The organism is Roseobacter fucihabitans (assembly GCF_014337925.2).
In the GTDB taxonomy this organism is placed as follows: Bacteria; Pseudomonadota; Alphaproteobacteria; order Rhodobacterales; family Rhodobacteraceae; genus Roseobacter; species Roseobacter fucihabitans.
On record NZ_CP143423.1, the window covers coordinates 2269379 to 2496228 of the forward strand.

221 protein-coding genes, 6 tRNA genes, 1 other RNA gene and 4 pseudogenes (2 of these 232 running past the window's edge) are annotated in these 226850 nt (G+C 57.7%); 108 read left to right on the top strand and 124 right to left on the bottom strand.

From position 1 onward, the window contains the following. Positions 1 to 305, top strand: partial view of a hypothetical protein gene (locus tag ROLI_RS11085; RefSeq protein ID WP_187431593.1) — the 3' portion only. It extends 88 nt beyond the left edge of the window; only the last 305 of its 393 coding nucleotides appear in the window; its start codon lies off the left edge, out of view; its stop codon occupies positions 303 to 305. 11 nt (positions 306 to 316) lie between these two features. Beyond that, on the top strand, positions 317 to 877 hold the full coding sequence (ilvN, locus tag ROLI_RS11090; RefSeq protein WP_187431594.1) for an acetolactate synthase small subunit: 561 nt from the start codon (positions 317 to 319) through the stop codon (positions 875 to 877). A 3-nt stretch (positions 878 to 880) separates the two neighbouring features. Here the strand turns inward: ilvN and ROLI_RS11095 are convergent, their stop codons facing one another. Beyond that, positions 881 to 1228, bottom strand: coding sequence for a hypothetical protein (locus ROLI_RS11095; RefSeq protein ID WP_187431595.1), 348 nt, complete (start codon positions 1226 to 1228; stop codon positions 881 to 883). 266 nt (positions 1229 to 1494) lie between these two features. Between ROLI_RS11095 and ROLI_RS11100 the strand changes: the two genes are divergently transcribed. The 3 genes from ROLI_RS11100 to ROLI_RS11110 all read left to right on the top strand — a co-directional run bounded on the left by ROLI_RS11100 (position 1495) and on the right by ROLI_RS11110 (position 3775). After that, entirely contained in the window at positions 1495 to 2292 is a 798-nt protein-coding gene (locus tag ROLI_RS11100) for a helix-turn-helix transcriptional regulator (RefSeq protein ID WP_187431596.1), read from the top strand. A gap of 107 nt (positions 2293 to 2399) precedes the next feature. Then, positions 2400 to 3560, top strand: coding sequence for an aromatic ring-hydroxylating dioxygenase subunit alpha (locus tag ROLI_RS11105; RefSeq protein ID WP_187431597.1), 1161 nt, complete (start codon positions 2400 to 2402; stop codon positions 3558 to 3560). Then, the gene (locus tag ROLI_RS11110; protein ID WP_187431598.1) at positions 3557 to 3775 is read left to right on the top strand and encodes a hypothetical protein; all 219 of its coding nucleotides are present in this window, start codon (positions 3557 to 3559) and stop codon (positions 3773 to 3775) included. Before ROLI_RS11105 ends, ROLI_RS11110 begins: the two co-directional genes overlap by 4 nt. On the opposite strand, the gene ROLI_RS11115 is transcribed toward ROLI_RS11110, so the two are convergent. The 6 genes from ROLI_RS11115 to ROLI_RS11140 form a co-directional block, all read right to left on the bottom strand. Further along, positions 3772 to 4557, bottom strand: coding sequence for a DUF2189 domain-containing protein (locus ROLI_RS11115; RefSeq protein WP_187431599.1), 786 nt, complete (start codon positions 4555 to 4557; stop codon positions 3772 to 3774). The two genes, ROLI_RS11110 and ROLI_RS11115, sit on opposite strands and share 4 nt — an antisense overlap. A gap of 14 nt (positions 4558 to 4571) precedes the next feature. Beyond that, positions 4572 to 5990 carry an amidase gene (locus ROLI_RS11120; protein WP_187431600.1) on the bottom strand — a complete coding sequence of 473 codons (1419 nt, stop codon included), beginning with the start codon at positions 5988 to 5990 and terminating at the stop codon, positions 4572 to 4574. A 2-nt stretch (positions 5991 to 5992) separates the two neighbouring features. Continuing rightward, positions 5993 to 7117: a peptide chain release factor 2 gene (gene prfB, locus ROLI_RS11125; protein ID WP_187431601.1), complete on the bottom strand. Its 1125-nt coding sequence runs from the start codon at positions 7115 to 7117 to the stop codon at positions 5993 to 5995. Positions 7118 to 7200: 83 nt separating this feature from the next. Further along, positions 7201 to 9753 carry a penicillin-binding protein 1A gene (locus tag ROLI_RS11130; RefSeq protein ID WP_187431602.1) on the bottom strand — a complete coding sequence of 851 codons (2553 nt, stop codon included), beginning with the start codon at positions 9751 to 9753 and terminating at the stop codon, positions 7201 to 7203. Between the two features lie 113 nt (positions 9754 to 9866). Continuing rightward, positions 9867 to 11093, bottom strand: coding sequence for an N-acetylmuramoyl-L-alanine amidase (locus ROLI_RS11135; RefSeq protein WP_187431603.1), 1227 nt, complete (start codon positions 11091 to 11093; stop codon positions 9867 to 9869). Between the two features lie 66 nt (positions 11094 to 11159). Continuing rightward, complete coding sequence (locus ROLI_RS11140; protein ID WP_187431604.1) at positions 11160 to 12302, bottom strand: pyridoxal phosphate-dependent aminotransferase; 1143 nt, start codon at positions 12300 to 12302, stop codon at positions 11160 to 11162. 23 nt (positions 12303 to 12325) lie between these two features. On the opposite strand from ROLI_RS11140, the gene ROLI_RS11145 reads away from it, so the two are divergent. Both ROLI_RS11145 and ROLI_RS11150 read left to right on the top strand, forming a co-directional pair. Next, entirely contained in the window at positions 12326 to 13657 is a 1332-nt protein-coding gene (locus tag ROLI_RS11145; RefSeq protein WP_187431605.1) for a M48 family metalloprotease, read from the top strand. Positions 13658 to 13659: 2 nt separating this feature from the next. Next, positions 13660 to 14412 (top strand): DsbA family protein, encoded by a 753-nt coding sequence (locus tag ROLI_RS11150; RefSeq protein ID WP_187431606.1) that lies wholly within the window; start codon positions 13660 to 13662, stop codon positions 14410 to 14412. A 27-nt stretch (positions 14413 to 14439) separates the two neighbouring features. On the opposite strand, the gene ispG is transcribed toward ROLI_RS11150, so the two are convergent. From ispG to hemA, 3 genes are all read right to left on the bottom strand, one after another. Continuing rightward, on the bottom strand, positions 14440 to 15570 hold the full coding sequence (ispG, locus tag ROLI_RS11155) for a flavodoxin-dependent (E)-4-hydroxy-3-methylbut-2-enyl-diphosphate synthase (protein ID WP_187431607.1): 1131 nt from the start codon (positions 15568 to 15570) through the stop codon (positions 14440 to 14442). An 87-nt stretch (positions 15571 to 15657) separates the two neighbouring features. Continuing rightward, the gene (locus ROLI_RS11160; protein ID WP_187431608.1) at positions 15658 to 16896 is read right to left on the bottom strand and encodes a helix-turn-helix domain-containing protein; all 1239 of its coding nucleotides are present in this window, start codon (positions 16894 to 16896) and stop codon (positions 15658 to 15660) included. A gap of 129 nt (positions 16897 to 17025) precedes the next feature. Next, a complete protein-coding gene (hemA, locus tag ROLI_RS11165; protein ID WP_187431609.1) occupies positions 17026 to 18249 on the bottom strand; it encodes a 5-aminolevulinate synthase in 1224 nt (407 codons plus the stop codon). A 252-nt stretch (positions 18250 to 18501) separates the two neighbouring features. Here hemA and ROLI_RS11170 point away from each other — a divergent pair, with 252 nt between their 5' ends. Then, the gene (locus ROLI_RS11170; RefSeq protein WP_187431610.1) at positions 18502 to 19875 is read left to right on the top strand and encodes a M20/M25/M40 family metallo-hydrolase; all 1374 of its coding nucleotides are present in this window, start codon (positions 18502 to 18504) and stop codon (positions 19873 to 19875) included. A 108-nt stretch (positions 19876 to 19983) separates the two neighbouring features. Then, positions 19984 to 20796, top strand: coding sequence for an alpha/beta hydrolase (locus tag ROLI_RS11175; RefSeq protein WP_338469265.1), 813 nt, complete (start codon positions 19984 to 19986; stop codon positions 20794 to 20796). Between the two features lie 274 nt (positions 20797 to 21070). Here the strand turns inward: ROLI_RS11175 and ROLI_RS11180 are convergent. Then, positions 21071 to 21147: transfer RNA gene (locus ROLI_RS11180), tRNA-Asp, on the bottom strand. 142 nt (positions 21148 to 21289) lie between these two features. Then, on the bottom strand, positions 21290 to 22009 hold the full coding sequence (locus tag ROLI_RS11185) for an SGNH/GDSL hydrolase family protein (protein ID WP_187431612.1): 720 nt from the start codon (positions 22007 to 22009) through the stop codon (positions 21290 to 21292). A 323-nt stretch (positions 22010 to 22332) separates the two neighbouring features. Between ROLI_RS11185 and ROLI_RS11190 the strand changes: the two genes are divergently transcribed. Next, entirely contained in the window at positions 22333 to 22893 is a 561-nt protein-coding gene (locus ROLI_RS11190; protein WP_187431613.1) for a VOC family protein, read from the top strand. Positions 22894 to 22990: 97 nt separating this feature from the next. Here ROLI_RS11190 and ROLI_RS11195 read toward each other — a convergent pair whose 3' ends face one another. The 3 genes from ROLI_RS11195 to ROLI_RS11205 form a co-directional block, all read right to left on the bottom strand. Continuing rightward, positions 22991 to 23266 carry a hypothetical protein gene (locus tag ROLI_RS11195; protein ID WP_187431614.1) on the bottom strand — a complete coding sequence of 92 codons (276 nt, stop codon included), beginning with the start codon at positions 23264 to 23266 and terminating at the stop codon, positions 22991 to 22993. 410 nt (positions 23267 to 23676) lie between these two features. After that, positions 23677 to 23752, bottom strand: a tRNA-Val gene (locus ROLI_RS11200). Positions 23753 to 23787: 35 nt separating this feature from the next. After that, positions 23788 to 24366, bottom strand: coding sequence for a histidine phosphatase family protein (locus ROLI_RS11205; protein WP_187431615.1), 579 nt, complete (start codon positions 24364 to 24366; stop codon positions 23788 to 23790). Positions 24367 to 24600: 234 nt separating this feature from the next. On the opposite strand from ROLI_RS11205, the gene ROLI_RS11210 reads away from it, so the two are divergent. Further along, positions 24601 to 25062: a (2Fe-2S)-binding protein gene (locus ROLI_RS11210; protein WP_187431618.1), complete on the top strand. Its 462-nt coding sequence runs from the start codon at positions 24601 to 24603 to the stop codon at positions 25060 to 25062. A 3-nt stretch (positions 25063 to 25065) separates the two neighbouring features. Then, positions 25066 to 27243: a xanthine dehydrogenase family protein molybdopterin-binding subunit gene (locus ROLI_RS11215; RefSeq protein ID WP_187431616.1), complete on the top strand. Its 2178-nt coding sequence runs from the start codon at positions 25066 to 25068 to the stop codon at positions 27241 to 27243. Between the two features lie 125 nt (positions 27244 to 27368). On the opposite strand, the gene ROLI_RS11220 is transcribed toward ROLI_RS11215, so the two are convergent. The 5 genes from ROLI_RS11220 to tgt all read right to left on the bottom strand — a co-directional run bounded on the left by ROLI_RS11220 (position 27369) and on the right by tgt (position 34700). Further along, positions 27369 to 27566: a hypothetical protein gene (locus ROLI_RS11220; RefSeq protein WP_338469155.1), complete on the bottom strand. Its 198-nt coding sequence runs from the start codon at positions 27564 to 27566 to the stop codon at positions 27369 to 27371. Between the two features lie 1500 nt (positions 27567 to 29066). Beyond that, positions 29067 to 29498, bottom strand: coding sequence for a MarR family winged helix-turn-helix transcriptional regulator (locus tag ROLI_RS11225; RefSeq protein ID WP_187432084.1), 432 nt, complete (start codon positions 29496 to 29498; stop codon positions 29067 to 29069). Positions 29499 to 30182: 684 nt separating this feature from the next. After that, positions 30183 to 32594 carry an endopeptidase La gene (gene lon / locus ROLI_RS11230; RefSeq protein ID WP_187432085.1) on the bottom strand — a complete coding sequence of 804 codons (2412 nt, stop codon included), beginning with the start codon at positions 32592 to 32594 and terminating at the stop codon, positions 30183 to 30185. A gap of 197 nt (positions 32595 to 32791) precedes the next feature. Continuing rightward, the gene (locus tag ROLI_RS11235; RefSeq protein ID WP_187432086.1) at positions 32792 to 33478 is read right to left on the bottom strand and encodes a methyl-accepting chemotaxis protein; all 687 of its coding nucleotides are present in this window, start codon (positions 33476 to 33478) and stop codon (positions 32792 to 32794) included. Between the two features lie 97 nt (positions 33479 to 33575). Beyond that, on the bottom strand, positions 33576 to 34700 hold the full coding sequence (tgt, locus tag ROLI_RS11240; RefSeq protein WP_187432087.1) for a tRNA guanosine(34) transglycosylase Tgt: 1125 nt from the start codon (positions 34698 to 34700) through the stop codon (positions 33576 to 33578). Positions 34701 to 35004: 304 nt separating this feature from the next. On the opposite strand from tgt, the gene ROLI_RS11245 reads away from it, so the two are divergent. From ROLI_RS11245 to ROLI_RS11295, 11 genes are all read left to right on the top strand, one after another. After that, complete coding sequence (locus ROLI_RS11245; RefSeq protein WP_187432088.1) at positions 35005 to 35901, top strand: SPFH domain-containing protein; 897 nt, start codon at positions 35005 to 35007, stop codon at positions 35899 to 35901. Then, positions 35898 to 36173 carry a hypothetical protein gene (locus tag ROLI_RS11250; protein WP_316247508.1) on the top strand — a complete coding sequence of 92 codons (276 nt, stop codon included), beginning with the start codon at positions 35898 to 35900 and terminating at the stop codon, positions 36171 to 36173. Before ROLI_RS11245 ends, ROLI_RS11250 begins: the two co-directional genes overlap by 4 nt. Before the next feature lie 230 nt (positions 36174 to 36403). Continuing rightward, entirely contained in the window at positions 36404 to 37783 is a 1380-nt protein-coding gene (gene rimK / locus ROLI_RS11255) for a 30S ribosomal protein S6--L-glutamate ligase (protein WP_187432089.1), read from the top strand. 369 nt (positions 37784 to 38152) lie between these two features. Next, positions 38153 to 39016 carry a DMT family transporter gene (locus ROLI_RS11260; protein ID WP_187432090.1) on the top strand — a complete coding sequence of 288 codons (864 nt, stop codon included), beginning with the start codon at positions 38153 to 38155 and terminating at the stop codon, positions 39014 to 39016. A 133-nt stretch (positions 39017 to 39149) separates the two neighbouring features. After that, positions 39150 to 40271 carry an OmpP1/FadL family transporter gene (locus ROLI_RS11265; protein ID WP_187432091.1) on the top strand — a complete coding sequence of 374 codons (1122 nt, stop codon included), beginning with the start codon at positions 39150 to 39152 and terminating at the stop codon, positions 40269 to 40271. Between the two features lie 109 nt (positions 40272 to 40380). Then, positions 40381 to 41307 carry a DMT family transporter gene (locus ROLI_RS11270; protein WP_187432092.1) on the top strand — a complete coding sequence of 309 codons (927 nt, stop codon included), beginning with the start codon at positions 40381 to 40383 and terminating at the stop codon, positions 41305 to 41307. A gap of 61 nt (positions 41308 to 41368) precedes the next feature. Further along, entirely contained in the window at positions 41369 to 42217 is an 849-nt protein-coding gene (locus tag ROLI_RS11275) for an ATPase (protein WP_187432093.1), read from the top strand. Between the two features lie 90 nt (positions 42218 to 42307). After that, positions 42308 to 43225: a homoserine O-succinyltransferase gene (metA, locus tag ROLI_RS11280; protein WP_187432094.1), complete on the top strand. Its 918-nt coding sequence runs from the start codon at positions 42308 to 42310 to the stop codon at positions 43223 to 43225. Position 43226: 1 nt separating this feature from the next. Then, entirely contained in the window at positions 43227 to 44192 is a 966-nt protein-coding gene (locus ROLI_RS11285; RefSeq protein ID WP_187432095.1) for an alpha/beta fold hydrolase, read from the top strand. 50 nt (positions 44193 to 44242) lie between these two features. Beyond that, positions 44243 to 45112 carry a polyphosphate kinase 2 gene (gene ppk2 / locus ROLI_RS11290; protein WP_187432096.1) on the top strand — a complete coding sequence of 290 codons (870 nt, stop codon included), beginning with the start codon at positions 44243 to 44245 and terminating at the stop codon, positions 45110 to 45112. Continuing rightward, the gene (locus tag ROLI_RS11295; protein WP_187432097.1) at positions 45105 to 45722 is read left to right on the top strand and encodes a TetR/AcrR family transcriptional regulator; all 618 of its coding nucleotides are present in this window, start codon (positions 45105 to 45107) and stop codon (positions 45720 to 45722) included. The genes ppk2 and ROLI_RS11295 overlap by 8 nt, the downstream gene beginning before the upstream one ends. A 527-nt stretch (positions 45723 to 46249) precedes the next feature. Here ROLI_RS11295 and ROLI_RS11300 read toward each other — a convergent pair. After that, positions 46250 to 46447 (bottom strand): annotated as a pseudogene (locus ROLI_RS11300) (transposase domain-containing protein); the annotation flags it as partial. A 63-nt stretch (positions 46448 to 46510) separates the two neighbouring features. Between ROLI_RS11300 and ROLI_RS11305 the strand changes: the two are divergent. After that, positions 46511 to 47640, top strand: a protein-coding gene (locus tag ROLI_RS11305) for an IS3 family transposase (RefSeq protein WP_338469156.1) whose coding sequence is annotated in 2 segments (ribosomal slippage) — positions 46511 to 46757 and positions 46757 to 47640 — 1131 coding nt in all. Because the reading frame shifts where the segments join, the coding sequence is not laid out codon by codon here. Positions 47641 to 47698: 58 nt separating this feature from the next. After that, complete coding sequence (locus tag ROLI_RS11310; protein ID WP_222869505.1) at positions 47699 to 48079, top strand: site-specific integrase; 381 nt, start codon at positions 47699 to 47701, stop codon at positions 48077 to 48079. Here ROLI_RS11310 and ROLI_RS11315 read toward each other — a convergent pair. The 4 genes from ROLI_RS11315 to ROLI_RS11330 form a co-directional block, all read right to left on the bottom strand. Further along, on the bottom strand, positions 48076 to 49575 hold the full coding sequence (locus ROLI_RS11315) for a site-specific integrase (RefSeq protein ID WP_187430034.1): 1500 nt from the start codon (positions 49573 to 49575) through the stop codon (positions 48076 to 48078). The two genes, ROLI_RS11310 and ROLI_RS11315, sit on opposite strands and share 4 nt — an antisense overlap. Positions 49576 to 49738: 163 nt before the next feature. After that, complete coding sequence (gene rpsI, locus ROLI_RS11320) at positions 49739 to 50227, bottom strand: 30S ribosomal protein S9 (RefSeq protein WP_187430035.1); 489 nt, start codon at positions 50225 to 50227, stop codon at positions 49739 to 49741. Between the two features lie 2 nt (positions 50228 to 50229). After that, the gene (rplM, locus tag ROLI_RS11325) at positions 50230 to 50691 is read right to left on the bottom strand and encodes a 50S ribosomal protein L13 (RefSeq protein ID WP_187430036.1); all 462 of its coding nucleotides are present in this window, start codon (positions 50689 to 50691) and stop codon (positions 50230 to 50232) included. A gap of 161 nt (positions 50692 to 50852) precedes the next feature. Then, a complete protein-coding gene (locus ROLI_RS11330; RefSeq protein ID WP_187430037.1) occupies positions 50853 to 52268 on the bottom strand; it encodes a PLP-dependent aminotransferase family protein in 1416 nt (471 codons plus the stop codon). A 93-nt stretch (positions 52269 to 52361) separates the two neighbouring features. On the opposite strand from ROLI_RS11330, the gene ROLI_RS11335 reads away from it, so the two are divergent. After that, a complete protein-coding gene (locus ROLI_RS11335; RefSeq protein ID WP_187430038.1) occupies positions 52362 to 52595 on the top strand; it encodes a DUF1127 domain-containing protein in 234 nt (77 codons plus the stop codon). A gap of 220 nt (positions 52596 to 52815) precedes the next feature. Here ROLI_RS11335 and ROLI_RS11340 read toward each other — a convergent pair whose 3' ends face one another. Further along, complete coding sequence (locus tag ROLI_RS11340) at positions 52816 to 53244, bottom strand: PaaI family thioesterase (protein WP_187430039.1); 429 nt, start codon at positions 53242 to 53244, stop codon at positions 52816 to 52818. A 248-nt stretch (positions 53245 to 53492) separates the two neighbouring features. On the opposite strand from ROLI_RS11340, the gene trmFO reads away from it, so the two are divergent. The 3 genes from trmFO to gluQRS are packed head-to-tail and all read left to right on the top strand — an operon-like array spanning position 53493 to position 56341. Next, on the top strand, positions 53493 to 54848 hold the full coding sequence (gene trmFO / locus ROLI_RS11345; protein WP_187430040.1) for a methylenetetrahydrofolate--tRNA-(uracil(54)-C(5))-methyltransferase (FADH(2)-oxidizing) TrmFO: 1356 nt from the start codon (positions 53493 to 53495) through the stop codon (positions 54846 to 54848). 21 nt (positions 54849 to 54869) lie between these two features. Continuing rightward, positions 54870 to 55484, top strand: a complete 615-nt coding sequence (locus ROLI_RS11350) for a class I SAM-dependent methyltransferase (protein WP_187430041.1) — start codon at positions 54870 to 54872, stop codon at positions 55482 to 55484. Continuing rightward, positions 55481 to 56341, top strand: a complete 861-nt coding sequence (gene gluQRS, locus ROLI_RS11355; RefSeq protein WP_187430042.1) for a tRNA glutamyl-Q(34) synthetase GluQRS — start codon at positions 55481 to 55483, stop codon at positions 56339 to 56341. The genes ROLI_RS11350 and gluQRS overlap by 4 nt, the downstream gene beginning before the upstream one ends. On the opposite strand, the gene hisI is transcribed toward gluQRS, so the two are convergent. Beyond that, complete coding sequence (gene hisI, locus ROLI_RS11360; protein WP_187430043.1) at positions 56338 to 56718, bottom strand: phosphoribosyl-AMP cyclohydrolase; 381 nt, start codon at positions 56716 to 56718, stop codon at positions 56338 to 56340. The two genes, gluQRS and hisI, sit on opposite strands and share 4 nt — an antisense overlap. A 78-nt stretch (positions 56719 to 56796) precedes the next feature. On the opposite strand from hisI, the gene ROLI_RS11365 reads away from it, so the two are divergent. Then, on the top strand, positions 56797 to 57249 hold the full coding sequence (locus ROLI_RS11365; RefSeq protein WP_187430044.1) for an iron-sulfur cluster assembly scaffold protein: 453 nt from the start codon (positions 56797 to 56799) through the stop codon (positions 57247 to 57249). Between the two features lie 198 nt (positions 57250 to 57447). Here the strand turns inward: ROLI_RS11365 and ROLI_RS11370 are convergent, their stop codons facing one another. The 5 genes from ROLI_RS11370 to ROLI_RS11390 form a co-directional block, all read right to left on the bottom strand. Beyond that, complete coding sequence (locus ROLI_RS11370; protein WP_262386503.1) at positions 57448 to 57576, bottom strand: hypothetical protein; 129 nt, start codon at positions 57574 to 57576, stop codon at positions 57448 to 57450. A 98-nt stretch (positions 57577 to 57674) separates the two neighbouring features. Further along, positions 57675 to 59765 carry an ATP-dependent DNA helicase RecG gene (gene recG, locus ROLI_RS11375; RefSeq protein WP_187430045.1) on the bottom strand — a complete coding sequence of 697 codons (2091 nt, stop codon included), beginning with the start codon at positions 59763 to 59765 and terminating at the stop codon, positions 57675 to 57677. Further along, complete coding sequence (gene ligA / locus ROLI_RS11380; RefSeq protein WP_187430117.1) at positions 59762 to 61855, bottom strand: NAD-dependent DNA ligase LigA; 2094 nt, start codon at positions 61853 to 61855, stop codon at positions 59762 to 59764. The genes recG and ligA overlap by 4 nt, the downstream gene beginning before the upstream one ends. Positions 61856 to 62004: 149 nt before the next feature. Continuing rightward, positions 62005 to 62724 carry a response regulator transcription factor CtrA gene (gene ctrA, locus ROLI_RS11385; RefSeq protein ID WP_187430046.1) on the bottom strand — a complete coding sequence of 240 codons (720 nt, stop codon included), beginning with the start codon at positions 62722 to 62724 and terminating at the stop codon, positions 62005 to 62007. 97 nt (positions 62725 to 62821) lie between these two features. Beyond that, on the bottom strand, positions 62822 to 63100 hold the full coding sequence (locus ROLI_RS11390; protein ID WP_187430047.1) for a DUF1153 domain-containing protein: 279 nt from the start codon (positions 63098 to 63100) through the stop codon (positions 62822 to 62824). 125 nt (positions 63101 to 63225) lie between these two features. On the opposite strand from ROLI_RS11390, the gene mnmA reads away from it, so the two are divergent. After that, a complete protein-coding gene (gene mnmA / locus ROLI_RS11395) occupies positions 63226 to 64368 on the top strand; it encodes a tRNA 2-thiouridine(34) synthase MnmA (protein WP_187430048.1) in 1143 nt (380 codons plus the stop codon). A 110-nt stretch (positions 64369 to 64478) separates the two neighbouring features. Here the strand turns inward: mnmA and lpxB are convergent, their stop codons facing one another. The 13 genes from lpxB to pyrH form a co-directional block, all read right to left on the bottom strand. After that, the gene (lpxB, locus tag ROLI_RS11400; RefSeq protein WP_187430049.1) at positions 64479 to 65630 is read right to left on the bottom strand and encodes a lipid-A-disaccharide synthase; all 1152 of its coding nucleotides are present in this window, start codon (positions 65628 to 65630) and stop codon (positions 64479 to 64481) included. Next, entirely contained in the window at positions 65630 to 66430 is an 801-nt protein-coding gene (locus ROLI_RS11405) for an LpxI family protein (protein ID WP_187430050.1), read from the bottom strand. The genes lpxB and ROLI_RS11405 overlap by 1 nt, the downstream gene beginning before the upstream one ends. After that, complete coding sequence (lpxA, locus tag ROLI_RS11410) at positions 66430 to 67212, bottom strand: acyl-ACP--UDP-N-acetylglucosamine O-acyltransferase (RefSeq protein ID WP_187430051.1); 783 nt, start codon at positions 67210 to 67212, stop codon at positions 66430 to 66432. The genes ROLI_RS11405 and lpxA overlap by 1 nt, the downstream gene beginning before the upstream one ends. A 3-nt stretch (positions 67213 to 67215) precedes the next feature. Beyond that, complete coding sequence (fabZ, locus tag ROLI_RS11415) at positions 67216 to 67674, bottom strand: 3-hydroxyacyl-ACP dehydratase FabZ (protein WP_187430052.1); 459 nt, start codon at positions 67672 to 67674, stop codon at positions 67216 to 67218. Positions 67675 to 67751: 77 nt separating this feature from the next. Beyond that, a complete protein-coding gene (locus ROLI_RS11420) occupies positions 67752 to 68315 on the bottom strand; it encodes an OmpH family outer membrane protein (RefSeq protein ID WP_187430053.1) in 564 nt (187 codons plus the stop codon). Between the two features lie 4 nt (positions 68316 to 68319). After that, positions 68320 to 70677: an outer membrane protein assembly factor BamA gene (gene bamA, locus ROLI_RS11425; protein ID WP_187430054.1), complete on the bottom strand. Its 2358-nt coding sequence runs from the start codon at positions 70675 to 70677 to the stop codon at positions 68320 to 68322. A gap of 165 nt (positions 70678 to 70842) precedes the next feature. Next, positions 70843 to 70974: a hypothetical protein gene (locus ROLI_RS11430; RefSeq protein WP_262386504.1), complete on the bottom strand. Its 132-nt coding sequence runs from the start codon at positions 70972 to 70974 to the stop codon at positions 70843 to 70845. 95 nt (positions 70975 to 71069) lie between these two features. Then, positions 71070 to 72422, bottom strand: coding sequence for an RIP metalloprotease RseP (gene rseP / locus ROLI_RS11435; protein WP_187430055.1), 1353 nt, complete (start codon positions 72420 to 72422; stop codon positions 71070 to 71072). 3 nt (positions 72423 to 72425) lie between these two features. After that, a complete protein-coding gene (dxr, locus tag ROLI_RS11440; RefSeq protein WP_187430056.1) occupies positions 72426 to 73598 on the bottom strand; it encodes a 1-deoxy-D-xylulose-5-phosphate reductoisomerase in 1173 nt (390 codons plus the stop codon). A 3-nt stretch (positions 73599 to 73601) separates the two neighbouring features. After that, complete coding sequence (locus ROLI_RS11445) at positions 73602 to 74393, bottom strand: phosphatidate cytidylyltransferase (RefSeq protein WP_187430057.1); 792 nt, start codon at positions 74391 to 74393, stop codon at positions 73602 to 73604. Continuing rightward, positions 74393 to 75133, bottom strand: coding sequence for a polyprenyl diphosphate synthase (gene uppS, locus ROLI_RS11450; RefSeq protein WP_405048950.1), 741 nt, complete (start codon positions 75131 to 75133; stop codon positions 74393 to 74395). The genes ROLI_RS11445 and uppS overlap by 1 nt, the downstream gene beginning before the upstream one ends. Positions 75134 to 75302: 169 nt before the next feature. Beyond that, complete coding sequence (gene frr, locus ROLI_RS11455) at positions 75303 to 75866, bottom strand: ribosome recycling factor (protein ID WP_187430058.1); 564 nt, start codon at positions 75864 to 75866, stop codon at positions 75303 to 75305. A 136-nt stretch (positions 75867 to 76002) separates the two neighbouring features. Continuing rightward, complete coding sequence (gene pyrH / locus ROLI_RS11460; RefSeq protein ID WP_187430059.1) at positions 76003 to 76731, bottom strand: UMP kinase; 729 nt, start codon at positions 76729 to 76731, stop codon at positions 76003 to 76005. Between the two features lie 95 nt (positions 76732 to 76826). On the opposite strand from pyrH, the gene miaA reads away from it, so the two are divergent. The 5 genes from miaA (at position 76827) to ROLI_RS11485 (ending at position 83271) form a co-directional block, all read left to right on the top strand. Continuing rightward, complete coding sequence (gene miaA / locus ROLI_RS11465) at positions 76827 to 77726, top strand: tRNA (adenosine(37)-N6)-dimethylallyltransferase MiaA (protein WP_187430060.1); 900 nt, start codon at positions 76827 to 76829, stop codon at positions 77724 to 77726. A gap of 89 nt (positions 77727 to 77815) precedes the next feature. Further along, entirely contained in the window at positions 77816 to 78622 is an 807-nt protein-coding gene (locus ROLI_RS11470) for an AraC family transcriptional regulator (RefSeq protein WP_187430061.1), read from the top strand. 192 nt (positions 78623 to 78814) lie between these two features. Further along, positions 78815 to 79858 (top strand): ABC transporter permease, encoded by a 1044-nt coding sequence (locus ROLI_RS11475; RefSeq protein WP_187430062.1) that lies wholly within the window; start codon positions 78815 to 78817, stop codon positions 79856 to 79858. Between the two features lie 15 nt (positions 79859 to 79873). Next, the gene (locus ROLI_RS11480) at positions 79874 to 81091 is read left to right on the top strand and encodes an ABC transporter permease (RefSeq protein ID WP_187430063.1); all 1218 of its coding nucleotides are present in this window, start codon (positions 79874 to 79876) and stop codon (positions 81089 to 81091) included. Positions 81092 to 81180: 89 nt separating this feature from the next. Continuing rightward, complete coding sequence (locus ROLI_RS11485) at positions 81181 to 83271, top strand: ABC transporter ATP-binding protein (protein WP_187430064.1); 2091 nt, start codon at positions 81181 to 81183, stop codon at positions 83269 to 83271. 127 nt (positions 83272 to 83398) lie between these two features. Here ROLI_RS11485 and ROLI_RS11490 read toward each other — a convergent pair whose 3' ends face one another. Continuing rightward, positions 83399 to 83959 carry a lytic transglycosylase domain-containing protein gene (locus ROLI_RS11490; RefSeq protein WP_262386505.1) on the bottom strand — a complete coding sequence of 187 codons (561 nt, stop codon included), beginning with the start codon at positions 83957 to 83959 and terminating at the stop codon, positions 83399 to 83401. Positions 83960 to 84179: 220 nt separating this feature from the next. On the opposite strand from ROLI_RS11490, the gene ROLI_RS11495 reads away from it, so the two are divergent. Both ROLI_RS11495 and ROLI_RS11500 read left to right on the top strand, forming a co-directional pair. Further along, a complete protein-coding gene (locus ROLI_RS11495; protein WP_187430066.1) occupies positions 84180 to 84680 on the top strand; it encodes a single-stranded DNA-binding protein in 501 nt (166 codons plus the stop codon). Further along, the gene (locus ROLI_RS11500; protein ID WP_187430067.1) at positions 84664 to 85110 is read left to right on the top strand and encodes a GNAT family N-acetyltransferase; all 447 of its coding nucleotides are present in this window, start codon (positions 84664 to 84666) and stop codon (positions 85108 to 85110) included. Before ROLI_RS11495 ends, ROLI_RS11500 begins: the two co-directional genes overlap by 17 nt. Here the strand turns inward: ROLI_RS11500 and aroB are convergent. Together aroB and ROLI_RS11510 are read right to left on the bottom strand one after the other, a co-directional pair. After that, positions 85107 to 86222: a 3-dehydroquinate synthase gene (aroB, locus tag ROLI_RS11505; protein ID WP_187430068.1), complete on the bottom strand. Its 1116-nt coding sequence runs from the start codon at positions 86220 to 86222 to the stop codon at positions 85107 to 85109. The two genes, ROLI_RS11500 and aroB, sit on opposite strands and share 4 nt — an antisense overlap. Next, positions 86215 to 86808 carry a shikimate kinase gene (locus tag ROLI_RS11510; RefSeq protein ID WP_187430069.1) on the bottom strand — a complete coding sequence of 198 codons (594 nt, stop codon included), beginning with the start codon at positions 86806 to 86808 and terminating at the stop codon, positions 86215 to 86217. Before ROLI_RS11510 ends, aroB begins: the two co-directional genes overlap by 8 nt. Before the next feature lie 82 nt (positions 86809 to 86890). Between ROLI_RS11510 and ROLI_RS11515 the strand changes: the two genes are divergently transcribed. The 3 genes from ROLI_RS11515 to ROLI_RS11525 are packed head-to-tail and all read left to right on the top strand — an operon-like array spanning position 86891 to position 89551. Next, positions 86891 to 87040 carry a hypothetical protein gene (locus ROLI_RS11515; protein ID WP_187430070.1) on the top strand — a complete coding sequence of 50 codons (150 nt, stop codon included), beginning with the start codon at positions 86891 to 86893 and terminating at the stop codon, positions 87038 to 87040. After that, the gene (locus tag ROLI_RS11520; protein ID WP_187430071.1) at positions 87030 to 88583 is read left to right on the top strand and encodes a hypothetical protein; all 1554 of its coding nucleotides are present in this window, start codon (positions 87030 to 87032) and stop codon (positions 88581 to 88583) included. The genes ROLI_RS11515 and ROLI_RS11520 overlap by 11 nt, the downstream gene beginning before the upstream one ends. Further along, entirely contained in the window at positions 88583 to 89551 is a 969-nt protein-coding gene (locus tag ROLI_RS11525; RefSeq protein ID WP_187430072.1) for a site-specific tyrosine recombinase XerD, read from the top strand. The genes ROLI_RS11520 and ROLI_RS11525 overlap by 1 nt, the downstream gene beginning before the upstream one ends. On the opposite strand, the gene ROLI_RS11530 is transcribed toward ROLI_RS11525, so the two are convergent. Continuing rightward, positions 89488 to 90303 carry a metallophosphoesterase gene (locus tag ROLI_RS11530; RefSeq protein ID WP_187430073.1) on the bottom strand — a complete coding sequence of 272 codons (816 nt, stop codon included), beginning with the start codon at positions 90301 to 90303 and terminating at the stop codon, positions 89488 to 89490. The genes ROLI_RS11525 and ROLI_RS11530 overlap by 64 nt on opposite strands. Positions 90304 to 90378: 75 nt before the next feature. Here ROLI_RS11530 and ROLI_RS11535 point away from each other — a divergent pair, with 75 nt between their 5' ends. After that, positions 90379 to 91686, top strand: a complete 1308-nt coding sequence (locus tag ROLI_RS11535) for an HlyC/CorC family transporter (protein WP_187430074.1) — start codon at positions 90379 to 90381, stop codon at positions 91684 to 91686. Positions 91687 to 91996: 310 nt separating this feature from the next. Continuing rightward, positions 91997 to 92683 carry a VPLPA-CTERM sorting domain-containing protein gene (locus ROLI_RS11540; protein WP_262386506.1) on the top strand — a complete coding sequence of 229 codons (687 nt, stop codon included), beginning with the start codon at positions 91997 to 91999 and terminating at the stop codon, positions 92681 to 92683. A 67-nt stretch (positions 92684 to 92750) separates the two neighbouring features. On the opposite strand, the gene ROLI_RS11545 is transcribed toward ROLI_RS11540, so the two are convergent. Continuing rightward, positions 92751 to 95171, bottom strand: coding sequence for an FAD-dependent oxidoreductase (locus ROLI_RS11545; protein WP_187430075.1), 2421 nt, complete (start codon positions 95169 to 95171; stop codon positions 92751 to 92753). Between the two features lie 538 nt (positions 95172 to 95709). Between ROLI_RS11545 and ROLI_RS11550 the strand changes: the two genes are divergently transcribed. Then, positions 95710 to 96579, top strand: a complete 870-nt coding sequence (locus ROLI_RS11550) for a LysR family transcriptional regulator (protein ID WP_262386508.1) — start codon at positions 95710 to 95712, stop codon at positions 96577 to 96579. 175 nt (positions 96580 to 96754) lie between these two features. Here the strand turns inward: ROLI_RS11550 and acuI are convergent, their stop codons facing one another. The 5 genes from acuI to ROLI_RS11575 form a co-directional block, all read right to left on the bottom strand. Next, the gene (gene acuI, locus ROLI_RS11555; protein ID WP_187430077.1) at positions 96755 to 97747 is read right to left on the bottom strand and encodes an acryloyl-CoA reductase; all 993 of its coding nucleotides are present in this window, start codon (positions 97745 to 97747) and stop codon (positions 96755 to 96757) included. Positions 97748 to 97813: 66 nt separating this feature from the next. After that, on the bottom strand, positions 97814 to 98917 hold the full coding sequence (locus tag ROLI_RS11560) for a dimethylsulfoniopropionate demethylase (protein WP_187430078.1): 1104 nt from the start codon (positions 98915 to 98917) through the stop codon (positions 97814 to 97816). A gap of 1 nt (position 98918) precedes the next feature. Next, positions 98919 to 99428: a DinB family protein gene (locus ROLI_RS11565; RefSeq protein ID WP_316247444.1), complete on the bottom strand. Its 510-nt coding sequence runs from the start codon at positions 99426 to 99428 to the stop codon at positions 98919 to 98921. After that, on the bottom strand, positions 99425 to 100132 hold the full coding sequence (locus ROLI_RS11570; protein ID WP_187430079.1) for a DUF1326 domain-containing protein: 708 nt from the start codon (positions 100130 to 100132) through the stop codon (positions 99425 to 99427). The genes ROLI_RS11565 and ROLI_RS11570 overlap by 4 nt, the downstream gene beginning before the upstream one ends. 3 nt (positions 100133 to 100135) lie before the next feature. Continuing rightward, the gene (locus ROLI_RS11575; RefSeq protein ID WP_262386507.1) at positions 100136 to 100924 is read right to left on the bottom strand and encodes a DUF2182 domain-containing protein; all 789 of its coding nucleotides are present in this window, start codon (positions 100922 to 100924) and stop codon (positions 100136 to 100138) included. Between the two features lie 73 nt (positions 100925 to 100997). On the opposite strand from ROLI_RS11575, the gene ROLI_RS11580 reads away from it, so the two are divergent. The 8 genes from ROLI_RS11580 (at position 100998) to ROLI_RS11615 (ending at position 106513) form a co-directional block, all read left to right on the top strand. Then, positions 100998 to 101732, top strand: a complete 735-nt coding sequence (locus ROLI_RS11580; protein ID WP_187430081.1) for a FadR/GntR family transcriptional regulator — start codon at positions 100998 to 101000, stop codon at positions 101730 to 101732. A gap of 7 nt (positions 101733 to 101739) precedes the next feature. Continuing rightward, positions 101740 to 102054: a hypothetical protein gene (locus ROLI_RS11585; RefSeq protein ID WP_187430082.1), complete on the top strand. Its 315-nt coding sequence runs from the start codon at positions 101740 to 101742 to the stop codon at positions 102052 to 102054. 203 nt (positions 102055 to 102257) lie between these two features. Beyond that, entirely contained in the window at positions 102258 to 102803 is a 546-nt protein-coding gene (locus ROLI_RS11590) for a HEPN domain-containing protein (protein ID WP_222869506.1), read from the top strand. A 48-nt stretch (positions 102804 to 102851) separates the two neighbouring features. After that, positions 102852 to 103202: a DUF4345 family protein gene (locus ROLI_RS11595; protein WP_187430084.1), complete on the top strand. Its 351-nt coding sequence runs from the start codon at positions 102852 to 102854 to the stop codon at positions 103200 to 103202. Positions 103203 to 103370: 168 nt separating this feature from the next. Continuing rightward, positions 103371 to 103719, top strand: a transfer-messenger RNA (tmRNA) gene (ssrA, locus tag ROLI_RS11600). Positions 103720 to 103864: 145 nt separating this feature from the next. Beyond that, on the top strand, positions 103865 to 104671 hold the full coding sequence (locus tag ROLI_RS11605; RefSeq protein WP_187430085.1) for a chromate resistance protein ChrB domain-containing protein: 807 nt from the start codon (positions 103865 to 103867) through the stop codon (positions 104669 to 104671). Beyond that, positions 104668 to 105915, top strand: coding sequence for a chromate efflux transporter (chrA, locus tag ROLI_RS11610; protein WP_187430086.1), 1248 nt, complete (start codon positions 104668 to 104670; stop codon positions 105913 to 105915). Before ROLI_RS11605 ends, chrA begins: the two co-directional genes overlap by 4 nt. A 91-nt stretch (positions 105916 to 106006) precedes the next feature. Further along, a complete protein-coding gene (locus ROLI_RS11615) occupies positions 106007 to 106513 on the top strand; it encodes an SspB family protein (protein WP_187430087.1) in 507 nt (168 codons plus the stop codon). Positions 106514 to 106543: 30 nt separating this feature from the next. Here ROLI_RS11615 and ROLI_RS11620 read toward each other — a convergent pair whose 3' ends face one another. Then, positions 106544 to 107098: a hypothetical protein gene (locus ROLI_RS11620; protein ID WP_187430088.1), complete on the bottom strand. Its 555-nt coding sequence runs from the start codon at positions 107096 to 107098 to the stop codon at positions 106544 to 106546. Between the two features lie 220 nt (positions 107099 to 107318). Between ROLI_RS11620 and fumC the strand changes: the two genes are divergently transcribed. From fumC to ROLI_RS11635, 3 genes are read left to right on the top strand one after another with little or no spacing between them, the layout of a single operon-like run. Continuing rightward, positions 107319 to 108710 carry a class II fumarate hydratase gene (gene fumC, locus ROLI_RS11625; protein WP_187430089.1) on the top strand — a complete coding sequence of 464 codons (1392 nt, stop codon included), beginning with the start codon at positions 107319 to 107321 and terminating at the stop codon, positions 108708 to 108710. Next, positions 108707 to 108883, top strand: a complete 177-nt coding sequence (locus ROLI_RS11630; RefSeq protein WP_187430090.1) for a DUF4169 family protein — start codon at positions 108707 to 108709, stop codon at positions 108881 to 108883. Before fumC ends, ROLI_RS11630 begins: the two co-directional genes overlap by 4 nt. Next, positions 108880 to 109113, top strand: a complete 234-nt coding sequence (locus ROLI_RS11635) for a ribbon-helix-helix domain-containing protein (protein WP_187430091.1) — start codon at positions 108880 to 108882, stop codon at positions 109111 to 109113. The genes ROLI_RS11630 and ROLI_RS11635 overlap by 4 nt, the downstream gene beginning before the upstream one ends. Here ROLI_RS11635 and ROLI_RS11640 read toward each other — a convergent pair. Beyond that, complete coding sequence (locus ROLI_RS11640; RefSeq protein WP_187430092.1) at positions 109105 to 109995, bottom strand: fructose bisphosphate aldolase; 891 nt, start codon at positions 109993 to 109995, stop codon at positions 109105 to 109107. The two genes, ROLI_RS11635 and ROLI_RS11640, sit on opposite strands and share 9 nt — an antisense overlap. 470 nt (positions 109996 to 110465) lie before the next feature. Then, positions 110466 to 111218: a cytochrome c biogenesis CcdA family protein gene (locus tag ROLI_RS11645; protein ID WP_187430093.1), complete on the bottom strand. Its 753-nt coding sequence runs from the start codon at positions 111216 to 111218 to the stop codon at positions 110466 to 110468. 92 nt (positions 111219 to 111310) lie between these two features. On the opposite strand from ROLI_RS11645, the gene ROLI_RS11650 reads away from it, so the two are divergent. Continuing rightward, on the top strand, positions 111311 to 111541 hold the full coding sequence (locus ROLI_RS11650) for a sulfurtransferase TusA family protein (RefSeq protein ID WP_187430094.1): 231 nt from the start codon (positions 111311 to 111313) through the stop codon (positions 111539 to 111541). 57 nt (positions 111542 to 111598) lie between these two features. Here ROLI_RS11650 and ROLI_RS11655 read toward each other — a convergent pair whose 3' ends face one another. The 6 genes from ROLI_RS11655 to purC all read right to left on the bottom strand — a co-directional run bounded on the left by ROLI_RS11655 (position 111599) and on the right by purC (position 119613). Continuing rightward, positions 111599 to 114298 carry a ribonuclease E/G gene (locus ROLI_RS11655; RefSeq protein WP_187430095.1) on the bottom strand — a complete coding sequence of 900 codons (2700 nt, stop codon included), beginning with the start codon at positions 114296 to 114298 and terminating at the stop codon, positions 111599 to 111601. 477 nt (positions 114299 to 114775) lie between these two features. Next, a complete protein-coding gene (locus ROLI_RS11660; RefSeq protein WP_187430096.1) occupies positions 114776 to 116110 on the bottom strand; it encodes a sigma-54 dependent transcriptional regulator in 1335 nt (444 codons plus the stop codon). Between the two features lie 3 nt (positions 116111 to 116113). Further along, positions 116114 to 117874, bottom strand: a complete 1761-nt coding sequence (locus ROLI_RS11665) for an ATP-binding protein (RefSeq protein ID WP_338469157.1) — start codon at positions 117872 to 117874, stop codon at positions 116114 to 116116. A 37-nt stretch (positions 117875 to 117911) separates the two neighbouring features. After that, on the bottom strand, positions 117912 to 118580 hold the full coding sequence (purQ, locus tag ROLI_RS11670; protein ID WP_187430098.1) for a phosphoribosylformylglycinamidine synthase subunit PurQ: 669 nt from the start codon (positions 118578 to 118580) through the stop codon (positions 117912 to 117914). Further along, the gene (gene purS / locus ROLI_RS11675) at positions 118580 to 118810 is read right to left on the bottom strand and encodes a phosphoribosylformylglycinamidine synthase subunit PurS (RefSeq protein WP_187430099.1); all 231 of its coding nucleotides are present in this window, start codon (positions 118808 to 118810) and stop codon (positions 118580 to 118582) included. Before purS ends, purQ begins: the two co-directional genes overlap by 1 nt. A gap of 41 nt (positions 118811 to 118851) precedes the next feature. Further along, positions 118852 to 119613, bottom strand: a complete 762-nt coding sequence (gene purC / locus ROLI_RS11680; RefSeq protein ID WP_187430100.1) for a phosphoribosylaminoimidazolesuccinocarboxamide synthase — start codon at positions 119611 to 119613, stop codon at positions 118852 to 118854. Between the two features lie 154 nt (positions 119614 to 119767). Between purC and ROLI_RS11685 the strand changes: the two genes are divergently transcribed. Beyond that, the gene (locus ROLI_RS11685; RefSeq protein ID WP_187430101.1) at positions 119768 to 120082 is read left to right on the top strand and encodes a DUF1476 domain-containing protein; all 315 of its coding nucleotides are present in this window, start codon (positions 119768 to 119770) and stop codon (positions 120080 to 120082) included. A gap of 156 nt (positions 120083 to 120238) precedes the next feature. Continuing rightward, positions 120239 to 121258 carry a betaine--homocysteine S-methyltransferase gene (bmt, locus tag ROLI_RS11690; RefSeq protein WP_187430102.1) on the top strand — a complete coding sequence of 340 codons (1020 nt, stop codon included), beginning with the start codon at positions 120239 to 120241 and terminating at the stop codon, positions 121256 to 121258. A 5-nt stretch (positions 121259 to 121263) separates the two neighbouring features. Here bmt and ROLI_RS11695 read toward each other — a convergent pair whose 3' ends face one another. Then, entirely contained in the window at positions 121264 to 121893 is a 630-nt protein-coding gene (locus ROLI_RS11695) for a TetR/AcrR family transcriptional regulator (RefSeq protein ID WP_187430103.1), read from the bottom strand. A gap of 81 nt (positions 121894 to 121974) precedes the next feature. On the opposite strand from ROLI_RS11695, the gene ROLI_RS11700 reads away from it, so the two are divergent. From ROLI_RS11700 to ROLI_RS11715, 4 genes are all read left to right on the top strand, one after another. Next, a complete protein-coding gene (locus ROLI_RS11700; RefSeq protein WP_222869507.1) occupies positions 121975 to 123129 on the top strand; it encodes an efflux RND transporter periplasmic adaptor subunit in 1155 nt (384 codons plus the stop codon). Beyond that, positions 123129 to 126278: an efflux RND transporter permease subunit gene (locus ROLI_RS11705; RefSeq protein WP_187430105.1), complete on the top strand. Its 3150-nt coding sequence runs from the start codon at positions 123129 to 123131 to the stop codon at positions 126276 to 126278. Before ROLI_RS11700 ends, ROLI_RS11705 begins: the two co-directional genes overlap by 1 nt. 214 nt (positions 126279 to 126492) lie before the next feature. Then, entirely contained in the window at positions 126493 to 127191 is a 699-nt protein-coding gene (locus tag ROLI_RS11710; RefSeq protein WP_187430106.1) for a B12-binding domain-containing protein, read from the top strand. A 64-nt stretch (positions 127192 to 127255) separates the two neighbouring features. Continuing rightward, entirely contained in the window at positions 127256 to 127900 is a 645-nt protein-coding gene (locus ROLI_RS11715; protein WP_187430107.1) for a DUF1638 domain-containing protein, read from the top strand. A gap of 89 nt (positions 127901 to 127989) precedes the next feature. Here ROLI_RS11715 and ROLI_RS11720 read toward each other — a convergent pair whose 3' ends face one another. Next, complete coding sequence (locus tag ROLI_RS11720) at positions 127990 to 128397, bottom strand: SufE family protein (protein ID WP_187430108.1); 408 nt, start codon at positions 128395 to 128397, stop codon at positions 127990 to 127992. Between the two features lie 122 nt (positions 128398 to 128519). Here ROLI_RS11720 and ROLI_RS11725 point away from each other — a divergent pair, with 122 nt between their 5' ends. Then, positions 128520 to 129023: a hypothetical protein gene (locus ROLI_RS11725; protein ID WP_187430109.1), complete on the top strand. Its 504-nt coding sequence runs from the start codon at positions 128520 to 128522 to the stop codon at positions 129021 to 129023. Between the two features lie 25 nt (positions 129024 to 129048). On the opposite strand, the gene rnd is transcribed toward ROLI_RS11725, so the two are convergent. The 3 genes from rnd to purM all read right to left on the bottom strand — a co-directional run bounded on the left by rnd (position 129049) and on the right by purM (position 131938). Continuing rightward, positions 129049 to 130209, bottom strand: coding sequence for a ribonuclease D (rnd, locus tag ROLI_RS11730; protein ID WP_187430110.1), 1161 nt, complete (start codon positions 130207 to 130209; stop codon positions 129049 to 129051). Positions 130210 to 130301: 92 nt separating this feature from the next. After that, a complete protein-coding gene (gene purN, locus ROLI_RS11735) occupies positions 130302 to 130895 on the bottom strand; it encodes a phosphoribosylglycinamide formyltransferase (RefSeq protein ID WP_187430111.1) in 594 nt (197 codons plus the stop codon). Next, complete coding sequence (purM, locus tag ROLI_RS11740; RefSeq protein WP_187430112.1) at positions 130892 to 131938, bottom strand: phosphoribosylformylglycinamidine cyclo-ligase; 1047 nt, start codon at positions 131936 to 131938, stop codon at positions 130892 to 130894. Before purM ends, purN begins: the two co-directional genes overlap by 4 nt. 129 nt (positions 131939 to 132067) lie before the next feature. Here purM and ROLI_RS11745 point away from each other — a divergent pair. Beyond that, a tRNA-Ile gene (locus ROLI_RS11745) sits at positions 132068 to 132144 on the top strand. Positions 132145 to 132166: 22 nt separating this feature from the next. Here the strand turns inward: ROLI_RS11745 and ROLI_RS11750 are convergent. Both ROLI_RS11750 and ROLI_RS11755 read right to left on the bottom strand, forming a co-directional pair. Continuing rightward, positions 132167 to 132739 carry a tyrosine-type recombinase/integrase gene (locus tag ROLI_RS11750; RefSeq protein WP_338469266.1) on the bottom strand — a complete coding sequence of 191 codons (573 nt, stop codon included), beginning with the start codon at positions 132737 to 132739 and terminating at the stop codon, positions 132167 to 132169. Positions 132740 to 132824: 85 nt separating this feature from the next. Then, positions 132825 to 133751, bottom strand: coding sequence for a hypothetical protein (locus tag ROLI_RS11755; protein WP_222869508.1), 927 nt, complete (start codon positions 133749 to 133751; stop codon positions 132825 to 132827). Positions 133752 to 133935: 184 nt separating this feature from the next. Between ROLI_RS11755 and ROLI_RS11760 the strand changes: the two genes are divergently transcribed. The 3 genes from ROLI_RS11760 to ROLI_RS11770 all read left to right on the top strand — a co-directional run bounded on the left by ROLI_RS11760 (position 133936) and on the right by ROLI_RS11770 (position 136315). After that, positions 133936 to 134145 (top strand): hypothetical protein, encoded by a 210-nt coding sequence (locus tag ROLI_RS11760; RefSeq protein ID WP_222869509.1) that lies wholly within the window; start codon positions 133936 to 133938, stop codon positions 134143 to 134145. A gap of 78 nt (positions 134146 to 134223) precedes the next feature. After that, entirely contained in the window at positions 134224 to 135111 is an 888-nt protein-coding gene (locus ROLI_RS11765; protein ID WP_187431423.1) for a site-specific integrase, read from the top strand. 10 nt (positions 135112 to 135121) lie between these two features. Beyond that, positions 135122 to 136315, top strand: coding sequence for an IS91 family transposase (locus ROLI_RS11770; RefSeq protein WP_187431424.1), 1194 nt, complete (start codon positions 135122 to 135124; stop codon positions 136313 to 136315). Positions 136316 to 136329: 14 nt separating this feature from the next. Here ROLI_RS11770 and ROLI_RS11775 read toward each other — a convergent pair whose 3' ends face one another. Beyond that, a complete protein-coding gene (locus tag ROLI_RS11775; protein ID WP_187431425.1) occupies positions 136330 to 136491 on the bottom strand; it encodes a hypothetical protein in 162 nt (53 codons plus the stop codon). 205 nt (positions 136492 to 136696) lie between these two features. Here ROLI_RS11775 and ROLI_RS11780 point away from each other — a divergent pair, with 205 nt between their 5' ends. From ROLI_RS11780 to ROLI_RS11800, 5 genes are all read left to right on the top strand, one after another. Further along, entirely contained in the window at positions 136697 to 137389 is a 693-nt protein-coding gene (locus ROLI_RS11780) for a hypothetical protein (protein WP_222869731.1), read from the top strand. A gap of 138 nt (positions 137390 to 137527) precedes the next feature. Next, positions 137528 to 137707 carry a hypothetical protein gene (locus tag ROLI_RS11785; RefSeq protein ID WP_187432368.1) on the top strand — a complete coding sequence of 60 codons (180 nt, stop codon included), beginning with the start codon at positions 137528 to 137530 and terminating at the stop codon, positions 137705 to 137707. Next, the gene (locus tag ROLI_RS11790) at positions 137708 to 138526 is read left to right on the top strand and encodes a hypothetical protein (RefSeq protein ID WP_187432369.1); all 819 of its coding nucleotides are present in this window, start codon (positions 137708 to 137710) and stop codon (positions 138524 to 138526) included. A gap of 81 nt (positions 138527 to 138607) precedes the next feature. Further along, a complete protein-coding gene (locus ROLI_RS11795) occupies positions 138608 to 138817 on the top strand; it encodes a helix-turn-helix domain-containing protein (protein ID WP_187432370.1) in 210 nt (69 codons plus the stop codon). 668 nt (positions 138818 to 139485) lie between these two features. Next, positions 139486 to 140517, top strand: coding sequence for a tyrosine-type recombinase/integrase (locus tag ROLI_RS11800; protein ID WP_338469158.1), 1032 nt, complete (start codon positions 139486 to 139488; stop codon positions 140515 to 140517). A 103-nt stretch (positions 140518 to 140620) separates the two neighbouring features. Here the strand turns inward: ROLI_RS11800 and ROLI_RS11805 are convergent. Then, positions 140621 to 140710, bottom strand: a tRNA-Ser gene (locus tag ROLI_RS11805). Between the two features lie 253 nt (positions 140711 to 140963). On the opposite strand from ROLI_RS11805, the gene ROLI_RS11810 reads away from it, so the two are divergent. The 4 genes and pseudogenes from ROLI_RS11810 (at position 140964) to ROLI_RS11825 (ending at position 142795) form a co-directional block, all read left to right on the top strand. Next, positions 140964 to 141257 (top strand): hypothetical protein, encoded by a 294-nt coding sequence (locus ROLI_RS11810; RefSeq protein WP_187429668.1) that lies wholly within the window; start codon positions 140964 to 140966, stop codon positions 141255 to 141257. 78 nt (positions 141258 to 141335) lie between these two features. Further along, positions 141336 to 141512, top strand: a complete 177-nt coding sequence (locus ROLI_RS11815) for a hypothetical protein (protein ID WP_222869469.1) — start codon at positions 141336 to 141338, stop codon at positions 141510 to 141512. A 188-nt stretch (positions 141513 to 141700) separates the two neighbouring features. Then, positions 141701 to 142218, top strand: a pseudogene (locus tag ROLI_RS11820) (antirestriction protein ArdA). 349 nt (positions 142219 to 142567) lie between these two features. Further along, positions 142568 to 142795, top strand: a complete 228-nt coding sequence (locus tag ROLI_RS11825; RefSeq protein ID WP_187429667.1) for a hypothetical protein — start codon at positions 142568 to 142570, stop codon at positions 142793 to 142795. Between the two features lie 57 nt (positions 142796 to 142852). On the opposite strand, the gene ROLI_RS11830 is transcribed toward ROLI_RS11825, so the two are convergent. Next, complete coding sequence (locus tag ROLI_RS11830) at positions 142853 to 143818, bottom strand: DUF808 domain-containing protein (protein WP_187429666.1); 966 nt, start codon at positions 143816 to 143818, stop codon at positions 142853 to 142855. A gap of 211 nt (positions 143819 to 144029) precedes the next feature. Here ROLI_RS11830 and gap (ROLI_RS11835) point away from each other — a divergent pair, with 211 nt between their 5' ends. Together gap (ROLI_RS11835) and gap (ROLI_RS11840) are read left to right on the top strand one after the other, a co-directional pair. Next, entirely contained in the window at positions 144030 to 145031 is a 1002-nt protein-coding gene (gene gap, locus ROLI_RS11835; protein ID WP_187429665.1) for a type I glyceraldehyde-3-phosphate dehydrogenase, read from the top strand. 293 nt (positions 145032 to 145324) lie between these two features. Beyond that, on the top strand, positions 145325 to 146326 hold the full coding sequence (gene gap / locus ROLI_RS11840) for a type I glyceraldehyde-3-phosphate dehydrogenase (RefSeq protein ID WP_187429664.1): 1002 nt from the start codon (positions 145325 to 145327) through the stop codon (positions 146324 to 146326). Here gap (ROLI_RS11840) and coaD read toward each other — a convergent pair. The 3 genes from coaD to ROLI_RS11855 all read right to left on the bottom strand — a co-directional run bounded on the left by coaD (position 146323) and on the right by ROLI_RS11855 (position 148312). Continuing rightward, complete coding sequence (gene coaD, locus ROLI_RS11845) at positions 146323 to 146820, bottom strand: pantetheine-phosphate adenylyltransferase (protein ID WP_187429663.1); 498 nt, start codon at positions 146818 to 146820, stop codon at positions 146323 to 146325. The genes gap (ROLI_RS11840) and coaD overlap by 4 nt on opposite strands. Before the next feature lie 100 nt (positions 146821 to 146920). Next, positions 146921 to 147355 carry a CBS domain-containing protein gene (locus tag ROLI_RS11850; protein ID WP_187429662.1) on the bottom strand — a complete coding sequence of 145 codons (435 nt, stop codon included), beginning with the start codon at positions 147353 to 147355 and terminating at the stop codon, positions 146921 to 146923. Between the two features lie 60 nt (positions 147356 to 147415). Beyond that, positions 147416 to 148312: a LysR family transcriptional regulator gene (locus tag ROLI_RS11855; protein ID WP_187429661.1), complete on the bottom strand. Its 897-nt coding sequence runs from the start codon at positions 148310 to 148312 to the stop codon at positions 147416 to 147418. Between the two features lie 203 nt (positions 148313 to 148515). Here ROLI_RS11855 and ROLI_RS11860 point away from each other — a divergent pair, with 203 nt between their 5' ends. From ROLI_RS11860 to ROLI_RS11870, 3 genes are all read left to right on the top strand, one after another. After that, positions 148516 to 150015: a CoA-acylating methylmalonate-semialdehyde dehydrogenase gene (locus ROLI_RS11860; protein WP_187429660.1), complete on the top strand. Its 1500-nt coding sequence runs from the start codon at positions 148516 to 148518 to the stop codon at positions 150013 to 150015. 614 nt (positions 150016 to 150629) lie between these two features. Beyond that, complete coding sequence (gene mmsB, locus ROLI_RS11865; protein WP_187429659.1) at positions 150630 to 152555, top strand: 3-hydroxyisobutyrate dehydrogenase; 1926 nt, start codon at positions 150630 to 150632, stop codon at positions 152553 to 152555. 65 nt (positions 152556 to 152620) lie between these two features. Next, complete coding sequence (locus ROLI_RS11870) at positions 152621 to 153973, top strand: MmgE/PrpD family protein (RefSeq protein ID WP_187429658.1); 1353 nt, start codon at positions 152621 to 152623, stop codon at positions 153971 to 153973. Positions 153974 to 153987: 14 nt separating this feature from the next. Here ROLI_RS11870 and uvrA read toward each other — a convergent pair whose 3' ends face one another. The 8 genes from uvrA to ROLI_RS11910 form a co-directional block, all read right to left on the bottom strand. Continuing rightward, a complete protein-coding gene (gene uvrA, locus ROLI_RS11875) occupies positions 153988 to 156849 on the bottom strand; it encodes an excinuclease ABC subunit UvrA (RefSeq protein ID WP_187429657.1) in 2862 nt (953 codons plus the stop codon). Between the two features lie 80 nt (positions 156850 to 156929). Next, a complete protein-coding gene (locus ROLI_RS11880; RefSeq protein ID WP_187429656.1) occupies positions 156930 to 158093 on the bottom strand; it encodes an MFS transporter in 1164 nt (387 codons plus the stop codon). Continuing rightward, a complete protein-coding gene (locus tag ROLI_RS11885; RefSeq protein ID WP_187429655.1) occupies positions 158083 to 158460 on the bottom strand; it encodes a hypothetical protein in 378 nt (125 codons plus the stop codon). The genes ROLI_RS11880 and ROLI_RS11885 overlap by 11 nt, the downstream gene beginning before the upstream one ends. Before the next feature lie 26 nt (positions 158461 to 158486). Next, a complete protein-coding gene (lpdA, locus tag ROLI_RS11890) occupies positions 158487 to 159881 on the bottom strand; it encodes a dihydrolipoyl dehydrogenase (protein ID WP_187429654.1) in 1395 nt (464 codons plus the stop codon). 133 nt (positions 159882 to 160014) lie between these two features. Further along, entirely contained in the window at positions 160015 to 160599 is a 585-nt protein-coding gene (locus ROLI_RS11895) for a DUF924 family protein (RefSeq protein ID WP_187429653.1), read from the bottom strand. An 89-nt stretch (positions 160600 to 160688) separates the two neighbouring features. Further along, positions 160689 to 161948, bottom strand: coding sequence for an MFS transporter (locus tag ROLI_RS11900; RefSeq protein WP_187429652.1), 1260 nt, complete (start codon positions 161946 to 161948; stop codon positions 160689 to 160691). A 110-nt stretch (positions 161949 to 162058) separates the two neighbouring features. Further along, complete coding sequence (queA, locus tag ROLI_RS11905; RefSeq protein ID WP_187429651.1) at positions 162059 to 163108, bottom strand: tRNA preQ1(34) S-adenosylmethionine ribosyltransferase-isomerase QueA; 1050 nt, start codon at positions 163106 to 163108, stop codon at positions 162059 to 162061. 9 nt (positions 163109 to 163117) lie between these two features. Further along, a complete protein-coding gene (locus tag ROLI_RS11910) occupies positions 163118 to 166465 on the bottom strand; it encodes an AsmA-like C-terminal region-containing protein (protein ID WP_187429650.1) in 3348 nt (1115 codons plus the stop codon). A 116-nt stretch (positions 166466 to 166581) separates the two neighbouring features. On the opposite strand from ROLI_RS11910, the gene ROLI_RS11915 reads away from it, so the two are divergent. Beyond that, entirely contained in the window at positions 166582 to 167043 is a 462-nt protein-coding gene (locus ROLI_RS11915; protein ID WP_187429649.1) for a peroxiredoxin, read from the top strand. A gap of 196 nt (positions 167044 to 167239) precedes the next feature. Here ROLI_RS11915 and ROLI_RS11920 read toward each other — a convergent pair whose 3' ends face one another. After that, on the bottom strand, positions 167240 to 168565 hold the full coding sequence (locus ROLI_RS11920; RefSeq protein ID WP_187429648.1) for an ATP-binding protein: 1326 nt from the start codon (positions 168563 to 168565) through the stop codon (positions 167240 to 167242). Between the two features lie 41 nt (positions 168566 to 168606). Here ROLI_RS11920 and ROLI_RS11925 point away from each other — a divergent pair, with 41 nt between their 5' ends. From ROLI_RS11925 to ROLI_RS11940, 4 genes are all read left to right on the top strand, one after another. After that, positions 168607 to 169518: an MBL fold metallo-hydrolase gene (locus ROLI_RS11925; RefSeq protein WP_187429647.1), complete on the top strand. Its 912-nt coding sequence runs from the start codon at positions 168607 to 168609 to the stop codon at positions 169516 to 169518. A 446-nt stretch (positions 169519 to 169964) separates the two neighbouring features. After that, positions 169965 to 171173: a tyrosine-type recombinase/integrase gene (locus tag ROLI_RS11930; RefSeq protein WP_187429646.1), complete on the top strand. Its 1209-nt coding sequence runs from the start codon at positions 169965 to 169967 to the stop codon at positions 171171 to 171173. A gap of 146 nt (positions 171174 to 171319) precedes the next feature. Then, a complete protein-coding gene (locus tag ROLI_RS11935; RefSeq protein ID WP_187429645.1) occupies positions 171320 to 171580 on the top strand; it encodes an AlpA family transcriptional regulator in 261 nt (86 codons plus the stop codon). A gap of 144 nt (positions 171581 to 171724) precedes the next feature. Beyond that, a complete protein-coding gene (locus tag ROLI_RS11940; protein ID WP_222869468.1) occupies positions 171725 to 174811 on the top strand; it encodes a hypothetical protein in 3087 nt (1028 codons plus the stop codon). Positions 174812 to 175289: 478 nt separating this feature from the next. On the opposite strand, the gene ROLI_RS11945 is transcribed toward ROLI_RS11940, so the two are convergent. Next, a complete protein-coding gene (locus tag ROLI_RS11945) occupies positions 175290 to 176003 on the bottom strand; it encodes a DUF4145 domain-containing protein (RefSeq protein ID WP_187429643.1) in 714 nt (237 codons plus the stop codon). A 228-nt stretch (positions 176004 to 176231) separates the two neighbouring features. Here ROLI_RS11945 and ROLI_RS11950 point away from each other — a divergent pair, with 228 nt between their 5' ends. The 3 genes from ROLI_RS11950 to ROLI_RS11960 all read left to right on the top strand — a co-directional run bounded on the left by ROLI_RS11950 (position 176232) and on the right by ROLI_RS11960 (position 177613). Next, positions 176232 to 176504, top strand: coding sequence for a hypothetical protein (locus ROLI_RS11950; protein ID WP_187429642.1), 273 nt, complete (start codon positions 176232 to 176234; stop codon positions 176502 to 176504). Continuing rightward, on the top strand, positions 176501 to 177187 hold the full coding sequence (locus tag ROLI_RS11955) for a hypothetical protein (protein WP_187429641.1): 687 nt from the start codon (positions 176501 to 176503) through the stop codon (positions 177185 to 177187). The genes ROLI_RS11950 and ROLI_RS11955 overlap by 4 nt, the downstream gene beginning before the upstream one ends. Before the next feature lie 150 nt (positions 177188 to 177337). Next, on the top strand, positions 177338 to 177613 hold the full coding sequence (locus ROLI_RS11960) for a hypothetical protein (RefSeq protein ID WP_187429640.1): 276 nt from the start codon (positions 177338 to 177340) through the stop codon (positions 177611 to 177613). A 263-nt stretch (positions 177614 to 177876) separates the two neighbouring features. Here ROLI_RS11960 and ROLI_RS11965 read toward each other — a convergent pair whose 3' ends face one another. After that, on the bottom strand, positions 177877 to 178893 hold the full coding sequence (locus tag ROLI_RS11965) for an ATP-binding protein (protein ID WP_187429639.1): 1017 nt from the start codon (positions 178891 to 178893) through the stop codon (positions 177877 to 177879). 409 nt (positions 178894 to 179302) lie between these two features. Further along, a tRNA-Asn gene (locus tag ROLI_RS11970) sits at positions 179303 to 179377 on the bottom strand. Positions 179378 to 179900: 523 nt separating this feature from the next. On the opposite strand from ROLI_RS11970, the gene ROLI_RS11975 reads away from it, so the two are divergent. The 3 genes and pseudogenes from ROLI_RS11975 to ROLI_RS11985 all read left to right on the top strand — a co-directional run bounded on the left by ROLI_RS11975 (position 179901) and on the right by ROLI_RS11985 (position 182424). Beyond that, positions 179901 to 180068, top strand: a complete 168-nt coding sequence (locus ROLI_RS11975) for a hypothetical protein (protein ID WP_187429638.1) — start codon at positions 179901 to 179903, stop codon at positions 180066 to 180068. Next, positions 180068 to 180524 (top strand): annotated as a pseudogene (locus ROLI_RS11980) (Lrp/AsnC family transcriptional regulator). The gene ROLI_RS11975 and the pseudogene ROLI_RS11980 overlap by 1 nt, the downstream one beginning before the upstream one ends. A gap of 25 nt (positions 180525 to 180549) precedes the next feature. Continuing rightward, entirely contained in the window at positions 180550 to 182424 is a 1875-nt protein-coding gene (locus ROLI_RS11985) for a monovalent cation:proton antiporter-2 (CPA2) family protein (protein WP_187429637.1), read from the top strand. A 43-nt stretch (positions 182425 to 182467) separates the two neighbouring features. Here the strand turns inward: ROLI_RS11985 and cobT are convergent, their stop codons facing one another. Beyond that, a complete protein-coding gene (gene cobT / locus ROLI_RS11990) occupies positions 182468 to 183481 on the bottom strand; it encodes a nicotinate-nucleotide--dimethylbenzimidazole phosphoribosyltransferase (protein ID WP_187429636.1) in 1014 nt (337 codons plus the stop codon). 82 nt (positions 183482 to 183563) lie between these two features. On the opposite strand from cobT, the gene cobS reads away from it, so the two are divergent. Continuing rightward, entirely contained in the window at positions 183564 to 184325 is a 762-nt protein-coding gene (gene cobS / locus ROLI_RS11995; protein WP_187429635.1) for an adenosylcobinamide-GDP ribazoletransferase, read from the top strand. 50 nt (positions 184326 to 184375) lie between these two features. Here cobS and ROLI_RS12000 read toward each other — a convergent pair whose 3' ends face one another. The 5 genes from ROLI_RS12000 to ROLI_RS12020 all read right to left on the bottom strand — a co-directional run bounded on the left by ROLI_RS12000 (position 184376) and on the right by ROLI_RS12020 (position 189485). Then, positions 184376 to 184888, bottom strand: a complete 513-nt coding sequence (locus ROLI_RS12000) for a CarD family transcriptional regulator (RefSeq protein WP_187429634.1) — start codon at positions 184886 to 184888, stop codon at positions 184376 to 184378. A 283-nt stretch (positions 184889 to 185171) separates the two neighbouring features. After that, complete coding sequence (fdxA, locus tag ROLI_RS12005) at positions 185172 to 185510, bottom strand: ferredoxin FdxA (RefSeq protein ID WP_187429633.1); 339 nt, start codon at positions 185508 to 185510, stop codon at positions 185172 to 185174. Positions 185511 to 185561: 51 nt separating this feature from the next. Further along, positions 185562 to 185939, bottom strand: coding sequence for an RNA-binding S4 domain-containing protein (locus ROLI_RS12010; RefSeq protein WP_187429632.1), 378 nt, complete (start codon positions 185937 to 185939; stop codon positions 185562 to 185564). Continuing rightward, positions 185940 to 188831 carry a helicase-related protein gene (locus ROLI_RS12015; protein WP_187429631.1) on the bottom strand — a complete coding sequence of 964 codons (2892 nt, stop codon included), beginning with the start codon at positions 188829 to 188831 and terminating at the stop codon, positions 185940 to 185942. It abuts the gene before it with no gap. 24 nt (positions 188832 to 188855) lie between these two features. Beyond that, a complete protein-coding gene (locus tag ROLI_RS12020; protein ID WP_262386462.1) occupies positions 188856 to 189485 on the bottom strand; it encodes a tetratricopeptide repeat protein in 630 nt (209 codons plus the stop codon). A 2-nt stretch (positions 189486 to 189487) separates the two neighbouring features. On the opposite strand from ROLI_RS12020, the gene ROLI_RS12025 reads away from it, so the two are divergent. The 4 genes from ROLI_RS12025 to ROLI_RS12040 are packed head-to-tail and all read left to right on the top strand — an operon-like array spanning position 189488 to position 193364. Beyond that, positions 189488 to 189778: an SCP2 sterol-binding domain-containing protein gene (locus tag ROLI_RS12025; protein WP_187429629.1), complete on the top strand. Its 291-nt coding sequence runs from the start codon at positions 189488 to 189490 to the stop codon at positions 189776 to 189778. Further along, positions 189778 to 190725, top strand: coding sequence for an alpha/beta fold hydrolase (locus ROLI_RS12030; protein ID WP_187429628.1), 948 nt, complete (start codon positions 189778 to 189780; stop codon positions 190723 to 190725). The genes ROLI_RS12025 and ROLI_RS12030 overlap by 1 nt, the downstream gene beginning before the upstream one ends. A 39-nt stretch (positions 190726 to 190764) precedes the next feature. Beyond that, entirely contained in the window at positions 190765 to 191769 is a 1005-nt protein-coding gene (locus ROLI_RS12035; RefSeq protein ID WP_187429627.1) for a ligase-associated DNA damage response exonuclease, read from the top strand. Continuing rightward, complete coding sequence (locus ROLI_RS12040) at positions 191766 to 193364, top strand: ATP-dependent DNA ligase (RefSeq protein WP_187429626.1); 1599 nt, start codon at positions 191766 to 191768, stop codon at positions 193362 to 193364. Before ROLI_RS12035 ends, ROLI_RS12040 begins: the two co-directional genes overlap by 4 nt. A 3-nt stretch (positions 193365 to 193367) precedes the next feature. Here ROLI_RS12040 and ROLI_RS12045 read toward each other — a convergent pair whose 3' ends face one another. Beyond that, on the bottom strand, positions 193368 to 194264 hold the full coding sequence (locus ROLI_RS12045) for a hypothetical protein (RefSeq protein WP_187429625.1): 897 nt from the start codon (positions 194262 to 194264) through the stop codon (positions 193368 to 193370). Between the two features lie 135 nt (positions 194265 to 194399). On the opposite strand from ROLI_RS12045, the gene ROLI_RS12050 reads away from it, so the two are divergent. Beyond that, entirely contained in the window at positions 194400 to 196220 is a 1821-nt protein-coding gene (locus tag ROLI_RS12050; protein WP_187429624.1) for a M3 family oligoendopeptidase, read from the top strand. Positions 196221 to 196409: 189 nt separating this feature from the next. On the opposite strand, the gene ROLI_RS12055 is transcribed toward ROLI_RS12050, so the two are convergent. The 3 genes from ROLI_RS12055 to ROLI_RS12065 all read right to left on the bottom strand — a co-directional run bounded on the left by ROLI_RS12055 (position 196410) and on the right by ROLI_RS12065 (position 199450). Beyond that, positions 196410 to 197147 carry a hypothetical protein gene (locus ROLI_RS12055; RefSeq protein ID WP_187429623.1) on the bottom strand — a complete coding sequence of 246 codons (738 nt, stop codon included), beginning with the start codon at positions 197145 to 197147 and terminating at the stop codon, positions 196410 to 196412. Between the two features lie 198 nt (positions 197148 to 197345). Continuing rightward, on the bottom strand, positions 197346 to 198242 hold the full coding sequence (gene rpoH / locus ROLI_RS12060; RefSeq protein ID WP_187429622.1) for an RNA polymerase sigma factor RpoH: 897 nt from the start codon (positions 198240 to 198242) through the stop codon (positions 197346 to 197348). A 176-nt stretch (positions 198243 to 198418) separates the two neighbouring features. Beyond that, a complete protein-coding gene (locus ROLI_RS12065) occupies positions 198419 to 199450 on the bottom strand; it encodes an RluA family pseudouridine synthase (protein ID WP_187429621.1) in 1032 nt (343 codons plus the stop codon). Between ROLI_RS12065 and ROLI_RS12070 the strand changes: the two genes are divergently transcribed. Continuing rightward, complete coding sequence (locus ROLI_RS12070) at positions 199449 to 199757, top strand: DUF6476 family protein (RefSeq protein WP_187429620.1); 309 nt, start codon at positions 199449 to 199451, stop codon at positions 199755 to 199757. The genes ROLI_RS12065 and ROLI_RS12070 overlap by 2 nt on opposite strands. A 13-nt stretch (positions 199758 to 199770) precedes the next feature. Here the strand turns inward: ROLI_RS12070 and ROLI_RS12075 are convergent. Beyond that, positions 199771 to 199847 (bottom strand) — tRNA-His (locus ROLI_RS12075). Between the two features lie 12 nt (positions 199848 to 199859). Then, a complete protein-coding gene (locus ROLI_RS12080) occupies positions 199860 to 200372 on the bottom strand; it encodes a GNAT family N-acetyltransferase (protein ID WP_187429619.1) in 513 nt (170 codons plus the stop codon). Positions 200373 to 200452: 80 nt separating this feature from the next. Here ROLI_RS12080 and ROLI_RS12085 point away from each other — a divergent pair, with 80 nt between their 5' ends. Further along, positions 200453 to 200650: a DUF6324 family protein gene (locus tag ROLI_RS12085; protein WP_187429618.1), complete on the top strand. Its 198-nt coding sequence runs from the start codon at positions 200453 to 200455 to the stop codon at positions 200648 to 200650. Here the strand turns inward: ROLI_RS12085 and ROLI_RS12090 are convergent. From ROLI_RS12090 to ROLI_RS12115, 6 genes are all read right to left on the bottom strand, one after another. Further along, the gene (locus ROLI_RS12090; protein ID WP_187429617.1) at positions 200647 to 201105 is read right to left on the bottom strand and encodes an MmcB family DNA repair protein; all 459 of its coding nucleotides are present in this window, start codon (positions 201103 to 201105) and stop codon (positions 200647 to 200649) included. The two genes, ROLI_RS12085 and ROLI_RS12090, sit on opposite strands and share 4 nt — an antisense overlap. 556 nt (positions 201106 to 201661) lie before the next feature. Continuing rightward, positions 201662 to 201892, bottom strand: a complete 231-nt coding sequence (locus ROLI_RS12095; protein ID WP_187429616.1) for a hypothetical protein — start codon at positions 201890 to 201892, stop codon at positions 201662 to 201664. A 61-nt stretch (positions 201893 to 201953) separates the two neighbouring features. Then, entirely contained in the window at positions 201954 to 202436 is a 483-nt protein-coding gene (gene nusB / locus ROLI_RS12100) for a transcription antitermination factor NusB (protein ID WP_187429615.1), read from the bottom strand. Next, complete coding sequence (locus tag ROLI_RS12105; protein ID WP_187429614.1) at positions 202433 to 202984, bottom strand: 6,7-dimethyl-8-ribityllumazine synthase; 552 nt, start codon at positions 202982 to 202984, stop codon at positions 202433 to 202435. The genes nusB and ROLI_RS12105 overlap by 4 nt, the downstream gene beginning before the upstream one ends. Before the next feature lie 3 nt (positions 202985 to 202987). Next, the gene (ribB, locus tag ROLI_RS12110; protein WP_187429613.1) at positions 202988 to 204112 is read right to left on the bottom strand and encodes a 3,4-dihydroxy-2-butanone-4-phosphate synthase; all 1125 of its coding nucleotides are present in this window, start codon (positions 204110 to 204112) and stop codon (positions 202988 to 202990) included. A 70-nt stretch (positions 204113 to 204182) separates the two neighbouring features. Then, positions 204183 to 204782, bottom strand: coding sequence for a riboflavin synthase (locus tag ROLI_RS12115; protein WP_187429612.1), 600 nt, complete (start codon positions 204780 to 204782; stop codon positions 204183 to 204185). A 410-nt stretch (positions 204783 to 205192) separates the two neighbouring features. Here ROLI_RS12115 and ROLI_RS12120 point away from each other — a divergent pair, with 410 nt between their 5' ends. Next, positions 205193 to 206293, top strand: a complete 1101-nt coding sequence (locus tag ROLI_RS12120; RefSeq protein WP_187429673.1) for a polysaccharide biosynthesis/export family protein — start codon at positions 205193 to 205195, stop codon at positions 206291 to 206293. Between the two features lie 251 nt (positions 206294 to 206544). Here the strand turns inward: ROLI_RS12120 and ribD are convergent, their stop codons facing one another. The 8 genes and pseudogenes from ribD to ROLI_RS12160 all read right to left on the bottom strand — a co-directional run bounded on the left by ribD (position 206545) and on the right by ROLI_RS12160 (position 214908). Beyond that, positions 206545 to 207642, bottom strand: coding sequence for a bifunctional diaminohydroxyphosphoribosylaminopyrimidine deaminase/5-amino-6-(5-phosphoribosylamino)uracil reductase RibD (gene ribD, locus ROLI_RS12125; RefSeq protein WP_316247432.1), 1098 nt, complete (start codon positions 207640 to 207642; stop codon positions 206545 to 206547). Continuing rightward, positions 207639 to 208106 carry a transcriptional regulator NrdR gene (gene nrdR / locus ROLI_RS12130; RefSeq protein ID WP_187429611.1) on the bottom strand — a complete coding sequence of 156 codons (468 nt, stop codon included), beginning with the start codon at positions 208104 to 208106 and terminating at the stop codon, positions 207639 to 207641. The genes ribD and nrdR overlap by 4 nt, the downstream gene beginning before the upstream one ends. Positions 208107 to 208237: 131 nt before the next feature. Continuing rightward, a complete protein-coding gene (locus ROLI_RS12135) occupies positions 208238 to 208651 on the bottom strand; it encodes a secondary thiamine-phosphate synthase enzyme YjbQ (RefSeq protein WP_187429671.1) in 414 nt (137 codons plus the stop codon). 8 nt (positions 208652 to 208659) lie between these two features. Further along, a complete protein-coding gene (locus ROLI_RS12140; RefSeq protein WP_187429610.1) occupies positions 208660 to 208941 on the bottom strand; it encodes an HlyU family transcriptional regulator in 282 nt (93 codons plus the stop codon). 223 nt (positions 208942 to 209164) lie between these two features. After that, positions 209165 to 209776 (bottom strand): VPLPA-CTERM sorting domain-containing protein, encoded by a 612-nt coding sequence (locus ROLI_RS12145; RefSeq protein WP_187429609.1) that lies wholly within the window; start codon positions 209774 to 209776, stop codon positions 209165 to 209167. A gap of 115 nt (positions 209777 to 209891) precedes the next feature. Next, positions 209892 to 211877 carry an RNA polymerase sigma factor RpoD gene (rpoD, locus tag ROLI_RS12150; protein ID WP_187429608.1) on the bottom strand — a complete coding sequence of 662 codons (1986 nt, stop codon included), beginning with the start codon at positions 211875 to 211877 and terminating at the stop codon, positions 209892 to 209894. A 122-nt stretch (positions 211878 to 211999) separates the two neighbouring features. Next, entirely contained in the window at positions 212000 to 213958 is a 1959-nt protein-coding gene (dnaG, locus tag ROLI_RS12155) for a DNA primase (protein WP_187429607.1), read from the bottom strand. Between the two features lie 60 nt (positions 213959 to 214018). Next, positions 214019 to 214908, bottom strand: a pseudogene (locus ROLI_RS12160) (IS1 family transposase). Between the two features lie 129 nt (positions 214909 to 215037). Here ROLI_RS12160 and ROLI_RS12165 point away from each other — a divergent pair. Both ROLI_RS12165 and ROLI_RS12170 read left to right on the top strand, forming a co-directional pair. Further along, positions 215038 to 215703 carry a hypothetical protein gene (locus ROLI_RS12165; RefSeq protein WP_187429606.1) on the top strand — a complete coding sequence of 222 codons (666 nt, stop codon included), beginning with the start codon at positions 215038 to 215040 and terminating at the stop codon, positions 215701 to 215703. Continuing rightward, positions 215700 to 216893 (top strand): ImmA/IrrE family metallo-endopeptidase, encoded by a 1194-nt coding sequence (locus ROLI_RS12170; protein WP_187429605.1) that lies wholly within the window; start codon positions 215700 to 215702, stop codon positions 216891 to 216893. Before ROLI_RS12165 ends, ROLI_RS12170 begins: the two co-directional genes overlap by 4 nt. On the opposite strand, the gene ROLI_RS12175 is transcribed toward ROLI_RS12170, so the two are convergent. The 5 genes from ROLI_RS12175 to ROLI_RS12195 all read right to left on the bottom strand — a co-directional run bounded on the left by ROLI_RS12175 (position 216890) and on the right by ROLI_RS12195 (position 218215). Then, a complete protein-coding gene (locus ROLI_RS12175; protein ID WP_187429604.1) occupies positions 216890 to 217123 on the bottom strand; it encodes an RNA-binding protein in 234 nt (77 codons plus the stop codon). The genes ROLI_RS12170 and ROLI_RS12175 overlap by 4 nt on opposite strands. Further along, the gene (locus ROLI_RS12180) at positions 217116 to 217349 is read right to left on the bottom strand and encodes a hypothetical protein (RefSeq protein ID WP_187429603.1); all 234 of its coding nucleotides are present in this window, start codon (positions 217347 to 217349) and stop codon (positions 217116 to 217118) included. Before ROLI_RS12180 ends, ROLI_RS12175 begins: the two co-directional genes overlap by 8 nt. Before the next feature lie 125 nt (positions 217350 to 217474). Beyond that, positions 217475 to 217780 carry a hypothetical protein gene (locus ROLI_RS12185; RefSeq protein WP_187429602.1) on the bottom strand — a complete coding sequence of 102 codons (306 nt, stop codon included), beginning with the start codon at positions 217778 to 217780 and terminating at the stop codon, positions 217475 to 217477. A gap of 34 nt (positions 217781 to 217814) precedes the next feature. Further along, positions 217815 to 217943 carry a hypothetical protein gene (locus ROLI_RS12190; protein WP_262386461.1) on the bottom strand — a complete coding sequence of 43 codons (129 nt, stop codon included), beginning with the start codon at positions 217941 to 217943 and terminating at the stop codon, positions 217815 to 217817. Continuing rightward, positions 217934 to 218215, bottom strand: coding sequence for a hypothetical protein (locus ROLI_RS12195; protein WP_187429601.1), 282 nt, complete (start codon positions 218213 to 218215; stop codon positions 217934 to 217936). The genes ROLI_RS12190 and ROLI_RS12195 overlap by 10 nt, the downstream gene beginning before the upstream one ends. A gap of 286 nt (positions 218216 to 218501) precedes the next feature. Between ROLI_RS12195 and ROLI_RS12200 the strand changes: the two genes are divergently transcribed. After that, complete coding sequence (locus tag ROLI_RS12200; protein ID WP_187429600.1) at positions 218502 to 218855, top strand: hypothetical protein; 354 nt, start codon at positions 218502 to 218504, stop codon at positions 218853 to 218855. A gap of 298 nt (positions 218856 to 219153) precedes the next feature. Here the strand turns inward: ROLI_RS12200 and ROLI_RS12205 are convergent, their stop codons facing one another. Both ROLI_RS12205 and ROLI_RS12210 read right to left on the bottom strand, forming a co-directional pair. After that, positions 219154 to 219744 carry a DUF6151 family protein gene (locus tag ROLI_RS12205; protein WP_187429599.1) on the bottom strand — a complete coding sequence of 197 codons (591 nt, stop codon included), beginning with the start codon at positions 219742 to 219744 and terminating at the stop codon, positions 219154 to 219156. Positions 219745 to 219837: 93 nt separating this feature from the next. After that, positions 219838 to 221223: a Glu/Leu/Phe/Val dehydrogenase gene (locus ROLI_RS12210; RefSeq protein ID WP_187429670.1), complete on the bottom strand. Its 1386-nt coding sequence runs from the start codon at positions 221221 to 221223 to the stop codon at positions 219838 to 219840. A 392-nt stretch (positions 221224 to 221615) separates the two neighbouring features. Between ROLI_RS12210 and ROLI_RS12215 the strand changes: the two genes are divergently transcribed. From ROLI_RS12215 to ROLI_RS12225, 3 genes are read left to right on the top strand one after another with little or no spacing between them, the layout of a single operon-like run. Continuing rightward, on the top strand, positions 221616 to 223337 hold the full coding sequence (locus ROLI_RS12215; RefSeq protein ID WP_187429598.1) for a TadE/TadG family type IV pilus assembly protein: 1722 nt from the start codon (positions 221616 to 221618) through the stop codon (positions 223335 to 223337). Beyond that, positions 223334 to 223870 (top strand): TadE/TadG family type IV pilus assembly protein, encoded by a 537-nt coding sequence (locus tag ROLI_RS12220; RefSeq protein WP_187429597.1) that lies wholly within the window; start codon positions 223334 to 223336, stop codon positions 223868 to 223870. The genes ROLI_RS12215 and ROLI_RS12220 overlap by 4 nt, the downstream gene beginning before the upstream one ends. Then, positions 223867 to 224421, top strand: a complete 555-nt coding sequence (locus ROLI_RS12225; RefSeq protein ID WP_187429596.1) for a TadE/TadG family type IV pilus assembly protein — start codon at positions 223867 to 223869, stop codon at positions 224419 to 224421. The genes ROLI_RS12220 and ROLI_RS12225 overlap by 4 nt, the downstream gene beginning before the upstream one ends. An 8-nt stretch (positions 224422 to 224429) precedes the next feature. Here ROLI_RS12225 and ROLI_RS12230 read toward each other — a convergent pair whose 3' ends face one another. Further along, a complete protein-coding gene (locus ROLI_RS12230; protein WP_187429595.1) occupies positions 224430 to 224918 on the bottom strand; it encodes a hypothetical protein in 489 nt (162 codons plus the stop codon). 78 nt (positions 224919 to 224996) lie between these two features. Beyond that, positions 224997 to 226127: a DUF2235 domain-containing protein gene (locus tag ROLI_RS12235; RefSeq protein WP_187429594.1), complete on the bottom strand. Its 1131-nt coding sequence runs from the start codon at positions 226125 to 226127 to the stop codon at positions 224997 to 224999. 115 nt (positions 226128 to 226242) lie between these two features. Here ROLI_RS12235 and ROLI_RS12240 point away from each other — a divergent pair, with 115 nt between their 5' ends. Further along, positions 226243 to 226850: the 5' portion of a hypothetical protein gene (locus ROLI_RS12240; protein ID WP_187429593.1), read on the top strand. Its footprint extends 97 nt past the window's final position; only the first 608 of its 705 coding nucleotides appear in the window; it begins with the start codon at positions 226243 to 226245; the stop codon falls past the right edge of the window.

A 226850-nucleotide genomic window follows, 5' to 3' on the forward strand; every position in this document is an offset into this window, starting at 1 on the left:
AAAATGCAGAAGACTTCTCAGTTGTTTATACCAACCAACTGCCAGGTATGATTGCACTATCGTCAGGACCTGTGCACTGTATTCTCATCCGGCAATCCGGCAATCTATATAGAGATTTAGGTGCATTTGACGGCTGGAGTTCTGCACTCGTCGAGGTATCAAAGTCATTCAACCGTGCAAAAATTGACAGCGTTATGGTCCGCCAGAATAACGAAGACACCTTCGATGTTTTGCGTACTTTCCACAGCCACGGTGGCAAAGCCGAAGGAAAGAAACTCGGTGGCGCTGTGATAAGGCGTTTATAAAAGGAAGTCATATGTCCCCCCTAAAAATCAAAAAAGGCGCGACCAGCCATTCCGCCTATAACCTAAGACCAACGTTTTCGGATGTGATCGAACGCCATACGCTTGCCGTTCTTGTTGAAAACGAACCGGGCGTGCTGGCGCGGGTCATCGGGCTCTTTGCCGGGCGCGGGTATAACATCGACAGCCTGACGGTGGCGGAGGTCGATCACACCGGTCATCTGAGCCGGATTACCATCGTCACATCCGGCACGCCGCAAGTGATTGAGCAGATCAAAGCGCAGTTGGGCCGTATCGTGACCGTGCATGCCGTGCATGATCTGACCGTTGAGGGCGCGTCGGTTGAACGTGAATTGGCGATGTTCAAGGTGGTCGGCACGGGCGATAAACGTGTTGAAGCCCTGCGCCTGGCGGATATTTTCCGCGCCAGTGTCGTGGATAGCACTCTGGAAAGTTTCGTGTTCGAGATTACCGGCGCGCCTGACAAAATCGACGCTTTCGCGGATCTTATGCGCCCGCTTGGGCTGACAGATGTCGCCCGTACCGGCGTCGCTGCGCTGTCGCGTGGTGAATAACGCTCAGGCTTTCGACGCGATCTGAATGTCGTCACGCGCTTTATCATCGACACGTGCCCTAAAGGGAATAATCTGAGCGGTCCGGGTCGGTGCATCCACGTAGTGTGCCTGCTCGCGCAGCGCTTCAGGCAGACCCGCGCCCGCGCGCTCGACAACCAGGCGGGGATTGCGCGCGCGGCGCATGGTTTGATGAATCTCCATCTCGAACTGCACAACATCGCCGGCATCAAAGAATGCATCTGCGGCAAAGATGTCATCCTTGGAGGTCAGAAAAGCCAGATCGCCCTGATCCTCGCACCAGATGACCGCTTTGCGATCCGACACGTCACTCCACAAAACAACCCCTATCATCACTTCTTCCAATCTTCTGCTCTGCTTTTTCTATTTGGATTAAGTCGACCCTCCCAACATGAGTACCAACAAGTTAACTAACGAACACGTGACAAAAACGGGACCGAGCGCTTGGAATTTGTGGCATTCTGCCGTAAGCCTGACACAAATACGATCTATCAGTGACTCTACTTGGCGTCAGTTTGACCCGATGAAATCAAATCTATTGGCTAAAACGCGCCATACGACGTAGTATGGTGCTGTTGCGACCAGACAAAGGAACGATCATGCCTTTGAACGCCCGTACCCCAGCGGAGCTGCGCAATATGTTTGGTGCGAATCTGCATCGTCTATGCGCCAAATACCCGTCGATTTCGGCGCTCTCCAGGGATCTGGGGATCAACAGAACTCAATTCAATCGGTATCTGAACGGCGAGAGCTTTCCACGCCCGGACGTCTTGGCGCGGATCTGTGATTTCTTTTCTGTCGATGCGCGTATCCTGCTCGAACCGATTGATCAAGTTGCGCGCGACTTTAGTCCGGCCTCAAATGAATACCTGCGCGAGTTTACCGGACCGATGACGCAAACGATCCCGGAAGACAGCCTGCCAAGCGGGTTTTACCAGTTCACGCGGCGCAGTTTCATGAAAGACGATCTATACGTGCGCGGCATCATACAGATCAAACGACAAGGCGAGCACACCTTCCTGCGTGGATTTGAGCCGAAAAACGCAATGGCCATGCAAGGCATTCCCGCGGCACCGAAATCGCGCGAATATCGCGGTTTTATCACGGCCATCGAGGACGGGGTCGTCGCCACCGTCAGCCGCCGCAATGGTATGTCCATTTCGTTCAATTATCTGAGCCGCGTGACCTCTTTTCAAAACAACTTCTGGGCCGGGTTCTGTGCGCGCCCCGTGAGAGAGAATGCCTCTACCAATCGCATGGCGCGTTTGGTATTTGAATTGCTTGGCACAAATCCGAAAAACGCTTTGGGGCCTGCACGCCAAGCTGGGTTTTGCGCTTTGGATGATCTGATGCCTTTTCACCAGACATTGCTGCAACCGCATGAACCTTTTCGCTGACCTGTCCCGCAGGACAGCGATGTCGCCTTGAGAAAACTCCCGTCGTTTTGAGAACTGCAAGGAGCCGCGACCGGCCTATGCTCTTGCCATGATGCAGGAGAGTTGTAATGCCTCAGACCCCAACCGATCTGTCCCAAGTTCGCCGCCCCATTGCAGTGGCAAATGGTCTGCCAAACGCCCATTATATCGACCCCGAAATCTATGCCGAAGAAAAAAACGCTTTGTTGGTGGACGGCTGGGCCGGGCTGGCCGTCGCGGCGGATGCTGCGGAAATCGGCGATGCCATGCCGCTGGAATTCCTTGGGATGCCGTTGCTGCTTGTCAGGGATCGCGCCAACCGGTTGCGCGTTTTTCAGAACATCTGTCGCCATCGCGGTATGATACTGGTGTCAGAACCGCGCCGGATCGAGGGGGCCATCCGCTGCCCCTATCACAGTTGGTGCTATTCCACAGAGGGCAAACTGGTGAGCACCCCGCATGTGGGGGGGCCGGGACAGAACAAACATGACGGTATTGATCGCGCGCTTTTGGGACTTCTCGAGGTGCGCTCCCACATCTGGATGGGGGTCATATGGGTCAATCTTTCCAGCACAGCCCCGAGCTTTGACGTCGCGCATGCCGAACTCCTCGAACGCTGGGCAGAATTTGACAAACCGTTGTTTCATGGCGGTGCCGAGAGCCAATTCAAGCTGGATGTGAACTGCAATTGGAAACTGGCGGTGGAAAATTATTGCGAAAGCTACCACTTGCCTTGGATACATCCGGGCTTGAACAGCTACTCCAGGTTGGAAGATCATTACCACATCGAAAGCCCCGGATTATTTTCAGGACAAGGCACGTTGGTCTATCGCCAAATCACGGGCGATGACGGGTCTGTTTTTCCGGATTTTGACGGATTGAGCGTAAAATGGGATACTGCCGCAGAGTATATTACGGGTTTTCCCAATGTGTTGCTGGGCGTGCACCGCGATCACACCTTCGCGATCATCCTGGAGCCGCAAGGGCCTGAAAAAACCCGCGAACATGTCCATATTTTCTATACCACACCCGATACGGACCCCGTCCTGCGTGAAAAGAACGCAAAGCTTTGGAAAGATGTTTTTCTCGAGGATATTTTTGTCGTCGAAGGCATGCAGCGCGGACGCCATGCCCATTCATTTGACGGTGGACGATTTTCGCCGGCCATGGACGGGCCGACGCATCTCTTTCACGACTGGGTGGCCGGGCGGGTCGATGCCCATCGCCACGCGGCGGATGCGGCGGAATGAGCGCATTGGATGACCGCCTCATTCTGGCGCATGAAGCGCAGGATGGACGGGCATTGGTCGATCTTTATACCGAAGCCGCGCAGCTTGCCGAGGAGGAGGATGCACGGGCGTTTTATCTGACGCATGCTTTTGTGTTCGCCCTGGAGCAAGGCGCGCCGCAAGTGGCTCAATTGCGCCAACAGTTGATCGAAATGGGCCGCGAAACGCCGGTTTAGGGCGTGTCAGCCAGCAGACGGTAGAGATGCCAAGAGGCATGCCCCAACCATGGCAGCACCAACCACAGACCCAGAAACCAAGGCACGATCGCGGCGAAACTCAGAACCGCGATGAGCAGACCCCAACAGATCATCACCGCCGGGGATTTCTTGAGCGCTCCGAAGCTCGTGATCATCGCGGTAATGAAATCAATTTCACGATCCAGCAGAAGCGGCAGGCCGATGACCGACATCGCATAGATCAAAAGCGCGAATACAGCGCCCACGAGCGTGCCGAACGCCAGCATCGACAGCCCATTGAAGGTCAGGAAAACCTCAAACGAACTCGATATGTTGGTCATCGTCGACAGGCCCAGGAAAAGCGCAAAGATCATATGTCCCAGAAAAAACCAGAACATGAAGATCACCACCATCATCGTACAAAGCGAGGGCAATTGGCGCAGCCGTTGATGCCATATCACGCCGAATATCGCCACGGCATTGACCGGCAGGTCGTTTTCCAACCGGCGCGATACCTCATAAAGACCAACCGCCGCAAAAGGCCCCAGCAATGGAAAGCCGATGGCCGCCAGCACCAGCCAGAACGTATGTCCTGTCGCCGCTGTGACCAGCGCCATCACCCAGCCCACCGCAATATAGAATGTCGCAAAAACCAGACCGTAAAACGGGCGGGCACGAAAATCCTGTGCGCCACGGCCGAGAGCGATTTTGAGGTCTGAAAACCGCGCAGGGCGCAGAGGCGGCGCGCCGATCTGTGGCTCTGTGCTGGCTGTCGTCGTCATCTGTGCCCCTCCCCTTATTGCCGCTCTATCATAGCAGGGTTTTTTTGCGGCCAGCCAGTGGCTTCGTGCCATTTCTGCGCAATTTGCAGAAGATGCCCGTCGCTTCCGGGGCGGCCCATCAATTGCAACCCCATCGGCAAACCTTGCGCACCAAAGCCGATGGGCACATTAACCACCGGCAATCCGATCAGGCTGGCCGGAACCACAACCTGCATCCAGCGGTGATAGATATCCATCTGAACGCGCGCAATTTCGGTGGGGTGTTCCAGCGCGATATCGAACGGCCAGAGCTGCGCAGACGGCAGAGCCAGCACATCAAAACGCTCCAACAGCTTGGCGGCACAACGAAACCAGTCCGACCGCGTTTCACTGGCACCGTGGATGGTTAGCCCGGACATGTTACGGCCCCGCGCGATCTCCCAGATCATCGATTGTTTCAACAAGGCGCGCTTGACCGGATCGTCGTATTCCGCCCGCCTGGCCATCGCCACACGATAGGAGCGCAAATCAATCCAGCTTTGCCACATCGCATCCGCGCTGAACGGGGCCACCAGCGGATCAACGCTCCAGCCCCTCTGTTGCATCTGTGACAGCGCCGCCTCACAAAGCGCCAGAACGCCCGGCTCCATCGGGAAGGCCCCGCCCCAATCCCCCAGCCACGCGATCTCTGGCACCCCAGGCAAGGCATCAATCTGTGGCAGGGTCGGCGCAATCTGCCGGCAAAATGGCACACGCGGATCGGGCCCCGCCATCGTATCAAGCAATGCGGCAAGGTCGCCGGGCGTGCGCGCCATCGGGCCTTCGGTGGCGAGCATGTCCATAAACGCCTCGCCCTCGGGGTGGGCGGGCACAACACCCCAGGTTGGGCGCATGCCATAAACGTTGTTCCACCCGGCCGGATTGCGCAATGAGCCCATCATGTCCGACCCATCGGCCACGCAGAGCATCCCCGTCGCCAGCGCCACCGCCGCACCGCCCGACGACCCGCCCGCGGATTTCGAAGGGTCATAAGGGTTGGCCGTCGCGCCATGCACCGGGTTAAAGGTATGGCTGCCCAGACCGAATTCAGGCGTGTTGGTCTTGCCGATCACAATGGCCCCGGCGCCACGGAGCCGTGCCACCATCAGATCGTCCTGTGCGGCCATTTTTCCGGCGAAAATCGGTGATCCTTTGGAGGTCGGAAAACCGCGCGCATTGGCCAAATCCTTGATCGCAATGGGAATACCATGCAGCCACCCGTTGCGATTTGACTGATCGCACGCGCGCGCTTCATCCATCAGCGCCGCGTGCGATTTCATCGAGACAATGGCGTTTACCTTTGGATTTACCGCGTCGATTCGCGCCAATGTTGCGCTCATGAGATCTTGCGCGCTGATATCACCCGCCGCCAAGGCATTTGAGAGCGCCAGTGCGGATCTACGCGCAAGCTCCATGCTCAGCCGCTTTGCGCTTCGGCCCGGCTCTTGCCGGACACATCCATCGCCAGGGTCGCGCCCATCAACCCGTCCAGATCCCCATCAAGAACCCCCTTGGTATCGGAGGTTTCATAGTTGGTGCGCAGGTCCTTGACCATCTGATAGGGTTGCAAGACATAGGATCGGATCTGGTTGCCCCAGCCCGCATCGCCCTTGTTTTCATGCGCCTCATTGATGGCGGCATTGCGACGGTCCAACTCCATCTGATAAAGCCTTGATTTTAAAGCCTTCATCGCGATATCACGGTTCTGGTGCTGGGATTTTTCGGAACTGGTCACGACAATGCCGGTGGGCGCATGGGTGATGCGCACGGCGGAATCTGTGGTGTTCACATGCTGCCCACCTGCGCCCGATGAACGATAGGTATCAATGCGGATATCTGAGGGGTTCACCTCAATGTCGATATTGTCATCCACAACCGGATAGACCCAGACCGACGTGAAGGACGTGTGCCGCTTAGCCGCTGAATCAAACGGCGAGATGCGCACCAACCGGTGCACGCCGCTCTCCGATTTCAGCCAGCCATAGGCGTTCAGACCAGTGATCTTGTAGACAGCGGATTTGATGCCCGCCTCCTCGCCAGCACTCTCGGCCTGCAGTTCGACCTTATAGCCCTTCTTCTCTGCCCAACGGACATACATCCGCGCCAGCATCGAGGCCCAGTCACAGCTTTCCGTGCCGCCTGCCCCGGCGTTGACCTCAAGGAATGTATCATTGCCATCGGCCTCGCCGTCCAGCAGCGCCTCAAGCTCTTTCTTGGCCGCGGTGGTCTCCAGCGCCTTCAGTGCCGCTTCGGCATCCGCGACGACCTCATCGTCCTCTTCCATCTCGCCCAATTCGATCAACTCGACATTGTCGGCAAGGTCCTGCTTGATCCCCTCATAGGTCGCAATCGCATCCACCAGGGCTTGCCGGTCGCGCATCAATTTCTGCGCCGCATCCGGATCATCCCAAAGCGTGGGGTCCTCGACACGCGCGTTGAACTCCTCCAGCCGAAAGCCGGCGGTCTCCACATCCAACCGCTGAGCGAGCAGGTTCAGGGATTTTTCGATCTTCTCAACGGTATTTTGTGCGTCAGCGCGCATGAAACTGGCCTTTGGCGTTGGGTTTGAACGGTGTGATAAACCAGCGCCCTGCCAGCGGCAAGGGAACCTGCACGCAAGCCGCGTTAATAAAGCCCGCCAGAACTCAACGTCCCGAAATCAGCCTTGGGCCCCACGGTCGTGGTTTCACCGGTCGAGGTGGTCACTTGCTGTTGCTGCTGGCCAACCTCTTCGAACAGCGGCAGGTTCTGGCCCATCGCAAAGCCCCCATCATAGGTGATCCCGAATATCGGCTGTTCCCCCTCGCGGAAATACTCGGCCACGACAGTTTCGCCGGTCGCATCATCCCCCAGACGCGCGCCGGTAAAGCGGTCGATCTTGATGAAACGCCCGCCCGGTGGCACCTCGAAGGGACCACCGCCGTATTTCTTGGTCGCCTCTTCCATGAACCGCTGGAAGACGGGACCACACATGCCGCCCCCTGAGGCCCCACGACCCATTGCACGCGGCTGGTCATACCCGATATAACACCCCGCCACGATGTTGCTGGTGAAGCCGATGAACCACACGTCCTTGGCCTCATTGGTGGTACCGGTTTTACCCGCCGTGGGCACCGGCAGGTTCACCGTGCGGCTCGCCGTGCCGCGCTCGACCACGCCGCGCATCATCGAGGTCAATTGATAGGCGGTAATCGGATCCATCACCCGCTCGCGGTTCGAAATGATCTTGGGCGGGAGGCCCGCATCCAGACTGGCCAATTCGCAGTCATAACATTGGCGCTCATCATGTCGGTAAATGGTCTTGCCATATCGGTCCTGCACGCGGTCCACCAATGTCGGACGCACGCGCTCGCCGCCATTGGCAAACATCGCATAGGCCGCAACCATTTGATAAAGCGTGGTTTCCTCAGACCCCAGGGAGTTGGCCAGAAATGTCCCCATGTTGTCATAGACGCCAAATCGTTCGGCATAATCGGCAACAACATCCATCCCGATTTCCTGCGCCAGCCGGATCGTCATCAGGTTGCGTGAGCGTTCAATACCCGTGCGCAGCGGCGTCGGGCCATAAAACTCACGTGATGAATTTCGCGGGCGCCACAGGCCCTGCGGCGTGTTGATTTCAATCGGGGCGTCCACCACGATGGTGGCGGGGGAATAACCGCTGTCCAATGCGGCCGCGTAGACAAAGGGTTTGAAACTGGAGCCGGGTTGGCGTTTGGCCTGAGTGGCGCGATTGAACACGCTGGCCTGATAGGAAAAGCCCCCCTGCATCGAAATCACCCGCCCGGTGTTCACATCCATCGCAACAAAGCCGCCCTGCACCGCAGGCACCTGTCGCAGCGTCCAGCGCACGAAGGTGCCATCCTCATCGGAGGTCATGGCGCGCACATGGACCACGTCGCCCACCTCCAGAAGATCACCGGCAACCGATGCCTTGCCCCCCGTGGTGCCATCCTCGGACCGCTTTCGCGCCCAGGTGACGTCCCTGGCAGTGATGAAATGACCATCTGCGTCTTCGGCCACACCCTCTATGCCGATGCGCGCATCATTGCTGCCGACCGATAGAACGACAGCGGGATACCAAGGCCCGTTCAGCTCGATATCGCGCGCCATTTTCGTTGCAAGCAATGCAGCGCGCCATTTTTCTTCGCTGTCTAGCTCAGCCGGATCAATCTTGATCCGGGCTTCGCGCCAAATGCCCCGTCCCCGATCATATTCCTCAAGCCCGCGACGCAGAGACTGCGCGGCTATGGGCTGCATTTCCTGATCAATGGTGGCGCGAACGGTCAACCCCCCGGTGAAAAACTCGCCCTCACCGAAGTTTTCCGTCAGCTGGCGACGAATTTCATCGGTAAAATAGTCACGCGGGGGCAGTTCGTCCTTGAAGCTCTCGAAATCACCGTTCTGAACCGAGCGCAACGGCGCGTTCAACTCTGTAAGCAAAGCCTCCTGCGTGATGTATCCGTTCTCCATCATCTCTTTCAGAACGAAGTTACGACGCGCCAGCAGCCGGTCTTTCTGGCGCACCGGATGATAATCGCTTGGCGCTTTTGGCAGCGAGGCCAGAAACGCCGCCTCATGCGGGGCGAGGTCCGCAAGCGGTTTATTGAAGTAAGTCTGCGAGGCCGCCGCCACGCCATAGGAATTCTGCCCCAGGAAAATTTCGTTCAGGTAGAGTTCGAGGATGCGCTCTTTGCTAAGCGTCTGCTCAAGACGGGACGCAAGGATGATTTCCTTGATCTTGCGCTCGGCCTGACGATCGCCGGAAAGCAGAAAGTTTTTCATCACCTGTTGCGTGATCGTCGAGGCCCCGCGCACGTCCTGCCCACGCGATTTCACCGCATCAAAAGCCGCCGCCCCGATGCCGCGAAGATCATACCCTTCGTGGATATAGAAATTCTTGTCTTCAGCCGAAATAAACGCCTGTTTGATCAGATCGGGTATGGTTTCTGCCGCGGCAAAAAGACGCCGTTCCTTGGCGAATTCATCAATGATCTGACCCTGACCGGAATAAATCCGGCTTATGGTCGGTGGCGAATATTGCGCCAATGACTCGTGGCTGGGCAGATCGCGACCATACATCCACAACACCGCGCCCACGGTCAGGGCAACCATGCCGATGGCCATGGTGACAGTGGTGAAAATGCCACCGAAAAAAGACAATATGAATCTGAACACGCGCGATCGGCCTTTTGATTTGCTTGTCTTTATATAGGTAGTGCGGCGCGCGGCGTCAAAACACGAAACCTTACCGAAGACGGCATCACCGGCTGCTCTTTGCCGCTTTTGCCTTATTGTCGTACCAGCGGCCGTTTTGCGGCATCCCCATCACGCCACGTCATGATCGCATGTACCATGCCACCGGTCATTCTGGCCCTCCAGGTCGGGTCGCGCAGGTTGGCAAGATCGCGCGCGCTGGACAAAAATCCGACCTCGACCAGCACCGACGGGATATCCGCCGATTTCAAAACGGAGAACCCCGCATTGCGCAGCGGGCGGCGGTTCATCGGTCCGCCCGCCTGTGTCATGCCCTTGACCAGCGCAGCGGCAAGCGCCTCTGAACGCGGTTCGGTTTCCTGGCGTGCCAGGTCCAGCAAGACACTGGCCACCTCGTCATCCGACCCGGTCAGATCCGTCCCCGCAATGATATCAGCCCGGCTGTGGCGGGCGGCCAGATGCGCCGTGGCTTTATCGCTCGCCGCTTCCGAGAGCACATAAACCGTCGCGCCCTGCGCACCGCCCTCGCTCAACGCATCCGCATGCAGCGAGATGAAAACATCCGCTCCCGCACGGTGGGCAATGGCCACACGCCCTTCCAGTGACACAAAAACATCCGCCTCCCGGGTCAATACGACATCGGACACACCCGAGCGCAGCAAAGCCTCCCGCAGCTCAAAAGCCAGCATCAGCATCAGCTCTTTTTCGTTGACGTTTTCACGCTCAGCGCCAGGATCAACACCCCCATGTCCGGGATCAATGGCAACCACAAACCGGTCATCCACCAGCGGTGCCGGCACCTGTTGCGGCTGCGGTTGCGGCCAGAGCGCATCTTGGGGCGCACCGGCGCGCGCCTGAAACGCATCGGGCTCGGTCGCCGCCATGGTAATGGACAAGACCGCGCGCCCCGTCGCCTCATTTAGGCGCATTGTGACCTCATCGGGCAGCATTGGACCCTCCAGATCGGCCACCAGACGCGACCATCCGGGCTGGAAATTCCCGAAACGTAGATTGCTCAAAGCGTCCGTTCCGGCCAAAAGGTCCGCCGCGCGCAGGCCGGACCAGTCGACAGTGCGAAAATCAAGCACCAGCCGTGGTGGATTCGCCAGCGTGAACACCCGAAACGGCACGCCCTGGCTGAGGTGCAATTCAATATCGGTCTTGCCAAACCAACGGTCTTTGATTCTGCTTTGATCCGCATCCACACGCGCCGTGGCAGTCATCTCCTGTGCGGATAGCGCAGATAGAGAGGCCAGGCCCATCCAGATGCAAGCGGTCAAAAAAGCGAGGTGCCGGATCATGTTCTGCTCTGCCGGTTATGGTTTTGCGCAGTGTAACGCAGGCATAGGCGCAAGGGGAACACCTGATCAACGCGCGTTCATGAAATCCTTGAGCCGCGCAAGACCCTCGGTAATATCTGCCGTGCTGCGCGCGTAAGAAAACCGCAAGGTCGTATGACCGCGCACGGGGTCAAAATCCAGACCCGGCGTCACGGCGACACCCGCCACTTGCAGGATTTCATCCGCAAAGGCACGGCTGTCCGCAGTCAGATCGGACACATCCGCATAAACATAAAACGCGCCATCGGGCGGCGCGATCTTGGTGAACCCCGCTTGCGGCAGGCCTTGCAGCATCAGCGCGCGATTGGCGCGATAGACATCCATGTTACGCTGCAATTCATCCGTGGCATCCATCGCCGCAAGGGCCGCGACCTGGCTGGCGTGCGGTGCACAAATGAACATGTTCTGGGCGATCCGCTCCACAATCCGCACATGATCTTTGGGCACCACCATCCAGCCGACACGCCAGCCGGTCATGGAAAAATACTTGGAAAACGAATTGATCACATAGGTTTCATCAGTGATCTGCAAAGCGGTCACGGCTTTGGCTCCATATTCGATGCCATGATAGATTTCGTCAGAAATGAACGCGGCCCCTTGCGCCTGTGTCGCCTCGATCAGAGCGCGCATCGCCGTGACATCCAGCATGGTCCCCGTGGGGTTCGCCGGTGAGGCCACCAGCAAACCGGCCAGATCCATACCGGCAAAATCAGACGGCACCGGTTGATAACGATTCTCCAGCGCGGTCGGCAAATCCACCGGTTGCAGGTCGAGCGCGCGCAATATCTGGCGATAACTCGGATAGCCCGGCGCACCGATGCCGACCCGATCACCGGTGTCAAACAGCGCGGTGAACGCCAAAAGGAACCCGCCCGACGATCCCGGCGTGATCACAACCCGGCTGGGGTCCAGGTCGACATCATACCAATCACCATACATCCGTGCGATCCGCGCCCGCAATTCAGGCAAGCCCAGGGCCACCGTGTACCCCAATGGACCCGCCGCCATTGCTCGGGTTAACGCTTTGCTCGCCGCGCGCGGCGCGCCGGTTCCGGGCTGCCCAACCTCCATATAGATCACCTGCCGACCCGTCGCCTCCAAAGCGCGCGCGGCCTCCATCACATCCATCACAATGAAGGGATCAACCACAGACCGCCTTGAACTACGCATAAAATCACTCCACGCTAGGTTTCATGATGTTTCACCTGTTCTGTCGCGCAACGTCAATCCCGGCGTTTCTGATCTGGCTGATGGCGGCCCCCTTGCAGGCACAGGGGTTGTTGCGCGATGCCGACCTTGAATATGGGCTCAAACAGCTTGCAGCACCGGTTTTGAGCGCAGCCGGTCTGAGCCCCGCACGAGTGAAAATTCTGGTGGTCAATGAAAGCTCGCTGAATGCCTTTGTGGTCAGCAATGACGCGATCTATATCCATTATGGGCTGATCAACCGCCTGGAGACCGCCGGCATGTTGCAGGCCGTGATCGCCCATGAGGCCGCTCATATCGCCAATGGGCACCTCACGCGGCGCATGACTAACCTGGCCAGTACCCGCACCGCTTCCGGTCTTGGCCTTGCGCTTGCCGCCGCCGCCGCCGTCGCGGGTGCCGGAAGTGCGGCCGGGGGTATTGCAATCGGTACGCAAAGCTCCGCGCAGGCGCGATTTTTCAAACACACCAGAGCCGAAGAGGCCTCTGCGGACCAATCTGGCATCCGGTTCATGAAATCGGGTGGCATTGACCCCAAGGGTATGCTGGATGTTTTATCGATTTTCAGAGGTCAGGAAGTTTTGGCCGAAACGCGCCAGGACCCCTATCTGCGCAGCCACCCCTTTTCGCGCGACCGGCTGCGCGCGGTTGAAGGCTTCGTTTCAGCTTATGGCAATATCACGGCGGAAAATCCAAACCACGCCTATTGGTTCGAGCGCATTAAGGGCAAGCTGAGCGCCTATACGCGCGCGCCAAAATGGACGCTGGGGCGTCTTGAGCAAAGCCCCTATGCGGATGTGCGGTTGTTGCGCGAGGCCGTGGCCGAACACCGTCAGTCGCGTACCAAACAAGCCCTGCGTGCGATCGATGCCGCCATTGCGCTGCGCCCTGATGATCCGTTTTTACACGACCAACGCGGGCAAATCCTGATGGAAACGCGCAATTTTCAGGCAGCGGCGGCAGCATACGGGCGGGCCGTGCAGCTGGCCCCAAACGACGCCTTGGTCCTGTCGGGTTACGGGCAGGCCCTGCTTGCCATCAACGACATCAATAAAGCCAGGCAAGTGCTTGAAAAATCAAGATCAATTGATTTTCGAGATGGATCCATGTTACGGGATTTATCCATTGCTTACGCCAAATCAAACCAGACCGGCATGGCCTCTCTGGTCACGGCAGAGCGATACGCGCTGTCTGGCAGGATGGAAGATGCTGAAATCCACGCGAAACGCGCCTCGGGATTGCTGGACACCGGCACAACCTCTTGGCAACGCGCTCAGGATGTGTTGATTGCTGCTGAACGCGCAGAAAAACGGAGATGAACATGACGAATAAGAAAACCCTAACCGCCCTCCTCACTGCGTTCGCGCTTTCAAGCCCCGCGGCAGCGCTCGATTTAAACGCAATGTCCGACGAAGAACGCGCACTTTTCGGCGCAGAAGTGCGTAGTTTCCTGATGGAAAATCCCCAGGTGATCATGGAAGCCGTTCAGGCCCTTGAAGACCGGCAAGCCGACGCACAGGCACAGGCGGATTTCGAACTTGTGTCAGACAATAAGGAAGCCATTTTTGACGATGGGTTTTCCTTTGTCGGCGGCAACCCAGATGGCGACATCACCATCGTGGAGTTCATGGATTACCGTTGCGGCTATTGCAAACGCGCCTTTGGTGAAGTCGAGAAGCTTTTGGAATCAGACGGAAATATTCGTTTCATCGTCAAGGAATTTCCGATTCTAGGTGAGCAATCCGTCCTGGCGTCACGCTTTGTGATCGCGGCCAAACAAGTTGAAGGCATGCAAGCCTACAAATCATTGCATGACGCGCTCATGTCATACAATGGAGACATAACGCTAGCCGCGCTTCGGCGGTTGTCCTCGACGTTTGAGTTGGACACGGACGCGATTGAGGCCCGAATGAATGACGATACGGTGACTCAGGAAATATCCCAAACCCGCGCGCTAGCACAGCAACTGCGCATCACGGGCACGCCAACGTTTGTTGTGCATGACGAAATGCTGCGGGGCTATTTGCCCTATGATCAGATGCGCGCCATTCTGGAAGAAAAGCGCGATCTTTAACCATAAGGCTCAAAGGGTTAGGGATATCTATTCGGCCGCGTCAGCGACGGCAGCTTCCGCATCAAGTTCAGCTGCTTTTTTCTCCACCTGTTCGACGATATGCTCAACCATCGCGTCATTGTCGAGCTTGTGGCTTTGCTTGCCCGCAAGGTAGACCATTCCGGAACCGGCACCGCCGCCCGTGAATCCCACATCCGTCATCAAGGCCTCACCCGGTCCATTGACCACGCAGCCAATGATACTGAGGCTCATAGGTGTTTTGATGTGTTCGAGCCGCTTTTCCAGGGTTTCCACAGTCTTGATCACGTCAAAACCTTGTCGGGCACAGCTGGGACAACTGATAATATTTACCCCCCGGTGCCGCAGCCCCAGAGATTTGAGAATCTCATAGCCGACCTTCACTTCTTCTACCGGATCCGCCGACAGGCTGACGCGGATCGTGTCGCCAATACCCACCCACAAAAGATTGCCAAGCCCAATCGCGGACTTGATCGTCCCAGAGGTCAGCCCCCCTGCTTCGGTAATGCCCAGGTGGATCGGCGCATCTGTTGCATCGGCCAATTGCTGATAGGCGGCGGCTGCCATGAACACATCCGACGCCTTACAGCTTATTTTAAACTCATGAAAATCATTGTCTTGGAGAATTTTGATGTGGTCAAGACCGGACTCAACCATCGCATCCGGACAGGGTTCGCCGTATTTATCCAACAGGTGCTTTTCCAAACTGCCTGCATTTACACCGATGCGCATCGAACAATTGTGATCGCGGGCGGCTTTAATCACCTCTTTCACGCGTTTTTCATCACCGATGTTACCGGGATTGATTCTCAGGCAGGCCGCACCCGCCTCGGCGGCCTCAATGCCGCGTTTGTAGTGAAAATGAATATCAGCAACAATCGGGACAGGGACCTCGCGCACAATTTCCCGCAAAGCCTTCGATGATCCCTGATCAGGCACCGAAACACGCACGATATCTACGCCTGCATCCACAGCCGCCATAATTTGGGAAATGGTGCCTTTGACATCAGTGGTCAGCGTGTTCGTCATCGTCTGAACCGTAATCGGCGCATCGCCCCCAACAGGAACAGCACCCACCATGATCTGACGGGATTTACGGCGATAGATATTGCGCCAAGGGCGAATGTGATTCAACGACATGCTGATGTCCTCTGCGTGATACTACTGTATCACAAACTAGACAGTCATGCCGACGCTCGCAATGGGCGGTTTCAGTAGAAACCGCGATTATTCAAGGGAGGGTTCCGGTATGGTCTGCAACTCGACAACCATTGTGGCCAGCGCTTCATCCGCGGCGAGATCCGCAACTGCAAAGCGCGATTTCAGACCGCTGGCTTCCAACGGTAAGTTGGATGTAACCGTTCCAGTTTCACCAACCGGCCCATAGTAATCGCCACTCAACGAAAAATAGATCGCACCACTCTCGCCCGTTCGCAAGGTCGGGGGCACTTCACTTGCGGGGGCATCCCAGGTTTCACCAGGTTCCATAATCGTTTCAAATATGACAGTTCCATCAGCAGCGCTCACCCGCACCCAGGAGGGACGAACAGCCACCATGCGAAGCGCCGGCTGCGGTTTTTCCACCACTTGTGGAACGGAGGGAAGCGGTATCAGGCTGGCAGAAATCGCAGCATCAATTGAGCCCGCCAACGACTGTGTCTGAGGTGGGGCGTCTTGCGCAACACTGGTGAAATTCCCAATCGTGCGCGGATCAATGGTCGATATCGGTGCATCACGCGCAATGAGAACCGGCACATCAAGCGCCTGTGGCCTATAAAGCTGATCCAGCGCCTCAACCCTCGGCTGGTCCATCACGCCTGGTGTCAGTGTGCTCGCCGTTGCATCCGGCGCAGCAGATAGGACACCGTCCAAAGGATCAAGATCAGAGAGGACGATAGGCGTCTGCTCAACAGGTGCAACTTGAACCCGCTGGACTTCCTGAAGGACAGAATAACCGCCAAACCCAATCGCGGAAATCAACGCAACCAATACCAAAGAGGACCCGATGGCGCTGGCATCAATTCCGGAAAAAAATCCATCCCCAACCGGCGTAAAGGGTGTTTTGGACCGGCTGAACATATCCGCTTCACTTGACGCCTGCGAACGCTTTCCCAGAGGCGATTTTTTGACAACTGAGGCCTTGGACGACATCCCATGCGCGACGGTAAAACCGCTCTCTTCGCAGAATGTCTCGAAGGCCTTATCGGGGTTCATCCCGAGGTAGCGCGCATAGGAGCGCACATAACCGGCTATAAAACCCGGTGTATCAAATGCATCAGGGTCGCAGTTTTCGATCGCAGCAATATAAGATGCCTTGATGCGTAATTCCCGCTGCACATCCAAAAGCGACTTGCCGATAGTGGCGCGCTCCCCGCGCATCACATCGCCAAGGCGCAATTCGAAATCATCAAACGCTTTGCGTTCGAGATCTTCCTGAACACTCTTGGAGTGCTTGCGCCCAATCATAGCCCTGCCCCGATCCTGTATAGCTGCCTGACATCTGTGCCAGGCTTCAAACCGTCCTCACGATTCGTACCTGACTTGTTGTTTATGCTAGGTTAACACAAGGCAACTGGATTCTCATACTGCTGTTTATCAGCCCGCAGCTTCGGCGCGATTCAGCGCACAATGGGACCACAAACTATCCATGGCGTGTACCAGCGCATCCATTTCATCCGGCCCGTGTACGGGCGATGGGGTAAAGCGCAACCGTTCCGTTCCCCTTGGCACGGTCGGGAAATTAATCGGCTGCGCATAAATGCCATGCTCTTCTAGCAGCATGTCGCTGAGCTTCTTGGTGTGCACCGGATCGCCCACCATGACCGGCACGATATGGCTTCCATGATCGATGATGGGGAGCCCCAATCCTTTGAGGCGCAGCTTCAGCGCCCGTGCTTGCTCCTGATGTGCCCGCCGCAATTCTGGGGCGCGTTTGAGAAAGGTAACCGATGCAACAGCCCCCGCTGCAACTGCGGGTGGAAGCGAGGTCGTGAAGATGAATCCCGGCGCATAAGACCTTATGGCGTCACACATTTTTTCAGACGCTGCGATATATCCACCCATCACACCGTAAGCTTTAGCCAGGGTTCCGTTGATAATGTCGAGGCGGTGCATCAGACGGTCCCGCTCCGCGATTCCAGCACCGCGCGGACCATACATGCCAACCGCATGCACCTCGTCGATATAGGTCAGCGCGCCAAATTCATCTGCCAGATCACAGATGCCCTCGATGGGTCCAAAATCACCGTCCATGGAGTAGATCGATTCAAACGCGATCACTTTGGGCGCAGCGGGATCATCCGCCGCCAGCAATTCGCGCAGATGGTCCAGATCATTATGCCGAAAGATCCGTTTGGAACCGCCGTTGCGGCGCACCCCTTCGATCATCGAGGCGTGATTGAGCGCGTCAGAATAGATAATTAATCCAGGGAAAAGTTTAGGCAAAGTTGAAAGAGTGGCGTCATTTGCTATGTAGGCGGAGGTAAACAGCAGCGCTGATTCTTTGCCGTGAAGATCGGCAAGCTCGGCCTCCAGGCGTTTGTGATAAACAGTGGTGCCCGATATATTGCGCGTCCCGCCCGAACCGGCCCCCGTCGCATCCAGCGCCTCATGCATCGCCTCCAGCACAACCGGATGCTGTCCCATGCCCAGATAATCATTGCCACACCAGACCGTCACGTCCTGCGTGCTGCCGTCAGGGCGCGTGCGCGTTGCATGAGGGAATTGGCCTTTGTGCCGCTCGATGTCGATAAAGGTCCGGTAACGGCCCTCCTCATGCAAGCGCGCAAGGGCACGGTCCAACTGCTCGTTATAGCTCACCCGGTCTCTCCTTCACTCGATCCCGGGTACTCAGCACCGTTGGAATCCTTCTAAACTGAATATAGTCCCTAGCCTTAAGGTTCAATAACTTTAGGCTGCGCATCCTGTCGCATCTTTGACCTGTATCAAATCCATCCAGCGTTGGGGGGTCTGGCAATGGGGCCGTCAAACGATCTGTTGCGCGCTGGAAAGCTGGGCGCTGGACACCGGCGTGCACACTGATACGCTCGCACAGATACTCAGGAGTTTGCTATGTCGTTAAACGATGTTTTGTCCCGCATTGATGCGGATTTGCCCGACGCTACGGATCGGCTGATGGCCTTGCTGCGCATCCCCTCCATCTCGACGGACCCTGCTTTCAAAGACGCCTGTGATCGCGCGGCGGATTGGCTGGCGGCGGACCTCAATAGCCTTGGCATCGCAACGCAAAAGCGCCCAACCCCCGGCCACCCGATGGTTGTGGGGCATTTGGATGGTCCGGGGCCGCATTTGTTGTTTTATGGCCATTATGATGTGCAACCGGTTGATCCACTGGCGCTGTGGGACAACAACCCTTTTGATCCACAGATCGAGGAAACCGCCAAGGGCCGCGTCATTCGCGGGCGCGGCGCTTCGGATGACAAGGGCCAGTTGATGACCTTCATCGAGGCCTGCCGCGCGTGGAAAGCGGTGCATGGGTCCCTGCCATGCAAGCTGACGTTCTTTTTGGAAGGCGAAGAGGAAAGCGGCTCCCCGTCCCTCGTGCCGTTCATGCAGGAAAATGCCAAAGAACTGAAATCCGACATTGCGTTGATCTGCGACACGGGTCTGTTTGAAAGCAAGACACCTGCAATCGTGACCATGCTGCGCGGTCTGTTAGGAGAGGAAATCACGATCACCGGGCCGAATGTGGATTTGCATTCGGGGATGTATGGCGGTGTTGCGATCAACCCAATCCGGGTTTTGTCACGCGTCATCGCGGCGCTGCATGATGATCAGGGGCGCATCATGGTGCCGGGATTTTATGATGGCGTTGCGGAACTCTCCGATGAGATGGAGGCGCAGTGGCAGGGGTTGGCCTTTGATCATGCGGGATTTCTGGGAGATGTCGGGCTGTCACACCCGGCCGGAGAACAGGATCGCACGCCTCTGGAGATGATCTGGTCGCGCCCGACCTGTGAAGTCAACGGGATATGGGGTGGGTATACGGGCGATGGGTTCAAGACCGTCCTGCCCGCGCAGGCCCATGCCAAGGTCAGTTTCCGCCTCGTCGGGGATCAGGATCCGCTGGTGATCCGGGAGAATTTTCGCGCGATGGTGCGCGAGATGCTGCCACAGGATTGCGAAGTTAGCTTTGAAGGGCACGGTGCCAGCAAGGCCTCGATGACACAAACCGACGATCCGAGTTTTGAGGCGGCACGGCGCGCGTTGAGTGAGGAGTGGCAGGTCCCAGCGGCCTATGTTGGTTGTGGCGGGTCGATCCCGATTGCGGGGTTTTTCCAGGATATTCTGGGGACCACGCCGATGCTGGTAGGGTTTGGCAAGGATGATGATGCGATCCATTCGCCCAACGAGAAATATGACGTTGAGAGTTTTCACAAGGGCATCCGCAGTTGGGCGCGAATTCTGGCGGCACTTGCGACGTGAGGGCGGCACGGTGGCCTAAAGCCCACCTTACGGCCTGTGCATCGGATGGCTGATGCTTTCGCCAAAGCCTTTGCTCATGTGAACGGGCAACGGATTTGTTATGCTTGCATGGGATCAGGCCCACCTATTTTGCTGCTGCATGGTTTTCCGCAAACACATGTCTTGTGGCGTGAGGTCGGGGCCGCGTTGAGCGATCGATTCACCATCATCGCACCGGATTTGCGCGGCTATGGAGAGAGTTCCAAGCCCGAGGGGACGGAAAATTATAGTTTCCGCCACATGGCACGGGACCAATCGGCATTGATGACGCATTTGGGGTTTGCGCGGTTCCATGTTGCGGGACATGATCGCGGCGGTCGTGTGGCCCACCGCCTTGCGCTGGATGCGCCGGATCAGGTCTTGAGCCTGACCGTGATGGATATCGTCCCGACGCACCGGCTGCTGGCGGATCTCACCCGTGACGTCGCATCAGCCTATTACCATTGGTTTTTCCTGGCCCAACCCGCACCGTTTCCCGAAGCCATGATCGGCCATGACCCGGATCGATATTTCGAGAGCTGTTTGCTGGGTTGGGGAGCGGCCGAATTGTCGGATTTCGCGCCTCAGGCCCTCGCAGCCTATCGCACCGCCTGGCGCGATCCGGAGACCATACGCGGCATGTGCGCTGATTATCGCGCCGCGCTGCATTATGATTTCGAGCTGGACGCCGCCGATCTGGCGCGCAGGGTCAGCTGCCCGGCATTGGTTCTATATGGGGCGCAGGGCGCTATGGCACGTCATTACGATGTGCCGGAAACATGGCAGGATCGTCTTTCGAACATCCACGCGCAGGCCCTGCCAGGCGGGCATTTCTTCGTCGATCAATATCCGGCTGAAACCACGCAGGCCCTTGCTCGATTTCTGGAGCACGCAGAGGGCTGACAGGTCGTTTCCGTATTGGGTAGGCCTTTCCCTTTTAACAGAGTCCTCGGTGCGGGAAAACCGGTGCCTGCCGAGCGGCCTCGAGCGGATCGCCTGGTCAATGAGTTTTGAGCGTCGAAAATTACGGGGTCACGAATTTACCAGCTTTCAGGCGAAAATGCCCGGTAGTTTCATGTGATTATGAGCCACGCAGGTTTCATCCCCCACAACATTTCGAAAAACCGCCGTTCCCGAAATGCAAAAAGGGACCCAAGGGTCCCTTTTAAAGCAGCGGTGGCGCGGTTGACGGGGCTCGAACCCGCGACCCCCGGCGTGACAGGCCGGTACTCTAACCATCTGAGCTACAACCGCCCGCAGCTTACCGAGCAAGCCCGGTGTGCTTGGACGTCTTATGGCGCGTCTGGGGTCCCGTCAAGCAGGTAGCGCCTCTTGATGTGGTTTTTTTTCGCTCAGGCCAAAAGGCGACCCCACAGCTGCGCGGTCTGCGACCCCGTCATTGGTCTTTGATCGCCAGATCATCCCGTATTTGGCGCGCCATAACCTCGCCCCAGCGCGCATAAAGCGCAGGCCCAGGATGGAAGCCGTCCCGCGCCATCATCTCCGGGTCCAACTGAAAACCCGGATCCACAAGCCTGCATGCCTCTTGTGTTTTCAGCTCCTCATCCAAAGCGCTCCGCATCGCCTCGGCATGCGCGCCCAAGACGCCAGACAGAGGAAACGGGAGCGCCGGGAATCGTCCCATGGGCGGCACCGATGTGACAAAGATATGTTCTATTCCATAGTCGCGCCGCAGCATTTGGTGAAAGGCGCGCGTTTGCGCCACCCATTTGTCAGGATTTACCAAACGCGTCACGTCATTGACGCCAAGTGCCGTGACAGCAACGTCAAAATCTCCCTGACAGGAGCGGCGCAGATGCTCGGGCATGGCGCGCGTGGTCATACCCGTCATGGCCACCAGGTGCCAGTCGACGGTACAATGCCTGGACAAAGGCGCGATCAATTGCCCGCTCAGTGCCTCTGACTGATCCCGTACTCCGACACCGGCCGCCGATGAATCCCCGACAATCAACAGCCGCAAAACCGGACCGCAACCGACGCGCCCGCACCTTACGCCGCCCGCCTCGGGCAATTTTGGCGTGCGCGCGATCACCATAAGCGCCTGGAGCGCGAGAACGGGAGAGAGACCCACCTGAAGCAGGCGTGCCGCTAACATCCCCGATGCCTTTGTATCGGCGACCCGCGGCCCCCCGATAGCGTGCCCCCACCTCCTCCTTCTGATTGGCGCGACCGAGATGTGGCCTTGCAAAATAGCGCGCTCATGCCTCTCATCCTTTCCTGTTGTCCTGCACGTCTCAGCGTATGGCCAAGAATGCACCATCCGTTTCAACCCGCAGCATGGATGCCTGTCTCCCTCAACACCAGCGTGTAAAAAGCACATCCGGTCCCCATCGCCAATGGGTCGAGAGACAGCGATGATGGATTGAGCCCGTGATGATCCCCGCCTAGGGTGAGTGTTGAAATGCGAGGAGCGAGAAAATGCGAAAGATTCAGGCCCAGGGCATCCATCACATTACCTTGACCGGCGCTGATCGCCAGACCTCCATTGATTTCTGGGAGGGGCTCCTTGGTTTTTCACTGATTTTCGATCAGCCCAATCTAGACGACCACAGGCAGGGGCATCTCTATTTTGCAGCAGGTAACGGTCAAACAATCACAGTATTTACAGATGAAAATCGCAAACTCACACCCGAACGTCTGAAAGATCAGGTCGGTGCTGTTCACCATCTGGCGTTTTCAGTGTCGCGTTCGGTGTTGACGCAGGTTTGCGAGCGATTGGATGAGCGGCACATCAAGCATACGGGTCTCAAGGATCGCGGCTTTATGAACAGCATCTATTTTCACGATCCTCTGGGCCTGCGAATCGAATTGGCCTGCTATCGTTTTGAGCCGCCCGAGGGTGCGACCCACGCGGATGTGCTGGCCCAGGCCCATTCCTTGCGTGTGCAAAGAGAGGATTTGGCCATTGCCGATTGTCATATTGCCGATGCAATCGAAATTTTGACGCAGCAGCGCCAGCCGCGCATGATCGACGTCTGAAAACACCGGATGCGGTGTCAGAGTAATTTTGGCACCGACGATGCCCTATCGACCGATCACTCACAGAAGCTCCGGTTTTCCCAACCGCATCGTGGCATCAGGTCCGTTGCAAATCCTCGCTAACTTTCGTTTGCGCGCGATCAGGTTCCATACGCCGCGACGCCAGATCAAGCCGGGCCGCGATATGAATGAACTCAGAAACATCGCCCGCAGGTTGCACCAACGCCATTTCATAAGCCGCATATTCCAGTAATTTTGCCGCCGCCTGCATCGCCGCCTTTACACGTGCCCGGCTTTGCAAAGCATCAAGCGTCTCAAAAGCAGACGAAAGGTCAACACCCGTCAAAAGATCATCACCCGCTGGCACGGTCATATCATGTCCGTTTCCTGCAACTCTCAAAACCCTACCCGACCAGAGACAATTGCGATGTGATACCACCGCAGATATCCCGATTTCGCGCGGGACCTGCAACGCACCCTAGTGTCGCGTCGCATGATCCTTGTATTCTTACGCTGTTTCTTTTGACTGGCTTGGCATCACTCTTTCTGGACACCAATCTATTTGTCAACCCAAGGTAGATCAATTTTACCCTGAAAACACGCATAGATTATCAAATACAACGTCCGTTGTGCCCAATATGACAAAAAAATTACAGCTGCTCGGGCAAGGTCATCATGGATACATATTCGCCATTAGCCGGAATACGCCAAATACGGTTTGGCGACTTTCCTCGTCAGCGGCAATACATCCCGCTTAGCACTTTCATCTAAATACAGACTAAATGGTGGGTCGTGAGAGGCTCGAACTCCCGACATCTTCGGTGTAAACGAAGCGCTCTACCAACTGAGCTAACGACCCGTTAAGCGGCGGTTTAGCCAAACTCGCGCGCGGCTTCAAGCCCCTATCGACAGGCATTTCATTTCTCCATACGCAAGGTGATAAACCACACCCTGCCCACCTGGCAGCGCACCCATCTGCGAGATGTCCATATTCAACAAAATCAAACGCAACATGCGCGATGTCATGCCGTGCGTCACGAGTACCGCCGGCCCGGATAGATCATCCAGAAAGGCAAGGCAGCGCCGATGCAGCCCCTTGAAACCTTCCCCCCCCGGCGCGCGCTCATAAAGGTCAAGGCCGCTTTCTTCGCTTTCATCCATTTTGTGACCGGGCAATAACGCATCCCGGCGCAACCCCTCAAACGCGCCGACGGATATTTCCGACAGGCGCGCATCCGTCTGAATTGTTTGAAACAATCCTTCCAGCGCCAGCGAAGCCGTATGAAAAGCACGACCCTGCGGACTGCAAAACGCTTGAAAATCGCGCAGATCGCAGCCACCGAGAATTTTGCGCTGATCGCGTGCCTGCGCGCGGCCCTGCGCGGTCAGTGCAGAATCGAGCCTGCCCTGGATACGGTGTTCGGCATTCCAAACCGTTTGCCCATGGCGCAGAATATAGAGCGGCGGCCTCATTTCTTCGTCTCCCAGCAGGCGGATAACTTAAGTTCCAAAGTGTCGATGGCACGGTCCCGGCCCGCAGCGCAATATCAATCTGGCCGACGACCCCATCCGCCACAGAGAAATTAATGTTGCTTTACCAACTGTTAGCCTGTCACAGCGGTTTGGCAGTACCATTTTGCGATTTCCACACTACCTAAAAGCAAAATAGATATGCGCGAGATTGGTACCACCCAACAGGAGAATGTGATGGCTATTACCCTGAAACTGAATGGCGAAATCCAAACGCTGGACGCTGACCCCGGCACCCCCTTGCTTTGGGTGATCCGCGATGATCTGAAACTGACCGGTACAAAATTTGGCTGTGGCGTCGCGGCCTGCGGTGCCTGCACGGTGCATGTCGATGGCGTGCCGGTGCGGTCCTGCCAAACCTATGTTGAAGACGTCGAGGGCTCCGAGATAACAACCATCGAGGGGTTGAATTCGGACATCGGGCGCGCGGTTCAAACGGCATGGGCGGAACTTGACGTCGTGCAATGCGGTTATTGCCAGTCCGGGCAGATCATGTCCGCCGTCGGCCTGCTCAGCGAAAACGCCAAACCCTCTGGCACGGATATCGATGATTACATGAACGGCAATGCCTGCCGCTGCGCCACTTACCAACGCATCCGCGCCGCGATTTTGCGCGCCGCAGACCTGATGGAGGCCTGAACCATGACACTCACAACATCCCGACGTGGTTTTCTTGCAACCGCCGCCGCCGCAACCGGCGTGCTGGCAATCGGAATATCGCCGCGCGGTGCGCTAGCCAAGGCGGGCGACGGTGCGCTGAACCCCTTTGTGACAATCGCGCCGGATGGCACGGTCACCGCCATCATCAAACATTTCGAAAAAGGCCAAGGCACCGCGACCGGGCTGTCCACCTTGATCGCCGAAGAGTTGAACATGTCGCTTGATGCGATCAAATTCGAATTCGCGCCCTCCGATCCAGCGGTCTACAACAACAGCCTGTTCGGACCGTATCAGGGGACTGGCGGATCAACCGCCATGGCGAATTCATATCTGCAATACCGAACGGCCGGGGCTGCGGCGCGCGAGATGCTGCTGACGGCGGCAGCACAGCGTTGGGGTGTTGCCAAAAGCGCCCTCTCTCTAAAAGACGGGACGATCTCAGGGCCGGATCAAAGCGGCGACATTGGTGAATTCGTCGCAGATGCCAGCCTGCTGGATGTTCCGGCAGACCCCGCGCTCAAGGACCCCGCGCAATTCCGAATCATCGGCAACCCGGACGTGCACCGAAACGATCAAAACTCCAAGATCGACGGCACGGCGCAATATGCGATGGACCTTCATCTGGAAAACCAGATGGTTGTGGTTATCAAACGCAGTCCACGCATGGGGGGAAGCGTCGCGTCCTTTGACGAGAGCGGCGCGCAGGGCATAAAGGGCTTCATTCAGGCGCTTGCGCTGCCCAATGGTGCCGGTGTTGCGGTCTATGCCGACAAGACATGGGCCGCGCTTCAGGCTCGCGAAGCGGTCCGTGTGACTTGGGATTTCACCGCCGCCGAAACGCGCGGGTCGGATGAAATTCGTCGTGAACTGCTGGCCTCATTGGACGGCGATGCAGAATTCGACGCCTCCTCAGAAAGTGACTTGTCCGATACGCTCGCCGCCATTGAAGGGGCCGCGCAGGTGGTGGAGGAAACCTTCTATTTCCCCCTGTTGGCCCATGCTCCGATGGAGCCGCTGACGGCTACAATCGAACCCCTGGCTGACGGCGCGGTCGTCATCCATGACGGCGCGCAGTTTCCCACCAGCAACCACAATGTCTTGTCACAAATCCTTGAATTGCCCATGGAGAAGGTCAAGGTCAACACCATGATCGCCGGCGGCTCTTTTGGCCGTCGCGCCACGCCAAGCGCGGATTATCAGGTCGAAGTGGCGCTGGCCTTTGCCATGACGGACCGCACCCGCCCGGTGAAGCTCGTCTGGTCGCGTGAAGATGACATCACCGGTGGATATTACCGCCCCGCCTTCGCCCATAAGGTGCGCGTCGGGTTGGATGACAGCGGCAAAATCGTGGGCTGGGATCACCGCATCGCCGGGCAGTCGATTTTCAAAGGCACCTTCTTTGAAAGCGTCATGGTGCATGGCGGGATTGATCACGCGTCGGTCGAGGGCGCCGCCGATACGCCTTACGATATTCCCGGCATGCATTTTGGGCTAACGGATAACAAACCAGCGACAACGCTGCTTTGGTGGCGCTCAGTCGGCCATACCCACACGGCCTATGTCATGGAGAGCATGATGGACATTGCCGCCAAAGCGGCCGGAAAGGACGCCGTTGATTTCCGTCTGGAATACCTCTCGGGCGGAACGCCGGATCAACAACGCCTTGCTGGTGTGCTTGAACTGGTCGCTCAAAAAGCCGGTTGGGGCAACGTCGCAAAGGGGCGAAGCCAAGGTGTTGCGGTGCATAAGTCCTTTGGCTCTTATGTCGCGCAGGTGGCTGAAATCTCACGCGATGAAAACGGGGCTGTCAAAATCGAGAAGTTTACTGCCGCCGTTGATTGCGGTCTCCCGGTCAATCCAAATGTGATCAAGGCGCAGATCGAAGGGGGAATCGGCTATGGAATCGGTGCGATCATGCGCAACGAGATCACGCTGACGGGCGGGGAGACGGACCAATTCAATTTTCCCGATTACGAACCGCTGCGCATGCGCGACATTGGCGCAATCGATACACATATCATCGCATCCAGTGAAGCGCCGACAGGGATTGGTGAGCCCGGCACACCGCCCGCCGGTCCCGCATTGGCAAATGCGATCGCTGTGGACGGTCCGCGCATCACATCCCTGCCCATGCAGAACGAAGGCATCAATTTCGCCTGAGGGCATGTGAGAAAGGAAGCGCCCGCCTGAACAATCAGGGGGGCGTTTCACATGCAGCTAATTTTTTGCAAAAGACTCCAGCGTTACGCATCTTGTTCATGCACCAGCGCACATTCGTATCGCCATCAGGATGTTGGCGAATGCTGTCCAGAGCGATCAAGATCTTCGATATCACAGACCGTCTGATCCAGTTTCGCCGACAACAGGGCCAAAACGGGATGGGCGCTATCCCCTTGGTTTTTCTGAACGACGGCGATATATCCTCTCAATTCGCGCAGGACGGATTGAGTTTCTTCAACGACTTCCCTGCTGATTTTATCCAACTTACGCTCCCGTATTCTTGGCTCTCTTAATGGAATATTATGTGCCACTAGCACTCTTTTTAGCAGTGATTTTCTACAAAGGGAACGAGATGACACCGCAATGTCGAAACGTTTTTAACCATTTAGAGAGGTCCGCGTTTAATCTGAATTGATTTGTGTTTCCCAAAGGAGTCTTTGTCTGCTTCATTTTCAGTGTGGAGGTGGATGATGGGCAAACCTCTTTCTTTAGATCTTCGGCACCGGATTTGCGGGTATGTTGCTGCTGGGATCTTTTGTCGTGCAGCAGGGCGTATTTTTGGTGTCAGTGCGGCAACGGGGGTGCGTTATGCTGCGGACAAACGAGAGCGGCGCGACGTCACGCCCAGACCACAGGGCAGGCCGGTGGGCCGATTTGGCCAGCTGGCACCGTATAAGGATTTCTTAATCGGGGTTATCCGTGCCGAACCAGACATAACATTGCATGAACTATCCGGCGCGCTGGAAGACACGTCTGGCGTATCTGTTCACCTCTCATCAATTCACCGCGCCTTGGTACGCGCCGGGTTCTTATATGAAAAAAGGACTTATCGCACGGGAACGTAATCGGCCTGCCCTGCGCAGGGCAAGGCGGGGGTGGATCAACCACCGCCAGCCGCGCATGCGCCAGGAGCCACACAGACTGGTCTTTATTGCTTCTGGGGACATTGCTGCGCAATACCCTGACGGCCAGTGGATGAGACAGCCGTAAAAACCAATGTCACGCGGCTGTGCGGACGGGCACCTATAGGCGAGCGCCTCCTTGGCACCGCGCCCTTTGGAAAACGGGGTACGCAGACTTTCATCGCCGGGCTGCGCTGATCGCGCCGTGGGTGATCACGGGTGCACTGGACGGGCGCGCCTTCGACACCTGCGTTGGAACCCGGAACGGTAGCCATTCTCTCCTCTCCTTAATTGCTTTGCAATCAACTGCCGGGCAAGGGGCAATCTTTCCACCCACAAAAGCCCCCGCGCAGCGCAGGCGTTAAGAAAGCGCGTGCTGGTTCCTGTTCTTGCCGCCCTACTCCCGCGACCTCAACCCCACCTCTCGGGACATTGCTGCACAATACCCTGACGGCCAATGATCGAGATGGCTTTCTCAAAGCCCATCTGAGACCGATCGGGCTAAAAACGTTCGATGCACTCTTCCAGGCCCTCGGCGACATTTGTGATCTGTTTGATCCAAGCGAATGCCGGAACCTCCTCAAAGCTGCCGGATATGCCGCAGATTAAATACAAAATGCTTTAGAAAACCAGTAGGCTGTCGGTTTTGAGCATCTGTCGACAGAGCAGAAGACAAGCTCTCCTGAGACCGATCTGTGTGGCTACCAGTCATCACACACCGCCCTCGAGGTTTGTCGAGAATGGATTGCGGTCCTGAACGTCAAATGAAGTTGGGACAATCTGTCGACTTGACCATCAGCCACCCACTGGCATTGGAAACCAATGCAAAAAACGCGCAAGGATCGGAGTTTTCCCGTCGCGTTAGATTCCCGGATCTTGAAGTGACGCCATCGCATGAACGGCATTTTTGAACACACGTAATTGCGATGGGGGCAAAATCTCAAATCGTCTCACGATCCCCAGGATCGGGTCTCGGGAGAGCGTTTTTGCGCCACTGGGCGTCAGGAGAAGAAATCTGCTGCGCGCATCCTCCGGATTGGCAATTTGTCGCACTAAGTCACGCTTCACCAGCGTCTGAATCGCCCGAACTACGGGCGCATGCGTCTTTCGTAGTGATTTGCGCATCAAACTCATCGTGCACTGGCTTTGCGGGTGCGTGCCGAGATATCGTAAAACTGACCATTGCAATGGATGAACATCAGCTGAAACTTTTGAGCGATAGGCGTCACGCACCATGGCCTCCAAGAGGATTGCAGTGGCAATATCACTTTTTGTCGTAGCAGCTTTTTTCATTTCAAATTCAGTTTAAATTCGAATGGTATGGCAGCTCAACGGCTAGTTCAGACTAGGGTTAACGAGCATGACATCATATCCGCAACAGATACGGTCATCGTATGACATTGTTTGATCAAGACCTTCTGCACATTGGCCACAGGGCAATCACTGATTGCAGCGCCGCCGCAGGACCAAAACGCGCTAAAGCGCCAGCTGGTTCGGCGAGTCAGCAAAAACGTGGAATGACCCGTTCAGGGCGAGTTTGTGTTGGCAATTTGAAAGGACCTCTCGCAAACAACTCGAATTTGCAGGGGTTCGCATGACCTCGGTGCCGTTTTAGGCGCAAAGCTGACGGAAAATATCACGGACCCGGAACTGCTTATCGCCCACAAGACCTTGTAGCGATACATGATCAACCAATCGCGGCGGTGTCGGCGACCAAAAACACAGTAATTACAGTCGAGTTTTGCAGGACAGGATCAAGAAGGAATTATTCACTCTACGGCACACCCGTCTAAAGAGTGGATACAAAAGAGAACCTTCGAGACCCGAAACTGGCGCAGCACTTGCGCCTTTCCAATGTCAAAACGAGCAAAACAACAGATGTGGCTTTGTGAAACTGTTGCCAGTTGCTAACTGTCGGCTTTGAAGAAAGAAGCGCATGCGATACGCGCCCCCTTTATCCTTTTCAGACCAGCCGCATCAATGTGCGGTGGCAGCATCCGAAGAATCTGACGACTTTGCCAGACTTGCTGCAGCCGCAGCCTCTTCGGCTTCCTGATCCCACTCGATCGCTTCCGGTGCCCGGACCAGCGCATGCCTTAGCACTTCAGACACATGATCGACCGGGATAATCTCTAACCCCTCTTTCACGTTATCCGGGATTTCACGTAAATCCTTTGCATTCTCTTCCGGGATCAGAACGGTTTTGACGCCACCACGCAAGGCTGCGAGCAGTTTCTCTTTAAGCCCACCGATCGGCATTGCGTTGCCGCGCAGCGACACTTCACCCGTCATGGCGATGTCTTTTCGCACCGGAATTTTTGTCAAGACCGATACGATCGACGTGACCATCGCGAGCCCAGCGCTTGGCCCATCCTTCGGGGTCGCACCGTCCGGCACATGAACGTGAATGTCGATCTTGTCAAAGGTCGGCGGCTTCACGCCAATTTGTGGACTTATAGAGCGGACATAGCTTGATGCCGCATCAATGGATTCCTTCATCACATCGCCCAGCTTGCCCGTTGTCTTCATCCGACCCTTGCCCGGCAAGCGCAGCGCCTCAATGCTCAACAACTCACCGCCGACCGAAGTATAGGCGAGCCCCGTCACAACACCAATCTGATCCTCTTTTTCGGCAAGCCCATAGCGGAACTTCTTAACGCCAAGAAAATCATCAATGTTCTGATCCGTGACCGCAACCGTTTCCGCCTCTTTTTTGATGATTTTGGTCAATGACTTGCGAGCAACCTTCGCGATTTCACGCTCCAGATTTCGAACGCCTGCCTCGCGCGTATAGGTGCGGATCATCTCTGTGATTGCAGAGTCTTCAATCGCAAATTCCTTAGCCTTGAGACCGTGATTCTTGATCTGTTTGGGCACGAGATGTTGTAATGCGATCTCGCGCTTTTCGTCTTCAGTATAACCCGCCAGCGGTATGATCTCCATGCGATCCAGCAGAGGACCGGGCATGTTGTAGCTGTTGGAAGTCGTCAGGAACATAACGTTAGAAAGATCATATTCCACCTCGAGATAATGATCTACAAATGTGGAGTTCTGTTCGGGATCCAGAACCTCGAGCATCGCAGACGCGGGATCACCCCGAAAATCCTGACCCATCTTATCTATTTCATCAAGCAAAATCAGTGGATTAGTCGTTTTTGCTTTCTTCAAAGCTTGAATGATCTTGCCCGGCATGGAACCGATATATGTCCGGCGGTGGCCGCGTATTTCGGATTCATCCCGCACGCCGCCGAGGCTGATACGGATAAACTCACGCCCCGTCGCCTTGGCCACGGATTTGCCCAGTGATGTTTTACCGACGCCGGGTGGGCCGACCAAGCACATGATCGGGCCTTTCAACTTGGTCGAACGCTGCTGCACAGCCAGATACTCGACAATCCGTTCCTTGACCTTTTCGAGACCAAAATGGTCGTCATCCAACACTTTCTGCGCGCGTCCCAAGTCTTTTTTGACGCGAGATTTAACGCCCCAAGGGATCGCTAGCATCCAATCCAAATAGTTGCGCACCACGGTCGCTTCGGCAGACATCGGGCTCATATTCTTTAGCTTTTTGATCTCGGCATCAGCCTTTTCACGCGCTTCCTTACTGAGCTTGGTTGCAGCGATCTTGGCTTCCAGTTCGGCGACCTCGTTTTTGCCGTCTTCGCCGTCGCCCAATTCCTGCTGGATCGCTTTCATTTGCTCGTTAAGATAATATTCGCGCTGCGTGCGCTCCATCTGTGACTTCACGCGTGTCTTGATCTTTTTCTCAACCTGCAAAACAGACATTTCGCCCTGCATCAGGCCGTAAACTTTTTCGAGCCTCTCAGAAACGCTGAGCGTTTCCAGCAGATCCTGCTTCTGGTTCACCTCAATACCCAAATGACCCGCAACTAAATCGGCAAGTTTCGCAGGTTCACCCGACTCGCCAACCGCTGCTAAAGCCTCTTCCGGCACGTTCTTTTTCACTTTGGCATAGCGCTCAAACTCATCAGATACGGTGCGCAACAAGGCCTCTGTCGTTGCGATGTCGCCCGGCATTTCGGTAAGGTATTCCGCGCGAGCTTCAAAAAAGCTGTCATTCTCGATGTATTCGGTGATGCGGACGCGCGCTTGCCCTTCCACAAGAACCTTAACAGTTCCATCCGGCAACTTAAGCAGCTGAAGGACATTCGCCAGCACCCCGGCCTTGTAGATACCATCACTGTCCGGGTCATCCACACCGGGATCAATCTGACTGGACAGCAATATCTGCTTGTCATCAGACATGACTTCTTCGAGAGCGCGGACAGATTTTTCGCGCCCAACGAACAGCGGCACAATCATGTGAGGAAATACCACGATGTCGCGCAGCGGCAGGACGGGGTAGGAGGCGTTCAGAGGCTCTTGCATGCTCTTTCCTTGTTTTTGGCAAGATGGTTCTGGTCCCGCATATGCAGCAACACTCGCCCATCTCCAGGCTCGAAAGATACAGGTGGGGCGATCACCCCACGAAATCAACCTTGCCGTTGGTTTTGTTGCCCGCAGCATGGACATTGGACCGCGGAATCACAAGCCTTCAATTCAATGAAAAGCCTGGACAAAACACCTCAATTTACATGCAAGCGATCCGTCAATGACACCGACAGCGCAGAGACCCGCGACGACAATACTTTTACTTCGTCAGCGATGACCGCAAAACCCTTGCCAGCATCACCGACACGTGCTGCCTCAATCGACGCATTCGTCGCCACCATATTTATGACTCGCCCAATCTGCCCAATTTCAACAGCAATGACACTCGTCCGATCAAATGCGTCCGCTTTTCCCTTGTCGTTCAATTCCAAAACGAAGGTTCGAAAATCTTCGTTGAAAGAGTTCACGCCTTTGGCAATGCGCGTACAGCAAAGATCATACATATGCGCACCTGGTTGAAATCCCTTGATAACACCGTCTTCGGACGTGCATCGGCCGGTGATACGCACAATTTCTTCCAGCGCGGCGACAAGGCTGTCAAGGTTTTCGGCAAGACCTTTGGGGAATTTCAAATCATGCGCTGTCAGAAGGAGATTTTTAAGCCCCTTCGCCGCATCGTAACCAATTTTCAACTTATCGCGCGCGTCCATAAAGTCTTCTGCCGTGACATTACTGCCCTGTTCGGTGCTCTGCTCCATGTTGTGGATAAGAATCTGTAAAGCAGCCAAGCGCACCGGCGCAATCTTGGTCTGAGTGTCATGAAGGGTGTGGTCCAGCGAGGGACCTTTCTCGGCCTCCGCAGTCTTCGTTTTGAGGGACATCAATGCAACTCCGTTCCTAGGCCCTATCTCTAGGGGACATGAAGTTAAACTCGCGTTAATCGCACGCCGGTTACGCGAAAAAAAGCTGCCGATCGCGTCACATTGGTTCGATGTCACCCTGCGCCCTGCCCGCCTCGAAATCACTTTGCCAGGCTGCGAAACGCTTTTGGGCAATGGCCTCCCGCATCCCGGCCATCAGGTCCTGATAATAGGTCAGATTATGCCAGGTCAGCAGCATCGAGGAGATAATCTCCTGACTGCGAAACACATGATGCAGATAGGCACGCGAATAGCTGCGACAGGCCGGGCATCGGCACCCTTCATCCAGCGGGCGCGGATCATCGGCGTGACGTGCATTCTTGATGTTTACAACGCCGCGCCGTGTGAAAACCTGCCCGGTGCGTCCCGACCGGCTGGGCAGAACGCAATCCATCATATCGACCCCGCGCGCCACGGCCCCGACGATATCATCCGGCTTGCCGACCCCCATCAGATACCGCGGTTTGTCCTGTGGCAGCATGTCAGGGGCATAATCGAGCACGTCGAACATCGCCGCCTGGCCTTCCCCCACGGCCAGCCCCCCCAAAGCATATCCGTCAAAGCCGATGTCGATCAGCGCCTGCGCACTCTCGCTGCGGAAATCACGCTCCAAACCGCCCTGTTGAATCCCGAACAACGCATGTCCGGGTCGGTCGCCAAAAGCGTCACGCGACCGCGCCGCCCACCGCATCGACAGGCGCATGCTTTGTGCAATGGCATCACGATCCGCCGGAAGTGCGGGACATTCATCAAAGCACATGACGATGTCAGAGCCCAAAAGTCGCTGAATCTCCATTGATCGTTCCGGCGTAATTTCATGTTTGGAGCCGTCAATATGGCTTTTGAAGGTCACGCCTTTTTCAGTGAGTTTGCGCAGCGCCGCCAGGCTCATCACCTGAAACCCGCCCGAATCTGTCAGGATCGGACGCTCCCAATTCATGAACTTATGCAAACCACCCAACCGATCAATCCGCTCCGCCGTGGGGCGCAGCATCAAATGATAGGTATTGCCCAACAGGATATCGGCACCTGTTTCGCGCACGGAATGCGGCATCATCGCCTTGACGGTCGCAGCTGTTCCGACCGGCATGAAAGCAGGAGTGCGGATCTCGCCGCGCGGCGTGGAAATGATCCCGCTGCGGGCCTTGCCATCTGTGGCGTTCAAATCAAAGCTAAATCTCATGAGGGTTCCTTTGGCGCAAAACCACGCGATTTCCAACCCTCTCGACGGATCATTTGGACAACGGGCGCAAATGGCGACCCAAGCACGACCGACATCACACCAGCGCGCGCCATGTCTCGCCTTTGGCAGGCAGAAGCGCGCGGGTTTTTGGGCCGGACAAACCCATGCCGCCGGTCTTCAACACAGGCCCTTTTGGCGTTCATCTTGTTTTCATCCAAATCGCAAAATATCCGCCCAATTGTTGCAATTGAGCTGTTCAAGGATCACATCAGCAACAGCGGCGTTAAAATAAGGACTGGCCCACGTGGAAATCGAAACCCTCATCCTGTCTGCGATCGAAAGCTCGTTGGTATATCTGTTGCTGGCGGCATTGCTCATCATTCTCGCGGTCAAGGCGGTCAAGATCGTGCCGCAATCGGAAAAATACGTGATTGAACGCTTTGGCCGGCTGCGCGCGGTGCTTGGACCCGGCATCAATCTGATCGTGCCCTTCATTGACCGCGTCGCGCATGAAATCTCGATCCTGGAGCGGCAATTGCCCAATGCCAGCCAGGATGCGATCACCAAGGATAACGTCCTGGTGCAGGTGGAAACATCCGTTTTCTATCGCATCACGGAACCGGAAAAAACCGTCTATCGAATCCGGGATGTGGATGCGGCGATTGCAACGACTGTCGCGGGGATCGTGCGGGCCGAGATCGGCAAGATGGACCTGGATGAGGTGCAATCCAACCGCTCTCAACTCATCACGACAATCAAATCACTCGTCGAAAGCCAGGTTGATGACTGGGGCATCGAAGTGACGCGCGCCGAAATTCTGGATGTGAACCTGGATCAGGCGACCCGCGATGCGATGTTGCAGCAATTGAACGCGGAACGCGCGCGCCGCGCACAGGTCACCGAGGCCGAAGGTTCCAAACGGGCTGTGGAATTGGCGGCGGATGCGGAGCTTTATGCGTCTGAACAAACCGCCAAGGCGCGACGGATTCTCGCGGATGCAGAGGCCTATGCGACGCAGGTTGTCGCCCATGCAATCAATGAAAACGGGCTTGAGGCGGCGCAATACCAGATCGCCCTGAAACAAGTTGATGCGCTCAACGCGCTGGGGGCGGGTGAGGGCAAGCAGACCATTTTGGTTCCAGCACAGGCCATCGAAGCCTTTGGCGATGCGTTCAAGCTCCTCAAGGGACGCGTGACGTGAGTGGGCTGGCCGATCTGTGGTGGGTCTGGATGGCGGCGGCCCTTGTGCTGGCCGTGATCGAGGTGCTGGTGCCGGGGTTCATATTCTTGGGGTTTGCCCTCGGTGCATTGGCAATGGTTGCACTGGTGCTGGTGGCACCGGGTCTGGCCGCCCCTGCGCTGCTGGCGATCTTTGCCGGACTATCCCTGCTGGCCTGGATCGCCTTACGCATGCTCTTTCGCAGCCAATCCAGCGGTGCCCGTGTCGTACATGAAGATATCAACGACAATTAGAGCCTGTGGGCATTCACATTGCGCCATACGTTTCGCTCCAAAATTGCTCGGTTCCAGGCCAGAGAGCGCAAAAATGGCCAGAACTTTCAAACACAGTTGACGCAGAAATCGGCCATTTTGACGACCCGCCACAGGTCGCGGCGCTTTTTGCTGCATCCTGATCAGTCGCGCGAGCGGTTGAGATCACCGAACCCACCTGTTACCCCGGAGATCAACAGGGAAGGTTAAACATGGAAAAGCTGACTTTTGGTTGGGAAGAATGGATCGCTTTGCCCGATCTGGGGTTGCCCGCGATCAAGGCAAAGGTGGATACCGGCGCGCGTACATCCGCTTTGCATGCGGATGACATCGAGGTTTTCGGCACAACCAAGACCCCAAAGGTCCGGTTCAGTATTCACCCCATGCCAGGGCGCGAAGATGTCTCGATCATCTGCTCGGCCCCCCTCGTGGACCGGCGCGAAATTACATCCTCGAATGGCGAGACCGAGCAACGCTTTGTCATCTCCACAACGCTGGCGGTGGCGGATCAAAGCTGGCCCATCGAAATCACCCTGACCAATCGCGGCACAATGTCCTCACGGATGTTGCTGGGGCGCCAGGCGCTGAACGATCATATCTCCATCTCGCCCACCGAAAAACGTCTGCAACCTGACCTCAGCTATGACGTCTATCACACTGCAGACCTCAAAAGTCGCGCCCCCAAACGCGCGCTGCGCATCGCCGTGCTCAGCCGCGAAGATAATTATTCCACGCGACGTCTGGTGGAGGTCGGGGAGGCGCGCGGACATGCCGTCGAAGTAATCGACACAACCCGCTGCTATATGGCGATTAACGCGATGTCTCCCGAGGTGCATTATGATGGCAAGCGCCTGCCGCGTTATGATGCGGTGATCCCACGCATTGGCGCGTCGATCACGCCCTATGGCACCGCCGTCATCCGACAGTTTGAAACCATCGGCACCTATTGCGTGAACGGATCGGCCGGCATCACCGCGTCGCGCGATAAATTGCACGCCCATCAGGTGCTCGCCTCCAAGAAAATCGGCATGCCGACCACGGCCTTCGCCGCCTCCCCCAAAGACACATCCAATCTCATGGGTCTGGTCGGCACCGCGCCGCTGATTGTGAAACTGCTGGAAAGCACACAGGGCAAGGGCGTTGTTCTGGCCGAAACCAAAAAGGCCGCCGAATCCGTGATCGACGCCTTTCGCGGGCTCAAGGCCAACTTTCTGGTGCAGGATTTCGTGAAGGAAGCCGCCGGAGAGGACATTCGGTGCCTGGTCGTGGCAGGCAAAGTCGTGGCGGCCATGAAACGCACCGGGGCAGAGGGGGATTTTCGTTCCAACCTCCACCGTGGCGGGTCGGCCAAGGTGGTGCGCATCACCAAGGAGGAGCGCGAGACCGCCCTGCGCGCCGCGCGGGCCTTCGGGCTCGGCAAAGCGGGCGTGGATTTGTTGCGTTCTGAGGCGGGTCCGAAAGTCCTGGAAGTGAACTCCTCTCCCGGATTTGAGGGGATCGAGAAGGCCACGGGCAAGGACATCGTCGGCAAGCTCTATGACGAGATCGAAGCGCGTGTCCGCCCGCAACCCTCACGCAAAAGACGCCCTTGACGTCACGGGCGTCACGGCCAACCTGCGCCGCGCCCGTGCTGTTGCCAGGTGGTCTTACGGATTTTGCCGCGAGCAGAACCCGGCCCACTCGTTTTACAAAGGACGTTGTTTATTCCAGAGGCGTTTATTCCAAAGGCTTGGAGAATTGGATTGAATATCAACAGGCCCTGAATATACGGTGCCAATATGAAGGCAAAAAAGCCAGTGATTTCAAATCAAGAACGGTTTGACGGCGTCTTCAGCGGCATTCAGGGAGCGGAAAAATCATTTTTGCCAAAGCCAGTGCCTGGCCAGATCAACGGACCCTCAAGCGGGAATGACACGCAGCACCCAGATTGATCCCGCAAGCACTCCCGAGAGTGCGGCCCCATGAGCACAACGCTGAGAGCCGCGTTCTGGATGTCAGGGTCTATCGCGTCGTTTTCCACCATGGCCGTCCTGGGGCGGGAGCTTGGCGCGGAACTCGATACTTTCGAGATCATGATGTACCGCAGCCTCTTTGGCGTGATTATCGTGGTCTCACTTGCGGGTTTGACCGGCACCTGGCGCGAGATCAACACGCGCAACATGCCCGTGCAGCTGATCCGCAATATGGCGCATTTCACGGGCCAGAATCTGTGGTTCTACGCGGTGACCGTGATCCCTCTGGCACAGGTCTTTGCGCTTGAATTTACCTCGCCGATCTGGGTCATCGTGCTCTCGCCGCTCTTGCTGGGTGAACGGCTCACGCGTGCGCGCGCACTGGCGGCTGTGATGGGATTTATCGGCATCCTGGTCGTCGCACGCCCGGACATGGCCGGGATCAACGCCGGGGTCATCACGGCGGCTTCCAGCGCGATCTTCTTTGCACTGACGATCATGTTCACCAAACGTTTGACGCGCACGCAGGGCATCACTTGCATCCTGTTTTACCTCACAACGATGCAATTGGTCTTTGGGATCGTGGCCGCGGGGTATGACGGTTATATCGCCCTGCCCTCCGCGGGTGCCCTGCCCTTCGTCATGGCCATTGGGGCGGCAGGCCTTATGGCGCATTACTGTATGACCAACGCGCTGTCGATTGCACCGGCAACCGTGGTCGTGCCCATCGACTTTATCCGCCTGCCGGCCATCGCCGTTGTTGGCATGCTGCTTTACGGCGAACCATTGGATATATGGGTCATTTTTGGCGCATTGATCATTTTTACCGGCAATTATCTCAATATCCTCGCCGAAACCCGTCAAAAGAATTGATTTTACGTCAGGTCACACGGCAGTGTTACTCAGCGTCATTAATTGACGAAAATTGTAATGGTGCTTACCTGCGCTCGCCTGATCCGCAAACCCGCATCATCCTATTCAGGCGCATCTTCTGGGGAGGAGAATAATGAGAACATATCTGACAAGTGCCGCCGCCCTATGCCTTGCAACTGGAAGCGCCCATGCCGGTGCGCTGGATCGTACTGGCCAGTCCGTGGACGTATTGTTTGAGACGGGACGCTATGGTGAGTTCAGCCTAGGCAGTATTTCACCGGATGTAAAAGGGGTAAGTACCCGCGCGCTCGGGGCTACCTTTCCGGCAGGAGGACAATCGGGTGACATCGGGGTCAGTAACTTCAATTTTGGCGCCGCCTATAAAGCAGATCTGAACGAGGTCTGGTCTTATGCGATCATTCTGGACCAGCCCTTCAAGGCAGAGGTCGAATATCCTGCTGGCACTGGATATTTCGCTCAAGGATCAAATGCCACTTTCGACTCCTTCGCCATCACAACGCTGTTTCAATACAATTTTCAGGGTGGATTTTCCGTCTATGGCGGTCCGCGTCTTCAGGCCACGGAAGCCAGCGCAAAAATCGGCTTCGCACGCGGCTATGATGTCGAAGCGGATCGGGACTGGGGCTTGGGTCTTGTTGCTGGCGTTGCCTATGAACGCCCCGAAATCGCCCTTCGGGTCTCTCTGACCTACAGCTCAGAAATTTCTCACTCCAACGATGTTCTTGAATCGATCAACAACGGAGCCACCGTGTTTCCGGGAAGCGTCGCGGATTTTGAAACGCCGCAATCGGTCAATCTCGCGTTTCAGACCGGGGTTGCCGAGGATACGATTGTGTTTGGCGGCATCCGCTGGGTGGACTGGTCCGACTTTGAACTGTCACCTGAGCGTTATGCCTCCTCGCTAATCGCTGGTCAGCCCCTGCTCAGCTATGCAGATGACACCACGACCTATACGCTCGGTGTCGGCCGTCGCCTGAACGAAAACTGGTCGCTTGCCGCCTCCGTTGGCTATGAAAAGAACACCGGAAGCCTGTTTACCAACCTTGGCCCAGCGGATGGCGGGGAGAGCATTGGTCTCGCCGTCATCTACACCCAGGGCAAAATGAAAATTACAACCGGCATCAAGTACTTGAGGATCGGTGACACGACGACCGCTGTCCAAGGCACACCAAGCACGGTTTTCAACGACAATGATGCACTCGCGATTGGCGTAAAGGTCGGATATAGCTTCTGATCCTTACGATTCCCGCATCACCAGCCCCCGCCTGCATCCGCGCGCGGGGGCTTTTCTTTTGCGCATGATCCGGGTGGCTGATGCACACACACCCCGATAAGGTGTCGGAATGATTGAACAAACAAGCATCTCTGCAAAAGCATGGGCCGCCCTGCTACTGTTGGCGCTGATATGGGGCGCGTCTTTTGTGTCCATCCGCATTGCACTTGATGAAATCGGACCCCTGACCGCCGTGGCGCATCGTACCTTCTGGGCCATGCTGGTGCTTTGGGCGGTGATCGCCGCCATGCGCCTCCCCCTTCCCCGCAACCCGCGCGTCTGGGGGGCTTTCTTCATCATGGGCCTGCTGAATAACGTCATCCCCTTCGGCCTGATGGCATGGGGCCAATTGCACATTGAAAGCGGGCTGACCTCCATCCTCAACGCGGCCACAGCCGTTTTTGGTGTCCTGCTCGCCGCCGTCTTCTTTGCCGATGAACGGCTCAGCCCGCGCAAGGCCATCGGTGTCACCCTGGGGTTCGCCGGTGTCGCCACGGCCATCGGCCTCGAAAACCTGCGCGATTTTGACCTGCGCTCGCTGGCGCAGCTTGCCGTGCTGGGCGGCACGATCTCCTACGCGCTGGCCGGTGTCTGGGCGCGCAAAACGCTCAGCGGGCTCGCGCCGCAAGTCGCCGCCGCCGGGATGCTAACGGGCTCGACGCTGATCACCCTTCCCCTCGCGCTTGTCTTTGAGGGTCCCATCCGGTTCGATCTGCAACCCGATACCATGCTCGCCATCGCCTATTACGCCGTGATCGCCACCGCCGGGGCCTATCTGCTTTACTATTTCGTCCTCGCGCGTGCCGGCAGCGGTAACCTTCTGCTGGTGACGCTGCTGATCGCGCCGGTAGCCATCACCCTTGGCGCGTTGATTTTGGGCGAAACCCTCAATCCCAACGCCTACGCGGGGTTTGCGCTGCTCGCCCTTGGTCTGATCGTTCTGGACGGGCGGGTCTGGCATGGCCTGCGCCGTTCGATGACCGCCCCGGCTGATTGATTGACCCCCCCGCAGCACGCGGCTAGGAGTCGTCCATCCGATCTCCATCAGGACATGTGCCATGCTCTATTCCTCCGCCGCGCATTGGCGTGCCGCCCCGCGTAAATCCGTGCTGGTCTACGGCATGTCCGGTCTGGGCAAGACCCATATGTCCAACCTGCTGCGCGCCAGCGGGCATTGGTTTCACTACTCCATCGATTACCGGATCGGCACGCGGTACATGGGCGAATATATCGCCGATAATGCCAAGACCGAAGCGATGAAGGTGCCCTTTCTGCGGGACCTTCTGATGAGCGACAGCATCTATATCGGCTCCAACATCACCTTTGACAATCTCGCGCCCGTCGCTACGTACCTCGGCAAACCTGGTAATCCGGTCCAGGGCGGGCTGGCGATGGCGGAATATGCCCGCCGGCAGGAACAATTCCGTGCGTCGGAGATATCCGCGCTCTATGATACGGCGCATTTCGCACAGCGCGCCGAGGCGCTTTATGGGTATCCGCATTTTATATGTGACAGCGGCGGGTCGATCTGTGAATGGGTTGAGGCGGATGACGATCACGATGCGCTGATGCGGGATCTGTCCGCGCATTGCCTGCTGGTCTGGATCAAGGGCGATGATGCGCACACAGAAGAGTTGATCCGCCGCTTTGACCGCGCGCCCAAACCCATGGCCTATCAACCTGCATTTCTGCTCGAGGTTTGGGAAGAATATCTTAATAAAAACAAATGCCTTGAAGGGGACGTTAACCCTGATGATTTTATCCGCTTCACCTATGCGCGCGCCCTTGCCCACCGCCAGCCGCGTTACGAGGCGATGTCGCGCTGGGGTGTGACAGTGACGGCGGATCAGGTGGCACAGCTAAAGAAACCGCAGGATTTCGAGGATTTGATTGCGACCTGCCTGTAACGCGCGTCACCCAAGCGTGAGACGCCCGCCCTTGAGACCACGCACCCAACGCATTATCTGCTTTGCCTGAAGACGATCTGGAAATGAACCATGCCCATCAAAATACCCTCCGACCTGCCTGCCTATGACGTGCTGACGCGCGAAGGGGTGATGGTGCTTGACGAGGGCGAGGCCGCCTTGCAGGACATTCGCCCGCTGCGCATTGCCCTGTTGAACCTGATGCCCAAGAAAATCCAGACCGAGACGCAATTTGCGCGTCTCATCGGAGCCACGCCCTTGCAGATCGAATTGAGCCTGATCCGCATGTCCGAACATAAGACCAAAAATACCGCCTCCGAGCATATGGCGAGCTTTTACCGCCCCTTTCAGGAGGTGCGCGAGGAGAAGTTTGACGGGTTGATCATCACCGGCGCGCCGATCGAACATCTGGCTTTTGGCGATGTCACCTATTGGGACGAATTGCGCGAGGTGATGGCCTGGACCCAAAGCAACGTACATTCCACCCTTGGCGTTTGCTGGGGCGGGATGGCGATGATCAACCACTTCCACGGCGTGGATAAACATATGCTGGACGCCAAGGCGTTCGGCTGTTTCCGGCATCGCAATCTTGCGCCCGCATCGCCGTATTTGCGTGGCTTTTCAGATGATTGCGTGATCCCCGTGTCGCGCTGGACAGAAATGCGTCAAAGCGAAATTGATGCCACAACGGGTCTCAAAACCTTGCTGGGCAGCGATGATGTCGGTCCTTGTCTCGTCGAGGATGCCGCGCACCGCGCGCTCTATATCTTCAATCATTTCGAATATGACCGCGACACGCTGAAACAGGAATATGACCGCGATGTGACCGATGGCACGGCGATCACCCTGCCCGCAAACTACTACCCGGATGATGATCCCACAAAAACGCCGCTGAACCGCTGGCGCAGTCACGCGCATCTGCTTTATGGCAACTGGATCAATGAAATCTATCAATCCACGCCCTTCGAGATGTCGCGCATTGGGACCTAAGATGGTGATCATCGCCCTGCTTGCGACTCTTGGGCTGATTGCGCTCGTACAATGGCGTGCCGGTGCGCGTGAGGCGCAGGCAGAACGGGCCTATCCGCCCGTTGGGCAAATCGTCGAGGTTGATGGTACGAAAGTCCATCTGCATGTGCAAGGCACCGGCCCGGACGTGGTGTTGATCCACGGGGCCAGCGGGTCGCTGCGCGATTATACCTTTGATCTGGTGGACCGGTTGAAAGACCGCTACCGCGTCATATCGCTGGACCGTCCCGGTTTGGGGTGGACGACCCGCCCCGAACCGGACTTCGGTGGGGCCTGGAGTATCGCGGCCGAACCCCCGGCGCTTCAGGCACGGCTTTTGCAGGCTGCGGCCGATACGGTCGGCGTGACGCGCCCGATTGTTGTGGGCCATTCTTTTGGCGGCGCGGTTGCGCTGGCCTGGGCGCTGGAACGCCCGGAAGACACCGCAGCGCTGGTGTTACTGGCCGCCGCCTCCATGCCCTGGGAGGGCGAGTTGGGCGCGCTTTATCAAGTAAACTCCTCCCTACCCGGCAGTTTATTTGTCGTCCCCCTGATCACCGCCTTCACGCCCGATTCCAGAATTGAAACCACCGTAAAGTCTATCTTTGCCCCGCAACCTATGCCCGATGGGTATCTGGATCACATCGGCCCCGACATGAGCCTGCGCCGCGCAACACTGCGTGCCAATGCGCAACAGGTCAACAACCTGCGCCCACATATTATTGAAATGTCGAAACAATATCCTGACCTTTTGATGCCTGTTGAATTATTGCATGGAACCGCCGATACCACCGTCGGGCTGCGCATCCACTCCGAACCCCTTGCGGAACTGCTGCCCAATGCGACACTCACGCGGCTTGAGGGTGTGGGACACATGCCACACCACGCCGCGCCTGAGCAGGTTGTTGCGGCCATTGAGCGTGCCACCACGCGCGCGGGTTTGCGTTAAGGCCGTTAACATCCCATATAGATTACAGAAACAGTTACGCGGAGCCCCCAATGGATTTGCCCTTTGACGGTGCGATCAGCCAGTTTTTCAAAACCGAAGCCCCAAAAGACGTCCGCGATGCGATCAAGCGGTCGGATAAGGGGGATATTCTTTCCACGACATACCCGCATGGGGACCGTCTGGCGCGCAAGCCTTACGAAAAACAGCTCGCCGCATTGCAAATCGAATTGGTCAAAATGCAGGCCTGGACAAAAACAAGCGGCGCGCGTATCGCCATCGTTTTCGAGGGCCGCGACGGTGCGGGCAAAGGGGGCACCATCAGTCGTTTCCGCGCCAACCTCAATCCGCGTGGCGCACGGATCGTCGCCCTGACCAAACCTACGGAAACCGAAGCAGGCCAGTGGTATTTCCAGCGCTATGCAACCCATATGCCAAGTGCGGGCGAAATGGTGTTCTTTGATCGCAGTTGGTACAATCGCGGTGTAGTCGAAAAAGTCTTTGATTTTTGCACCGATGCAGAACGGGCGCAATTCTTCCGGCAGGTGACACCCTTCGAAGAATTGCTGGTGGATGACAAAATTCATCTGTTCAAATTCTGGCTGAACGTGGGGCGCGCGGAACAATTGCGCCGCCTGTTGAAACGCGAAAGCGACCCGCTCAAGCAATGGAAGCTCAGCTGGATCGACGTCGAGGGGCTCAAACGCTGGGACGCCTACAGCGATGCCATCCGCGAGACGCTGAAACGCACCCATAATGATGTCTCCCCTTGGACAATTGTGCGCTCGGATGACAAACGTCGCGCCCGGCTCAACACCATCCGCACCGTCCTGCACGGGCTGGATTATGACAATAAGAACCCGCACGCCATTGGCGAAATCGACACAACCCTCTGCGGTGGTCCGGACATCTGGGATGCCTAAACGCGGGTATCATCACGGTAATTTACGACAGGCTTTGATCGAGGCTGCGCTCGAACTGATCGAGGCGCGCGGCCCGATGGGGTTTACCCTGTCCGAGGCCGCCAAACAGGCCGGTGTGACCCCCGCCGCGGTTTATCGCCATTTTGAGGGGCGCGAGGATCTGATCGCCGAAGCCGCCCTTCAGGGGTATGAGATCTTCGCCGATCTGATGGAATATGCCTATGAGAAGGGACAACCCTCCGCATTGGCGGCGTTTTCGGCCACCGGGCGCGCCTATCTGGCCTTTGCGCGCAAATATCCCGGCCATTATATCGCGATGTTTGAGAGCGGCATTTCGGTGAACCGGACGCCCGAACTGGCCGCCATCGCCCAGCGTGCAAATGGTGTATTGGAAAAGGCCGCGACTGACCTCAGCCAGCACATCCCCGAAGACAAACGCCCGCCCGCCTCGATGTTCTCCGCCCACATCTGGGCAATGAGCCACGGGGTGGTTGAGCTGTTTGCGCGCAACTCGCCGGGTCGTGCGTCGCCCTTCCCGCCCGAAGATCTGCTTGAAACAGGGATTGGGATTTACCTGCGCGGGCTTGGACTGATTAACCCGGACGCGTGAGGTAATTTACTGAGCTGGCCGCTCCAAGTACGATTAAATCGTTAATGTCGGTATCGCGGACTTAGCGACATTTCAAGTTGTACCAATCTGCACAGTTGTTGACGTATCTTTCGTGCCAGACAGATTGCGATCTTTCGGGGCGAGCAGAACCAAAGGATTAAGAATGCAACGAATGGACTGGCAGGATTGCAGGAAGGCATTCTATGTGGATGGTAGTCTGAGAGAAATTTACGTCCGAGACACGACAGCCGCTGATTGGGATGTATTTTTAGACGCTGTTTCTTCCAAGATAACCGCTTACTTTTGTAGATGGAGAGCCGCATCCTCTACCTACACAAGCATTAGAAATATTTGAAATAACTGATAAGAAATCCTTCTTGCTTGAGATACTTTTATGCCAAGTAAAGATGAATTGTCATTTCTTCACAGAAGAAGAAATTGAGCTATATATCGATCCGTCGGAGGTAACGTCTCAAGCAGAACTTGATGCAATTGTCGATGTTCTGTAAGCGTTGGTTTGACCCCACCTATACGGCGTAATTCCACGGCAGCAGTTGGTTGATGTCCTTCTGTTTATGGCCGTTGACGAAGGCCGTGAGGACGCCGTTCAGGTAGCTGTGCGGCTCGACCCCATTCAATTTGCATGTCTCAATAAGTGACGCAATCATGGCCCAGTTCCGGGCACCTGCGTCGTGACCTGCGAAGAGAGCGTTCTTTCTTTGTAGTGGTCTTGCCACGTTTTAGTTCCGGTCTCTTTCGAGCAATGTTTGCTATGAAGGAGATAGAGAATGGCACCGAGATACACAGACGAGTTTCGTCTTGATGCAGTACGCATCGCAACGACCAGTGGGCTGACACGACCGCAAGCGGCAGCGGATTTAGGAGTTGGGCTTTCGACGTTGAACAAGTGGGTTCAAAAGCATCAGCATGACAACCTGATGTCGGGTCCTCACGAGGATGTCGAGAAAGAGAACGAACGCCTTCGCAAGGAAGTTCGGTTGCTTCGCGAGGAGAGGGAAGTGTTAAAAAAAGCGGCAATCTTCTTTGCAGGCCAAAGTCGGTGAGGTTCGCCTTTATCGACGCCTGGAAAGAAGAATGGCCTGTCGAATTTCTTTGCCGCGTCATGCAGGTTACGTCGCGAGGATTTCGCGCGTGGCGAAGCCGCCCGATGAGCCAGCGACAGCGCGACGATATGGTGATCCTGGCGCATATCCGCGAACAGCACCGCTTAAGCCTGCAAAGCTATGGCGGGCCTCGCATGACCGAAGAACTGCAAGAACTGGGTCTGCAAGTTGGGCACCGGCGCGTGGGCCGCTTAATGCGGGAGAATAGCATCAAAATCATCAGGACCCAGAAATACAAGGTTACGACCGACAGCAATCATGCGTTTAACATCGCCCCTAACTTGCTGGGCCAGGACTTCTTTGCAGATGGTCCAAACCAAAAGTGGGCCGATGACATTTCCTACATCTGGACCAGTGAGGGCTGGTTGTATCTGGCAGTGATCCTTGATTTGTATTCCCGTCGTGTCATCGGTTGGGCGGTTAGCAATCGTATGAAGCGGGATCTGGCGATCCGAGCATTGGATATGGCTGTGGCACTGCGGCAACCGCCGAAGGGCTGCATGCATCATACGGATCGCGGGTCGCAATATTGTTCAGGCGACTATCAGAAACGGCTGTCTAAACACGGCTTCCAAGTTTCGATGAGCGGTAAGGGAAACTGCTACGACAATTCCATGGTTGAAACGTTCTTCAAATCACTCAAGGCAGAGCTGATTTGGCGCAACCGCTGGGAAACCAGGCGTAAAGCCGAAGGGGCGATTTTCCAGTATATCAATGGGTTCTACAATCCACGACGGCGGCACTCGTCATTAGGTGGCAAAAGCCCCTTGGCCTTCGAACGAAAGGCTGCCTAAATGAGTTGAGAGACCGGAACGCAACCGCGACAAGACCAACGTGAGAGACACGATTTACTTGTCGGCTACGCAAACAAAAGGCAGCGAGACATGCACGGTGTTGGTTAGCAAGCGTCTAAGCAAAGCACTTGCCCACTACGCTGCCACTTACCCTAAATATACAAAGACACCTGATACGCCGCTGTTTTTCAGCGCTAAGCGCGGGGGTTTCAGCGCCCAAACGATTGTCAACTTGTTTGCGCGCTTTTACGGATTAGCAAATGTCAACGGTGCAAGCTCACACGGCGGTAGACGGCAGTTTCTGACGGAGCTAGCTGACAAAGGCGTCAATGTGCGCGTTATCCAAGCTCTAGCTCGTCACGAAAACATCAGCACAACACAACGCTACATCGACTACAATGAAAGCAAGCTCAGAAATGCAATAGAGCTTATTGGCTAGCTATTGCCGCTAGACTTGGCGATAGCCAGAAATGCCTCGTCGCCAAGCTCTCCGGCTTTATAGCGCCGCAACGCTTCTGCGATAAATGCGTCTTCATCCAGCTTTACGTCCACCGAAGATGCGCCTTTGGGCTGCTTGCGCATTGTGCGCGTGATTTGTTGCCTGCGCTGCTTTGACACCACATGACTATAGTGCGTTTCAATCTGCTTCACCTTACAGCCCATATTCAACGCCAAATCGTAGACGCTTACATCGCCCTTCTCCAAGCGCATCGTCGCATACGTGTGCCGCAGACTATACAAGCTGCGTCTGTCGCCGTATCTGTCATAGAGCAAGCCGTCTTGTCTGCCGTCAAATTCGATGGCGCGCAGATACTGCTGAAAGCTTTTGTTTAAATCGCCAATCTTCTGCGCTTTACCATCTGCGTCCTTCTTCTGCCCAAACCAAACCCAATCACTTTGCGCGTTGTATGGCGGCATCTTCTGCCACTCTTTCAGCGCCTTATTGGCGCTTGGCTGTGCCTGCACAAAGCGCGCTTGCCCTTTCTTCGTCGCCTTGCTCACGCGCACTTCTGCGATACGCTCGTCTTCGTCTTCAACAACCTCATCCAGCTTCACATCGCTCCACTTCATCTCGCGCGCTTCGCCTACACGCAACCCGCTGTGAAGCAAGAACATCACAAAGTATGATAGTTGAGCGCGTTGAAGCCTGTGCCATGCATTCAAGCCATCGCTAGCAGAACGCCCTACACAGTCCCTGTAGCTGCGCAAATTGCGCACAAGCACGTGATACTCCCTGCCCGTGTCAAAGCCTGCACGCCTGTTCGGCACCTGCCCACGCTCTGCAACCTTCAGCTTGAAAACCTGCTGCATCCGCCTTTTCTCAAAAGCATCGTAGAATATCTGATTGAGCGCGCTCTGTTCCATCAGCAGCGTCTTTAGTGAAGGTGTGTTCTTGGCGTTCGCCGTGCCAAGCGTCTTGCTGCCGCGACGTTTTGGATTGTAGTCGCGCAGTTTTGCAGCCTTTTCGCTCGTCCAATACGCCTTTCGCCAATCCCAATAGCTGTGAGCAAATTGCGGCGTGATATCGTTCAGCAGCATCGGAGTACCATCGGCATGTGAAAAGTAGTCTTTGAAGTAGCGATTGAAATACATCTTGTGCCAGCGCGCTCTGTCCGCAGCCCACGTGCCGTTGCGCAAGTTGCGCTCATACCAATCGTTCCAATGCTGCGCAAAAGTGAACTCGTCCAAGCTATGCCCAAGCCGCGCCGCCTGCTGCAAACGCAGATACTCAGACTGCGCAAACACATAAGCTTCTTCATACTTTGCCAGCTTTGTGCTGCGTGTCACGTAGCCTGTGTGTCCGGCTAGTTTCAGCCGCATGTGCCAGTTACGTGCCCGATGTGTTTTGGCGTTCGGCACAGCCACAGACAGATTGCGCCTGAACAGCACCAGCGCACCGCCGTAGTGTTCCTGCCTATCTTCGTAAAACGCCATGCGCACCCCGCTCAAAAGATGCTTTGGCTGCTATCGTTATGCTAAAATCGTTAACCATAAACGTCAGTCTAATCAATATCCTGCTAATGAAATGCTAACACAAAAAAACGCCCGCTCCGAGAAGCAGGCGTTTGAAATTGTTGAGTTTTTTGATCGTTCGGTGTTAGCGCTTGGAGAACTGGAAGCTCTTACGCGCTTTAGCCTTACCGTATTTCTTACGCTCAACCACACGGCTGTCGCGAGTAAGGAAGCCTGCGGCTTTCAACGCACCACGCAGCGAGGGGTCATAAAGCTGCAAGGCTTTTGACACACCATGCTTGACCGCGCCCGCCTGACCGGACAGACCGCCGCCCTTGACGGTGGCAACCACGTCGAACTGGCCTGTTGTGTTGGTGATCGAAAACGGCTGTGCCAGGATCATCTGCAACACGGGGCGCGCGAAATATTCGTTCTGCGGCTTGCCATTGACGGTGACCTTGCCAGAACCGGGCTTGATCCAGACGCGGGCGACAGCATCCTTACGCTTGCCTGTGGCATAGGCACGGCCCAAGCTATCACGGACGGGCTCGCGGGGTGTCAGCTCGACTTCAGGTGCGGCTTCGATACCGGCAACTTCTGCCAGATCTTCGAGTGTATTGATTTCGTCAGCCATGCTCATGCACTCCGCGTGTTTTTAGGGTTCATGGATTTCACGTCCAGAACTTCGGGGCTCTGCGCCTCATGCGGATGCTCGCTGCTCGCATAGACGCGCAGGTTGGTCATCACCTGACGGCTCAACCGGTTGCCTGGCAGCATACGTTTGACGGCCATGGTCACGATCCGCTCGGGGTGCTTACCTTCCAGGATTTGTTCCTTGGTGCGGGACTTGATGCCGCCAGGATGGCCCGTATGCCAATAATGGCTCTCTTCGCGTTTCTTGCCGGTCAACTGAATTTTATCCGCGTTGATGACAATCACATTGTCGCCCATATCCATGTGCGGCGTGAAGGAAGGTTTATGTTTGCCGCGCAGACGCTGTGCAATGATCGAGGCAAGACGGCCCAGAACAACGCCCTCGGCGTCGATCAGGATCCATTTCTTGTCGATATCTGCGGGTGTTGCAGAAAAGGTTTTCATGGACGGTTCCCCGTTTGAGGTGACAGGCCAGCACGGGATCGCACCAACCTCAATTCAATTGGGGCGTTATAAACGAGCGACAGGTCACGTCAAGCGCCGGCCGTTCGATTTATTTCATATAAAACATAAGGTTAGGAAATAGGTATTATATTACCCCAAATTTAGACGCTAATTTGCTCGGGGGGATTGTCGAGCAATTGACACAGGCGCGTCATGGCCGCTTCAAAGCTCTCGATCGACACCCCGGCATTGACGGCCATCCGAACGGCATGGGGCGCGCGCGCATCGCGGCAGACGAATTCCTCGGCAGATCTGATCTGCACTCCGACCGCCTCAGCGGCCTGACAAAACGCTCCTGCCCGCCAGCCCAAGGGCAAGCGCAGCCATAAAAACGGCACATCCGCCCGCCAGCTCAGATCGTAACCTCCCAGAATGTTCACCGCGCTTTGAACATATTTATCAAACGCTTGGCGGGTTTTTTCGGTCAGATCATCAATCTGCGGATGTGCGAGCAGCAGCCCACACAGATCCGTCACCGGTGTTGCCAGACCGAAAAAACTGTGCTCCGCCGTGCGGCGCAAGACAGACCATTTCCCCTCCGGCGCGATGGCAAAACCAAAACGCAGCGCAGGCGTGATGGTCTTTGCAATCGAGGATACATACCATCCACGCTCCGGTGCCAGCATCCGGTAAGAAGGCGCGCGGTTCACGCCCATCCGGTAACAATCATCCTCGACGATCTGCATGTCGTGGCGCCGTGCAATTGCTGCAATCGCCTCGCGGCGCGCGACCGGGGTGAACCCCCCCGTTGGATTGTGAACCTCTGGAGATGTGCACAAAACCTGCGCGTCATGCGTGCGGGTGATCTCCTCCAACGCCTCGGGGATGATCCCGTCCGCATCCATGGGCACCGGGACGACATCGGCGCGCAACATCTCTGCCACGCGCCGGAAACCGGGATAGGCCAGCTCTTCGATCAACACGGTGGGTTTACGCCCTTCGAGAATGGATTGCAGCACTAACAATATACCGTTCTGCCCGCCCTGGCTGAGGACGATGTCTTTTTCCCCCAGCGGGCCAAGAGGCGTTCCCTCCAGCCACCGCAGCACGGCCTGGCGCGCGGGACGGGCGCTGTCACGGCTGGGGTAATGCATCACACCAGAGGGTGGGTTCGCAGCCACCTGCGCCATCAGATGCCGGATCAATTTATCCTGCCCGACGCAAGGCAGATGCGGCGAAAACAGGCTCACGTTATAGGGGTTGTTGTTCTCTTCTGTGCTGTGCGGGATCACATCAATCTCAATCGGCGCATCAGATATCCGTGCGGCACGCGGGTTTGCGACAAAGGTCCCACGCCCCACCTCGGCACGCAACGCGCCCTCATCCGTCAGAATTGTATAGGCGCGCGCAACAGTGCCCGGAGTGATTTTGAGCTGCCAGGCCAATTCCCTGACCGGCGGCAATTTTTCACCGATCTTCAATGCGCCAGCGTCGATACCGTCACGTATTGTCGCTACAACGGATTTATACTTCGGCCCCTGCCCCTCGACCAATTCCGGTCGCCAAATTGTACCCATTACAATATTTCCCTAGCGCCTTTGTATCAATTTTTGTATCCCTTCATCATAGCGAATACGCTATATTGTGTCAATACAATTTAGGAGATTCCCATGACACACGCGATGATACCCTCCCCCGAAAGCATGGCCTATCTTGCGCAGGTCAAAACGATGCCCACCGTGGCCATCGTCGCACTCGAGTTTGCGGTCTGCGTGTCCAAATGGGCCACACGGCGCGCAACGCGACGCGCGCTCAAACAGCTGACCGTCTGGCAGCTGGAAGATGTGGGGCTGACACCGAGGCAGGCTCATAGCGAGGCTTCCAAGGTGTTCTGGCGCGCGTAACCTCCCCGGTACGCAGCCAGACCTCTTCCTAGGGCCGGGCCTTGTCCCGGCCCCTTTTTATCGCACATCAGGCATTTCGATACAGGCGATGCTGGCTCATTCCGGTGCCCCGTACGGCGCGCCCGTGATACTCCAGCAGGACCCATTGCGGCATGGCGGCGTCTTTTCATGCTCCTGTGATTGGCACCAAGAGCCCACCCGGCCAGGGTAGACAAACCCGTTAAGCGTTTTTTGCAGGCGGGATCGCGTAGGTCAGACTGGCGCGCGCCACCGGGGCGGGCATCCCTTCGGAGTAAATAAGCACATCACTCACCGACAATTGCCTGCCCAGTTTCAAAAGGCGCACATGGGCAATCAAATCGACGCCTGCGGCGGGTTTGCGCATGAAATCAATGGAGCAATTAGTCGTGACCGCCAGCGCTTCCGGCCCGATCATTGCAAGCGTGACCAAATAGGCCGACACATCCGCCAACGCAAACATGGACGGCCCCGATACCGTGCCGCCCGGGCGCAGGTGCTTTTCCTGTATGTTCAGGCGCACCGTCACCTGATTGGCGGCAACATGTTCAATGGTGAAATCACCTTTGACCTGCTCGAATTCCTGATCCAGAAACGCGCTCATATCCGCAGCGGTCATTTTGACGTCCATTTTATCCCCCGATCTGTGCCGCAAAACTGTGGCAAACACTTGCTAAGAGCAAGCGGGCATTGGCATAAAATGACCTTTTGAGTCGCACGCAGGGCTTTGAGGCCACCGGTCGCGGCCCACCCGACCCGTATTTGCGCGCGCAGGCCTCCGAATTCCACGCGCCCGTAAAACGGGGTGGCGGTCCAACTGATTGCAAAACCCCGCAAGCTTATGTTGCACGCACCGCCTTGCAGCCCTAAATGATCCTCATGACACAGATATTGCATGTTATTGGCGGCGGCATGGCCGGATCCGAGGCCGCATGGCAGGCCGCAAACCTTGGCGTGCGGGTCGTCATCCACGAGATGCGCCCAAAAGTGGGGACTTTTGCGCATCAAACCGGGCTTTTGGGCGAGATGGTGTGCTCCAACTCCTTCCGCTCGGATGATGACGAACAAAACGCGGTGGGGTTGTTGCATTGGGAAATGCGCCAGGCCAACGGGCTGATCATGCAGATCGCGGATAAACATCGCCTGCCCGCCGGTGGCGCGCTTGCCGTGGACCGCAACCCCTTTGCGCAATCCGTGACGGACGCCTTGATGGCGCATCCCAACATCAGCGTTGAATATGGCGAGATTACCGAGCTGCCCGAAGACGGGCAATGGATCATCGCAACGGGTCCGCTGACTTCTTCCGCGCTGGGACAGGCGATTGCGGCAGAAACCGGTGCCGAGGCGCTGGCGTTTTTCGATGCCATCGCGCCCATCGTTTATTTTGACAGCATCGACATGTCCCAGGCGTGGATGCAATCGCGCTATGACAAGGGTGAGACCGAAGAGGAACGCACCGCCTACCTCAATTGCCCGATGGATCGCGATCAATATGAGGCCTTCATCGACGCGCTGATGGCGGCCGATAAAACCGAATTCCACGAGGGCGAGACGGCGGGGTATTTCGACGGCTGCCTGCCCATCGAGGTGATGGCGGAGCGCGGGCGCGAGACCCTGCGCTTTGGCCCGATGAAACCGGTCGGTCTGACCAACCCCCATCAGCCGGACGTGAAGCCCCATGCGGTGGTGCAATTGCGCCGCGACAACAAGCTCGGCACGCTTTACAACATCGTCGGCTTTCAGACGAAAATGAAATACGGCGCGCAGGCGGAGGTGTTCAAAAGCATCCCAGGCCTTGAAAACGCGAGCTTTGCGCGGCTGGGGGGGATCCACCGCAACACCTTCCTGAACTCGCCGACGCTGCTGGATCAGCAAATGCGGCTGCGCTCAAAGCCCAGCATCCGTTTTGCCGGGCAGATCACCGGTGTCGAGGGGTATGTCGAATCAGCCGCCATGGGGCTTTTGGCGGGGCGTCTGGCGGCCAGTGAAATCCTCGGGGCTGCGCTGGACACCCCCCCGGCCAATACCGCGACCGGCGCGTTGATCACGCATATTTCGGGGGGTGCGGAGGCCAAGACCTTCCAGCCGATGAACGTTAATTTCGGCCTCTTTCCTCCCGTTGAGGGGTTCAAAGGCGGGCGGCGCGGGCGCAAGGACCGATATAAGGCCTATACGGATCGTGCGAAATCGGCCTGGCACGCCTGGTTAAAGGCAGAGGCACTGGACGCGGCATAAGCGACGCGGTTATCATAGGGCATGGCCCAAGGTTATTTAGACAAAGTATATGCGGCGCGTGACCCGGATCATACACGCTCGCTTTATGACGACTGGTCCGGGAGTTACGACGCGGAGGTCGCCAAGAACGGCTACGCCACGCCGGGCCGCTGTGCTGAGGCACTTGCCAAGTACAGCAAAGACCAGACCCAACCGATATTGGATTTTGGCTGCGGCACCGGGCTGTCGGGTCTGGCACTGAAACTGGCGGGCTTTGCTGAAATCGATGGTGTCGATCTGTCTCAGGAGATGCTTGATCACGCCAGAGCCAAGCGCCTTTACCGTCATTTGCAGGCCATCGAGGCGGATGCCCCCTTGCCTTTCAAGCAAGGCACATATCCCGCCATCGCCGCCATTGGTGTGATCGGCGCGGGCGCTGCGCCGATTTCGCTGCTGGATAGGCTGTTGCATGCGCTGGGTCCGGGGGGGATGTTGGTGTTCTCCCTGAATGATCACGCGCTTGAAGACCGTGCCAATGAGGGGCGGATCAATGAATGGACTGATTGCTGTGCAGCCCATTTGTTGTTTTGCGAACATGGGCCGCATCTGCCTGGTATTAACTTGAACTCAAACGTCTACGTGCTTGAAAAGGCGTGACTCTTAGCACAAGGTTTGCACCTTCGCCGACGGGGCCGCTGCATCTGGGTCATGCCTATGCGGCTTGGGTTGCCGCTGATCTGGCGAGCCGTGAACGGGGACGTTTCCAGCTGCGGATCGAAGACATCGACCAGACCCGTGCCCGCGCGGAATGGGAAGCGCAAATCTATCTGGATCTGAGTTGGCTGGGGCTTGAGTGGGAAACACCCGTGATGCGCCAATCGGATCGCCTTTCCGAATATCAGCGCGCGCTGGACCGGCTGTGGCGTGACGGGCTGCTCTATCCCTGCAACTGCAATCGCCGTGACATTCTGAACGCCGCCACTGCGCCACAGGAGGGCGCGGCGCAGAGTTTTGGACCCGATGGGCTGATCTACCCCGGCACTTGTCGCGATAAACCAAGGCCGAAAACCCGCCCCCCAGATCTCGCCTTGCGGCTGGATATGGCGCAGGCCCTGGGACAAGCGCAGTACTGCTTTACGGAAACCGGCAGGGGGCCGGATGGTCAAACTGGCGACATAACGCTGGCGCGGGATCATATCCTGCGAAACACCGGCGATGTGGTTTTGGCGCGGCGCGACATGGGCACCTCTTACCACCTGTCGGTCGTGGTTGATGATGCTGCACAGGGGATCACCACCGTCACACGCGGGCATGATCTGTTTGACGCGACGCAGATTCACATCGTTTTGCAAAGTCTTCTGGGGTTCGACGTGCCGCGATACCATCATCACCGCCTTATCCGGGATGACGCAGGCAAACGGCTTGCCAAACGCGATGATGCGCGCGCGATCCGCACCTATCGTGACGACGGATATTCCGTATCCGACATCAAAACGATGATCGGCTTGGGTTAACCTATAGGTTCCGGCTTCATCAGTTCGCGCTCAACGCCTTGCGATACTTCGGTGTAAAAACACGAACGTCGATTGGTGTGACAAGCCGGTCCGGTCTGGCGTACCTGCAACAGCAGACAATCGCGGTCACAATCCACCCGCGCATCAATCAACTCCTGCACATGCCCGCTGCTCTCGCCCTTGACCCAAAACGCCTGCCGCGAACGGCTCCAATAGGTGACGCGCCGTGTCTCCATCGTGCGCGCCACGGCGTCGCGGTTCATCCAGGCCATCATCAGGACCTCGCCGCTTACGCTGTCCTGCGCAATGGCCGGGATCAAACCAGCACCGTCATATTTGAGTGTGGCAGGATCGAAGGGCTTGAGAGCGTCAGACATTGTGAAAACCTTTTTGCATCTTTGGCACAAGGACTTATGTATGGGTTTGAGCGTTGATGGAAAGAGTTAAGGTAATACATGTCTGGTGAAAACGACCTGATCAATCTTTATTCCGGCCGCATCCTGGCGCTGGCTGCGGATATTCCACATGTGGGCCGGCTTGATGCGCCCATGGCCACGGTCAAGAAACGCTCGCCGCTTTGTGGCTCCGCCATCACCGTTGATATTGATGTGCGCGAGGGCCGGGTCAGCGGTTTCGCCCAGGACGTCAAAGCCTGCGCCCTGGGCCAGGCCGCCGCCGCCGTGACGGGGGGGGCATTGATCGGGCGGACCCTGAGTGAGCTGGAAGCGGCGCGCGATCAGCTGCGCGCGATGCTAAAGGCAAACGGCGCGGTGCCAGATGTCCCCTTTGACGGGTTCGAGGTGCTGCAGCCTGCACGCGAATACAAGAATCGCCATGCCTCTATCCTGTTGAGCATCGAGGGCGCCTGCGAGGCCATGGAGCAGGCATTGCGCGCGGATTGCGCCTGACGGCTGACGTCTTACCAAGACAAAAAAACGCCGCACGTTCCGGACAGAACGGCGGCGCAAGTTAGAGCAATTATCGCGTGGAACCCGGAGACGCGTGTTGAGGAAAACCTCCGTAAGACATCGAACAGGCAGTGTTTGTCTTACACATCATTTGGGGAAAGGACGCACGCCCCTCCGGCGCGAAATCGCAGGCAGAAATCAGATAAACGCAGGCAGATGAAGTCCGACGACGAGCATCACAATCAAAGCGGCCACGCCTGCCGCATCTTGCAACAATGTGGCCTGTGAGCGCGCTGCGATGGATTTGAGTTGTGACATCGTCGACATGGTACTCTCCTCTATTTGTTGCCACTTTGTTCTCATATTCTTAACTCTCTGTAAAGAACTTAATGAGAACATTAGCGAACAAATTGACCGAAAATTCCCTAACCTACTGAAATCAAACGAATCGAATCTTCCTGCCGCATGAGCCACAAAAGCAGCCGCGCAGCCTGCCCCCGGTCGCTTTGGAGGTCGGGGTCATCCGCAAGGAGGCGGCGTGCATCACTTTGTGCAATCGCCATGAGAGCCGCTTGTGTCTCAAGATCGGCGACCTTGAATTTCGGAACACCAGATTGCGCCGTACCGATCACGTCGCCCGCCCCGCGCATGCGCAGATCCGTCTCCGCGATGACAAACCCGTCTTCTGTTTCCCGCAACACTTCCAATCTCTTGCGCCCGTTTTCCGAAAGCGGGGCCTGATACAAGAGCAAACAGGTTGATGCAGCGGTGCCACGACCGACCCTGCCACGCATCTGGTGCAACTGCGCCAGCCCGAAAGTTTCGGCCCGCTCAATGACCATGATCGTCGCATTCGGCACATTCACACCGACTTCGATCACCGTTGTCGCCACCAGAACCTTGGTCTCCCCCGCCTGAAACCGGGCCATGGCCGCGTCCTTCTGGGCGGGTGGCATTTGCCCGTGCACAAGCCCCACAATGCCCTCCCCCAAAGCCGCGCGCAGGTGTTTGAAACGATCCTCTGCAGCGGTCAGATCGAGCACTTCGCTTTCTTCAACCAACGGACAGACCCAGTAACATTGGCTGCCAGATGCAATCACGCTTTGCAGCCGTGCGACCACCTCCTCCATGCGCCGCGTGCTGATTAATGCGGTCTTGATCGGTTGGCGGCCTGCGGGTTTTTCGTCCAGCACCGAGACATCCATGTCGCCATATTGTGCGAGCGACAAGGACCGCGGAATCGGCGTCGCGGTCATGACCAGAACATCGACCGCCTCCCCCTTGCGCCCCAATTCAAGCCGCTGGCGCACGCCAAAGCGGTGCTGTTCGTCAATCACAGCAAGGCGCAAATCGCCAAAAGCCACATCCGCCTGGAACACCGCATGGGTGCCCACCAGAATTTGAATATCGCCCTCTTGCAGCGCCAGCAATTTGGCACGCCGCGCCGCTCCCTTGTCGCGCCCGGTCAGCACATCCAGACCAACGCCTGCGTGCTCGGCCAAGGGCAGCAGGCTCTCAAAGTGCTGGCGCGCGAGAATTTCCGTTGGTGCCATCATGACCCCCTGCCCGCCAGCCTCAACCGCGCGCAACAACGCCATGAAAGCCACCAGCGTCTTTCCCGCGCCGACATCCCCCTGCAACAGCCTGTTCATGCGTGTGAGTGCCGCGAGATCGTCGTTTATTTCCGAAATTGCGCGGCTCTGGGCGCTGGTGGGCTTATAGGGCAAGGCGGCCATGACCTTGCTCTGCAAGTGGCCATCGCCCTGCGTGGCACGCCCCGGTTTGCGCCGCGCCCGGGACCGGGCCAGCGCCAAGGTCAATTGATGCGCAAAGAGTTCATCATAGGCGAGCCGTTCCCGTGCGGGTGCAGTCGCCGATAAATCAGCCTGTGTTGAGGGCTGATGCGCCGCGCGCGCAGCTACCGCAAAATCAGGCCAATGCGCGTGCGCCTTTTGGGCATGATCAATCCACTCTGGAAATTCCGGCACCAGTGCCAAGCAATTGCGGGCCGCTTTGAACATCTGCTTTTGCGTGACACCCGCACTCAGGGGGTAAACCGGTTCAAATTCGGGGATCTTGGCCGCGTCACTTTCTGCCACGATATGATCAGGATGGACCATTTGCGCAAAACCATCAAAGGCTTCGACCTTGCCCGACACAACGCGCCGGCTGCCCTCCGGCAGTGCTTTTTGCCAGTAATCCCCGCGCGCGTGGAAGAAAACCAGTTGAAAGCTTGTGGCTCCGTCCTCGACATGTATTCGATATGCCCCCCCCTTCGTGCGCGACGGGGTGTGTTTTCCAACCGTGACAACGACCGTCAAGGTTGCTGGCAGAACCGCGTCCTTGATCGTCGTTTTGATCCGTCGATCGATGCCCGAATGGGGCAGCGTGAACAGCAAATCGCGCGGTGCCGCCAGACCGAGCGGGTGCATATTGGCCGCAGTCTTCGGCCCGATACCTTCGAGAGATTGCAATTCGCCAAACAGCGGGAACAGCAGTTCAGGCCGCCCGCTCATGCGTCCGCAATCAAAGCAAGCCAGCCGTCCTCATCCAGCGTTTCGATGCCGAGTGCGACGGCTTTCTTTGCCTTTGATCCCGCGCCCGGTCCGGCCACCAGCAAATCCGTTTTAGCCGACACGGACCCTGCAACCTTTGCACCAAGACGTTCAGCGCGTGCTTTGGCCTCTGCGCGGGTCATTTTCTCCAAAGTTCCGGTAAAGACCACGATTTTACCGGCAACAGGGCTGCCTTGCGTGTCAGGGCGTGCCGCGGGTTGCACCGTCAGATGTTTTATCAGCCGGTCGATCGAGTCCCGTTCTGCCTGTTGCACCAGGGTTTGCGTCAAGGATCCCGCCATGACAGCCCCCACACCATCAATTGCGATCAATTCCTCCCAGGCAGAACCTGATTGATCCGCCGCAGCGCGCATGGCCGTATCAAAACTCTCCCAGGTGCCATAATGCAGGGCGATCATATTCGACGCAGCTTCGCCCACATGCCTGATACCCAAAGAAAAAATCAACCGCGACAGAGCAATTTTACGCTTCTCGTCAATGGCGTCAAAGAGGTTGTCGGCGGATTTCTCGCCCCAACCCTCTCGGTTTTTAAGTTGTTGTATCCCGTCACCATAACGGGTGCGGAGCTCAAAGATGTCAGCCGGTTCCCTGATCCAGCCGTCTTTGTAAAACTGCTCGACCTGCTTGGCCCCCAGCCCTTCGATGTCAAAGGCCGCACGTGACACAAAATGTTTGAGTTTCTCAACCGCCTGCGCCGGGCAAATCAAGCCGCCACTGCATCGCCTGACAGCATCGCCTTCCTCCCGGATCGCAGCACTTTGGCATTGCGGGCAAATGGTTGGAAAAACAAAAGGTTGCGCGTCATCCCGGCGTTTTTCCAAGTCAACATCAGCAATTTTCGGGATGACATCACCCGCGCGGTAAACCTGCACCCAATCACCGATGCGAATATCTTTGCCGTCCCTGATGACATCGCCTTTGCTGTCCCGTCCGGCGATATAGTCCTCGTTGTGAAGAGTTGCGTTCGAAACAACCACCCCTCCAACCGTCACCGGGATTAACCGCGCGACCGGCGAGAGCGCACCCGTCCTGCCAACCTGAATATCAATCGCTTCCAGACGGGTCCACGCGAGTTCGGCAGGAAATTTATGCGCCGTTGCCCATCTGGGTGTGCTCGAACGGAAACCAAGCCTTTCTTGCAGCTTCAGATCATTTACCTTGTAAACGACACCGTCGATATCATACCCGAGCGTAGCGCGACTCGTCTCAATGTGCGCGTATTGCTGTAAAAGATCATCCGGTCCCATACACCTTTTGGTCAGGGGGTTTGTCTGAAAACCAAGGCCGGCCAGTCGGTCAATCGCTGCCATCTGCGTGTCGGCGAGAGGTTCTGATGTGATCCCCCAGGCGTAGGCAAAAAACCGCAAGGGCCGGACACGCGTAATCTCTGCATCTAACTGGCGTAAGGATCCCGCGGCAGCGTTGCGCGGATTGGCAAAAACCTTACCACCGCGCTCACGCTGGCGGGCATTCAAAGCGTCAAAATCCGGGTGGGACATATATACTTCGCCCCGCACCTCCAGCACATCCGGCGCACCGCTCAGACGTTGTGGGATATCGGTGATCGTGCGTGCATTTGCGGTAACGTTTTCGCCCACCGCCCCGTCGCCGCGCGTTGCCGCCTGGACTAAATGACCAGATTCATACCGCAGCGACAACGAAAGACCATCGATCTTTGGCTCCGCCGTGTATTCCAGCTTTTCATCAGCGCTTTTTCCAAGGTATTTCCGCACGCGTGCGTCAAAATCAACGATGTCTTCGTCATCAAAGGCATTGGACAGGGACAGCATCGCCACCGCGTGAGTGACTTTGGAAAACCCATCCGCAGGTGCGGCCCCGATTTGCTCAGACGGGCTGTCTGCGCGCTTCAGATGTGGGAAGATCTTCTCGATCGCCACGTTGCGCAATTTCAGAGCATCATAATCCGCATCAGATATCGCCGGATCATCACGGCCATGATAGTCATCATTTGCCTGCCGGAGCAGCTTTGCCAAGCGCGCCAATTCAATTTGGGCGGACGCCTCGTCCATCTTTTCGATATTTTGTAACGACGACAAACTCTGACCCTTTTTTGCTGCCTGTCTTCGTAGATAGGCGCAGGTCAGGATCAGGTCCAGTTGAATTCAGAAACACAGCACGCGCATAGCCGGCTCGATTGTTTCAATGGCGTATTGCGTCCTTAGGCACCAACAGCCAGGCGGTGTGGATCATCTACCTGGCTAGGCTCCGGGTCCCGCAGAACATATCCCCGGCCCCAGACCGTTTCGATGTAGTTCTCACCACCGGTTGCGACACTTAGTTTTTTGCGCAGCTTGCAAATGAAAACATCGATGATTTTTAGTTCAGGCTCATCCATCCCGCCATATAGATGGTTAAGAAACATCTCTTTGGTCAGTGTCGTCCCCTTACGCAGCGACAAAAGCTCCAACATCTGATACTCCTTGCCCGTCAGATGGACCGCCTTATTGTCAGAGCTGACTGTTTTGGCGTCCAGATTGACAGAAATCAGCCCGGTATCGATCACCGATTGCGAATGCCCCTTGGAACGGCGGATGATCGCATGGATCCGTGCAACAAGCTCTTCTCTGTGGAAAGGTTTCGTCAGGTAATCATCCGCGCCAAAGCCGAACCCTTTGATCTTATTCTCGGTATCATCAGCACCCGATAAGATCAGAATGGGTGTCTCAATCCGGGACAATCGAAGCTGCCGTAAAACTTCATGACCATTCATATCCGGCAAATCAAGATCCAGCAGTATCAGATCATAGTCGTACAATTTCGCAAGATCGATCCCTTCCTCCCCAAGATCCGTCGCATAGACGTTCAGATTTGCATGAGTAAGCATTAGCTCAATGCTTTTTGAGGTGGTCGGATCGTCTTCCACTAGAAGTACGCGCATAATAATCTCCGCATCGGATGAACGTTTAACTTGTAGTAACCTTGAACAAAAAAGGTTAACTACACGTTACCGTATCCGGGAAACTTACGTTAACAACTTATGGTTGTCTATATTTTTGTAGCGCCGTCGCTTTCAGAGCATTTTCACCATGCTCAGACACCGCTTTGACCCATTCATGAAACTCATCTTCACTGATCTGATACTTCTTCAACGCGTCACTTTGCGTTATCAAACCATAGGCAACACCGCGCACAACCGCTGCCTTTCGGGATGCAACCCACCGCCTGGTATTATCGGGCGGCAAATCCGCAAGCGTCATGACACTGCCATCCGCTAGCGTTACTGACCGCGGACCATCTACTTTTTTCAGATACATTACTCATACCCATCATTACTAATTTGAACAAACCTTGACCTTATCGGCTTAAAGACCCATGAAGCGCGCTCTTGAGAGTAGTTAGGATTTTCCTATATTTCCTCGAAATACCCGGAGATTTAGATATGCCGCTGGATCACGTGCACCCGTTGAACTCACTTGGCTTTGCCAAATCCCCCGCCGAAACACGCGTGGTCGTTGCGATGTCGGGCGGCGTGGATAGCTCTGTTGTCGCTGCTATGCTGGCCGAAGAGGGCTATGATGTGGTCGGTGTCACGCTGCAACTTTATGATCACGGCGCGGCTCTGGCCAAGAAAGGTGCGTGCTGTGCGGGCCTTGATATTCACGACGCACGGCGGGTCGCAGAGAAGATGGGCTTCCCCCATTACGTCCTGGATTATGAGAACATTTTTAAGGATGCGGTGATTGACGAGTTCGCTGACAGCTATCTGGGCGGTGCAACCCCGGTGCCCTGTATCCGCTGCAACGAGAGGGTGAAGTTCAAGGATCTACTGGAAACGGCAAAGGACCTGGAGGCGGATTGCATGGCCACAGGGCATTACATCCAGCGACATGAGGGAAGCAAAGGTGCCCAATTGCACGCCGCCGCGGACGGTGTGCGCGATCAAAGCTACTTCCTGTTTTCCACCACCCCCGAACAACTCGACTTCCTGCGCTTTCCGCTGGGACATCTGAAATCCAAGGCCGAAACCCGCGCGCTGGCCGCCAAATATGATCTCAGCGTTGCGGATAAACCCGACAGCCAGGACATCTGCTTTGTGCCAAACGGGGATTATGCTTCCGTGATCCTGAAACTGCGCCCGGAAGCCGCTGACCCGGGTGAAATCATCCATACAGACGGGCGCGTTCTGGGACGGCATGACGGCGTGATCAACTATACGATTGGCCAAAGGCGCGGCCTCGGGATTGGCGGGCTTGCCGATCCGCTTTACGTGGTAAAGCTGGACCCGGACACGAAATCCGTCGTTGTCGGCCCCAAAGAAATGCTTGCGACAAGAACAGTGCCCGTACGCGAAATCAATTGGCTCGGCGATGAAGACTTCATGTCCCGAGAAGAATGGCATCTGGCCGTGAAGGTGCGCTCAACCCGCCCGCCGACCGACGCCATCATCCGTCCTCTGAGCGCGACACAAGCCACCGTGGAGCTCGTGACCCCTGAACAGGGCGTCTCCCCCGGTCAGGCCTGCGTCTTTTATGACCCCGACAGCACGCGCATCTACGGCGGCGGCTGGATCCACAAAGGCTGAAAAGCGCGTCATTCACCCAACACGACCACATTGGCGACAAACTGTTTGACCCTCTCAGGGTCAAACGCATGGCGTCAGGCGTAGCCTGTCCTTTTAACAAAAGCACTTGGTCACAAACGCGCCAGAACCGCTTTTGCCGCGCGTAAACCGGGGTCTTCTCCGCCTTCACCAAGGCGCTGCATGGTCACCTCCATCGCCGCCAATTGCGCCTCTGGAGCGCGCAGCAACCCCAAGAGCGCCTCGGCAATGCGGTCAGGCTGACACTCCGGTCCCAGAAAATCGGGGACAACGCGCGTGTCCGACACCAAATTGACCAAGGTGACCGTATCCACCAGCGCCATCGCCTTTATCAACCGAAAGCTCAACCAATTCATCTTATAGGCAATCACCATCGGCGTGCGCGCCGCCGCCAATTCCAGCGACACGGTGCCAGAGGCCGCCAGCGCAATATCGCCAGCCTGGAACGCTGCGCGCTTCAAACGCCCCGCATCCATCAACGACATACCACGCGGATCCAACACTGTCGCGTTCACAGGCCATTTCGACACTTCCGCGCGCACCAGCTCCACAACAGGGGCCGCCGCCGGTACAACCACCTTCAAATCCTCATGCTGCGCTTTGAGCGACGCAATCGACTGCCCAAACACTGAGGCCAAACGCGCAACCTCACCCCGCCGCGATCCCGGCAAGACCAGAAGCATGGGGCCCGTACCGATCTCATGTGCGGCTCGAAACGCCGATACCTCTTCGGGGGTCGCCCTGGGCTCTGCAACCACCGGATGCCCGACAAAATCACACACCATGCCATCGACTGACATCAAGGGCGGCTCAAAGGGAAACAGGGCCAGAACCTGATCGATGACCTGCGCCATCTTTTTCGCACGCCCCGCCCGCCACGCCCAAACCGTGGGGGCCACATAATGCACCGTTCTGATCCGACTGACCGATTTCACACGGCGCGCCACGCGCAGACAAAAGTCCGGGCTGTCGATGGTGATCAACACATCCGGTTTTGAACGCACCACCGCCGCCGCCGTCTCATTGATCCGCGCCATCAGGGAGCGGTATTTCGGCAATATCTCGGCAATCCCCATGACGCTTAACTCTTCCATGGGAAACAGGCTTTGCAGCCCCTGTTCCTGCATGTCCGCGCCGCCAATACCCTCGAACGCAACGTCAGGGCGCAATTGGCGCAACCCTCGCATCAACGCACCGCCCAATTTGTCGCCCGACGGCTCGCCTGCAATGATGAAAACGCGCATCAGGGGCTTTTGCGCGCCCAAAGCACCAAACCCGCCGCATCCGCAGCGGCGATGGTGGCATCGGGTTCCAACAAAATGACCGACCCTGCCTCAACGCGTATCCCCGCAAGGCCCGCAAGGCCCGCACGGGCTGCGGCGGCGATAGTATCGGGGCCGATTGTGGGCATATCGACACGGCGATCCTGACCTGTTTTCGCCTGTTTGACCAAAATGGCCCGCGTCTTTGCGACGCCAGACGGCAAGGTTTCCAAAAGATGATCCGTCCCCCCCAGCGTCTCGATGCCCCAGACTAATCCAGCCCCGACGACACAACCCTGCCCGACATCCAAGGGGGCCAGAGCCGCCAGCACCGCCGCGCCCCGATCCGCATCCAACAGCATCCGCTCATCCGGTTGCACAGCACTCAAAACGCCCTCGCCCACCAGGAGGTCCGCGGCCAGATCCTGCGCCGCCGTTACCTTGAAACCTTGGGCCTCAAACACCGCGATGACCGCGCGCAGCGCCCCGTCATCTCCCGTACTCATCGCCTTCATGATCGTGGGAACCAACGGGAGGGTTGCGCCGTCCAATGCCGAAGGGTCCAGCGGCGGGCGTTCAATCGCCCCGCAAAGGCAGATCTCATCCACCCCGCGCGCCTTCAGATCCGCCAGAAGCGAACCCAGATGTTCCAGACGAAACACGATCTCGGCCTCTAGACCTTCGGGCTCAAACCCCCGCAAGGCGCAGATCAGCGGTGCCACCGGTTGCGCCCCTGCGATCCGTGCGGGCAGCCCCCCGCGTCCTGCGATAAGGGCAAGCATCAGCGCGGCGTCAGAAAATGACGACCGCTGTCGGCCAGAATGAAATCAACGATCTGGCGCACGTAATCGCTTGTGGTTTCCTCTGACAGACGCACTGCACGATCATGGAACGTCCCCTCGCCCTGCGCCAACATCTGAAACGCCGCGCGCAAGGCGGTGATGTCGGAGCGCGCCACGCCGCGCCGCTTCAGCCCGACCAGATTGAGCCCATCGAGTTCGCCCCGCGGAGCCTGCACCAGACCATATGGGATCACGTCATTCGTCACCATCGTGACCGCCCCGATGATCGCCCCGCGTCCGATGCGCACGAATTGATGCACGCCCGACAACCCGCCGACGATCACATCATCCTCCAGCACGCAATGCCCGGCAATCGCCACCGAATTCACGATGATGCAACGATCCCCAATGACCGCGTCATGCGCGATATGGCAGCCCGCCATGAACAACCCATCATCACCGATGCGCGTCACACCGCCCCCCGCCTCGGTGCCACAATTCATCGTCACATGCTCACGGATACGATTGCGTTTACCGATCACCAGCCGCGTCGCTTCGCCCTTGAACTTGAGGTCCTGTGGGATTTCGCCGATGACCGCAAAGGGGAACACCACCGTATCCGCACCAATTTCGGTGCGCCCGGTCACAACCACATGGCTCTTGAGGTGCACACCCGCGCCCAGCGAGACATCCGCACCAACCATGCAAAACGGGCCGATGATGGCCGTTTCATCAATCTGTGCGCCCTCTTCAATTACGGCGCTGGCATGAATGTTGCCCATGCGCTAGCCTAGGTCCATCATCGCGGTGAATTCACATTCCGCCGCCATTTCACCCTCCACCGACGCCACGCCGCCAAAGCGCCAGACCTTGCCGCCGGGCTTGCCACGCAGGGTCTGCAGGCGCATCTCCAACACATCGCCCGGCACGACTTTGCGCCGGAACTTGGCCTTGTCGATGGCCATGAAATAGACCTTCATCTCTTTATCCGCCATCTCCAGCGTCACGCCAACCATGACCGCCGCCGTCTGGGCCATGGCCTCCACGATTGTAACGCCCGGCATGATCGGCAAGCCCGGAAAATGCCCCTGAAAATGGGGCTCGTTCATCGTCACATTCTTGATGCCCATGGCGGAAGCCGTGCCGTCGATATCGACCACCTTATCAACCAGAAGGAAGGGATACCGATGCGGCAGGATGCGCTGGATCATCTGAATATCGGCGCTGGTTTGAGGGCTCGTCATGATAGGGCTCCTTTGGTCCTCAAGGGCTTGAGCATCTGAGTAACAACTCAACCGCGACAGGGCAAGCAAGCGCTGTCTCAGGGTTGTTCGGGTGCCGCAATGCCGTCCCCGAGGACGCTGTCCAGACGCGCGATGGCGGTGCGGGTGATATCGATGGCAGTGGCGCTCAGAAAAATCGACCGCCGCTCCAGGATGACGGCGGCACCGGATTCCCGCATCAGCGTTTCAAGGATCGGTGCTGCCGCATTGAGGAATACAACCCTGCGTCCCTCCAGCGCCACATTCAGGTCTCGCGTCTTGGCGTCCTGCGTGCGCCGCGTCGCCTGCACCTTCTCGTCAAACTCATCGGCAAGCAGTCGGAAATCCGCCGGCGGCAACGTCTCTCGGGTCTCGGTCAGCGCCTTTTCTTCGGCGCTCAAAGCCTCTTCGATCCTGCGGTTTTCCGCGGCAAGTGTTGCGCCGCGCGCCTCGAACTCCTCCACCACACGTTTCCCAAAAGCGCTCTCCGCAAATAAACGATCCGAATCAATGGTCAGGATCGGCGTTTGCACAGGACCGATACGCGTAGATTGCGCTGTGGATTGCCCCCCCCAGATCGACAGGCAGATCAGGAGTGTGAAAAGCGCCGCCGCATGCCGCATCGGATCAGAAAGACGTACTGAGCGTCAGTTCAAACGTCTGGTCCCGGTCGAAATCTTCCTTGACCAGCGCGTCCGTGAAGTTGAACCGCAGCGGGCCTACAGGCGTGTTCCACAGGATCGCAAAGCCGATGACATGGCGGAACGACCCCCCCTCGCCCACGATGTTTCCGCCCGCAACATTCACATCGCTCAGATCCCACAGGTTGCCCACGTCATAGAACAAGCCCCCGGTGATCCCGTATTCCTCTGGCAGACCGAGCGGGAACTCCGCCTCAAAACGCGCCGCCACATAAAGGTTACCGCCAAGCGGATCTTCGCCGCCCGTGGTCAGATCGCGCGGGCCAATCCCGCCGGGCTCAAAGCCCCGGATGATGTTGGTGTTCAGCAAGAAGCGGTCCACGGCCCGGTTTGTCCCCCCCGACCACGACAATGCGCCGCCCTCAAGCGTGGCACGCAGGGTCACTTCTTCGCTCAGCACTTTTGTCTGCCCGACAATGCGACCCGTGGTCTTGATGAATTGCGCATCCCCGCCCAGACCCGCGAAATCCTGGCCGAATTCCAACAAATAGCCGGAATTGGGATCCAGCCCGGTCAGACGGGTATCATAGGTCAACTCATATCCAAGCGAACTGGTCAGCTGCTCGCCCACGGCGATCTCATTGCCAATGACCGGGCCGTTGATCGGTGTGCTGCGAGCCTGCATCTCGGACTCGTCCAGAGTGTAGCGCAACTGGAGACGGGTGTTTTCGGCCACCGGGAAGGTCAGGGAGGGCTGAAACAGGAAGCGCTCGGTGTCATAGGTGGTAAAGGAGCTGTCCGTCTCTGCAATATCCAGTCGCAAACCAAAGGCCAGTTCGCGCCCCAAAAAGGCGGGCTCCACAAAATTGATCCCATAGCGACGCGAATCTTCGGTAGTCTGCACGTTCAATGCCAGGCGCTGGCCCCGCCCGAGAAAGTTCTCTTCGGCAAAGCGAATGGCAAAGCCGATACCGTCGTTGTTGGAGAAGGACGCACCAAAGCTAAAGGATCCGGTTGGGGCCTCCACCACATCGACATCCACAATCACCTGATCGGGCGAGGACCCTTCGCGCGCGTTCACCTCGGCATTTTCAAAATACCCCAACGCCCGGATGCGCTCAGCGGCCTCGCGGATTTCGCGCGGGTTGAACGGGTCGCCCTCGACACTGTTGAACTGGCGGCGGATCACCTGATCCAGAGTGGTCGTGTTGCCCTCCACATCAATGCGCTCAACAAAGATGCGCGGCCCGCGGGTCAGCACATATTCCACATTTAGGCGCAGGTTCTGGTCATCGCGTGTCACGCGCGGCTCGACCCGCAGAAAATCTACGCCATCGCGCAGCGATTGGCGCTCCATGCGGGCGATGTCGGCCTCCAGCAAGGAGGGCGAATAGACCACGCCCGGCTTGATCTTGGCAATGGCGCGGTAGATATCGGACTCCGCCCCCGGCACATCGCTGGTCACGGTAATTTCGCCGAAACGGAACTGCTGGCCTTCCTGAACATCAAAGACCAGGAAATAGGCGTCCCGCTCTTCGGTCAGCTCGGCATTCACGGAATTCGTGCGGAAATCAACATAGCCCCGCGAGAGATAGAAATCGCGCAAGAGTTGCTTGTCGAACTCGATGCGGTCTGCCACCAGCAAATCCGAACGTACAAAGGCACGCAGGAAACCCGCCTGCTTGGTATCCAGAACACGCCGCAACCGGCGATCCGAATAATTGCGGTTACCGACAAAGCTGAGGCGTTCGATTTCGATGTTATCGCCCTCAAAAATCTCGAACACCAGATCGACACGGTTGTCGGACCGGCGGATGATGGTCGGCGTCACCTTGGCCGCAAGACGCCCTTCATTGGCATAGGCATCCGCGATCAACCCCGCGTCGCGCTCCGCCTCAGAAGGATTGAACACGCGCCGCTCATTGGAATTGATTGCCGCGGCGAGCGCTTCATCATCGATGCGCGCATTGCCCTCAAAGCTGATCCGGTTGATCGTGGGGAATTCCACCACCGTGATACGAAGCGAATTGCCCTGCGGGTCGAAATTCACGGATTCAAACAATCCGGACCCGTTCAACCGCTGAAGTGCTGCGTTCAACTGCGCCGCGCTCAGCGTCTGACCCGGAACGATTCCCGCGCGTGTCAGGATCGCTGCATCCCCCACCCGCACGTTTCCGTCGATCGAGACCGAATTCAAAGTGTATTGTTGCGCCAGAACCTGCGTCGCGGGTGCGATCCAAGCCGCTGATAAAACCAGACAAACGCTTCCAAGTTGCAGCGATTGTTTCAGTTTTTTGAATTGCTTAAGCCTTTGCGAGCCGTTGCTCGATGTGCCCTCTGTCATGACCTGCCCCGATCCTCAGATTTTTATGTCTATCTGAGTACCCATTATGGCAAGTGTTGTCAAAACCATGTGGCCAAAAAACCTGCGACAACTACATGAGCGCAACACTCCGGGTTTGCGCCTATCGCGGATTTTTCGATTTAGGGGCCGAAAATACCAGGAAATTCAACCAATGATGGCATTTATCCAAGTCGCCGCCCCCAGGGCCAGCATGATGGTTGTGATATAAAGGACCCGGTCCCCATTGAGTTCCAACAGAAGGCTCAGGCTTTGGTGTCCGCGTTCAATCGTCTGCATCGATCATCTCCAATGGTTCGATTTACAGATTAAAACGTGAATATGGCGTGACTATGACATAATAAAACGGGATCAAGGCATCTTTTAGGCACCAATCAGGGGCAGAAGAGGTCATTCCCCAATGCAAAGACCATCAAGGTCAAAACCGTGGCCAATCCAAAAGTCATCAACACCCGCAGCGCCTTGTCGCTGGGCGGTTTGCCGGTCACGGCCTCATAAGCGTAAAAAACCAGGTGACCGCCATCGAGCGCGGGAACCGGAAAGAGATTCAAGAGCCCAACCGCCGTACTCAGCACCGCAATGAACCAGATGAAGGACTGCGCGCCCTGACTGGCCATGGCACCGGATGTCTGCGCGATACCGATGGGGCCGCTGAGATTGCAGGTGCTGATCGCACCGGTGATCATATGGCCTAGACCCGAAAGCGACCCTTCGATGATGCGCCCGGTCTGGCGCACACCGCTCATCAATGCCTCACCCACGCCGGGGGTCTGTGTGGCGGCCTCAAAGGCCAGCCCACCCGCGATGCCGATGCGCCATTGCGTGGCAAAGCCGCCCTCGGGCTGGGGTTCATCCACGCGTTTGGGTGTGAGCGTCACATCGAGTGTATCGCCAGCGCGCCAGATTGTCAGAGCCAGCGGCGCGCCATTGCCGCCCTCAACCGCCACCTTGAGTTCCGCAAAAGAGAAGATCGGCGCGCCATCAATCGCGGTGATGACATCACCAACTTCCAAACCGGCGCTCAAGGCAGGGCTCTGCGGGCTGACCCCGTTCACCAGCGGCGGCAGGATATAGGCATCCGCAACCCGGCGCTCGGAGCCGTCCCGTCGCACGGTATACTCGAGGATCGCTTCCTGCGGGATCGCATCGATGAAATCCGCATAGGCCTGTGCGTCCTGCGTACTTGGGACCACGGCCCCGTTGATGCGCAGGATTTCATCGCCGACTTCAAGCCCGCGCTGCTCCACCGGCAAGGGGCGCAATTCGCCAACGGCCAGTTGATCACGCGCCACACCGCTGGTCAAAACCACAGCCGCAAAAACAAGGATGGAGAGCGCAAAGTTGAACAGAGGCCCCGCCGCAACGGTTGCCGTGCGCGCCCAGAGGGGTGCGCCGTGCATGGTCGCGCGCAGCCGCACCGGATCATTTGCGGCCTGCGCCATCGCCGCATCATCGCGCCCGGAGGCCGCATTCGCGTCACCGGCAAATTTCACGTAACCGCCAAAGGGGAGTGCTGCGATCTGCCACCGCGTGCCGCGCCTATCCACGCGGGAATAGAGCACCGGACCAAAGCCAAGCGAAAATACATCCGCATGGATACCCGACCAGCGCCCCACGATATAATGACCGTATTCATGGATCGCCACGATCACCGAGAGCGCCAGGACAAACGCCGCAATCGTCCAGATGAACCCGCCAAATTGCGGTATCAACGCCAAAATATCCAAACTTTACCCTGCTCTTTTCTTTGCGACCCTATGGGCCTCCTGCCTTGCGACATGGTCCACTTGCGCGACGTTATCAAGGGTCATGGCGGCATCAATGTGACCGGGCATGCCCGCAACGCTGTCCAGAACATCCTCCACAATGCTTGCCATTTCGTTGAAAGCGATGCGAGCGGCGATGAATTCATCCAGCGCGGTTTCCTTGGCCGCGTTGAAAATCGCCCCCGCCAGCCCCCCGGTTTGCATCACCTCGCGCGCCAGGCGCAGCGCGGGCCAGCGTGTCTCGCAGGGCGCGCGGAAGGTGAAACTCCCGATCCCCGCCAGATCAAGGCGCTCCACCGGTAAGCCACGCCGTTCGGGCCAATGCAGCGCATAGCCGATGGCGTGGCGCATATCGGGCGGCCCCACATGCGCCATCAGGCCCCCATCGACAAATCCAACCATCGCGTGGATCAGCGATTCGGGGTGCACCAGCACTTCGATCTGATCCGGTCGAACACCAAAATATTCACGGGTTTCAATGAGCTCCATAGCCTTATTGAACATGGAGGCGGAATCGATTGTGATCCGCTGCCCCATGTCCCAATTGGGATGGCTGGAGGCCTCATCCAGCGTCGCATGGGCGAGGTCCTCAATGGGCCAGTCGCGAAAGGCACCCCCGCTGGCAGTGATGATCACCCGCTCCACAGACTCGATATCCTCACCGACGAGCGCCTGAAAAACCGCTGAATGTTCGCTGTCCACGGGCAAAAGCCGCGCCTGATGCGCCCGCGCCGTTTCCAGCATCAAGGCCCCGGCACAAACCAGCGACTCCTTATTGGCCAGCGCCAGAATGCCACCGTGTTTGAGGGCTTCAAGCCCCGGTGCCAGCCCTGCCGCGCCGACGATGGCAGACATGGTCCAATCGCTCGGACGCGCGGCGGCCTCAATCAAGGCCTGACTGCCCGCCTGCGCCTCCACGCCAGATCCGGCCAGAGCCGCACGTAAGTCCGACAGTAAATGATCATGCGCGGTGATGGCGATTTCCGCGTTCAGACGGATCGCATCCGCCGCCAGTTGCGCGATGTTTGACGCGCCGGTCAGCGCCACCACGTGATATTCACCCGGCACCCGTGCAACGAGATCGATTGTGTTCTGCCCGATGGATCCGGTCGCACCAAATATGCTGATCCGGCGCATCGCTTAGCCAGACACCACTGGCGCGCCCATCAAAGGGCCGCCAATGATCAATATAAACACTGCTGCTCCCAACATCCCGTCAAACCGATCCAGCAGACCACCGTGGCCGGGTATCAGGTTCGAGCTGTCCTTGACCCCGACGCGCCGCTTGATCGCGCTTTCGGCGATATCGCCCATCTGGCTGGCCATGGAGACGGCGACCGATATGCCGATCAGCTGCGCCCCTGCGCCGGTATTGGCCATGAACACGGCCCCCACAAGTGCTGCACCAACCCAGCCGAAGCCAGTGCCGGACCATGTCTTCTTGGGGCTGACACGCGGCCAGAATTTTGGCCCGCCGATCATGCGGCCCGCGAAATACCCCACCACATCCGTGACCACAACGACCAGCACCAGCCATAGCATCCAGTGAAAGCCCAGATCATCGCGCACCGACATCATACCGTAACCGGCCAACAGGACCATGACGGAAAACATCATGTAGATCGTCCTGAACTGGCGCAATTGACCAAAACCAACCAGCGCCGCCGCCAGCAATATCGGCAGGGCAAAGCCGATGGGCAGGTAAATCGCCACAAGTGTCGCAGCACCTGTAATGCCCCCCAACTGTATCGCCTTGCCCGAGCCTGCGCGCAGCATGATCGCCAGTTCCCAGATCATCAGCCCGCATATCGCTGCCACCATCACGTGGAAAATATGGCCCCCGACCCAAACACCCCAGAGGCCGAAAACCACCATCGCCGCCCCGGAGCCCAGGCGCGCGGCAAGATCGGACCATTTTTCGGGCATCGCCATTATCCGCGCACGCCGCCGTAGCGCCGCTCGCGCCCGCCGTAAGCCGCGCAGAGCGTTTCAAATTCCTCGCCGGTGAAATCCGGCCAGAGCGTATCGACGAATTCATATTCCGAATAGGCCGACTGCCAGAGCAGAAAATTGGAAATCCGCGCCTCACCGCTGGTGCGGATCACCAGATCAGGATCGGGCAAAACATGCGTATCCAGATAGCGCGGCAGGGTTTCTTCGTCCACGTTCTCGGGCAGCAACCGTCCCGCCGCCACATCCTCTGCGAGGCGTTTGGTGGCGCGCGCCACCTCATCGCGCCCGCCGTAATTCAGGGCAATCGTCAGATGGACGCGGGTGTTTTGCGCGGTCACGGCCTCCAGATCGTTCATCATGGAGATCAGCTTGTCATCCAGCCGCAACCGATCCCCGATAAAGCGCACCCGCACGCCCGAGGTGATCAGCGCGCGCGTTTCCTTGACAATGTAACGGCGAAACAGGCTCATCAACCCGGCGACCTCTACCTGCGTGCGCTTCCAGTTTTCAGTCGAAAAGGCAAAGATTGTCAGGTAATCAACGCCGATGCGCGGGCAACTCTCAACGATTTCGCGCACCCGTTTTGCGCCAGCGTGGTGGCCATAAAGACGCGGGCGTCCGCGCTGTGTCGCCCAGCGGCCGTTGCCATCCATGATGATCGCAACATGTCGCGGACATCCGTCGATCAGGTTGAGTTTCGCTTGGGGCATACCTGCCATTATCTTCTCCTGCTGCCCACTCGCCTGTGTCAATATAGACAGCCCGTTACCCAACGGTAAATCGCTTTTACACGTAGAACGTGGCTAATTCATAGCGTTTCAGGTAATAATACGTCGCAATATAAGACCTTATCGACCACAGGTCGGCAGAATTGCAACGCCTTCCCGCTCAGACCTGCATGATTTCGCCTTGCTTGGTCTCCAGCATTTCATCCACTGACTTGATCGCGCGGTCGGTGATTTCCTGCACTTCGCCCTCCCAAATCTTCTGATCGTCCTCGGAAAGCCCGTCCGATTTGGCCTTTTTGATCTGATCCATGCCGTCACGGCGCACATTGCGCACGGAAACGCGCGCGTTTTCGGCGTAATGGCCCGCAACCTTGGTCAACTCACGGCGCCGCTCCTCGTTCAACTCCGGGATCGGCAGCATGATGATCGTCCCATTAAGCTGCGGGTTGATCCCCAGACCGCTTTCGCGAATGGCCTTTTCGACCTTGCTGACCAGCCCCTTGTCCCAAACGTTGATCGTGACCATGCGCGGCTCTGGCACGTTCACCGTGCCGACCTGATTAATCGGGGTCATAGAGCCGTAAGCATCCACCATCACCGGTTCCAACATGGAGGCCGAAGCACGCCCGGTGCGCAATGAGGCAAATTCCGTGCGCAGATTGGCCATTGCCCCATCCATCCGGCGTTCCAGGTCATCGGTGTCGAGCATAAAGTCGTCTGACATAACATTTTCCTGCCACAAGTTTCTGAGGTGCCGACGCGAGGACACCGTGGTTAGCGACCTTATAATTCAGGATGATCGCGAAAGGCCAGCGCGAGTTGTAAGGGTTTGTGACACCCCGGCTTCCTGAATTCCCGTCTTATCCCTGGACCCGCGTGTAAGTCCCCTGCCCGGCCAATATCCCCTTGAACCCGCCCGGCTCATCCAGAGAGAACACGATGATCGGCAGGTTGTTATCACGCGCCAGCGCAATGGCGGAGGCATCCATCACCCCCAGGCGCTTGGCCAGAACGTCGTCATAGCTGACCGTGTCATAGCGTTTGGCATCTGCGTGTTTGACCGGGTCCTTGTCATAGACACCATCGACCTTGGTGCCCTTGAAGATCGCCTCGCAGGACATCTCATTGGCGCGCAGCGTCGCCGCCGTATCCGTGGTGAAATAAGGGTTGCCGGTTCCGGCGGCAAAAATGCAGACACGCTTTTTTTCCAGATGTCGCACGGCGCGGCGGCGAATATAGGGCTCGGCGACTTCATTCATGGTGATGGCCGAAATCACGCGTGTATGGATGCCAAGCCCCTCAAGCGAGGACTGCATGGCCAGCGCGTTCATCACCGTGGCCAGCATCCCCATGTAATCCGCCGTGGTGCGCTCCATGCCCTGCGCGGAACCTTGCAGGCCGCGAAAAATATTGCCGCCCCCGATCACCATGCAAATTTCGACGCCCAGATCATGCACCGATTGGACTTCGCGCGCGATGCGCTCGACCGTGGGCGGATGCAGGCCAAACCCCTGATCCCCCATGAGCGCCTCACCGGAGATTTTCAGCATGACCCGTTTGAAGGCCGCAGGTTGGTCTGTTTCTGTCATGGGGGCGGGCTCCTGAGGCGCGGGGTTTCGTTTGGCCGCAAAATGTCGCAAAAGCGGGCGGACTTCAATGCATCCTGACAGGAGCGCGCGCAAAAATGACATCCACAGGCGATCAAACCCTGCAGGGGCTGCTCAAAACCCTGTCGCGCGAGCGTCCGGTACTGATTGCGGGGCCGACCGCCTCCGGAAAATCCGCGCTGGCGCTGGAAATTGCCGCGCGCCATGGGGGTGTCATCGTCAATGCCGACGCAAGCCAGGTCTATGACTGTTGGCGCATCCTGACCGCGCGCCCCTCCCCAGCCGAAGAGGCCGGTGCGCCGCATCGGTTGTACGGGCATAAAAGCGCGCGCGCGCCCTATTCCACCGGGCATTGGCTGCGGGAGGTCTCCGCGCTGTTGGAGGGGGAACACCGCCCCATCATTGTCGGGGGCACCGGTCTCTATTTCACCGCCCTGACACAAGGCCTCGCCGATATCCCCCAGACACCTGAGGCGATCCGCGCGCAGGGCGATGCCATGGAGATGCAGGCGCTTCTGGACGCGCTTGATCAGGAAACGAGAACCCGGATCGACATTGCCAACCGCGCGCGGGTGCAACGCGCCTGGGAGGTGCAGCGCGCCACGGGCCGCAGCCTGATCGAATGGCAACGCCAGACCCCGCCCGCCATATTGCCCACGGCACAGGCCGATACGGTCGTGATTGATACAGACAGGGACTGGCTCAATACGCGCATAGAAATGCGTATCGACCAGATGATTGCGGCGGGGGCCGTGGAAGAAGCGCGCGCCGTCCAGCCCGATTACGACCCGACCCTGCCCGCGCACCGCGCCATTGGTGCCCCGGAACTCATGGCGCATCTGCGCGGCGAAATTTCGCTCAAAGAGGCCTGCCAGCGCATCAATATCGCCACGCGCCAGTTCGCCAAGCGTCAAAGGACATGGTTTCGCTCCAAAATGAGCGATTGGCCGCCTTTCAGCGCCCGTTCACAGCAATGATACTTGCATATATTAAACTGCTGTTAACTAATTTGATGGTTAATTTATGATAATTTTGTCTCAAATGTGATGCGTCACGGGAGAAACTCATGCACCAGGGCGCGCTGTCGATCATGTCGCTGTCTCAACTGAGCAAAGGTCAGGACTGGCGTCTCTCGCTGGCCCATGACCGCGCGGAGCATCTGGTGATCTGGATCACGCGCGGACAAGGACGCCTGCTGCTGGATGGGCAACGTTTCGGTGTCGGGACCCATAACGCAATCATCATCCCGTCGCGCGCGCTTTTCGCACTCGATCTTGGCAGACAGGGCGTCGGTCAGGCGGTCGTCATCCCGGAGGCGACGGAATTGACAGTGCCGCAGGTGCCGCGCCTGCTGCGCATCCGGGACGGCAATGTGATGAACGAACTGACCACCCTGATTGATGCGGCCACGCGCGAACAGATCAGCGGCAAACCACTGCGGGCGCAATCCATGGACGCTTATGGTGCGTTGATCGCCGTTTGGGTGCATCGCCAATTGGCGCTTGATGAGCATGCCGCAGAACGCCGCCGGGCGGGCGTGCGCTTGTGTGCGGCCTATTGCAAGCGGATCAGCACCTATTTCGCCGAGCCGATGACGATGGCAGATCATGCCGATGCCCTTGGCGTGACACCGACCCATCTGACGCGGGCCTGCAAGGCGGCGATGGGCAAGACGGCGGCGGATTTGCTGACGGAGCGGATCTTATATGAAGCACGATGCCTGCTCGCGACCACAAAAGTACCCGCCCAGGATATTGCGCGTCATCTCGGCTTTGGGAGTGCGGCCTATTTCACCCGCTTCATGCTGCATCACACCAAAGCCACACCGACCGCTTTGCGCAAGGCCTCAAGACCGTTGGAGGTTGCGGCCTGAGGCAGCACCCGCCCGCTTGCGCACATCCATTTGCGACCTGTTCATGCCGCAAACAGACAACCAAATGATCGCCGATGCATTGACGCTGGGCGTGAAACCGTGCCTGATGGGCGCGCAATACAAAGCAAGGATCCGCTTGGGTTCCGAAAACCGGTGTGATCAACGCACCAGAGCCTGACAACAGGGGCACAAATGGGACTATTCATACTCAGACGGCTGAGTGTCATGGTATTGACGGCGCTTTGCCTGACCTTCGTGGTCTTCTGGCTGACGAACCTTTATCCAAACCTCGAAAAACTCGCCAAAACCCAAGGTAACTTCCGCATGTCCGATGAGGCCGTGACCAGTTACCTCGGCAAGAACGGATATCTGCAACCGCTGCCGGTTAAATTCGGTCAATGGCTGGGCGTCTTGCCGGGCTGGACGCTGGACACTGACGGGGTGATGACGGGCAAATGTTTCGATGCGAACACAGCCGAACAGGAGCGCCGCGAATTTTGTGGGATCTTGCAGGGCGACTGGGGGCAATCCACCGTTTTCAAGGATGAGGTCGGCTCGATTGTCGCCACCCGTCTGGGGCTGACGGGCAAGCTGATGTTCTTTGTGATGATCGTGATGGTGCCGATGGCGCTGCTGATCGGGGTGCTGGCGGGGATGCGGGAGGGCTCAAAGCTGGACCGCTCGCTCTCCACCTTCTCGATCGCCTCCACGGCGACGCCTGAATATGTCTCGGGCGTCATTTTCATCGCGGTCTTTGCCTCCTCCGCCTTTGGGCTGAAATGGTTCAAGGGCTCGGCGACCTCCGCCATGGAGAGTGTCACATTTGAGAATTTCACCCTGCCGGTGATCACCATCGCGCTTTATGGCATGGGATATATCGCGCGGATGACACGCGCCAGCATGACCGAGGTGATGACCGCGCAATACATCCGCACCGCCCGGCTCAAGGGCGTGAAATTCTCCGACATCGTCCTCAAACACGCGCTCAGGAACGCGCTGATCGCGCCCTTCACGGTGATCATGCTGCAATTTCCCTGGCTGCTGAACGGCGTTGTGATCGTGGAGACGCTCTTTAACTACAAGGGCTTTGGCTGGCTGCTGGTACAGGCCGCCTCCAATAATGACATCGAATTGCTGCTGGCCGTTTCGGTCGTCTCGGTGATCGTGGTGCTGGTGACGCAGCTGATATCGGATATCGGCTATGTCTACCTCAACCCACGCATCCGGATCGCATAAGGGAGGGCTGGTTCAATGGAAGAACTCACCTGGGGGGCCATTTTTAGCCGCATGTTCATGCAGCTCGGCCCCGTCTGGATCGCGCTGGTCGTGCTTTTTGCCGTCTCGATCATCTATAAACGCCGCCTCGGCCTTTACGGCAAACTTTTTGACAGCACGATCGGGATGATCGGTTTCGCGCTGGTCATGTTCTGGGTCTTTGTCGGCATCTTCGGCGGCCCACTGGATATGCTGGTGACCCATGACCCGCTCAGCCAGGTCTCGGGGATGAAAAACAAACTCCCCGGCACCCCGATGCGCGGCGCACAAGAAGGCGAATATGCCTATTTCCTGCTCGGCGGAGATAACCTCGCGCGCGACGTCTTCAGCCGCCTGATCAAAGGTGCCTGGGTCGTGGTGCAGATCGCGCCCGTTGCCACGCTCTTTGCCTTTATGGTCGGGATCACGCTGGGCCTGCCGGCGGGATATTACGGCGGGCGTCTGGACACGGTCATTTCGTTTCTGGCCAACCTCATCCTCGCCTTCCCGGTGATCTTGCTGTTCTATCTGCTGGTCACGCCGGAAATCGTGCTGACGGGCATCCCCAACTACATGGCGCTTTTCCTCTTCGTATTCCCGCTGATATTCATGTGCATCCTGCTGAACTCGCGCTATTATACGCAGCCAAAGGTGCGCACACCGCTTCTGCTGGTGGTGCTGACGGGGCTGGGCTGGCTCTATCTGTCACTGGTCTCGAGCAATGGCGCGGTAGTGGCGACGCCGACCTATGTCATCCCCGGCATTCCCGCGAGCTTTGATCTTTTCGACATTGATCCGGGCATTCTGGTGGTCTTCGTCTCCGTCGTATTCGTCAATTCGCCCACGGTCTTTCGGATCGTGCGGGGCCTCGCGATGGACATCAAAACGCGTGACTATGTGGCCGCCGCCCAGACCCGCGGCGAGGGGCCCTGGTACATCATGCTCTGGGAAATCCTGCCCAATGCGCGCGGGCCGCTGATTGTCGATTTCTGCCTGCGCATAGGCTATACTACCATCCTGCTCGGCACTTTGGGCTTTTTCGGGTTGGGGCTGGAATCTGAAAGCCCAGACTGGGGTAGCACCATCAACGCGGGGCGTCGTTTGCTCGCGCTTTATCCGCATGCCGCGATTGCACCGGCGCTGGCGCTTTTGACGCTGGTGTTGGGGTTGAACCTGCTGGCCGATGGGCTGCGCGAGGAGAGCTTGCGCGATTGATAAAAGTCGGACCGGTTCCCGGTCCGGATGAGTATTTTTGGCCAAAAGAAGCAAAGCGCGACTGATCGGCCCTCCTCAAGGACAACACCATGCCAACAACCGACTATGACGGGCCCATCCTTGAAATCGACAAGCTGTCGATTTCCTTTTTCACGCGGTTGCGCGAAATCCCCGCCGTGATGGATTTTTCGGTTCATGTGCAACCGGGCGAAGCGGTCGGGCTGGTGGGCGAATCGGGATGCGGCAAATCGACTGTGGCTTTGGGTGTCATGCAGGATCTGGGCAAAAACGGGCGTGTTGTCGGCGGGTCGATCAAGTTCAAAGGCCAGGACCTCTCCCAGATGAGCCGTGATGAATTGCGCGCCATTCGCGGCTCGGAAATCGCGATGATCTATCAGGAGCCCATGGCCTCGCTGAACCCTGCGATGAAGGTCGGCAGGCAGTTGATGGAAGTTCCGATGATCCATCAGAACATGAATGAAAAGGACGCGCGCGCGCGCGCCTTGCAGGTCGTCACCGATGTCAAACTCCCCGACCCCAAACGCATCCTGAACGCCTATCCGCATCAGCTTTCGGGCGGGCAACAACAGCGCATCGTGATCGCCATGGCGTTGATGTCTGAACCCTCGCTCTTGATCCTGGATGAACCCACCACGGCACTTGATGTGACGGTGGAGGCCGCCGTGGTCGAACTGGTCAAGGATCTGGGCAGGAAATACGGCACCTCCATGCTCTTTATCTCACATAACCTCGGTCTGGTGCTGGAAACCTGCGACCGGATTTGCGTGATGTATTCCGGGGAAGCGGTGGAGCGCGGTGCCATCGGGGATGTGTTTGACAAGATGCGCCATCCCTATACGCAAGCTCTGTTCCGCTCGATTCCCCTGCCGGGTGCGGATAAAAACGCGCGCCCGCTGGTGGCGATCCCTGGCAACTTTCCCCTGCCCCATGAACGGCCTCAGGGGTGTAATTTCGGACCCCGTTGTGATTATTTTGAAGCGGGGCGTTGCGATGACCGGCCGATGCCGATGTTTCAGCTGAATTCCAAAGAACTGCATGAAACACGCTGTGTCAAATTCGACGAGATCGACTGGGACGCGCCGCTGGAACTGGCCGCCGTCAAGACCAAGGGCGAGATCGGCGATGTCGTTCTCAAGATGGATAACCTCAAGAAATACTATGAGGTGGCGGGCAACGCGCTCTTTGGCGGGGGCAGCAAAAAGGTCGTGAAGGCCAATGAAACCCTGAGCTTTGAAGCGCGCGAATCCGAGACATTGGCCATCGTGGGCGAATCCGGCTGCGGCAAATCCACCTTCGCCAAAGTGTTGATGGGCCTGGAAACCGCCACTGAGGGCAAAATCCTGCTGGGCAACCGCGAAATTCAGGACATCCCCATCGAGGCCCGCGACACCAAGACGATTTCCGAGGTGCAGATGGTGTTTCAGAACCCTTTTGACACGCTGAACCCCTCCATGACCGTGGGGCGGCAAATCGTGCGGGCGCTCGAAATATTCGGCATTGGCGATTCGGATCAGGCGCGCCAGAGCCGGATGCTGGAACTGCTCGATCTGGTGAAGCTGCCCCGCGAATTTGCCCGTCGCATGCCGCGCCAGCTCTCGGGCGGACAAAAACAACGCGTCGGCATCGCGCGCGCCTTCGCGGGGGATGCGCGTATTGTGGTGGCCGATGAACCGGTCTCCGCACTCGATGTATCGGTGCAGGCCGCCGTGACCGATCTGCTCATGGAAATCCAGCGTGAACATAAAACCACGCTGCTGTTCATCAGTCATGATCTGTCCATCGTGCGCTATCTCAGCGACCGCGTCATGGTGATGTATCTGGGGCATGTGGTCGAATTGGGCACCACCGATCAGGTCTTTGCCCCGCCTTATCACCCCTATACGGAAGCGCTTTTGTCGGCGGTGCCGATTGCGGATACATCGGTGAGAAAGAAGCGCATCGTGCTGGACGGGGATATTCCATCGGCCATGAATCCGCCCTCGGGGTGTCCGTTTCAAACCCGGTGCAACTGGAAAGCGCAAGTTCCGGGCGGGCTTTGCGAAAAAGAGGTTCCGCCCGTCCGCATGCTCGCAGGGAATCATCAGATCAAATGCCATCTGAGCGACGAAAAGCTTGCTGAAATGGAACCGGTTATCGAAGTAGGCGTCGCGGCGGAGTAAAAAACGATGGCGGGCCAAGCACCCCAGTGCGGCGACCTTAGGCGCGACCACAATCCACTTCGTTTGGTCAGAATGGTATTAACATCAAACAGAAGACCAGCCGCGACGCGATATCAGCCCGGCGCCCCTATGGCCCGGCGATAATTTTCACGTAATTACGTGTTTCCTTGAAAGGCGGTATGCCACCGTGTTTCTTCACGGCACCGGGTCCGGCATTATAGGCCGCCAAGGCCAATGGCCATGATCCAAATTCGCGAAACTGCGCTTTGAGATAACGCGCACCCCCTTCGAGGTTCTGTTCGGGGTCCAGCGGGTTGACGCGCAGGCTGCGCGCGGTGCCGGGCATCAACTGGGCAAGGCCCAATGCGCCTTTGTGTGATTTTGCCGAGGGGTTCCAGTTGGATTCCTGTTGCACCAGGCGCAGAAAGAGGTTTTCCGGCACGCCGTGCTTGCGCGCCGCACGCTTGGCCATCTCCAGAAACTCGCCACGATACGCCCCCTCATATGCCGGGTTGCCCCATTTGCTGGGCGTGTAGACCGTTGGCGGTTTGAGCCTGACGGAGTTGTTATACTGCCCCGCCGCACGCGTATCCAGAACGCGCTTTTGCGAGGAGAACAGCTTGGCACGGTTCTTGCTGGACACCGTCTGGGCTTGCACCGGCACGCTCACGGCGATGAACGCCGCCATAAACGCACCGCAGCACGTCAATTTGCCCCAAGTCTTGCACAATTCCCTCATCACATTCCCCGATACCCTGAAAACACATAGGATTCCAGCATTTTGAACCGGACAAATGATTGTTCAACCCCAGGCATAGTCGTGTTTAATTCCCCTCGCCCGGTGTATAGGGTCGGGGCATTCGAATTTTTCGGGATTCGCACAGCAGCACGAGGTCAAAGGGGGCACCATGGCAGGCTCAGTCAACAAAGTAATTCTCATCGGCAATCTGGGGCGTGACCCGGAGGTCCGCAGCTTTCAGAACGGTGGCAAAGTGTGCAACCTACGCATTGCGACCTCTGAGACCTGGAAAGACCGCAATAGCGGCGAGCGCAAAGAGCGCACGGAATGGCATTCGGTGGCGATCTTCCAGGAAGGGCTCGTGCGCATCGCCGAGCAATACCTGCGCAAAGGCTCCAAGGTCTATATCGAAGGCCAGCTTCAGACCCGCAAGTGGCAGGACCAATCCGGTCAGGACCGCTATTCCACCGAAGTCGTGCTGCAAGGCTACGGCGGCACGCTGACCATGCTGGATGGTCGCGACGGCGGCGGTAGCGGTGGCAATTATGGTGGTAACGACGGCGGTGGCTCGATGGGGTATGACGACCGCGGCGGTGGCGGCGGGGGCAGCAGTTCGGGTGGCGGCAACCAGGCCCCTTCGCGCGATCTGGACGATGAAATCCCGTTCTGATGAACCGGCAGTCCGGCCGCTGACCCCGGCGGACCGGCACGATCTCGTTTCACTCTACGATGCGCTGACGCTTGGGCCGAAAACGGCCCGGCCCAAACAAATCGCTGAAATCATGGCGCATCCGGGCACCTCGGTTTTCGGGGCTGAGGTTGACGCGCGTGTGGTCGCAATGGCCACACTGCACGTTCTGCCGAACGCGACCTTTGGCGGGCGGCCCTATGCGCTGATCGAAAACGTGGCGACTGAGCAGGCCTTCCGCCTGCGCGGGCTTGGACGCCACGTCATGCAGGCCGCAATCAACACGGCCTGGGACCAGAATGCGTATAAAATCATGCTGATGACCGGCCAGAAACGCGGCGCGCAGGGCTTCTATCAGGCGCTGGGATTTGACAGCGAGGATAAATTCGCCATGGTCCTGCGACGCCCCTAGGGTCGCGCGCGCAGGGCGTCGTGCAACACGTCACGGACCGCGTCCCCCGGCACATCCGACGTGATGAATGCCTCACCGATGCCGCGCGACAGGATAAACCGCAACCGGCCTTGCTCGACCTTCTTGTCCTGCCCCATCAGATGCAACAGACCTTCCGCATCCGGCAGATCGCCGGGGATATCGGCGATATCGGTTTTCATGTCCATGCCCCTGAGATGCGCCCGCACGCGGCTGGGATCTTCCTGTGAACAAAGCCCCAAACGCGCCGAAAGTTCAAAAGCCAGCGCGCAGCCCACGGCCACGCCTTCACCGTGCAGCAACCGGTCCGAATATCCCGTGGCCGCTTCCAGCGCATGTCCGAAAGTGTGGCCAAGGTTCAAAAGCGCGCGGTCCCCGTGTTCCTTTTCATCACGGGTGACGATATCGGCCTTCATCTGCACCGACCAGCGTACAGCCTCGACGCGTGCGGCCATATCCCCCGCCGCCAGTGCCGGCCCTTGCGCTTCCAGCCAGTCGAAAAATGCCGCATCCCCCAGCAAGCCGTATTTCACCACTTCGCCGTAACCGGCAAGAAAATCGCGCGCGGTCAGCGTTCCCAAAACGCTTGTATCCGCCAGCACCAGCGAGGGTTGATGGAAGGCCCCGATCAGGTTTTTACCCTGCGCTGCGTTGATGCCGGTCTTGCCGCCAACAGAACTGTCCACCTGCGCCAAAAGCGATGTGGGGATCTGCACAAACCGCACGCCGCGCCGCAAAATGGCGGCGGCAAATCCCGCCAGATCGCCGATGACACCGCCGCCAAAGGCAATCACAATATCGCCGCGCTCGACGCGTTGATCCAGCAACCACCCCACGGCACGTTCCAGCGGTGCCCATGATTTGGTCGCCTCGCCTGCGGGGAGCGCCAAAGCCTGCGCCGTGATCCCTTCGGCCGCCATACCCGCCTTCAGCGTTTCAAGATGCAGAGCCGCCACCGTCTCATCGGTCAGGATCGCAACCTTGGGACGGGAAAGAAGCGGCGCGATATGTGCGCCCGCCACAGCGACAAGACCCGGCCCGATGCGCACCTCATAGGCGCGCCCCGGTAAATCAACGTTTACGGTTTCAAGCATCCGGGCCTTCCAAGACATCTGGTCGCGTCAATAAAACCGACGCCACACGTTTCGCCATATTCTCAAGCGATACCGGCGGCGCACAGGACACGCGCAAATCGGCCTTGGCATATTCCGGCACGCGCTTGGCATAAAGTTCCGCGAGGGTCGCTTTGGGATCAGCGGTTTGCAAAAGCGGGCGCGTGTCGCGGTGACGCACACGGCTCCACAACAACTCCAGTTCCGCATCCAGCCACACCGCAACACCGCTGTGCGAAATATTGGCGCGGTTCTCGGGTGACAAAAACGCCCCGCCCCCCGTGGAGAGCACACATTTGCGATCCTGCAAAAGCCGGTGGATGACCTCAGTTTCGCGCGCGCGGAAAAACGCCTCCCCGTCACGGGCGAAAATTTCCGGCACGCTCATATTGGCCGCCGCTTCGATCTCCAAATCCGAATCAAGAAAGCTCACATTCAGCAATTGCGCCAGCGTACGCCCCACGGCGGTCTTGCCCGCCCCCATCATTCCAACCATCACAACGGTTTTTTTCAGCACATATGGGCGCGTCTGGGCCTCATTGGCCACGGATTGCTGAATTTCGCTCATAATTCTCTGAATGACGTGATATTGCTCGAAAGGCCATATATAAGTTGCGAAAAATCGGCAGGCAATCAAGGCAGACTTTATAATGTCGCGCGTATTCAAATTTCTGGCCTATCTCATCGTCATCGCCCTGATCGGGCTGGTGGGATATGCCTATATCGGTCCCTATTTCGGGGCTGATTTTTCGCCCCCCCAAAACGAAGTGCGCGTGCCTGTAACGCTGGATGCCAATTAAACCCATTGCATATGTCGCCGTGCTGACCCTGAGCGCGATGCTCACGCCCGTGCTCGGGGCTATGGGGGTGCGTGCAAGCGAACCCCTCTCCGTGATCGACTGGGTGCAGCAAAACCCGGATCAGCCTGCGATCACATCCGTCGCCATGCCGCGCACCGAGCCCGCGGTGGCGCAATCGGGGCAAATCCCGCAGGTAAGTGTCGAACCGCTCAAGGGTGACGCGTTGCGCATTATCGGTCTGGTGCCCTCGCGCGTGACCGGGTTGGGCGAAGACATCTGGCGCGGCAGCGACCCCGCGGAGTTAAGCGCCAGACTATTGAACCTGCCTGAGTTTCAACTGCCCGCAGCACAGGCGCTTTTGTATACCGTGCTGCTCACCGAGACCCGTGGCCCCGGAAATGACGCGGCCGCCGAAGATCTCTTTACCCTCGCACGCGTGTCGGCTTTGCAGCGGTTTGGCGCGCTTGATCCCGCGCTGGCCCTCATCGAACAGGCCGGCGTGACGCGCGACAAGGCTCATTTCGCGACCTATATGGATGTGGCACTTCTGACTGGCCAGGAATGGGCTGCCTGCAATATTATAGGCGCGCAGCTGCACCTCAGCCCCGGCATGGCGCATCGTATTTTCTGCGCGGCGCGCAAGGGGAATTGGTCTACGGCGGCGCTGCTGTTTGATACCGCAAGCGCCCTTGATGTGATCTCCAAAGAGGAAACCGCGCTGCTGGATCGCTTTCTGCACCCGGAATATTTCGAAGGCCTCGCACCTTTGCGCCCCCCTTCTCCGATCACACCGCTCTTGTTTCGCCTGCATGAGGCGATTGGTGAGCCGTTGACAACCCGGCTGCTGCCGCGCGCTTATGCCGTCGCGGACCTGCGCGACCTGGCGGGCTGGAAGGCGCAGTTGGAAGCCGCCGAGCGCCTGGCGCAAAGCGGTGCCTTGCCCGAAAACCGCCTGCTCGGGCTCTATACCGAACGTCTGCCCGCAGCATCCGGTGGCATTTGGGACCGGGTTGAGGCGATCCAGCAGTTGGATACCGCGCTGGACACCGGGTCCGCGAAGGCGGTGAACAAGACGCTTGTGAATGCCTGGAACGCCATGCAGGACGCTGGTTTGGAGACCGCCTTTGCCGGGATTTTGGCCGAACGGCTTCAAGGGTTATCCCTGAGCGGACAGGCCGCACAGATCGCAGAGCGGCTGATCTATCTTTCCCCTCTCTACCGCGACGCCCGCTATCCCGAGGTGGCACCGCTGGTGCAGGCGGTGGCCACGGGGGATCCGTCGTTGATCACATCGGACGATTTGTTCGGGCAGGCGATCATTGAGGGGTTCAAACCGGATGCGGCGGATGCCCGTCTCATCACCATGGCCAAACAAGGCCGGGAGGGCGAGGTCATTTTGCGTGCGCTGGCCTTGTTGCAAGAGGGTATTGAGGGAGATGCCGGTGCCTTGCGCAAAGGCTTGGGCACCCTGCGCGCCTTGGGGTTCGAGGAAACCGCGCGGCGCGCCAGCCTGCAAATCCTGCTGCTTGATCGGTTCGGGTGATGGCCCGCACCCATTGGATTTCCGCCTTTCTGGAGGCGCAGGCCGCAGAGTTGGGGGCCGCGCGCAACACGCTTTTGGCCTATGGCCGCGACTTGAAGGACTTCGAAAGCTGGCTGGCGCGACAGGACAACGGTTTTGAGACCGTTGGCAAGCAAGACGTTGAAACCTATCTTGTGTATTGCGATGCCCAAGGACTGTCCAAAGCCACCCGCGCCCGCCGCCTGTCAGCGATCAAACAGCTGTACCGCTTTGCTTTTGAGGAAGGCTGGCGCAACGACAATCCGGCAATCCAAATCTCGGGCCCCGGACGTGACAAGCGTCTGCCCAAGACGCTGTCGGAGGCGGAGGTTGATCGCCTTCTGGAGGCCGCGCGCGCCTCGGCGCGCAAGGCGGCGGACCGGGTGCGCAACACCTGCCTGATGGAGTTGCTCTATGCGACCGGCATGCGTGTTTCTGAACTGGTCGGCCTGCCGGTCAGCGCCGCGCGGGGCGATCCGCGCATGTTGCTGATCATCGGCAAGGGGGGCAAGGAGCGTATGGTGCCGCTGTCCCCGCCTGCGCGTGAAGCCCTCGCGGCCTGGCTAAAACTGCGCGACGCGAAAGATGACGCACGCCGCGCGACGGGCAAACCGCCTTCAAAATACCTCTTTGCCTCCGGGTCTGCGGCGGGTCACCTCACGCGGCACCGCTTTTATCTGTTGATCAAGGAGTTTGCCGTGGCCGCCGGCGTCTCGCCCGGCAAAGTCACACCGCATACATTGCGCCATGCCTTTGCCACCCATCTGCTGGCCAATGGGGCTGATCTGCGCTCCATCCAGACATTGCTGGGCCACGCCGATGTGGCAACGACGGAAATCTATACCCATGTGCTGGAAGCGCGACTGTCAGACCTGGTGCTGACCCATCACCCGCTGGCCAATGATGCCCCCCGCAAGGCCAGGGGCAAAACATCCTCAGACGGCCAGTAACCGCTGCGCAAAGCCCGCTCATACCCCTGCGTCAACCCGGCCGCGCGCATCTCCCGCACCGCCGCCTCGACATCATATTCCAAAGCGTGGAGCTGCACCGCCCCCTGTTCCAGAATTCCGTAGCGTGTCTGCATGCTGCCATCATGCGCGGGCATCCCGATCACACCGGGATTGATCCAGCGCCCGCGCGACGTATCCTTTACGAATGCCAACCCACAATGCCCTGCGATCACATGATCCACCGGACCGATTGCGCTCTCAAGGGCCTGCCATTCCTGCATGAACACCGCCTCCGGGTCGGTGGGCCATATGAAGCGCGCGATTTCTGTGACGCCGCCGTGGATCACCGCATATCGCGCACCCTGATGATGAAAGCTGATAATGTCGGGACACTCCCGCATCCATTTACGCGTGGTGTCATCCAATTGTGAGCGAGCAAAGGTATACCACCCCATGCTCAGCAGATCACAGGTGCTGCCCTCCTCAAACCCGCAGCCGCAATCCTGCGCCCCCTGCCCCAGTTGCTTTTCGCAATTCCCGGCTACCACCGCAGCACCACTGGCGCGCAACATATCCGCCGTCGCCAGCGCCCCCGCACAATAGGCCACAACATCCCCGGTACAGATCATGTTATGCTCCGGGATCGTACGGACGCGAGCCGTGGCCAAAACCGCCTCCAGCGCCTGAAGGTTCGAATAAGGCCCTCCAAACAGCAACAATGGCCCGTTGATTATGCCCAGATCACAATGCATATGCTGCTCCTCTCTTGAATGACGCTCCCGCGAACCCCATAACCTATTTATCCAAAATCAAAGGTAACATTCCAAATGGAAACGGCAGGCGCAACGCTTGACAGTACTTTCTGGATCACCGGTGGTGTGATCCTTTTTCTTCTCGTTCTTTCGGGGTTCTTTTCAGGCTCCGAAACCGCGCTGACGGCGGCCTCACGCGGCAAACTGCGCGCGCAGGCAGACAAGGGATCGGTCGGTGCAAAACGCGCGCTCAGGATTACCGAGGATAACGAACGCCTGATCGGATCGGTCCTGCTCGGCAATAACCTGGTGAATATTCTGGCGGCCTCCCTGGCCACGGTGATCTTTACCCGCGCCTTTGGCGAAAGCGGTGTGGCATGGGCCACGCTGGTCATGACCCTGCTGGTCCTGATATTTGCCGAAGTTCTGCCCAAAACCTACGCGATCACCAATTCAGAAACCGCCGCCTCCATGGTGTCCTTGCCAATTTCCCTCGTGGTAAAAGTATTTTCCCCGGTGGTCGCCGTGGTGCGCCTGCTGGTGCGCGGTGTGTTGCGGGTCTTTGGTGTGCAGATTGATCCCGATAGCAACATTCTCGCGGTGCGCGAGGAAATCGCCGGTGCCTTGCACCTTGGCCACTCCGAGGGCGTTGTGGAAAAGGAAGACCGTGACCGTATTCTGGGCGCGCTGGATCTCAACGATCGCACCGTTGAAGAAATCATGCTGCACCGTTCCGGCATCGAGATGATCAACGCCGAAGACAGCCCGCAAGATATCCTGGAGCAATGCCTGACCTCCAACCATACCCGCCTGCCGGTCTATAAGGACGACCCCGAAAACATCATCGGCGTGATCCATGCCAAGGACCTGTTGCGCGCCATGTATAAAACCATCGGCGGTCCGGAAGGCGACGCGGGGCACCTGCGCGATTTCAAGATCATCGACGTGGCAATGAAGCCCTATTTCGTGCCCGAAACCTCGACGCTGGATGAGCAGATGCGCCAGTTCCTGCGCCGCCACACGCATTTTGCGCTGGTGGTGGATGAATATGGCTCGCTTCAGGGGCTGATCACATTGGAGGATATTCTGGAAGAAATCGTCGGCGAGATCACCGATGAATTTGATCAGGACGCGGCGCAAAGCGTGACCAGCGACCCAGATGGGCAATTCGTGGTCGATGGGTCGATGACGATACGCGATCTCAACCGTGCCACCGATTGGAACCTGCCAGATGAGGAGGCAAACACCGTGGCCGGTCTGGTTATTCACGAGGCACAGATGATACCCACCTCGGGACAGGTGTTTTCTTTCCACGGCTTCCGCTTTGAGGTTTGCGCGCGCGAGGGCAATCGGATTACGGAGTTGAAGATTCGCCCTCTGTGAACCGGCAAATATGTTCGGTTTTTAAATGATGAAAGGCGCAGAAACACGCGTGTAACCAGCAAACTGCCCCCGATTCCGAGGCCAGAAAATGTGCCCCCGCTTTGCACAGGGGGTCATCATTTCGCGCAAAAAGAGATCAAATGAGACGTTGCAGCGCGTTCTGAGCGAAAAACCTCCAACCCTTTGGCCGTTTTAGGCGGATTTTTGCTGGACACATCGGTCGAAATTTCAGTATAAATCTTTCATTAACCAATTCTGGCGCGACGCACGTATTGCGGGCATCGCGCAGATCTTTTTCTGAGGTATTATTATGTATAGATCGTTGATTCTTGCCGGGGCATTGGCTCTTTCAACAACCGCCGCTTTTGGGGCCGTTGTGGATTTTGAGGACGAAGCACCGCTCGCCGCTGATCCGACCCTGTTCGGGGTCGGAACCGCATATATCAATGGGATGATTACCTTCACTTCCACAGAAGTGATGCAGCTCGTCGGTGTCGGCCCCAACCCGCGATCCGCTTTCGTACCCAATGACGATCCTGGCCAATCGGCGACCGGCCCTGCGGATTTCGGAAAGGTCTTTTTGACCGGCGATTTCAACGATGATACCGATATGACGCTGTCGTTCTCCAAAGCGGTGACCTCCGCAGCCTTTGATATCGTGGACATTGACGGCGGCAACGACAATAATGTCGGGGATAACAGCGAAGAGCAGTTCGTTTTTACATTTATCAACGGCCTGGACGTCCAAGCTTCGCAAACCTTTACGTCGCGCGACCTGACCGGCCCTCTGAATGACGCCGGTGTCATCCGCGTCAGCTATACCGGCTTGTTTGACAAGGTGACAATCGTTGGCACCACGCCGGGCGGAAAACGCAACATCGGCTGGGGCATCGACAATATTGAGCTGGCACCCGTGCCGCTCCCGGCGGCGGGGCTGATGCTTCTGGGGGCTTTGGGTGGCCTCGGTCTGATGCGGCGCGCCAAGCGCAAAAGCTGAACCCAACCTCAAAAATCTCCAAAGCCGCGCATGTCATTGCGCGGCTTTTTGTTTGCGAGCGATGTGTTTACCCGCGCAGCCGCAAGCCTTGCGGGTCAAAAGGCGGTTCGTGCAAAATGCGAGCACGGTGGGGTTGGCCCAACACCATGACATCCACCGCATCCCCCGGTTTGACCCCCTTCACAAAACCCATCGCAAGACTCATCCCGACGCAATAGCCATAAGCCCCGGAAGTCACCCGACCCACACCTTTTCCGTCCATGAAAATCGGCTCCCCGCCTGTTGCATCCGCGTTTGATGCGTTGGTGGGGCCATCCTCCAGAGCCAGGAGAACCAGTTTTTCGCGCGGCTCATTTGCCAAGGTCCGGACGACCGCCTGACTGTTCAAGAATTCTTTTTCGGTTTTACACAGGCGTTCAAGCCCCACCTCCTGGGGCCAATATTCCGGAGAATATTCGCGCCCCCAAGATCCATAGCCTTTTTCCAGGCGCAAACTCATCAGCGCGCGCGAACCAACCGGGCCAGCTCCCACCGCGTCTCCTGCCTGCAAGAGCGTTTGCAACAAGCGGGGCTGATACTGTGCTGCGCAATACAACTCCCACCCCAGATCGCCCGTAAAGGAAACCCGCAGCGCCAAGACGCGGATGCCCCCAACCCTCATCCACATTGAGCGCATGAAAGAAAAATCCTGCGTTGCCAGCGATGTATCGGCCAAAGGTTGCAGCATTTCGCGCGATTTGGGGCCGGCGACGTTGAACCCACACATCTCTTCGGTTTTGCTTTCGAAGGTGGTTCCATCGGGAAGGGGGACCGATTTGAAAAACCGTTTGTGATAGCGTTCTGCCATGCCTGAACCGATGATCCAGAATTCCTCCTCTGCGACGCGCGTCACGGTGAAATCCCCCGCGATCCCGCCGTTTTTGCCAATCAGCGGCGTCAAACAAGAGCGCCCAACCGCATGCGGCACGGTGTTTGCAAAGACTGCGTTCAGCCAATTTTGCGCGCCTGGACCTTTGCAAAGATACTTTGCAAAGTTTGCAATATCTATGATCCCCGCGGTGTCGCGCAACATTTTACATTCTTGGCCGACCGGCTGCCACCAGTTCTGGCGGGTAAAGCCCTCGGTTTCCCGCATCTCGGGCGACGGCGCATACCAAAGCGGATGTTCCCAGCCGTAATTCAACCCAAACACAGCGCCAAGATCCTTCTGGAAATCATAGGCTGGGCGTTTGCGCATCGGGCGACCTGCCGTGCGCTCCTCATTAGGAAAGTGAATCTTGAACCGGTTGGCGTATTGATCCCCGACCCGCGCCTTTGTAAAACTTTTGTCAGCCCAAAGCCCAAACCGCGCCATATCCCAGGCAAACATATCATAGCGCGTTTCGCCCGCCACGATCCAATCGGCTGCCAACAACCCCATGCCGCCCGATTGCGAAAACCCCGGAATGATCCCGTTGCAACAGAAGTAATTGGATAATTCCGGCACTGGTCCGAACAGCACGTTGCTATCAGGCGACCAGATCATCGGACCATTGATCACCCGCTTGATCCCCGCCAGCCCGACGGCTGGCACACGGTCGATCGCCCGCATCATGTTCTCTTCGATCCGCTCCAGATCATCGGCGAAAAGTTCATGACCGAACCCTTGCGGCGTGCCGTCTTCAGCCCAGAACCGCACGTCTTTTTCATAGGCTCCCACAAGCAGGCCCTTACCCTCCTGGCGCAGATAATATTCGCCATCCCGATCCGCGACCGATGGCAACCGGCGGTCAAGTGCTGCAATTTCGGTAATGGTTTCCGTCACGAAATACTGATGCTCGGTCGGTTGCAACGGCAATGCGATCCCGGCAAGCGCGGCGACCTCGCGCCCCCAGAGGCCCGCGGCATTGATCACCCATTCGGTTGCGATGTCGCCCTTTGGCGTGCGCACAATCCAGGTCCCATCACCCTGCTGCTCTGTTGCGGTGACCGGGCAAAAGCGGATAATTTCCGCCCCATTCTGGCGTGCGCCAGCGGCATAGGCATTGGTCACGCCGGATGGATCCACATTGCCACCATCAGGTTCCCACATGATGCAGCGGATGCCGTCAAAGTTCACCAGAGGATGCAGCCGCTCGGCCTCATCGCGCGATATTTCATGGAAATTCATACCATAAAGCTTGGCCTTGGCCGCTTGCAGGCGCAGTTGATGTTCGCGCTCCACCGTCTGCGCCAGATAGAGTGAGCCGGGCTGAAAAACGCCACAACTCTGCCCTGTCTCTTCCTCCAACGCCTTGTAAAGGTTCATTGTATAATGCTGGATGCGGCTGATATTTGTGCTGTCATGCAGGCCGTGAATATTGGCCGCCGCATGCCAGGTGGAGCCGGACGTCAATTCATCTCGTTCCAGCAGAACAACTTCTCGCCAGCCCAACTTCGTCAGGTGATAAAGGATGGAACAGCCGATAACACCGCCCCCGATGACAACGGCCTGAGCGTGGGTGCGCATTAAAAACATCCTGTTTGAGTGCCCTGCTTCAATTAGTGACGCAGGTGAATGTCACCGGATTGCGCGTTGGCGACATATTACGTCGCAAGTGCACAAGGCATCGGATTTTTGCGCCGCATTGTCATCGCGTTAATACTACGACCCGCGTGGTTTTGCGAAAGCTCATGTCTCAACCTGTCATCTCTCGCGCAGGCGAGGGATCAAGTCAGACTGGCAGAACCGGATCTTACCCGAAGGATTTCGGGTTGCGACTGCCTTGTGTTCTTTATTTCAAGGCTCGCCAAGATGCGTGCTTCCTCTACGGCGGATACAAGATTTGTCGCATTCAACCTTCGCGCACGGTCCGCTATGAAATCAAGCATTGCGCTCAGTGCCTGAAGTTCATCCAAATGTTTGCAAACTGATTTCTGTACCAAGGGATTGCTCCTGAAAAAGCCGGTCAAAGTATGGAATAAAGAATGATCTTTACACAGATCAACGGATTGATCAGAAATAACCTATGGAAAATTTCGATCTATTTCGTATTGATGGCCATACCATGCGCGTGTTCGTCTCGGTCTGTGAAACCGGGTCTGTCAGCCGAACGGCGGAGTTGTTTGAACTCAATCAATCCACTGTCAGCCACACTCTGGATAAAATGCGCGGCGCGCTGCGGGACCCCCTGTTCATCAAGAGTGGCCGCAACATCATTCCAAACGAAAAGTCGCTGGCGCTCATCCCCCGTATTCACAATCTGCTCGCCGATATCGAAGGGCTTGTTGCGACCGAAAACTACGATGTTACCTTGGATGCAAGGCCTGTTGTTCTCGCGATTGCAACGCCGGCCTTGCTGATTGAAATGAAAAACCTGCACCGCTTACTGACGCAGCTGCAACCGCGCTTACTGCTTGATATTCGGCGGGTTTCTCCGCGCAATCGCATTGCAGATATGCTCACACAAAACGACGTGGATTTGGCCATTACAGTTGCAGGGCACCGATACCCTTCGATCATCAATCATTGCTCTTATGGCAGCGAGGAACTGGTGGTGTTTTATGATCCAGCCTGCCGTGGGCCGGTCAGGACGGTGACGCAATATACCGATGCCCGCCATGCTGTCGTAGGCTTTGGCGGCAACGTAAAAAGTGAGATCGAAAAAGTGCTTGCCGCCCAGGGGTTGCGTCGCCACATCACCTTATCGGCACCGACGGCCTCAATGTTGGGAAACCTTATTCAAGGCACAGATATCATAGCGACAATGCCACGGCGTCTCGGAGATTTCACGTATAAGGGGCTGTCGAGCACCCCCCTGCCCATGCCAGTGCCAAGGATCATGTATGATCTTGTTTGGCATCGGCGCAACGACCAATCCGGTCGGAACAAGTGGCTCAGACAGTGTATTTTGGACGCGGGCGAAGCGGTAGAATAGCAGGATAACCCATCCAATACATGCCAGACCCGAAACCGGAAAAGAAGTTTGCAAAGCCCAAGGCCGAACTTTGCAAACCTTTCATTGCGCCATGATAAGCCGTGTTTCATGGTCGCAAAACACGCAACTCTCCTACACCTTAAATACGCGAACACCGCATTGGAGGTCGCGCGCCTCAGGCGTTGACATCAACAACGACACGCCCTTTGACCTGACCCTTCAGGATATCTGCGCCAAGCTTCGGCAAATCCCCCAAAGTGGCGGGCACCACCATCGCTTCGAGTTTGTCCATCGGCAAATCGGCCGCGATGCGCGACCATGCCCGAACGCGATTACCATAGGGCTGCATCACGGAATCGATCCCAAGCAGGTTCACGCCGCGCAGCAGGAACGGAATGACCGTGCCCGGCAGGCCCGCACCACCCGCAAGACCAACCGCGCCGACGGATGCACCATATTTCATCTGCCCCAGAACACGCGCCAGCATCGCGCCCCCCACAGCATCGACGCAACCGGCCCAAGTTTCAGCCTCCAGCGGGCGCTTGACCGTTTCGTTGATCTCCTCGCGCGCAACGATCTGTGTTGCCCCGAGCCCCGTGAGGTAATCGGCCGTTTCCGGACGCCCTGTCACCCCGGCCACCTCATGACCCAGTGCTGCCAGCAACGCCACGGCAACCGAGCCGACACCACCCGCAGCCCCGGTCACAAGAACCGGACCATCGCCCGGTTTTAACCCGTGATCCTCAAGCGCCATGACCGCCAGCATCGCCGTGAAACCCGCCGTGCCCACGGCCATCGCCGCACGCGTATCCAGCCCCTCGGGCAAAGGCACCAGCCAATCCGCGTTAACGCGCGCCTTTTGCGAATACCCGCCCCAATGCGCCTCGCCCACACGCCAACCGGTCAACACGACCTTGTCGCCGGGCTTGTAGCGCGCATCCTGTGATGCCTCGACGGTTCCTGCAAAATCAATGCCCGGCACATGCGGATAGTTGCGCACCAAACCGCCACCCGGCCCGATGCACAGCCCGTCCTTATAATTCACTGTGGAGTATTCCACAGCAACGGTGACATCCCCCGCAGGTAAGCGTTCCAGCGACATCTCCTCAATTGCAGCAGAGGTTTTGCCGCTCTCTTCGTCCTTGTTCACCACAAGTGCCTTGAACATATCGTCTTCCTTTCCGAGGATAATTATCGCTAATGCTGGCGCCGATCAGAGGGGTTCACGCCGTCTTCAGGCCCAAAAACCCGGCTGTACGGTCGCGCTGCGCCTGCCCGCCGGCGTTTCAACTTCGAGCTTCGTGCCGCTATCCCAATGCGTCATGCGCACCATACCGATCGCGACGTTTGTGCTGTAATCGGGGCTCCAGATCGCGGAGGTGACCTGCCCGACGCGCCGTCCCTGCGCAAACAGCGGCCAGACGCGATCACAGGGTGGCACCGGATCCCCATCAATTGTGATGGCCTGTACCTGCTGCACCGGCCCCTCTTTGGAGACCCGCAACAAGGCGTCCCGCCCGATACAACCAATCGCCGTCTGGGTGTCACAAAAGCGGCCCAGACCACATTCATGCGGCGTGTTGTCATCGGTCATATCATTGCCATAGGATAGTAATCCGCCCTCGATCCGTTCAATCGCATTGGGGCACCCGGCGCGCACATTCAGGTCCTCCCCGGCGGCGAAAAGCGTGTTCCAAATCGGCATGGCGATATCGCTGCCCTGCACGTAGATCTCAAAACCACCCTGTTTGGAATAGCCCGAGCGTGCGATCACCAGATCACGGCCCTCAAACTGAAACAGACCAAAGCGGAAAAACCGGATGTCGCGGATCGTCTCGCCAAAGACGCGCGCCATCAACTCATCCGCCTTCGGACCCTGTATCGCCAGCGGTGACACATCCGGCTCATCCACCAGCACGTCCAGACGATACCCGTTGGCGATCCCCTTGACCCATAGCAAAAGATCACTGTCCGCGATAGAAATCCACCATCGGTCTTCGGCCAGCTTCACCGCGACAGGATCATTCAGCATGCCCCCCGTTTCATCGACGATGGGGACATAAAAGCACCGCCCCGGCAACATGCCACGCAGATCGCGGGGCGTCAGCATCTGCATCAGGCGCGCGGCATCAGGTCCGCGCAATTCCACCTGACGTTCCACCGAAACATCCCAGATCTGCACGTGTTTCTTGAGGTGATGGTAATCCGCCTCCACGCTCTCAAACACGGTCGGTAACAGCATATGGTTATAAACAGTATAGGCCTTGACGCCTGCGGCTTCGACACCGTCGGAGAAGGGCGTGCGACGCAGGCGACGTGAGGGAGAAATCAGCGCCATTTCAGGCATCCTTTGGCATGAATAACAGGTCACTCACCGGGGCTTTCTGTCCTGCTGCGGTCAGCATGGCGTGGATTTGTCCGCGATGATGGGTCTGATGGTTGAAGAAATGCACGATGCTCGACGCCACCGGGGTGGTCATGTTGCAATCCATAGTGCCAGAAAACCACGTCAAATCTCCCTTCAGATCAAGCGCACGCAGGCCATCGGCCCAGAACCGGATCTTGCCGTCCATGCGAAAACGATCCGCCGACCAGGAGGTAATGGTCGGATGCAAATCAGTGCTTCGCGCACCCGTAACAGCGGGTGCCTCCACCGACGGATCAAACCGGCTCATCCAGATCGTATCCCCCCACAGTAAATGGTTCGCCGTCGCCAGAATACTGCCAAAGAAAGCACCCCTGTCGCGTATGAGGTCGTCGTGATCCATCGCTTCAAGAACCGGCTTCAACTGATTGTTTTGCCAAGTGTTATATTGCGCCATCATCCGAACAAATGCCGGATCAATCACGGTTTGGGGCCTTTCCAATCAATCGGACAGATCTCAGCTGATTTGCCGCCAAAATCCCAGATGCGCCCGTAATCGCGCACCCGGCTTTTCAGGCCGGTCGCCGCGATGATATCCGGCCCCATCCAATATTTGGAATTGCTGACCATCACCGGGTGCTCGGGGTCCTTGCCCGTCAGCATTTCAATCTCGCCCTGAATTTTGCGTCCAATCATGATCGAGCGGCGATTGCCCTCCCGCACGATCTCTACCGGCGCGCGTTCGGCCCCGATGATCTCGCTGACCAGCATGGTAAAGAGCCCGGTTGTCCCCCCCGCGGCCCCGCTGAAAATTTGCAGGATCCCGTTATAGGCCTTGCCCGTGGCGCGCTCATCCACATAGGCGGCCACCTTCCAGTTGCCCTCCCCCATGCGGCCCGGAATATCCACCAGCAGCCCGATGTTCAGACCGGCAAGATCCTCGCCCTCATAATGGCCGGCGTCAATGGCGATGGCCATCCAGGCGTGGCAATGCCCCTCCGTGGGCGGATGCGCGCCAAGGCTGACCACGCAGGGACAAAACACCGTGCAGGAGCAGTTCAGAAACAATTCACCCTTGATCGCCCATTCCGTAGGCGTTGCAGAGCGGCGTTTCGGGTTGGGCATGCGCTGGTCGATCCGCTGACTGATCGGCAGCTTATCCGCGTCTTCGCGTCTGTTTGTCGCCATGGTTTATCCTCCCATCAACACAGGCCAGCCCATGACCGCGAGACCCGCGATGCACAGGGCGAAACCCATTGGTTTTGTAATATAATGCCCGACCTGGGGCAGTTTTTCGAGCACCATGAAAAGCGTCGCCAAACCCATCCACGCGAGGTTCATGACCCCGCCGACAAAGCCCAGCGACATGAAGCCCCAGCAACAGCCGACACAAAATGCGCCCAAACCAAGCCCCATGCGCAACCCACCCATGAAGCCCGTGCGCCAGTGGCCCAAGAAATACAGTGCCGGGGCATGACATACCCCGTGGCAGATTTCCTTGGCACGGCTGAACTGAAACAATCCAACAATCAGGAGTAACCCGCCTGCAACCCAGGGCGATTTTGCAATGCCCAGCATGTCCACGACGCCCCCAAACAGCAAGGCCAGCTGCGCACCGGTAATCAGGGCCGCAAAGCCCACCCAGATGATGAAATACCCGAGCAACACGCCCAGCCACCCGGCCCGCGTGCCATTGGCGCTGCGCATCAGGTCCTCATAGGCGCGCAAGGTCGGGACCAGCGTCGGCAACATCATCGCCGCCATCATGATCGCCCACATCCAAAACAGGGGTCCGAAATTCGCCATCGGCATATACATGGGCATGCGCGGATCCATCGCCGCCATCGCGGCACCCATCTCACCGGGGCGACCCAGCAGATCAAGGTCCATATCCACGCTCATGGCATACATCACCCACCATGCCGCCAATATTGCTGCGAAAAAGGCCAGCCAGAGGGTGGAGCGCAGAGTAACGTGCAAGGGGTGAGTCCTTATTTCTTGCCAATCAAATGCCAGACAATTAGGTTTCGCACAAACATTAAATGTAAGACATATGAAAATTGATCCCGACAGCCCCGCCGATCTCTCTGCACAAATTGCTGCGGCCATCCGGGATGCGATTGTAGACGGCACGTTGATCGTTGATGCGCGCCTGCCCTCTGAGGCCGAATTGTCCGAACAATTCGAGGTATCGCGCCCGACGGTGCGTGAAGCCTTGAAACGGCTGGCGGCGCAGTCGCTGATCCGCACGCAACGCGGGGCCACGGGGGGCGCGTTTGTGAACCGGCTGAGTTTCGAGGCCGCCTACCCGCAGCAGATCACCACCTCGACGCTGTTGCTGAGCATGAATGCGGTGAGTTTCAGCACCGCTTGCGAGGCGCGCTATGCATTGGAGCGGGCCTGCGCGCCGCTCGCGGCCGCCCGGCGCACGGCCGACCAGTTGGCGACAATGCGCGCCGAAATTCACCGCCAAGCTCAGCCGGGCCTGACGGATGAGGCCTTTTGTGCCTCCGATGTCGCCTTTCACCGCGCGTTGGTCGACGGTGCGGGCAACCCGGTGCTCAGCTATCAACTGGCCGGTGCCGTTGAGGCGATGCAGCCGCTGATGAACATGATCACCTTCACCGCGCGCGACCGGGCGCGGATTGTGTGCTTGCACACGAATGTGGCCGACGCGCTTGAGACGCAGGACGGCACGGCCACCAGCACGGCCCTCTCCGCCCTTGAGGCGGAGACCCAGACCCTGGCCGCCAGTGTGTTTGCCGCGCGCGCCGCCAAAAAGGCGTAGAGCTGGTATGTGGAACCCCGACTTTACCGCACTCAATAAGTGTGTTTCGGAATTCGAAAACGGGCTTTTCTATAGTCTGATGCGATTGCAGAATTTCACGGCCGAAAGTACTGACATCGAAGTCTTACCCGGTGTGCGTATCGTGCATTCCGAACATATGACCAACCCGATCAGTGTTGCGCTCAAAGGGGAGGCCTGCTGGCCCGAAGCGCGGCGACGTGAGTATCACACTAAACATGGCGCAAATAGCTTTGAAACAATTTCTGCATACCGTGGTGCAAAAGAGTCCAAACGGGAACCGTTCACTTATGAGTGTTGCTGAAAACATTCCAATCACTACATCGAAAGCGTCAGTTCTACGTTCAATGATATGGGTGCTTTTCAGATCGCATATGAGCAAAAAACCGCGTAGCATTAATCGCCATGATCATATTTGCGCCAAAAACCTTTTCCTCAATAAGGCCTATCAGTTTTCTGGCGTGGCCCCGCCAGAAAATTAGCGCTAGCACGTCACATGATCACTTTTTGAAACGCATCCCGTTTCCGTCACCTGTATTCCACCTGAAAAAAACAGACGAACCTGCGCTCAAATCCATCGCGCACAGCCTCTTTGAGCGCCAGCACCCGGAAGCCTATCTCGCTAGCCTCAGACTGTTCAGAGCTTTGAAACGAACCCAACTGGATGACAGTATCCTCGATCTGGTGATCGCATTGGAGGCGTTGTTCAACGGTAATAACGAGATGGCGATTGCGCATAAGATCAGCCAGCGTTTGACGCGTCTGTTGGAGCAGCCCAAAAAGACGCGGCGGAACACAACCAAGATCATCAAGCAGGCCTATGGCCTCAGGAGCAGTCTGGTGCATGGCACCAAACGGCAGATTGATTTCATCGAAGCCGCGCTCGAAAAAAACCCCCGTGATCGGAAGAAATTAATATACCACACCGAAATTAGTACGCTGCGGGACCACCTGATTGACCTTGTGAGCGCGGCATTGTTCGCCCGCTACACCACCCATCGAAACACGGCGACTGCTGACCTCATTACATCGCTCGATGACCGGGCGATTTAACCCTTTGATGAGGTGTATTAACGCAGGCGCGATCTATATATATCAGGCATGATTGATTTCCTGAACGTGACTTGCACCCTGTTGACCATCGGTTTTGGTCTCTTTGGCCTTCTGGCACCGCGCTACACGGCAAACGCGCTTGATCTGGAGCCGACCACATCCACCATGGGTCTGAGCGAAATGCGCGCCTCGGTGGGGGGGTTGTTCGTGGTGGCCGGTATCGCCGCCCTGTGGCTGGACGCGCCCCTGGCCTACGCGATGATTGGATTTGCCTTTTTGGGCGCGGCCTTGGGTCGTGTGCTTTCCTTGATTTTTGATAAACCGCCTGTGGTCAAAGTGCTGGCCTTTGGCGGCATTGAGGCCTTCTTGGCGGCAGCGTTTTTAGCAGCAAACTTATAATGTGATCCGAGGGGCATAAGGGCTGCTGACACACAAAAAGCGGTAACTGACAAGAAAACGATATAATATCAGTAAATTTATAAATTAAGATCAATCCATTATGCGTTGTTTTATATACTTTAAATCTGAAATTTTTCTGAGACTGGAGGAACTGCAATACGACGCTTTCCCCTTGAGATGTCCACGCATCTCGCCTATATTTAGATTGTCCTTCGGGACTATGAACATAAACGCGCTCGTAATACGCGGATCGGACCCGGGGGCGGTACCCGGCGACTCCACCAAACATCCTTCATTTGGGGATCATGGGGTCGAAATAGGATCGACGAACGTCTAAAGGGGTTTGCTTTGTTTCGGCTGTCTGCCACCGTTATCGGCGAAACATGTACAATTGCAAATGACAATCGTGCTCCAGTAGCGATGGCCGCGTAAGCGGTCGGAGATACTGAAATCTAAGTCCTTACGTTTAGCGACCTAAGGCGGGGTTCGCAGGCACCTGGCAACAGAAGCCTGCACTTTCACCCCTGACTACCATACACGCACTGCGGCATTGACGGCGCATTCCGTTTCATGCGACTTTTGCCGTAAGGGGATATCGCGATCGCCCCGTGAGGCTCAGGCCCAAGTATCGCATCCTGTTATGACGACAAAAGGATGCACGCATGGCACAATTCGCCTCGATAAACCCGACCTCTCTTATGCGACTGATCGCAACACCACAGGCCCCTGTGGTGCTTGACCTGCGCATAGATGAGGATTTTGACACTGATCCCTATCTGATCCCGACCGCCCGGCGCCACCCCTATGACCGGATCCAGGATCTGGTGCCGGACCTCTTGGACAAACATGTCGTTGTGATCTGCCACAAAGGGTTGAAAATTAGCCATGGCGCGGCTGCGGTCCTGCGCGCCAAGGGTCTGCGCGCGCAGGTGCTGGAGGGTGGCAGCCTTGCCTGGCGCGCGCAGGATTTGCCGCGCATACCGGCATCACAGATGCATAGATCGGGCGCAGCCACGCGGTGGGTCACGCGGTGGCGGCCAAAAATCGACCGGATCGCCTGCCCCTGGTTGATCCGGCGCTTTATCGATCCCAGAGCGGAATTCCTGTTTGTGCCCCCCGGTGAAGTGGCCAGTGTTGCCGAAAAATTCGACGCAACCGCTTTTGATATCCCCGGCGCGCGCTGGACCCATGACGGCCCGCTATGCACATTTGACGCCATGCTGGCGGGTTTCGAGCTTCACACGCCAGCCTTGGATAAAATGGCGCGGATCATTCGCGGGGCGGATACAAATGATCACACCCTCGCTCCCGAATGCGCTGGTCTTCTGGCGCTCTGCGTCGGGCTGTCTAGCGGATTTCGGGAGGACCTGGCGCAACTGGAGGCGGGCATGACGCTCTTTGATGCGCTTTATCGCTGGGCGCGCGATGGTCAGAACGAAACCCACGACTGGCAGGAGGCCCCCGTATGAAGGCACCGTCCACGCGCGAGATGATCCGGGTGTTCGGGCGCATCGGCCTTTTGTCATTCGGGGGTCCGGCAGCACAGATCGCGCTCATGTACCGCGAGCTGGTAGAGACCCGCAACTGGCTGAGCGAGGATGGTTTTCTGCGCGCGCTGTCTTTGTGCATGTTGCTGCCCGGCCCCGAAGCGATGCAACTGGCGACCTATGCCGGATGGCGGTTGCGCGGGACCCTGGGCGGGCTCATCGCGGGGGTGCTTTTCGTGGGTCCCGGCGCCTTGGTCGTTCTCCTGCTAGCGATGGGATATGCGCTTTATGGTCAACTCCCCTTGGTGCAAGCCGCATTTGAGGGGGTCAAGGCGGCGGTGATCATCATCGTTTTGCAAGCCCTTCTCAAGGTTGCGCGCAAGGCTCTGAACACGCGGGACGCCTGGGGGTTGGCGGGCGCGGCCTTCCTTGCGCTGTTTGCCCTTGGCCTGCCCTTTCCCCTGATCATCGCCGCGGCGGGCCTTTACGGTGCCTTCCTGCGCCAGACCACCGCGCCACCCGACCCCGCACCGATGCGCGCAAATCCGAACACCCCGGCGACCCTCCTGATCTGGGGCGCGCTTTGGGTCCTGCCCGTTCTGGCCCTTTGGCTGACGGATCAGACCTTCCTGACGCAAATCGCGTTGTTCTTTTCCAAACTCGCAGTCGTCACATTCGGCGGTGCCTATGCGGTTTTGGCCTATATGACGCAGACCGTCGTGCAGGATTTCGGCTGGATCACCACCCAGCAGATGATCGATGCGCTGGGACTGGCCGAAACGACCCCCGGCCCGCTCATTTTGGTCACGGAATTTGTGGCCCTGCTGGCAGGTTTTGCCGAGGGGGGCATCCCGATGGCTCTGGCGGCGGGGGCGGTCGCGCTCTGGGTGACCTTCATCCCCTGCTTTTTGTGGATCTTTCTGGCCGGGCCATATCTCGACGCCATATCCGAAAAACCCCGCCTCGCCTCTGCCCTCTCGGCCATTACCGCCTGCGTCGTCGGTGTGATCCTCAACCTTGCGATCTGGTTTGCCCTGCATGTGCTGTTCAAGCAAATCACAACCGCCCCCTGGCACGCGGCCCCGGTGCCTGTGCTTACCTCCCTGAACCCCGAGGCGCTGGCCCTGACCGGGTTGGCCGCGGTGCTGTTGCTGGGGTTCAAACGCGCCATGGTTGAAACGCTGATTATTGCGGCGCTGGCGGGTTTGGTGGTGAGCTTGATGTGACCATCCGCTTTTTTGCGCATGCAAGCTCTTTCTTCCGCGCGGGAATCGGCTATGCTCGGGTCAAGAAACCGGGATAGCTCAGAGGAAGCCGATGAGCAGCAGCATTGACTATGGAAACCTGATGCATGAGGCCATGCGTGGCCTCATCAAGAAGGTGCTTGAGGATATTTCCGCCAACGGCCTGCCCGGGTCGCATCACTTCTTCATCACGTTTGACACCAGCCACCCGGACGCGGAACTGGCCGATTGGCTTTCGGACCGTTACCCGGGCGAGATGACCGTTGTGATGCAGCACTGGTATGAAAATCTGGACGTGGGTGTGGATGGCTTTGCGATCACACTGAACTTTGGTGATGCCCCCGAAGCGCTTTATATCCCCTATGATGCCATCAAGACATTTGTCGACCCCTCCGTCGAATTCGGTTTACGCTTTGAAACCCAGGACGAGGAAGAAGCGCGCCCCGGCACGGAATTGGCAAAGCGGCCAAATGCGCCCTTGCCAGCGGTGAAAACACCAACCAAAACGGATGCGGATTCGAAAAAATCCGACGCAAAAGATGCTGAGATCGTGTCGCTGGACAGCTTCCGCAAGCATTAAGGCGGCTATATTGCAGAACTGTGACGCTTGTTACTGCTTTTTCAGGAACGTGGAGACGGTACGCTGGATTTCACCATTTCGCACGCTTTTGTAGTCCAAATTCAGCCCGCCGACCGCCAAGGTCCGGTTGAACTGCTGGATTTCATACCCGCCATCTTCGGCCACGAATAGGGAATAAACACTCAACGTGTCACCGTCGATGCGGCTCCAGACATAGGGCTCGCCCTTCATCGGATCGAGCTGCACATCATGGCCAAATACGTTGCGCTTCATCGCGGCGGCATAGACGTCACCGCGATCAGAGGGGACGAATTCAACGGAGTAGGATTTGGCCTTGGATGTCCCATCCGGGCGGTAGGTCGTAGAGGTCCAATCAACCCTAAACCCATTACGCGTATGGGAAATCACCACATTCATATCACGGTCATGCGTCTTGCCATCCGCGGATGTCACTGTGGCGGACCCATCATATACCCCCAGAAAACGGGATATGTCGGCCTGCGCAGCAGCGGCGCTGGCAACCACCATCAAAACCAGCAGAAACCGCGCGACAGGCCATCGAAACGATCGAAGTGCGGATGTCATGTCGGCGGTCCTTCTGGCGGCAGTCCCGCGGGGGTGCGGGGTGAGACGAGCTTCTTGCACCAAGTAAGATAGCACGTCGTCCCCTCACTTCAACGCCCCATCTGCAACACATGCCCGCAGCGCAGAGCAAACCACCCGTGATGCCCCGACCCCCAAGTGCATGTTGCGCCGCAGCACTGTCAACGCTACACCGCAGGTAGAAAAAAATACGGATGACATCATGGCTCAGACCCGCATCGAAACCGACAGCTTTGGCCCCTTAGAGGTTCCCGCAGACAAATACTGGGGCGCGCAAACGCAACGTTCGATCATCAACTTCCCCATAGGCTGGGAAAAACAACCCATCGCCCTGGTGCGCGCGCTTGGCGTGATCAAGAAAGCCTGCGCGCAGGCCAATGTTGAATTGGGCAAGCTGGACAGCGCGCGTGGCGATGCCATCGTGCAGGCGGCGGGCGAAGTCGTGGGCGGCAAATTCGATGACAATTTCCCATTGGTGGTCTGGCAGACCGGCTCGGGGACGCAATCCAACATGAACGCCAATGAGGTCATCGCCAACCGCGCGATCGAAATCATGGGCGGCGTGATCGGCACCAAGGACCCGGTGCATCCCAATGATCACTGCAACATGGGGCAATCCTCCAACGATACTTTCCCCACGGCGATGCATATCTCCACGGCGATGACGGCGCGCGATGTATTGCTGCCGGGGCTGGAAAAACTGCACGCGGCCCTGCAAGCCAAGGTCGATGAGTTTGACGGGATCATCAAGATCGGGCGCACGCACACGCAGGACGCAACCCCCCTGACCCTGTCACAGGAATTTTCGGGCTATACCCATCAGGTCGCCATGGGCATCCAGCGCGTCAAAGACGCCTTGGGGCGTATTTATGAGCTGGCGCAGGGCGGCACCGCCGTGGGCACCGGGCTTAACACAACCAAGGGCTGGGACGTGATGGTGGCCGCGAATATGGCCGACATCACCGGCCTGCCCTTCATCACCGCGCCCAATAAATTCGAGGCGCTGGCGGCACATGACGCGATGGTCGAAATCTCCGGCGCGCTTAAAACCGTCGCGGCGTCGCTGTTCAAGATTGCCAATGACATCCGCCTGCTCGGCTCCGGGCCGCGGTGTGGATTGGGCGAATTGGTCCTGCCGGAAAACGAACCCGGCTCCTCGATCATGCCCGGCAAGGTAAACCCAACCCAATGCGAAGCGCTGACGCAGGTTTGTGCGCATGTCTTTGGCAATGACGCTGCCGTGGGTTTTGCAGGCTCTCAGGGGCATTTCGAATTGAACGTCTATAAGCCAATGATGGCCTATAACGTCTTGCAATCCATGCAGCTTTTGGGCGATGCGGCCTCGGCCTTTACCGATAATCTGGTGGTGGACCTCAAGGCCGATCCCGAACGCATTGAACGGCTGATGCGCGAGTCGCTGATGTTGGTGACGGCATTGGCCCCCGAGATTGGCTATGATAACGCGACCAAGGTCGCCAAGACCGCGCATAAGAACGGCACCACCCTCAAGGAAGAGGCCATTGCGCTTGGCTTTGTCGATGCAGAAACATTTGAGCGCGTCGTGCGCCCGGAAAACATGATTGGACCCAAATGAGCACGCCCATCAACCTCAATAAGGTCAAGAAAGAACGCAACCGTGCCTCGCGCAAGGCACGGGCCGATGAAAACGCCGTCAGTTTTGGTCAGAGCAAGGCGCAAAAAGAGCTGCTGAAGGCGAAGGCCGAGAAGATCGCGCGCAATCTGGACGCTCACAAGCGCGAGACATGAACGCGCGGCCCGTGAAGCATTCGGTGACCCTCAAGGGTCATCGGACCTCTATCTCTCTGGAAGATGAATTCTGGCAGGCCTTGCGCGATCTGGCGCAGAAAAAGTCAATGCCGATCAATGCGTTGATCGAGGACATTGACGTGGATCGCGGAACCACCATGGGGCTGGCCTCCGCGATCCGTCTTTATGTGCTGCGCGATTTGCAGGCCCGCTTAACCCGCTCAGACTGAGGCGCGATAGATTTTATCGATGTTGCCGCCCAGGGCCGCGTTGAACTCTGAATCGCTCATTTTGACGTTCAACCCTTCGGTCAAAGCGCGGCTGAAACTTGCAATCATGTGTTTGTTTTCGGCAAGCTTCGCCGAGGCCACATCTGTCGAATAGCCCCCCGATAGCGCAACAACACGCAAGACCCGAGGATGCGCAGCTAGACCGTCATAAAGTCCCGGTTGATCCGGTAGCGTCAATTTAAGCATCACATCAACATCGCCCCCCAAAGAATTGAGATGTTTTGTAATTTCGGCCTCAAGGATTTTCTCCGCCTCGGCTTTGCTGGCGGAATGGATGTTCACCTCAGGTTCCAGAATCGGCACCAACCCGGCGGCAAGCACGGTCCGCGCGACCTCAAATTGTTGCGCGACGATATCAGCGATCCCGGTGGCATTGGCTTCATTGATGACCGACCGTTCCTTCGTGCCAAAAATCCCCTTGGATTTGGCCACCTTCAGAACGTCCTCCAGGCCAGGCATCGGCTTGAGAAGCTGAACACCATTGGCTTCCTCTTCCAGGCCCTTGTCGATCTTTAGGAAGGGCACGACGCCCCGATTGCTCCAGAGCAATTCCGCAACGGGTTTATCATTAATCGTATCATGCATCGTACGTTCAAACAGGATCGCCCCGATGATTTTCTGGCTGGTGAAATCATCGGCCAAAATGATCCGCGCACGCATGTCGTGCATCGCCCTGAACATCTCCACGTCACCAGAATAATCTTCGGGTTCAACGCCATAAAGGCTCAACGCCTTGGGGGTCGAGCCCCCCGATTGATCAAGGGCGGCGATAAACCCGGCACCGGATTTCATTTGATCTCGCATCGCGTTGGTGTCTGACATGATCGGTTTTTCCTTTTGATTCCGCCCCTGCGCCTCTGCATAGAACAGTCGCGCGCAGGATGGTACATGTTAGCGCCAGACAATACGCAACCAAATACCGCCCCGCGCCCGCACCGTCAGATACGCAACAGGCGCGGATGGTGGGTAATTGCTCAATTTGACCCTCACTTCACGCAGGATATAGGCTCGCGTTTCGACGTGTTACAGGCGAAATCATGCAGCAGTTATTGCGCATAAAAGCGATACTCCACGGGTTTGAACCACGAGAGTACGCCCCAGATGAGCATCACAAACACGGACCTCACCTCAAACCGTGTCTATCGCAAAGCCACTGGTGCGGTTGCGAGACCAGCTGGAACGGCCAAAGATGTAAATGAGTGTCGTGAGTTTCGCAGCAGAAAGGGCGCGCATGAACCAGCCTTGCACGCGCCCGAAAAGATCACCGGGGTTGGAGAGCCAATCTCCCCGGATCAGCCCAGCGTTGCCAAAGCCGGGAAACGCTCCAGCAACCACCACGAGAAAGTCGTGAAAGCACCCGTCACGAGGGCCAGCCCTACGACCACAAGCAGACCGCCCATTACACGTTCGATCATTTTCATGTGGCGTTTGAGGCGGTTCATGACGCCGACGGCGCGGGTAATAAACATCGCGGCCAATAGAAACGGGATGCCCAGGCCCGCCGCGTAGATGCCAAGCAGCAACGTTCCCCGGCTCACTGAGGCCTCAGAGGCGGCCAGCGACAGGATCGCACCCAATTGCGGACCGATGCAGGGCGTCCAGCCAAAGGCGAAGGCGAGACCCAGGATATAAGCGCCAAAGCTGGACCCCCCCTTGTCGCCCGCATCAAGGCGGGCCTCCTGATCGAGGAACGGGATGCGGAACAGCCCCAGAAAATGCAGGCCGAATATGATGACCACAAGACCGGAGGCCTGCGCGAATATCACCTGATTTTGCAGGAAAAACGCCCCAAAGACCGAGGCGGTGAAGCCCAGGATCAGGAAGACAGTGCTCAGACCCAGCACAAAGAACAGAGCGGCGATTACAGCGCGACGGCGCGCGGCAGTCTCCCCCGACATTTCGTTGAGCGATACGCCGCTCATATAGGCCAGATAGGGCGGCACGATGGGCAGCACGCAGGGGCTCAGGAAGCTGATGACGCCAGCAAGCAGCGCCACAACCATGGCAGGGACGAGGCCTGCGTCGATGATCTCGATTCCAAACATTCCCAACCCCTAGCCGATAAGCATTCAGACGTCACGCGGCGCGCAGTCACATCATTGTGGACAGATTGAAACATCGCGCCTATCTGAGGAGTATGAGCGATGATCTTAACACACTTGATGCCACCGGGCTGCTATGCCCCCTGCCCGTTCTGAAGGCGCGCAAACGTTTGCAGGCGCTTGCTGCGGGCGATGTTCTGACCGTTCAGGCCGATGATCCCGCCGCCGTCGTGGATGTGCCGCATTTTTGTGCCGAAGCAGGTCACACGCTTGTGTCCTCGCGCCAGGACGGTGCCGTGCAGGTCTATGTGATCCGCAAGGCCTGACGCAAAAAGGCGCGCCGATGTGGCACGCCTTTCGCTGTGATATCGGGTGTTTCGCGGTTAGCCCCCCAAGGACCACCAGCCCTTGCGCTTTGGCTTGGCAGGCTTGGGCTCTGCGGTGGGTTCGGGCGCAGCTGCAACCGTCTCTGGCTCGGCCTGCACAGGCGCGGCGGGTGCCACAGCGACCGGCTCGGGCGCGGCAGCAGCGGCCTTAACCTCTGCGGGGGCCTCCTCAGGCGCGACCTCTGGTGTCGCTTGTGCGGGTGCGGTGTCCGCTGACGCGTCGGCGGCCCCGACCTCCTCAACCTTCGGCTTCTTGGCGCGGCTGGCACGTTTGCGCTTGGGCTTGGGTGCCTCCTCCGGCTCACCCTCTGTCGGGGCTGGCGCTTCGCTGGCCGCTCCTTCTGAGGCCGCGGCTTCACTCACGGCTTCGGCCTTTGCCTTGCTGGTGCGCGACCGCCGCCGAGGTTTCGGCTTTTCGGCCTCACCCTCCGGTGCCACCGCAACGGGCTCTTCGACCTTGGAGGCTGGTTCAGCTTCCGGCGCTGCGCCGTTCTCGGCGGGCTTGGACGTCTCTTCCTGCGCGGGTGCGCTTTCAGATGTCTCGCCAGAGGCCTCGTGGGACTGCTCACTCTCAGCACCATTGGATTTGTTGCGACTACGACGCCGACGACGGCGACGGCGCTTGGGTTTGGCGTCTCCATCACCGTCTTCACCGTTCTGGCGCGCGGACTCCGCTTCCGGTGCCTGCGGTGCAGGGGCTTCATCCTCGACAACGACGTCGGCGTCGTCATCCGCATCTACCTGATCCATCAGCGAGGTATCGACAGACACCACATGCGCAGAGACCACCGGCACAACACGCGTCGCCGTCTTGAACTTCTCAAGGCTGAAATCCGGGCTGACCAGCGTCGGATCCCCTTCGATCCGCACCGACAACCCATAGCGTGCTTCGATATGGGCGATGTGTTCGCGTTTCTGGTTCATCAGGAAATTGGCAATCCCGACGGGCGCTGTGACCAGCACTTCGCGTGACCTCTTGCGGGTGCCTTCCTCTTCGATCTGGCGCAGGATGGATAGCGCAAGATTGTCGTCTGAGCGGATCAGACCGGTGCCATGACAGGCCTGACAAGGCTGCGTCGTTGCCTCAATCATACCGGGGCGGAGACGCTGACGCGACATTTCCATCAGACCGAAACCGGAAATCCGACCGACCTGAATGCGCGCACGGTCGGTCTTGAGCTTATCCTTCATCATCTTCTCGACGGCGGCGTTATTCTTGCGCTCGTCCATGTCGATGAAGTCGATCACGATCAGCCCGGCCAGATCCCGCAGACGCAATTGGCGCGCCACCTCTGCGGCAGCCTCCAGGTTGGTCTTGGTCGCGGTCTGCTCAATCGAGCCTTCCTTGGTCGCGCGTCCAGAGTTCACATCAATCGCCACCAGCGCTTCCGTCACGCCGATCACGATATAGCCACCCGAGGGCAATTGAACCGTCGGATTGAACATCCCCGCCAGATAGCTTTCGACCTGAAAACGCGCGAAAAGCGGCAGGTTTTCAGTGTAAAGCTTCACGTTTTTCGCGTGGGATGGCATGATCATCTTCATGAAGTCCTTGGCGATGCGGTAACCGCGCTCGCCCTCCACAAACACCTCGTCGATATCACGATTATAAAGGTCGCGGATCGAGCGTTTGATCAGATCGCCTTCTTCATAAATCTTCGCGGGTGCCACAGATTTCAGCGTCAGATCGCGGATTTGCTCCCACAGCCGTTGCAGATATTCATAGTCACGCTTGATTTCGGCCTTGGTGCGTTTGGCCCCGGCGGTACGCACGATGAGCCCGGCACCCTGGGGCACTTCGATCTCATTGGCGATTTCCTTGAGCTTCTTGCGATCCACCGCATTGGTGATCTTGCGCGAAATCCCACCGCCGCGCGCCGTGTTCGGCATCAGCACGCAATAACGACCCGCCAAAGACAGATACGTGGTCAGAGCCGCGCCTTTGTTGCCGCGCTCTTCCTTGACGACCTGCACCAGCAGGATTTGACGGACCTTGATGACTTCCTGAATCTTGTAGCGCCGCGGGCGTGGTTTGCGCACGGGACGAATGTCTTCATGGTCATCATCATCGGCCACGGATTCGATGGTGTCATCCTTGGCGGCAGCATCGGTTTTGCGCGCCGGGGTGTCATCATCATCCTCATGCGCCTCGACATCTGCGCCCGCATCAGTTGGGTCCCCATCGGGCTCCTCCACCGGCGTCTCGGCCACGCGCTCCATTGGCGAAGAGCCTTCCTCATCGTCGAGATCAATGGTCTCCATCCCGCCGATCTGATCGGCGTCCACATCACGCGATGCGGTCGCATCATCATTGGCCGCCTCGGCAGCCTTTGGCTTGGCACGGCTGCGGCTGCGCGTGCGGCGCTTTGGTTTTTCTTCCTCGTCTTCCTTGGCCTTCTGCGCTTCGGCATAGGCGCGCTCTTCTTCCATCAGCGCCTGACGGTCTGCCACTGGAATCTGATAATAATCCGGATGGATTTCCGAGAACGCCAGGAAGCCATGGCGATTGCCGCCATAATCCACGAAAGCCGCCTGAAGCGACGGCTCGACCCGTGTTACTTTTGCGAGGTAAATATTGCCAGCGAGCTGGCGTTTGTTTTCGGATTCAAAATCGAACTCTTCAACCTTGTTTCCATCCACCACCACGACGCGGGTTTCCTCCGCGTGGGTGGCATCGATAAGCATTTTCTTAGCCATAAATCCAATTTGCATAGCCGCGCTCGCACCGATCCAGGAGGATCAGTGAGATGCGGAATATGTCTTGTCAGGGCGATCTGAGACGCACGGCTGACCCGGCCCGGTGGGGCCATGGTGTATCTGCTCAATGCATCGGCGCGCGTCATCGCGTTTCTTCTCCGACACGAGCGCGCATCAGCGGCCTCGCATCCATTTTGAACTGAGTGTTTTGGGGCGCTTCGCCTTGTGCCACATCAGCGGTTCGTTGGCCGTTTCCGGCCCAATCGGCCTGCGTTGGAGATGTGATAAGTCCACACCGCGCCCAACACAGCGAATCTCATAAGGAGGGTGTGCATCATCACGTAACGCGTCTCCTTCCCCCTAATTAATGCGACAGCGCCCCGAAACACAATGGGGAATGTGCAAAGGGGGACAGAAAACCTCCCTATCCCCCCGGTTTCACGCGGTTTTTCCGTAACTATACCGGCGCCGTCCCGCTCAGAGGTAATCGGAGCGTTGCAACCCGTATTTTGCCATTTTCTCGTTTAACGTGCGCCGTGGCAGGCATAATTCGTCCATGACGCTGGCAATCGAACCGCGGTGGCGCCGCATCGTATTGTCGATCAGCATGCGCTCGAACGCTTCGACATATTCCTTGAGCGGTTTGCCTTCGGTGGTCATGACGGGCTGCATATCCTCGTGATCATTCATCAGCAGCGAGGCGATCGTGCCTGAGCCGCGCCGCGATTGCAGCACCGCGCGTTCGGCGACATTGATCAACTGGCGCACATTGCCGGGCCAGGGAGCCTGCAACAATTGCGCCGCTTCCTGTGCCGAGACCTGCGGCGCGTCACAGCCATATTCATCGGAAAACTGCTCGGACAGGCGCGTGAAGAGCGTTAGGATATCCTCGCCGCGCTGGCGCAGCGGTGGCACGATGATGCGCAGAGCCGCCAATCGGTAAAACAGATCCGCCCGCAGCGCGTCCTCGGAGGTGCGCCCGGCCTCCTGCAAATTCGAGATCGCAACGATACGGGTTTCCGCCGGCGCGCCCTGCTCATTAATCACGCTCAAGAGCCGCGCTTGCAGAGTCTCGCTCAGCGCCTCGATGTCTTCGAGCACAAGCGTACCCCCACGCGCCTCCTCAATCGCAGGCAGCTGCGTGTCATCGGGCTGCATCGGGCCGAACAGACGCTTGCTCAGCGCCTCTTCCTCATAGGCACCGCAGCTGATCAGCACGAATTTCTTGCCCGCACGCGAGCCCACCGCATGCAGCGCATGCGCCACCAGCGTTTTACCCGTCCCGGTTTCGCCGTCGATCAACACATGGCCATCCGCCTGCCCCAGATCGAGGATATCCTCGCGCAGGCGCTCCATCACCGGGCTTTGGCCGATGAGCTTCTTCATCAGCTGACCGCCATCTGACAGCTCGCGGCGCAGCGCACGGTTGTCCATCACCAGACGCCGCGCGCCGGTGGCTTTCTTGGCCAATTCGCTCATCCGATCCGGGTTGAACGGTTTTTCCAGAAAATCAAACGCGCCCACCCGCATCGCCTCGACCGCCATGGGCACATCGCCATGCCCGGTGATCATGATGACGGGCAGCGCCGAGTCGTTGCCCATCAGCTTCTTAAGAAACTGCATCCCGTCCATGCCGGGCATCTTGATGTCGGAAATGACGATGCCGGGGTATTCAGGACCCAAGACCTTGAGCGCATCTTCCGCGCTGCCAAAGGTCTCCGTGTCATAGCCCGATAGGGCCAGCCACTGGCTGATGGATTGCCGCATGTCCTGTTCGTCATCCACGATCGCGATTTTCATTGCTTGTGCCATGGGTTACTCCGCCGCTTGTGTTTCTTGGTCGCCGTCCAATATGGGCAGCTGCATTTCAAATACCGCGCCCCCTGCCTGTCCGTTGCGCGCAGTGAGCCTTCCCCCAAGGTCGTTAACGATCCCCGAAGAGATCGCAAGCCCCAGCCCAACGCCATCACCGGGCTGTTTGGTGGTATAAAAGGGTTCAAACAGCTGATCGAGGTCCTCGATGCCGGGGCCGTTGTCGCGCACCGTCAAGGTGGCCGTCTCCCCGGCGAAGAGCATGATTTCGACGCTGGGATGACGCTCTGATTTGGTGGCATCAAGCGCATTGCGCAACAGGTTCACCATCACCTGCTCGATGCGCAAACGATCCCCCATGACCTGCACGGGTGTATCCGGGACCACACGGACGATCTGCACATGTCGCTGGCGTAATTGCGGCTCCATCATCGAGAGGGCCGAGGCCAGCGCATCGCCCATATCTACAGGGGAAAACGCCTCCTGCCCCTTGCGGGCGTAGGATTTCAATTGCCGCGTAATCCCACCCATCCGCTCGATCAGATCATCAATACGGCCAAAGGAGGAGAGCGCCTCCTCATGACGGTTACGCCGCACCAAAAGCCGCGCCCCGGCAAGGTATGTTTTCATCGCCGCAAGCGGTTGGTTCAACTCGTGGCTAACGGCAGCCGACATCTCGCCCAAGGCCGCCAGTTTACTGGATTGCTCAAGGGTTTGCTCGGCCACGGCGAGCGTCTCCTGCACCCTTTTGCGCTCGGCAATTTCCCGCTGGAGCGCAACATTCAAAGCCCGCAATTCGGCTGATTCCCGCTGAAAAAGCGCCATGCGCAACGCGTTGCGACGGCTCAGTGCGTAAAAGCTCAGGGCCAGCAGAATTGCGAATCCCATAATCTCAAGCGCCAGCACCCCGTTCACCCGCTCGCGCACCGACGCATAGGTTGTGAACGATGCCATCCGCCATCCGCGAAACGGGATACGCGTCTCCAGGCGCATCACCGCCTCGCCCTGCAAATAGGCATCCGGCGGCAGGGCGGTCCAATCCGCGGTGGCCTGAATGGCGCGCTGAATCGCGTTTTTGGGGGTCTGGCGCGCCAGCGCTTCTTCCTCAGTGCGCCCGCGCCAGCGCGGTTCCGTTGTCAGAATAATGTTGCCCGTGCTATCAGTCACAATGACCGCATCCGAAATCCCCGCCCAGGCCCGGCCGAATTTCTGCAAATCCACCTCGACCGCGATCACGCCCAGCACATCCGATCCCGATTGCACGCGGCGCGAATAGACAAAGCGGTAGCCGTTCGATTCGGTCTCCGCCACGGTGAAGATGGTCGCATTGGATCGGATCGCATCCACGAAATAAGGCGCGCCGCGATGGGGGGAGCCCAGACGCGTGCGATCCGTGGCCGCCACCGTGCGCCCGTCGATGTCCAGCAGCATGAGCGAGGCCGCCCCGATTTCATCCACAAAGGAAATCAACCGCCGTGTCGAGGCCGTGTAATCCGCAGAGTTCAGCGCGCCGATCAGCTCCGCATCGCGCGCCAAAAGCTGCGGGACAATCGCGTTCTGGCGCAATTCGGATAATAAGTTCCCGCTATAGAGCGCCAGACGCAATTCGGCGCGGTTGCGCGTGCTTTCCGTAAAACGATCAGTCAGCAGTTTGTTGGTGACAGACACCGTGACGATGGCAAAGGCCAACAGGACGCCAAGGGCGATGCGCACCCGCCAGTTGATCGCCTGGGTCTGATTTTCCGGGTTCACCGCGTTGTTCATGCCACTAGGCTACGCTAAAGCGCCCGTCCGGCTCAAGTCACGCCGTCACGAGCCCGTCGGCCAATGCGCGGAAGAGCGCCTGCCCATCGGTGCCGCCATGGCCCACATCCGCCGCCCGTTCCGGGTGCGGCATCATGCCCAAAACGCGACGGTTTTGCGACAGGATGCCCGCGATATCGGCGCGCGCGCCATTGGGATTGTCGGTATAGGTAAAGGCAATGCGATCCTCGCCCTTGAGCCGCGCAATGGTATCTTCATCCGCGAAATAATTGCCATCATGATGGGCGATGGGGATGTTGATCACGTCACCCGCATTGTAGCCTTGTGTATAGATGGAATTGGAGGTTTCCGTTTTTAAACCAACGGTTTGACAGATGTACTTCAACCCCGCGTTACGCAGCAAGGCACCGGGCAACAGCCCCGTTTCGGTCAGGACCTGAAAGCCATTGCACACGCCCAGAACATAGCCACCCCGCTCTGCGTGGTCCGCCACCGACCGGCAGATCGGCGAATTCGCAGCAATCGCGCCGCAGCGCAGATAATCCCCAAAGGAGAACCCACCCGGTATGCCAATGATGTCCACACCGTCTGGCAGATTGCTGTCCTTGTGCCACACAAGGCTGACCTTGGCCCCTGCCGCCTCAAAGGCCACGGCAAGGTCGCGGTCACAGTTGGATCCGGGAAAGACAACGACCGCTGCGTGCATCAGAGGATCTCCACCGTGTAGGATTCGATCACCGTATTGGCCAAAAGCTTATCGCACATGGCGGCGACATCCGCCTCGCTGGCACCCTCTTGGAGGTCCAATTCAATGACCTTACCCTGACGCACGCCCTTGACGCCCTCAAAGCCCAAAGCGCCCAGAGCGTGGCGCACGGCCTCGCCCTGCGGATCCAACACACCGTTCTTCAGCATCACATGCACCCGCGCCTTCATGGTGATCTTAACTCCTGTTTTTGTCGTGCCTAAAGATGGGTTTAATTGATCAAGGTCGGTTTGCTCACCGGGGTCGCGTTCTTGGGCATGACGCCCAGACGGCGCGCCACCTCGGTGTAGGCGTCCTTGAGGTCACCCAGATCGCGGCGGAACACGTCCTTGTCGAGCTTCTGGCCGGTCTCGATATCCCACAGGCGGCAGCTGTCCGGACTGATTTCATCGGCCAGGATCAGGCGCTGGAAATCACCGTCATAAACGCGGCCCACTTCGATCTTGAAATCGACCAGACGGATGCCGACGGCCATCATCACGCCGGACAGGAAATCATTGACCCGCAGCGCGAGACTCAGGATATCTTCCATGTCCTGCTGGCTGGCCCATCCAAAGGCGGCGATATGCTCTTCGGTCACCAGCGGATCGCCAAGCGCATCATCCTTGTAACAATACTCCACGATCGGGCGCGGCAATTGCGTGCCTTCCTCGATGCCCAGACGCTTTGACATGGTTCCGGCGGCATAATTGCGCACGATAATCTCAAGCGGGATGATCTCGACCTGGCGCACCAGCTGTTCGCGCATGTTCAGGCGCTTGATAAAATGGTTCGGCACGCCGATCTGGCCCAAACCGGTCATGAAAAATTCCGACAGCCGGTTGTTCAACACGCCCTTGCCCTCAATCACGGCCTTTTTCTCGGCATTAAAGGCGGTGGCGTCATCCTTGAAATATTGCACAATGGTGCCAGGCTCGGGGCCCTCATAGAGGATTTTCGCTTTGCCTTCGTAGATTTTCTTGCGCCGGGCCATGGGCGTCCTTTCGCGAACATGCCACAGGGGTTGCGACACCATGAGCCTCTCTTAGTGCAAGCTCTGTGTCGCTGCAAGCGCAGGGGTCTTGCGAAACGCCTCGCCAGGCCGCATATCCAAGGAGAGGCCAACATGCTGATCAGGAGACAGGCGCATGAGTACATTCGATGACCGCGAAAATGCATTTGAGAACAAATATGCCCATGATGCGGACATGCAATTCCGTGCCGAAGCCCGGCGCAATAAATTGCTCGGGCTTTGGGCGGCCGACTTGCTCGGGAAATCCGGCGATGATGCGGCAGAATATGCCAAGGAAGTCGTGAAGTCAGATTTTGAAGAGGCGGGCGACGAGGACGTCTATCGCAAGGTGTCCGGCGATCTGGGCGCCAAAGCCGATGAAGCCACGATCCGTGCGAAGATGGTCGAATTGATGGTCCAAGCCAAAGCCCAGCTGATGACAGAAACCTAAATGTGATAACCGCGATTTCAGCGGCCCTGCGCCTTCGTATGGGCCGCTGAAATCGGAGATCTGTTAGCAAACTCATAACCAAGATGAGTTTTATGAGTTTGCTAAGAGGAGGTGCGCGTGCGAAAGCAAGGCCTGTTTTTCCGCGCGAGGCTCCTGATGACAAACCCCCTGATGAAACTGCTGAGTGCAAACGGTACGCTGCTGGCGGATGGCGCGACGGGTACGAACCTGTTCAACATGGGGCTGATGTCCGGGGACGCGCCGGAGATGTGGAATACCGAAGAGCCCGGCAAAATCAAGACGCTCTATAAGGGTGCTGTTGATGCGGGAAGTGATGTTTTCCTGACCAATTCATTCGGGGCAAATGCCTCGCGCCTCAAACTGCATAATGCGGAAAAGCGCACGCATGAGCTGGCGCGCGTCTCTGCCGAGATCGCGCGCGACGTGGCCGATACCGCCGGGCGCACGGTGATTGTGGCCGGCTCGGTTGGTCCAACCGGCGAGATCATGGAACCCGTCGGCACGCTGAGCCATGCGCTGGCGGTCGAGATGTTTCATGAGGCCGCAGATGGTCTGAAATCCGGCGGGGCGGATGTCGGCTGGCTGGAAACAATCTCCGCGCCCGAAGAATACCGCGCCGCTGCTGAGGGTTTCACGCTGGCCGGTCTCGACTGGGTTGGCACGATGAGTTTTGACACTGCCGGGCGCACCATGATGGGTCTGACCAGTGCGGATATGGTAAAGATGGTTGACGGGCTGGGTGATCACGCGCCGCTGGCTTTCGGGGCCAATTGCGGCACCGGGGCGTCCGATCTGTTGCGCACGATCCTTGGCTTTTCTGCGCAGGGCCCCGAACGCCCGATCATCGCCAAGGGCAACGCGGGCATTCCCAAATACGTCGAGGGCCACATTCATTATGATGGCACACCGGAATTGATGGCGGATTATGCGGTGATGGCACGGGCTTGCGGCGCGCGGATCATTGGCGGGTGTTGCGGCACAATGCCCGAACACCTGCGCCATATGCGCGAGGCTCTGGACACGCGCAGCATGGATCACCCGCCCGCGCTCGAAGAAATCGTGGATCGTCTGGGCGCGTTTTCCTCGGCAAGCGACGGCACCGGCGATGATGAAGCCCCCGCACGGCGCACATCGCGCCGCCGCCGCGCCAGTTAACCGCCCTACCCGGTAGCGGATGGTCCCAGAATGCCCCGGCCCACCACCATCAGAAAATCCCAGTCCTCAAGCGCCTTGGCCTCCGTCTTGTTCTTTTTGTCGATGCTCAGAAACGCATGACCATGCACGCTGGTCCATAACACGTAAGCCGAACGCGCTGCGATTTCAGGGGCGGCTTGCGATCCCAGATAATCCGCACAGGCCCTCACGACGATGTCAAAGCAGGCGTCGCCTTTTTGTTGCAGGCAATCATCTTCCTCCTGTCCCTCGGTCAACCCGAACATGAGCCGAAAAATACCCGGTTCGGCTTTTGCGAAATCAATATAGGCCTTGCCGATTCCTCCCACCGCCGCGAGCGAGCCCGCCGGATGCCGGTCGCGTTCCCGTGCCATTTGCAGCGCCAAGCGGTCCATTGCATCCGACACGAGGGCATTCAATAAATCCGTGCGGTCTTTGAAATGTTTGTAGGGGGCCGCCGTGCTGACCCCGGCCCGGCGCGCGGCTTCAGCCACGGAAAACCCTTCAGGACCATGGAGTTCGACCAGTTCACGCACCACGCTCAGAAGCTGGCCGCGCAGATCACCATGGTGATAGGTTGTACGCCGATCCTGAGCGGCAGGCGAGGAAACTGACAAGAAATATCCCTTTTTGCTTGATTAAAGTGAGAGCCTATCACATATGTTAGTGATACTTACTTCATATCGCAGGTCCGCAGAATGTCCACCACTGCCCTTTCAAAACCTGATTTGAATCTGATTGTACGGCAAGCGGGCACGCGCGTCTTTACACTTTTGCTGATCGGGGTGGCAATCGGTCTGGTGATTGTAGCACAAAGCCATTTGGCCGCGCGTGCACAGGCGGTAACAGCCCCCGATGCCACCGCGCCGATGGCGGTGCTCACGGCCCCCCTGACGCTTGAGGACGGGTATCAGGTGATGCGCCGCTTTCCCGGACAGATCGAGGCGTCACAGCGCACCAATATGGCCTTTGAGCAAGGCGGAACAGTGGCGCAGCTGGCGGTGGATGAGGGCGATACGGTCTCCGCCGGAGCGCTGATCGCGCGTCTGGATACGCGCATGATTGAGGCGGAACAAACCCGTCTGGGCGCCGTACGCCGCGCGCTGGAAGCGCAGGCGGAACTCGCCCGACGCACGACAGATCGCCAAACCGAATTGCGCGAACGTGGCTTCGCCTCCAGGCAGGCGGTGGACAACATCGCCCTGCGCCTCATCGAGTTGGAAGCGCGGATCGCAGAAATTGACGCGAGCCTCATATCCATTGCACTACAGTTGGAAAAATCCGAACTGCGCGCGCCCTTTCCCGCAACCGTCTCCACACGGTTGGTCGATACGGGCGGTGCTGTTGGCGCAGGGCAACCGATCCTGTCGTTGGTGCAAACCCACGGGCAACAATTTCGCGTCGGCCTGGCACCCGGCGTCGTTGACACGTTGGAGCGCAGCGCTGCATTCGAGGCCGTCTTCGCGGGGACCGCCTATCCGTTGGAATTCCATGCCATTCTGCCGGAACTGGACAATGCCACACGCACCCGTACGGTTTTGTTCAACTTCACAGGGGATGGCCTGCCGCCGTTGCGCGACATCGGGACGTTGGCCCTGCACCAACAGGTCAAGGAGCGCGGGGCCTGGGTGCCGCTTTCGGCCTTGCAGGACGCGCCGCGCGGATTATGGCGCTTGATGATTGTACCCAAGGGCGCGAGCACGGTCCAAAGCGAAGCCGTGGAAATACTGTTCTCGGATGGCGAGCGCGCCTTTGTGCGCGGCACCTTCGCGCCGGGGACACGTTACATCACCGACGGGCCGCACCGCGTCGTCAAGGGCCAGAGCGTCCGCGTAATCGACGCCGCAAGCTGATGGAAACGCTGACCTTTCGCCAGCCCCGCATCGTCGCACTCGCCCTGCTGGTCATCATTGCTGCGGGGCTGTCGTCCCTGCTGGCCATCGGGCGCCAGGAAGACCCCACGATCACCAATCTCTTTGCCACAATCACGACCCCCTACCCCGGCGCGGATCCCGCCCGCGTTGAAACGCTGGTCACGGCGGAAATCGAAGACGCGCTGCGCGAAATCCCCGAAGTGGATGAAATCAATTCGACCTCTGCCACGGGCATCTCGATTGTCCAGGTCGATCTGCTGGACACATTGGCCGATGATCGGATCGAGCAGGTCTGGTCAGAAATCCGCGACGCGCTTGGAGATGCACAAGCCGCCTTCCCGCAAGGGGTGATGACGCCCGATTTTTCATCGGACGGCGCAGGCACATTCGGTGCGATCATTGCCTTATCGGCCAATCACAAGGATGTGCCGCTGAGCATCATGGGGCGGTTTGGCGAAAGCCTTGCCGATGACATTCGTAGCCTGTCCGGCACCAAACAGGTCGAGACCTTTGGCGGGCCGCAAGAAGAAGTGCTGGTCACGCTCGATCCCATCAAGGCAGCCACTCTTGGCCTGAGCGCAGATGATGTGGCGGGCGCGATTGCGCGGGGAGACAGCAAAGGTCAGGCGGGGCGCCTGCGCAGTTTTGCCAATGAAATGATCATCGACGTAGCGGGCGACATTACCGCGCTGGAGCGGGTCCGCACCCTGATCCTGCGCGAGGGGCCGCAGGGTCAGGTGACGCGTATTTCCGATGTTGCCGAGGTCACGCGGGGGCCGCGCCTGCCCCTCTCTGAGGCCGCCCTGCACAACGGCGCGCCTGCCGTTCTGATCGCGGCCAAGCTGGAGGATGGCTTGCAGGTGGATATCTGGATGGGCCGCGTCAAAACCGCGCTGGCGGCGTTTCAGGGCGATGTCCCCAGCAGCATCACCGCCGAGCTGATCTTTGATCAGAGCCGCTATACGGCTGAGCGCCTCGCCGAGGTTGGCGGCAATATGGCGATCGGTGTGGCGCTGGTGGTTGGTGTTTTGCTGATCACGATGGGCGTGCGCGCGGCCCTGATTGTCGCGCTGATCCTGCCGCTGGTCTCGCTGGCGACGCTGGCCACGATGAATGTTATCGGCCTTGCCATCCACCAGATGTCGGTCACCGGGTTAATTGTGGCGCTTGGCCTGCTGGTGGACGCGGGGATCGTCATGACCGACGAGGTCGGCCAGCGCATCGCCAAGGGTGAGACACGCCACAAAGCCGTAAAGGGGTCGGTGCGCAGGCTCTTTGCTCCGCTGCTGGCCTCGACCGTGACCACCGCGCTCTCTTTCACGCCAATGATCCTGTTGCCCGGACCTGCGGGTGATTTCGTCGGCTCCATCGCCATCGCCGTGGTCACCATGTTGCTATGGTCCTTCGTGATCGCCGTGACCGTTACCCCGGCCATCGCCGGATGGGTCATGCCCGCCGCGGGCAAGACCGGCATCATCGCCAACGGCATCAAAAGCCGCAGGCTGTCGCAGGGTTTTGCCGCAACGCTCCGCTGGGCCATGCGCAACCCCTTGCGCTCGGTCGCCTTTTCGCTGGTCCTGCCGGTGTTGGGTTTTATGTCGATGCCGCTGCTGACAGCACAATTTTTTCCGGGCGTGGAGCGTGATCAATTCCACATCGAGGTCGATCTGCGCCCTGGTGCCGCCATCGGCCAGACCCGGCAGGTCGCGGAACGGCTTGATGCGCTGCTGCGCGCCGCACCCGAAGTCCGCCAGGTGTCCTGGGTCATCGCAAAATCCGCGCCCGCCTTTTATTACAACATGGTCAGCGCGCGCGCGGATGCCGCACGTTTTGCGCAGGCGTTGGTGACGACCCATTCCCCCGCTGCGACCGAAACGCTGATCGCCCGGTTGGAGCGCGAGATCGGTGCCGTCGCGCCCGAAGCGCAGGTTCTGGTGCGGGGACTGGTACAAGGCCCACCGGTGGATGCACCGGTCGAGTTGCGCCTTGTCGGGCCGGATCTGGACACCCTGCGCGCGACGGGCGCGCAGATGCGCCGCATCATCTCGGATGTGGATGCGGTCACGCTGAGCCGTGGCACCGTGAGCACAGGCGCCCCCGAGGTCAGCCTCACCGTGAATGAAGCCAAGGCGCGCCAAACGGGGTTCGACCTCTCCATGATCTCGCGCCAGCTAGAGGCAGGGCTGGAGGGCGTCACTGGCGGCTCTCTGCTCGAGGGTTCCGAAGAATTACCCGTCCGCGTCCGATTTGGCGATGCGACACGCAGTGATCTGAGCGCGATTGCGGATATGATCCTTCTGCCTCCTGATGCGGCGGCGCAATCAGCACGCGGGCTGTTCCCCGGCGTGCCGCTTTCGGCCATCGCCGATGTCACGCTGACCCCCGGCGAGCCGATCATCACCCGGCGCAACGCCGAGCGGGTCAATACCATTCAGGCCTTTATTCTACGCGATGTGCTGCCCGAAGAAGCCCTGGCACAGGTCCGCGCGGCGCTGGACGCCGAAGGCTTCACGCTGCCCGCTGGATATCGCCTCGAAATTGGCGGTGACAGCGATGCGCGCGCCGAAACACTTGGCAACCTGCTTGCCTCGCTGGGCCTGATTGTCACCCTGTCCATTGCGGCCATCGTGATGACCTTCAACTCCTTCCGGCTCTCGGCCATCGCCCTGATCGTCAGCGTGCTCTCTGCCGGGCTCTCCATTCTGGCGCTGGCGATTTTCCAATACCCTTTTGGTATCAATGCCATCATCGGCGTCATCGGCTCCATTGGCGTTTCCATCAACGCTGCCATCATTATCATGACCGGATTGCGCGATGATCCGGGCGCGCGCCTCGCAGACCCGGAGGCGATGGTCGATGTGTTGATGGGCTCCAGCCGCCACATCATCAGCACGACCATCACGACATTCGGAGGGTTCTTGCCCCTGATCCTGGCGGGAGGTGGCTTCTGGCCGCCTTTTGCCATGTCCGTGGCCGGTGGCGTATTGCTGTCGACGGTGGTGTCGTTTTACTTCACGCCCCCGATGTTTGCCCTGCTCTATGCGGGCAAGACCAAAACAACCCCACCAGAAGAAGCAATGAAACCATCACAGGCCACAGCCCTCAAAGTGATGCAGGCGGCCGAGTAACCCCCTGTTAAGCTCTAGATGATTATGAAAAGAATTCGGCCCCCCACACACCTCCCTCAGGTTGCGGGGGGCGGCCGATTTGCGATACCAACGGTGGCATAGCGTCGCACAATGTTACCTTCGTGTCGTAATTTGGAAAGTCACAAGCGGACGTTCTGTCAAAAGGGATTATACTTCTCGCCCGGCTTTCCGGTGCGGCAACAAAGGAAAACCAATGTCGGACGAAGACGATATCATCCTGTCAGAGCTGGACGACGAAGAACTTGTTCAGCAGATGTTCGATGACCTCTATGACGGGCTGCGCGACGAGATCATGGAATCCGTCAATATCTTGCTGGAACGCGGATGGGAACCCTATGACATTCTGACCAAGGCGCTGGTCGGGGGCATGACCATCGTGGGCGCAGATTTCCGCGACGGTATCCTGTTTGTGCCCGAAGTGCTGCTGGCGGCCAACGCGATGAAGGGTGGCATGTCCATCCTCAAACCCCTGCTGGCCGAAACCGGCGCGCCGCGTGTCGGCAAGATGGTCATCGGCACCGTCAAGGGCGACATCCACGACATTGGCAAGAACCTCGTTGGCATGATGATGGAGGGCGCGGGTTTCGAAGTTGTTGATCTGGGGATCAACAATGCGGTCGATGCCTATCTTGACGCGATGGAAAAAGAAGGTCCCGATATTCTGGGCATGTCCGCTCTGCTGACCACGACGATGCCCTATATGAAGGTCGTGATCGACACGATGATCGAACAGGGCATCCGCGATGACTATATCGTACTGGTCGGGGGTGCGCCGCTGAACGAGGAATTCGGCAAGGCCATTGGCGCGGACGCCTATTGCCGGGATGCTGCGGTCGCCGTGGAAACGGCCAAAGAATGGGTTGCGCGCAAGCACAATCAAAAATCCGCCTGACAATGCGGCACCGGTTTCAGGGCCTGTGTCGTGTCAACGGCGCGGGCTTCTTACGGGGTGGGTGATGCAAAAACTGAGCGATAGCGACCTTACCAGGACCGGGTTGCCGTTGGCGGCGCAAACCGGCAGGGTCCTGCTGATCGCCTGCGGTGCCTTGGCGCGCGAGATACTCGATCTGCGCAAGGCCAATGGCTGGACCCACCTGGATCTGACTTGCCTGCCCGCCAACTATCATCTTTACCCTGAAAAAATCACGCAAGGCGTGCGGGAGGCGGTGACAAAACACCGTGCGGCCTATGATCAGATCTTCGTTGTTTATGCGGATTGCGGCACGGGCGGGCTTTTGCAGGCCGCCTGTCGCGAACTTGCGGTAGAGATGATCGCAGGGCCGCACTGCTATTCTTTTTTCGAAGGCAACGCGCGCTTTGCCGAGCACAGCGACAGCGAAATCACGGCCTTCTACCTGACCGATTTCCTCGTGCGTCAATTTGATGCCTTTGTGGTCAAACCCATGGGGCTTGATCGCCATCCGCAATTGCGTGACATGTATTTCGGAAACTATGAAAAACTGGTGTATCAGGCGCAAACCGACGATCCGGCGCTGACACAAAAGGCACAGGACTGCGCGGCATTTCTGGGCCTCGCCTTTGAACGCCGCCTCACCGGATATGGTGATCTTGCAACAGCATTGGCTGATTTGAAACCCTGACCTCTCCCAATGAAACCCCGGCCAGCGGCCTGAGAATTTCCGCAAGGAAATTTAAGCTATGGCGTGGCGTCTGTGACGCCTCCTTTGGATCAAGCCGCGGCGGCGACCTGGCGGATGCGTTCAATCATCGCACGTAAACCATTGGAGCGCTGCGCAGAGAGATGCTCGTTCAGACCAAGCCGTCCCATGGCCGCGCGCGCATCGATCTCCAGAACGTCCTGCGGCGACAGCCCATTATAGAGTTTTCGCAGCACTGCAATCAGACCGTTCACGATCATCGCGTCGCTCTCCCCGTCAAAATGCAAGGTGTCTTTTTCGATCACCGCATGCAACCAGACCTGACTGGCGCAGCCGTCGACCCTGGTGGCCGGCACCTTCAGCGCATCCTCCAGCGGGGGCATCGCCTTGCCCTCCTCAATCACCAAACGATACCGGTCTTCCCAATCCTCCAGGAATTCGAAATCTTCTACCAGTTCTTCAAAATCAGCCTGCGCCATAACGGTCCTCTTATCCTCTGCCTCAGGTAGGGCTTGCGCGCCGAAAGGTCCAGCAACCTTGACGCTTTTCAACGGGGCGCAGATAAGATAGTTCAATCTTACAAGAACAAACGGCAGGCCCGATGCGCATTACAATTTCCGCCCTTTTGATGTCCACACTCGTGGTTTCCGGTTGTGCGACCAAGGCCAACCCGTTTAATTGGTTTGCTGGTTCCAGCCGCACGACTGTCGCCCCGGCGGCGGAAAACACCAATCCCCTGATTCCGGAACGGACCGGGCTGTTCAAATCAAGCAACGAAGAAGTTGGCTTTCTGGGTCAGCCCATGGACAGTGTCAGCAGCGTCGTTATCGAACGGATTGCGGATGGCATCATCATCCGCGTTACGGGCCTGGCCGCGAGACAGGGTTTTTATGCGGTGCAGCTGACCCCTGGCAACGCAGAGCAAAAAGCCGTTGACGGCGTGCTAACCTATCGTTTGGAAGGCTTGCAAGGACCCGGCGCGCTCGGGGGTCCGACCGCGAGCCGGGAGATCATCGTTGCCCGCAAAGTGAGCAATCAAACCCTGCAAGGGACCCGCACCATTCGTGTAGAGGCCCGAAACAACAGCATGACTGCCCGGCGCTGACGCCCGGCAATCGGCCAAAAGACCGTTAATCCAGCGCGACAATGCGCACATCGGATCCATCTGCGGTCAGCGCGATTTTTCCTTCACACAGCCGCAAGGCATCCAGCCCGAAGACCTCCTTGCGCCATCCCGACAAAGCCGGCACATCACGCAGACCGGCGGCAATCGCATCCAGATCAGATGTGGGCGCAATGAGTTTGGCCGCGACTCCTGCACTTTCCGTCTTGGCCTTGAGCAGAACGCGCAGCAGGTCCGCCAGAGCCGGGTTCACCTGCAATTTGTCGCGCGTGCGGTCCGGTTGGGGCATCTGATCGGAGGGGCACGCCACGCCAGCGGCGACAGCCTTGAGAATCCCGTCGGCAATATCGCCCCGCCGCGCCTCGCGCAGCAGGAGCCGCGCACGGCCAAGCTCTTCAAGGGACTTGGGCTTATTGGAGGCCAATTCGACCAAAGCGTCATCCTTATAGACGCGATTACGCGGAATATTGCGCTCCTGTGCGAAAGTCTCGCGAAACGCGGCCAATTCGCGCACAACCGCCAGAAATTTGGGCGAATTCGTGCGCGTTTTAACCCGCAACCAGGCCTGATCCGGCGTTACGATATAGGTATCGGGTGTGGTCAGGACAGTGAGCTCTTCATTGACCCACCGCGCGCGCTCATTACGCGCCAGCTCCTTGGCCAGATATTCATAAATGTCACGCAGATGGGTAACATCCGCCAGCGCGTATGTCTTTTGCGCATCCGTCAGCGGACGGCGCGACCAATCCGTAAAACGCGAGGTCTTATCCAGCGGTTGTTTCGCAATGCGGCGCACCAAGGTTTCATATCCCACCTGCTCACCAAAGCCACAGACCATCGCCGCCACCTGCGTGTCAAAAAGCGGTTCGGGAAAGACCTGCGCATCCACATAGAAGATTTCCAGATCCTGGCGTGCGGCGTGAAACACCTTGACCACTGAGGTATCCCGGAAAAGCTCATAAAGCGGCTCAAGCGACATATTCCCGGACAGCGGATCGACCAGAACCGCATTGCTGTCATCTTTGCCCGGCATCGCCATCTGGATCAGGCAGAGTTTAGAATAATAAGTCCGCTCGCGCAGGAATTCAGTGTCCAGCGTCACATAATCATGCCCTGCTGCCTCCTTGCAAAAAGCAGCGAGTTCGTCAGTCGTCGTGAGTGTTTTCATCAGGGCGTTTCTTTTCGTTCAGCTATTCATCAACCCGGTCCTAAAATTGTTACACGAGCCCCGCAGGATTGACCAGAACTCTGAACATGGCCTCAAGGCAGTTGCACCAATCGCCGGTCCCCGGCCGCAAAGCGCCGCAAGACCGCCGGGTATAACAGGTGCTCCTGTGCCAGAACCCGTGCGGCAAGGCTTTCGGCCGTATCATCGGGCAAAACGGGCACTTCGGCCCGACCCAAAACCGGGCCATCATCCAACAGAGGTGTCACCTCATGCACGGTGCATCCATGCACCCGGTCGCCCGCCGCCAGCGCGCGCGCGTGGGTGTTTAATCCTTTATATTTCGGCAGTAAAGACGGGTGGATATTGAGCATCCTGCCCCGCCACGGATCAACGAAACCCGCCGTCAATTTACGCATGAACCCGGCCAGACAGATGATATCGGGCGCGTGATGCGCCAAGGCGCCCGAAATGGCGTTTTCAAATGCGACCCGGTCACCGTCAAAGGGTTGATGCCGCACCACTTCGCTCGGCACGCCGCGCGCTTCGGCAAGCTCCAACCCGCCTGCTCCAGCGTCATTTGACAGCACCACGCAAGGTCGTGCCGGGTGATCCCCCGTCATGCTTTCCAGCAGTTTCAACATGTTGGACCCGCCGCCGGAAATTAAGATTGCGACGCGTTTGCTCACAAAAGCGAGCCCGTGTAGCGCACCCCCGCCTGATCGGTGACGCTGCCGATCCGGCTGACGTCTTCGCCGTGCGCGGCCAGCAGAGCGGTCAAAGCATCCGCCTCATTCGGGTCCACCGCGAGGATCATGCCCATGCCGCAATTGAAGGTCTTGAGCACTTCCGTCTCCGCCATGCCTCCGGTGCGCGCCATCCAGCTGAAAACCTCCGGCAGCGCCCAGGTGGTCAGGTCGATCTCGACGCCCGTGCCTTCCGGCAAAACCCGGGGCAGGTTTTCGCTCAGCCCGCCGCCGGTGATATGCGCCAGCGCATGCACGCCCCCGGCCCGGATCGCCGCCAAGGTCGGTTTGACATAAAGACGCGTTGGCGTCAGCAAATCCGCTCCCAATGTCGCGTCAGACCATGGGCAATCATCATCCCATGTCAAGCCGGATAATTCCACAAGCTTGCGCACCAGACTGTAGCCGTTGGAGTGCACCCCGTCCGAGGCCAGCCCCAGCAGCACATCCCCTACAGCCACATCCTTGGGAAGATCCGCACCGCGTTCCAGCGCGCCCACCGAGAACCCCGCCAGATCGAAATCACCCGCCGGATACATGCCCGGCATTTCCGCCGTTTCACCGCCGATCAAGGCGCAGCCCGCCCGCTCGCATCCCGTGGCGATACCCTCGATGATCCGCGCTGCTTTTTCCGTTTCAAGCGCGCCGGTTGCGAAATAATCCAGGAAAAACAATGGCTCTGCGCCCTGACACACCAGATCGTTGACACACATCGCCACCAGATCAATACCGACACCCTCAACATGTCCGGTATCGATGGCAATGCGCAGCTTGGTGCCAACACCGTCCGTGGCGCCCACCAGAATGGGATCGCGGTAGCCCGCGTCCCGAAGGTCAAACAGGGCACCAAAGCCGCCCAAACCCGCCATCACACCAGACCGATTTGTCCGTTTGGCCGCGGGTTTGATCCGATCCACCAGCGCATTGCCAGCGTCAATGTCCACGCCCGCATCGGCATAGGTGATCCCGTTTTTGGGCAGTGTCATGTTTCGCTTCTCCGCGCGACCGATTTCCTGTCTGCGGGTTAGAGCATTCATGGCCTGCTTGCAATGTCTGGCAATGGGTGATCCCCCTCTTGACGCGCGCAGCTGTGCGGCTTAGCACAATATTATGGCGGGCCTGTAGCTCAACTGGTTAGAGCAGAGCGCTCATAACGCTTTGGTTGCGGGTTCAAGTCCTGCCGGGCCTACCAAATACTATTTATTATCCTTTTATTATAGGGTGTTAGGTGACTTTTTGACGAACCTTTCAGGGTGGTTCGTCAAGTTTTGTTCCGTTTTCGTGCCGACTAACCGAGAAATGGCGGTATCAGCCATATCACGACGACCAAACGTCTCACAGTACTTCTGTGCCATGGAAAGCGTTACATGGTCGCTTACCGCCATGATTTCATGTGGTGTTCCGCTCGCTTCAGCAATACGGCGGCAAATAGCCTTCCGCAGACCATGCGAGGAACATAGTGGCAAGCCAGCTTTGTCGCACCATTTGCGCATCGATGTACCCAACCCCTTAGGAGAGCGGGCTTTCTTTTGGCCAGTTTCGAGGTAGGTGAACGTAACCGGTCTGGCAGCCAATGCCGTTGCTAAAGCCGGATGGATTGGTAAGCTGATCAGTACTCCGCTTGGGTTCTTTTTGGTCTTCTGGCGGCGGTACTCGATCCGTCCGTCTTTTATGTTGGCAGGCCCCAGCTTCACAGCATCAACTTTTGCGGCACCAGTGTAGAGCATTAATGTCATGCAGATATGAGCAGGTGAACCAAGCGGATGAGCCTCGTAGAAGCGAGCAATCTCACCCTCATCCCACGAATGATAGCCTACGGAAAAAGTTGAAGACGGGGACTCATCACTCCGTGCGAATGGTCACCCCCCGTTCTTAACATTGTGCGGAAATAAGGGAAAATGGAGTGATGAGCAGCGGCTGGCGATTTTGCACTCGGCACTTTGGCTTATCCGTTGGATGAGCATCATAAGCGTTCTGAATCAATTCGATCACGAACCGATCGCGATAATCTGTAACGATATTCGCAGCCTGCTCCGCGCTGCTTTCGTAAATCCTATCGAGATAATTTCCAGCGTCGCCAATGTTCGCCCGAAAGCCTTGGATTTTCTTTTGAGCCAGTCTCTGGATGAAGTCCCAAGAAACCAGTTTCGCGTCCCTTTGGATCAGCATTTCGCGCACATCATCGCGCCCCAACGTGGGGTTGATCGTTTCACAGGCGTGGGCAAGAAATTTCTTAGCTGCCGTTTTGAAGGTTGCGTTGGTTTTGTATGCCTCGTCGATCTTTTCACGCAAAGCGATCAAGACGGCGGGCAAATCGGTTTTGAATTGCTCAACGGCCTGCCGGAATTTGGCGATTTCGGGCCGCTCATAGCTGAAGAACAAGGACAGCAGTTGTTCAAGCCCAGCAATGTCCGTCATATCGCAACGGGTGATTTCATTACGATCCTGCCATAGGACGGCAACGCGGGAATCTTCAAAAATTATGTTGTCTTGAGGGTAGCCCGTTCGCAGCTTAGCTTCAATTTCTGCGTCCAAATCATCGTCGGTGTCCTTGGCTTCCCAATACCCCAAAGGGACGTGCACATCGTACAGAATTGCCCCATCGGGGCGAATGCGTTTCTTGAGGCTGGATTGCATGGGATACTGATTAATGAAGATCAGATTGTCCGACTTGGCCCACGACTTAAGCAAGTCTTTGAACGCTTCACTTATGACGCCTTCGGTAAGTGATCCGCTGACCTTACGAATACGATCCAAGTCTGCAAGGTAGCTGTGATCAGTCGTTGGCTCATTGGTCACCCTATCTGCGTCATATCTGTTTAGGAGACCAGTTGTCACCAGTCTAGGGATTAAGGTATTCGTTCTCGATGCGTCTGGTTTGCCTGACAAAGTTGCGCGCCAGCAAGCTAAAGCACAACCGCGACTTGCATCACACGCCTGTGAACACCACATATAGACTTTGAAATATTCAAAGGCACAACTCATGGCTTCATTCAGCGGCTTTATCCGTAAATCCCCCGACGCACGTTTGGCATCATTTCTAAATGCAAAAGGGGTTCATGCCCCTGATGACTTTAATTGGCAAAGCGAAGGGCGCGGAACTACGCTCGTGAATGATATCAACGGCCTCATTGCAGACTTGGACGAAGCCGCTGCCGCGGCAATGGCGATTGTTGCGGGTGTTGTGCGCTGACTTTAGCCGTGTGGATTTTGAGATTTAACGAACCTGTCTGACGATTGAGGCTTCTCAATCAACGGACAGGAGTTCCCCATGACACATGAGAAGATGACCCCGCTTCGGGAGCGGATGATGGAAGACATGCGCATCCACGGGATGGGCGACAAGGCTCAGAAGGCGCACATTCGGGCGATCAAACACTTTTCTGGTTTTCTTGGGCGCTCGCCCGATACCGCCACGCCAGATGATCTTCGGGCGTATCAGTTGCATATGACCGATACGGAAGTGACACCGCCCACATTCAACGCGCGGATCATGGCGCTGCGGTTCCTGTTCGGTACAACCTGCAACCGTGAAGACATGAAGAAGTACATGCAGTTCCGCACGCAGCCACGCAGGCTGCCAACAGTGCTGAGTATCGAAGATGTTTCGGAGCTTCTTGCTGCGGCACCCGGCCCGGGTCTGAAGTATCGGGCGGCGCTAAGTATTTCCTATGGTGCGGGTCTGCGGGCATCTGAGGTTTGCAATCTCAAGGTCAGCGATATCGATAGTGACCGGATGTTAATCCATGTCGATGAAGGCAAGGGGCGCAAGGACCGCAAGGTCATGCTGTCACCCGATCTCTTGGACTTGTTGCGTGACTATTGGTGCGAAGCGCGCCCCGAGGGATGGCTCTTTCCGGGCAAGCCGAAGATCAATCCGGTCACGTCGAGGCAATTGGGTCGGGCGTTCAACTCGGCCAAACATCTGGTTGGTATTTCAAAGCCAGCCACGCTGCATACCTTGCGGCACAGCTTTGCCACCCATCTTATGGAGGCTGGAACGGATGTGCGGGTGATTCAGGTCTTACTGGGTCACGCCAAGCTGAGCACGACAGCGCGTTATACCCATGTTGCGACTAAAACAATCCGGGATACGCCCAGCCCGTTTGAAGCTCTCAAAAGGCTGAACGTACAGACCCGCAAGCGCAGACGGGAATAACCGAGGCCGGGTGCCCCGGCCAGAACTGGAGATTGCGGATATTTTCCGAAAGTTTGGTCCTGCGTGGCGGCAGGTCAATAAGGGCCATGTCAACCTGTCCCAGCTCAAAGTGATGTCCTCAATCGAAGCCTGCCGAACTGAGGCGCTCGGCGGGCATGTGGCGGCCTGTACCAAATGCAACCACATGCACATTGCGTACAATAGCTGCAAGAACCGGCACTGTCCCAAGTGCCAGAGTCCGGCCGCGCGCGACTGGATGGAAGCGCGCGCCGAGGATCTGCTGCCCGTGGAATATTTCCATGTCGTCTTCACGTTGCCTGCGCAGATCGCTCGTATCGCCTACTGGAACAAGAAGGCCGTCTATGGCCTACTGTTCAAAGCGTCTGCGCAAACGGTGATGACAATTGCAGCCGATCCCAAACGGCTCGGCGCGCGGGTTGGCATGACCAGCGTCCTTCATACGTGGGGGTCGGCACTTACGCACCATCCCCATGTCCACATGATTGTCCCAGGCGGCGGTCTGTCGTCAGATGGCAAGAGATGGATCGCTTGCAAGCCGGGGTTCTTTCTACATGTGCGGGTGTTGTCACGACTGTTCCGGCGGCTGTTTATCGAAGGGCTGCTTGCCCTGCACCGCGCAGGTGAACTGTCCTTCTTCGGCGATCTGAACGGGCTGTCGGACCCACAGGCCTTCGCCGCATATCTCGCCCCACTGCGCAAAACCAAATGGGTGGTCTATGCCAAACCGCCATTCGGCGGGCCCGAAGCCGTGCTCGCCTATCTCAGCCGCTACACGCACCGCATCGCCATCTCAAACAGCCGTTTGATCAGTGCCGATGCCAACACCGTTGCGTTCCGATGGAAAGATTATCGCTTCAAATCTGGTGACGGGCGATCCGTCATGCACCTTTCCACATCAGAGTTCATCCGCCGCTTTCTGATCCATGTGCTACCGGACCGGTTCCACCGCATCCGCCATTATGGCCTGCTCGCCAGTTCGACCCGTAAGGCTAACATCGCAAAAGCTCGGACCTTACTTGGCGCACAAACCGCCAAACAGGATGACCCACCAGTCGCCGAGGTCATCCCGCTCACACTGCGAGACCCATGCCCCGGCTGCGGCGGGAAAATGCGCATCATCGAGACCTTCCGGCGGGGCCAAAGACCACAATCCCGCGCACCACCCAGAAAGGCCGCAGCATGACGGGGCGCACGTCATCAATCAAAGACCATTCCCCGAACTGCATCGCGTTTTGGGCTGGTATCGGCTTGGGTGAAGGAAAATTGATGGCGTCCAATGCGCCCAAACTGGTGCCAAGCCACTCCGAAAAAGACGCTCAAGGGCACCAATCCATGAGAAATGATGCCAAGCAATTCCATCTCGCAGCATCCTCGGCTGAACCTGATTGGCGCTTCCCCCATAGCGCGCGCCCAGACCCCACGGCTTCCTCCTAGTCATGTTTCCCAACGCGGGCCACACTCACACTAAGCCGAAAAGTCGCGCACAGGCCCGCATCGAAAAACCTTAAACTTACCTGACCTCAACCAAGATCGCGTCAAAGCGGAATTGGACCACCTTGCCAGCTTGGCCACTCCACAAACCATGACCGCAGCGGAACAAATATGCAGCGCCCAGCGCATTGATCTGGAAGGGTTGCAGGGCATTCAGGACATCTTGCTTATGCTGGCCATCGATCACTCAAAGATATTGGAACGCGTTGCCGTGCAGGGGTCTTTAATGCAGCGCACGGGCGGTAAGAATTGGTCCGCCTTTCAATTCGAAGACGACGGAAAGCCGTGGGCGCTGGGCGATGACATAGCCCGTGCAAGCTTTGTCGCCGATGCAATCGCTATTCTCGAATTGCCAGAACATCGAAAGCGTGAAGCTGATTGGTACACCTCTATTCGGGTCCACCCAATCACGGGCGAAGAAACCGAAATCGTACAGGCCACCATATACGTTGAGGCCAGCGCGGAAAGCGAATTGACTTTTGGGCCATCCGAAGGGTTGGAACGCCAAGTGGTCCAACGCGTTTTGGAAGTCGGGATCGCTTGCAACGCCAAAGAGCGGATTGTCGAAATTTGCGCCCGTGGAGGAAAAAAGATGCGTGACGAATACGCGTCATCGTTTTCAAAGCATTTTGCCCCGCAATCTGCCCCACCCGTTGAGACGCCACGGCGGGACGTGCTGTTAGCCAACCTGCGCTCACATCCCAGCTTTCCCACAGAACCAGCCGACCGCATTGCAGAGGTCGAAGTATCATCCCTTGAATTTTAGACTGTTGGTGGCGGCTTTGCGCGGTTTGAGCATCGCGGGGATGACGAAACCATTTATCAATTCCTAGAGCGCCAGTTTGGTGGGCAATCCCCCATTCACGCAGCGGGCTGGACGATCATTGGCGCAACACTTCGGATTATGCAAACGCCAGACGACGGAAAGCGGGCCACGACGCTGACTGTGACATTGCGCAGCCCCAACACCACCACCATTCCAAACAAGACCGAAGCAGAACGTCAGTTTGTCATTGCCCTGCTGGATCGCTGGAAACTGATCGCGCCGCCGCCAGAACCGTTTGATGTGATAGAGGCTGTATAATTGAATGCGCTAGACCTGTTTGCCACTTTAGTGATCCAGCGCTGTCGCGTTCGAAGGGCCGAATATTCATCCCTTCCGGCCTATGGCGCGTTGATGAAAGCAAGCCTAATCGAAGAAATTGGTGTTGTTTCATCCATCATCTGCGACGAATGCAGCCAGTCCCATGAAACCAGGGTCGTCTATCAGGGCGAGCAATACGGCCATTATTGCCCTGATTTTGGTTTCGTATCCAAAGCCCGTTCTGAACTGATCGCCACGCAACCGAACTTAAGTGCGTTCGTTGCGCAGATTGCAGACGGCCTAACCTGCAAGAGACGCAAGTCATCGCCCTTAGATAAGGATATCTGGCGCATAGGGGCGCTTGAAAGCCACGCAGGGGACGTCGTTATCTACATGTGCCCTAGCCTTCAGCACGCGCAGGACGTGACGGATTTTCAGTCAGCCGTGACGAACGAAATAAAATCCCCCTTTGGTATTATGCTTACGGTCCAAGGCACATTAACTGTTCCGCCTTATGTCACGGCTCGACTGCAGGACGTTTTAAGCATTGATCCAATAACCGGAACAGTCGTGGTGATTGAAAACCTATGCACCATCGCGGGCGTTCCTAAACAACGCACTGGTGGGCGGCCCAATGATTACAGAAAACCATTAGGCGACCTGATCGCACTTCGGGCCAGCCAAGGCCGCACTTTGCAAGGACGCAACGCCGAAGCAAAGGCGCTGCAGGCGGAGTTTAAGGCCCAGCATCCAAACGCAAAATGTCCATCGCTACCGACAGTTAGAAAGTATGTTTCCGAAGTCAGAAGTGGATCATAACTGGATCAAAACGGGCCGTCTGTTTTGATCCAGCCCACGTCCGCCAAGGTTCATCTGTCACCAAATGATGGAGAATGAACCATGACAACCACGAAGCAAATCAACCAACCAACACCCCCTATCGCGGTATCACCCGACGAAGCCGCACGGCTTGCAGGTATTGGGAGGACAAGCCTTTACGCCGCTTTGGCCAAAGGTGATCTGAAAAGCATAAAGATCGGTTCGCGCCGTTTGATCAAGATCGAGGCCATCCATGAGTGGCTCGCATCCTACCAAACGGACGCGGAGTAAGTCGCCGTGCCAAACCTAAGCCCGCCTGAGCGGTATCAAGTCTTATCATTGCTACACAAAAGCGGAGGCGGCGACACTTGTCGGCGTTTCCACCCGCACCATTGGGAACTGGGCACGGGATGGGTTGCCCCTGTTGGACGCGTCACACCCGCCCCTCATTCGCGGCGATGACTTGCGCAGTCACATCACCGCCCAGCGCGAAGGCCGCAAGGTTAAAACTGATCTATGTGAGTTTTATTGCCTGCGCTGCAGAAAGGGCCGTCGTCCTGCTGGCGAGATGGCGGATTGTAAAATTGAAGGCAACAAAGCCATGCTCACCGCCCTGTGTGACGTCTGTGAAGGTATCGTGTGCAAGCCAATATCCTTGGCCCGCCTTCAAGAAATCCGTTCCAAACTGGACCTCACAATAAAGCGGGCGGAAGCGACATTATAATGGTGGACATAAGCCCCCCTGTACTTCCCATTCGACCACTGCCCCGCGTTGCCTTCAAAAGCCACCCGCTACGCACTGTTTTGAGCCTTGTATTGAGCATACCGACCCTGTTGCGGGTAATGCCGGAATGGCGGGTGTTCTCTGATTACGAAAACTCGGAATTGTACTGCCAGATACCGTGCTGGCCCGCCAAAACTCCCCATCCCAAAATGGCCCCCAAGCTTAGGAACCTACCATGACCAAACGCCCCAACGAGAAGAACGAACGCCTGAAACGCCGCTTTCTGGAATATCGCAAGTTTGCCCGCCAGCTTTCGGACAAGACGCTGGATCGTGAAATCGCAGCCCTTGAACGGTTTGACGTCTGGAACGGGCGCAAGGACTTTGCCCGCTTTCATATTGAGCAGGCTATGGGGTTCCGCACCCACTTGGAACAAAGCAAGACGAAGACTGGAAAGCCTTTGGGCAAATCCACAATGCGATCTGTCTTGGCAACCTTGCGGGAATTTGTCCTGTGGCTTTCTCAGCAAGATGGGTTTCGCAGCCGTATCAGAGCGGCAGACGCGGATTATTTCAATCTATCGCGTCGCGATGAAGCAGAGGCCCGCGCGGCCCCGCCACGTCCTGCACCCAGCATAAACCAAGCCAATCGCGCCCTTGACCTTATGCCCAGCGCCACACCACAACAAAAGCGCGACAAGGCTGTCTTTGCCCTTCTTTGCCTAACAGGTGTTCGTGTCGCGGCTTTGGTATCGCTCAAGATCAAACACATTAATCTGCGGGAACAATCTGTCACCCAAAACCCACGCGAGGTGGCCACCAAATTTGGCAAGGTCATTGATACCTTCTTTGCCAAAGGATTTGATGATGCAGAAACCGCCCTTGCGGACTGGATGACCTATTGCGATGAGGTGGCCCTTTACGGTCCCGATGATCCATTGTTTTCAGCAACCGCTATAGCCGCCAACTCAAATTTAGGTTTCGCAGCAAACGGCTTTACCCGTGAACATTGGAAAACCACCGAACCCGTGCGCAAAATTGTTCGCATAGCGTATGATGCTGCAGGCATTCCCAACTACGGCCCGCATGCCTTTCGTCACATGCTTGCACGCCATGCAGCCAAACATTGCACGTCCGTGGCAGAACTCGTCGTCACCTCTCAAAACCTCGGGCACACAGATGTCTTGACCACCTTGCGCAGTTACGGCCAAATCAGCCGCGATGCACAACGCAAGTTGATTACGGGAACTACGTCTGATGTGGATTGAAACTGCCCAATCTAAGCAACAGCTCGATGTGGGAATAAATGTGGGAACGAAATTCATATTGGGTGAAATTTCACATAAAAATCAACGTACTATACAAGAGTAGTGGCGGAGACGAAGGGATTCGAACCCTCGAGACCCTTCCGGGCCTACTCCCTTAGCAGGGGAGCGCCTTCGACCACTCGGCCACATCTCCACCAATCGGTATAAACGCGCAAATACCTATAATACAAGGCTATTTCTGAGCCTTTTTGAATTTCTTCTGGTAGGCCGTATATGGCAAGAAATAGCACGTTTCGGCATCGATTTTGGGCAAAGTCTGGTCAATTTTTCGAAATTTTTTGTATGAAATAAAAGGATTTAGGGCAAATTTCTGGTCATTGGTTTCCTGAACTCAACTTAACCCTTTGCCAATATCGCAATGGCTTTTGATCGAATGTAGGGCAGAAATGAATGATCGTGAAAATGAAACGCAAAGGGGGCGTGTTGAAAAGTTGAAGGACTTCCCTGAATTCGGCAACGTCGCGGAAATACTAGAAGATCCTCCTGCGCATTGGCCTTGGGGCGATATTTGGGAATTTCATGATTTGATTCTGGCGCAGGGTTTGCGCAATCAACACTTTGGAAATAGATTGCTGAATGCGAAGGATGCCAGGGTGTCAATTGCGATGAAACCCTGGCACCCTGATCCACCCTGGCAATGGCAAATTGACCCCCACTCAAAGACCAGCCCCCGCGAATAGCCGATATCTACTGCCCGTATGGGTAGGCAGATCACCGCGTATCTCGAATGAATAAGACATCGTCGCAATGCTGGGCGCGTGTCTGGCCCGATCTACGCCGAACGCGAATCCTATTTGAGACAGCTCTGGATGGCGGGACGTTTCCATCCTAATCCGCTGCACCCGCCGCTGGACCGCGTGAACATCATGACGCCCTCCGGGGAGATAACCTTGCCTGTCATCGTTGAGCCCGTGCCAGAGGCCTTTGCGCATTAGGGCTTTGCCCCCGGCGCACTTCAAGCAAAACAGATCGAACAGATTATGATCGTTGTCGGTTCCCCCTGAAGGTCTCCCCCAACAACGACGACAATCTTTCGCCGATTTCACCTTCCGTTTGCACCCCCATTCTCGCCGAAGGGCAAGGTTGCATGAGCAACCCATACCCAATGAAAGGGGAAGAAAAAATGAAACAGTTTGAAGGAGATATCAGAATATATGTTGCCTGTCTGGCAGCTTTTAATAACGGCATCCTGCATGGATGCTGGATAGATGCGGAACAGGGATCTTACGCCATCTATGATGATGTAAGAGCGATGCTTGCGGCGTCACCAATGGAAGACGCTGAAGAATGGGCAATCCATGACTACGAAGGCTTTTGTGGCGTACAACTGTCAGAGTATGAGGGTTTTGCCGAGGTCTCAGAGTTGGCGGCGTTCATCTCGGAACATGGCGAGATCGGCGGACGGCTTGTCAACCATCTGAGCAGTTTGGATGACGCGAAGAAGGCCATCGAGGACGCCTATGAGGTGAGTACAAATCCTTGGCTGAGTTTGCCGAGGAATTGACCGAGCAAAGCACCGACATCCCCGAAAGCTTGCGCTTCTACATCGACTATGAAGCGATGGCGCGGGATATCGAAATCAATGATGTCTTCACCATCGATACAGGCTTTGAGCAAGTCCACGTGTTCTGGAGCCATTGATATGAGCACAGAGAGATACAGACTGACATGGCAGGGCATTGTGGGAGTGGCCATATCAATTAGTCACGCTTGATCGCAGATGCCAGCCGATCAAAGCTTATTTCAATCAACTCCCGTGTGGTACCAGCTGCTTTTTTCAACAGGCTACGTGACCCTTTACCTTTTTTTTCAATACAATGCCTATACCGAACGGCGTCTTCGACGAACTTATGTTCGGTATTGTTTGTCACCTGAAACACGCGCTTTAGACACACAAAACGCTAACGCTTGTTAACTCTGATTACGTAATTCCCTACCCTCTTAACCACCCGTTAAGGGTTTCTTCTCACAATGTAGTATAGGAGGGCTAATGATGGCTTTTGCTTTCGTATTTGTGGGCGGTATATCAGGTTTTATTGCCGCGGTCGCGACCCTACTCACGGGCCACGGCCTCTGGCAGGCTTTACTCAACTACTGGTGGGCGGCGGCGGCGGCCTTTATTTGCCTCGCAGCGGTTTTCTCTTTGGTCACTCTGGCACGTATTGTGAACCGAAAGTTCCTCCATACCATCGGCCTGAATGCGGATAGCGGATCATAGCGCCGCTTCTGAAGATTGAGGCTTGCGCGAAACGAAGAGGTTTCCGGCACTGCGCGCCTAGCCAAAGATCTTGCGCCACATCGGCGTGATGAGTTTTTCGCCCAGCGGTATCAGCGCCAAACCCAATGCAACGCCCAAAATACCATCCATGATCGCTTTGGCCGCCCATGTGCCCGCGCCTGTCACGTTATCCGGCATCGCATGACCAATCGCCTCGGCTACGTCGTGAATATGGTGCCCCAACCAAGGCAAACCCAGCACTTCCAATCCATGAACGATAATGCTGCCGCCGACCCATAACATCGCCGCCGTACCAATAACAGTGAGGCCCCACATCACCCCCGGCATGGCCTTTACGATGGCGCGACCCAAAGCGCGCGTCACAACCAATCGCCCCCTGGCCGCCATGGCCAGTCCCAGATCATCCGCCTTGACGATCAAAGCCACTGAACCGTACACCACCACCGTGATCATGATCGCAACCGTGGCCAGCGTCGCAGCCTCCATCCAGAAATTGCTTGGCGGGATTGCTGCCAAAGAAATCGTCATGATCTCCGCGGACAGGATGAAATCTGTCTTGATGGCCCCCGCAGCTTTTTGCTCTTCGAGATGCGCAGGATCGTGGATTTCGCCACTTTGCTCGGGCGACTCCACATGCGCATGCCCGCCCATCCCAAGCGCATGGGCGATCTTTTCCGCGCCTTCAAAACAAAGGTACGCCCCTCCAATCATTAGCAAAGGCGTAATCAGCCAGGGCACAAAATTCGACAGCAAAAGTCCGATGGGCAAAAGATAGACCAGTTTGTTGACAAAAGACCCTTTGGCGATCCGCCAAATGACTGGTAGCTCACGATCCGCCGTGAACCCCTGGACGTATTTGGGTGTCACCGCCGCATCATCGATCACCGCACCTGCTGACTTCGCTCCGGCCTTTGCCGCCTGCCCGATCACGTCATCGACCGAAGCGGCCGCAACCTTGGCGATTCCCGCGACGTCGTCCAATAGCGCTAACAATCCGCTCATTCTTGCCGCCCCACCCCCAAAAACCTGCCAATAATTTTTTAAAGCGCCCAACGCCGCTTTGCAATCGTGATTAAGCGCACACGTAAGACGTGCATTAACCATAAAGCGCCGAGGTTTAACGCTAACATAATGAAAACAAAACGCTTTAAGCATTCCTCAAAAACAACAAAACCGCTATAGAGCATGAAATTCAGCGGTGTGGAGTGCAGTCATGACGATCAGAGTTGGTATCAATGGTTTTGGACGCATCGGACGTTGCACGCTATCCTACATCGCGACATCGGGGCGCAACGATATTGATGTGGTGGCGGTAAATGCCACGGGACCGCTGGAAACGGCGGCGCATCTGATCAAATACGACTCCGTCCATGGCCGTTTCCCCGGTGACGTCATCGTCGGGGCGAATTCGCTTGATCTGGGCCGAGGCCCGATCCGGATGATGTCGACTTACGATATGAACGCGCTCGATTGGGGTGATGTTGATGTCGTTTTGGAATGCACCGGACAGTTCAACGATGGCGAGAAAGCCAAAACCCATATCGAGCGCGGTGCAAAACGCGTTTTGATCTCCGCGCCGGCCAAACATGTGGACCGCACCATCGTATATGGCGTGAACCACCGCGATTTGCTGCCCAGCGATACGATGATATCAAATGGGTCCTGTACCACCAATTGCCTGGCACCTTTGGCCAAGGTCATGGATGAGGCGATCGGGATCGAACGCGGCATCATGACAACGATCCACTCCTATACGGGCGACCAACCAACGCTGGACCGGCGGCATGATGATCTCTATCGCGCACGTGCTGCCGCGATGGCCATCATCCCCACCTCCACAGGGGCCGCAAAAGCATTGGGTGAAGTTCTGCCACAGCTTGCCGGGAAACTCGATGGCACCGCGATCCGTGTGCCGACGCCCAATGTATCGGCCGTTGATCTGACATTTGAAGCCGCGCGTGATGTGACGGTCGAGGAGGTGAACGCCGCCTTGCAAGCCGCGGCGCTGGGTCCAATGTCCCGCGTTATGGCCTATGACTCAGAGGCAAAGGTGTCGATTGATTTCAACCATACCGAACATAGCTGCATTGTGGCGCCGGATCAGACCAAAGTCGTTGCGGGGCGGACGGTACGTGTGCTTGCATGGTATGACAATGAATGGGCGTTTTCTGCCCGTATGGCCGACGTCGCCGTCAGTATGGGCCATCTGGGCTGATCTTCCGCAGACTTGCGGGCTCCAGAACAGACTGTCATACGCATCTGTAGTCGGAACCGATCGCGGACCCGACAAAGAGCATTCGGAAGGCAATCTATGAGGAGTGGCAAGGCCATCGCCCCTGGGCTTATTGTGTTAGTGCTTCTGTTTACGGATCAGTTATTTTTTTGGTGCCGATACCATCGTTTTCAGGGGCAAAAAACTCTTCGAGTTCAAAGAATGGCTGGCGTTTTGGCGATGAGTCTCAATCAATTTGCAAACAAGCCTGACAACATTTGCAAAGTATACGCAAAATGAAAATCAGACTGGGAATCAACGGGTTTGGTCGTATTGGGCGGACCGTTCTGCGCGCACTGGTGGAAAGCGGCAGGCGTGAGTTTGAGGTTGTGGCGGTCAACGATCTGCATCCCAGCGATACTCTGGGCCATCTTTTTGAATATGACAGCCTGCATGGACGCCACCGCCCCGGAGTCCAGATCACCGAAAACACCATCGATGTTGGTTTGGGGCCGATACGCGTCACAGCACAACCCGATCCCGCGCTTTTGCCTTGGCAGGACGTTGACATTGCGCTCGAATGTAGCGGCGCTTTTACGACCCCCGAGGCGGCGTTGCGCCATTTGCAAAATGGGACGCGGCGCGTGTTGCTCTCCGCCCCCGCAAAAGGGGACATAAAGACGGTCGTTTTTGGCGTCAACGATGAGATCATCACCGCAGAAGACCTGCTGATTTCAAACGCCTCCTGCACGACCAATTGCCTCGTTCCGGTGGCGCAGGTATTGCATGGCACCTTCGGGATCGAGCGCGGTATGATGACAACCGTACATTGCTATACGGGAAATCAACCGATCCAGGACGCCCCGCATGTCGATCCCAATCGTGGGCGCGCGGCGGGCCTGTCGATGATCCCGACCACGACCGGCGCCGGGGAAAGCCTCGGGTTGGTCTTGCCTGAGCTCGCCGGTCGGATCACCGCGCAGGCGATCCGGGTCCCAACGCCCAATGTATCTTGTTGTGACCTCAGTGTGGAACTGCGCCGTGACGTCAGCGTCGGCACCGTCAACGCAGCCTTTGACGCGGCCGCAACCGGTGCGCTGTCAGGAATCCTTGCGACCACCCCGGACAGGCTGGTGTCTTCGGACCTCAAAAAGGATCCTAACAGTGCGATCATTGCTCTGGATCAGACCCGCGTACAGAGCGGTTCCTGGGTCCGGGTTTTGGCATGGTATGACAATGAATGGGGATTTTCCAACAGGTTGCTGGACACGGCAGGACGCATGGGCCGCTTTCTCTAAATCTTGCCCAACCGCGCCATGAGCTGTGATCGCACCTGCGGCGTCACAAATTTACTGACATCCCCATCCAGACGCGCAATCTCCTTGACGAGCTTGCTTGCAATTGCCTGATGTTGTGCCTCCGCCATCAGGAAAATCGTCTCAATCCCATCATCCAGCTGGCGGTTCATGCCAACCATTTGATATTCGTATTCGAAATCCGCAACCGCACGCAGCCCGCGCAGGATGATCTGCGCCCCGACGTCACGCGCGCAGTCAATCAGCAGATTTTCAAAGGGGTGCACGATAATTTCAATGCCTTGCTGCGCGGCCAGGCCTGCACATTCGGCCTCCACCATCGCGACACGTTCTTCGAAATCAAACAGCGGCCCCTTGTCGCGATTTATTGCAACACCGATGACGAGACGATCCACCAAGGTGCTTGCCCGTCTGATAATATCGAGATGGCCCAATGTGATGGGATCAAAAGTGCCCGGATAGAGGCCAACACGCATGTGGTCTCTCCTGTAATTAGATTTGGTCACAAACGACCACTTTGCGTCCATGATTGCAAGCCATTTACCGCGACTAAGACAGGCAATGGATTACATTAAATCAATGCCCCATGATCATGCCTTCAAGGGCATTTTTCTCCATCGACAGCTCCATGAGCTTTGCCTTGACCACATCGCCTAGCGAAATGACCCCGATCAATACACCGGCATTCAGCACTGGCATGTGACGAAACCGCCCATCGGTCATCTGCTGCAAGACCGAATCTGCGGCCTCCTCCTGTCCACAGGTCACAAGCCTTGTGGTCATCAGGGTTTCGACGGTATGGCTCAGACACCCCGCCCCCCGCGCACCGATCTCGCGCACTATATCGCGTTCAGACAGAATGCCATCCGCCGTCGCACCATCGCGTGACACCACGACCGTACCAATCCGCTTTTCCGAGAGGATCTTGGCGGCCTCCGCAATGGACAATGTAGGGGAAACCGTCACAACGTCTTGCTGTGCCTTGGTTTTCAGGATCTGGGATACCAACATGCCGGACCTCCTTAAAACGTGTTGAAGACAAAACCAGCGTCACCGCAAAGCGTCCTCAAGTCAAGCCAGCCCTTCCAATCGCGCCACTTCCGCCCGCAACCCGGTACTCAGCGCCTGCGCAAAACGGCTCAAACGCGGGTTACGCTGATCATCCGTGTGGCGAATGAGATAGAAAGCGCGTGTCAGGCTGATCTGATCGATCAGGATCCGCCGCACGCCCGGCATTGCAGGGATTGAAAAATCATGGGCGACCCCGACGCCGCCGCCCTGCCGGATCCAGTTGATCTGCACCGACACTGAATTTGACGCCAAGGGTACCCGCGTGATGCCCAGGTCGCCAAGATAGTCCAACTCGCGATCGAAAATCATGTCCGGGATGTAGCCGACAAGCCTGTGATGCTTGAGATCAGAAGCGGATTGGATAGGCGGATGCGCCGCCAGATAGGCCTCAGATGCGGCCAGATGCAAATGATACTCGGTGATCTTCTGCACGACCAGCCGCCCTGCAGTGGGCGCGCTCACAGCAATCGCCATATCCGCCTCGCGTCGCGACAGGTTGAACACCCTTGGCAATGCGACGATCTGAATATCGAGATCCGGGTTGTCATCCGAAATGGCCGCGCAGACCTGCGGCAACAGATAATTGGCGCTGCCATCCGGTGCGCCGATGCGAATTTGTCCGGTCAATCGATCCGTTGTGTCCGGCAACTCAGCGATCGCACTGCGCATTGCGCGCTCCGCCGTTTCTGCCCTGCTCAATAGGGCGGCCCCTGCATCGGTGAGGCTGTAGCCTTGGGGTGATTTTGCAAATAGCGTGGCCTGCAATGCCGCCTCCAGCCGCTGCATTCTGCGCCCCACGGTGGCCGGATCAAGTCGCAAGACCTTGCCGGCCCCTGACAGGGTTTCTTCGCGCGCAACCGCCAGAAACAAGCGCAGGTCATCCCAATTGGTATACAAACTGAACCCTCTCCGGACATAATGCGGCACCGCTCGCCCCCATAAGAGGCGAGCATAATGCAAAAACGCAAAATAACTTTGCCACCTTGCCTCTTTCACCTTGGTTTTTGCAAGCCTATGGTGCCCAACAAGAACGACTCCCCGCTTTTGTGCGGCGGTCCAACACGTAATACAATGACGGCACCCTGAATTCGGAGAAGACCATGCAAGAATTAACCCACTACCTGAACGGCGCACATGTCAAAGGCACCTCCGGGCGCTTTGCAGACGTCATGAACCCGGCGACGGGTGAGGTTCAAGCCAAATGCCCCCTCGCCTCCAAGGCCGAAGTCGAGCAGGCCGTGGCCATCGCCGCCGCCGCGCAACCGGCATGGGCCGCCGTGAACCCGCAGCGCCGGGCGCGCGTCATGATGAAATTCGTGGATTTGCTGAACCGCGACATGGACAAGCTGGCCGAGGCGCTCAGCCGTGAACACGGCAAGACGCTGCCGGATGCGGCCGGCGACGTGCAACGCGGGCTCGAAGTGGTGGAATATTGCATCGGCGCGCCGCAGCTGCTCAAGGGCGACTATACCGATAGCGCGGGCCCCGGCATCGACATGTATTCCATGCGACAGGCGCTTGGCGTGACGGCCGGAATCACGCCGTTTAACTTCCCTGCGATGATCCCGATGTGGATGTTTGCGCCCGCCATCGCCTGCGGCAACGCCTTCATCCTCAAACCCTCCGAGCGGGACCCTTCCGTGCCCTTGATGCTGGCGGAATTGATGGAAGAGGCCGGTCTGCCCAAGGGCATCCTGCAAGTGGTGAATGGTGACAAAGAAGCCGTCGACGCCCTATTGCACGACGAGATCGTGCAATCCATCGGCTTCGTCGGCTCCACGGCGATTGCTGAATATATCTACGGCACAGGCTGCGCGAACGGCAAGCGCGTCCAGTGTTTTGGCGGTGCCAAGAACCACATGATCATTATGCCCGACGCCGATTTGGACCAAGCAGCGGATGCGTTGATCGGCGCCGGATACGGGGCGGCGGGCGAACGCTGCATGGCGATCTCGGTGGCCGTACCCGTCGGAGATGAAACTGCGGACCGGCTGATCGAAAAGCTGGTGCCGCGTATCGAAAAGCTGAAAGTTGGCCCCTATACGGCGGGCGCGGACGTGGATTACGGCCCTGTCGTCACGGCGGCCGCCAAGGCGAATATCGAGCGTCTTGTGCAAACCGGTATTGATCAGGGCGCGAAACTGGTCGTGGATGGGCGCAATTTTAACCTGCAAGGCTATGAGGACGGTTTTTTTGTCGGCCCGCATCTGTTTGATCACGTGACCAAGGATATGGACATTTATAAGCATGAGATCTTCGGTCCGGTCTTGTCGACCGTGCGGGCACAAAGTTATGAGGAGGCCCTGGGTCTGGCCATGGATCACGAATATGGCAACGGAACCGCAATCTTTACCCGCGACGGCGATGCGGCGCGCGATTTTGCCAACCGGGTCAATGTGGGCATGATCGGTGTGAATGTGCCAATCCCCGTTCCGCTGGCTTATCACACGTTCGGCGGATGGAAAAAATCCATGTTTGGCGATTTGAACCAGCATGGGCCAGATGCGTTCAAATTCTACACGCGTACAAAAACCATCACGTCACGCTGGCCCTCCGGCATCAAGGAAGGTGGCGAATTCAACTTCAAGCCGATGGAATAAAAGAATTGGGGCGGTTCAAAGAACCGCCCCGAACCGTTTAAAATTCGTCTCTTTCAAATATTCCACGGCATCCTTCGATGCCACACCCCCGTGTTACCGAGAGCAACATCCAGCAATCAGCCGGAATCCCAATTACCCGTCCTTCGGTTATATCCACCACCCTAGGCTCCGAACCCTCGCACGACTTCATGCAAGACAAAACTCCAATGTGGCGACCCCGAAAGCGAAAACATTCGCTACCCAGCGGAAATATACCACAAGCGGAGTTTTGCCGCAAAGGATAACGTTCGAAAAATATTGCGCGGCTGGGCAGGATAATAACTCCATCTTACCGAGTAAAATTGGCCTTTCTTTTCATCACTTTGACGTTCAGAGTTTTATATTTTCATAATGTCAACCTAAGATTGAAATTTCATAAATCGGCGATGTGATTCAGCTTAAAATCGATCAAAATTTACAGATTTCCCGTATTACGATCTTTTTGCTTGACGTAATGATTCGAGGATTCTGTCATCGCACTATCGCGATGATACAACTTCATCGCTCAGCGCACCTTGAAAGCGGTGACCTGCCGCGCGATACATGAGCGAAACCGGTTTCGGGGATGGTTCGCAGTGAAAGACATTAAAATCAAGGTGACCGGCACGACAGGACGCATCACGCTTGACCGCCCGGATGCGTTGAACGCGGTAACCTATCAGATGTGTCTCGCGATCGAAACGGCGCTCGACACCTGGCGCGAAGACACGGGTGTGAGCCAAGTGGTGCTGGACGGCGCTGGGGAACGGGCCTTCTGTTCAGGGGGTGATATTGCGGAACTTTACGCTGCGGGGTTACGGTGGGATTTCGGCTTCGGACAAAGGTTCTGGGCGGATGAATACAGGTTAAACGCGAAAATCTTTGCCTACCCCAAGCCAATTATTTCATTTCTACAGGGGTTCACGATGGGTGGCGGGGTCGGGATCGGCTGTCACGGCTCCCATCGCATCGTCGGCGAAAGTAGCAAGATCGCGATGCCTGAATGCGGTATCGGCCTCGTTCCGGACGTTGGCGGCAGCCTTATGCTTGCGCTGGCACCGGGGCGGCTGGGCGAATACTTGGCTTTGACGGCAGCGCGGATGTCAGCGGGTGATGCTATTCTTGCCGGATTTGCTGATTTATTCATACCGCAGGCGCATTGGCCCGATTTAATCCGACGACTGGAAAACGGCGAAACGCCCGAGTGCCTTCAAGCAGCCAGCGCACCTGCCCCCGCAGAGGGTCTTGCAGGATTACAACCCCTGATTGATAGCCACTTTGGCGGGGAAACACTGGGGGACATCCAGAACAGTTTGCAACGCGACCATAGCGACTTTGCAAAGCAGGCGACAAAGAGTCTTCGCCGCAACAGCCCGCTCTCCATGGCCTGCGCGGTGGAGATCATCCACCGATTGCGCGGCCCCTCCGCGAGCATCGAAAAAGCTCTCGACCTTGAATATCGCTTCACATCACGCGCCATGGAGCACGGTGATTTCATCGAAGGTATCCGCGCCGCGATCATAGACAAGGATCGCAAGCCAAACTGGCAATATGCAAACAGAAATGTTCCCGCGATTGCGGTCAGTAAAATGCTTATGCCTTTGGGAGAAAACACATTGAAACTGGAGGAGACACGCATGAGCGCGATCAAGGTTGGGTTTATCGGGTTGGGAAATATGGGCGCGCCTATGGCGGCAAATCTGGCCAGAGCGGGGTGTATCGTGAGCGGTTTTGACACCGCTTTAACATCACCCGAGGGCGTCACAATTGTATCCGACCCCGCCGCTGCGGCGCAGAATGCCGATGTCGTCATCACCATGCTTCCCAACGGCGCGATCCTGAAGCAGGTTGCGGCTTGCGTTCTGCCGACCATGCCCAAGGGCGCGTTGTTGCTGGATTGCTCCACCGTGGACGTGGAGAGCGCGCGCGATGTGGCCGCACAGGCGGAAGACGCCGGTATCCTGTTTGTTGATGCGCCGGTTTCTGGCGGGATCGGCGGCGCGGCGGCGGGCAGTTTGACCTTCATGGCGGGCGGCAGTGACACGGCGTTCGCCAAAGCAAAGCCGATGTTCGATATCATGGGTCAGAAGTCCGTCCATTGCGGTGCATCCGGTGCAGGTCAAGCTGCCAAGATCTGCAATAATATGATCCTGGGGGCCACGATGGTGGCAACATGTGAAGCTTTTGCCCTTGCCGATAAACTTGGACTGGATCGCCAAAAGATGTTTGACGTCGTCAGCACCTCCTCAGGGAGCAGTTGGTCGATGAACACCTATTGCCCGGCACCAGGCATTGGCCCAGAGACGCCCGCAGATAATGAATATACCCCCGGCTTTGCATCGGAACTTATGGTAAAAGACCTCGGCTTGTCTCAACAGGCCGCGGCGGCCGTAGATGCGGATACGCCAATGGGCGCATTGGCTCTTGCGCTCTACACCCGATTTGTCGAGGAGGAGGAGGGTTTGGGCAAGGATTTCTCCGCCATGTTGCCGCGATTTGTCGCGCGCAGCAGGCCCAGCTAGGTCGCAAACAGACCGCCACCTCCAGAAAAGCAAGGTAGAATTGCGGCAAATAACAGCGAGCCGCGATGACCAGAGCCTTTCACCAGTTTGCCGCCGAGTTGAGCTATGACGATCTCCCCGAGGCCGTTCTTAAAGTCTTGCGCCGCTCTTTTCTGGACACGATGGGGGTTGCGGCAATTGGCTCTACGACCACGATGGCTTTGATCGCCCGCGACACGGCATTGGCGATGTTCGGTGCCGGGACGATTGGCGCGAGCCGCATCCTCATGCACGGTGCCCGCCTCAGCCCCGCGGGTGCGGCGATGGCGGGCGGCTTCATCATAGACAGTGTCGACGCACATGACGGAACATCACCCTGCAAAGGGCACGCGGGATCGGCGGTTTTCCCGGCCCTGCTGGCCATGGGTGACATTAAGGACGATATTGACGGCATTGAATTTGCGTTACTTTTAGCCATCGCCTATGAGGTCAGTTACCGAGCGGGTCTGGCTCAACACGCCACCTGCCCAGATTACCATACCTCTGGTGCCTGGACGGCGGTCGGCGTTGCGACAGCCTGCGCCCGCGCGCTGGACTGCAGCGCGGATCAGATCAGGCACGCGGCGGGGATCGGTGAATATCATGGCCCCCGCAGTCAGATGATGCGCTGCATTGATCATCCCACAATGCTGCGCGACGGGGTCGGATGGGGTGCGCCCTCCGGTATAACGGCGGCCTTTCTCGCACAGCGAGGGTTTACCGGTGCCCCGGCCCTGACCTGCGAAGAGGCTCCGACCTTCTGGGAAGACCTCGGCATGGCATGGCGGTTGGCAGAGGATACGCATTACAAACCCTATCCCTGCTGCCGATGGGCACATCCTGCACTGGATGCCGCGCAGGAGCTGATGCGCGATCATGATCTGCATCACAGCCAGATTGAGCGCGTCGAAATCCGCACCTTCCACAACGCCACGCGCCTGGCCGGGCACCAACCGAAGACGCCTGATGAATTTGCCTATGCCATCGCCTTTCCCGTGGCCGCCATGATTGTACGTGGACAGGTTGGCGTGCCGGAACTGGCCGAAGAAACCCTCCGGGACCCGGATATTGTGAACATAAGCAAAGCCACAGAACTTATTGATGATGATCACTTTACCGCCATCAGTGACGGCAAGAGATGGGCGCAGGTGGCGTTTTATCTGCGCGATGGGCGCCGGGTTGAAGCCGCTCCACGCACCCCGCGCGGAGATACCGATTTGCCCCTGTCAGACACTGAAATCTCCGAGAAATTCCACCTCTTCGCCGACCCTGTGCTCGGCCCGGCGCGCGCTCACGAGATTGAAACCCTCGCGATTGAATTTGACCAGCTTTCTCGGGCCGATTTCGCGCGGCTGCGGGATCTTTGTTTATCCCCACCGCCGGGTGCATATAGTAGTTAGCCTCTGGATTAACCTTACTCAGCGGCCACGCGTTTCGTCTGCTCGAGCATGGGCTTGAGGTATTTACCGGTATAGCTTTCGGCCACATCCGCCACTTTTTCCGGTGTCCCGGTCGCCACGATGCGCCCACCGCCATCACCGCCTTCCGGACCGATATCGATGATATGATCCGCCGTTTTCACCACATCAAGATTGTGTTCGATCACGATGACCGAATTGCCGTGATCCACCAGTTCATGGAGCACTTCCAAGAGCTTACGCACATCCTCAAAATGCAAACCGGTCGTGGGCTCGTCCAGAATATAAAGCGTGCGCCCCGTCGAGCGTTTGCTGAGCTCCTTTGACAGTTTCACGCGCTGCGCCTCACCACCAGACAGCGTTGTCGCCTGCTGCCCGACCTTGATGTATCCAAGCCCGACCCGCATCAACGCATCCATCTTTTCGCGGATCGACGGCACCGCCTGAAAGAAGGTCTGCGCGCCTTCAACCGTCATATCAAGAACGTCCGCTATACTCTTGCCTTTAAAGGTAACTTCCAGCGTTTCGCGGTTATATCTCTTGCCCTTGCAGGTCTCGCATTCCACATACATATCCGGCAAAAAATGCATCTCGATCTTGATGACACCATCGCCCTGACAGGCTTCGCAACGCCCCCCCTTGACGTTGAAGGAAAACCGCCCCGGCTTGTAGCCGCGTGTTTTGGCCTCGGGCAGACCGGCAAACCAATCGCGGATGGGCGTAAACGCCCCGGTGTAGGTCGCAGGGTTGGAGCGCGGTGTGCGCCCGATGGGACGCTGATCAATGTCGATGACTTTATCGAGATGTTCCAGCCCCTTGATCGTTTCGCATGGAGCCGGGGTTTGGCGCGCACCATTGAGTTGCATCGAGGCGGTCTTGAACAGCGTCTCGATGGTCAGCGTGGATTTACCCCCGCCCGACACACCCGTCACACAGACGAATTTGCCCAGCGGATAGTCCACGGTCACGTTTTGCAGATTGTTGCCGGTAGCCTTGACGATCTGCAGTTTTTTCTTATTGCCCTTGCGGCGCGTCGCTGGGATCGCAATCTCGCGCTTGCCGGTCAAATATTGCCCGGTGATGGAATTTGGATCATTGGCGACCTTTTCCGGCGTGCCGTGGCTGACGACCTGACCGCCGTGAATGCCCGCGCCGGGGCCAATGTCGAATACGTAATCCGCCTCGCGGATGGCCTCCTCATCATGCTCAACCACAATCACCGTATTGCCTTGATCACGCAGGTTTTTCAACGTCAGCAGCAGACGGTCATTGTCGCGTTGATGCAGCCCGATGGAGGGTTCATCGAGCACATAGAGCACGCCCGTGAGGCCCGACCCGATCTGACTCGCCAAGCGAATCCGCTGGCTTTCTCCGCCCGAAAGCGTCCCGGAATTACGGCTGAGCGTGAGGTATTCGAGGCCGACGTTGTTCAGAAACCCAAGCCTCTCACGGATCTCCTTGAGAATGGCACGCGCGATTTCGTTTTTCTGATTTGTCAGATGCTCCGGGACGGTCTGGCACCAATCATAGGCCTCGCGGATCGACATCTGCACGACCTCGCCCACATGCAGCCCTGCGATTTTCACGGCCAAGGCTTCGGCGCGCAACCGGAACCCGCCGCAGGTACCACAGGAGCGATTATTCTGATAGCGCTCAAACTCTTCGCGGATCCAATTGCTGTCGGTCTCCCGATAACGCCTCTCCATATTCGGGATCACGCCCTCAAAGACGCGGGTCACCTGATAGACGCGCCCGCCCTCGTCATAACGGAACTTGATTTCTTCGGTGCCAGAACCGTAAAGAAACACCTGCTGCACGTTGGCGGGCAGGTCCTTCCACTTGTCCGTCTGTTTGAACTTGTAATGTTTGGCAATGGCCTCAATGGTTTGCAGGAAATAGGGGCTTTTCCCTTTGCGCCAGGGGGCCAAAGCACCGTCATAGATTTTCAGGTTCTGATCCGGCACCACAAGGCGTTCGTCAAAGAACAACTCGACCCCCAAACCATCACATTCCGGGCAGGCCCCAAAGGGCGCGTTGAAGGAAAACAGGCGCGGTTCAATCTCGGGAATGGTGAAGCCGCTCACCGGGCAGGCGAATTTCTCCGAAAACGTGCTGCGTTCGGGATCACCCTCGCTGGGGGCCGTTTCCAGGATCGCGATGCCATCGGCCAGATCAAGTGCTGTGCGCAATGAATCGGCCAGACGGGTTTCCAGACCTTCCCGCACCACGATCCGGTCAACGACCACATCAATGTCATGGCGGAACTTCTTGTCCAGCGTCGGCGGCTCATCGAGTTCATAGAATTCCCCATCCACCTTGACGCGCTGAAATCCCTGCTTGCGCAGCTCCAGAAATTCTTTGCGGTATTCGCCTTTGCGGTCGCGGATGATGGGCGCAAGCAGATAGGCGCGGGTTCCCTCCTCCATCTTCATGACGCGGTCGACCATGTCCTGAACCTGTTGGGCCTCGATGGGCTTACCGGTCGCGGGCGAAAAAGGCGTGCCGACACGGGCAAACAACAGCCGCATGTAGTCGTAGATTTCCGTGACCGTCCCCACGGTGGAGCGCGGGTTCTTAGAGGTGGTCTTCTGCTCGATGGAAATCGCCGGGGACAGGCCCGATATGTGATCCACATCCGGTTTCTGCATCATGTCGAGGAACTGGCGCGCGTAGGCCGAGAGCGATTCGACATAGCGGCGCTGCCCTTCGGCATAGATCGTATCAAAGGCCAGAGAGGATTTGCCCGACCCTGAAAGTCCCGTAATCACAACCAGTTGGTCGCGCGGAATATCCACGTCGATGTTCTTTAGATTATGTTCGCGCGCACCGCGCACTTCGATATGTTTCAATTCGGCCATCAGGCACCCCCGTATCACAGCCTAGACATAGGGGGATTGATCGGAAACGCCAATGCAAAATTGAGAACAAAAGGTAAACTTCAACCATGACGGCGGCGGCGGGCCAGTATCAAATGCGCGCTGCCCCCCAAAACAAACGCCACCCCCGCCAGCAAGGGCAGCGCGGCATAGCCCATCGCGCCAGCAGCCACGGCCATCACCGGCGTGCCGAGCGTGTTGCCGACATTGCCCATCTGCGCCATGGCCCCATTAGCTTGCGCTTGGGTTTCGGGGTTTGTGTTGAGTTGGGGAACGGCGGCAAAGCTCGCCCCCTGAATGAGCCCCATGGCACCGGACAGTGCAAGACAGGCAATGGCATTTCCGGGCATCACCCAAAGCCAAACCATGGTCAGGGCACTTCCCGCGAAACCGATCAAAACAACCCAAACTGCGGGCATCAAGCGCAACAAAGCCACGCCCACCGTCATTGACACGGCGATGCTGGTCAGCGGCATCGCCCCCATGACCAAGGCACGTGTTTGCGGCGCGATGTAGAGTGGCAAAACCGTGAGAATGGAGACAAAGCAGAACGTATAGAACAGCCAGCCGATGGCAGGTGCGGAAATGGACGCCGAGCGGTAAATCACGCCATGATCGCGCAATATTTGCACCGCTGACAGCGGCGGCAATGGGGTATCGAGCCTCAACGCCTGCAAGCGCGCCCCCAAAAAAAGCGCGAAACCCGCCATGTAAAGCGCATGCGCGATCAGCAGCGCAGGCACGCCCCGCCAGGCCACAAGCGGCAGGCCGGCCCAAGCCAAGAGCGCAAACGCCACGCCAAAGAAGGTTCCCCAGAGAGTGAGCGCCAGGCCGCGGTCCTTGGGCGCGCAAAGCTGCGAAATGAGCGTGGGTGCGGCGACGACGATGGCCAAATGCGATACCCCCTCCAGCGCGCGGCTGAGCAACATCCAGGGCAAGGGCGGCAACAGCGCCTGAAACGCCGAGATCGCCGCCCCGATCCACAACGCCCAGAGCAGCGCGCGCCGGTAGCGCACGCGCGTCACCACGAGCCCGGCGGCGACGCCCAGGAAGATGCCCAATATGCCGACGCTGGAAACGATTAACCCGAGCGCCGCGCCAGCCTGCGGATAGATGGCCGGTAATTGATCAAAAACCGCACTGAACTTGCCATATTGCGCCGCAGCGCCCAGGCCAGCCCCCCAGAGCGCGAGGATCAGGAACCAGTCTGATTTTTCACGGATCATCGGGTATCGACCGCATTGCTACACCACTGGTACGGCGGTTGCGCAGGAACACAGCTGTCGGGAGGGGCGGCACCAGGATCGCCAGCGTTATGACAACCCACATTGCCGCTTTGAGTTTGGAGAACGGTCGCGAGTCCCAGACGGTGCTTTGGAGCACTGCGCTGGCGTCCATCGCATGGGATTTCGGAACGGTTATCGCGATCCCGCCGACGGGTACGAAATATTGCGGAAAAAGGCCGGAAAAATAAGTGCTTTGCGTGAAAACCGGGATATCCTGCGCGCGCAACTGTGAAACGGCCAGACCATGTGCCGCCGCTCCGTAAGCATGGGCAATGGGAACAAGGCTGGACCTATTGAGTTTTGCCACGCTGGGTCCCGCCGTTTATTAACGCGTTACATATGGATGACGCGGTCGTAAGCGTCCAGCACGCTTTCATGCATCATTTCCGACAAGGTGGGGTGCGGGAAGACGGTGTTCATCAGGTCCTCTTCGGTGGTCTCCAACTGGCGACCGACCACATAGCCCTGGATCAACTCGGTAACTTCGGCCCCGATCATATGCGCGCCCAGTAACTCGCCCGTTTTAGCGTCAAAGATGGTCTTGATCATGCCTTCTGGCTCGCCAAGGGCAATCGCCTTACCATTGCCGATAAAGGGGAAGCGGCCCACCTTGATCTCATAGCCCAACTCCTTGGCCTTGGCCTCAGTATAGCCCACGGAGGCGACCTGCGGATGGCAATACGTACAACCCGCGATGGTTTCGGGTTTGACGGGATGCGCGTGTTTGCCCGCGATCAGGTCGGCCACCATGACGCCCTCGTGGCTGGCTTTATGGGCGAGCCACGGTGCACCGGCAATGTCACCGATGGCATAGAGCCCCTCGACCCCGGTGCGACAAAATTCATCCGTCACGACATGGGTGCGGTCGATCTTCACGCCCAAAGCTTCAAGACCCAGCCCCTCGACGTTGCCAACGATCCCGACGGCGGAGATCACCGTATCAAAATCATGCTTCTCGACCTTGCCACCGGTCTCGATATGGGCGGTTACTTTACCTTTGGCGCGATCAAGCTGCTTGACCATCGCTTTTTGCATGATCTTCATGCCCTGTTTCTCAAAGGCCTTCTTGGCGAAGGCAGAGATTTCGGCGTCCTCTACCGGCAGCACGCGGTCCATGACTTCAACTACGGTCGTATCCGCCCCCAGTGTGTTATAAAAGCTGGCGAACTCGATGCCGATCGCGCCGGAGCCAATCACCAGCAGCTTTTTGGGCATATGTTTGGGTTCAAGCGCGTGTTTATAGGTCCAGACCAGATCGCCATCCGCTTCCAGCCCCGGCAGGGTGCGCGCGCGCGCACCGGTGGCCAGCACGATGTTCTTGGAGGTCAGCTCCTCGGAGCCCTTGTCGGTTTTCACGGTGACCTTGCCCTTGGCGGGGATCGAAGCTTCGCCCATGAACACCGTGACTTTGTTCTTCTTCATCAGATGACCGATGCCACCCGACAATTGGCCCGCCACTTTGCGTGACCGTTTAACGACGGCGTCCAGATCATAGCCGATGTTATCCGCCTTGAGGCCGAACTCTTTGGCCCGGTGCATCAGGTGGAAAACCTCGGAAGAGCGCAGCATGGCCTTGGTCGGGATACAACCCCAGTTGAGGCAAATACCGCCCAGATGTTCCCGTTCAATGATCGCAACAGACATGCCCAATTGCGCACCGCGGATCGCCGCGACATAGCCACCGGGCCCCGCCCCAATCACGATAAGGTCAAAGGATTTCGCTGCCATGTCATGTCCTCGCTGATGGGGGTGCTCAAATATAGTTTACCGTTAAACTATATTACAACCCGCAGCAACCACAGCGGTGACGCGACAGATAACCGCCAGCCTTGGCGGTACAGAGGCCGTCCCGGCGTCAGGTTCAAGCGGCCTTGGCACCTTGTAAACGACCGAGCATTTCGCCGTAGCCACCGCGCGCAACAAACTCCAGTTCCGGCTTGGTTGGCGCACGGGCCAACGCGTCATTGCGGAACGGAAAACGTCCGAATTCGCGGATAATCGCCCGGTGCGCGCGCGCATGTAACAGATTATCACCGCCATCATCGGACATGCGATCACAGATCAGCCGCACGCAACGTTCCTGGTCGCAGAGGTTTTCCGAATGCATGAGCGGGAGGTAAAAGAACTGCCGCGCGGGGGCATCGATCCGCATGTCCCAGCCCTTGTCGATGGCGGATTTTGCAGCGGCCAGAGCGGCCTTGTCGCTGGCAAAGGCGCGGCCTGAACCGCGGAACATGTTGCGCGAAAACTGATCCAGTAAGATGATATAGGCCAGCGCCCCATTGGGATAGGTCAGCCAGAGCGAGAACTTCCCCTCACAGGCCCCACGCCATGTTGCCTCGAAACGGTCTTTGATCTCACGATCAAGCGCATCGGATTGCTTGTACCATCCTTCGGGGCCAACTTCATCCAGCCAAAAACTCAGAATTTCTTCGGGGCCAATCATTACACGTCTCCAAATAACCGTACTATAAGCGTATCGTACGTTTCAATTCAGTCAATTTCCTAGTCACTTTTTGCATCATAACGACACATTCAACCTCTGTTTGTGGTGTTTTCGTCGCCTAATTCGGTTTCAATGGCGTATTCCTGCGCATATTCCAAAGCGACCGGAGTGGAAGATGGGGTCACGGCGACATAGGCACCGGTTTCCAACACTTGTCTGCCCACAGTCGAACGATAGCCCGCATAGACCACGAGCAAGGCGAACAACACCCCGGTAAAGAGATAAAAGCCACCCGGCCCGACAACATCCATCATATATCCCGTGATGATCGGCCCCGAGATCGCGCCCAGCCCGTTGATGAAAATCAACCCGCCCGAAGCGGCGGCCATATCATCATGCTCCAGAAAGTCGTTGGTATGGGCGATCAACAGCGAATAGAGCGGGTTAGACATGCCCCCGACCACAAAAGCAGACACCAGCAACATCGTAAATTGCGCGCCCATCAACATCCCGACAAGCGAGCCTCCCGCACCGATGGCCGACAGAATCAGGATCAAAATCCGCCGATCCATCCGGTCCGAAATCCATCCGATCGGGTATTGCAGCACCACAGCACCCACAAAGAAGGTGGCCACGAACGTCGAGATTTGCGCCACGCTCAGCCCGGCCTTGGCCCCGTACACCGAGGCCATGCCGAATTGCGCCGAGAACACGCCGCCCAACAGGAACATGCCCACACAGCCCAGCGGGGAAAAGCCGACAAGTTCCTTGAGGCTCATGGGTTTGGTGCGGTCAAAGGCGGGTGTGGGGCTGATCGAGAGCAAAATCGGGGTCACGGCGATGGAAACCAACACCGAAGGGATTACGAAGAGCACGTAGCCCGAAGGGTCCGCCGTCAGCAGCAGGGCTTGGCTGAGGACGATGCCCGCAGTCTGCACGATCATATAGAGCGAAAGCGCCTGGCCGCGGTTTTCATTGGTCGCCGCGTTATTGAGCCAGCTTTCCGCCGTCACATAGACCGCCGAAAAGCAGAACCCGATCAACACCCGGCCCAGCGTCCAGACCCAGACTTCGGTGAAGGTCGGATAGAGGATCATCACCGCCGAGATCAGCGAGGCCAGCGCCGCGAAGACCCGCACATGGCCGACCCGGCGGATCATCCCCGGTGCCATGCGTGAGCCGCCCAGAAACCCCGCGAAATAGGCCGACATGACGATGGACATTTCCAGCGTGGAGAAGCCTTCGATCTCGCCGCGAATGCCGAGCAATGTGCCCTGCATCCCGTTCCCGACCATCAGCAATGACATGCCCAGCAACAGCGCCCAGGCTCCTGACAATACTTGCAACATGTGGTTCTCCGTTTCATCCAGGCCTGTGCGTCTGGCCCGTGCTTGCCTGAACGCGCAGGCCCGGTCCGTTTCATGTGCGACGTCAAACGTCGCTTTGCGCCTTCACGGGATTATTTCGGGAACAGAAGCGATGCATCGCCGTACGAAAAAAACCGGTACGACTGACTTATGGCGTGATCGTAAATCTCGTGAACCCTGTCCTGGCCCATCAGCGCGGAGACCAACATCATCAGCGTCGATTTGGGCAAATGGAAATTGGTCATCAACCCATCGGTGACCTGAAACCGGAAACCGGGGTAGATGAAAATATCCGTATCCCCCTGCCACGCGGCAATCCGCGCGCCGCGCGCCGCCGTCTCGATCAGCCGCAGCGCCGTGGTCCCCACCGGGATGACGCGCCCGCCTGCCTCTTTTGTCTTGATGATTTCGCCTGCGGCCTGGGCGCTGACCTGGCCCCATTCGGCATGCATCTTATGGGTGGTCACATCATCGACCTTCACCGGCAGGAAGGTACCTGCCCCCACATGCAGCGTGACATGGGTGAAATCCACGCCCATATCCGACAGCGCGGCCAGCAAGTCCCGATCAAAATGCAGTGAGGCGGTGGGGGCTGCGACAGCACCCTTGTTGCGCGCAAATACGGTTTGATAATCGGTCTTGTCGCGCGCATCCGCCGGGCGTTTGGCCGCGATATAGGGCGGCAAAGGCATCGCCCCGGCAGCGTTGAGAGCCGCGTCGAAATCATCACCCTTGAGGTTGAATGCAAGGTGCCCCTGCCCGTCCGCCGTCCCTTCCAGCCGCGCGCTCAGATCGTCGGTAAAGCAGATGTCCTCGCCCGGCTTCACCTTCTTGAGCGGCTTGATCAAGGCAGCCCAGGTCCCATTACTGCGCGGCTCCAGAAGCGTGACCTCAATGCGCGCCTCCGTCTTGCCCTGCGCGCTCGTTCGGTGCCGCACCCCGGTCAGGCGCGCGGGGATCACCTTGGTGTCATTGAGCACCAACCGATCGCCCGCACGCAGAAACCGGCTGAGGTCGGACACAACCGCATCCGTGATCTGCGCGCCGTGGGCCACCAACAGGCGCGCGGCGGTGCGCGGCACCGCAGGACGGGTCGCAATCAGATGTTCGGGCAGATCAAAATCGAAATCACTGAGTTTCATGGCGGCGCTTTAGCGGTCCGACCCGTGGGTTGCAACCGGTGCTCTGCGCTCGATTACGGGCGGCGGGGTTTCGCCGTCCTCCAGCGGCACATCCGGCCTGGGCGCGCGGAACAGATCCCGAATACCCCCCGGTGTCAGCGCGGTCAGCGGATTGACAAAAACCTCCGGATTTTTGGCCGTGCCGGTGAGCGAATAATTGAAGGCAAAGAGCCCCTCGCCCTTGCGCGTAAAGACGCTGCCAATCCCGTTCAGGATATAGACCGGCGTCAACACGCCCTGCATCTGCAACTGCCCGCTGTCCAGCGCATAGATCCCATCCATCGAAATCCCCATGGAGGGGCCGACCGCACTGGCCTCGCGCAGCGTGATCCGGGTCGGGGTGAGGCGGAAATCGGCATTGACCTCGGAAAAATAAAGGCTGCTGCCGCCCTCCGCGTTGAACAGCCCCACAATGCTGACCGCATTCAACAGGGCGGCTGTTGCAGGTGCATCCACCACGCTCGTTTCCAAAACCCGCAGCTGTCCGTCAAAGGCACCATCCCGGCCCACCGGCGTCAGGATCAACTCGAACTGCCCGCCCCGCACCTGTTGCAACAGGTTGGCCGAGGCCAGAACCGCGCCTGCATCTTCGGCCGTCAGACGGATCGCACTGCGCGTGCCCTGGGGGATCATCCGCCCGCGCACCTGCGCCCCCCCGTTGATCGTGCCGGTGAAAGCCCCATCAAGCCCGCTCCCGGTGGTAAAATCGCCCCTGATATCGCGGATCGCGATGGTGTCGGAAACCTGCAGGCGGTCCAAAGAAACGCTCAGCGGGGTTTGATCCCCCGCAGCGGCGGTTTCGGGAATATCAGCACGGCGCAGATCCAGCGTGCCACCGCGCAAATCCACACCGACCGGCACGCCCGGGCCGCGCCCCACCAGATCGACCTGTACATCCAGCCAATCCTCTACACGGACACGCGACAGGCGCACGCGATCCAACGCCCCCGCACCGGAAAGGACAATGTCGCCCTGTGCCGTCAGGCCCGGTGCAGTCAGGATCAGGCTTTGTATCTTTGGCACCTCACTCAGCGTTGCGACGATGGAAAAATCAGCGGGTGCGTCGGCCCGCTTGGACCAACCGATGGGGGGGATGGAGAGCGTTATGCCGCGCAAATCAGAGGACAGATCCAGTTCCGGCGGCTGATCCTTTTGCAACACCACGACAACATCAGCCTTGCCCTGTCCGCGTACATATTCGGGGGGCAGGCCAACCTTGAGCGTTTCCAGCGCTTCCGGGGAGATGTCGATCTGGCCGGTCACGCGACCGGGAGTGCCGGGCGCGCCGAGGGGCTGCTCCCATGTCACATCGAAAGGCACCCCGTCCAGATCCCCTGCCCCGCGCAGGGTAATGACCTCATCCGAGGCCACCAGCGCCAACCGCGGCGCGCTCACCACGCGCTCCTTTACCAACGCACTACTGCGCAGCGATGTCACCTCGCCGGTGAGGTGAAAATTGACCTGCTCGACCTGCACCTGCTTTTCCAGCGGCAATGCCAGTGTCCCGGAAATGGAGGCATGACCCTGTGCCAGCGACACAGGCTGGCCCGCTTTGCGCATGATTTCAAGCGGCGGTTGATCCAGTAACGACAAGGCTGCGGTCACCGAGGAGTCCGTTTCCAGGCGGATAACACCCGGCGTGTCTTCGCGCGCCTTGGTGTCGGGAATGATGAACGAGCTTCCGGCCAGATCGATGCTGCCGCCTTCTGGTGCCTCGACTTTGCCCTGATCCACAATCAGCGCCAAGCGGTCCCGGATGATGGAGGCATGGCCTTTTGCATCCTTGATCAGGGGCATGCCCTTGAGAAACTGCACATCCACACCGCTGAAATCAAAGCCCAGGAATGTTTCCGGCTCTGTGCCCGCGCGCCACCGCAGCGCGGCATTGACGTCCTGCGCGGTGCCCGAAAACAGGTTTTCACTCAACCAATTGCGCGTTTTGGGTTTGACCGCTTCGGGCCAAAGCGCCATGAGACGCGGAGCCTCAAACCGGTCCAACTGCGCATCCAGAGCGATATCCCAGCCGTTTTCATCCGCACCCACCGTGCCGCTGGCGGATAGGCGATTGCCCTGATCCATAATCTGCAACCGCCCCAGGTGCAGCGCAAAGGGGCGTGGCGTGAGACGGAAATCAAGCTCGGCCTCTGTCACCTGCACCGGCGTTTCGTAAAAATCCAGCGGGTTGATTTCGAGATCCGTCAGCCGAAGTTGCCCGACGAGGTCCTCGATCCGCCCCTGGCCATCATCGGCCAAGGCGGCGCTGCCTTCGAGACGCCCGCTGACCCATTTACTGTCAAGTGACAGCTCATCAAAGCGCAACACCCCCGTCGCGGGGGCATAGGTAAAATAGCTGCGGGCACCCTCAATGGGAATCGCGCTGGATTCAGGGGTCGGCTGGATGACGCCCGCGCCGATCTGGAAAGTCGCGCTCACCGGCTCAAAGGCACCACTTGCATCCATGCCGCCGCGCAGCGAGCCCGAAATCGGTGCCCGCAGCGCGCGCAGCCACCCAAAGGCGGGCCCCTGCACGGCCACATCACCCGCGTCCACATTGGCGAAGGTCACGCCAAAATCCGAGGCTGTTTCACCGATGCGCCCTGCGTAGCTTGCAACCAGTGTCGCCACATCTGCGCCACCGCCCAGAACCGCCAGATCAACCGCGAGCCGCAATTCATCACCGCTGCGCTCAAGCGTCAGCCGCCCACCGTCGATCGTCCAGGCACGGTTTGCCCGCTCATCCTCATAGCGCAGCGTCAGGGCATTCAGATTGGCCGCGTCAAGGTTCACCAGACCCGGACGCAGCAGCAATTCATCCAATTCAGTGATGAGTTCGACAAGGTTGGGCGCCTGGCGCGCAGGCGGCGGGACAGCCCCCGACCCGGTACCCGCAGAGAGCGAGACCGCGCCCTGCGCACTTCGGCGCAGGTTCAAAAACACACCGCCAAGATCAATAGAACGCAACTCCAGCTTACCGCGTAACATTCCCTTGCGCGACAGGCTGGCGCGGACTTCGGAGAAGGCAATGATTTCCCCGCCATCGGGCGTGCTGGCACGCACATCACGCACCTGAACGCGGGGGCGCCAGTTTTCATCGACGATCACCATCATGTCGCCGTAGCTGACAATGGCATCCGGGATCAGGGTGGTCAGACGCCTATCAATCTGCGCCCGCGCCCAGTCGGGTAATACCATGGCGCGGTCCTTCACCCACCAGAGCCCACCGCCCGCGCCGGCCAGCACCAAGGCCAGCAGCATCCAGACCGCCAGAGCGGTTTTCTTGCGACGCGGCTTGCGGGGCTCAGATGTCTGGGGGTCCATACCGTTTCTTGAATTGCTGCGAGGGCTTTGGCGAAACTTGGATGCAGGCCTTCACTCTGGCGTGCCTGGCACTATTATGTCATCTCAGCCCGAAGCTTAAAACCGAAGAGAGACCCATGCCAGAGATTTCGCACCCCGCTCCGAATTTTACCCTGCCCAGCACCGATGGCGGTGATGTCACCCTATCGGATTTGCGCGGTAAACCCGTCGTGCTGTTCTTTTATCCGCGCGATAATACGCCCGGCTGCACCAAGGAAAGCATCGCCTTTTCCGAGCACCGCGCGGCATTTGAGGCCGCGGGCGCTGTCGTCTTCGGCATTTCCAAGGATAGCATGGCCAGCCACGAAAAATTCGTGACCAAAAAGGAGCTGACCGTACCGCTTTTGTCCGACGAGCATGGCTCGGCCTGCGAAGACTATGGCGTGTGGAAAGAAAAGAGCATGTACGGCAAGAAATTCATGGGCATTGAACGCACCACCTTTCTGATTGGGGCAGATGGTATGATCGCACAGATTTGGCCGAAGGTGAAAGTACCCGGCCATGCAGAGAGTGTTCTGGAAGCCGTTCAGGGGCTGTAATTGCGCGCGGCAGGTGCTTAGCAGGGATGGAATAAAACGTAATTTTCAAGAGCCTTAGAGGCTTAAGTTAATGTAAATGGACGTTGGCGCTAATTGTTGAACCGCACCGGTTTCGGCGCGGTAAGACCTCGATCTCTGAGGGGCGCTGTAGTGTGATCCACTCTCTCACAGCACAGCGCCTCCATAACCCTCTGGATTATCGCGCGATGACGATATCGGCGCGCAGACCGCCCAGCCGTTCGGAACTGCTCAGACGCAAGACGCCGCCATGCGCGCGCGCGATATCCGTTGCAATGGCAAGTCCCAGACCGACACCGCCCCCCTTGTCCTGATTGCGCGACGGATCAAGGCGGGTGAAAGGGCGCGTGGCTTCCGCGCGGCGGTTTTCCGGAATACCGGGGCCATCATCCTCGACCCGGATGCGCAAGGTCTTATCCGTAAACAGCACTGAGACCTCCGCCATCGCGCCGTAGCGCACCGCGTTTGAAATCAGATTGTCCAACGCCCGCCGCATCGCCAGACCATTCAGCTTGATTGTCCCGGTGCCATCCCCCTGGCTGGGCATCATCCGCACATCCCGCCCTGCCCGACCGGCTTCGCTCACAACGCTTTCGGCCAGCGCATGCGGATCCACGGCCTCGCTTTCCCCCTCACCCGCCCCTTTAACGAAGTTCAGGAAGGCATCCAGCATCGCCTGCATGTCATCCACATCCTGCTCCAGCGCCATGCGCTCCTCATCTTCCAGCATGGACAGGCTCAGACGCATGCGGGTCAGGGGCGTGCGCAAATCATGGCTGACCCCGGAGAGCATCAGAGTGCGTTGCTCGATCTGGCGCTCGATCCGGTTGCGCATGTCCAGAAAGGCGTTGCCCGCAGCCCGCACCTCTACCGCACCAGCAGGCGTGTAGGGTTCATGGCGCCCGCGGCCAAATGCTTCGGCTGCGCGCGCCAACCGTTTGATGGGCCGCAATTGATTGCGCAGATAGAGAATTGCAATCACCGTGATCAGCCCGCCAAAAAACACCATATTCACAAAGAGCTGATGCGGGTTGGAGGCAGAGATACGGCGGCGGTCAAAACTGATCTTTACCATGCCGTGCCGCGTATCAGCATAAACATGCACCCGGCGGTTTTCCGTCAGATCGATGGCCGCGATCTGCCCGATTTCATCAGGAAGGCGTTTGACGATCACTCTGCCTGAAAAGTCATACCAATCGCGCAGCGTGCGTGCGGGCACATCGCTTGCCGGGATCGGCGTCACCGTGATGGCGAGCTGCGAGGCCCGCTCGATCACCGCACTTCCCGTCGAGCCGCGATCCGGTGCCTGATCAACGATCGACAGGACAAGACGCAATTCGCGCGCGACCGTATCCGTCATCTGTTGCGTCACATCCTCAAAGTGGCGTGTGAGAAACAACACGGTCACAACCAGTTGCAAAACCACCACCGGCAACAGCAGGATAAGAACGGCGCGCGCATAAAGGCTGCGCGGCATATATTGTTTGAGCCAGGCAAAAAACATAAGCTGAACCTAGCGAGACCGCAGATCATTAGAAAGAGCGAATGCCCATGACAGATGCGTTTGATCCGCCCCCCGGAGAGGCGGTCCATTTGCGCCCCGGATTGCGCCGGATTGTGGCTTCAAACCCCTCTGCGATGACCTATCGTGGCACCAATACCTATCTGCTGGGAGATCGTGATATCGCCGTTATCGATCCCGGACCTGACGATCCGCACCACCTCAAGGCGATCCTGGCGGCCATCGCACCGGATCAGCGGATCACACATATCATCGTGTCACACACGCATCTCGATCACACCCCCCTGGCGCGACCGCTCCAGGCGCATTGCGATGCGCAGATATATGGCTTTGGTGGTGCCAGCGCCGGGCGCTCCGAGATCATGCAACATCTCAGCGCAAGCGGCTTGGTTGGTGGTGGAGAAGGTGTGGACAAAGGGTTTTCACCAGATGTCACGCTTGCGGATGGCACCTTGATCGAGGCGCAGGGGTGGCGTTTGGAAACGCTCCACACGCCGGGGCATATCGGCAATCACATTTGTCTGGCGTGGGGTGATGATTGCTTCACGGCCGATCATGTGATGGGGTGGGCAAGTTCGCTGGTCTCCCCACCAGACGGAGATTTAAGCGATTTCATGGCGTCTTGCCGCCGATTGGCACAACGCAAATGGCGCAGTTTTTTCCCCGGCCACGGCGATGTGATCGCAGATCCCGCGGCGCGCCTGGACTGGCTGATCAAACATCGCAACGCGCGCGAAGCGGCGATCCTTGCGGCATTGCGGGCCAACCCCGCCCCGGCCCTGACCCTTGCAAAGGTCATCTACACGGAAATTCCAGATCATTTGTTACCCGCAGCAACGCGGAACGTTCTGGCACATCTCATCGATCTGATGCAGAGAGAAAAAGTGGCACCCTTAGGTGAATTGCATTCAGAGGCAGAATTCAAACTGCTGTAATCAAAGCGGCTGTTAGAGCGGGTCGCCCAAAGGGAACATATTGCGGATACATCAATTTTGATGGCATGCGCCGCCAAATTGCTCTTGAGCAAGCCATTTGCAGCCATGCGGTCACCAGTAAGAGAGCACGGATCAGTGGCTGCAGTAAACAAACTTGCCCTGCTGACGATTACGTTAAGTAGCTTCATCAGTAGTGCCATTCTTCGTTGTATCCCCAATGTATTCCGTACAGTAACCCGAAGGGACACTGAAAACCCTTATTCATATGGATTTCAATGGGATAGAAGGAGAAAAATGGCTCCGGCGGTAGGGATCGAACCTACGACCAATTGATTAACAGGGAACGACTCGCCAAGGGTGGTTCGCCAGATTTGATCAGTAAAATAGGGTAAAGCACTGTTCTGCAACGAAAAACAAGTTGTGCAACCACCGGTAGAGAACCGAACATGTCCTCATTGAATGTTGCAGAGGATGTTGCAGAGATGCCTAACCATAACCTGACCACACGCCCCGCCATTGCGAAGATCAAGCAAGCGCAGGGCAACACCATCATGTATTCCGACCCATCGGTGAAACCCGATCCTGATGCCCGCGGCATCCGTCTTGCTGTCGGAGCCACCAAGAAGACGTGGGTGCTATCGAAGCGCATCGACGGTAAGGTGCGGTCCGTCACGCTGGGCGCATGGCCTGACTTGCCGACCGTCTATACCGCCCGCGATGTGGCAAAGGAAAAGATGGATGCTATCACGACCCGCACAGACGACCGCTCTACGGGCATCCACACGCTGCGCGATGCGATGGAATCCGACATCGAGCAGTCGGATGCATCGGAGCGAACGAAGACCTATTACCGCGAGCAGATCGAGCGTCACCTTGCCAAGCTGTTCGACCGGCCCATTGACGAATTGACACTGCCGGACCTTGAACGCGCCCTTGCGCCCCATGTCGATGGCAACGGCAAGCCGACCTCGAAGCAGCAGCACCTGCGCCAGATCATTGGCACGGCGTTTAAACGGGCGTCGGTTGTCCGTCGTATTCCAAACGTGGCCGACGCGCTCAAGAAGGTGAAATACCGGGCGCGGAACAACAAGGTGAAGTTCGATGTGGACGAAGCATGGCCCGCCCTTGAACTGATCTACGCAAAGAAGGCTCACAACCTGATTATCGGCACGGCTTGGGAGGTGATGCTGTTCACGGGCCTCCGCGCCAAGAACGTGACCGAACTCCGCTGGGCCGACATTGACCTCGACAGCGCCCGTCTGCGCGCCGCTGAATTGAAGAACGGGACGGAGGCGGCATTCCCCATCGCTGACCGCGTTGTCGCGGCGCTGCGTGCGCTGCCCCGGCACAGCGAATGGGTCTTCCCGCAGCACGACACGGAAAAGCACATCTTCCATCCGCAGCAGTTGAAAGGCGATGGTGTCCGCATGACGCCGCACGATGCCCGCCGCCTGTTCACGACCGCAGCCCGCCGCTTGCGTCTGCCGTCTTACATCATCGACCAGTTGCGCGGTGACATGGAGAAGGGCGTGCAGGATCTCTATGATCAGGGGTCCATGTCCCACAAGGACGCGAACGCCATCGCCAAACAGATTGAGGTCGAATGCGGGGCAGTACCTTCTTCGAATGTTGTCCAGATCGGCGTCAGGCGCTAATGTGGTCGCGCGTCGATGTCGCTGTGCGGCAGAACAAGCCGGCGTGACCATATTCGATCCATCAGGGGCTGGTGCCGGATCGTATGAAGGCATCCGCCAGCATATCAACAGGCCTGCGTCTATTCTGAACGTGAAGGAGCCTGTCGATGGAAGAACTCACCCAAGAAATCCGTGCGCTGCGCGATGAGTTGCGCGGCTTGCAGGTCAAGCAAAAGCTGCCTGATCTCATGACGCCTGCGCAATGTGCGGAATACCTGAACCGCTCGGAGGAGGTGCTTTACCTCTGGCGCAAAGAACGCAACGCAGGCGCACAAAGCGGCCCGCCGTTCTTGCACATTTCCAGCCGGACAATCCTGTATGATCGGGAGGACGTTCTTGAATGGGCACGTTCTCACCGCGTGAACTGAAAAGAGGGACGAAGCCGCTAGAACCTCGTCCCTCTCGTTTTCATCAAAGCAGCGAACCCATCGCATCGACAACTCGCTTATACATCACGCTTTGATGGAAACCGACCAGAAAACAAGGTAATAGCGTCTGCAAGAAAGAAGCAGATGCACATATTTACAGCAACAAGCACCGGCCCGGACCTCCGAAAGGTCTGGCGTGCAGGCGACAACGGCCCGGAGCAGGACGAGCGTTCTGAGGGCTTTCGGTATGCCAAGGATTTCATCTACGAGCGGCACGACGTTGCTACGCTCGATGGCGTTTGCGACCTTCTCAACCGCCTTTCTGATGTACCTACGGCATCATTGGTTCTTGGCGAACCATTGATCGAACGCGGTGGGCGCACGGGCCTCGACTTTGCGGACAATGCCACCAGCTTGTGCGTCGTCGATCTCGACTCATTGGAATATGACGGAACCGCAGAAGAAGCGGTGCGTTTTGCATTTCCATTCCTGCGCAGTCGTCGGTTTGTCTATGCCTTTTCGCCGTCGCCGGGCTTTAAGCCGGGGCATCGCCTCCGGGTCGCGTTTGAAGTCGAACCGTTGGACCTAACCGAGCAGCAAATCCACGCTGAACACTGGAACGCTGACCTTTCGCAGCGCATCGGGACCGACAGAAAACTGATCGACTATGGAATCTATAAGCCGGGTGGCTTTGTCTTCACGGCCAGACCCGAACTTCGCGGCCTAGACGACCCACATCCTGTGCGCGCACACTTGGTCGAAGGCATCGCTGGGCCTGTTGATGTGCTTAAGCTGCCCGACATGATCGAGGTCGATGTGGCACCTGCTGTCTTACTGGGGCAGATGCCGACGCTCCGCTGGGATGCAAGCAGTCGTCACGACTCGGTTTTGAAGTTCATGGTCGCCTATCGAACCGCGTTCCCTGAAAGCGTCTTTACCGAGTGCTGGGCTGCATTGTCCGGTGAGTATGAACGGCTTGGCGTGCGCGCGGCTGACAGGCATGACTTCGATGAGCGATACATCAAAGCCCGCTACCACAAAATACGCGGCGCACGGCGCAGGCGTAAGGCGTTCCCGACGACGCGGCGGGAGGTGCCGCTCGCTCAGGCGACGCAGCGGCTCAGTGACGAGATCAAGACATTCGTTGCGGCAAACGAACCGGGCGTGAAGGTGATCGAAGCAGAGGCGGGTCTCGGCAAAACCTATTGGGCGCTTCACTGGCTCGGCGTCGAAACCCGATATGCCGAACACACCAACGGCATCTTCTTCACCGACCTCTATGTGCCTAATCATAACCTTTCCGCACAGATCGAAGCAGACGCCCGCTCGCACGGCATGACCGCCTACACGGAGCTTGGTCGCAGCCAAGATTTGCACGGGCGACCCGTCTGCACGAAGCATGAGGCGATCTCAAAGGTTCAGGGGATCGTTAAGGAAACCCGAAAAGCGTTCTGTGGCAACGAGGTGGCGCAGTGTTCCGACCGACCTGGCTGCTTATGGTGGGAACTGCACAACAAGTCGCTGACCCATGATCTGCGCATCCGCACCCATGCTCACCTGCCGTTGCAGATCGCCAAGGAACACGGACACAGCCGCGTGCCGAACTTCGTTGTGATCGACGAGAACTTTCTCGGCGCGTTGATCAAGGACGGCTATGTCGAGATCAAAGACCTGTGCGACGTGATGCGCCACGATATGGGCGAATGGCTTTTGAGGCTTGCCCAAGTGTTCAAGGACGGCTTGACCATCGAACGGCTTGAGGGGGCCGGATTTACGGTCGAAGTCTGCAAAGAATTGATCAAGGCGGAGACTGAACTTGCACCGGAGGTCGAGATCACGCCCGACATGTCAGCCAGCGAGGCGCTGAACGCGGCGACCGACTACGATGGGCAGTGGTATAAGTACGTCTCATTCTGGCGTCGTCTGCGCGATGCGCTTGAGGCTGGCTCGCTCAACCGCCTGCGCGTCACGCCGAACAAGAAGGGCGTCTACCTGAACTGGCGGCAGAAGATTGCGGGCATCCCGTGGGACAAGGAGACCAATCGCCCGCGCGTGCCTGTGTTGATCCTGTCTGCGACCATCAAGCGGTCGATGGTCGAAGCCGTGTTGCCGGTGGATGAATGGGTTTCCATCGAAGTTGAAAAGCACCCAGACGCAAAGGTGACTCAGGTTCCAATCAACACGTCGAAGAAGTCTCTGCTCTACGGCACGGGCGACCGCGTTGAGGAATGGGATGAGACGGACAAGAAAGACAAGGCACGGGCAGAACAGTTCCGGGCAGATGTAGCGCGCATTTCAGAGGGGCGGTATCTGTTCTCCTATAAGGCGCTTATAGACGAAAACATGATGCTGGCCGGATGGTTCAATGCTCTGGAGGGGCTGAACGATTGGGCGGGCGGCAAGATCGACATTGTTGGCCGGCCATTACCAGCGCCACAGGACGTTGAGGACATGGCACGCGCTATCCATCAAGACGGTGATCCGATTGTGCCTGTCGCGCAATGGTATCCCAAGCGTCCGATTGCGATGGTCGGCGGCGCTGGCATGGCGTGGTGCGAACGCCACACCGATCCGCGCGTTGAAGATTTGCGCTGGGTCGTCTGCGAAGGTGCGATGATGCAGGCGGCAGCGCGGGCGCGGCATGTGCGGCAGGGCTGCGAGATCAGGCTGTTCACGAACATGGTGTTGCCAGTGAAGGTCGATGAGGTGCAGCGGTTCGATGATCTGCTGCCGGACGAGTTGGAATATGCCCGTGCGCCTGTGCGCGTCGCCACGCCAAAGATGGCGCAGATGCTGTTTCGGAAGTTTGAGGAAATGTCACCGAACGGGATCAAACAGGGATTGGGCGACCTATTCGGCTGGGCGATGGAACGTCGGGCCGAGTTTATTGAGGTGAGGATGCGCGGCGACAATCACTGGCGGCGCGTCTGGATTGGTGAGGGCGGCTGGCGGTATCTGTGTGATCGGTTGGAGGTCGTCGATTGGCGGGAACCTGTGCGGCGGAAGGACGACAACGCTGCGAGGTTCGACGCCATGCAGGATGCATCGCGGCACATGCAAGAGGTGCGTGAGTTGCGCGAAGCGTTCGAACGTGAGCCTTGGCTTGATGAAGATGGCACGGTGTTCGCAGGGATGGTGACGACGGCTGAGGGCTGGGAGATCGACGCCGATGCGCTTACGGCAGAGACGCAGCCAGCAGTGTGGCCGTGGCATGGTGCGCAGTATCGGTGATGCGCAGTTGCGACTTGGTCGCAGTTATACCCTCACTCGTCTTAATAGTATGTATCTCTATTAACGGCAGTGACGGTATAAACTGCTGCCTGTGATGCCGCGCTGCGGACATGCTGCCACTGTCACTCGGAGCGGTCTATCCGTGATGCGTCAACAATGCTGACATAGTTGCGCATGACCAATTGATCACCGATCAATCGCACTGGTGGATTGCACTTGCACATCAAGCGGTTGGACAGCCTCTGCAACAACGCTGCAACATCCAGTTGCGACCAAGTCGCAGATACACACCGGCACCTTTTGGAACCCCCTGCTGCTGACGTGGAAACCCGGCCCCACAGTCGGAAACATCTGAGCAAAAATCTGCGACCGCGCTCGACCCCCACGACAGCCCCGGCCAGCTAGGCGCGTGCTGCGCAACTTGACCCTCGCCCCTACGTCTGTGCCCGACGGCCCGACAACTGCCTTCACGCGGGCGCTAAGCGGGTTTCTTTTTCGCGCCCTTGGGTTGTCGCTTTGGGACACCCTTGCCAAGTTCGGCTCCAATGTCTTCAAGCAAGAAGGCGCGATGCAAAAAGGCTTCTAGGATAGTCATCATGGCATCCAATTGCTTAGGCTTCGGCTGCCAACCCCGATGTGCTGCTGCACTTCCTGCGTCGATCAACGCGCCGAGAACCGTCTTTTCCTTTTCGGTGATGTGATCGCCAGCCTTCAACTCATTGAGTTTTTGTTGAAACGTCTTGGCTGGGTCAATCTTGAGCAATTCAGATGCGCGATCAAACACTGTCCGCATACCGATTGCGGCTAAAACGCCCAAATTATTATCTAAGGCAGTATAAACGTCATTGAATAGCGATCCAAGAACGCGGTCCTCAAAACCTATTTCAGCTACCCACTCGGGGGAGCGACGCTTAGCCGCTGGAGGCCAGTAATGAACGGTTTCAGTGTATTCTGTTTCTTCTTCACCAGTTTCTGGATCATAATAATGGAAGTAATCTTCGGAATTTGAACTTGTAGATTTGAAGTAGTGTTGACCACAGCCTCGGCACTCCAATACCCGATAGAACGTATTGGCTTGGAAGTCGAAGCCCGCGCCGCCTCCGTGAAATTCATCTTTGTGCTCCGCGACAATATCCGCGCGATCCGATCCACAACTTGGGCAATGACCCTCTTCAAATTTCTTGTCCGCCATTGCTCGGGCATCTCCGCGATTTTCATTTAGCTTAGAGTCTACCCGTCAGGGCGACAAAGCTCCACCTGATTTATTCAGCCCGAACAACCTCCTGCACCTCATTCCTGAGTTGAGCGCCCCGGCGGCGTCCGTCCACATTCGATCTGCGCGGCTTGGCTCATCTGAACGGCCATCTTCGCGCGACGTTCCTTTCGGATGGCCGTTCACCCACAACGAAAGCATCAACCCATGCAAATCACTTTCACCGCAGACGGTGACGAGGCCTGCACGCTCGCTCAAAAAACCGTTTCATCCTCGACCGCCTTCTCCATCCCGATCTCGAAACCGTTTTTGCAATCCGGCCTCCGTGAACTGCTGCTCAACCCCGAACAGCGCGACGTGATGGTCGATTCCGTCATGATCGACCGTTCCCGCGATGGTCTTCGTGTCCATGCGGGCAGCGGTCGCTTCGAACTGCCTTACCGGCACCTGCTCGCCCTCGTCCTTGAGGCGACGGCATGAGGAATTGGGACCGGCTGCAATCGCAATACCACCTCATTCGCGACTGCCTCGACGGCGAAGATGCTGTGAAGGATCAAGGGCAATTGTATGTCCCGAAACCTGACGGCATGTCGGCGCAGAATTACACCCACTATCTTGACCGCGCCTGCTTCTACGGAGCGCCGGAAATGACTCTCCGCGCCCTTGTCGGTCTCGCCCTGCGCAAAGACCCCGTGGTCAAGCTGCCGCCGCGCCTCGAACCGATGAGGTTGAATGCGACCTATGAGAACGCGCCGATGCAGGTTCTCATTGAGAATATGGTGCGCGAGGTCGCGACGATGGGCCGTTTCGGCATCCTGCTCGACTTCCCGACAGACGGCGCAACTGCCAATACCGTGCCGCACATCAGCACCTTCCGCGCGGAAAGCATCGAAGATTTCTCGACAGGTTTTGTCGATGGTCGAAAGATGCTGACCCGCGTGCATCTGTCGTCCGATGAACAATGGGAAGATGCGGACGTAACCTATGAGTTGATTCTTGAGGCGGGCGTCTATCAGTTCCGCCGCTTCATTCGTGACCAGCACAAAACCCGCGTCGATGTGGGCGACAACCATATCCCAACAGTCAACGGCAAACCACTGGATCAGATTCCGTTCTTGATGGTCAGCCATGAAGGGCTAGGGATCGAACCTACGACCAATTGATTAACAGTCTGAAAAAGCGAGTAAATCATGGTCCATTCTCGCCAATTCGGGGCGTACGAACCCATGTAAACAAGGCAATATTCGTCCTATCGGCTCACTCGGCATCATCCGAGCTGTGCCCAGAAACAGTGCTCAGGACGGTATTTATCAATGACCATATTCAAGTTCACAGAGGCGCGGGTTCGCGACCTCGAATTGGGTTCCGGCATCCACAGAGACACGGACGTGAAGGGTCTACTCTGCATTTGCCACAAGACCACGAAGACCTTCGCTGCGCAGGGCGATGTACGGCGGAACAAGCGCCACGTCCGCACCGTTCGCGTCAAGATCGGACGCACCGATCTGGTCCGTCTGGGCGAGGCGCGAAACGAGGCCAGAAAGCTGATGGCGTCGATCCGACCGCTGGACCCGAGGCTACAGGCATGACGCTGGAACAGGCCCTCGTCGAGCACTTCAAGGAACGGAACCTCTCGGCGGCAACGGTGCGAAACTACCAGTACCACATGGACAACTACCTGGCGCGTCTTCGGCGTCGGTCCGTGGCTGACATAACGTGTTCCCGGTAAGGCACCTCTACGGCGACGCGCGATCGGTCATGGGTCCGATCCAGTTCGCCGGACCCGACTTCGCGCTGGCCCAATCGGAACTGAACCTGTTCTGGTCCGACCAGATGCTCGTCGCACTCGCCATTAAGCGAAGCGAGGCACCCGGCAAGGACAAGCGCCCCTACCGGCCATCAGGTCGTCGCGGTAGGACTCCTTCGCATAGGCGACCCAGCCGACTACAGGATAGAAGCTCCCGTTCGATGAGATAAATCCAGCCGCGGCGCCAGCAACATCACGACCACTCTCGTCAACAGCCTTAAATTCTGCACTGCGCGATGGGTCGATGGCTTCGGTTGTGGGGCCCGATAATATTATCTTGGTGTTGGGCATCGTAGCGATTTCGAACCCACCGAGTATGCGCTCTCGACCATGAGTGCCCGCTGCGAGGTTTGTGTCGACGAGCTTTATTCGCCAGTCAGCCGTGGCGACGCCAAAACGCTGGGCTAACTGCCTCGCGAAGATATCCATGTCTGGTACCTGACGTCTGTTGAAATCGCGCATGATGATCTTTGTTCCGGCCTTCGGCTGGACAGTCTCGTCGAGTGCTCCGATTTCTGGCTGATAGTCTGAGTCGTCGTCCGACATGATGTCGCTGCGGCGCATTATGAAATGTGCCGTCCGATAACCCTTAGCGCCGTTTCCATTTTCGTCCTTGCCGTCCATCAGGTCACCGCCCGACGAGATAACTTCCAGCGTCTCGCAGATGCCAAACGGTGCCAGCTTTCCGACTCCCTTTCGACCCATGACGCGGCGCCCATGGATCGGCGTCCGGTCTCCCCTTGCAGGGTCCCGTCGGCGCTCGCCTCCAACCTTGAGATAGAAGGGATTGACGACGTCAGGGTTCATTCCGTGGCCTGTGTCGCTGACGGTGATCGTGAAGCCGCTGTCTGCCACTACCCCCTTCGACAGTGACGCCAACATGGATCCCATTGGTGCCTCAATCGTGACCTCCTCCGCATCGGCGTCGTAGCCGTTGGCGACGAGCTCCGCGATAACCGCCGAGACCTTGTCATAGAGCTTGACCCCCAGCTTATCGACGGTCATCCGCGAAATTGTCATCAAATACTTGCCGCGGTCTTCCGCCGTATTGCTGTCCGTCATTCACGACCCCTTCGTCGCCCAGCGACCTCTTCATCAGTTACGTCGAAGCCGGCTTTTCTGAGGGCGTCCAAGACTATCGTACGTTTCGTCCGTCCGGTCTCGGCGGCTTTCACGTCCAGTGCGTGCTTGACCCGCCGCGGCACGGTCACCTGCAGGTGGACCTCGTCCGGGTGAGGCTTCTCTTTTCGTTGCGATGGCATGACTCATGCTCCGATCATGAAATCACCATTTCATGACTTCGAGTATCTGTGAAGAGCCTATCTGTCTGGAATTGTAGACACTTGCAGATTGAGCACTGGCTTTGCGTCCGAATACAGCGTCAAAGCCGCGCTAGACGCGAATACTGTATCTATACTGTGTTTGAGTAGCTCACACCTGGCCCGTATGGCGTCTAAGTGCTTGTTTTTATTGGCTCCGGCGGTAGGGATCGAACCTACGACCAATTGATTAACAGTCAACTGCTCTACCGCTGAGCTACGCCGGAACGGTTTGTGCGTCATAACAGCGACAAATTATATCGTCCAGAGGATTTTACAGGAAAAATCAGGGATTTCTGTTCTTGAGCGAGTGCCCATAGACAATCACCTTGAAGCGATCCGCCCGGCGGCCCAGTTCTAGCAGGCAGAAGAGTTGCAATCTGCTTTATCGCAGCCCGTTGCGGTAGCTCTGAATTCTGGGACCTTTGCGAAGTCATTCGCGAGCATGTAGCGCCAATCGTAGATTTTTTCGTCCTCTTCCTCTTTAACTTTATAGCTCATTTTGAGGCGGTGTAACTACGATTTTTCCCCGCGCAGCGCGGTTTGGGACCCTCTGCGCAGCACCCACTTTAGCGGAGGAGGTTGAGAAGATACTGAAAATCATTCTTGGAAACCTCATTTATCAGTAGCTAGGCGCGAAAATACTGTGGGGTTCCTCAGACTCTGACTGTGTTGACGCGGTGCATCTGGATCCATCGGTCCCCGGCGCGCTTCTTTTGCAGAATAACAGGTATTCTGAGGGTGTCGGAAATGGCCCTGTCTCAAAGCCCCGCAAAAAAGACGCGCGCCGATGGCATGTTCAAGATTGCAGCAAACCCGCGCCGCAGCGTTCAACATCGCCCGAAAGTAACGAAAAAATTAAGGTATGGCGCGCATAAGATAGAGTATTCATTAAATATTCACGAAAAGGGCGCTTGATGCTGGATGATTTGGACTTGCGGCTTTTGGAGGCCTTGCAGAAGGACGCCAATCTGACGGCCCAGCAATTGAGGGATGTGCTGCATCTATCGCCAAGTCAGGCGGGGCGCAGACGGCAACGTCCGGAAAATGACGGCTTCATTCGCGCCTATGTCGCACAGCTCAACGCCACGCGGCTCGGACTACATATTCAGGGGTTCATTCAGGTTCACATCACGATGGAAGTGCCCGAGCATGGTGAAACCTTTGGAGCACCTGGTGAACACACGCCCGGAAATCACGAGCGCGTGGACAATGACCCGCGATGCTGATTATCTGTTGCGGGCGTACTGCGTTGATTTGCCTGCCTTCAACGCGCTTACTCACAAAATATCGCTGCCGCATCCCGCTGTGGCGCGCGTCCACAACCAGATTGTTATGGACCAGCTAAAATCCGAGGGGCCTTTGCCCACCTGACCCCGCGCGAGGAGAAATCGCCCTGATGGATAGTTTCCTGTACCAAGCCTCAATATACTTGGCCGCAGCTGTGATTGCGGTGCCGATTGCCGCGCGGCTCGGTCTGGGGTCGGTGCTGGGATATCTGGCGGCGGGGATCATCATCGGGCCGGTGCTGGGGCTTGTGGGCTCAGAGACCGAGGATCTGCAACATTTCGCGGAATTCGGTGTGGTCATGATGCTGTTCCTGATTGGGTTGGAACTGGAACCGCGCGCGCTCTGGGACATGCGCCACCGGTTGATCGGTCTCGGGGGATTACAGGTCGTGCTCAGCACGCTGGCCATCATGGGCATCGCTATGGCCTATAACCAACCCTGGGGTGTGGCCTTGGCCATTGGCCTGACGCTTGCGCTCAGCTCTACCGCCATTGTTTTGCAAACCCTCTCCGAAAAAGGGCTGATGCAGACAAGCGGCGGACGGTCGGTGTTTTCTGTCCTGCTGACGCAGGACATCGCCGTGATCCCGATCCTCGCCTTTCTACCTCTCCTGATCGCCGCCGTTCCGACGAAAATGGCCGAGGATGGCTCGATCCTGCGCGCAGGCGAAGAGGCGCATGACAAAGGCCACCACAGCCTGTCCCTGATCGAAGGTCTGCCCGGTTGGGGCGTCACGCTCGTGACCATCGCCGCTATCGGGGTCGTGATTCTGGTTGGCGTTTTTCTGACCCGCCCGCTGTTTCGCTATATCCACGCCGCCCGCTTGCGCGAGATGTATACCGCGCTGGCGCTGCTGATTGTAGTGGGGATTTCATTCCTGATGACGCTGGTGGGCCTGTCACCTGCTTTGGGCGCTTTTCTGGCCGGTGTCGTTCTGGCCAGTTCGGAATTTCGCCACGAATTGGAAACCGATCTCGAACCCTTCAAGGGCCTGTTATTGGGGCTGTTTTTTATCACCGTTGGGGCAGGTATCAATTTCACCCTGCTCTTTGACAACCTTGGCAATATCATCGCCATGTCGCTGCTGGTGATCATCGTCAAAGGCATGATCCTCTACGGTCTGGGTCGCGCGTTCAAACTCAAGGGCAAGGACCAGTGGCTCTTTGCCCTCGCCCTCGCGCAGGCCGGTGAGTTTGGCTTTGTGCTGGTGTCGTTTTCCGTGGTGCAGGGTGTGATCCCCGTGGATGTCGCCGAAACCCTGCTTTTGGTGATCGCCCTGACCATGTTGATCACGCCCTTGCTGTTCATCCTGCATGATGTGCTGTCCAAACGGATGAAGGATACACAAGAACAACACGCAGATGATGAGATCGACATCGAAGGGCCCGTCATCATCGCCGGCATCGGTCGTTTCGGGCAGATCGTCAACCGCCTCGTACAGGGCAACGGGTTCCAAACTGTGGTGCTGGATCATAACATGGAAACCATCGCCGTGATGCGCCGTTTCGGGTTCAAGGGGTTTCTCGGAGACCCCACGCGCCCGGACATCCTTCGCGCCGCCGGAATCGAAACCGCGCGGGTTCTGGTCGTGGCGCTGGATGATCCGGAATCAGCGATCAAGCTTGTGCAATACGCCCGTAAAAAGCGCCCGGACCTGCATATCGTGGCGCGCGCGCGGGACCGCTCGCATGTGTATCGTCTGTATCAGGCAGGTGCGAATGATATCGTGCGCGAATTGTTTGATGGCTCGCTGCGCGCGGGCCGCTATGTGCTCGAGAATGTTGGGCTCAGCGAATATGAAGCCGCCGAGGCCGAACGCATTTTCTACCACCATGACCGCCATTCGGTGCAGGAATTGGCGCAGCTTTGGGACCCGGATGTGCCGACCAGTCAGAACCCGGCCTATCTTGCCCGTGCCAAGGAGTTACAAAAAGAGCTGGAAACCGCGTTTTTAAGCAGAGATGCCGAGGACAAAGGCGCATGATAGGAATGAAGCCCTGACCCGCGTCAGGGCTTCTGATCCGCTCTTAGCTGTCCGAAACACCGGCTTCGGCAAAGGTGGCCATGCCACTCAGACAGGCAACGGCCGCCTTAAGAACGCCAAGCGACAGCGCCGCCCCCGACGCTTCGCCCAGACGCAAGCCCAGCGATAGCAAGGGTTTCTTGTCCAAGGCCTCCAGCATCCGGGCATGCGCGCCTTCCGCACTCAGATGACCCGCGACGCAGTGATCAAGCGATCCCGCCACAGTCTTTTCCAGCGAGGCCGCCGCCGCGCAACAAATGAAACCATCCAACAGCACCGGTATCCGCAGGCTGCGCGCGCGCGCAATCGCCCCGGCCATCCCTGCTAATTCGCGCCCGCCCAGACGGCGCAGCATTTCAAGACCATCCCCCTGCCCCGCGTGCAGCGCCACCCCTTCGGCGACCACGCGGGTCTTATTGGCCAACCCCGCATCATCGACACCGGTGCCCCGGCCCGTCCAATCTTCAGCGCCGCCGCCAAACAGCGCCGTCGCCAGCGCCGCCGCAGAGGTCGTATTGCCAATGCCCATCTCGCCGGTGACCAGAACATCGGCGTTTTCATCCACCGCGTTCCATCCGGCCAGAAGCGCGGCGCTAAAATCCCCCTCGCTCATCGCAGGGCTTTGCGTGAAATCGGCCGTGGGCGTATCAAGCGAGAGCGCATGCACGTCCAAAGTAGCGCCGAAGGTCTGCGAAAGCTGGTTGATCGCGGCACCGCCATGTTCGAAATTCAGCACCATCTGCGCCGTCACTTCAGGCGGAAAGGCCGATACGCCCTGTGCCGCGACGCCGTGGTTTCCTGCAAAAACAATCACTTGCGGGGTCGTGATCGTCGGGCGATCGGTCCCGCGCCATCCCGCATACCATATCGCAAGATCCTCCAACCGCCCCAAAGCCGCAGGGGGTTTGGTCAATTGCCCGTTTCGGGCCTGCGCGGCGGCAATGGCACCGGTATCACTGGCCGGCTGCGTGGCTAAAAGAGCCCTGAAACCCTTCAGATCGGAAAAAGCTGCTGTCATCTTATCACCTCGGTTGCAACGTCACGCCCACCTCATTACCCAATGCACCAGCACCCACAAGTCACGAACGGCATCTCAGGATATGAAAACCGACAGATTACCTTTTTGGCTGCTCGACATCCTCGTGGCAGGCGCATTGCTCAGCCGCTTGCCGCTGCCGCATCTGCCCGAAAACGCCTTCATCCACACCGCGCGCGCCGCCTGGGCCTATCCTGTGGTGGGTGCGGTTCTGGGCACGCTGGCCGGGGCGTGCGGCCTCGCCATTATGGGGCTCGATTTGCCCGCACCTTTTGCGGCGGGCGGCGTTCTGGCGGCGTTGATGCTGCTGACCGGCGCGATGCATGAAGACGGGCTGGCCGATACGGCTGATGGGTTCTGGGGCGGGTTTGATCCTGCGCGCCGCCTGGAGATCATGAAGGATAGCCAGATCGGCACCTATGGCGTTCTGGCTTTGCTGGTGGTGACGGGGCTGCGCTGGGTGGCATATGCGGCTTTGCTGCCGCTGGGCCTCTTGCCGGTGGTGGTGGCGGCGGTCCTTTCGCGCGCCACAATGCCCTGCCTGATGGCATCTGTGCCAAACGCGCGAAACTCCGGCCTGTCAAAATCCGTCGGCTCACCCAGCATGCCAATCGTCGCGACAGGGGTCGTCATTGCTCTGGCGCTGGCAGGCCTGTGCGTCGGTGTATCTGCGATAATGTATCTTATCATGGGCCTCGCAGTCGCGTTACTGGTGGGATGGCTTGCGATGCGCAAGATCAAAGGACAAACCGGAGACGTCCTGGGGGCGACGCAACAACTGTCCGAACTGGCGATACTCGGCACAATGATCGCGCAAATGACATAAAAAAAACCGCGCCCACCAAGGCGCGGTTTTCATCTTTTCAATCGCTCGGATCAGGCCGCGACGCGGCTTTCAAGCACATCACCCACTTGCTTGGCGGCGGCCAGTTCATCGCCACCACCAACGGCGGCAACCTCACGCGTCAGCCGCTCAAGGGCTGCCTCATAAAGCTGGCGCTCGGAGTAGCTTTGCTCGCGCTGATCATCCGTGCGGTGCAAATCGCGCACGACCTCGGCGATGGCGATCAAGTCACCCGAATTGATCTTTTGCTCATATTCCTGCGCGCGGCGCGACCACATGGCGCGCTTGACCTTGGCCTTGCCCTTAAGCGTACGCATCGCATGGGTGATCACATCCGGCGAACTCAATGCACGCATCCCGATTTCGGTCGCTTTATGCGTCGGCACCCGCAATGTCATCTTATCCTTCTCAAACGAGATCACAAAAAGCTCCAGCGAAATGCCAGCGACTTCCTGCTCCTCGACCGAGATGATCTGACCCACGCCATGCGCCGGATAAACGACGAATTCATTCGGGCGAAAGTCAAGTTTCTTCGATTTGGTCATTCAGTGTTCCTTAGAAAACGGTCTTGCTCATGCAAAGCGACAACTCAAACGTGGCAGCAACCTATCAGGCCGCCGCTTCCGATAAGAATTGTCATTTTTACTTGCTCACATACTGAAGTGTCGCGAGCGATCAGCCTATCCGTTATTGGTTTCTGGCCCTTGTATAACACAAAAAACGGGCTCAAAAAAGTGCCCGCTGCGTAAACTATCAAAAAGCTTCGGGAAAATAACTGCCTTGCGGGTCCATCCTGCTCACGAAACCCCTCGAATCACGCCCTGAGGCCTATCCACCCTCGCCCGGCGCTTCGGAGAAATATTTCTCCAATTTGCCCGTTTCGCCGTCGCGCTCTTCAGCATCCGGCAGAGGGTCTTTCTTGGTGATGATCACTGGCCACATTTCGGAATACTTCCGATTGAACTCAACCCATTTTTCCATGTCCGGCTCGGTATCCGGGCGGATGGCATCCGCCGGGCATTCCGGCTCACAGACACCGCAATCGATGCATTCATCGGGATGAATGACGAGCATGTTTTCGCCCTCATAAAAGCAGTCCACAGGACAAACTTCCACGCAATCGGTGAATTTGCAGGCGATGCAGCTGTCGTTCACGATGTAGGTCATCGGGTTCTCACTTCGGCTAGGTCTGAAGGTTAGCTAAATCAGCCGCCCGGATCATTCAAGAGAGCGCGCCTTAGAAAGATCCATGATGCGACGATTACGCTTGGTCGGGCGACCTTTTCCCTCATATGCGGGATTTTCCGGTACCTTATCCTTTGTGCGCGCGACAGGTGGGGACAGATCGGTATAAAGCGCCTGGGCTTCCGGGGCCGGCCCGCGCCGCTGGCCGATGGCATCGATCTGGATCACGCGAATGTGATCTCCTTGTGCGAATGTCAATACATCCGCCGCGCCCACCATCTGGCTGCGTTTGTGGACCCGCTCGCCATTGACCCGTACGTCCCCCGCGACGACACGGGCCGCGGCAAGGGAACGCGTCTTGAAAAAACGCGCATGCCACAACCATTTGTCCAGACGCAGTTTTTCAGCCAATTACTTGTTGTCCTTGAGCCCCATCAGCGCGGCTGCAAACGGGTTGTCCGGGTCGATTTTCTTCTCGGGTTTGGGCGGACGAGCGGAGAACTTCTGTGCGCCTGCGCCCTTACCACCCTGCGGCCCGCCGCCGCGTTTGCCTTTGCCGCCGGGCTTGCCTTTTCCCTTGCCCTGGGGGCGCTCGCCGCTTGGCGCGCGGCGGTTTGGTTGCCCCGCGGGTCGGGCAGGACGGCCCCAGGTGAAGGTATAGAAGGTCTCCATTTCGGGTGCTGCGACCTCAGCGTCCGGTGCCTCACCGATGGGCGTTTCTGCGTCCGACACATCGGGGATGGTCGGTGTCGGTGTGGCATCAACAGGCACCTCTGCCGCTGTGACAACTTGGCTAACGCCCATCTCAGGTGCTGCGGGTTGCTCGGTGTCGCCACCTTCCGGCGCCTCCGTTGCGACATCCATGACGGGCGCATCCGCATCCGGCGCGGCGGCATTGGCCTCTGGCATCACGGCATCCACCGGTTTGACCTTGGCCCGCTCGCCCTTTTCGACTTTATAGCCGAGACCCTGCATCAGGTCGGCGAACTGTTCGAAGCTCATACCGGTGATCGAGAGCATATCCGGTTTGGCCTCGAAACCGCTGCGCGAGTTCTCCGAGCGCAACATATCCGCCAGGCGTTCCAACATGTCGATGCGTATCGCACGTTCCCCGGCAATCCTGTACCCGGCCATCGTATCGGCTCCGGCAGGGGCCGCCAGATCGGCGGGAATCGTGACCAATCCCGGCGGTGGCGCTTCAGGAAAATCCTGAATGCCCTGGCTCAGGGACCACAGCACCAGACGCAACCGCGTCGGCGCGGGTTTGAGCAAAAGCGGCATGAAAATCGTGAACTGCCCGAACCGGATCCCATGTTTGCGCAATGCGCCGCGTGCATCCTGATCGAGCGCCTTAACGTCCTCCGCAACTGAGGCGCGCGTCAGAACGCCCAACCCCTCGACCATGCGGAAGGCAAAGCCCCGCGCCAAACCGGTCAGGGTTTCATCCCGGCTGAGGTTCAAGAGCGGCTCAAACAGCGCAGCAATCTTGCGATCCACGAAATGTTGCAAGCGGCGCTGCACCTTTTGCGCAACCTCAGGTCCTGCGACGTCATCCACGAACACCTCGACCTGCGGTTTCAGGGCATCCGCCCCCGCGACCAGCTTGCCAACCGCGTCTTTGCCCCAGATCAAGCCGCCCTGTTCGGTGAAATCAATCTCCGTATCGGGCGCATTGTAAAAGCGATCCGCGCGCAGATGGAATTGCGGGGCAAGCGCCTGGAGCGCCGCCGTTTTGATCGTTTTCGTTTCTGCGACGCCAGCGCCCTTGTCCTGGCTGAACCGGAAACCCTCCAGCTTGCCTACAAATTCGCCTTCGACGGTCACTTCGCCGGTATTGGATACTTCTGCCACCATGGCTTCCTTCTGGCCGAGCCGGCGCAAAAGCACGGATGTGCGCCGGTCTACAAATCTTTGCGTCAAACGCTCGTGCAGCGCATCCGACAATCGGTCTTCTACAGAACGCGCCGCACCACGCCAATGGCTTTCGTCATCTGTCCACCCTTTGCGTTGGGCAACATAGGTCCATGTGCGGATAAACGCCAATCGTTTGGATAACGCATCAATATCCCCATCGGTTCGATCTATTCTTTTGATCTGGCGCGCGAGCCAGTCATTGGGCAATTGCCCCAGCTGGTGCAAGTAGTTGAAAATATTCTCTAATAACCCGGCATGCTCGCCGTGGCTAATGCCACGGAAATCGGGGATTCGGCATACGTCCCAGAGCAATTTGACCGATTGCCCATCGGTACAGCGCGCGGCGATCTCCGCGACCTGCCCCAACGCCTTGAGCGCGCCAAGGTCATCAGATTCGCGCGCTTTGACCAGAATCTCGTGATCCGGGGGTGCTTCGAGCGTCTGAATTAGGCGATCAATCGAGCCGAACTGCAAGGCATGGTTGCGCCATTTCAGTTTGCGTTGCGGCGTGAAACGGTGGTCCATGATCGCCTGCGCCACGCCGTCCTCCAGCGGCGAGGCCTCCCCCGTGACGCCAAATGTGCCGTTCTTCATGCCGCGCCCGGCGCGCCCGGCGATCTGCGCCAATTCATTGGGGGCCAGCGGGCGCATCCGGCGACCATCAAATTTGGTAACGCTGGAAAAGGCCACGTGGTCCACATCCAGATTGAGCCCCATCCCGATGGCATCCGTGGCCACCAGAAAATCGACCTCGCCGTTCTGGTACATCTCGACCTGCGCGTTGCGGGTGCGCGGGCTCAGCGCGCCCATGACCACCGCGGCACCGCCCTTCTGGCGGCGGATCAACTCGGCGATGGCATATACATTCTCAACCGAAAACCCGACAATTGCGCTACGCGGGCGCATCCGACTTATCTTTTTCGCACCTACATAGGTCAGGGTCGACATACGCTCGCGCTGGACGAATTGTGCGTGCGGTACCAACTCACGGATGGCCCCGCGCATCGTATCCGCGCCCAGAAACAGCGTTTCATGCAGACCGCGCGCGCGCAGTAATCGGTCGGTGAACACATGCCCGCGCTCGGGATCGGCACAAAGCTGGATTTCATCGACGGCCAGAAAATCACAACCCATCCCCTCGGGCATCGCCTCGACGGTGCAGACCCAATATTGCGTGCGCGGCGGCACGATCCGCTCCTCGCCCGTCACCAACGCCACCACCGAAGGCCCGCGCGCGGCCACGATGCGATCATAGACCTCGCGCGCCAGAAGGCGCAGCGGCAGGCCGATCACCCCGGTCCGGTGGCCCAGCATGCGCTCGATGGCATAGGTGGTCTTGCCTGTGTTGGTCGGGCCCAAGACGGCCACGACCCGGTTGTCACCTGTCACGGCGATGTCCTTGCCTGTCTGGGGTTACAGCCTGCGCCCGATACCGTTTTGTTTAAGTTGTTCCATGGCACCTTTTGCGCTCTCGTGGTGCGGATGCAAGGCCAGAACGTGCTCAAAAGCATCACCGGCACGCTCCAAATCACCAAATTCCTGCAACATCACGCCCAGCCCGAAAATTGCGTTATAATTATTGGGATTAAGCGCCAGAGCGCGTTCCAGATCCGCCAGCGCAGGCCCGTAAAGCCCCGCCTGATAATAGGCCGTCGCACGGGCGTGCCAGCCTTCGGCAAATTCCGGCGCGTGGTCCGTCAGTGCGGTCAAATGATCAATCGCCTTGGCATTTTCCTTGGCTTCCATGGCCTTACGACCGCGCGTCAGCAACAAATCCATCGCCGGAGAGCCCGACCGATCCCAGAGGATATTCAATTCACGATCCAGTCGGTCCGCTTGCGATTCGGGTGCAGCGCGCAATTCCTCCAACAGGCTCTCCTGGCTTTGTTGCGCGTGCAGCGGAGCAACAGAATACAAAAGGACAAGGAATGCCGTAACGATAGATTTGAGAAAGGCGCGGTTCAGGGTCATAACACCCAAGAATGTAACAGGCGCGCCGGGCAATTCCAGACCCAACGTGCATAGATTGTCAGAAGGACCCAAAAATGAGCGACATTGTTAACCAAGCTGTAACCGTTCTGAATGAAAAGTTGGCAGGCACCGATTTTGGCGGGACTGCCAAATTCGACATTTCGGGGGAAGGCTGCATCATGATGGACAGTTCTGGAGCACGCGCAGGTGACGCACCTGCCGATGTGACCCTGACGGCGGATGCCGAGACGTTTCAATCCATCCTCGAGGGGGACACGAACCCCACCAGCGCCTTCATGACCGGCAAATTGAGCGTGGATGGTGATATGGGTATGGCCATGCAACTGGCCTCTGCCCTCGCCTGATGACATTGATCCCCGCCCCTTTCCTGAATGATATTGCATATGGTGCGGCGGGCGGGGCCGCGCATTGGGCGCAGACATCGGACGGCGTCCGCATCCGGATCGGCCATTGGAAGCCGGAGGGGGCCAAAGGCACCGTCCTGATCTTTCCCGGGCGCACGGAATTTATCGAAAAATACGACCAATGCGCCGCGATTTTCGCACATCGCGGGCTTGCCAGCATGGCGATTGACTGGCGCGGACAGGGGTTATCCGATCGACTGCTGGACGATCCAATGATCGGCCACGTGGCCCAGTTTGGTGATTATCAGCGCGATGTGGACGCCTTGGTGCGTGCGGCAAGGGCGTTGGAGATGCCGCGCCCGTTTTTCCTGCTGGCGCATTCCATGGGCGGGGCCATCGGCTTGCGCGCCGCGATGGAAGGTTTGAGCGTGCAGGCCACGGCGTTTTCCGCGCCCATGTGGGGCCTCCATCTGGCACCACATCTGCGCCCGGTGGCGTGGTTTCTGAGCCACGTGATGCCCCAGATCGGGCAAGGCCACCGCCTGCCCCCCGGCACCAAGATCGAACATCACGTGCTGTCGGACGGCTTTGAAGACAACCTGCTGACCCGCGACGCAGAGCAATTTGCGATGATGCGCACCCAGCTTGAAGCCCACCCGGAACTTGCCCTGGGCGGTCCCAGCTATGTCTGGCTGCGCGAGGCCTTGCTGGAAACCCGCCATCTGGCGAGCCGCCCGCCGCCCTATGTGCCTTGTGTGACGTTTTTGGGCACAAATGAGCGGATCGTGGACGTTCAGGCCATTCACGAGCGCATGTTTACCTGGAAACGCAGCCATCTGGAAATCGTCGAAAACGGCGAGCATGAGGTCTTAATGGAAAACGAAGCCTTCACCAAGCCGCTCTATGACATCATGATCGAGCTCTTCAAAAGCGGTGGTCACGGATAAGGTCTGGGCAAACACCGCTCTACCGCTAGATTGCCCGGTATGACGATACTCACCTTCACCGAACGCGGTATCTATTGCGCGGCGGGCGATTTTTACATTGACCCATGGCGCCCCGTAGAACGCGCGTTGATCACCCATGGGCATGCCGATCACGCCCGTAGCGGGCATGGTTCATATCTCGCCACCCCTGCCGCCCTGCCCGTCATGCGCCACCGCCTGGGCAAAATTACCGCAGAGGGCATCGCTTATGGCGAATCCCGCCAGATCGGGGAGGCCAGAGTGTCCTTTCATCCGGCGGGGCATGTGCCGGGGTCCGCGCAAATCCGCGTTGAGGTTGGCGGTGAAGTCTGGGTTGCCTCAGGCGATTACAAAACCGAGGATGACGGGCTTTCGGAGGCTTTCACGCCGCAGAAGTGCCATCATTTCATCACCGAATCGACGTTCGGTTTGCCTGTGTTTCGCTGGCAATCGCAAACTGAGGTCGCACAGGCGTTGAACGCTTGGTGGGCGGAATGTGCTGCGGCGGGCAAAACTGCGTTTCTGGGGGCCTATGCTCTGGGCAAAGCTCAACGGTTAATGCACATGCTCGACCCCGACATCGGACCCATCCTCACGCATGGCGCGGTGGAGGCCACAAACAAGGTGCTACGCGCGCAGGGCCTGCGCCTGCCAGACACCGTTCCCGTCACCGCGCAAACCGACCCAAAAGCGCATAAAGGCGCGCTGGTGCTGGCCCCGCCCTCGGCCCTTGGCAGCAAATGGGCGCGCAAATTCGGCCCACAGGAGAGCGCCTTTGCCAGCGGGTGGATGCAGCTGCGCGGGGTGCGCAGGCGACGCGCGGGGGATCGCGGCTTTGTGATCTCCGATCATGCCGATTGGAATGGATTGCTGGGTGCGATCAAGGACACGGGTGCGGAAAACATCTATGTCACGCACGGGTATACCGACATTTTTGCCCGCTATCTCAACGAAAACGGTTGGAACGCGCAGGTCGTACCCACCCAGTTCGAGGGCGAGACCCTTGAGGGCGAGGCCACCGAATGAACCGTTTTGCGGCCCTTTTCAACGCCATCGACCAGAGCACGAAGACTACCGTCAAGGTCGCAGCCCTGGCGGATTATTTTCAAGCCGCACCGGATTCGGACCGGATGTGGACCATGGCGCTGTTTTCGGGGCGCCGCCCCAAACGCGTGGTGACCACCACAAGATTGCGCGCATGGGCGGCAGAGGCCGCAGGCATCCCGTTGTGGCTGTTTGAGGACAGCTATGCCATCGTCGGTGATCTAGCCGAAACCATTGCGCTGGTTCTGCCCTCCAATGAGACCACCAGCGATCAAACCCTCACCCATTGGATTGATGCCCTGCGCGCGCTCACGCAAGCCGATGAGCCCGCGCGCAAGGCCTTCGTTCTGGAGGCCTGGGCGCAGCTGGGCGGGACCGAACGGTTTGTGTTCAACAAGCTGATTACCGGTGGGTTTCGCATGGGGGTCAGCCAGAAACTGATGACCCGCGCTCTGTCACGCGCCACGGGCAAACCCGAGGCCGAACTGGCGCACCGTTTGATGGGCAATTGGCACCCCGATGACACCACATGGGCCGCCTTGATCGAGGCGACGGATGCATCGGCGGATGCCTCGCGCCCCTATCCGTTTTACCTCGCCCATGCGCTGGACGGGACGCCCGACGCCCTTGGTTCCTGCACAGAGTGGCGCGCAGAGTGGAAATGGGATGGGATTCGCGGGCAATTGATCCTGCGCGACGGGCAGCATTTTGTCTGGTCGCGCGGCGAGGAGTTGATGACCGACCGCTTTCCCGAACTGGCGCGCGCGGTGGATTTCCTGCCGCCGGGGACGGTTCTGGATGGGGAGCTGCTCGTCTGGCACCCCGGCGCGGAGGGTCCTGAGAGCTTCAACGCGCTGCAAAAGCGTATTGGCCGCAAGACTGTCCCCAAAAAACTACTGGCCGAGGCACCGGTCGCCCTGCATGCCTATGATCTTCTGGAGTGGGAGGGTGCGGATTTGCGCAACCGCCCCTTTGGCGAGCGGCGCGCGCAATTGGAAAGCGCCTGCGCGTCTCTGCCACCCGACGCGCCCATCCGCCTGTCCCCGCAACTGGATTTTACCGCCTGGTCCGATCTGGCCGACCTGCGCGCGGTCGCGCGTGATGAAAACGCCGAAGGTCTGATGCTGAAGCGCGCCGACAGCCCTTATCGCATCGGGCGCAAAAAAGGCGATTGGTGGAAATGGAAGCTTGATCCGCTGACCATCGACGCGGTGATGATCTATGCGCAAGCCGGGCATGGGCGGCGCGCGAACCTCTTTACCGATTTCACATTTGCCGTGTGGCACGGGAATGATCTGGTGCCCTTCACCAAGGCCTATTCCGGGCTGACGGACGCGGAATTCGGCGAAATCACCAAATGGGTACGCAAACACACGCTGCAACGCTTTGGCCCCGTGCGCCAGGTCACACCGCAGCATGTGTTCGAAATCGCCTTTGAGGGCATCCAGGCCAGCCCGCGTCATAAATCCGGTGTCGCGCTGCGGTTTCCACGCATGTTACGCTGGCGACAGGATAAGCCGCTGCAAGAGGCCAACACGCTGGATGACCTCAAGCAGATGCTTGCTATTTACGGGTAAGGCTCACGAACAGCCGCCCTCAAGCCCGACCATGCCATTGCCAACCCCCGTGACCGTGACGGTGCAATTCTGATCACCCGCCATGGCCTCGACCGAGCCACCGGCAGCAACGGTTTGTGTCTCAATCCCATTGATCGCAATGCGCGCACTGGACCCATCACCGGCCAACCCGGAAACAAAGACCCGCAAGGCACCATCCGCCAACATGGCCATTGTGCCAGGACCATAACCGTCCTCAGGTGCCGGGGGCAGCGGCGCTGTAGCCGCAGCCTGCGCCATGCCGCAATCGGATCCAACGATCACACCTTCGCTGTCCAGCGACGTGATGCCAATACTGCAATCAGACCCGGAAACCGCAACGGTCTCGCCAAGGCTTACCGCCTTGGACACACCGTTAACGCTCAGCCGTGCCGCGCCGCCATCGCGGTCCAACCCGGACACAAAGGCACGCACTGCACCTTGCGCGAAAATCGCCGTCTCACCAACACTCAAGACACCCGACGTCTGCATGCCAATTGTCGCGTCCCCCGGCACTGCGGGTGTCTGATCAGACGCTGCCGGGGTTGGCCCACTCAATGCGGCCTGAAATGCCTCAGCCTGCGCGCTCGCCGCCTCCGACACGGCGTCAAATCGGGTGCTCACATCCTGTTGCAGGGCTGCCAGTTGTTCTTCCATGCTTGCCGCCGCAGATGCCGTGCTCTCGGCGAGGCCCGCTTCAAGCGTACCAATCCGCTCATTCAAACTCTGCGTCGCCTCAGAAAGCGTCACGGCACTGGCCCCCTGCGCCCGCTCAAGTGCTGCGGAAATCTTGGAATTGGCGCGCGACTCGCTTATGGCAACCGCCAGCAGGACGCCAACGACAAGCCCCCCGCCCGCGATAAAAAATGGGTTATTGTCCATGAGTATTTTTCCTCCCCTAATTGTACCTCTCTAAACTGTGCATGCAGCATCGACCTGTCAAGATTACCGGACGCGCACCGCTTGTCCCCGCCCCCTGCCCGCCTTAGGTATAGGCAAACACAAATGAGGTCTCAGATGTTTCAATTGCCCTTCCCCGTTCGCGATGCAAATGCCGCAGGTGCCGCCAGCCCGTTGGGCGATCTGCCGGAATGGAACCTCGATGATCTTTATACCGGGGAAGACGCCACAGAGTTGAAACGTGATCTGGACTGGCTGGAGCAGGCCTGCGCCAGTTTCGCCGCTGATTTCGAAGGCAAACTGGGGGGGCTGGATGCCGCTGGTTTCCTCGATTGCGTGCTGCGCAACGAGAAGATCAACCAGATCGCCGGGCGCATCATGTCTTTTGCAGGTCTGCGCTATTACCAGATGACCACGGATGCGGACCGCGCGAAATTCATGTCCGACCTGCAGGAAAAGATCACCAATTTCACCACGCCGCTGGTGTTTTTCACACTGGAAATCAACCGCTTGGCGGATGACCATCTGGATGGGCTCTATGCGCAGAACGCCGATCTTGCGCGCTACAAGCCCGTTTTCGACCGGGTGCGCGCGATGAAACCCTATCAGCTCAGCGATGAGTTGGAAAAGTTCATGCATGATCTCGGCGTGGTCGGGGATGCCTGGGAACGCTTGTTTGATGAAACCATCGCCGGGCTGGAATTTGAGGTCGACGGCGAGCAGTTGAATATTGAGGGCACGCTGAACCTGTTGACCGACCCGGATCGTGCCAAACGCGAAGCCGGCGCGCGTGAATTGGCGGATGTGTTTGGGGCCAACATCAAGACCTTCGCGCGGGTGCATAACACGCAGGCCAAGGAAAAAGAGATCATCGACCGGTGGCGCGGCATGGAATCCGCCCAACTCGGGCGCCACCTCAGCAATCAGGTCGAACCCGAAGTGGTCGAGGCGCTGCGCAATGCTGTTGTCGCCGCCTACCCCAAGCTCAGCCACCGTTACTACGAGCTCAAACGCAAATGGTTGGGCCTTGACGTCATGCAGGTCTGGGACCGAAACGCGCCGCTGCCGATGGAAGACCCGCGGGTGGTGAATTGGGATCAGGCCGAAAAGACCGTGATGGACGCCTATAACGCTTTTGATCCGCGCATGGGCCAAATCGCCGAGCCGTTTTTCCGCAAGGGTTGGATTGATGCGGCCGTGAAACCGGGCAAGGCACCGGGGGCCTTTGCCCATCCGACCGTGACCAATGTGCACCCCTATGTGATGCTGAACTACCTTGGAAAACCACGTGATGTCATGACCCTGGCGCATGAGTTGGGCCACGGCGTGCATCAGGTCCTGGCGGCTGAACAGGGCGAAATGCTCTCTTCCACGCCGCTGACCCTTGCCGAAACCGCCAGTGTTTTTGGGGAAATGCTCACTTTCCGCAAAATGCTCGACGGGGCCAAGACCAAAGCGGAACGTAAAATCATGCTCGCCGGCAAGGTCGAGGATATGATCAATACTGTCGTGCGTCAGATCGCGTTTTACGATTTTGAATGCAAACTCCACGCGGCGCGGCGCGGTGGCGAATTGACCCCCGATGATATCAACGTGCTCTGGATGTCGGTGCAGGGCGAAAGCCTGGGGCCGGCGTTTGAATTCATGGAGGGGTATGAAACCTTCTGGGCCTATATCCCGCATTTCGTGCATTCACCGTTTTACGTCTACGCCTATGCCTTTGGCGACGGTTTGGTGAACGCGCTTTATGCGGTTTACGCCGAAGGGGACGCCGGTTTTGAGGATAAATATTTCGACATGCTCAAGGCGGGTGGCTCGAAACACCACAAGGAACTGCTTGCGCCCTTCGGTCTGGATGCCTCTGACCCGGCTTTTTGGGACAAGGGCCTGTCGATGATTTCCGGCTTCATCGACGAATTGGAAGCGATGGAAGAGTGAGGTCCACTCTCTCTTTCAAACGCTGTGCCGGATAGGCGGTAAGAAGGATTTATCACGGAGGTCTGGAGCCCAACGTCAATTGAGAAAACCGTTCTAGATTTTCTATGATAAATTTTGGGTAACTGTCGTCGACTTTTACCAAACGGCTTTGCGATTTGTCCGCATCGCCACCAGTTCTAAGACGACGCTCTATCGCAGCCACATGCTCAGCCGCACTTTTGGCATTCCCCAATTCGTCGGCGATATCACCGTGCGGCGTAATAAAAACCGCTTTTCTGTTAATCGCCTCAATCCCTCCGATCCATGAGAAGTGCCATCCGGCATCTTCAACCAGCGTTCTTTTATGGGTCGTCTCAATGCGATGGAGCTACGCAGACCGCGCAGAGCATTTGCCCAGATTTTACCCTTTGCGGGTCCGCGCACATTGCGCATGCCTTGCGGGCTGTTCATGGTTCTGCGCAACGCAGCGCGAGGCCCGGTACGGAGCCACTTTTCATAGAGTTCATTGTCGAGAAAAAACTGAAACCACCGCTGCTCCAAGCAAAGAACCTCGTTTTTTGCCGGCGGAGCGGATCGAATGCGAGTCAATGTCTTCGCAGAGATGATCTCGTCAACATCTGAAATTAGAACGATATCATCCTCTTCAGCCTTCTCAAGGCCACGGACAAGTTGATCTCGTTGATATTTCTCCAAGGTCCAACGTTCTCTTGTTTCCGGAAAAGATGTGACAAACACATGAATCATCTGAGAGTGCCACTTTTCAAAACGGCCCCAATTATCCTTGAGGTGGGACGGTTTGGATTGACCTGTAAAGGTTAAGGCTGCCTCCGCAATCACAAAAAAATCCACGTCAGCTGACATCTCTGATAGGCGAATTTCAAGTAAGTCGAGTTCATCGTGGAATACGAAACAATCAAAGATTTTCAATTGGTATCCCGTCGTTTAGAAGCTTTCGAAAGCAGGGCGATCTACCTGATTTAAAGGCATTTTCTGCGCCAGTCATAAAATCAACCTTAATTACCTTCGAAAATTACAACAGGTCAAGCGTCATTTATGCCAGGCTTATTGGAATCCATCGGTTAGGCACCTTCACACTTCACCTTTTTGCTTTTCAGATCGACCATGTCAGGCGGTGGCCATCATGCCTTTTTCCTTGGCGAGATCGCGCATTTTCTTTTGCAGCTTCTCAAAAGCGCGTACTTCGATCTGGCGGATCCGTTCGCGGCTGACGTCATATTCCGCGCTCAGATCTTCGAGCGTGACCGTCTTATCGGACAGACGGCGTTGCGTCAGGATGTCCTTTTCACGATCATTCAGCACGCTCATTGCATCGGCCAGCAATTCGCGGCGCGCCTCCAATTCGTTGCGCGCCTCATAATCGCCCGCCTGATCGGCGCCCTCATCTTCGAGCCAATCCTGCCATTGCATCGTCCCCTCGCCCTCGGAGCCGACAGTGGCGTTCAGCGACGCATCCCCGCCCGACATCCGCCGGTTCATGGAGATCACTTCGGTCTCCGTTACCCCCAGATCGGTGGCGATCCGCTTGACATTTTCAGGGCGCATATCGCCCTCTTCCAGCGCACCGATCTTGTTCTTGGCCTTGCGCAGGTTGAAGAAAAGCTTCTTTTGCCCGGAGGTCGTGCCCAGCTTCACAAGGCTCCAGGACCGCAGGATATATTCCTGAATGGACGCACGGATCCACCACATCGCATAGGTGGCAAGGCGGAAGCCTTTTTCAGGATCGAACCGTTTGACCGCCTGCATCAGGCCCACATTGGCCTCGGAAATGACCTCTGCTTGCGGCAAGCCATAGCCGCGATACCCCATTGCGATTTTCGCAGCCAGACGCAGGTGCGACGTCACCATGCGGTGCGCCGCTTTGGTGTCTTCTTTCTCAGCCCATGCCTTGGCCAGCATGTATTCCTCTTCTGGTTCCAGAAGCGGAAACTTGCGAATTTCCTGCATGTAGCGGTTCAATCCGCCTTCCGGTGTTGGGGCCGGTAGATTTGCATAATTAGCCATGAGCGCCTCCCAATGTTTAAGGGCTTAACATAAAGATAGGGTCTAAACCGATCAGTTCAAGTCGTGGACCGTGAAATCATTAACCGAAAGCTTACAAGTCTTGGATTAACGAATCTTTGACGGCAAGCGCCAGCGTTAATACTCCAAATTTCAGTGCGATCACGCAGGCTTGCGGTTTATGTCACAGCTTGCAGCAGTGCCAATAAGTCCTGCATATCAGCCGGTAACGACGCTTCAAACCGCACCTTTTCGCCACTGATCGGGTGATCAAAGCCCAGAACCGCGGCGTGTAAGGCTTGTCGCTCAAAGCCGCGCACCGCCTCTGCGACGGCTTCCGGCAGCGCCTTTGCCGCCAGCTTGCGCTTGCCCCCATAGGTCGGATCACCGACCAGACCATGCCCCGCATGCGCCATATGCACACGGATCTGATGCGTGCGCCCGGTCTCCAGCCAGCACTCCATGAACGCCAGCGCCGCGGGTGTGCCGAAACGCTCCACCGTGCGCGCGCGCGTCACCGCATGACGGCCCCCGTGGAACAGTACCGCCTGGCGTTGCCGGTCATGCTTGTGACGCGCCAGTTGCGTGGTGATCTTGAGGATATTTCCGGGCTCGAAATTCGTGCCCTTGATCCCGCGCAAACGGGGATCATTGGCGTCCGGCACGCCGTAAACCAAGGCGCGGTAATAGCGCTCGACCGAATGCGCCTCAAATTGTGCGGCCAATCCGTGATGCGCCGCGTCCGATTTGGCCACAACCAGCAGGCCGGAGGTTTCCTTGTCGATCCGGTGCACGATGCCGGGCCGCTTCAGGCCACCGACCCCGGAGAGGTCATCGCCGCAATGCGCCAAAAGCGCGTTGACCAACGTGCCCGAAGGCGTCCCCGGTGCCGGATGCACCACCATGCCCGCAGGTTTGTTGATCACGATCAGGTCGGCATCCTCAAACACCACCTCCAAGGCGATGTCTTCGGGCAGGATGTGGCTGTCCTGCGCCTCTTCCACCGCAATTGCGATCTCCATCCCGGCCTCGACCCGCGCGCGCGGGTCGGTCACCACATCGCCCGCCACCGACACCGCGCCATCGGCGATCAAACGGCCCAGACGGGTACGCGAAAGCGCGGCATCCACTGGCACATCCCGCGCAAGCGCCTTATCAAGGCGGGGCGGCGGAGCATCGTCGATGACAAAGTGGATATGGCGAAGCGGCATGAAAAATCCCGACGTAAAACCAGAGGAAGAAATTATAGAACCCGCGAACTTGCGGTTTTTGCGGCGTTTGGTGACGGTCCTGACTGCCACCATGATTGGCGGTGTTCTACTGATCATCGCGCTGATTGTCATCCGCTTCAATGACGTCCCGCCACAATTGCCCGATGAAATTGCGCTGCCGCAGGGCGCAAAGGCGGTTTCCTTCACGCAGGGCCCTGATTGGTTTGCCGTGGTGACAGATAAAGACGAGATCCTGATCTTTGACCGCATCACCGGACAGCTGCGTCAAAGCGTCGAAATCGAATAAAAAGGGAGGGTAGTGGTACCACCTCCCCGGCTTGAACGGGGGACCTCCTGATCCACAATCAGGCGCTCTAACCTACTGAGCTAAGGCGGCACTACGCTCGATTTAGCTGCCCGGTTCACAGATTGCAAGAGGGTCAAAACGATAGATCCAGCTCTGCTCCACCAAATCCTGCCCAAAGGAATGGACCGGTTCACTGCTGATCATCTTCCAGCCGGTTGATTGATAGAGCGCGCAAGCCGCGTGGTGGCTTTCATGTGTCCACAACTGCATGCCCGTGTAATCACGGTTTTCTGCGAATTCCATGCAGGTGTACAAAAGCTGCTTTCCCAACCCCTGCCCCCGCGCTTCGGGCACCAACAGAAAGAGCCGCAACTTGGCCGTCGTTTCATTCAGCCGTACGCAAAAAATCGACCCCAACCGCACGTCGCCCCGCTGTGCGATCCAGCCGGCTTCTCGGTGCGGGTCATGCGCGCTTAAAAACGCGTCGATGATTTCTGCGACAAGCGTTCCGAAACTGGCATCAAACCCTTCGTTTTGCGCATAAAGAACGCCATGCTGCTCAACCAGCCAATCACGATCTTCTGCGCTGAACGCGCGTATTTGAACCTGTGCCATCACCTGATAAGAAAGCAAGCGCGCTTGCGTTTCAACCCTGCCCGCGCTAGCGATGCGGCCACTTCAAAAAAGGACAGATCATGGGCATTGATTCCGAAAGCGACATCGAGGCGAATTTGCAGATTGGCCCGACAGACAAGGGGATGGTGCGCATCTATGTCGAGGCGAACGGTGTGGAAATCCCGATGGATTTTGCGCCCGATGACGCCGAAGAAATCGCCGAGGAAATCGTCGCGGCCGCCGGGCGTGCCCGTGCCATGCAAGGCGGTCGTTCCTAGTCCCGCAGCGTCGCGCGATCCGGGTCGCGCAGATCATGCAGCCTGCGTGCCGCTGTCGTTGCGAAGGTTTGAATAACGTTTTTGCGCCGGGCCGGTGCCAGACGGTCCTGAGGGCCCATGCGAATGATCTCCGCGCCATAAGCGTCGCCAATGATCAAACCCGTGTCCGGGGGTAAAAGATCGACCGGAAAATCCGCGTCCACCGCCCAGAAAAACCGGTCACACCATGGCAGATACCCCTCCCACTTCTGGTCTGACTGAAAATCCGCCCGGCTGGACTTGCATTCGATGATCCAGATGTCACCCTTGGGGCCCAAACCCGTCACGTCGACACGCAAGCCGCGCGTCGGCACCAATTCCTCCAAGCTTGCGAAACCATAGGTAAACAGCAGGCGCGCCGTACCTCGGGCCAGCAACTGACCGGGTTGCAGGTTTTGAAGATCCGGGTGTGCCATATTCAAAATATGAACATATCAAGAACATGACGCAAGACTATTGTTGAAATACACGATGGTTTGCCCTTGTGGGCCTGCCTTGGTGATCTTAGGTGTAGGGGGTGACGGGTTCTGCTCTTCGCGTGACTGGTTACATTCCAGTGGCCTTAAGCAAATCCGAGGGAGCTGGCTCTGTCCTGGCCCTGGCCTGGTTACCTGGCGCCCACCTGTACATACAGGTCCTCGGGAATATAAAACCAAAACGGTTGCTGCGGGCCCGTCACACCGACCCCGCAGACCTATTAAATATAAACTGCGATTTGACGCTTAGCGACGTGTCGGAAATTGACGCTTTTCTTCCACACGGATGGGGATCGGCAGCATTTCCTGCTGTGGCTGCGCAAACAGCCCCTGGATCAGGCGAAGGATGGACTCAATCATTTCTGCTCTCCTTTGACCTTAAGATGGCACCTAAGCGCCAAAAGTCCAGAGGGCACCCAGCAGAATTGCGCCGATCCGCGCAGAAAATACGTAATGAGCCAACGGAACCTTAGAATGCGCAGCGGCATCTCCCCGCTCATTCTGAAGAGTCAGCCAGTTGATTCATCTTAAACGCGAATTGCACACCGGAAAACATGATCCCGTTGAGAATCCAGAACGCCAGCGTGGCCATGATACCGATGTCGGAAGTGAAAATCAGATGGCGCAGGTTTACGACGTTGAAGGCGATGACCATCCCAACAAAAGCGCCAGCGACGCCAAAACCGATGATTGCGCTGGTGATATAGACTCTGACGACGCGCGGCATTACATTTCAATTCCTTGGGTTAAATCAGGAAATAGCGCCGCTGCGCAGCAAAGCAAATGGGTCAAAACGCCTCTGGCCGGGCCTCGCGCGCCATGTGATCCAGAACCGCATTCACGAATTGAGGCTCTTTGCCGTCGGAAAAAAACGCGCGCGCCACATCGACATATTCGGTAATGACCACCTTTGGGGGTGTCTGTTTGTTGTTCAGCTCCGCGCCCGCCGCGCGAAACAAGGCGCGCAGCGTCGGATCGATCCGTTTCAGCGGCCATTTCGCCACCAGCGCACGGTCCGTCATCTGGTCAATCGGGGCCTGATAATTGACCGCCCCCTCCAGCACGGCGGCAAAAAGCTCCATGTCACCATCGAGCATTTCATCGCCGTCATAGGTGGCCCCAAAACGGTGATCGAGGAACTCCCGGCGCACCACTTCGACGGTCTGCGAGGAATGCTCCATCTGAAACAGCGCCTGCACCGCATAAAGGCGGGCGGCGGATTTCATTTTGCGGCGCTGGTTGCCGGAGAGGTTGCCGTGAAGCGATGTCATGCGGTTTTGGACCCGTCGTTGGAACCGGCAATCTGGATGTCCTGCCCTGCCGGCTTGAACCCGATGCCCTTGGATTGGGAGCCCCATTTACGGGCCAGCGCCACGAGATGCAAGGCCGCCGCCGCCGCCCCGCCACCTTTGTTTTGCCCCAAGACATCCGCGCGCACTTCGGCCTGCACGCGGGTTTCCACGGTCAGGATGCCATTGCCCACGCAAAGCCCCTGAAGCCCCAGCAATTGCAAGGCGCGGCTGCTGTCATTGCATACGGTTTCATAATGCGTCGTCTCGCCCCGGATCACGCAGCCCAGGGCCACATAGCCATCAAAATTGCTGCGTCGATCCGCGATGCCGATGGCCGATGGCACTTCGAGCGCGCCGGGCATTTCGACCAGCTCCCAGGTGCCGCCTGCGGCCTCGATCTCTGCCTGCGCGCCCGCCACCAGATTATCCGCGATGTCCTTGTAATAGGGGGCCACGACGATCAGGATCTTGACCGGTTCGTCAAATTCCGGACGCGCCAGGACGTGGTGTTGTTCGGCTGTGGCCATGCTCTATTCCTTAGTGATTGGGCGCGTGCCCACGATAGTCAGGTTATAGGCTTCAAGCCCTGTATATTTCGTTTGCGGGCTGTCGGTCAGCAAAATGATGTTGCTGAGCCCCAGCGTCGACATGATCTGCGCACCGACACCGGTGCGTTTGATGGTGCGCGGCCCCTCGTCCTCATCCCCCTCAAGGCGCAGTTTCGGATGCGGTTCGCGAAACAGCAGAACCGCGCCGCGCCCTTCCTCGGCAATGATCTGCATCGCACGCGGCAATTCCCCTGCCGGGCTAGGCCCAAGACCAAGCACATCTTCCAGCGCATTAAGCGCATGGGTACGCACCAGAACCGGCGCGTAGGTGGTCAAATCGCCCTTGGACAGCATCACATGATCGGTGCCGGTGATCTCATCCGAAAACACCCGCATGTGCCATTCCCCGCCAAATTCGGAGGTAACGGTCCGCTCATCGCGCAGACGCAGCAGGTTGTCGTGTTTGAGACGATAGGAAATCAGATCGCTGATCGTACCGATATTCAGCCCGTGTTCCTTCGCAAAATCCACCAGATCCGGCAGGCGCGCCATATCGCCATCGGATTTCATGATCTCGCAGATCACACCGGAAGGATGCAACCCGGCCAGGCGGCTGATGTCCACGGCGGCCTCGGTGTGACCGGCGCGCACCAGAACCCCGCCTTGACGCGCACGCAGCGGAAACACATGGCCGGGCGTGGCGATATCCGCCTGCCCCTTGCCTTCATTGATGGCAACGGCGACCGTCAACGCACGGTCCGCGGCCGAAATCCCGGTGCTGACCCCCTCGCGCGCCTCAATGGACACGGTGAAGGCCGTTTCATGACGCGAGGAGTTGTTCACGGCCATCATCGGCAAGCCCAGCGTTTCGATACGCTCTGCCGTCAGTGGCATGCAGATCAGACCACGCCCATGCGTCGCCATGAAATTGATCGCATCCGCATCGGCGAATTGTGCCGGGATCACCAAATCGCCTTCGTTTTCGCGATCCTCATGATCCACCAGAATGAACATGCGACCGGCCCGCGCATCCTCGATGATCTGAGAGGTTGGCGAAATACGGGCGCTGAGGTCTGTTTCGACCGGTCCGGGGGTTTCAAAACTCATGGCGCGCCTCTCCTTCGATTTGGCTGGCTCATATCCCAGGCCAACAGCAATGACCAGACGCGCACCGCGCTCAGGCAGGCGGCATTTCGGCCAGGCGCGCGACGTAACGCGCCAATGTATCGATCTCCAGATTAACCGCATCCCCAACCGCGACATCGCCCCATGTCGTGGCAATTTTAGTATGGGGAATGAAATTGATCCCGAACTCGGCCCCCGACACGTCATTGACCGTCAGCGATGTCCCATTCAGCGCCACCGACCCCTTCGGCGCGATGAAGCGGGCCAGCGCATCCGGTGCACGCAGGGTCACGCGGGTGCTGTCCCCCTCCTCGATCACGGAGACGACCTCGGCCACACCATCCACATGGCCCGACACAATATGCCCGCCCAACTCATCACCCACCCGCAGGGCGCGTTCCAGATTGACACGCTTGCCAATGGCCCAGTTGTTGCGCCCGATGTTGGTCTTTTCGACAGTCTCCGCGCTGATCTGAACCTCATACCAGTCAGGCCCCAGATCAACCACCGTCAGACACACACCATCCGACGCGATGGACGCACCGATATCAATGCTCCGGGTGTCATATGATGTGCGAATACGGGCGCGCAGATCGCCCTCTTGCACCAAAACGGTGATCGTTCCGATGTCTGTGATGATGCCGGTGAACATGGCGCGCCCTTTGTTTTGTGTTGCCTTTGACCTAGCCCCGCACGAAATCGGTGACAAGACCCCGAGCCTGACCCAGCCTATAAATACCTCGACACTGAACGACGGCGATCCCCGCTGGATGCACGCCAGCGATTATGCCAGCAGGGAGCGGCGGCAGGTTCTGCGCCCACGGGTCAATTTTATGCTGAGCGGAAAGGATCTCTATCAAAGCGCCATCGGAAAAACCGCGACCCATCGGCAACAGGTGCAGGGGGTGAAACAGCACAGCCCCCTGCTCTTGCTGGATTTTTGCGGAGTTTGGCGATATCATAAAACGATTACGTCGCGACAAGTCGGCGAAGCGAGGCAGAATTCGAATAGGTCGAGGAGACCGCGCAGTGACATTCTCCGGATACGGTTGGGTGCGTCCCATGGCGCTTTTTACGGCGTTGGCCATGCTGGTCGCCTGTACGCTGCCGCAGGTTGGCCCCAGCAAGAAGCAGATTTTCGAAGGTTCCGTGCAAAAACAAGGCGATGCATTTATCGTCGCGGTGAACGATCACGTCACCCGCGCCACCGCCGCCGTGCCCTCGATCGGATTTTCACAGGGCTTCAAGGACGCGCGCAAGCTCGGGTCCGACACCATTCGACCAGGTGATATCCTGGGGCTGACCATCTGGGAAAACGTCGAGCAAGGGCTGCTGGCCGGGGATCTCAGCAATGCAACCCTGATTGAAAGCGTGCAGGTGGATGGCGATGGGTTCATATTTGTACCCTACGCCGGGCGCATTCGCGCCGCCGGGAATTCGCCCGAGGCCATTCGCCGCATCATCACTGCCAAACTCGAAGAGCAGACGCCCGACCCGCAGGTCGAAGTACGCCGCGAGGCGGGGGATGGGTCCACTGTTTCATTGACGGGCGCGGTTGGCGCGCAGGGCATCTATGCCATTGAGCGGCCCACGCGCACGCTGTCCACCATGCTCGCGCGGGCTGGTGGGGTCACGATTGATCCGGAGGCTGCGCAAATTACGGTCATTCGCGGATCACAACGCAGCCGTGTCTGGTTTCAGGACCTTTATGATCACCCAGGCATTGACATCGCGCTGCGCGGCGGTGATCGCATCCTTGTCCAAGAGGACACACGCGCCTTTACCGCCCTGGGGGCGACAGGTACGCAGGCGCGGGTCTCCTTTGACACGCAAAACCTGTCCTCGCTCGAAGCCATCGCACAGGTGGGCGGGCTGGTCTCCACGACATCCGACCCGACAGGCGTCTTTGTGTTTCGCAACGAAGCCAGCGAAATCGCAGCGGACGTCTTGGGGCGCGATGATCTGAATGGGCCCCAGCGGATGATCTACCTGCTGGATCTCACCAAACCCAACGGGATGTTCGTGGCCCGCGATTTCGTGATCCGCGATGGCGACACGATTTATGTCACCGAGGCCCCGATCAGCCAGTGGAACAAAGCCGTGGCGGCTGTTTTTGGCTCCCTCCTCGCACCCGCAGCCAACATCAGCACATTGGCGAACTGACCCGTTTCATGGCGCACCAGATGAGAGCGCAGCGCAGATTATATGTCGATCACGGCGGGTTCCTGACGCAGCCACGTATCCGCAAAATCAAGCGCCGTCCCACGTTGCATTGACCCGCGCACTGGCCTCTCCGATCAAAGTCGTCCTTGAACGACTGGCGCAGAGTGAGAACCCGCGCCTCGGTCCGGGGCAATTGACTGTTGGCAAAGCTAGTGGCCTTTTCGCAAGCCGCGCATCTGGGGCGATACTCGCTATATGCTTTGGCGGCGCCAAACATGCATGATATCCGCCCCGATGGCGCGACAAGCGTCCAATTCAAAGCGCGGCGCATCACCGAGTTGCCCAAGACCCAGCGCGCCAATGGCGGGCAAACCTTCGGCACCGATCGCCACACCTGCTGTGAACCCCACCAGCTCATCCACCAGATCCGCCTCGATTAGGCTCGCTGCCAAAGCGCTACCGCCCTCACAAAACACCCGCGTCAACCCGTGTTTGGCAAGTTGTTGCAACACATCCAGCGGGTCAAGCTGCGCGCCTTTAAGCGCACAGGGCAGCAGAATCGCGCCCAAATCCTGCCATGTCCGCAGCAACACCGCGTCACCGTCACCGCCATGGCAGATCACGACCGGCACGTCCTTTGCACTGCGCGCGAGCGCCCCCATCAAGGGAATATCCAGCCGTCGGCTGACCACCACACGGGCCGGTTGCCAATCTATGCCGAGCCCGCGCACGGTGAGGCTGGGATCGTCATGGCGCGCTGTGCCGCCGCCGATCATCACCGCGTCATGGCGTGCGCGCGCCATATGCACCTGTCGACGCGCCGCAGGTCCGGTGATCCATTGGCTTTCGCCTGTCGCGGTGGCAATGCGCCCGTCAAAACTGCTGGCCAATTTCAAGGTTACAAAGGGGCGCTCGCGTTGGGTGCGCGCAAAAAACCCCGCATTGGCCGCCAGGGCCTCGGCCTCCAACAGACCCATGCTCACGGGTATGCCCGCGGCACGCAGCATCTCACACCCCTGACCGTTCACCCGCGGATCGGGATCAAGCGTGGCCACATGAACGGCCCCCACATTGGCATCAATCAAGGCCTGCGCGCAGGGCGGGGTTTTGCCGTGATGCGCGCAGGGCTCCAGCGTGACATAGACATCTGCGCCATCCGCTGCATCGCCCGCCTGCGTTAACGCCTGGGTTTCTGCATGGGGCCGCCCACCCGGCTGTGTCCAGCCGCGCCCAAGGATGCGCCCGTCCTTGACGATCACGCAACCCACCGCCGGGTTTGGCCAGGTCCGCCCCAGCCCGCGCCGCCCCAAAGACAGGGCCAGCGCCATGAAACGTCGCGCTTCGCTCACTCTTCGGGCGGGACGTCGGGGCGTAACTCGCTGACGAATTTATCGAAATCATCGGCCGCCTGAAAGTTCTTATACACGCTGGCAAACCGCACATAGGCCACGGTGTCGATCCGCGCCAGCGCTTCCATCACAATCTCGCCGATCTGCTTGGAGCCGATGTCGGTCTCGCCCATGCTCTCAAGACGACGCACGATACCCGAGATCATCTGGTCGATCCGCTCGGGATCAATCGGGCGTTTCTGCATGGAAATGCGGATCGAACGTTCGAGTTTATCGCGGTCAAAATCCTCGCGCTTGCCCGAAGATTTGATGACCACCAGATCACGCAGCTGCACGCGTTCATAGGTGGTAAACCGCCCGCCACAGGCCGGACAGAACCGCCGCCGCCGGATCGAAACATGATCCTCCGCAGGTCGGCTGTCTTTTACCTGAGTGTCAATATTTCCGCAAAACGGGCAGCGCATGGGCCGTCCCCCTTTTTGTTATCCGCCTCTGATTGTAGGATCATCGCCCCACTTATCCACAGTTATAGGGGAGCGGCTAGGTTTTGGGTAGAGGGGAAATGCGGGTCCAGATGTAGTAGCGCCAAGCCGTCTCAGCCGTTGCGCAGAAACGACAGTACAACACGGCGTTCATGGGGGCGCGTGCGGTGCTCAAAGAGGTAAACACCTTGCCATGTCCCAAGCACCATGCGCCCCTCCTGCACCGGAATGCAAAGATGCGTGGGCAATAGCGCGGCCTTGATATGGGCGGGCATGTCGTCCGGCCCCTCATAGGTATGGGTCAGATAGGACATGGACGAATGCGTCGCCGGTGGGACCAGGCGCGCGAAGAATTCTGTCAGGTCGGTTTGGACTTCGGGATCGGCGTTTTCCTGAATGAGCAAACTCGCAGAGGTGTGACGGATGAAAAGCGTGAGCAGCCCCGAGCCCTTGAGATGGGGGCGCAGGCGGTCGGTGAACTCATAAAGACCCGGCCCGTCGGTGGTGATGCTGATCTCGCCGGGCAGGTCTTGGGTCACCGAAAAATCCGCTCCCCCTGCTCGTCGATCACCTGTTTGGCCTTGCGGAAACAGGCTTTCTGCGCCTCCTCCAGCCCTTGCACGGTATCGGCGCGAATAAGCTCGTGGCTCTTGGCCTCGCCCGCAATTTCTTTTTCGATCAAAGCGCTTACGCGGAAACTATTGCCCTCCGCAACCGGCTTGGCCGTAATGTGGTAGCCTTCATAAGTTTCGGTAGAGGCTTCGGGCGCGGTACTAACACCCCCGCCGCCGCCGAAGAGTTTTTTCAAAAATGACATGGCCTCTCCTTTTCGCTGGCAAAAAGATTAGCCCGCTATGCAACGAACACAACCCGAAACACTAAGACAATAAACTCCCAAACGACGTTTGATGTGTTCGACCTCTGAGCAAAACAATTACCGAAGCCATCTCAGAGGATGAAATCTCAAATTTGCACAATGCTCAAAACAAGGAAGGCACCACCTGAGTGACGCCTTCCTAAAAGTCTAAAACCAAATCCTATCAGGATTTTTTACGGCGACCAACGGCAGCCAGTCCGCCGATACCAGCAAGTAAGAGGAGACCAGCCGCTGGCAAAGGCACCGCAGCAATGCTCAACTCAGCGATATCAAACCCGTCCTTGTTACCTGTGCCCGATGTCGTGTCAACAAACGTCAACGCCGACCCGCTATTGACGCCAAGGTCGATCACGAAGGACGTGCGCCCCGTGCTCGGCGTATTGGGTGCTGTGATGATCGACGCGCCGTTTGCGCTCGTGGATGACACGCCGCTCGCGAAATTGAACAGCTCACCTAGCAGTATTCCAGATGTGTCAATACCAAGATAAACCTGTGCGGATTCAGGAAAACTCGGGGTGTTATTGAAGGTTACCTCAATCAGAGAAGCCCCGGCGATGAGCTGTGGCGCAATGCTGGCCGTCAGTGAGCCACCAATGCCCAAAGAATAAAATGTGTCGACATCGCCATCTGTCAGGTTCGTTACAACACTTCTGCCTGCAGGCACATCCAAACCGTTCGCTTGCGTGCCTTGATTTTCGGTAAATGTAATTGACGCAGCACTTACGCCTCCGGCGATCATCATCGCCGATATTGTCGATAAAAATAAAGTTTTCATGGTACCCTCTTGGACTAAACACCAAGAAAATACCTCTTTCTTCACGCGACCACAAGCAATTCTTAACGTTTGTTAACCCTCACCAAGTCACTTTGACGTCACAATCCCCAAAGGATTATTGATCAAGGAAAGACCGCAATTTCCGCGACCGGCTCGGATGCTTGAGCTTGCGCAGCGCTTTTGCTTCGATCTGGCGGATGCGTTCGCGTGTTACGCTGAACTGCTGGCCTACTTCTTCCAGCGTATGGTCCGTGTTCATCCCAATGCCAAACCTCATACGCAACACACGTTCCTCACGCGGCGTCAGGGACGCCAATACGCGTGTCGTGGTCTCTTTGAGGTTCTCCTGAATGGCGCTGTCCAGCGGCAGCACAGCATTCTTATCCTCGATGAAATCACCAAGCTGGCTGTCTTCCTCATCACCAATCGGCGTTTCCAGAGAAATCGGTTCCTTGGCGATTTTCATCACCTTGCGGACCTTCTCCAGCGGCATTTGCAACTTTTCGGCCAATTCTTCGGGCGTCGGCTCGCGGCCGATCTCGTGCAACATCTGGCGACCCGTGCGCACCAGCTTGTTGATCGTCTCGATCATATGCACCGGAATACGGATCGTGCGCGCCTGATCCGCGATGGAGCGCGTGATCGCCTGGCGGATCCACCAGGTCGCATAGGTGGAAAATTTATACCCACGACGGTATTCAAACTTATCCACGGCCTTCATCAGCCCGATGTTGCCTTCCTGAATAAGATCAAGGAATTGCAAGCCACGGTTGGTGTATTTCTTGGCAATCGAGATCACCAGACGCAGGTTGGCTTCGACCATTTCCTTCTTGGCCTGACGCGCTTCTTTTTCGCCCTTCTGGACCTGCTGCACAATGCGGCGGAATTCGGAAATGTCCAGACCGACGTATTGACCAACCTGCGCCATATCGGTGCGCAATTCCTCGACCTTATCTGCGGAGCGCTCAATGAACATCTGCCAGCCGCGCCCGGCCTTTTCGGCCATCCGCTCCATCCAGTTCGGATCCAGTTCATAGCCGCGGTATTCATCGACGAATTCACGCCTGTTGATGCGCGCCTGATCCGCCAGCTTCACCATCGCACTGTCAATCTGCATGATGCGGCGATTGATGCCGTAAAGCTGATCAATCAAAGCCTCGATACGGTTGTTGTGCAGGTGCAACTCATTGACCAACAAAACAATCTCGGCGCGCAACTTCTGATAAAGCGCCTCATCCGCCCCGGTGAAACTGCCATCCTCGTTCAGGGTCGCGGAAATCCGGCTGTCCTGCATCTCGGAGAGTTTGACGTAATCATCGGCGATGATATCGAGCGCCTCAAGCACTTGCGGCTTAAGGGCGGCCTCCATCGCGGCCAGCGACATATTGGCCTGCTCATCCTCATCATCGTCATCGTCCTGGGCAATCGGATTGCCGTCAGCGTCCAGTTCCGGGCTGGCCTCTTCTTCTTTCTTTACCGTGGTGCCATCCGCCGCCACAATGGGCTCGTCCACAGCACCTTCTTCATCCATCTGGTTGCCAAAGGTGGCCTCCAGATCGATCACGTCGCGCAGCAGGATATCCTCGGAGAGAAGTTCGTCGCGCCAAATGGTGATCGCCTGAAACGTCAGCGGGCTTTCGCAAAGCCCGGCGATCATCGTGTTGCGCCCCGCCTCGATCCGCTTGGCGATGGCAATCTCGCCCTCACGGCTCAAGAGCTCAACCGACCCCATTTCGCGCAGATACATACGCACCGGATCATCGGTGCGATCGAGCTTCTCGGAGGTGCCGGAGCCCAGCGTGATTTCACGCGTGCCCTCAGTCGTCGCCAGCTCAGTGGAGCCCTTGGCTTCCTCTTCCTCGGCGTCCTCGTCCTCGATGATATTGATGCCCATTTCAGAGAGCATCGACATCACGTCCTCGATCTGCTCAGAACTGACCTGATCGGGGGGTAAAACCGTGTTGAGCTGGTCGTAGGTGATATACCCTTTCTCACGCGCCTCACCGATCATCTTCTTGACGGCAGTCTGGCTCATATCAAGAGAATGGCCCGCTTCCTGGTCGTCCGGTTTTGCTTCCGTGTTGCTGTCTTTAGCGGCCATGCGGTGCTCCTAAGGGTATCAACGATTCGCTCGACCGAATCATTTGGGAATCATCTAATGGTTTTGGGCGATTCGGCCACCCGTCTACCGTCTTTTTCTGAATGTTTCGCGTTCAAATATGGTTAACCGTCCGGTTTGTGGTGCTTAATAGTGTCTAAAAGGGCGTCAAAAGTACTCCGTTCGGCACGACTGATTCGGGCTCCGTTTTCGCCCATATCGTATTCCGCCCTGTCCTCCTGTCCGCTCCGGCGCGCGATATCGGCAGCTTTTGCGGCCTCCGAAAGACGCCACGTCAGCCCCTCATCCGCAACACCGCTCAAGTCCTCCACAGCTTCGGCAATTTCCGCATCGAGCCCCCGCGCGCTATGTAACTTGGCGAGCTCTTCCGCGACCGTCATGCGTGCAGCCTCAACACCCCCAGGGTTACGAATACAGGGGACTATGGCGACATGGCGTTGTTTAATCAGGTTTTCAAGAGCCTGGCCCCCAAGAACATCAGATATTCGGTCAGCCAATTCGTCAGCACTCACATCCATATGGCGCAGCAGCAGATCACGCAATCGCGCGTGAAGCGGGTCCGAACAACGCATCTGTTCGATACCGGATTCGAAGGTTTCAATTACCTCAGGGCACATCGTCAGCACGGCCAGAATGACCGCCTCGCGCAGATGATCCGTGTCGTTCATCTGCTCAGACAAAGCCAGCACCGAGGATTTCGCCGTCGACGTCGCACCAAGTTTCGGCGGTATCCATTTGCCCCCGGTAAAACCGCCTCGCGCTTTGTGAGGTGCGCGTTGCGGGCGGAAAAGCTGCCAGCGCAGGTCTTTGATCTCTTGCCCGTAATGGCTGCGGATGGACGGGTCCTTGATCGTCATGATCTTGTCGCGCAGGGTCTTATCGAGCGCTGCCTTGCGTTCGGGGCTGTCAAACACTCGCCCCTCTGTCTCGCGCTGCCACAGCAGGCGCACCATCGGCATCGCCTCATCCAGCAGCTTTTGCAACGCACCCGCGCCCTGCTCGCGCAGCAAATCATCCGGGTCCTTGCCCGTCGGCATGATCGCAAAGCGCAAGGATTGCCCGGCCTCCACCAGCGGCAGCGCCAGATCGATCAACCGCATCGCCGCGCGCAGCCCCGCCGTGTCCCCATCCAGCGCAATGATGGGTTCGGGCGCAATCCGCCACAGCATTTGCAACTGGTTTTCGGTGATGGCGGTGCCCAGAGGCGCGACCGCCGCCTCGAACCCCACGGAGGCGAGCGCGATTACATCCATATAGCCTTCGGCCACGATCAAGGGCTGGCCTTTGCCCGCAGCCGTGCGCGCCGGTCCCTGATTATAAAGGCTGCGCCCCTTGTCAAAGAGTTCGGTTTCCGGCGAGTTCAGATATTTGGCGTTGTCATTGGGGTCCATCGCCCGCCCGCCAAAGGCAATCGCGCGCCCGCGTGCGTCCCGGATCGGATAGATGATGCGCCCGCGAAACGTGTCATAGGGTTTGCCGCCCTTGGAGGAGGGCTTGGCCAGACCGGCATCCAGGATCAGTTGATCCTCCACGTTCTTGGCCTTGAGGTGATCCCAGAGCGCCTGCCATTGATCCGGTGCAAAGCCGATTTCCCAACGCTCCAGCACCGCAGCACTCAAGCCGCGCCGCTCCAGATAGGCGCGCGCCTCAGCCGCGGCCCCCGTATTCAGTTGCAGGCGGAAAAACTTGACCGCCTGCTCCATAACTTCGGCCAATTGCGTGCGTTTGTCGGCCTTTTGTTGCGCTTGCGGATCCCGCGCAGGCATCGGCATCCCGGCCTCGCGCGCCAGGATCTCCACCGCCTCCATAAAGCCGACGTTTTCCGTTTCGCGCACAAAGGAGATCGCATCGCCTTTGGCATGACAGCCAAAGCAGTAATAAAACCCCTTGCGATCATCGACGTGGAAACTGGCGGATTTCTCCTGATGGAACGGGCACGGGGCCCACATGTCGCCCTTGCCCTGGTTGGATTTCCGCGGGTCCCATATGACTTTGCGCCCGACCACCTGCGTCAGGCTCATTCGGGTGCGCAATTCGTCGAGAAATCCGGGTGGCAGGCTCATGCTCTCTATATCGGGCTTGCACCTTTAAGAGTCCAGTGCGCGGCGCGCCTTGGTAGTGTCTCAGTTTGAAATATCTTTTTTCTTATAGGGACCACGTTTCTTGGGTGCGGGTGCCGCTTCATCGATCAAGTTAACAATCCATTCCATATCATGCAACGTGTCAGATACGCCCGCCGCCATTGCCGGGGTCATTTTCAATGTCTTGTGGATGCGAACAAAGTTGTAATGCACAAATTACAGGGAAAGCATGTTTACGTGGTTTTCCAGCTTCTTGCTAAAACCGTTGGTCAGGCGTGTAAAGCGACGCATCCCCATGCCCATAGAAAAGTTCTGACGCTCTACATATGACGTGCTGACCAATTCCTCAATTGGCTCACCAAAAACTTGCTCTTTGCGTGACCCTGTAAATCAAGCGGGCGAATACTTCTTTTCATGCCCCTGCTGGCCTGTGGTGCCACCATACTGCTTAACCAGCATCGCGTAGTCTAGTCGCCACCAAATGCGCCCTCTACGGCGTCCAGATAGGCCTTGTGACCGTCTGCGGTGAGTTGAACGCGGTTTGACAAGCGTGACGCCAGATCAACCATGAACTCGTAAGCTGTATCGCCTGAACGGTCACCAACTTCATAAGATAGGATCATTTTGCTATCGGCGTCGATTGCGGTCCACGTCCACACGTCACCAGAACCGTCTGGGGCTGATTTTGCATCCTCTACGTTTTTGGCTTTGGCGTAAACGAAAGACCAGATTTTATCACATTCAACGCGTGTTGTTTTGACGTTGCGCACTGTGTTGTTGTGATACTTGGCGCAAGCCTCACCAGCTTCGATCAACAGCTTTGTGACTGTGTTGATTGATACGCCCACCACGCAGCTGTTTGAGCGCATTGAATTGCCTTCAACCATCATGTTCAGGATCATTGTGCGGGTTTTGGTATAAAGTTTGTTCATACCCATTTAATATGAACTTTTATGCTTAGGCTCAAGAGAGAACTGCATGTATTTTCCAGATTGACGCATTAAACTTTAAGCTGTAAACAAATTACGACGTATCAGGCAAATCATACAAGGGCAATAGCTTTGGAAGATATCGACGTATTGAAGGCGCACATTAAGGCTCAAGCAGTTAAATCCTTTCCAAAGGCAATGCTTGAAGATTTGATGAAGCGCTGCGAGCGAGCCTATCTGGAAACCTTTGCCGAAGTATCCCATAGTAAAACCACTCTACTAGAGCAGCGCATTCATATGCTGCGGCAAGCCCGGTGCTTTCGGATGGACTATGAATTGGCTAAGTCAGCGGAGAAGTTTGGCATTCCATACACAGCCAAACCTTTGGCGGAGAACGATTGGCAATATACTTACGTGACGGCTGGCGATTTCGGAGTAACTCAATCTTACGTTCAGAAGATGGGCTGTTTGCCAAATCCGGCAAAGTTCCGGGACACCTTGGCAAAAACCTCAAATATCCCCCAGTTACCGCTTGAAGATGACGCTGAGATTTTCAAACCACGCAATTTTTATGGATTGTTTGCCCATAATCCAGTTGGAGCGATCTTTGAGGAGGAAAAGCAAAAGCTTGGGTCCATCCAGCTTTGTGTTCCTTACGGCTGCATGAGAAAATTTGCCTTAGAAGTTTCCATCGCGGAACTTCTCGCGGAATATCCTTCCGTTGCGACACCAAGCATTGCAATTCCTGCGCCAACTTGGAAAAGAGACCCGAAGAGAAAAGATACAGGTACAGAATGAGCATCGCAGCAGGTTTCATTGGCGCTCGATTGTCCCAAGCACGTAGAGCTAGGGCGATCACTGCCGCCGACCTGGGAGATATGACGAATGTGAGTTCACAGTCGATCTCTAAGTATGAAAACGGGCATCAAACGCCCAGACGCGACGTCGTTGATCGCTTTGTTAATGTATTGCATTTTCCCACTCAGTTTTTCTTTCGCCCAGTTGACGAGACAGATCAGAAGCCTGTTTTTTTCCGATCTAAGCTCTCGGCACAGACGATCTCGCTGGATCGAGCGAAAGTCAGGCTGGAATGGATGAAGGAAATTGTTGACTATCTGGGGGAGTTTTTTGACTTCCCTGATCTGAGCCTTCCACAGACAGATTTAGATCAAATCGACCCGCTCAATATAACCCTTGACGACATTGAGAACCTTGCAATCTCAGTAAGATCACAATGGGGCATAAGCAGTGGTCCAATGACAAATTGCTTAGAGCATATAGAAGAATCCGGAATTCTCGTTTCAAGAATTCATGTTCGGGCAGAGAAAGTGGACGCATTCTCTCAGTGGTCTGATAAGTTTGGTATCCCGTTCATGCTCTTGTCACGCGACAAGGCGAGCGCTGTCCGGCAACGCTTCGACGCTCTACACGAATTATGCCATATCTTAATCCACAAGAATGTGACCCCAAGTCAGCTAAATAACAGGGCAACGTATAAGTTATTGGAAAAGCAGGCTGATACTTTCGCGAGTTATATGCTTTTACCTGAAACGGATTTTTTGGATGAACTGTATTCCCCGACTCTTGATGGAATGCTGAGCATGAAGGAGCGCTGGGGCGTTTCTGTAGGTGCAATGATTATGCGCTGTAAGTCGTTAGACTTGCTTGATGATGCATCTGTTAAAAGGATGTGGATGAACTACACGCGGCGCGGCTGGCGGAAAGGCGAGCCGTTTGATGGAAAGACTGAAAAGGAAACACCTTACTTGATGAAGCGCAGTTTTGAGATGTTGATTGAGGCAGGCGTGAAGACTCAAGATGAAATAACTTCAGACCTTCCTTACCCCTTGGACGACCTAGAAGAGATTGCAGGCCTTCCAACTGGGAGTTTAGGCTCGACAACCCGCATTCGCGCTGAACCTAAGCTTAAGAGTAGCGTTATTTCGGACGACAATGTTGTGACGCTTTTTAACAGAGATAAAGTCTAGTTCTTATCCCAGCGCTTCGCTGCGGCCTTCTTAGCAATATCTGACCGTTGCTCAGGTGATAGCTTCGCGGCCCGCGCCTTACCACCTTTAGACCCCATTGCCTTAGCAGCGGGGTCTTTGCCATCATCTGGGGTTTCGCCGTCAACTTCGCCAGTTGCGATCTTGCCTATCATCACGGCAAGGCCAATGGCATCAGCGGGGCGCTTTTCGCCTTTCGGTCCTTTAGGCATCGCGGACAGCCTCCATTGGCCTGAAACACATCACTTTGCTGTCCTCTCCAGTTTCGTGCAGGAGTCGGACTAAATTAGCATCTGGCCCCCAAGTGCCAGACCGCACAATTTTTTTAGCCTTTCCTATGGCGTCGGTCAGGTCTTCGCCGCCAACGGTTTCTGAATGCACCAAGGACTGCATGTCGTTGTCTTGCCCTGAGCCAACCTGTAATGTGTAAATATTCATGTAGCGTTCCATCCGTATGCTTTGCGCTAGGCATAACATAGGATCAGACCGGATAAACTTCAAATTTCAAACTGAGACACTACCCGCGCCTTTGCTTGAGCTCGGAGCGTGCATCGCGCGCGAAATTACTGCTCCAGCGCCATGCATTGCTCCTGCCACCAGCCGGCGAGGTCTTCATCGCGCAGATCGCGGCGTTTCTTTTCATAGATTGAGGGGGCGACGATCGGGATGATATTGTTGTATTTTTCCGGCCATGTCGCGCTTTCCGCCAAGGTGGCTTGTAGTTTGCGCTCCGGAACACGGTCAAGGCGCGCCTGTTTGATCGCGCCAACGACCTGTGCCTGATACGTGCAGCTCACTTCTTTTTCGCTTTGCGCGAGGGCAGGAAAAGCCGTCAGGCCAAGCACGCAGGCCAGTGAATATCGCAACATTTGCAGTCTCCGTCATTGGTATGTCGCACCCATCTTATCCGCGCGCGCCCACAGCTTCCATAGCCTCTTTGACCTCACGCTCCACGGTCGCCGCCATGGGTCGAAACAAGAGGGTCGGTAAGGTATCCACCCCGATGCGCGTGATCGCGCCGTTCATATGCATGATCTGGGCCCGCTCTGTCGGCCCGCGTTTGAAATATGCTGCGCGCCGGTCCTGCTGGTGTAGCGTTCCATGTGTTCGAGCAAACGGAAGTTCTCAGTGGCTGCCTGCTGCACGACTTTTACAGTCACATCGTTCTGAAAATCGAGCCGAGGCGCGGCACAGCCTGGAGCGAGAGAGATTGCATCTCCATCTTTCGCTTTAGGCAAAGGCCGACGCGGCGTTGTCAGGCCAATATCCGCGATGAAACCCTTAGCCACTGCGGCTCCGGCCATCAGACAGGCGGCGGTGGTAAAATACCCGTTTCAGGCCTCCGGCGACAACCAGACCGGGGATCGCCCTCGGGCGTCGGTTCAATTTTTGCAATCGCCTCGCGCCCTTGCGGACCTCCGCTCACCTGGCGTCTCAAATGCACCGTCGGGCTCCAACAACCAGACATCGCGCGGCTACCCGCCTTAATGGTTTGTTCGCAATCACGGGTTTGACGGCAATCAAGGTCAGCCACATCGCGCGCCCTCTTGTTCGCTCTCAAGGTCAATCGCTCTTATACGGTCCAAAATCATGCTCATGCAAATTATGGCGATTGTATCTTTGCCAAACCCAGAGGGTAAGATAGCGTTCAAACTTCATTGCTGCGAGATTCAAGATATGAACCGGTTCATTATTGACGCCATCAACAACACGCAGACACTTTCGTTTTACTATGACGACGAGAGCCGCACCGTAGAACCGCATTGCTACGGGTGTGACACGCAAGGGCATGAAGCACTGAGAGCCTACCAGATCAACAAGGGCTGGCGTCTTTTTCATTTGGCAGAGATGGGACCGATTCAGATTGGCCCTTCATTTACCGCGCCACGTCCGCAGTACAATCCAAATGACAAACACTTGGCTCGGATCTATGCGAGACTGTAAAGCCGCAGTTACATGATCCTGCCTGATGGCGGGCATGTCGTGAACAGCGCAATCTGAACGCATTCACAAAAGTCTTTTTAATATAACATCTTACGTATTTCTGGTATGATTTTCTTACCAACCTTCGCCCGTTTGCGCAGTTTCACGTTAACCGTTCTTCATTGTCGTCCGTCTCGAGAGGGCGGGCAGGTCGGGAATACCCCCTTCGCCTTTCCGAAGCCTCACAAATGGACCAGAGAGGGTCCATGACCCGAACCACACCCGCACGTTGCGAAACACCTTCGGGCGTGGGAAAAAGTTATTCGCTGTAGGCCGCTTTGCGATCTGTATCGCTCAGGACCTGGGGGGGGGTAACCGGCGTGCCGTTTTGCTCAAAAAACGGGCTTTTACGCGCTGTCCCGGACATATAGGCCGACAGGGAGCGCTTGATCAGCCCGCCCATCATGCGCGCCAGCCCCCTGTCTTTGCGGGGCCGGCCCATTTCAGGCAGCGCCATTTTGGTAAATCCCTGCGTTGTGACCGGGCCAAAGGCGTCAATCCGGGCAAAAAGCGGGCGCCACATCCCGGCCAGTGGCATTTTTGGCGTGCCCACCGTATTGGCCAGCGGCGTGTTGCAACACGCCGCATACCAGCGATGCAACCCCTTGGGACCCATGCGCAAACAGGCGATATGCTCCGCCCCATCCGTGATCTCTATCTTGGCGGGCAGCACTTGCACCAATGGCGTGCCGCCGCCCGGTTCCAGCGCGCCCAAGCGCCCCATATGGCGCGCAAAGGCGCGACAATCCTGGCAATAACAGATCAGATGACACCCGGTTTCGGGCGACACATCATGCAACACGCCCTTTAACGTACCGCAGGTACAGGAGAAATCCACGTCGTCCGTCATGCCCGACCCCTTGGATGAATGTTCATACCGCGCAGCGTCCCTGTTGGACGCCGCGCCGCATTTCACATTGTATCTAAGGCTGCTTGGATCTTGTCACAAGCCCTTGGCGCGGTAGCTGGCCGCGACCTTGCCGATGGCCACCAGATAGGCAGCGGTGCGCAGATCACCGACGTCATCGCGCGAATGCCAGACCTCGGCCATGGACTGATAGGCAATACGCATGGTGTCATCCAGACCCGAGCGCACCAGTTCCAACTCGCCCGCGCCGCGCAGATATTGCTCTTTGAAGCCCGGGCTCAACGACCAGCCAAGCTCCTTGTCCTTGCTCAGACGTTCAAGTTCGTCCAGCAACAACTGGTGACGCGATTCCTCCTGGCGCCGGCCCATCCGGCCAAAGCGGATGTGGCTGAGGTTCTTGACCCACTCGAAGTAACTCACCGTCACCCCGCCCGCGTTGGCATACATGTCCGGGATCATCACCACGCCCTTTTCGCGCAGGATCTGATCCGCGCCCGCCGTCACCGGCCCATTGGCTGCCTCAATGATCAGCGGGGCCTTGATCTGGTCGGCATTGCCGAGGTTGATCACACCTTCAAGCGCCGCCGGGATCAGAATGTCGCATTCCTCCTCCAGCACTTTTGCGCCCTCCTTAACCATATGCATGTCGGAATACCCCGCGATGCCGCCGTGCTTGGCAATCCAGTCACGCACCCGGTCAACATCCAGCCCCTCCGGGTTGAACAACGCCCCGTCGCGCTCGATGATGCCAACAATCGTGCAGCCGTCTTCTTCGTCCAGAAATTTCGCCGCGTGATAGCCCACGTTGCCAAGCCCCTGCACGATGACCCGCTTGCCATCCAGATCACCGCTCATCCCGGCTTTCTTGACGCCTGTGTCGTCACGAAAGAACGCCCGCAACGCATATTGAACACCGCGACCCGTCGCCTCGACACGGCCCGCGATACCGCCTGCGTTGATCGGTTTGCCTGTCACACAGGCGTTGCCGTTGATGTCGGTCGTGTGCATGCGCTTGTATTGATCCGCGATCCAGGCCATTTCACGCTCGCCTGTTCCCATGTCGGGGGCGGGCACGTTCTGGCTGGGGTTGATCAGATCACGCTTGATCAACTCATAGGCAAACCGCCGGGTGATCTGTTCCATCTCATGTTCATCATATTCGCGCGGATCGACACATAACCCGCCCTTGGAGCCGCCAAAGGGGGCCTCCACCAGCGCGCATTTATAGGTCATCAGGGCTGCGAGCGCCTCGACCTCATCCTGATTGACACCAAGCGAAAACCGGATGCCGCCCTTGACCGGTTCCATATGTTCGGAATGCACCGAGCGATAGCCGGTAAAGGTCTGGATCTTGCCGCGCAGGCGCACACCGAAGCGCACAGTGTAGGTCGCGTTACAAACGCGGATCTTTTCCTCCAGCCCCGGCGACAAATCCATCAGGCTGACCGCCCGGTTGAACATCTGATCGACGCTTTCTCTGAAGCTTGGTTCTTTGCTGTGCTGGTTCAATGTCTTTCTCCTGCTGGAAAATCAGTGTTTCGAATTTGGCGACAATGCCACCCTAGGTTGGCGAGTCGTTCTTTGCCAGTTTTTTGGGCGTTTCATGAAAATGAAATGAATTTTACCCGGAAAACCGTAGTTTTCTGCGTAAAAACAGATGGCTGCCGCGCTTTACCGGAGTTTTGAGACGTCAAAACCTGTTCAAGGTGATCTAAAACCGAACTAAATTCCGATCTCCCGCCCCCTCCTTCGCCCGGTTTTCGCCACAAATGCCCCTGATACTCGTTGAGTTCATGAAACACCTTGCGGTGCCGCGACCTCACTCGAGCGGCCCCGCAAAGACAGGAGCCTGCGTGCAGCCCAAACCCACAAAACGTCTGATCCGCAAAAGGATAGCCCTGTTTTGGCGTGCCGAGGACGGTGTTTTGACGCTCTTCACTATCTTCATGATGTTCATGCTATTGATGGTTTGCGGCATTGCGGTGGACCTCATGCGCAATGAAATGGAACGGGTGAAGGTTCAGAACACGCTGGACCGCGCGATTCTGGCAGCCGCCGATTTGCAACAGACGCTCGATCCTCAGGTGGTGGTCACGGATTATTTCGAAAAGGCCGGGATCAGCGAATATCTCGGCGCGGTCACGGTGACGCCGGGAGACAACCTGCCAACCAATTACTTCCGCACGGTGTCCGCTTCGGCGCGCGCGCGCACCGCTTCGCCCTATATGGCGATGACCGGCGTCAATGATTTGCCGCTCTATGTGTCCGGCCGGGCCGAGGAGGTCGTGAGCAATCTGGAGATTTCGCTGGTGCTGGACGTGTCGGGTTCGATGAATTCCAACAGCCGATTGGTGAACCTGAAAAAAGCGGCCAAGGATTTTGTCGATCAAGTCGTCAACAACAGCCTGGATGGGCGCATGGCCATTTCGATCATCCCCTATGCCACGCAGGTCTCCATCCCCGATAATGTCGCCGATGTTTTTGATCTGGAGGGGATCAACGCCCATTCTAACTGCATCAATTTCACGGCGGATGATTTTGACACGGCGGCGATGCGCCTGCCCTCGCCGGAGGCCGGTGCGCCCGCCGTGACGCCTTATGAACGCACGATGCATTTTGATCCCTGGACCTATCGAAGCGCGCTGAGCCAGGGTGACGGGCGATACGCCAACCCGCATGCGCTGGTCTCGAGGCCCGTTTGCGAAGCGAATGACGCACGTGAAATATTGGTCCTGCAAAAGGATCGCGACATCTTGAAAAACTACATCGACGCGCTCACGGCACGCGGCAATACCTCCATCGACATCGGGATGAAATGGGGGACCGCGTTGCTGGACCCGAGCCTGCAACCGCTGGTGGATGACCTCATTACGGATAACACCGTGTCGGCCCAATTTGACGCGCGCCCCGCCCCCTATGATTCCGACGAATACCTAAAGGTCATCGTGCTGATGACGGATGGCGAAAACACCAGCCAGTATTACATCGAGGAAGGCTACCGCGCAGGCCAGACCGACATCTGGTGGAACACGCGCGAGCAGACATATTCCGCTTATGACGCGGAGAATCAGCGGTTCTATTATTCGCGCCATTTCGACACGGACGGCGACGGAAATGTGCAGGGGAACGACCGTTGGGGACGCGCGCCCTATGGCTGTGACAACCCGTCTAATTCGAGAAACCGCGACGATTGGAACTGCGAACCGGATGCGGCAAATGGCGGGGCGTATAATATCAGCTTTCCAGGCCTCTGGGCGCACACCCCGATCCGGGAGAATTATTATCAGAACTACAGCGACTGGCAGTCGGGTGCCGCCAACAGATGGTATTACAACGTCTTTGACAGCGTCGGTTCAACCACCAAGAACACCCGCACAGACGACATCTGCGATCAGGCCAAAGAAGCCGGTGTGGTGGTGTTCACCATCGGTTTCGAGGCCCCGGAAAATGGCCAAACGGTCCTGAAGAACTGCGCCAGTTCGGCCAGCCATTATTTCGATGTCGATGGCCTGGAAATCGCCGATGCCTTCACCGCTATTGCACATGAGATCACCCAGTTGAGGCTCACGCAATGAACCGTTGCGCCAAAAAGCATCTGGGCCGGTTTGCCCGCGAGGAAGACGGGCAAATGGCTATCGAATTCGTGATCCTCGTGCCGCTGATCTTCACGATATTCCTCTCCTCCATCGAGTTGGGTATCTATTCGATGCGCCAGATGTGGATGGAACGGGGGCTGGAGATCGCCGTGCGCTCTGTGCGCCTGAGCACCGGCAACGCGCCCCAGCATGATGAATTGAAACAGATGGTCTGCGATCAGGCCCCGTTCCTGCCCGATTGCGTGAACCGGTTGAAACTGGAAATGACCCCGATCACGCCGACGGGGTTTGTCGGGCTGCCCCCGACCGCGGATTGCGTGGACACCAGCGAAGAGGTCAACCCGCCGCGCACCTTTGTTCAGGGGGGCAATCACGATCTGATGCTGATCCGCGCCTGTCTGGTGTTTGATCCCGTCATCCCCACAACCGGTCTGGGATTTGAATTTGACCAACAAGAGGGCCTGCCCCGCATGACCGCCATGTCGGCCTTTGTGCAGGAACCCAACCAATGATCGCCGCGCTGCAAACCCTGCGCCTTTGGGTCAAGCGTTTTGCGCGCGGTGAAGAGGGCAATGTCACAATCGAATTCGTGATCATATGCCCGCTGATGTTCTGGACGCATATGGCGATGTACACCTATTTCGATGCCTTCAAAGAGCAGACGATCAACCAGAAAGCCGCCTTTACCGTCGCGGATCTGATCTCTCGACAGGCCGTTGTGAATGCCGCCTTCATCGATGGATCGCACTCGGTTTTTAACACATTAGTGCGCTCTAATACCGCCACCGCCATTCGCGTCACCAGTGTGAGTTATGACGCCGAAGAGGATGAATATTCCGTGCTCTGGTCACAGCAGCGCGGCGCGGACGGGGTCCTTACCACCGAGACGGTCAGGGATTGGCACGCCTATCTGCCGGTGATGTATGACACGGCCACGGTGATTGTGGTGGAAACATGGTCCGGGTTCAGCCCCGTGTTCAAGATCGGGATGGCCGAGCGGACATTGCATAATTTCACCTTCACGCGGCCGCGCTATTCGCCCTCGGTGGGCTGGGAGGCCTGAGGGCGCGGTTAAATCCCGTCGCGCTCCGCCAGCATGACGGCGATGATTTCGGACATGTATTTGGTCTGACGCCCCGGCGTCATGCCCCCGATGCCGACGCGACGCCCGACCCGCCACCACAATCCGGGGCGCCATTTGCGCGCGTCCGGTTGATCCAGACGCAGCAAGAACCCGTTTGAGGGCTTAAACGCGAAGGTTCCCCGGTCAATGGAGATGATGTTATCCATCCGCGCGATCACGATGCCGCCACTGTCGCGCAGCTCGTCTCGGGTCAGTTCCAAACGATGCCCGGTGGAGCGGCGCATCGCATCCGCCATCATCAGCGAAATCACCCCCAGAGCGATCAGAAACACCCGCCAGCCAATGGAGGGCGGTGACATGAACGCCACATAGATCACCAACACACCCAGAAACCCAAGCATACCTATGCCCAGAAACCGCCGCCCCGCAGAGGCGGCAACGGTAGCGAGGATTTCCGGCTCGGTTGTGTCTTGCATCAGGGTCTGGCTCTCTTTTGCGTGCTACCGCCTCCTACCCCGCGCCGCGCTTGCCTCACAAGCGAAAACGCGACGCCTTCAGCTGCGCTGCGCCAATCCGGGCATCAGATGAAACAGGCTGCCGGGTCGATAGCTTGGCAGGCTGGCCAGCCGCATCCGCGCACTGTCATCAAGATCGCGGGTGTGCTCGGGGCCCGCGCGCCATTGCAACAGCCGCTTGAAAATGCGGTACATCAAACCTCTGCGCGCCATTTGGCAGCTGTGTACAACCGCATCGGTTTTACCGGCCGCCAGCTTCACGCCGGGCCTGAGCCTCAAACCGCCCAAACCAGCCCCCTCCCATATCCATGACAGGGTCATCGCGCTCAGCGGACAGGCCGCGCCCACGCCCCCCACAATTCCGTGATCGCCGACAAACCACGTCTGCTGATAGGCTCGGGCCGGACCTTCGTCACCGCCGTTCAAGCCTGGATGATCGCTATCAGCGGACAGATTTTCCCAAAGGCTGGGTTTGTAAAAAACCCGCCTTTCATCCAGCGCAACCGCGTGGCGCGCGGATTCCACCAGATGGGAAAGCCGCGTGTCGTGAAATTCATACCGCTTGTTCCACCACCGCGCGATGCGCCCAAACAGGCTTTCAGGAATACCCAAAGCCCCCACCGTGTCCCAGACCCCCAGATAAGCAATGCGTACCAAGCCGCTGTCGTCCCCGCGTGCGATGACGTCCGCCTGGCTGGTGGCGATATGCGGCGAGAGTTTACGCCGCATCGCGCGAATATGGGGCGCATCAGGTGTGTTTTGCGGCCCGCGCAGACGATAGAGGCGAAAGGCGCGCGCCACATTGGCATCTGTGGGAAATTGCACGATGCCGCATTTACGGATCATCCCCACCAGTGAGCGCGCCGTATAGGCCCCGCGCGAAAACCCGAAAATCATGATCTTGTCACCGGGTTGATAGGTTTTGCACAAGGCCGCATAGGCCGCCTTGATGTTGCGGTTCAGCCCCCACCCGAACAAGCCGCCGCCTATTTTGTCGATCCAGCGGTCCAACCGGCCCGTGTGACCCTTGCCCGTGCCGACCCCCTGAAAGTAAAACACTTTCTGGCTGTCGCTGCGCGCACAGTCTTGTGACAGGCGCAGCACATGGGTGCCGCCGCCCATCTGTGCAGAATTCCAGGTACCGTCGCAGAAAATCGCGATATATGCCATTTTTCGTTCCCCTTTGCGCGCTAAACTTGACAGCAGAGGGCTGAGAGGCACTTAAGGCACCGTACGGCTTGGCAACCTTTTTCCGGCGTGCAGGACCACAAAAAGAGAGACATTGATGACACCGAAAACCGTGGCACTCATCGCTTTGATCCTGGCTCTGGGGTTTGCCGTATCCCCCGTGCTGGTGGCCGATTTCAACGGCTTTGCAGAGGATCAGTTTCCGGTGCCGCAGGATGATCCCCCCGTGCAGCCGGCGGGCTATGCTTTTGCCATCTGGGGCGTGATCTATTTGTGGCTGATTGCCGGGCTGGGATTTGGGCTGTTGCGCCGGGCGCAGGACGCGGGATGGCACGCCATGCGCGCCCCGCTTTGTGTCTCGCTGGCGGTGGGCTCGGTCTGGCTGGCCGTTGCGGTGCGCAGTCCGATCTGGGCAACGATCCTGATCTGGGTGATGCTGCTCAGCGCCCTGCTTGCCCTCTACCGCGCGCCCAAACATGATATCTGGTGGGCCGCCCTGCCCGTCGGGCTCTATGCAGGCTGGCTTAGCGCGGCGAGTTCAGTGTCGCTCGGCCTCGTGACCGCGGGCTATGGCTGGCTGGATGCTTCCACGGCCGCGCTTGTGTTTGTGTTTTTCGCGCTGGTCTTCGCCTCATCGGTCCAATCCACGCTGCGGCGCGCGCCCAGCTATGGGATCGCCGTGATCTGGGCGCTTGTCGGGATCGT

Bases quoted from the DNA above. Each gene is read 5' to 3' on its own strand.
- ROLI_RS11860 (WP_187429660.1), top strand. From the start codon at position 148,516: ATGCAAGAATTAACCCACTACCTGAACGGCGCACATGTCAAAGGCACC.
- ROLI_RS11330 (WP_187430037.1), bottom strand. From the start codon at position 52,268: ATGGGTACAATTTGGCGACCGGAATTGGTCGAGGGGCAGGGGCCGAAG.
- ROLI_RS11525 (WP_187430072.1), top strand. From the start codon at position 88,583: ATGGCCCGCACCCATTGGATTTCCGCCTTTCTGGAGGCGCAGGCCGCA.
- ROLI_RS11340 (WP_187430039.1), bottom strand. From the start codon at position 53,244: ATGGACGTCAAAATGACCGCTGCGGATATGAGCGCGTTTCTGGATCAG.
- ligA (WP_187430117.1), bottom strand. From the start codon at position 61,855: ATGGACGAGGCGTCCGCCCAAATTGAATTGGCGCGCTTGGCAAAGCTG.
- ROLI_RS12040 (WP_187429626.1), top strand. From the start codon at position 191,766: ATGAACCGTTTTGCGGCCCTTTTCAACGCCATCGACCAGAGCACGAAG.
- ROLI_RS11785 (WP_187432368.1), top strand. From the start codon at position 137,528: ATGCAAACGCCAGACGACGGAAAGCGGGCCACGACGCTGACTGTGACA.
- ROLI_RS11850 (WP_187429662.1), bottom strand. From the start codon at position 147,355: ATGTTGGTATCCCAGATCCTGAAAACCAAGGCACAGCAAGACGTTGTG.
- ROLI_RS11960 (WP_187429640.1), top strand. From the start codon at position 177,338: ATGACCATATTCAAGTTCACAGAGGCGCGGGTTCGCGACCTCGAATTG.
- ROLI_RS11825 (WP_187429667.1), top strand. From the start codon at position 142,568: ATGATGGCTTTTGCTTTCGTATTTGTGGGCGGTATATCAGGTTTTATT.
- rpoD (WP_187429608.1), bottom strand. From the start codon at position 211,877: ATGGCCGCTAAAGACAGCAACACGGAAGCAAAACCGGACGACCAGGAA.
- chrA (WP_187430086.1), top strand. From the start codon at position 104,668: ATGAAGGCACCGTCCACGCGCGAGATGATCCGGGTGTTCGGGCGCATC.
- ROLI_RS11175 (WP_338469265.1), top strand. From the start codon at position 19,984: ATGGGATCAGGCCCACCTATTTTGCTGCTGCATGGTTTTCCGCAAACA.
- ROLI_RS12120 (WP_187429673.1), top strand. From the start codon at position 205,193: ATGGCGCTTTTTACGGCGTTGGCCATGCTGGTCGCCTGTACGCTGCCG.
- nusB (WP_187429615.1), bottom strand. From the start codon at position 202,436: ATGACATCGCTTCACGGCAACCTCTCCGGCAACCAGCGCCGCAAAATG.
- ROLI_RS11950 (WP_187429642.1), top strand. From the start codon at position 176,232: ATGCAAATCACTTTCACCGCAGACGGTGACGAGGCCTGCACGCTCGCT.
- fumC (WP_187430089.1), top strand. From the start codon at position 107,319: ATGGCTCAGACCCGCATCGAAACCGACAGCTTTGGCCCCTTAGAGGTT.
- ROLI_RS11925 (WP_187429647.1), top strand. From the start codon at position 168,607: ATGCCCATGACAGATGCGTTTGATCCGCCCCCCGGAGAGGCGGTCCAT.
- ROLI_RS11650 (WP_187430094.1), top strand. From the start codon at position 111,311: ATGAGCGATGATCTTAACACACTTGATGCCACCGGGCTGCTATGCCCC.
- ROLI_RS11495 (WP_187430066.1), top strand. From the start codon at position 84,180: ATGGCAGGCTCAGTCAACAAAGTAATTCTCATCGGCAATCTGGGGCGT.
- uvrA (WP_187429657.1), bottom strand. From the start codon at position 156,849: ATGGCCGAATTGAAACATATCGAAGTGCGCGGTGCGCGCGAACATAAT.
- ROLI_RS12000 (WP_187429634.1), bottom strand. From the start codon at position 184,888: ATGACCAAATCGAAGAAACTTGACTTTCGCCCGAATGAATTCGTCGTT.
- ROLI_RS11535 (WP_187430074.1), top strand. From the start codon at position 90,379: ATGGAAACGGCAGGCGCAACGCTTGACAGTACTTTCTGGATCACCGGT.
- ROLI_RS12050 (WP_187429624.1), top strand. From the start codon at position 194,400: ATGTTTCAATTGCCCTTCCCCGTTCGCGATGCAAATGCCGCAGGTGCC.
- ROLI_RS11655 (WP_187430095.1), bottom strand. From the start codon at position 114,298: ATGGCTAAGAAAATGCTTATCGATGCCACCCACGCGGAGGAAACCCGC.
- pyrH (WP_187430059.1), bottom strand. From the start codon at position 76,731: ATGACAGAAACAGACCAACCTGCGGCCTTCAAACGGGTCATGCTGAAA.
- ROLI_RS12205 (WP_187429599.1), bottom strand. From the start codon at position 219,744: ATGACGGACGACGTGGATTTCTCCTGTACCTGCGGTACGTTAAAGGGC.
- ROLI_RS12200 (WP_187429600.1), top strand. From the start codon at position 218,502: ATGCTCATGCAAATTATGGCGATTGTATCTTTGCCAAACCCAGAGGGT.
- prfB (WP_187431601.1), bottom strand. From the start codon at position 7,117: ATGCGCGCTGACGCACAAAATACCGTTGAGAAGATCGAAAAATCCCTG.
- ROLI_RS12210 (WP_187429670.1), bottom strand. From the start codon at position 221,223: ATGTTCAACCGGGCGGTCAGCCTGATGGATTTGTCGCCGGGGCTGGAG.
- ROLI_RS11930 (WP_187429646.1), top strand. From the start codon at position 169,965: ATGTCCTCATTGAATGTTGCAGAGGATGTTGCAGAGATGCCTAACCAT.
- ROLI_RS12235 (WP_187429594.1), bottom strand. From the start codon at position 226,127: ATGGCATATATCGCGATTTTCTGCGACGGTACCTGGAATTCTGCACAG.
- ROLI_RS12095 (WP_187429616.1), bottom strand. From the start codon at position 201,892: ATGCCGCGCGTCGTCAGAGTCTATATCACCAGCGCAATCATCGGTTTT.
- ROLI_RS11895 (WP_187429653.1), bottom strand. From the start codon at position 160,599: ATGATTGGCCCCGAAGAAATTCTGAGTTTTTGGCTGGATGAAGTTGGC.
- uppS (WP_405048950.1), bottom strand. From the start codon at position 75,133: ATGGCAGGTATGCCCCAAGCGAAACTCAACCTGATCGACGGATGTCCG.
- ROLI_RS12180 (WP_187429603.1), bottom strand. From the start codon at position 217,349: ATGAATATTTACACATTACAGGTTGGCTCAGGGCAAGACAACGACATG.
- trmFO (WP_187430040.1), top strand. From the start codon at position 53,493: ATGACACAGATATTGCATGTTATTGGCGGCGGCATGGCCGGATCCGAG.
- dnaG (WP_187429607.1), bottom strand. From the start codon at position 213,958: ATGAGCCTGCCACCCGGATTTCTCGACGAATTGCGCACCCGAATGAGC.
- ROLI_RS11955 (WP_187429641.1), top strand. From the start codon at position 176,501: ATGAGGAATTGGGACCGGCTGCAATCGCAATACCACCTCATTCGCGAC.
- ROLI_RS11540 (WP_262386506.1), top strand. From the start codon at position 91,997: ATGTATAGATCGTTGATTCTTGCCGGGGCATTGGCTCTTTCAACAACC.
- ROLI_RS11390 (WP_187430047.1), bottom strand. From the start codon at position 63,100: ATGTATCTGAAAAAAGTAGATGGTCCGCGGTCAGTAACGCTAGCGGAT.
- ROLI_RS11350 (WP_187430041.1), top strand. From the start codon at position 54,870: ATGGCCCAAGGTTATTTAGACAAAGTATATGCGGCGCGTGACCCGGAT.
- ROLI_RS11550 (WP_262386508.1), top strand. From the start codon at position 95,710: ATGCGCGTGTTCGTCTCGGTCTGTGAAACCGGGTCTGTCAGCCGAACG.
- rpsI (WP_187430035.1), bottom strand. From the start codon at position 50,227: ATGGCTGACGAAATCAATACACTCGAAGATCTGGCAGAAGTTGCCGGT.
- ROLI_RS11160 (WP_187431608.1), bottom strand. From the start codon at position 16,896: ATGATTGGGCGCAAGCACTCCAAGAGTGTTCAGGAAGATCTCGAACGC.
- ROLI_RS11910 (WP_187429650.1), bottom strand. From the start codon at position 166,465: ATGGACCCCCAGACATCTGAGCCCCGCAAGCCGCGTCGCAAGAAAACC.
- recG (WP_187430045.1), bottom strand. From the start codon at position 59,765: ATGAGCGGGCGGCCTGAACTGCTGTTCCCGCTGTTTGGCGAATTGCAA.
- ROLI_RS11140 (WP_187431604.1), bottom strand. From the start codon at position 12,302: ATGCGTAGTTCAAGGCGGTCTGTGGTTGATCCCTTCATTGTGATGGAT.
- ppk2 (WP_187432096.1), top strand. From the start codon at position 44,243: ATGGATTTGCCCTTTGACGGTGCGATCAGCCAGTTTTTCAAAACCGAA.
- ROLI_RS11830 (WP_187429666.1), bottom strand. From the start codon at position 143,818: ATGAGCGGATTGTTAGCGCTATTGGACGACGTCGCGGGAATCGCCAAG.
- ROLI_RS11515 (WP_187430070.1), top strand. From the start codon at position 86,891: ATGTCGCGCGTATTCAAATTTCTGGCCTATCTCATCGTCATCGCCCTG.
- ROLI_RS11265 (WP_187432091.1), top strand. From the start codon at position 39,150: ATGAGAACATATCTGACAAGTGCCGCCGCCCTATGCCTTGCAACTGGA.
- ROLI_RS12025 (WP_187429629.1), top strand. From the start codon at position 189,488: ATGAGCGACATTGTTAACCAAGCTGTAACCGTTCTGAATGAAAAGTTG.
- ROLI_RS12145 (WP_187429609.1), bottom strand. From the start codon at position 209,776: ATGAAAACTTTATTTTTATCGACAATATCGGCGATGATGATCGCCGGA.
- bmt (WP_187430102.1), top strand. From the start codon at position 120,239: ATGACAAACCCCCTGATGAAACTGCTGAGTGCAAACGGTACGCTGCTG.
- fdxA (WP_187429633.1), bottom strand. From the start codon at position 185,510: ATGACCTACATCGTGAACGACAGCTGCATCGCCTGCAAATTCACCGAT.
- ROLI_RS11285 (WP_187432095.1), top strand. From the start codon at position 43,227: ATGGTGATCATCGCCCTGCTTGCGACTCTTGGGCTGATTGCGCTCGTA.
- ROLI_RS12105 (WP_187429614.1), bottom strand. From the start codon at position 202,984: ATGGCCACAGCCGAACAACACCACGTCCTGGCGCGTCCGGAATTTGAC.
- ROLI_RS11205 (WP_187431615.1), bottom strand. From the start codon at position 24,366: ATGAGGCCGCCGCTCTATATTCTGCGCCATGGGCAAACGGTTTGGAAT.
- ROLI_RS11870 (WP_187429658.1), top strand. From the start codon at position 152,621: ATGACCAGAGCCTTTCACCAGTTTGCCGCCGAGTTGAGCTATGACGAT.
- ROLI_RS11095 (WP_187431595.1), bottom strand. From the start codon at position 1,228: ATGATAGGGGTTGTTTTGTGGAGTGACGTGTCGGATCGCAAAGCGGTC.
- ROLI_RS11235 (WP_187432086.1), bottom strand. From the start codon at position 33,478: ATGTCCCTCAAAACGAAGACTGCGGAGGCCGAGAAAGGTCCCTCGCTG.
- ROLI_RS11900 (WP_187429652.1), bottom strand. From the start codon at position 161,948: ATGTTGCAAGTATTGTCAGGAGCCTGGGCGCTGTTGCTGGGCATGTCA.
- ROLI_RS11940 (WP_222869468.1), top strand. From the start codon at position 171,725: ATGCACATATTTACAGCAACAAGCACCGGCCCGGACCTCCGAAAGGTC.
- ROLI_RS11585 (WP_187430082.1), top strand. From the start codon at position 101,740: ATGTGGAACCCCGACTTTACCGCACTCAATAAGTGTGTTTCGGAATTC.
- ROLI_RS12085 (WP_187429618.1), top strand. From the start codon at position 200,453: ATGGGCATTGATTCCGAAAGCGACATCGAGGCGAATTTGCAGATTGGC.
- rimK (WP_187432089.1), top strand. From the start codon at position 36,404: ATGGAAAAGCTGACTTTTGGTTGGGAAGAATGGATCGCTTTGCCCGAT.
- ctrA (WP_187430046.1), bottom strand. From the start codon at position 62,724: ATGCGCGTACTTCTAGTGGAAGACGATCCGACCACCTCAAAAAGCATT.
- ROLI_RS11145 (WP_187431605.1), top strand. From the start codon at position 12,326: ATGATGTTTCACCTGTTCTGTCGCGCAACGTCAATCCCGGCGTTTCTG.
- ROLI_RS12035 (WP_187429627.1), top strand. From the start codon at position 190,765: ATGACGATACTCACCTTCACCGAACGCGGTATCTATTGCGCGGCGGGC.
- purQ (WP_187430098.1), bottom strand. From the start codon at position 118,580: ATGCACGCAGCGGTCGTTGTCTTTCCCGGATCCAACTGTGACCGCGAC.
- ROLI_RS12140 (WP_187429610.1), bottom strand. From the start codon at position 208,941: ATGTCATTTTTGAAAAAACTCTTCGGCGGCGGCGGGGGTGTTAGTACC.
- tgt (WP_187432087.1), bottom strand. From the start codon at position 34,700: ATGAGATTTAGCTTTGATTTGAACGCCACAGATGGCAAGGCCCGCAGC.
- ROLI_RS11480 (WP_187430063.1), top strand. From the start codon at position 79,874: ATGGAAGAACTCACCTGGGGGGCCATTTTTAGCCGCATGTTCATGCAG.
- ROLI_RS11800 (WP_338469158.1), top strand. From the start codon at position 139,486: ATGACCAAACGCCCCAACGAGAAGAACGAACGCCTGAAACGCCGCTTT.
- ROLI_RS11470 (WP_187430061.1), top strand. From the start codon at position 77,816: ATGCACCAGGGCGCGCTGTCGATCATGTCGCTGTCTCAACTGAGCAAA.
- ROLI_RS11335 (WP_187430038.1), top strand. From the start codon at position 52,362: ATGACACACGCGATGATACCCTCCCCCGAAAGCATGGCCTATCTTGCG.
- ROLI_RS11580 (WP_187430081.1), top strand. From the start codon at position 100,998: ATGAAAATTGATCCCGACAGCCCCGCCGATCTCTCTGCACAAATTGCT.
- ROLI_RS11665 (WP_338469157.1), bottom strand. From the start codon at position 117,874: ATGAACAACGCGGTGAACCCGGAAAATCAGACCCAGGCGATCAACTGG.
- ROLI_RS11195 (WP_187431614.1), bottom strand. From the start codon at position 23,266: ATGACCGTGCCAGCGGGTGATGATCTTTTGACGGGTGTTGACCTTTCG.
- ROLI_RS11775 (WP_187431425.1), bottom strand. From the start codon at position 136,491: ATGGAATTGCTTGGCATCATTTCTCATGGATTGGTGCCCTTGAGCGTC.
- rnd (WP_187430110.1), bottom strand. From the start codon at position 130,209: ATGAAAACACTCACGACGACTGACGAACTCGCTGCTTTTTGCAAGGAG.
- ROLI_RS11475 (WP_187430062.1), top strand. From the start codon at position 78,815: ATGGGACTATTCATACTCAGACGGCTGAGTGTCATGGTATTGACGGCG.
- ROLI_RS11485 (WP_187430064.1), top strand. From the start codon at position 81,181: ATGCCAACAACCGACTATGACGGGCCCATCCTTGAAATCGACAAGCTG.
- fabZ (WP_187430052.1), bottom strand. From the start codon at position 67,674: ATGACGAGCCCTCAAACCAGCGCCGATATTCAGATGATCCAGCGCATC.
- ROLI_RS11545 (WP_187430075.1), bottom strand. From the start codon at position 95,171: ATGCGCACCCACGCTCAGGCCGTTGTCATCGGGGGCGGTGTTATCGGC.
- ROLI_RS12170 (WP_187429605.1), top strand. From the start codon at position 215,700: ATGAGCATCGCAGCAGGTTTCATTGGCGCTCGATTGTCCCAAGCACGT.
- ROLI_RS11110 (WP_187431598.1), top strand. From the start codon at position 3,557: ATGAGCGCATTGGATGACCGCCTCATTCTGGCGCATGAAGCGCAGGAT.
- ROLI_RS12195 (WP_187429601.1), bottom strand. From the start codon at position 218,215: ATGGCCGGAGCCGCAGTGGCTAAGGGTTTCATCGCGGATATTGGCCTG.
- ROLI_RS12115 (WP_187429612.1), bottom strand. From the start codon at position 204,782: ATGTTCACCGGCATCATCACAGACATCGGAACGATCACCGTTTTGGTG.
- ribB (WP_187429613.1), bottom strand. From the start codon at position 204,112: ATGAGTTTTGAAACCCCCGGACCGGTCGAAACAGACCTCAGCGCCCGT.
- ROLI_RS11945 (WP_187429643.1), bottom strand. From the start codon at position 176,003: ATGGCGGACAAGAAATTTGAAGAGGGTCATTGCCCAAGTTGTGGATCG.
- purS (WP_187430099.1), bottom strand. From the start codon at position 118,810: ATGAAGGCGCGGGTGCATGTGATGCTGAAGAACGGTGTGTTGGATCCG.
- ROLI_RS11560 (WP_187430078.1), bottom strand. From the start codon at position 98,917: ATGGCGCTGATTTCTCCCTCACGTCGCCTGCGTCGCACGCCCTTCTCC.
- ROLI_RS11150 (WP_187431606.1), top strand. From the start codon at position 13,660: ATGACGAATAAGAAAACCCTAACCGCCCTCCTCACTGCGTTCGCGCTT.
- ROLI_RS11270 (WP_187432092.1), top strand. From the start codon at position 40,381: ATGATTGAACAAACAAGCATCTCTGCAAAAGCATGGGCCGCCCTGCTA.
- ROLI_RS11135 (WP_187431603.1), bottom strand. From the start codon at position 11,093: ATGATCCGGCACCTCGCTTTTTTGACCGCTTGCATCTGGATGGGCCTG.
- ROLI_RS11115 (WP_187431599.1), bottom strand. From the start codon at position 4,557: ATGACGACGACAGCCAGCACAGAGCCACAGATCGGCGCGCCGCCTCTG.
- ROLI_RS11170 (WP_187431610.1), top strand. From the start codon at position 18,502: ATGTCGTTAAACGATGTTTTGTCCCGCATTGATGCGGATTTGCCCGAC.
- ROLI_RS11920 (WP_187429648.1), bottom strand. From the start codon at position 168,565: ATGTTTTTTGCCTGGCTCAAACAATATATGCCGCGCAGCCTTTATGCG.
- ROLI_RS12190 (WP_262386461.1), bottom strand. From the start codon at position 217,943: ATGCATATGAACGGCGCGATCACGCGCATCGGGGTGGATACCTTACCG.
- ispG (WP_187431607.1), bottom strand. From the start codon at position 15,570: ATGTCGTTGAATCACATTCGCCCTTGGCGCAATATCTATCGCCGTAAA.
- ROLI_RS11420 (WP_187430053.1), bottom strand. From the start codon at position 68,315: ATGCGGCATGCGGCGGCGCTTTTCACACTCCTGATCTGCCTGTCGATC.
- ROLI_RS12080 (WP_187429619.1), bottom strand. From the start codon at position 200,372: ATGGCACAGGTTCAAATACGCGCGTTCAGCGCAGAAGATCGTGATTGG.
- ilvN (WP_187431594.1), top strand. From the start codon at position 317: ATGTCCCCCCTAAAAATCAAAAAAGGCGCGACCAGCCATTCCGCCTAT.
- lpxA (WP_187430051.1), bottom strand. From the start codon at position 67,212: ATGGGCAACATTCATGCCAGCGCCGTAATTGAAGAGGGCGCACAGATT.
- aroB (WP_187430068.1), bottom strand. From the start codon at position 86,222: ATGCTTGAAACCGTAAACGTTGATTTACCGGGGCGCGCCTATGAGGTG.
- ROLI_RS11490 (WP_262386505.1), bottom strand. From the start codon at position 83,959: ATGGCGGCGTTCATCGCCGTGAGCGTGCCGGTGCAAGCCCAGACGGTG.
- purM (WP_187430112.1), bottom strand. From the start codon at position 131,938: ATGACACTGCCCAAAAACGGGATCACCTATGCCGATGCGGGCGTGGAC.
- gap (WP_187429665.1), top strand. From the start codon at position 144,030: ATGACGATCAGAGTTGGTATCAATGGTTTTGGACGCATCGGACGTTGC.
- cobT (WP_187429636.1), bottom strand. From the start codon at position 183,481: ATGACAGCAGCTTTTTCCGATCTGAAGGGTTTCAGGGCTCTTTTAGCC.
- ROLI_RS12070 (WP_187429620.1), top strand. From the start codon at position 199,449: ATGAAAAATCCCGACGTAAAACCAGAGGAAGAAATTATAGAACCCGCG.
- ROLI_RS11315 (WP_187430034.1), bottom strand. From the start codon at position 49,575: ATGGCGTTTTACGAAGATAGGCAGGAACACTACGGCGGTGCGCTGGTG.
- ROLI_RS12065 (WP_187429621.1), bottom strand. From the start codon at position 199,450: ATGCCGCTTCGCCATATCCACTTTGTCATCGACGATGCTCCGCCGCCC.
- ROLI_RS11975 (WP_187429638.1), top strand. From the start codon at position 179,901: ATGGCCCTGTCTCAAAGCCCCGCAAAAAAGACGCGCGCCGATGGCATG.
- miaA (WP_187430060.1), top strand. From the start codon at position 76,827: ATGACATCCACAGGCGATCAAACCCTGCAGGGGCTGCTCAAAACCCTG.
- ROLI_RS11520 (WP_187430071.1), top strand. From the start codon at position 87,030: ATGCCAATTAAACCCATTGCATATGTCGCCGTGCTGACCCTGAGCGCG.
- ROLI_RS12175 (WP_187429604.1), bottom strand. From the start codon at position 217,123: ATGCCTAAAGGACCGAAAGGCGAAAAGCGCCCCGCTGATGCCATTGGC.
- ROLI_RS12045 (WP_187429625.1), bottom strand. From the start codon at position 194,264: ATGGACAATAACCCATTTTTTATCGCGGGCGGGGGGCTTGTCGTTGGC.
- ROLI_RS12090 (WP_187429617.1), bottom strand. From the start codon at position 201,105: ATGGCACACCCGGATCTTCAAAACCTGCAACCCGGTCAGTTGCTGGCC.
- ROLI_RS11210 (WP_187431618.1), top strand. From the start codon at position 24,601: ATGGCTATTACCCTGAAACTGAATGGCGAAATCCAAACGCTGGACGCT.
- ROLI_RS11810 (WP_187429668.1), top strand. From the start codon at position 140,964: ATGAATGATCGTGAAAATGAAACGCAAAGGGGGCGTGTTGAAAAGTTG.
- ROLI_RS11700 (WP_222869507.1), top strand. From the start codon at position 121,975: ATGTCCACCACTGCCCTTTCAAAACCTGATTTGAATCTGATTGTACGG.
- ROLI_RS11985 (WP_187429637.1), top strand. From the start codon at position 180,550: ATGGATAGTTTCCTGTACCAAGCCTCAATATACTTGGCCGCAGCTGTG.
- ROLI_RS11105 (WP_187431597.1), top strand. From the start codon at position 2,400: ATGCCTCAGACCCCAACCGATCTGTCCCAAGTTCGCCGCCCCATTGCA.
- ROLI_RS11100 (WP_187431596.1), top strand. From the start codon at position 1,495: ATGCCTTTGAACGCCCGTACCCCAGCGGAGCTGCGCAATATGTTTGGT.
- ROLI_RS11430 (WP_262386504.1), bottom strand. From the start codon at position 70,974: ATGCAGACGATTGAACGCGGACACCAAAGCCTGAGCCTTCTGTTGGAA.
- metA (WP_187432094.1), top strand. From the start codon at position 42,308: ATGCCCATCAAAATACCCTCCGACCTGCCTGCCTATGACGTGCTGACG.
- cobS (WP_187429635.1), top strand. From the start codon at position 183,564: ATGAAAACCGACAGATTACCTTTTTGGCTGCTCGACATCCTCGTGGCA.
- ROLI_RS11725 (WP_187430109.1), top strand. From the start codon at position 128,520: ATGCGCATTACAATTTCCGCCCTTTTGATGTCCACACTCGTGGTTTCC.
- ROLI_RS11685 (WP_187430101.1), top strand. From the start codon at position 119,768: ATGAGTACATTCGATGACCGCGAAAATGCATTTGAGAACAAATATGCC.
- ROLI_RS11620 (WP_187430088.1), bottom strand. From the start codon at position 107,098: ATGACATCCGCACTTCGATCGTTTCGATGGCCTGTCGCGCGGTTTCTG.
- ROLI_RS11935 (WP_187429645.1), top strand. From the start codon at position 171,320: ATGGAAGAACTCACCCAAGAAATCCGTGCGCTGCGCGATGAGTTGCGC.
- ROLI_RS12185 (WP_187429602.1), bottom strand. From the start codon at position 217,780: ATGTTGCGATATTCACTGGCCTGCGTGCTTGGCCTGACGGCTTTTCCT.
- ROLI_RS11225 (WP_187432084.1), bottom strand. From the start codon at position 29,498: ATGAAAAAAGCTGCTACGACAAAAAGTGATATTGCCACTGCAATCCTC.
- ROLI_RS11605 (WP_187430085.1), top strand. From the start codon at position 103,865: ATGGCACAATTCGCCTCGATAAACCCGACCTCTCTTATGCGACTGATC.
- ROLI_RS12225 (WP_187429596.1), top strand. From the start codon at position 223,867: ATGATCGCCGCGCTGCAAACCCTGCGCCTTTGGGTCAAGCGTTTTGCG.
- ROLI_RS11645 (WP_187430093.1), bottom strand. From the start codon at position 111,218: ATGTTTGGAATCGAGATCATCGACGCAGGCCTCGTCCCTGCCATGGTT.
- ROLI_RS11295 (WP_187432097.1), top strand. From the start codon at position 45,105: ATGCCTAAACGCGGGTATCATCACGGTAATTTACGACAGGCTTTGATC.
- ROLI_RS11720 (WP_187430108.1), bottom strand. From the start codon at position 128,397: ATGGCGCAGGCTGATTTTGAAGAACTGGTAGAAGATTTCGAATTCCTG.
- ROLI_RS11510 (WP_187430069.1), bottom strand. From the start codon at position 86,808: ATGAGCGAAATTCAGCAATCCGTGGCCAATGAGGCCCAGACGCGCCCA.
- ROLI_RS11760 (WP_222869509.1), top strand. From the start codon at position 133,936: ATGGCTTCATTCAGCGGCTTTATCCGTAAATCCCCCGACGCACGTTTG.
- ROLI_RS11215 (WP_187431616.1), top strand. From the start codon at position 25,066: ATGACACTCACAACATCCCGACGTGGTTTTCTTGCAACCGCCGCCGCC.
- ROLI_RS11185 (WP_187431612.1), bottom strand. From the start codon at position 22,009: ATGTTAGCGGCACGCCTGCTTCAGGTGGGTCTCTCTCCCGTTCTCGCG.
- rpoH (WP_187429622.1), bottom strand. From the start codon at position 198,242: ATGGCTAATTATGCAAATCTACCGGCCCCAACACCGGAAGGCGGATTG.
- ROLI_RS11915 (WP_187429649.1), top strand. From the start codon at position 166,582: ATGCCAGAGATTTCGCACCCCGCTCCGAATTTTACCCTGCCCAGCACC.
- ROLI_RS11405 (WP_187430050.1), bottom strand. From the start codon at position 66,430: ATGCTTGCCCTTATCGCAGGACGCGGGGGGCTGCCCGCACGGATCGCA.
- coaD (WP_187429663.1), bottom strand. From the start codon at position 146,820: ATGCGTGTTGGCCTCTATCCGGGCACTTTTGATCCCATCACATTGGGC.
- ROLI_RS11370 (WP_262386503.1), bottom strand. From the start codon at position 57,576: ATGTCGACGATGTCACAACTCAAATCCATCGCAGCGCGCTCACAGGCC.
- ROLI_RS12030 (WP_187429628.1), top strand. From the start codon at position 189,778: ATGACATTGATCCCCGCCCCTTTCCTGAATGATATTGCATATGGTGCG.
- ROLI_RS11640 (WP_187430092.1), bottom strand. From the start codon at position 109,995: ATGTCAGACACCAACGCGATGCGAGATCAAATGAAATCCGGTGCCGGG.
- ROLI_RS11500 (WP_187430067.1), top strand. From the start codon at position 84,664: ATGAAATCCCGTTCTGATGAACCGGCAGTCCGGCCGCTGACCCCGGCG.
- frr (WP_187430058.1), bottom strand. From the start codon at position 75,866: ATGTCAGACGACTTTATGCTCGACACCGATGACCTGGAACGCCGGATG.
- ROLI_RS11275 (WP_187432093.1), top strand. From the start codon at position 41,369: ATGCTCTATTCCTCCGCCGCGCATTGGCGTGCCGCCCCGCGTAAATCC.
- rplM (WP_187430036.1), bottom strand. From the start codon at position 50,691: ATGAAAACCTTTTCTGCAACACCCGCAGATATCGACAAGAAATGGATC.
- ROLI_RS11965 (WP_187429639.1), bottom strand. From the start codon at position 178,893: ATGACGGACAGCAATACGGCGGAAGACCGCGGCAAGTATTTGATGACA.
- dxr (WP_187430056.1), bottom strand. From the start codon at position 73,598: ATGCGCCGGATCAGCATATTTGGTGCGACCGGATCCATCGGGCAGAAC.
- ROLI_RS11715 (WP_187430107.1), top strand. From the start codon at position 127,256: ATGCAAAAACTGAGCGATAGCGACCTTACCAGGACCGGGTTGCCGTTG.
- ROLI_RS11570 (WP_187430079.1), bottom strand. From the start codon at position 100,132: ATGGCGACAAACAGACGCGAAGACGCGGATAAGCTGCCGATCAGTCAG.
- ROLI_RS11795 (WP_187432370.1), top strand. From the start codon at position 138,608: ATGACAACCACGAAGCAAATCAACCAACCAACACCCCCTATCGCGGTA.
- mnmA (WP_187430048.1), top strand. From the start codon at position 63,226: ATGCCGCTGGATCACGTGCACCCGTTGAACTCACTTGGCTTTGCCAAA.
- purC (WP_187430100.1), bottom strand. From the start codon at position 119,613: ATGGCCCGGCGCAAGAAAATCTACGAAGGCAAAGCGAAAATCCTCTAT.
- lpxB (WP_187430049.1), bottom strand. From the start codon at position 65,630: ATGCGCGTTTTCATCATTGCAGGCGAGCCGTCGGGCGACAAATTGGGC.
- ROLI_RS11120 (WP_187431600.1), bottom strand. From the start codon at position 5,990: ATGGAGCTTGCGCGTAGATCCGCACTGGCGCTCTCAAATGCCTTGGCG.
- ROLI_RS11710 (WP_187430106.1), top strand. From the start codon at position 126,493: ATGTCGGACGAAGACGATATCATCCTGTCAGAGCTGGACGACGAAGAA.
- ROLI_RS12220 (WP_187429597.1), top strand. From the start codon at position 223,334: ATGAACCGTTGCGCCAAAAAGCATCTGGGCCGGTTTGCCCGCGAGGAA.
- ROLI_RS11190 (WP_187431613.1), top strand. From the start codon at position 22,333: ATGCGAAAGATTCAGGCCCAGGGCATCCATCACATTACCTTGACCGGC.
- ROLI_RS11260 (WP_187432090.1), top strand. From the start codon at position 38,153: ATGAGCACAACGCTGAGAGCCGCGTTCTGGATGTCAGGGTCTATCGCG.
- queA (WP_187429651.1), bottom strand. From the start codon at position 163,108: ATGAAACTCAGTGATTTCGATTTTGATCTGCCCGAACATCTGATTGCG.
- ROLI_RS11445 (WP_187430057.1), bottom strand. From the start codon at position 74,393: ATGGCGATGCCCGAAAAATGGTCCGATCTTGCCGCGCGCCTGGGCTCC.
- ROLI_RS11635 (WP_187430091.1), top strand. From the start codon at position 108,880: ATGAACGCGCGGCCCGTGAAGCATTCGGTGACCCTCAAGGGTCATCGG.
- ROLI_RS11660 (WP_187430096.1), bottom strand. From the start codon at position 116,110: ATGGCACAAGCAATGAAAATCGCGATCGTGGATGACGAACAGGACATG.
- hisI (WP_187430043.1), bottom strand. From the start codon at position 56,718: ATGTCTGACGCTCTCAAGCCCTTCGATCCTGCCACACTCAAATATGAC.
- lon (WP_187432085.1), bottom strand. From the start codon at position 32,594: ATGCAAGAGCCTCTGAACGCCTCCTACCCCGTCCTGCCGCTGCGCGAC.
- ROLI_RS11595 (WP_187430084.1), top strand. From the start codon at position 102,852: ATGATTGATTTCCTGAACGTGACTTGCACCCTGTTGACCATCGGTTTT.
- ROLI_RS11880 (WP_187429656.1), bottom strand. From the start codon at position 158,093: ATGATCCGTGAAAAATCAGACTGGTTCCTGATCCTCGCGCTCTGGGGG.
- ROLI_RS11365 (WP_187430044.1), top strand. From the start codon at position 56,797: ATGTCTGGTGAAAACGACCTGATCAATCTTTATTCCGGCCGCATCCTG.
- ROLI_RS11530 (WP_187430073.1), bottom strand. From the start codon at position 90,303: ATGCATTGTGATCTGGGCATAATCAACGGGCCATTGTTGCTGTTTGGA.
- lpdA (WP_187429654.1), bottom strand. From the start codon at position 159,881: ATGGCAGCGAAATCCTTTGACCTTATCGTGATTGGGGCGGGGCCCGGT.
- ROLI_RS11615 (WP_187430087.1), top strand. From the start codon at position 106,007: ATGAGCAGCAGCATTGACTATGGAAACCTGATGCATGAGGCCATGCGT.
- ROLI_RS11705 (WP_187430105.1), top strand. From the start codon at position 123,129: ATGGAAACGCTGACCTTTCGCCAGCCCCGCATCGTCGCACTCGCCCTG.
- bamA (WP_187430054.1), bottom strand. From the start codon at position 70,677: ATGACAGAGGGCACATCGAGCAACGGCTCGCAAAGGCTTAAGCAATTC.
- gap (WP_187429664.1), top strand. From the start codon at position 145,325: ATGAAAATCAGACTGGGAATCAACGGGTTTGGTCGTATTGGGCGGACC.
- ROLI_RS12230 (WP_187429595.1), bottom strand. From the start codon at position 224,918: ATGCAAGACACAACCGAGCCGGAAATCCTCGCTACCGTTGCCGCCTCT.
- acuI (WP_187430077.1), bottom strand. From the start codon at position 97,747: ATGTTCAAGGCACTTGTGGTGAACAAGGACGAAGAGAGCGGCAAAACC.
- ROLI_RS11765 (WP_187431423.1), top strand. From the start codon at position 134,224: ATGACACATGAGAAGATGACCCCGCTTCGGGAGCGGATGATGGAAGAC.
- ROLI_RS11630 (WP_187430090.1), top strand. From the start codon at position 108,707: ATGAGCACGCCCATCAACCTCAATAAGGTCAAGAAAGAACGCAACCGT.
- nrdR (WP_187429611.1), bottom strand. From the start codon at position 208,106: ATGCGCTGCCCGTTTTGCGGAAATATTGACACTCAGGTAAAAGACAGC.